206 protein-coding genes, 1 tRNA gene, 1 pseudogene and 1 riboswitch (2 of these 209 only partly in view) are annotated in these 224,028 nt (G+C 66.9%); of the genes and pseudogenes, 105 read left to right on the top strand and 103 right to left on the bottom strand.

From position 1 onward, the window contains the following. On the top strand, nucleotides 1–23 hold the end of the coding sequence (locus FQV39_RS11720) for a cell wall hydrolase (RefSeq protein ID WP_248313332.1). It extends 1,174 nt beyond the left edge of the window; only the last 23 of its 1,197 coding nucleotides appear in the window; its start codon lies beyond the left edge, outside the window; the stop codon is at nucleotides 21–23. Between the two features lie 177 nt (nucleotides 24–200). Next, a complete protein-coding gene (locus FQV39_RS11725) occupies nucleotides 201–794 on the top strand; it encodes a hypothetical protein (RefSeq protein WP_149130452.1) in 594 nt (197 codons plus the stop codon). 130 nt (nucleotides 795–924) lie between these two features. Here FQV39_RS11725 and FQV39_RS11730 read toward each other — a convergent pair whose 3' ends face one another. From FQV39_RS11730 to FQV39_RS11745, 4 genes are all read right to left on the bottom strand, one after another. Then, nucleotides 925–1,191: a hypothetical protein gene (locus FQV39_RS11730; RefSeq protein WP_149130453.1), complete on the bottom strand. Its 267-nt coding sequence runs from the start codon at nucleotides 1,189–1,191 to the stop codon at nucleotides 925–927. A gap of 10 nt (nucleotides 1,192–1,201) precedes the next feature. Then, on the bottom strand, nucleotides 1,202–1,471 hold the full coding sequence (infA, locus tag FQV39_RS11735) for a translation initiation factor IF-1 (protein ID WP_047578165.1): 270 nt from the start codon (nucleotides 1,469–1,471) through the stop codon (nucleotides 1,202–1,204). A 78-nt stretch (nucleotides 1,472–1,549) separates the two neighbouring features. Further along, complete coding sequence (locus FQV39_RS11740) at nucleotides 1,550–3,067, bottom strand: DEAD/DEAH box helicase (RefSeq protein ID WP_149130454.1); 1,518 nt, start codon at nucleotides 3,065–3,067, stop codon at nucleotides 1,550–1,552. Nucleotides 3,068–3,293: 226 nt separating this feature from the next. After that, nucleotides 3,294–3,503, bottom strand: a complete 210-nt coding sequence (locus FQV39_RS11745; protein ID WP_149130455.1) for a cold-shock protein — start codon at nucleotides 3,501–3,503, stop codon at nucleotides 3,294–3,296. Nucleotides 3,504–3,778: 275 nt separating this feature from the next. Between FQV39_RS11745 and FQV39_RS11750 the strand changes: the two genes are divergently transcribed. Then, complete coding sequence (locus tag FQV39_RS11750) at nucleotides 3,779–4,273, top strand: GFA family protein (protein WP_149130456.1); 495 nt, start codon at nucleotides 3,779–3,781, stop codon at nucleotides 4,271–4,273. Nucleotides 4,274–4,612: 339 nt separating this feature from the next. On the opposite strand, the gene FQV39_RS11755 is transcribed toward FQV39_RS11750, so the two are convergent. The 3 genes from FQV39_RS11755 to FQV39_RS11765 form a co-directional block, all read right to left on the bottom strand. Further along, on the bottom strand, nucleotides 4,613–5,314 hold the full coding sequence (locus FQV39_RS11755) for an HAD family hydrolase (RefSeq protein WP_149130457.1): 702 nt from the start codon (nucleotides 5,312–5,314) through the stop codon (nucleotides 4,613–4,615). Between the two features lie 111 nt (nucleotides 5,315–5,425). After that, on the bottom strand, nucleotides 5,426–8,110 hold the full coding sequence (gene ppdK / locus FQV39_RS11760) for a pyruvate, phosphate dikinase (RefSeq protein WP_149130458.1): 2,685 nt from the start codon (nucleotides 8,108–8,110) through the stop codon (nucleotides 5,426–5,428). Nucleotides 8,111–8,292: 182 nt separating this feature from the next. After that, nucleotides 8,293–8,787: a YcgN family cysteine cluster protein gene (locus FQV39_RS11765; RefSeq protein ID WP_149130459.1), complete on the bottom strand. Its 495-nt coding sequence runs from the start codon at nucleotides 8,785–8,787 to the stop codon at nucleotides 8,293–8,295. Between the two features lie 242 nt (nucleotides 8,788–9,029). Between FQV39_RS11765 and FQV39_RS11770 the strand changes: the two genes are divergently transcribed. From FQV39_RS11770 to FQV39_RS11780, 3 genes are all read left to right on the top strand, one after another. Then, on the top strand, nucleotides 9,030–11,252 hold the full coding sequence (locus tag FQV39_RS11770; RefSeq protein WP_149130460.1) for a transglycosylase domain-containing protein: 2,223 nt from the start codon (nucleotides 9,030–9,032) through the stop codon (nucleotides 11,250–11,252). Nucleotides 11,253–11,655: 403 nt separating this feature from the next. Then, nucleotides 11,656–12,231, top strand: a complete 576-nt coding sequence (locus FQV39_RS11775; RefSeq protein WP_149130461.1) for a DUF1214 domain-containing protein — start codon at nucleotides 11,656–11,658, stop codon at nucleotides 12,229–12,231. Further along, entirely contained in the window at nucleotides 12,228–12,860 is a 633-nt protein-coding gene (locus FQV39_RS11780; RefSeq protein ID WP_149130462.1) for a DUF1254 domain-containing protein, read from the top strand. Before FQV39_RS11775 ends, FQV39_RS11780 begins: the two co-directional genes overlap by 4 nt. A gap of 181 nt (nucleotides 12,861–13,041) precedes the next feature. On the opposite strand, the gene FQV39_RS11785 is transcribed toward FQV39_RS11780, so the two are convergent. Both FQV39_RS11785 and FQV39_RS11790 read right to left on the bottom strand, forming a co-directional pair. Beyond that, nucleotides 13,042–13,839, bottom strand: a complete 798-nt coding sequence (locus FQV39_RS11785) for a hypothetical protein (RefSeq protein ID WP_149130463.1) — start codon at nucleotides 13,837–13,839, stop codon at nucleotides 13,042–13,044. After that, nucleotides 13,836–14,039: a hypothetical protein gene (locus FQV39_RS11790; protein WP_149130464.1), complete on the bottom strand. Its 204-nt coding sequence runs from the start codon at nucleotides 14,037–14,039 to the stop codon at nucleotides 13,836–13,838. Before FQV39_RS11790 ends, FQV39_RS11785 begins: the two co-directional genes overlap by 4 nt. 166 nt (nucleotides 14,040–14,205) lie before the next feature. On the opposite strand from FQV39_RS11790, the gene FQV39_RS11795 reads away from it, so the two are divergent. Next, a complete protein-coding gene (locus FQV39_RS11795) occupies nucleotides 14,206–15,342 on the top strand; it encodes a DUF2336 domain-containing protein (protein ID WP_149130465.1) in 1,137 nt (378 codons plus the stop codon). Between the two features lie 194 nt (nucleotides 15,343–15,536). Here the strand turns inward: FQV39_RS11795 and FQV39_RS11800 are convergent, their stop codons facing one another. From FQV39_RS11800 to FQV39_RS11815, 4 genes are all read right to left on the bottom strand, one after another. Continuing rightward, nucleotides 15,537–16,028 carry a hypothetical protein gene (locus FQV39_RS11800; RefSeq protein ID WP_149130466.1) on the bottom strand — a complete coding sequence of 164 codons (492 nt, stop codon included), beginning with the start codon at nucleotides 16,026–16,028 and terminating at the stop codon, nucleotides 15,537–15,539. Nucleotides 16,029–16,414: 386 nt separating this feature from the next. Next, nucleotides 16,415–16,750, bottom strand: a complete 336-nt coding sequence (locus tag FQV39_RS11805; RefSeq protein WP_149130467.1) for a DUF1491 family protein — start codon at nucleotides 16,748–16,750, stop codon at nucleotides 16,415–16,417. A 19-nt stretch (nucleotides 16,751–16,769) separates the two neighbouring features. Then, nucleotides 16,770–17,351, bottom strand: a complete 582-nt coding sequence (locus tag FQV39_RS11810) for a hypothetical protein (RefSeq protein ID WP_149130468.1) — start codon at nucleotides 17,349–17,351, stop codon at nucleotides 16,770–16,772. Nucleotides 17,352–17,365: 14 nt separating this feature from the next. Next, a complete protein-coding gene (locus FQV39_RS11815; protein ID WP_149130469.1) occupies nucleotides 17,366–19,168 on the bottom strand; it encodes a sensor histidine kinase in 1,803 nt (600 codons plus the stop codon). Nucleotides 19,169–19,494: 326 nt separating this feature from the next. Between FQV39_RS11815 and FQV39_RS11820 the strand changes: the two genes are divergently transcribed. Both FQV39_RS11820 and FQV39_RS11825 read left to right on the top strand, forming a co-directional pair. Then, the gene (locus FQV39_RS11820; protein ID WP_149130470.1) at nucleotides 19,495–19,761 is read left to right on the top strand and encodes a hypothetical protein; all 267 of its coding nucleotides are present in this window, start codon (nucleotides 19,495–19,497) and stop codon (nucleotides 19,759–19,761) included. 292 nt (nucleotides 19,762–20,053) lie between these two features. Beyond that, nucleotides 20,054–20,482 carry a SufE family protein gene (locus FQV39_RS11825; RefSeq protein WP_149130471.1) on the top strand — a complete coding sequence of 143 codons (429 nt, stop codon included), beginning with the start codon at nucleotides 20,054–20,056 and terminating at the stop codon, nucleotides 20,480–20,482. A gap of 6 nt (nucleotides 20,483–20,488) precedes the next feature. Here FQV39_RS11825 and FQV39_RS11830 read toward each other — a convergent pair whose 3' ends face one another. From FQV39_RS11830 to FQV39_RS11840, 3 genes are all read right to left on the bottom strand, one after another. Then, nucleotides 20,489–21,286 (bottom strand): DUF6456 domain-containing protein, encoded by a 798-nt coding sequence (locus FQV39_RS11830; RefSeq protein WP_149130472.1) that lies wholly within the window; start codon nucleotides 21,284–21,286, stop codon nucleotides 20,489–20,491. Continuing rightward, nucleotides 21,286–21,750 carry a helix-turn-helix domain-containing protein gene (locus tag FQV39_RS11835; protein ID WP_210251201.1) on the bottom strand — a complete coding sequence of 155 codons (465 nt, stop codon included), beginning with the start codon at nucleotides 21,748–21,750 and terminating at the stop codon, nucleotides 21,286–21,288. Before FQV39_RS11835 ends, FQV39_RS11830 begins: the two co-directional genes overlap by 1 nt. 209 nt (nucleotides 21,751–21,959) lie before the next feature. Then, entirely contained in the window at nucleotides 21,960–22,376 is a 417-nt protein-coding gene (locus FQV39_RS11840) for a Ros/MucR family transcriptional regulator (RefSeq protein WP_112578594.1), read from the bottom strand. Nucleotides 22,377–22,707: 331 nt separating this feature from the next. Between FQV39_RS11840 and FQV39_RS11845 the strand changes: the two genes are divergently transcribed. Next, nucleotides 22,708–24,879, top strand: a complete 2,172-nt coding sequence (locus FQV39_RS11845; RefSeq protein ID WP_149130473.1) for a S9 family peptidase — start codon at nucleotides 22,708–22,710, stop codon at nucleotides 24,877–24,879. Nucleotides 24,880–24,981: 102 nt separating this feature from the next. Here FQV39_RS11845 and FQV39_RS11855 read toward each other — a convergent pair whose 3' ends face one another. Further along, nucleotides 24,982–26,340 (bottom strand): hypothetical protein, encoded by a 1,359-nt coding sequence (locus tag FQV39_RS11855; protein WP_149130475.1) that lies wholly within the window; start codon nucleotides 26,338–26,340, stop codon nucleotides 24,982–24,984. A gap of 288 nt (nucleotides 26,341–26,628) precedes the next feature. Between FQV39_RS11855 and FQV39_RS11860 the strand changes: the two genes are divergently transcribed. After that, the gene (locus tag FQV39_RS11860; protein WP_149130476.1) at nucleotides 26,629–27,228 is read left to right on the top strand and encodes a superoxide dismutase; all 600 of its coding nucleotides are present in this window, start codon (nucleotides 26,629–26,631) and stop codon (nucleotides 27,226–27,228) included. A 69-nt stretch (nucleotides 27,229–27,297) separates the two neighbouring features. Here FQV39_RS11860 and FQV39_RS11865 read toward each other — a convergent pair whose 3' ends face one another. Both FQV39_RS11865 and FQV39_RS11870 read right to left on the bottom strand, forming a co-directional pair. Continuing rightward, nucleotides 27,298–28,983 (bottom strand): methyl-accepting chemotaxis protein, encoded by a 1,686-nt coding sequence (locus FQV39_RS11865; RefSeq protein ID WP_187640252.1) that lies wholly within the window; start codon nucleotides 28,981–28,983, stop codon nucleotides 27,298–27,300. A 121-nt stretch (nucleotides 28,984–29,104) separates the two neighbouring features. Further along, nucleotides 29,105–29,938: a ChbG/HpnK family deacetylase gene (locus FQV39_RS11870; protein WP_149130478.1), complete on the bottom strand. Its 834-nt coding sequence runs from the start codon at nucleotides 29,936–29,938 to the stop codon at nucleotides 29,105–29,107. Nucleotides 29,939–30,163: 225 nt separating this feature from the next. Between FQV39_RS11870 and FQV39_RS11875 the strand changes: the two genes are divergently transcribed. Then, entirely contained in the window at nucleotides 30,164–31,195 is a 1,032-nt protein-coding gene (locus FQV39_RS11875) for a glycosyltransferase family 2 protein (protein WP_149130479.1), read from the top strand. Nucleotides 31,196–31,201: 6 nt separating this feature from the next. Next, complete coding sequence (gene murJ, locus FQV39_RS11880; RefSeq protein ID WP_149130480.1) at nucleotides 31,202–32,728, top strand: murein biosynthesis integral membrane protein MurJ; 1,527 nt, start codon at nucleotides 31,202–31,204, stop codon at nucleotides 32,726–32,728. 143 nt (nucleotides 32,729–32,871) lie between these two features. Here the strand turns inward: murJ and FQV39_RS11885 are convergent, their stop codons facing one another. The 3 genes from FQV39_RS11885 to FQV39_RS11895 all read right to left on the bottom strand — a co-directional run bounded on the left by FQV39_RS11885 (nucleotide 32,872) and on the right by FQV39_RS11895 (nucleotide 34,920). Beyond that, nucleotides 32,872–33,744 (bottom strand): branched-chain amino acid aminotransferase, encoded by an 873-nt coding sequence (locus tag FQV39_RS11885; RefSeq protein WP_149130481.1) that lies wholly within the window; start codon nucleotides 33,742–33,744, stop codon nucleotides 32,872–32,874. Between the two features lie 140 nt (nucleotides 33,745–33,884). After that, nucleotides 33,885–34,202, bottom strand: coding sequence for an AzlD family protein (locus tag FQV39_RS11890; RefSeq protein ID WP_149130482.1), 318 nt, complete (start codon nucleotides 34,200–34,202; stop codon nucleotides 33,885–33,887). Further along, nucleotides 34,189–34,920, bottom strand: a complete 732-nt coding sequence (locus FQV39_RS11895) for an AzlC family ABC transporter permease (protein WP_149130483.1) — start codon at nucleotides 34,918–34,920, stop codon at nucleotides 34,189–34,191. Before FQV39_RS11895 ends, FQV39_RS11890 begins: the two co-directional genes overlap by 14 nt. Before the next feature lie 111 nt (nucleotides 34,921–35,031). Between FQV39_RS11895 and FQV39_RS11900 the strand changes: the two genes are divergently transcribed. Next, entirely contained in the window at nucleotides 35,032–35,646 is a 615-nt protein-coding gene (locus FQV39_RS11900) for a 4'-phosphopantetheinyl transferase family protein (protein WP_149130484.1), read from the top strand. 3 nt (nucleotides 35,647–35,649) lie between these two features. Here the strand turns inward: FQV39_RS11900 and FQV39_RS11905 are convergent, their stop codons facing one another. The 7 genes from FQV39_RS11905 to pheS form a co-directional block, all read right to left on the bottom strand. Further along, on the bottom strand, nucleotides 35,650–36,390 hold the full coding sequence (locus tag FQV39_RS11905; protein WP_149130485.1) for a TerC family protein: 741 nt from the start codon (nucleotides 36,388–36,390) through the stop codon (nucleotides 35,650–35,652). 20 nt (nucleotides 36,391–36,410) lie between these two features. Further along, complete coding sequence (locus FQV39_RS11910; RefSeq protein WP_187640253.1) at nucleotides 36,411–37,115, bottom strand: TerC family protein; 705 nt, start codon at nucleotides 37,113–37,115, stop codon at nucleotides 36,411–36,413. 89 nt (nucleotides 37,116–37,204) lie between these two features. Then, nucleotides 37,205–38,281 carry a tartrate dehydrogenase gene (locus tag FQV39_RS11915; RefSeq protein ID WP_149130486.1) on the bottom strand — a complete coding sequence of 359 codons (1,077 nt, stop codon included), beginning with the start codon at nucleotides 38,279–38,281 and terminating at the stop codon, nucleotides 37,205–37,207. Further along, nucleotides 38,278–39,189, bottom strand: a complete 912-nt coding sequence (locus tag FQV39_RS11920) for an alpha/beta fold hydrolase (RefSeq protein ID WP_149130487.1) — start codon at nucleotides 39,187–39,189, stop codon at nucleotides 38,278–38,280. The genes FQV39_RS11915 and FQV39_RS11920 overlap by 4 nt, the downstream gene beginning before the upstream one ends. Nucleotides 39,190–39,422: 233 nt before the next feature. After that, the gene (gene pheT, locus FQV39_RS11925) at nucleotides 39,423–41,846 is read right to left on the bottom strand and encodes a phenylalanine--tRNA ligase subunit beta (RefSeq protein ID WP_149130488.1); all 2,424 of its coding nucleotides are present in this window, start codon (nucleotides 41,844–41,846) and stop codon (nucleotides 39,423–39,425) included. 26 nt (nucleotides 41,847–41,872) lie between these two features. Beyond that, on the bottom strand, nucleotides 41,873–43,054 hold the full coding sequence (locus FQV39_RS11930) for a ceramide glucosyltransferase (RefSeq protein WP_149130489.1): 1,182 nt from the start codon (nucleotides 43,052–43,054) through the stop codon (nucleotides 41,873–41,875). Between the two features lie 28 nt (nucleotides 43,055–43,082). Continuing rightward, nucleotides 43,083–44,165, bottom strand: a complete 1,083-nt coding sequence (gene pheS, locus FQV39_RS11935; RefSeq protein ID WP_149130490.1) for a phenylalanine--tRNA ligase subunit alpha — start codon at nucleotides 44,163–44,165, stop codon at nucleotides 43,083–43,085. 112 nt (nucleotides 44,166–44,277) lie between these two features. Between pheS and FQV39_RS11940 the strand changes: the two genes are divergently transcribed. After that, complete coding sequence (locus tag FQV39_RS11940; RefSeq protein ID WP_149133800.1) at nucleotides 44,278–45,054, top strand: LOG family protein; 777 nt, start codon at nucleotides 44,278–44,280, stop codon at nucleotides 45,052–45,054. A 62-nt stretch (nucleotides 45,055–45,116) separates the two neighbouring features. Here FQV39_RS11940 and rplT read toward each other — a convergent pair whose 3' ends face one another. Both rplT and rpmI read right to left on the bottom strand, forming a co-directional pair. Then, nucleotides 45,117–45,494, bottom strand: coding sequence for a 50S ribosomal protein L20 (gene rplT / locus FQV39_RS11945; RefSeq protein ID WP_149130491.1), 378 nt, complete (start codon nucleotides 45,492–45,494; stop codon nucleotides 45,117–45,119). Nucleotides 45,495–45,522: 28 nt separating this feature from the next. Continuing rightward, nucleotides 45,523–45,723 carry a 50S ribosomal protein L35 gene (rpmI, locus tag FQV39_RS11950; RefSeq protein ID WP_047575639.1) on the bottom strand — a complete coding sequence of 67 codons (201 nt, stop codon included), beginning with the start codon at nucleotides 45,721–45,723 and terminating at the stop codon, nucleotides 45,523–45,525. Nucleotides 45,724–45,993: 270 nt separating this feature from the next. Here rpmI and FQV39_RS11955 point away from each other — a divergent pair, with 270 nt between their 5' ends. After that, nucleotides 45,994–47,019, top strand: coding sequence for an amino acid ABC transporter substrate-binding protein (locus tag FQV39_RS11955; RefSeq protein WP_187640254.1), 1,026 nt, complete (start codon nucleotides 45,994–45,996; stop codon nucleotides 47,017–47,019). A 24-nt stretch (nucleotides 47,020–47,043) separates the two neighbouring features. Here FQV39_RS11955 and FQV39_RS11960 read toward each other — a convergent pair whose 3' ends face one another. Continuing rightward, nucleotides 47,044–48,252: an MFS transporter gene (locus FQV39_RS11960; protein ID WP_149130493.1), complete on the bottom strand. Its 1,209-nt coding sequence runs from the start codon at nucleotides 48,250–48,252 to the stop codon at nucleotides 47,044–47,046. 102 nt (nucleotides 48,253–48,354) lie between these two features. On the opposite strand from FQV39_RS11960, the gene FQV39_RS11965 reads away from it, so the two are divergent. Next, complete coding sequence (locus FQV39_RS11965; RefSeq protein WP_248313333.1) at nucleotides 48,355–48,942, top strand: TetR/AcrR family transcriptional regulator; 588 nt, start codon at nucleotides 48,355–48,357, stop codon at nucleotides 48,940–48,942. Nucleotides 48,943–49,075: 133 nt separating this feature from the next. On the opposite strand, the gene infC is transcribed toward FQV39_RS11965, so the two are convergent. After that, nucleotides 49,076–49,618, bottom strand: a complete 543-nt coding sequence (gene infC / locus FQV39_RS11970; RefSeq protein ID WP_149133802.1) for a translation initiation factor IF-3 — start codon at nucleotides 49,616–49,618, stop codon at nucleotides 49,076–49,078. A gap of 117 nt (nucleotides 49,619–49,735) precedes the next feature. Beyond that, nucleotides 49,736–50,953 (bottom strand): glycosyltransferase family 4 protein, encoded by a 1,218-nt coding sequence (locus tag FQV39_RS11975; protein ID WP_149130494.1) that lies wholly within the window; start codon nucleotides 50,951–50,953, stop codon nucleotides 49,736–49,738. A 115-nt stretch (nucleotides 50,954–51,068) separates the two neighbouring features. Between FQV39_RS11975 and FQV39_RS11980 the strand changes: the two genes are divergently transcribed. Then, on the top strand, nucleotides 51,069–51,845 hold the full coding sequence (locus FQV39_RS11980; protein WP_248313334.1) for an alpha/beta hydrolase: 777 nt from the start codon (nucleotides 51,069–51,071) through the stop codon (nucleotides 51,843–51,845). A gap of 22 nt (nucleotides 51,846–51,867) precedes the next feature. On the opposite strand, the gene FQV39_RS11985 is transcribed toward FQV39_RS11980, so the two are convergent. The 5 genes from FQV39_RS11985 to FQV39_RS12005 form a co-directional block, all read right to left on the bottom strand. Next, complete coding sequence (locus tag FQV39_RS11985) at nucleotides 51,868–52,134, bottom strand: BQ00720 family protein (protein WP_149130496.1); 267 nt, start codon at nucleotides 52,132–52,134, stop codon at nucleotides 51,868–51,870. A gap of 110 nt (nucleotides 52,135–52,244) precedes the next feature. Then, nucleotides 52,245–52,673 carry an Hsp20 family protein gene (locus FQV39_RS11990; protein WP_149130497.1) on the bottom strand — a complete coding sequence of 143 codons (429 nt, stop codon included), beginning with the start codon at nucleotides 52,671–52,673 and terminating at the stop codon, nucleotides 52,245–52,247. 183 nt (nucleotides 52,674–52,856) lie between these two features. Continuing rightward, a tRNA-His gene (locus tag FQV39_RS11995) sits at nucleotides 52,857–52,933 on the bottom strand. A 266-nt stretch (nucleotides 52,934–53,199) separates the two neighbouring features. Next, nucleotides 53,200–54,135, bottom strand: coding sequence for a phasin family protein (locus FQV39_RS12000; RefSeq protein WP_149130498.1), 936 nt, complete (start codon nucleotides 54,133–54,135; stop codon nucleotides 53,200–53,202). An 89-nt stretch (nucleotides 54,136–54,224) separates the two neighbouring features. Next, nucleotides 54,225–54,623, bottom strand: a complete 399-nt coding sequence (locus FQV39_RS12005) for a phasin (protein WP_149130499.1) — start codon at nucleotides 54,621–54,623, stop codon at nucleotides 54,225–54,227. 222 nt (nucleotides 54,624–54,845) lie between these two features. Between FQV39_RS12005 and FQV39_RS12010 the strand changes: the two genes are divergently transcribed. Together FQV39_RS12010 and FQV39_RS12015 are read left to right on the top strand one after the other, a co-directional pair. Further along, complete coding sequence (locus tag FQV39_RS12010; protein ID WP_149130500.1) at nucleotides 54,846–57,800, top strand: ATP-binding protein; 2,955 nt, start codon at nucleotides 54,846–54,848, stop codon at nucleotides 57,798–57,800. A gap of 175 nt (nucleotides 57,801–57,975) precedes the next feature. Further along, the gene (locus FQV39_RS12015; protein ID WP_149130501.1) at nucleotides 57,976–59,712 is read left to right on the top strand and encodes a GGDEF domain-containing protein; all 1,737 of its coding nucleotides are present in this window, start codon (nucleotides 57,976–57,978) and stop codon (nucleotides 59,710–59,712) included. A 154-nt stretch (nucleotides 59,713–59,866) separates the two neighbouring features. Here FQV39_RS12015 and mgtE read toward each other — a convergent pair whose 3' ends face one another. After that, nucleotides 59,867–61,234: a magnesium transporter gene (mgtE, locus tag FQV39_RS12020; RefSeq protein WP_149130502.1), complete on the bottom strand. Its 1,368-nt coding sequence runs from the start codon at nucleotides 61,232–61,234 to the stop codon at nucleotides 59,867–59,869. A 336-nt stretch (nucleotides 61,235–61,570) separates the two neighbouring features. Here mgtE and FQV39_RS12025 point away from each other — a divergent pair, with 336 nt between their 5' ends. From FQV39_RS12025 to FQV39_RS12060, 8 genes are all read left to right on the top strand, one after another. Continuing rightward, nucleotides 61,571–62,233: a glutathione S-transferase family protein gene (locus FQV39_RS12025; protein WP_149130503.1), complete on the top strand. Its 663-nt coding sequence runs from the start codon at nucleotides 61,571–61,573 to the stop codon at nucleotides 62,231–62,233. Between the two features lie 72 nt (nucleotides 62,234–62,305). Then, nucleotides 62,306–63,232, top strand: coding sequence for a DMT family transporter (locus tag FQV39_RS12030; protein WP_248313335.1), 927 nt, complete (start codon nucleotides 62,306–62,308; stop codon nucleotides 63,230–63,232). Between the two features lie 127 nt (nucleotides 63,233–63,359). Next, entirely contained in the window at nucleotides 63,360–64,346 is a 987-nt protein-coding gene (locus FQV39_RS12035) for a LysR family transcriptional regulator (RefSeq protein ID WP_149130504.1), read from the top strand. Then, complete coding sequence (locus FQV39_RS12040; RefSeq protein ID WP_149130505.1) at nucleotides 64,346–64,864, top strand: tripartite tricarboxylate transporter TctB family protein; 519 nt, start codon at nucleotides 64,346–64,348, stop codon at nucleotides 64,862–64,864. The genes FQV39_RS12035 and FQV39_RS12040 overlap by 1 nt, the downstream gene beginning before the upstream one ends. A gap of 3 nt (nucleotides 64,865–64,867) precedes the next feature. Continuing rightward, a complete protein-coding gene (locus tag FQV39_RS12045) occupies nucleotides 64,868–66,370 on the top strand; it encodes a tripartite tricarboxylate transporter permease (RefSeq protein ID WP_149130506.1) in 1,503 nt (500 codons plus the stop codon). Nucleotides 66,371–66,434: 64 nt separating this feature from the next. Beyond that, entirely contained in the window at nucleotides 66,435–67,409 is a 975-nt protein-coding gene (locus FQV39_RS12050) for a tripartite tricarboxylate transporter substrate-binding protein (protein ID WP_149130507.1), read from the top strand. Nucleotides 67,410–67,649: 240 nt separating this feature from the next. Then, nucleotides 67,650–68,081, top strand: a complete 432-nt coding sequence (locus FQV39_RS12055; protein ID WP_149130508.1) for a DUF1236 domain-containing protein — start codon at nucleotides 67,650–67,652, stop codon at nucleotides 68,079–68,081. 137 nt (nucleotides 68,082–68,218) lie between these two features. After that, the gene (locus tag FQV39_RS12060; RefSeq protein WP_248313336.1) at nucleotides 68,219–68,644 is read left to right on the top strand and encodes a DUF1236 domain-containing protein; all 426 of its coding nucleotides are present in this window, start codon (nucleotides 68,219–68,221) and stop codon (nucleotides 68,642–68,644) included. A gap of 153 nt (nucleotides 68,645–68,797) precedes the next feature. On the opposite strand, the gene upp is transcribed toward FQV39_RS12060, so the two are convergent. From upp to FQV39_RS12085, 6 genes are all read right to left on the bottom strand, one after another. After that, complete coding sequence (gene upp / locus FQV39_RS12065) at nucleotides 68,798–69,439, bottom strand: uracil phosphoribosyltransferase (protein ID WP_149130509.1); 642 nt, start codon at nucleotides 69,437–69,439, stop codon at nucleotides 68,798–68,800. 172 nt (nucleotides 69,440–69,611) lie between these two features. After that, entirely contained in the window at nucleotides 69,612–70,829 is a 1,218-nt protein-coding gene (locus FQV39_RS12070) for a URC4/urg3 family protein (protein ID WP_149130510.1), read from the bottom strand. 30 nt (nucleotides 70,830–70,859) lie between these two features. Further along, nucleotides 70,860–72,122 carry a GTP cyclohydrolase II gene (locus FQV39_RS12075; RefSeq protein WP_149130511.1) on the bottom strand — a complete coding sequence of 421 codons (1,263 nt, stop codon included), beginning with the start codon at nucleotides 72,120–72,122 and terminating at the stop codon, nucleotides 70,860–70,862. A 99-nt stretch (nucleotides 72,123–72,221) separates the two neighbouring features. After that, nucleotides 72,222–72,383, bottom strand: a complete 162-nt coding sequence (locus FQV39_RS33130; RefSeq protein ID WP_091855869.1) for a Thivi_2564 family membrane protein — start codon at nucleotides 72,381–72,383, stop codon at nucleotides 72,222–72,224. Nucleotides 72,384–72,712: 329 nt separating this feature from the next. After that, nucleotides 72,713–74,851: a glycine--tRNA ligase subunit beta gene (glyS, locus tag FQV39_RS12080; protein WP_149130512.1), complete on the bottom strand. Its 2,139-nt coding sequence runs from the start codon at nucleotides 74,849–74,851 to the stop codon at nucleotides 72,713–72,715. Next, complete coding sequence (locus tag FQV39_RS12085) at nucleotides 74,851–75,768, bottom strand: glycine--tRNA ligase subunit alpha (protein ID WP_149133805.1); 918 nt, start codon at nucleotides 75,766–75,768, stop codon at nucleotides 74,851–74,853. Before FQV39_RS12085 ends, glyS begins: the two co-directional genes overlap by 1 nt. A 254-nt stretch (nucleotides 75,769–76,022) precedes the next feature. Between FQV39_RS12085 and FQV39_RS12090 the strand changes: the two genes are divergently transcribed. From FQV39_RS12090 to FQV39_RS12100, 3 genes are all read left to right on the top strand, one after another. After that, nucleotides 76,023–76,292, top strand: a complete 270-nt coding sequence (locus tag FQV39_RS12090; protein WP_149130513.1) for a hypothetical protein — start codon at nucleotides 76,023–76,025, stop codon at nucleotides 76,290–76,292. Nucleotides 76,293–76,423: 131 nt separating this feature from the next. Next, a complete protein-coding gene (locus FQV39_RS12095; RefSeq protein ID WP_149130514.1) occupies nucleotides 76,424–76,702 on the top strand; it encodes a hypothetical protein in 279 nt (92 codons plus the stop codon). A gap of 148 nt (nucleotides 76,703–76,850) precedes the next feature. Next, nucleotides 76,851–77,144 (top strand): hypothetical protein, encoded by a 294-nt coding sequence (locus tag FQV39_RS12100; protein ID WP_149130515.1) that lies wholly within the window; start codon nucleotides 76,851–76,853, stop codon nucleotides 77,142–77,144. A gap of 104 nt (nucleotides 77,145–77,248) precedes the next feature. Here FQV39_RS12100 and FQV39_RS12105 read toward each other — a convergent pair whose 3' ends face one another. Next, nucleotides 77,249–78,019 (bottom strand): tRNA1(Val) (adenine(37)-N6)-methyltransferase, encoded by a 771-nt coding sequence (locus FQV39_RS12105; RefSeq protein WP_149130516.1) that lies wholly within the window; start codon nucleotides 78,017–78,019, stop codon nucleotides 77,249–77,251. Beyond that, nucleotides 78,012–78,236, bottom strand: coding sequence for a putative signal transducing protein (locus FQV39_RS12110; protein ID WP_149130517.1), 225 nt, complete (start codon nucleotides 78,234–78,236; stop codon nucleotides 78,012–78,014). Before FQV39_RS12110 ends, FQV39_RS12105 begins: the two co-directional genes overlap by 8 nt. Before the next feature lie 506 nt (nucleotides 78,237–78,742). Between FQV39_RS12110 and FQV39_RS12115 the strand changes: the two genes are divergently transcribed. Then, entirely contained in the window at nucleotides 78,743–79,759 is a 1,017-nt protein-coding gene (locus tag FQV39_RS12115) for a polyprenyl synthetase family protein (protein WP_248313337.1), read from the top strand. 97 nt (nucleotides 79,760–79,856) lie between these two features. On the opposite strand, the gene FQV39_RS12120 is transcribed toward FQV39_RS12115, so the two are convergent. The 3 genes from FQV39_RS12120 to FQV39_RS12130 all read right to left on the bottom strand — a co-directional run bounded on the left by FQV39_RS12120 (nucleotide 79,857) and on the right by FQV39_RS12130 (nucleotide 84,921). Next, on the bottom strand, nucleotides 79,857–80,732 hold the full coding sequence (locus tag FQV39_RS12120) for a 4-(cytidine 5'-diphospho)-2-C-methyl-D-erythritol kinase (protein ID WP_149130518.1): 876 nt from the start codon (nucleotides 80,730–80,732) through the stop codon (nucleotides 79,857–79,859). Nucleotides 80,733–80,870: 138 nt separating this feature from the next. Continuing rightward, entirely contained in the window at nucleotides 80,871–82,640 is a 1,770-nt protein-coding gene (locus FQV39_RS12125; RefSeq protein ID WP_248313338.1) for a tetratricopeptide repeat protein, read from the bottom strand. A gap of 601 nt (nucleotides 82,641–83,241) precedes the next feature. Then, nucleotides 83,242–84,921, bottom strand: a complete 1,680-nt coding sequence (locus tag FQV39_RS12130; protein ID WP_248313339.1) for an electron transfer flavoprotein-ubiquinone oxidoreductase — start codon at nucleotides 84,919–84,921, stop codon at nucleotides 83,242–83,244. A gap of 174 nt (nucleotides 84,922–85,095) precedes the next feature. Here FQV39_RS12130 and FQV39_RS12135 point away from each other — a divergent pair, with 174 nt between their 5' ends. From FQV39_RS12135 to FQV39_RS12155, 5 genes are all read left to right on the top strand, one after another. Beyond that, nucleotides 85,096–85,920: a uracil-DNA glycosylase gene (locus tag FQV39_RS12135; RefSeq protein ID WP_149130519.1), complete on the top strand. Its 825-nt coding sequence runs from the start codon at nucleotides 85,096–85,098 to the stop codon at nucleotides 85,918–85,920. Between the two features lie 117 nt (nucleotides 85,921–86,037). Next, the gene (locus FQV39_RS12140) at nucleotides 86,038–87,468 is read left to right on the top strand and encodes a cytochrome ubiquinol oxidase subunit I (protein ID WP_149130520.1); all 1,431 of its coding nucleotides are present in this window, start codon (nucleotides 86,038–86,040) and stop codon (nucleotides 87,466–87,468) included. 12 nt (nucleotides 87,469–87,480) lie between these two features. Next, entirely contained in the window at nucleotides 87,481–88,485 is a 1,005-nt protein-coding gene (gene cydB / locus FQV39_RS12145; protein WP_149130521.1) for a cytochrome d ubiquinol oxidase subunit II, read from the top strand. Between the two features lie 98 nt (nucleotides 88,486–88,583). After that, nucleotides 88,584–89,468: a KPN_02809 family neutral zinc metallopeptidase gene (ypfJ, locus tag FQV39_RS12150; RefSeq protein WP_149130522.1), complete on the top strand. Its 885-nt coding sequence runs from the start codon at nucleotides 88,584–88,586 to the stop codon at nucleotides 89,466–89,468. Nucleotides 89,469–89,478: 10 nt separating this feature from the next. Further along, complete coding sequence (locus FQV39_RS12155) at nucleotides 89,479–89,955, top strand: GNAT family N-acetyltransferase (RefSeq protein ID WP_187640255.1); 477 nt, start codon at nucleotides 89,479–89,481, stop codon at nucleotides 89,953–89,955. Here the strand turns inward: FQV39_RS12155 and FQV39_RS12160 are convergent. Continuing rightward, nucleotides 89,952–90,437: a hypothetical protein gene (locus FQV39_RS12160; protein WP_149130524.1), complete on the bottom strand. Its 486-nt coding sequence runs from the start codon at nucleotides 90,435–90,437 to the stop codon at nucleotides 89,952–89,954. The two genes, FQV39_RS12155 and FQV39_RS12160, sit on opposite strands and share 4 nt — an antisense overlap. A 124-nt stretch (nucleotides 90,438–90,561) precedes the next feature. On the opposite strand from FQV39_RS12160, the gene FQV39_RS12165 reads away from it, so the two are divergent. The 4 genes from FQV39_RS12165 (at nucleotide 90,562) to FQV39_RS12180 (ending at nucleotide 95,046) form a co-directional block, all read left to right on the top strand. After that, nucleotides 90,562–91,755 (top strand): PA0069 family radical SAM protein, encoded by a 1,194-nt coding sequence (locus tag FQV39_RS12165; RefSeq protein WP_149130525.1) that lies wholly within the window; start codon nucleotides 90,562–90,564, stop codon nucleotides 91,753–91,755. Between the two features lie 115 nt (nucleotides 91,756–91,870). Then, nucleotides 91,871–92,539 (top strand): ribonuclease HII, encoded by a 669-nt coding sequence (locus FQV39_RS12170; protein ID WP_472840635.1) that lies wholly within the window; start codon nucleotides 91,871–91,873, stop codon nucleotides 92,537–92,539. 456 nt (nucleotides 92,540–92,995) lie between these two features. Continuing rightward, nucleotides 92,996–94,213 (top strand): site-specific DNA-methyltransferase, encoded by a 1,218-nt coding sequence (locus FQV39_RS12175; RefSeq protein ID WP_149130526.1) that lies wholly within the window; start codon nucleotides 92,996–92,998, stop codon nucleotides 94,211–94,213. Nucleotides 94,214–94,317: 104 nt separating this feature from the next. Beyond that, nucleotides 94,318–95,046, top strand: a complete 729-nt coding sequence (locus tag FQV39_RS12180) for a peptidoglycan-binding protein (RefSeq protein ID WP_149130527.1) — start codon at nucleotides 94,318–94,320, stop codon at nucleotides 95,044–95,046. 5 nt (nucleotides 95,047–95,051) lie between these two features. Here the strand turns inward: FQV39_RS12180 and mutY are convergent. Next, nucleotides 95,052–96,098, bottom strand: a pseudogene (mutY, locus tag FQV39_RS12185) (A/G-specific adenine glycosylase); the annotation flags it as partial. A gap of 220 nt (nucleotides 96,099–96,318) precedes the next feature. Here mutY and FQV39_RS12190 point away from each other — a divergent pair. The 9 genes from FQV39_RS12190 to FQV39_RS12230 all read left to right on the top strand — a co-directional run bounded on the left by FQV39_RS12190 (nucleotide 96,319) and on the right by FQV39_RS12230 (nucleotide 104,884). Further along, entirely contained in the window at nucleotides 96,319–96,711 is a 393-nt protein-coding gene (locus FQV39_RS12190) for a DUF6455 family protein (protein WP_149130529.1), read from the top strand. Nucleotides 96,712–96,830: 119 nt separating this feature from the next. After that, nucleotides 96,831–97,328 carry a DUF721 domain-containing protein gene (locus FQV39_RS12195; RefSeq protein WP_149130530.1) on the top strand — a complete coding sequence of 166 codons (498 nt, stop codon included), beginning with the start codon at nucleotides 96,831–96,833 and terminating at the stop codon, nucleotides 97,326–97,328. A gap of 94 nt (nucleotides 97,329–97,422) precedes the next feature. Then, entirely contained in the window at nucleotides 97,423–98,043 is a 621-nt protein-coding gene (locus FQV39_RS12200; RefSeq protein WP_149130531.1) for a DsbA family protein, read from the top strand. Nucleotides 98,044–98,205: 162 nt separating this feature from the next. Further along, a complete protein-coding gene (locus FQV39_RS12205) occupies nucleotides 98,206–101,661 on the top strand; it encodes a chromosome segregation SMC family protein (RefSeq protein WP_149130532.1) in 3,456 nt (1,151 codons plus the stop codon). A 575-nt stretch (nucleotides 101,662–102,236) separates the two neighbouring features. Further along, a complete protein-coding gene (locus FQV39_RS33135; protein WP_187640256.1) occupies nucleotides 102,237–102,587 on the top strand; it encodes an AtpZ/AtpI family protein in 351 nt (116 codons plus the stop codon). A 43-nt stretch (nucleotides 102,588–102,630) separates the two neighbouring features. Further along, nucleotides 102,631–103,395, top strand: a complete 765-nt coding sequence (locus FQV39_RS12215; protein WP_149130534.1) for a F0F1 ATP synthase subunit A — start codon at nucleotides 102,631–102,633, stop codon at nucleotides 103,393–103,395. A gap of 63 nt (nucleotides 103,396–103,458) precedes the next feature. After that, nucleotides 103,459–103,686: a F0F1 ATP synthase subunit C gene (locus FQV39_RS12220; RefSeq protein WP_038360954.1), complete on the top strand. Its 228-nt coding sequence runs from the start codon at nucleotides 103,459–103,461 to the stop codon at nucleotides 103,684–103,686. Nucleotides 103,687–103,820: 134 nt separating this feature from the next. Continuing rightward, entirely contained in the window at nucleotides 103,821–104,396 is a 576-nt protein-coding gene (locus tag FQV39_RS12225; RefSeq protein WP_248313340.1) for a F0F1 ATP synthase subunit B family protein, read from the top strand. An 11-nt stretch (nucleotides 104,397–104,407) separates the two neighbouring features. Next, nucleotides 104,408–104,884, top strand: a complete 477-nt coding sequence (locus FQV39_RS12230; RefSeq protein WP_149130536.1) for a F0F1 ATP synthase subunit B family protein — start codon at nucleotides 104,408–104,410, stop codon at nucleotides 104,882–104,884. Nucleotides 104,885–105,233: 349 nt separating this feature from the next. Here the strand turns inward: FQV39_RS12230 and FQV39_RS12235 are convergent, their stop codons facing one another. The 7 genes from FQV39_RS12235 to FQV39_RS12265 all read right to left on the bottom strand — a co-directional run bounded on the left by FQV39_RS12235 (nucleotide 105,234) and on the right by FQV39_RS12265 (nucleotide 112,954). Further along, entirely contained in the window at nucleotides 105,234–106,493 is a 1,260-nt protein-coding gene (locus FQV39_RS12235) for a L,D-transpeptidase family protein (protein ID WP_149130537.1), read from the bottom strand. A 215-nt stretch (nucleotides 106,494–106,708) separates the two neighbouring features. Then, nucleotides 106,709–108,283 carry an aminomethyl-transferring glycine dehydrogenase subunit GcvPB gene (gcvPB, locus tag FQV39_RS12240; RefSeq protein WP_149130538.1) on the bottom strand — a complete coding sequence of 525 codons (1,575 nt, stop codon included), beginning with the start codon at nucleotides 108,281–108,283 and terminating at the stop codon, nucleotides 106,709–106,711. Continuing rightward, nucleotides 108,283–109,623: an aminomethyl-transferring glycine dehydrogenase subunit GcvPA gene (gene gcvPA, locus FQV39_RS12245; protein ID WP_149130539.1), complete on the bottom strand. Its 1,341-nt coding sequence runs from the start codon at nucleotides 109,621–109,623 to the stop codon at nucleotides 108,283–108,285. Before gcvPA ends, gcvPB begins: the two co-directional genes overlap by 1 nt. 165 nt (nucleotides 109,624–109,788) lie before the next feature. Continuing rightward, nucleotides 109,789–110,163: a glycine cleavage system protein GcvH gene (gene gcvH / locus FQV39_RS12250; RefSeq protein WP_149130540.1), complete on the bottom strand. Its 375-nt coding sequence runs from the start codon at nucleotides 110,161–110,163 to the stop codon at nucleotides 109,789–109,791. Nucleotides 110,164–110,195: 32 nt separating this feature from the next. Then, nucleotides 110,196–111,350 (bottom strand): glycine cleavage system aminomethyltransferase GcvT, encoded by a 1,155-nt coding sequence (gene gcvT / locus FQV39_RS12255; RefSeq protein WP_149130541.1) that lies wholly within the window; start codon nucleotides 111,348–111,350, stop codon nucleotides 110,196–110,198. A 161-nt stretch (nucleotides 111,351–111,511) separates the two neighbouring features. Then, nucleotides 111,512–111,609: riboswitch (glycine riboswitch) on the bottom strand. A gap of 236 nt (nucleotides 111,610–111,845) precedes the next feature. Further along, on the bottom strand, nucleotides 111,846–112,448 hold the full coding sequence (locus FQV39_RS12260) for a hypothetical protein (protein WP_149130542.1): 603 nt from the start codon (nucleotides 112,446–112,448) through the stop codon (nucleotides 111,846–111,848). Then, entirely contained in the window at nucleotides 112,445–112,954 is a 510-nt protein-coding gene (locus FQV39_RS12265; RefSeq protein ID WP_149130543.1) for an invasion associated locus B family protein, read from the bottom strand. The genes FQV39_RS12260 and FQV39_RS12265 overlap by 4 nt, the downstream gene beginning before the upstream one ends. Nucleotides 112,955–113,302: 348 nt before the next feature. Here FQV39_RS12265 and coxB point away from each other — a divergent pair, with 348 nt between their 5' ends. The 12 genes from coxB to FQV39_RS12320 all read left to right on the top strand — a co-directional run bounded on the left by coxB (nucleotide 113,303) and on the right by FQV39_RS12320 (nucleotide 126,284). Then, the gene (coxB, locus tag FQV39_RS12270; RefSeq protein WP_149130544.1) at nucleotides 113,303–114,181 is read left to right on the top strand and encodes a cytochrome c oxidase subunit II; all 879 of its coding nucleotides are present in this window, start codon (nucleotides 113,303–113,305) and stop codon (nucleotides 114,179–114,181) included. 20 nt (nucleotides 114,182–114,201) lie between these two features. Continuing rightward, nucleotides 114,202–115,827: a cytochrome c oxidase subunit I gene (gene ctaD / locus FQV39_RS12275; protein WP_149130545.1), complete on the top strand. Its 1,626-nt coding sequence runs from the start codon at nucleotides 114,202–114,204 to the stop codon at nucleotides 115,825–115,827. Nucleotides 115,828–115,977: 150 nt separating this feature from the next. Beyond that, nucleotides 115,978–116,922, top strand: a complete 945-nt coding sequence (locus tag FQV39_RS12280; protein ID WP_149130546.1) for a heme o synthase — start codon at nucleotides 115,978–115,980, stop codon at nucleotides 116,920–116,922. Then, nucleotides 116,919–117,092, top strand: a complete 174-nt coding sequence (locus FQV39_RS33140) for a hypothetical protein (RefSeq protein ID WP_187640258.1) — start codon at nucleotides 116,919–116,921, stop codon at nucleotides 117,090–117,092. The genes FQV39_RS12280 and FQV39_RS33140 overlap by 4 nt, the downstream gene beginning before the upstream one ends. Continuing rightward, the gene (locus FQV39_RS12285) at nucleotides 117,092–117,703 is read left to right on the top strand and encodes a cytochrome c oxidase assembly protein (protein WP_149130547.1); all 612 of its coding nucleotides are present in this window, start codon (nucleotides 117,092–117,094) and stop codon (nucleotides 117,701–117,703) included. Before FQV39_RS33140 ends, FQV39_RS12285 begins: the two co-directional genes overlap by 1 nt. 53 nt (nucleotides 117,704–117,756) lie before the next feature. Continuing rightward, a complete protein-coding gene (locus FQV39_RS12290) occupies nucleotides 117,757–118,620 on the top strand; it encodes a cytochrome c oxidase subunit 3 (protein ID WP_149130548.1) in 864 nt (287 codons plus the stop codon). Nucleotides 118,621–118,698: 78 nt separating this feature from the next. Further along, nucleotides 118,699–119,073: a DUF983 domain-containing protein gene (locus tag FQV39_RS12295; protein ID WP_149130549.1), complete on the top strand. Its 375-nt coding sequence runs from the start codon at nucleotides 118,699–118,701 to the stop codon at nucleotides 119,071–119,073. Continuing rightward, complete coding sequence (locus tag FQV39_RS12300) at nucleotides 119,070–119,834, top strand: SURF1 family protein (RefSeq protein ID WP_149130550.1); 765 nt, start codon at nucleotides 119,070–119,072, stop codon at nucleotides 119,832–119,834. Before FQV39_RS12295 ends, FQV39_RS12300 begins: the two co-directional genes overlap by 4 nt. A gap of 71 nt (nucleotides 119,835–119,905) precedes the next feature. Further along, entirely contained in the window at nucleotides 119,906–121,321 is a 1,416-nt protein-coding gene (thrC, locus tag FQV39_RS12305; RefSeq protein WP_149130551.1) for a threonine synthase, read from the top strand. Between the two features lie 23 nt (nucleotides 121,322–121,344). Beyond that, the gene (locus FQV39_RS12310) at nucleotides 121,345–122,658 is read left to right on the top strand and encodes a M16 family metallopeptidase (protein ID WP_248313397.1); all 1,314 of its coding nucleotides are present in this window, start codon (nucleotides 121,345–121,347) and stop codon (nucleotides 122,656–122,658) included. A gap of 6 nt (nucleotides 122,659–122,664) precedes the next feature. Continuing rightward, a complete protein-coding gene (locus tag FQV39_RS12315) occupies nucleotides 122,665–123,264 on the top strand; it encodes a GNAT family N-acetyltransferase (RefSeq protein ID WP_149130552.1) in 600 nt (199 codons plus the stop codon). A gap of 77 nt (nucleotides 123,265–123,341) precedes the next feature. Beyond that, a complete protein-coding gene (locus FQV39_RS12320) occupies nucleotides 123,342–126,284 on the top strand; it encodes an EAL domain-containing protein (RefSeq protein ID WP_149130553.1) in 2,943 nt (980 codons plus the stop codon). Between the two features lie 159 nt (nucleotides 126,285–126,443). Here the strand turns inward: FQV39_RS12320 and FQV39_RS12325 are convergent, their stop codons facing one another. Next, a complete protein-coding gene (locus FQV39_RS12325; protein WP_149130554.1) occupies nucleotides 126,444–127,055 on the bottom strand; it encodes a YqgE/AlgH family protein in 612 nt (203 codons plus the stop codon). A 249-nt stretch (nucleotides 127,056–127,304) separates the two neighbouring features. Here FQV39_RS12325 and FQV39_RS12330 point away from each other — a divergent pair, with 249 nt between their 5' ends. The 4 genes from FQV39_RS12330 to FQV39_RS12345 all read left to right on the top strand — a co-directional run bounded on the left by FQV39_RS12330 (nucleotide 127,305) and on the right by FQV39_RS12345 (nucleotide 130,534). Beyond that, nucleotides 127,305–128,168 (top strand): protein-disulfide reductase DsbD domain-containing protein, encoded by an 864-nt coding sequence (locus FQV39_RS12330; protein WP_149130555.1) that lies wholly within the window; start codon nucleotides 127,305–127,307, stop codon nucleotides 128,166–128,168. A 58-nt stretch (nucleotides 128,169–128,226) separates the two neighbouring features. Further along, on the top strand, nucleotides 128,227–128,712 hold the full coding sequence (locus tag FQV39_RS12335; protein WP_149130556.1) for a peroxiredoxin: 486 nt from the start codon (nucleotides 128,227–128,229) through the stop codon (nucleotides 128,710–128,712). Between the two features lie 152 nt (nucleotides 128,713–128,864). Beyond that, nucleotides 128,865–129,314, top strand: a complete 450-nt coding sequence (locus FQV39_RS12340) for a GNAT family N-acetyltransferase (RefSeq protein WP_149130557.1) — start codon at nucleotides 128,865–128,867, stop codon at nucleotides 129,312–129,314. A 197-nt stretch (nucleotides 129,315–129,511) separates the two neighbouring features. Further along, on the top strand, nucleotides 129,512–130,534 hold the full coding sequence (locus FQV39_RS12345) for an LLM class flavin-dependent oxidoreductase (protein ID WP_149133811.1): 1,023 nt from the start codon (nucleotides 129,512–129,514) through the stop codon (nucleotides 130,532–130,534). 19 nt (nucleotides 130,535–130,553) lie between these two features. Here FQV39_RS12345 and rnhA read toward each other — a convergent pair whose 3' ends face one another. From rnhA to ispH, 3 genes are all read right to left on the bottom strand, one after another. Then, on the bottom strand, nucleotides 130,554–131,000 hold the full coding sequence (gene rnhA / locus FQV39_RS12350) for a ribonuclease HI (protein ID WP_149130558.1): 447 nt from the start codon (nucleotides 130,998–131,000) through the stop codon (nucleotides 130,554–130,556). Continuing rightward, the gene (locus FQV39_RS12355; protein WP_149130559.1) at nucleotides 130,997–131,962 is read right to left on the bottom strand and encodes a homoserine kinase; all 966 of its coding nucleotides are present in this window, start codon (nucleotides 131,960–131,962) and stop codon (nucleotides 130,997–130,999) included. The genes rnhA and FQV39_RS12355 overlap by 4 nt, the downstream gene beginning before the upstream one ends. Before the next feature lie 84 nt (nucleotides 131,963–132,046). Then, nucleotides 132,047–133,018: a 4-hydroxy-3-methylbut-2-enyl diphosphate reductase gene (gene ispH / locus FQV39_RS12360; protein ID WP_187640259.1), complete on the bottom strand. Its 972-nt coding sequence runs from the start codon at nucleotides 133,016–133,018 to the stop codon at nucleotides 132,047–132,049. A gap of 199 nt (nucleotides 133,019–133,217) precedes the next feature. Between ispH and FQV39_RS12365 the strand changes: the two genes are divergently transcribed. From FQV39_RS12365 to FQV39_RS12375, 3 genes are read left to right on the top strand one after another with little or no spacing between them, the layout of a single operon-like run. Beyond that, entirely contained in the window at nucleotides 133,218–135,083 is a 1,866-nt protein-coding gene (locus FQV39_RS12365) for a monovalent cation:proton antiporter-2 (CPA2) family protein (protein ID WP_149130560.1), read from the top strand. Next, nucleotides 135,080–136,498: an MATE family efflux transporter gene (locus FQV39_RS12370; protein WP_248313341.1), complete on the top strand. Its 1,419-nt coding sequence runs from the start codon at nucleotides 135,080–135,082 to the stop codon at nucleotides 136,496–136,498. The genes FQV39_RS12365 and FQV39_RS12370 overlap by 4 nt, the downstream gene beginning before the upstream one ends. Before the next feature lie 22 nt (nucleotides 136,499–136,520). Then, nucleotides 136,521–137,411 (top strand): DUF937 domain-containing protein, encoded by an 891-nt coding sequence (locus FQV39_RS12375; protein ID WP_149130561.1) that lies wholly within the window; start codon nucleotides 136,521–136,523, stop codon nucleotides 137,409–137,411. A gap of 63 nt (nucleotides 137,412–137,474) precedes the next feature. Here FQV39_RS12375 and FQV39_RS33510 read toward each other — a convergent pair whose 3' ends face one another. Both FQV39_RS33510 and FQV39_RS12385 read right to left on the bottom strand, forming a co-directional pair. Next, complete coding sequence (locus tag FQV39_RS33510) at nucleotides 137,475–139,364, bottom strand: methyl-accepting chemotaxis protein (RefSeq protein ID WP_210251203.1); 1,890 nt, start codon at nucleotides 139,362–139,364, stop codon at nucleotides 137,475–137,477. 163 nt (nucleotides 139,365–139,527) lie between these two features. After that, the gene (locus FQV39_RS12385) at nucleotides 139,528–139,887 is read right to left on the bottom strand and encodes a DUF1127 domain-containing protein (RefSeq protein ID WP_248313342.1); all 360 of its coding nucleotides are present in this window, start codon (nucleotides 139,885–139,887) and stop codon (nucleotides 139,528–139,530) included. A 182-nt stretch (nucleotides 139,888–140,069) separates the two neighbouring features. Here FQV39_RS12385 and FQV39_RS12390 point away from each other — a divergent pair, with 182 nt between their 5' ends. Then, nucleotides 140,070–140,951, top strand: coding sequence for a LysR substrate-binding domain-containing protein (locus tag FQV39_RS12390; RefSeq protein WP_149130562.1), 882 nt, complete (start codon nucleotides 140,070–140,072; stop codon nucleotides 140,949–140,951). A gap of 27 nt (nucleotides 140,952–140,978) precedes the next feature. Here the strand turns inward: FQV39_RS12390 and FQV39_RS12395 are convergent, their stop codons facing one another. The 3 genes from FQV39_RS12395 to FQV39_RS12405 form a co-directional block, all read right to left on the bottom strand. Further along, nucleotides 140,979–141,155: a Flp family type IVb pilin gene (locus FQV39_RS12395; RefSeq protein ID WP_187640260.1), complete on the bottom strand. Its 177-nt coding sequence runs from the start codon at nucleotides 141,153–141,155 to the stop codon at nucleotides 140,979–140,981. Nucleotides 141,156–141,399: 244 nt separating this feature from the next. Next, nucleotides 141,400–142,779, bottom strand: a complete 1,380-nt coding sequence (locus FQV39_RS12400) for a glutamate--cysteine ligase (protein ID WP_149130563.1) — start codon at nucleotides 142,777–142,779, stop codon at nucleotides 141,400–141,402. A gap of 379 nt (nucleotides 142,780–143,158) precedes the next feature. Further along, on the bottom strand, nucleotides 143,159–143,905 hold the full coding sequence (locus tag FQV39_RS12405; protein WP_149130564.1) for a 16S rRNA (uracil(1498)-N(3))-methyltransferase: 747 nt from the start codon (nucleotides 143,903–143,905) through the stop codon (nucleotides 143,159–143,161). Nucleotides 143,906–144,098: 193 nt separating this feature from the next. On the opposite strand from FQV39_RS12405, the gene FQV39_RS12410 reads away from it, so the two are divergent. Together FQV39_RS12410 and ubiA are read left to right on the top strand one after the other, a co-directional pair. After that, nucleotides 144,099–144,578, top strand: coding sequence for a hypothetical protein (locus tag FQV39_RS12410; protein WP_149130565.1), 480 nt, complete (start codon nucleotides 144,099–144,101; stop codon nucleotides 144,576–144,578). Nucleotides 144,579–144,593: 15 nt separating this feature from the next. After that, nucleotides 144,594–145,565 carry a 4-hydroxybenzoate octaprenyltransferase gene (gene ubiA / locus FQV39_RS12415; RefSeq protein WP_149130566.1) on the top strand — a complete coding sequence of 324 codons (972 nt, stop codon included), beginning with the start codon at nucleotides 144,594–144,596 and terminating at the stop codon, nucleotides 145,563–145,565. A 204-nt stretch (nucleotides 145,566–145,769) separates the two neighbouring features. On the opposite strand, the gene FQV39_RS12420 is transcribed toward ubiA, so the two are convergent. Beyond that, complete coding sequence (locus FQV39_RS12420; RefSeq protein WP_149130567.1) at nucleotides 145,770–146,291, bottom strand: DUF6101 family protein; 522 nt, start codon at nucleotides 146,289–146,291, stop codon at nucleotides 145,770–145,772. A gap of 248 nt (nucleotides 146,292–146,539) precedes the next feature. Between FQV39_RS12420 and FQV39_RS12425 the strand changes: the two genes are divergently transcribed. From FQV39_RS12425 to lpxK, 5 genes are all read left to right on the top strand, one after another. After that, a complete protein-coding gene (locus FQV39_RS12425; RefSeq protein WP_149130568.1) occupies nucleotides 146,540–147,367 on the top strand; it encodes a 3'(2'),5'-bisphosphate nucleotidase CysQ in 828 nt (275 codons plus the stop codon). A gap of 89 nt (nucleotides 147,368–147,456) precedes the next feature. Next, nucleotides 147,457–147,699, top strand: a complete 243-nt coding sequence (locus tag FQV39_RS12430) for a DUF4170 domain-containing protein (protein WP_149130569.1) — start codon at nucleotides 147,457–147,459, stop codon at nucleotides 147,697–147,699. Between the two features lie 28 nt (nucleotides 147,700–147,727). Further along, nucleotides 147,728–148,468: a lysophospholipid acyltransferase family protein gene (locus FQV39_RS12435; protein WP_349238590.1), complete on the top strand. Its 741-nt coding sequence runs from the start codon at nucleotides 147,728–147,730 to the stop codon at nucleotides 148,466–148,468. Beyond that, on the top strand, nucleotides 148,465–149,769 hold the full coding sequence (locus FQV39_RS12440) for a 3-deoxy-D-manno-octulosonic acid transferase (protein WP_149130570.1): 1,305 nt from the start codon (nucleotides 148,465–148,467) through the stop codon (nucleotides 149,767–149,769). Before FQV39_RS12435 ends, FQV39_RS12440 begins: the two co-directional genes overlap by 4 nt. Next, nucleotides 149,769–150,791 carry a tetraacyldisaccharide 4'-kinase gene (gene lpxK / locus FQV39_RS12445; RefSeq protein WP_149130571.1) on the top strand — a complete coding sequence of 341 codons (1,023 nt, stop codon included), beginning with the start codon at nucleotides 149,769–149,771 and terminating at the stop codon, nucleotides 150,789–150,791. Before FQV39_RS12440 ends, lpxK begins: the two co-directional genes overlap by 1 nt. A 193-nt stretch (nucleotides 150,792–150,984) precedes the next feature. On the opposite strand, the gene FQV39_RS12450 is transcribed toward lpxK, so the two are convergent. Then, nucleotides 150,985–151,206, bottom strand: a complete 222-nt coding sequence (locus tag FQV39_RS12450; RefSeq protein WP_149130572.1) for a DUF2093 domain-containing protein — start codon at nucleotides 151,204–151,206, stop codon at nucleotides 150,985–150,987. Between the two features lie 110 nt (nucleotides 151,207–151,316). On the opposite strand from FQV39_RS12450, the gene FQV39_RS12455 reads away from it, so the two are divergent. After that, nucleotides 151,317–152,129, top strand: a complete 813-nt coding sequence (locus FQV39_RS12455) for a dienelactone hydrolase family protein (RefSeq protein ID WP_248313343.1) — start codon at nucleotides 151,317–151,319, stop codon at nucleotides 152,127–152,129. A 3-nt stretch (nucleotides 152,130–152,132) separates the two neighbouring features. On the opposite strand, the gene xseA is transcribed toward FQV39_RS12455, so the two are convergent. Further along, nucleotides 152,133–153,728 carry an exodeoxyribonuclease VII large subunit gene (gene xseA / locus FQV39_RS12460; protein WP_149130574.1) on the bottom strand — a complete coding sequence of 532 codons (1,596 nt, stop codon included), beginning with the start codon at nucleotides 153,726–153,728 and terminating at the stop codon, nucleotides 152,133–152,135. 250 nt (nucleotides 153,729–153,978) lie between these two features. On the opposite strand from xseA, the gene purD reads away from it, so the two are divergent. The 5 genes from purD (at nucleotide 153,979) to FQV39_RS12485 (ending at nucleotide 157,790) form a co-directional block, all read left to right on the top strand. After that, nucleotides 153,979–155,256, top strand: a complete 1,278-nt coding sequence (gene purD / locus FQV39_RS12465) for a phosphoribosylamine--glycine ligase (protein ID WP_149130575.1) — start codon at nucleotides 153,979–153,981, stop codon at nucleotides 155,254–155,256. Between the two features lie 61 nt (nucleotides 155,257–155,317). Continuing rightward, nucleotides 155,318–155,578, top strand: coding sequence for a type II toxin-antitoxin system VapB family antitoxin (locus tag FQV39_RS12470; protein ID WP_149130576.1), 261 nt, complete (start codon nucleotides 155,318–155,320; stop codon nucleotides 155,576–155,578). Continuing rightward, nucleotides 155,578–155,901, top strand: coding sequence for a type II toxin-antitoxin system VapC family toxin (locus tag FQV39_RS12475; RefSeq protein ID WP_282570334.1), 324 nt, complete (start codon nucleotides 155,578–155,580; stop codon nucleotides 155,899–155,901). Before FQV39_RS12470 ends, FQV39_RS12475 begins: the two co-directional genes overlap by 1 nt. A 76-nt stretch (nucleotides 155,902–155,977) precedes the next feature. Continuing rightward, entirely contained in the window at nucleotides 155,978–156,892 is a 915-nt protein-coding gene (locus FQV39_RS12480) for an alpha/beta fold hydrolase (protein ID WP_149130577.1), read from the top strand. Nucleotides 156,893–156,914: 22 nt separating this feature from the next. After that, complete coding sequence (locus FQV39_RS12485) at nucleotides 156,915–157,790, top strand: patatin-like phospholipase family protein (RefSeq protein WP_149130578.1); 876 nt, start codon at nucleotides 156,915–156,917, stop codon at nucleotides 157,788–157,790. Here the strand turns inward: FQV39_RS12485 and FQV39_RS12490 are convergent. Continuing rightward, entirely contained in the window at nucleotides 157,750–158,499 is a 750-nt protein-coding gene (locus FQV39_RS12490) for an ArsR/SmtB family transcription factor (RefSeq protein WP_149130579.1), read from the bottom strand. The genes FQV39_RS12485 and FQV39_RS12490 overlap by 41 nt on opposite strands. A 105-nt stretch (nucleotides 158,500–158,604) precedes the next feature. Here FQV39_RS12490 and FQV39_RS12495 point away from each other — a divergent pair, with 105 nt between their 5' ends. Both FQV39_RS12495 and FQV39_RS12500 read left to right on the top strand, forming a co-directional pair. Then, nucleotides 158,605–159,348: a sulfite exporter TauE/SafE family protein gene (locus FQV39_RS12495; protein WP_149130580.1), complete on the top strand. Its 744-nt coding sequence runs from the start codon at nucleotides 158,605–158,607 to the stop codon at nucleotides 159,346–159,348. Between the two features lie 105 nt (nucleotides 159,349–159,453). Continuing rightward, the gene (locus FQV39_RS12500) at nucleotides 159,454–159,705 is read left to right on the top strand and encodes a hypothetical protein (protein WP_149130581.1); all 252 of its coding nucleotides are present in this window, start codon (nucleotides 159,454–159,456) and stop codon (nucleotides 159,703–159,705) included. A 138-nt stretch (nucleotides 159,706–159,843) separates the two neighbouring features. Here FQV39_RS12500 and FQV39_RS12505 read toward each other — a convergent pair whose 3' ends face one another. Beyond that, the gene (locus FQV39_RS12505) at nucleotides 159,844–160,308 is read right to left on the bottom strand and encodes a nucleoside deaminase (protein ID WP_248313398.1); all 465 of its coding nucleotides are present in this window, start codon (nucleotides 160,306–160,308) and stop codon (nucleotides 159,844–159,846) included. Between the two features lie 123 nt (nucleotides 160,309–160,431). Between FQV39_RS12505 and FQV39_RS12510 the strand changes: the two genes are divergently transcribed. The 4 genes from FQV39_RS12510 to FQV39_RS12525 all read left to right on the top strand — a co-directional run bounded on the left by FQV39_RS12510 (nucleotide 160,432) and on the right by FQV39_RS12525 (nucleotide 164,305). After that, the gene (locus tag FQV39_RS12510) at nucleotides 160,432–162,540 is read left to right on the top strand and encodes a pseudouridine synthase (RefSeq protein ID WP_248313345.1); all 2,109 of its coding nucleotides are present in this window, start codon (nucleotides 160,432–160,434) and stop codon (nucleotides 162,538–162,540) included. Between the two features lie 3 nt (nucleotides 162,541–162,543). Next, nucleotides 162,544–163,104 carry a 16S rRNA (guanine(966)-N(2))-methyltransferase RsmD gene (gene rsmD / locus FQV39_RS12515; protein ID WP_149130582.1) on the top strand — a complete coding sequence of 187 codons (561 nt, stop codon included), beginning with the start codon at nucleotides 162,544–162,546 and terminating at the stop codon, nucleotides 163,102–163,104. Nucleotides 163,105–163,355: 251 nt separating this feature from the next. Further along, nucleotides 163,356–163,934: a hypothetical protein gene (locus FQV39_RS12520; RefSeq protein WP_149130583.1), complete on the top strand. Its 579-nt coding sequence runs from the start codon at nucleotides 163,356–163,358 to the stop codon at nucleotides 163,932–163,934. Continuing rightward, the gene (locus tag FQV39_RS12525) at nucleotides 163,931–164,305 is read left to right on the top strand and encodes a DUF2019 domain-containing protein (RefSeq protein ID WP_149130584.1); all 375 of its coding nucleotides are present in this window, start codon (nucleotides 163,931–163,933) and stop codon (nucleotides 164,303–164,305) included. The genes FQV39_RS12520 and FQV39_RS12525 overlap by 4 nt, the downstream gene beginning before the upstream one ends. A 3-nt stretch (nucleotides 164,306–164,308) precedes the next feature. Here the strand turns inward: FQV39_RS12525 and mutL are convergent, their stop codons facing one another. From mutL to FQV39_RS12570, 9 genes are all read right to left on the bottom strand, one after another. Beyond that, nucleotides 164,309–166,114, bottom strand: coding sequence for a DNA mismatch repair endonuclease MutL (gene mutL / locus FQV39_RS12530; protein WP_149130585.1), 1,806 nt, complete (start codon nucleotides 166,112–166,114; stop codon nucleotides 164,309–164,311). 334 nt (nucleotides 166,115–166,448) lie between these two features. After that, entirely contained in the window at nucleotides 166,449–167,774 is a 1,326-nt protein-coding gene (locus FQV39_RS12535; RefSeq protein WP_149130586.1) for a glucose-6-phosphate isomerase, read from the bottom strand. 37 nt (nucleotides 167,775–167,811) lie between these two features. After that, a complete protein-coding gene (locus tag FQV39_RS12540; protein ID WP_149130587.1) occupies nucleotides 167,812–169,107 on the bottom strand; it encodes a M16 family metallopeptidase in 1,296 nt (431 codons plus the stop codon). A gap of 53 nt (nucleotides 169,108–169,160) precedes the next feature. Then, nucleotides 169,161–170,450: a M16 family metallopeptidase gene (locus FQV39_RS12545; protein ID WP_248313346.1), complete on the bottom strand. Its 1,290-nt coding sequence runs from the start codon at nucleotides 170,448–170,450 to the stop codon at nucleotides 169,161–169,163. Nucleotides 170,451–170,572: 122 nt separating this feature from the next. Continuing rightward, a complete protein-coding gene (locus FQV39_RS12550) occupies nucleotides 170,573–171,229 on the bottom strand; it encodes a hypothetical protein (RefSeq protein WP_149130588.1) in 657 nt (218 codons plus the stop codon). A 71-nt stretch (nucleotides 171,230–171,300) separates the two neighbouring features. Then, nucleotides 171,301–171,786 (bottom strand): signal peptidase II, encoded by a 486-nt coding sequence (gene lspA, locus FQV39_RS12555; RefSeq protein WP_149130589.1) that lies wholly within the window; start codon nucleotides 171,784–171,786, stop codon nucleotides 171,301–171,303. Continuing rightward, nucleotides 171,786–174,857, bottom strand: coding sequence for an isoleucine--tRNA ligase (gene ileS / locus FQV39_RS12560; RefSeq protein ID WP_149130590.1), 3,072 nt, complete (start codon nucleotides 174,855–174,857; stop codon nucleotides 171,786–171,788). Before ileS ends, lspA begins: the two co-directional genes overlap by 1 nt. Before the next feature lie 206 nt (nucleotides 174,858–175,063). Beyond that, nucleotides 175,064–176,062, bottom strand: coding sequence for a bifunctional riboflavin kinase/FAD synthetase (locus tag FQV39_RS12565; protein ID WP_149130591.1), 999 nt, complete (start codon nucleotides 176,060–176,062; stop codon nucleotides 175,064–175,066). 95 nt (nucleotides 176,063–176,157) lie between these two features. Further along, complete coding sequence (locus tag FQV39_RS12570; RefSeq protein WP_282570332.1) at nucleotides 176,158–176,613, bottom strand: MaoC family dehydratase; 456 nt, start codon at nucleotides 176,611–176,613, stop codon at nucleotides 176,158–176,160. Between the two features lie 249 nt (nucleotides 176,614–176,862). Between FQV39_RS12570 and FQV39_RS12575 the strand changes: the two genes are divergently transcribed. Next, the gene (locus tag FQV39_RS12575) at nucleotides 176,863–177,249 is read left to right on the top strand and encodes a response regulator (RefSeq protein ID WP_149130592.1); all 387 of its coding nucleotides are present in this window, start codon (nucleotides 176,863–176,865) and stop codon (nucleotides 177,247–177,249) included. Nucleotides 177,250–177,376: 127 nt separating this feature from the next. On the opposite strand, the gene FQV39_RS12580 is transcribed toward FQV39_RS12575, so the two are convergent. From FQV39_RS12580 to FQV39_RS12590, 3 genes are all read right to left on the bottom strand, one after another. Continuing rightward, on the bottom strand, nucleotides 177,377–178,246 hold the full coding sequence (locus FQV39_RS12580; protein WP_248313347.1) for a TIGR01459 family HAD-type hydrolase: 870 nt from the start codon (nucleotides 178,244–178,246) through the stop codon (nucleotides 177,377–177,379). Between the two features lie 271 nt (nucleotides 178,247–178,517). Further along, nucleotides 178,518–180,011: an EAL domain-containing protein gene (locus tag FQV39_RS12585; protein WP_149130594.1), complete on the bottom strand. Its 1,494-nt coding sequence runs from the start codon at nucleotides 180,009–180,011 to the stop codon at nucleotides 178,518–178,520. Nucleotides 180,012–180,186: 175 nt separating this feature from the next. After that, entirely contained in the window at nucleotides 180,187–181,986 is a 1,800-nt protein-coding gene (locus FQV39_RS12590; protein ID WP_149130595.1) for a tetratricopeptide repeat protein, read from the bottom strand. A gap of 177 nt (nucleotides 181,987–182,163) precedes the next feature. Here FQV39_RS12590 and aptA point away from each other — a divergent pair, with 177 nt between their 5' ends. Both aptA and FQV39_RS12600 read left to right on the top strand, forming a co-directional pair. Next, nucleotides 182,164–183,504, top strand: a complete 1,341-nt coding sequence (gene aptA / locus FQV39_RS12595; RefSeq protein WP_149130596.1) for an omega-aminotransferase AptA — start codon at nucleotides 182,164–182,166, stop codon at nucleotides 183,502–183,504. 28 nt (nucleotides 183,505–183,532) lie between these two features. Beyond that, the gene (locus FQV39_RS12600; protein ID WP_149130597.1) at nucleotides 183,533–184,636 is read left to right on the top strand and encodes a serine hydrolase domain-containing protein; all 1,104 of its coding nucleotides are present in this window, start codon (nucleotides 183,533–183,535) and stop codon (nucleotides 184,634–184,636) included. Nucleotides 184,637–184,648: 12 nt separating this feature from the next. On the opposite strand, the gene FQV39_RS12605 is transcribed toward FQV39_RS12600, so the two are convergent. The 5 genes from FQV39_RS12605 to FQV39_RS12625 form a co-directional block, all read right to left on the bottom strand. Continuing rightward, nucleotides 184,649–185,143: a peptide deformylase gene (locus FQV39_RS12605; protein WP_149130598.1), complete on the bottom strand. Its 495-nt coding sequence runs from the start codon at nucleotides 185,141–185,143 to the stop codon at nucleotides 184,649–184,651. 14 nt (nucleotides 185,144–185,157) lie between these two features. Further along, nucleotides 185,158–187,362, bottom strand: coding sequence for an FAD-dependent oxidoreductase (locus FQV39_RS12610; RefSeq protein WP_149130599.1), 2,205 nt, complete (start codon nucleotides 187,360–187,362; stop codon nucleotides 185,158–185,160). A 171-nt stretch (nucleotides 187,363–187,533) separates the two neighbouring features. After that, nucleotides 187,534–188,742 (bottom strand): acetyl-CoA C-acetyltransferase, encoded by a 1,209-nt coding sequence (locus FQV39_RS12615; RefSeq protein ID WP_149130600.1) that lies wholly within the window; start codon nucleotides 188,740–188,742, stop codon nucleotides 187,534–187,536. Nucleotides 188,743–188,961: 219 nt separating this feature from the next. Then, on the bottom strand, nucleotides 188,962–190,758 hold the full coding sequence (locus FQV39_RS12620; RefSeq protein WP_149130601.1) for an acyl-CoA dehydrogenase C-terminal domain-containing protein: 1,797 nt from the start codon (nucleotides 190,756–190,758) through the stop codon (nucleotides 188,962–188,964). Between the two features lie 292 nt (nucleotides 190,759–191,050). Further along, on the bottom strand, nucleotides 191,051–191,506 hold the full coding sequence (locus FQV39_RS12625) for a MerR family transcriptional regulator (RefSeq protein WP_248313348.1): 456 nt from the start codon (nucleotides 191,504–191,506) through the stop codon (nucleotides 191,051–191,053). A 344-nt stretch (nucleotides 191,507–191,850) separates the two neighbouring features. Between FQV39_RS12625 and FQV39_RS12630 the strand changes: the two genes are divergently transcribed. The 3 genes from FQV39_RS12630 to FQV39_RS12640 all read left to right on the top strand — a co-directional run bounded on the left by FQV39_RS12630 (nucleotide 191,851) and on the right by FQV39_RS12640 (nucleotide 197,205). Further along, on the top strand, nucleotides 191,851–195,228 hold the full coding sequence (locus tag FQV39_RS12630) for an SEL1-like repeat protein (RefSeq protein WP_149130602.1): 3,378 nt from the start codon (nucleotides 191,851–191,853) through the stop codon (nucleotides 195,226–195,228). Between the two features lie 280 nt (nucleotides 195,229–195,508). After that, the gene (locus FQV39_RS12635) at nucleotides 195,509–196,438 is read left to right on the top strand and encodes a sulfite exporter TauE/SafE family protein (protein ID WP_149130603.1); all 930 of its coding nucleotides are present in this window, start codon (nucleotides 195,509–195,511) and stop codon (nucleotides 196,436–196,438) included. Then, nucleotides 196,435–197,205 carry a TIGR02186 family protein gene (locus tag FQV39_RS12640; protein WP_149130604.1) on the top strand — a complete coding sequence of 257 codons (771 nt, stop codon included), beginning with the start codon at nucleotides 196,435–196,437 and terminating at the stop codon, nucleotides 197,203–197,205. The genes FQV39_RS12635 and FQV39_RS12640 overlap by 4 nt, the downstream gene beginning before the upstream one ends. A 117-nt stretch (nucleotides 197,206–197,322) precedes the next feature. Here FQV39_RS12640 and FQV39_RS12645 read toward each other — a convergent pair whose 3' ends face one another. Further along, nucleotides 197,323–198,570: a molybdopterin molybdotransferase MoeA gene (locus FQV39_RS12645; RefSeq protein WP_149130605.1), complete on the bottom strand. Its 1,248-nt coding sequence runs from the start codon at nucleotides 198,568–198,570 to the stop codon at nucleotides 197,323–197,325. A 172-nt stretch (nucleotides 198,571–198,742) separates the two neighbouring features. Between FQV39_RS12645 and FQV39_RS12650 the strand changes: the two genes are divergently transcribed. The 3 genes from FQV39_RS12650 to FQV39_RS12660 all read left to right on the top strand — a co-directional run bounded on the left by FQV39_RS12650 (nucleotide 198,743) and on the right by FQV39_RS12660 (nucleotide 200,918). Next, nucleotides 198,743–198,970, top strand: a complete 228-nt coding sequence (locus FQV39_RS12650) for a sulfurtransferase TusA family protein (protein ID WP_149130606.1) — start codon at nucleotides 198,743–198,745, stop codon at nucleotides 198,968–198,970. Nucleotides 198,971–199,312: 342 nt separating this feature from the next. Further along, nucleotides 199,313–200,428 (top strand): Mrp/NBP35 family ATP-binding protein, encoded by a 1,116-nt coding sequence (locus FQV39_RS12655; protein WP_149130607.1) that lies wholly within the window; start codon nucleotides 199,313–199,315, stop codon nucleotides 200,426–200,428. Between the two features lie 88 nt (nucleotides 200,429–200,516). Continuing rightward, a complete protein-coding gene (locus FQV39_RS12660; protein ID WP_149130608.1) occupies nucleotides 200,517–200,918 on the top strand; it encodes an SRPBCC family protein in 402 nt (133 codons plus the stop codon). Nucleotides 200,919–201,193: 275 nt separating this feature from the next. Here the strand turns inward: FQV39_RS12660 and mobA are convergent, their stop codons facing one another. Continuing rightward, a complete protein-coding gene (gene mobA / locus FQV39_RS12665; RefSeq protein ID WP_248313400.1) occupies nucleotides 201,194–201,817 on the bottom strand; it encodes a molybdenum cofactor guanylyltransferase MobA in 624 nt (207 codons plus the stop codon). Continuing rightward, a complete protein-coding gene (locus FQV39_RS12670) occupies nucleotides 201,817–202,332 on the bottom strand; it encodes a DUF2478 domain-containing protein (RefSeq protein WP_149130610.1) in 516 nt (171 codons plus the stop codon). Before FQV39_RS12670 ends, mobA begins: the two co-directional genes overlap by 1 nt. A gap of 188 nt (nucleotides 202,333–202,520) precedes the next feature. Here FQV39_RS12670 and FQV39_RS12675 point away from each other — a divergent pair, with 188 nt between their 5' ends. Both FQV39_RS12675 and FQV39_RS12680 read left to right on the top strand, forming a co-directional pair. Then, the gene (locus tag FQV39_RS12675) at nucleotides 202,521–203,777 is read left to right on the top strand and encodes a peptide ABC transporter permease (RefSeq protein WP_149130611.1); all 1,257 of its coding nucleotides are present in this window, start codon (nucleotides 202,521–202,523) and stop codon (nucleotides 203,775–203,777) included. A gap of 127 nt (nucleotides 203,778–203,904) precedes the next feature. Further along, nucleotides 203,905–204,873, top strand: coding sequence for a threonine ammonia-lyase (locus FQV39_RS12680; RefSeq protein ID WP_187640261.1), 969 nt, complete (start codon nucleotides 203,905–203,907; stop codon nucleotides 204,871–204,873). A gap of 162 nt (nucleotides 204,874–205,035) precedes the next feature. Here the strand turns inward: FQV39_RS12680 and FQV39_RS12685 are convergent, their stop codons facing one another. Then, entirely contained in the window at nucleotides 205,036–205,443 is a 408-nt protein-coding gene (locus FQV39_RS12685; RefSeq protein ID WP_187640262.1) for a DUF882 domain-containing protein, read from the bottom strand. A 355-nt stretch (nucleotides 205,444–205,798) separates the two neighbouring features. On the opposite strand from FQV39_RS12685, the gene FQV39_RS12690 reads away from it, so the two are divergent. Beyond that, nucleotides 205,799–206,974, top strand: a complete 1,176-nt coding sequence (locus FQV39_RS12690) for a M20 aminoacylase family protein (RefSeq protein ID WP_149130614.1) — start codon at nucleotides 205,799–205,801, stop codon at nucleotides 206,972–206,974. Nucleotides 206,975–206,984: 10 nt separating this feature from the next. Beyond that, nucleotides 206,985–208,091: an NAD(P)/FAD-dependent oxidoreductase gene (locus FQV39_RS12695; protein ID WP_210251232.1), complete on the top strand. Its 1,107-nt coding sequence runs from the start codon at nucleotides 206,985–206,987 to the stop codon at nucleotides 208,089–208,091. A 123-nt stretch (nucleotides 208,092–208,214) separates the two neighbouring features. On the opposite strand, the gene eda is transcribed toward FQV39_RS12695, so the two are convergent. The 8 genes from eda to FQV39_RS12735 form a co-directional block, all read right to left on the bottom strand. After that, nucleotides 208,215–208,859, bottom strand: a complete 645-nt coding sequence (gene eda / locus FQV39_RS12700) for a bifunctional 4-hydroxy-2-oxoglutarate aldolase/2-dehydro-3-deoxy-phosphogluconate aldolase (RefSeq protein WP_149130616.1) — start codon at nucleotides 208,857–208,859, stop codon at nucleotides 208,215–208,217. Between the two features lie 174 nt (nucleotides 208,860–209,033). Next, nucleotides 209,034–209,720, bottom strand: a complete 687-nt coding sequence (gene pgl, locus FQV39_RS12705; RefSeq protein WP_149130617.1) for a 6-phosphogluconolactonase — start codon at nucleotides 209,718–209,720, stop codon at nucleotides 209,034–209,036. Then, a complete protein-coding gene (gene zwf / locus FQV39_RS12710; protein WP_149130618.1) occupies nucleotides 209,720–211,222 on the bottom strand; it encodes a glucose-6-phosphate dehydrogenase in 1,503 nt (500 codons plus the stop codon). The genes pgl and zwf overlap by 1 nt, the downstream gene beginning before the upstream one ends. Nucleotides 211,223–211,390: 168 nt before the next feature. Further along, nucleotides 211,391–212,146: an ABC transporter ATP-binding protein gene (locus tag FQV39_RS12715; RefSeq protein WP_149130619.1), complete on the bottom strand. Its 756-nt coding sequence runs from the start codon at nucleotides 212,144–212,146 to the stop codon at nucleotides 211,391–211,393. A 172-nt stretch (nucleotides 212,147–212,318) separates the two neighbouring features. After that, entirely contained in the window at nucleotides 212,319–213,191 is an 873-nt protein-coding gene (locus FQV39_RS12720; protein WP_149130620.1) for an ABC transporter ATP-binding protein, read from the bottom strand. Nucleotides 213,192–213,195: 4 nt separating this feature from the next. After that, nucleotides 213,196–214,101 carry a nickel transporter permease gene (nikC, locus tag FQV39_RS12725; RefSeq protein ID WP_149130621.1) on the bottom strand — a complete coding sequence of 302 codons (906 nt, stop codon included), beginning with the start codon at nucleotides 214,099–214,101 and terminating at the stop codon, nucleotides 213,196–213,198. Between the two features lie 10 nt (nucleotides 214,102–214,111). Beyond that, the gene (locus FQV39_RS12730; protein WP_149130622.1) at nucleotides 214,112–215,176 is read right to left on the bottom strand and encodes an ABC transporter permease; all 1,065 of its coding nucleotides are present in this window, start codon (nucleotides 215,174–215,176) and stop codon (nucleotides 214,112–214,114) included. Between the two features lie 364 nt (nucleotides 215,177–215,540). Then, nucleotides 215,541–217,133, bottom strand: a complete 1,593-nt coding sequence (locus FQV39_RS12735) for an ABC transporter substrate-binding protein (protein ID WP_149130623.1) — start codon at nucleotides 217,131–217,133, stop codon at nucleotides 215,541–215,543. 246 nt (nucleotides 217,134–217,379) lie between these two features. On the opposite strand from FQV39_RS12735, the gene FQV39_RS12740 reads away from it, so the two are divergent. The 3 genes in view from FQV39_RS12740 to FQV39_RS12750 are tightly spaced (at most 8 nt apart) and all read left to right on the top strand, a layout consistent with a single transcriptional unit that may run on beyond the window. After that, the gene (locus tag FQV39_RS12740) at nucleotides 217,380–220,781 is read left to right on the top strand and encodes a transglutaminase family protein (RefSeq protein WP_149130624.1); all 3,402 of its coding nucleotides are present in this window, start codon (nucleotides 217,380–217,382) and stop codon (nucleotides 220,779–220,781) included. A gap of 8 nt (nucleotides 220,782–220,789) precedes the next feature. Further along, the gene (locus tag FQV39_RS12745) at nucleotides 220,790–223,312 is read left to right on the top strand and encodes a circularly permuted type 2 ATP-grasp protein (RefSeq protein WP_149130625.1); all 2,523 of its coding nucleotides are present in this window, start codon (nucleotides 220,790–220,792) and stop codon (nucleotides 223,310–223,312) included. Then, nucleotides 223,309–224,028 carry the 5' portion of a transglutaminase family protein gene (locus FQV39_RS12750; RefSeq protein ID WP_149130626.1) on the top strand. It continues 159 nt past the right edge of the window, so 720 of the gene's 879 nt are visible here — the first part of the coding sequence; its start codon is at nucleotides 223,309–223,311; its stop codon lies off the right edge, out of view. The genes FQV39_RS12745 and FQV39_RS12750 overlap by 4 nt, the downstream gene beginning before the upstream one ends.

Here is a 224,028-nt window from a genome sequence, read left to right on the forward strand (position 1 = left end):
AGCTTCGGCCAGGGCAGAGCTGATCGCTAAAAATCGAGCCTTTCCATTGACTTGGGCGCAATCTGCATAAATGCAGCCGCAAGCTCGACTTGGTTAATTTTACCTTGTTTTAGCGTTTACCTTGCGTTCATCACTTCGAACGGGCTTTCTGACCACAACGAACGGCGCGCTGACGCCGGAACCGACAGGTCAGGTCCAACATGGTGCGCTCGCTCCCGTCATCCCGGATCATTGCCGCCTCGGCCTTTGCCACCACGCTTCTCCTCGGCGTTTCCGCGGCGGAGGCCGGCGGCTGCCGCGGCTCCGCCTGCTACAATCTCGTCACCGCGCCACCGGTCTACGGCACCATCAATGAGACCTATCAGGTTCGGCCCGCCCAGACGCAGCATCGCGTCGTCCCGGCCGCATACGAGACCGTGACCGACAACGTGATGATCGCGCCGGAACGGCGCATCGCGCACCGCCGCGCCGCCGTCTACGACACCGTAACCGAGAAGGTGCTTGTCGCGCCCGCTACCCGTCGCTGGGACGTGACCCGCGATGCCTGGGGCAACACGGTCGGCTGCTGGGTCGAGGTGCCAGCGCAATACGGCTACCAGAGCCGCCGGGTCGAGGTTTCGCCGGCCACCATCGAGTACGAGATGGTTCCGGCAGTCTACACGCAGCGTCAGCGCAAGGTGATGGTGCGTCCCACCGAAGTCGTGCGGGAAGAGATCCCCGCCGCCTACGAGACGCGGCAGCGCCAGGTTCTGGTCAGCCCCGCCTCGCAATACTGGTCCCGCGCCGGCTACTGAGCCGACCGGGCAGAGTTTCACGCAGACCCTTTTTTTACCACGGAAATGACCACTTACGCCCCGGCCTCGCGCCGGGGTTTTTTCTTGGTGCCGAGGCTTTTGGGGTCGCTTTGCGGCGCGCGCCGTCCGCTCAGATGTAGCGTTCACCCAACAGGAACACGCAGACCCCGACGACGAAGGCGAGGAAGCGGGCGGGCATGCTGACCAGCGTGCCGGGCGAGCGGCCTACCGCGTAGCCGATCAGCAGCTCCGTGAGGCCAAGCCCCAGCAGCACGATGACAAAAGGCGGAAAGGCCCCGTCGCGAACGACGAAGCCGGCCTCTGCAGCATAGGCAACGATGGCGCCAAGGGCAGCGCCCAGCGCGACGAAAAGGAGTTCGTGGCGCGAGAGGCGCATCCGTGTCGTCTCAGCGACGGCGGAAGTTCTGACGCGGCGGACCGCCGGGAGCCGGGCCGGCCGTCTTCTGACGGAAATTGATGCGGCCGCGATCGAGATCATAAGGCGACATCTCGACGATGACGCGGTCTCCCGCGATGGTGCGGATACGGTTCTTCTTCATCTTGCCGGCCGCATAAGCCAGGATCACATGGTCGTTGTCGAGCTTGACCCGGTAGTTGCCGTCCGGGAGCACCTCGACCACGGTGCCGTCGAATTCAAGCAGTTCTTCTTTCGCCATCTGTCGTCCTTCGTGAGCCCTTAGGCGCGGGAGCGGGCCATCATCGGGGAGGCCCGTCCGGTTCTGGTCGATCGCGCGTCAGCGCGCGCGCCGCCGGGCGCCGTTGGTGCGTGGTTGCTGTGTTCTTTGCTGCAAGAACGCGACGCCGCCAAGCCCTTCTTTTGCGGAAGCCGCTTCTTTTCGCTGCTGCACCTGCTCAGGGCGCTGCGGCCGCTCGGCATTGCGCGGGCGATGCTCCTGTCGATCCTGACGTTCCGGCCGCGGGCCGCCGCCATTGGCATGGTTGCGGTGGCCGGCGTGCTCGGCGCGCTTGCCCTGCTGGGACTGTTGCCCATTCGGCCTGCCCTGCCCTTGCGGGCGGCTCTGCTGCTGGCCCTGCGGACGGCTCTGCTGGCCCTGCGGGCGGCTTGGCTGCTGGCCGCGCCCACCACGATTCTGCTGCGGCTTCTTCGGCGTGCGTCCGTCCCAATACGGCACCTCGCCGACCGGAGTCGGCTTGACGCCGGTCAGCTTCTCGATCGCAGCGAGATCGCCACGCTCTTCCGGCGTGCAGAAGGCGATGGCGAGGCCGGCCGCGCCGGCGCGCGCGGTGCGGCCGATACGATGGACATAGGTCTCCGGCACGTTCGGCAGGTCGTAGTTCACGACATGGCTGATGCCATCGACGTCGATGCCGCGGGCAGCGATGTCGGTCGCGACCAGAATGCGCAGCGAACCGTCGCGGAAAGCACCGAGCGCGCGCTCGCGCTGACCCTGGCTCTTGTTGCCGTGGATCGCCGCCGCCCCGATGCCGGCCTGATCGAGCTGACGCACGACCTTGTCGGCGCCGTGCTTGGTGCGGGTGAAGACGATCGCCCGCTCCATCTCCGGCACGTTCAGCGTCTTGGCCAGCAGTGCCGGCTTGTCATTCGGCTCGGTGAAGATGACGCGCTGGTCGATCTTCTCGGCCGTGGTCGCAACCGGGGTCACCGCGACCTCGACCGGATCGGTGAGATAGGCGGAGGCGATCTCGCGGATCGGCTTCGGCATGGTCGCCGAGAAGAGCAGCGTCTGGCGCTCCTTCGGGATCAGCGTCGCGATGCGGCGCAGCGCGTGGATGAAGCCGAGGTCGAGCATCTGGTCGGCCTCGTCGAGGACGAGGAACTCGATCTCGCGCAGCGAAACGGCCCGCTGATCGACGAGGTCGAGCAGACGGCCGGGGGTGGCGACGAGGATGTCGATTTTGTCGCCAAGAGCGCGGATCTGCTTGCCGACCGGCACGCCGCCGAAGATCACCGTCGAGCGCAGCGTGGTGAACTGCGCGTAGGTGCGGATCGAAGTCTCGATCTGGGCCGCGAGCTCGCGCGTCGGCGAAAGGATCAGCACGCGCACCGCGCGCTGCGGCATCTGGCGCGGCTTGCCGAGCAGCCGATGCAGCATCGGCAGCGAGAAGGCAGCCGTCTTGCCGGTACCGGTCTGGGCGGCGCCGAGCAGGTCACGGCCCTGGAGAATGTGGGGGATCGCCTGCGCCTGGATCGGCGTCGGCGTTTCATAGCCCTCGGCCGCGAGCGCCTTGAGCAGCGGCTCGGCGAGGCCGAGTTCGGTGAATTTGGTCAAGAAGGATCTTTCCGGACGCCGGAATGCGAAGGGCGCATGTGGAATTCGGCTGCGCCACAGGCCCGCATCCGGCCTGATACTGATAGTCGGACCCGCCGGCGAACCGCTGGAGAACGCGTGATCCGATCAGGTTGCAACCTGATCGGATCCGGTTCCAGCCCACAGCGCCGGCGGGCTTGTCGTGGACCGGGCGGCAGGGCGCCGTCCCGGCGATGATATCGTCGCCTCAGGCGACGACGAGGTTGCCGGCCGAGGTCTTGCCGGTCTTGCGATCGGCAACGAGTTCATAGGAGACGACCTGGCCGTCGCGCAGCTCGCGCAGGCCGGCGCGCTCGACGGCGCTGATGTGGACGAAAACGTCCTGGCCGCCGTTCTCAGGCGTGATGAAGCCGTAGCCCTTGGTGGAGTTGAACCACTTCACGGTGCCCTTGTTCATGGGGTTAGTCCTTACGTTTCAGATCCGCGTCTATCGTGATGACACGACGGGACGCGCGGACGCCTCGCCATGGCCTTGTAGCGATGTGTGGTGGATCTGATTCGTAACCGCCACCGGACAAGCCGCCAAGCGGAGGGGTGGCCAGAACCCGGCCGCATCTCGTCTTACGTCGTGCTCACTAGCATGGATTGCAAGAACGGTCCAGCAAGCCGACTTCAAGCATCCCGGAACACGCTGCGAAAGCCGGTGTTTGACTGCTGAATGGAGGCTGCATCATGCCGATAAAGCTCAAAGGCTCATGCCGCTGCGGAGCGGTTCACTTCTCGGTCGAGAGCCATGCGCCCGTCCCCTATCAGCTCTGCTATTGCTCGATTTGCCGCAAGACCGCTGGCGGCGGTGGCTTCGCGATCAACCTATCGGCCGAGGCCGAGACGCTGAAGGTCGAGGGCGAAGACGCCATAGGCAGCTTCAGCGCCGAGATCCGCGACGATGACGGCACCTGCGAACGATCCGAGGCGCAGCGCCGCTTCTGCACGATCTGCGGGACCGCGCTGTGGCTGTTCGACCCACGCTGGCCGGATTTGCTGCATCCCTTCGCCTCGGCGATCGACAGCGAGCTGCCACCGGCTCCGGAGAAGACCCATGTCATGCTGCGCTTCAAGGCCGGCTGGGTCGATCCGGATATCGCAGCGAGCGATCAGAGCTTCGCAGAGTACCCGGAGGAATCGATCGAGGAATGGCATCGCAAACGCGGCCTCTGGATCGACTGAATGCCGGCTGCGAACAGGCGAGAGCATTGTGCTTTAAGCTGGAATCGCAAGGCACAGGCTGGCGCGACGCTTCCCCTCCCCCACCCATCTCGGGCTTGCCCGAGATGGGCAGAGATGAGGGCCAAAGTCGGCAACAGCCGACTTTGGTGGGGAGGAGCAGGGGTGGGGGTCGAAAAGCAAGGGCGATCGACGGGGACGTGTTTTCGGCGCTGCTGCCACGGCACCGAACCTCCAGCCGGTCACCAGGCGGCACCACCCCCACCCCTCTCCCCTCCCCACAAGGGGGAGGGGAAGAGTACGCATCGCCAGCGTGGCGGTTCAATCTAAGGGCAGGTTGCTCTACCGCGCGAGTTGCGCAACGAGGCCACGCAAAGGGCCAAGATGCGGTATCGCGCAATAGCGCCCATGCCCCACCGGCTCCTCCGCATGTTCCAGCACCCAGGTCAGCTCATGCGGGACATGAACCGCCCAGGCGCCAGCCTCCAGCGCCGGCAAAATATCCGACTTCAACGAATTGCCGACCATCATGGCCCGCCCCGCCCCGTCGCCGTGGCGAGAGAAAATGCGCTCGTAGATGGGGGCCTTCTTGTCGCAGACGATCTCGACCGCATGGAAGAAATCGCCAAGGCCGGACTGGGCGAGCTTGCGTTCCTGGTCGAAGAGATCGCCCTTGGTGATCAGTACGAGCCGGTAGTCGCCGGACAGGGCTTCGAGCGTCTCATGGACATGCGGCAAGGTCTCGACCGGATGGGCCGCCATCTCGCGGCCAGCGGCGAGGATCTCGCCGATGACGGCAGCCGGCACCTGCCCTTTGGTGATCTCGATCGCCGTCTCGATCATCGAGAGCACGAAGCCCTTGATGCCGAAGCCGTAGAAGCCGAGGTTGCGCCTCTCCGCTTCGAGCAAGCGGCCGGAAATCTCGGCCGCCTCGCCATGTTCACCGAGCAGCGCAACGAAACGGTCTTCCGTCATGCGGAAGAACTGCTCGTTCTGCCAGAGCGTGTCGTCGGCATCGAAGCCGATGGTGGTCAGTCGGGACATGGCGAAAGCCTTCTCACGACCGGGCGTCATTCCCGGGCGCCGCGCAGCGGCAAACCGGGAATCTCGTCGAAGAGATGCTCGGGTCAAGCCCGAGCATGACGTGAGCTGCCCTCAACCATCCTTCGGCTTGATCGCACCCAGCGCCGCCTGCGCGGCGGCGAGGCGGGCTATCGGCACGCGGAAGGGCGAGCAGGACACGTAGTCGAGGCCGACGCTCTCGCAGAAGCCAATCGAGGCCGGGTCGCCGCCATGCTCGCCGCAGATGCCGAGCTTGATGCCGGAACGGGTCTTGCGGCCGCGCTCGGCGGCGAGCTTGACCAGTTCGCCGACGCCATCCTGGTCGATGGTGACGAAGGGATCGGCCTCCAGCAGTCCCTTGGCGGTGTAGGAACCAAGGAAGGAGGAGGCGTCGTCGCGGCTGATGCCGAGCGTCGTCTGCGTCAGGTCGTTGGTGCCGAAGGAGAAGAACTCGGCGCTCTCGGCGATCTCGGCAGCGCGCAGCGCAGCACGCGGCAGCTCGATCATGGTGCCGACCTGATAGTCGATGTTGGTGCCGCTTTCCGCGATCACGGCCTTGGCCATGGCGTCGATGCGGCCCTTGACCAGGTCGAGCTCCGGCTTGCCCATCACGAGCGGCACCATCACCTCGGGGATCACCGGCTTGCCGGTTTCCCTGGCGGCGATGACGGCGGCCTCGAAGATGGCGCGGGCCTGCATCTCGGCGATTTCCGGGAAGGCCACCGCCAGGCGGCAGCCGCGGAAGCCGAGCATCGGGTTGAATTCGTGCAGTTCGGCCGCGCGCTGGCGCAAAGCATCGGAGCTGACGCCGAGCGCCGCAGCGACCTCGGCGATCTCCTTCTCGCCGTTCGGCAGGAATTCGTGCAGCGGCGGGTCGAGCAGGCGGATCGTGACCGGCAACCCGCTCATGATGGTGAAGAGCTGGACGAAGTCCTGGCGCTGCACCGGCAGCAGCTTGGCGAGCGCCGCGCGCCGGCCCTTATCGTCCTGCGCGAGGATCATCTCGCGGACCGCCTGAATGCGGTTCTCATCGAAGAACATGTGCTCGGTGCGGCAGAGCCCGATGCCCTCGGCGCCGAATTCGCGGGCGGTCTTGGCGTCTTCCGGCGTCTCGGCATTGGCGCGGACCTTGAGGCGGCGGACCTTGTCGGCCCAGCCCATCAGCGTCGCGAACTCGCCGGAGAGCTCCGGCTTCTGCATCTTGACCTCGCCGAGCAGCACCTGGCCGTTGCCGCCGTCGATGGTGAGGAAATCGCCCGCCTTCAGCGTCGTGCCGCCGATCGCGAGCGTGCCCTTGGCATAGTCGACGCGGATCTGGCCGGCGCCGGAGACGCAGGGCTTACCCATGCCGCGTGCCACGACGGCCGCGTGCGAGGTCATGCCGCCGCGCGTGGTCAGGATGCCTTCGGCGGCATGCATGCCGTGGATGTCCTCAGGCGACGTCTCGACGCGCACGAGGATGACCTTCTTGCCGGCCTTCTTGGCGGCTTCCGCATCGTCCGAATTGAAGACGATCTCGCCGGCGGCAGCGCCGGGCGAGGCCGGCAGGCCGGTGGTGAGCACGCGGCGCTCGGCCTTGGGGTCGATGGTCGGGTGCAAGAGCTGGTCGAGGGCGGAAGGCTCGACGCGGCCGACCGCCTCCTCCTGCGTGATCAGCCCCTCGCTGGCGAGATCGACCGCGATGCGCAGCGCCGCCTTGGCGGTGCGCTTGCCGGACCGGGTTTGCAGCATCCAGAGCTTGCCCTCCTGGATCGTGAACTCCATGTCCTGCATGTCGCGATAGTGCTTCTCGAGGATGCCGTAGATGCGGACGAGCTCCGCATAGGCCTCCGGCATCGCCTTCTCCATCGACGGCTTGTCGGAGCCGGCCTCCTTCTTCGCCGCCTCGGTGATGTCCTGCGGCGTACGGATGCCGGCGACGACGTCCTCGCCCTGGGCGTTGATCAGGAACTCGCCATAGAGCGCGTTCTCGCCGGTCGAAGGGTTGCGGGTGAAGGCCACGCCGGTCGCGGAGGTGTCGCCCATATTGCCGAACACCATCGACTGGACGTTGACCGCCGTGCCCCAGGAGGCCGGAATGCTGTTGAGCTCGCGATACTTGATGGCGCGGGCGTTCATCCAGGAGGAGAAGACGGCGCCGACAGCGCCCCAGAGCTGCTTTTCCGGCTCCTGCGGGAAGTCGGAGCCGAGCTCCTTCTTGACGATCTCCTTGTACTTGCCGACCAGCACCTTCCAGTCGTCGGCCTTGAGGTCGGTGTCGAGGTGGAGGCCCTTGCGCTCCTTGTAGTCCTCAAGCGCCTCCTCGAAGAGGCCGTGATCCACGTCGAGCACGACGTTGGAGTACATGGTGATGAAGCGGCGATAGCTGTCCCAGGCGAAGCGCTCGTCGCCAGAGGCCTTCGCCACCGCCGCGACGGTCTCGTCGTTGAGCCCGAGATTGAGGACGGTGTCCATCATGCCCGGCATCGAGGCGCGTGCGCCGGAGCGGACGGAGACGAGCAGCGGGTTGGCGGGGTCGCCGAAGGTCTTTCCGGTGAGCCTGGCCATGCCGCCGAGCGCGGCCTTGACCTGCCCGTCGAGATCGGCCGGGAAGCTCTTGCCGTTGTCGTAATACGCCGTGCAGACGTCGGTGGTGATGGTAAAGCCGGGCGGGACCGGCAGGCCCAGATTGCTCATCTCGGCGAGGTTCGCGCCCTTGCCGCCGAGCAGGTTCTTCATCCCAGCCTCGCCTTCGGCCTTGCCGTCGCCGAAAGTGTAGACCCACTTCCCACCAGCCATCACTTCAACCTCTTCGTTTGCAGCCGGACGCAGCAACGCCGCGGCGATGCGAAAGTTTCGTGTGCATGCCGTCGATGCCTTGGCGGCACCGGCGGCGGGACGGGGCGGTCATGCCCAAAAGCACCTGAACAATCAATGAGCAGGTGCAACAAAATCCCGGGCAGCGCACAAAGGCCGATGCTTCATTTCGCGCGACCTCGCGCGGCGCGCGGCCAGCGCAGCGGCCAATTGACGATGCGTTCGGCCACCTCCTCCTCCGGCACATCGTCCTCCGAGGCGAAGACCCGGCCGCGAACGGACACGCCGGCCGCGACCACGGTTTCGGGATCGCCGGAAACGAGAGGATGCCACCAGGGCAGATCCTGGCCTTCCGCGACGAGGCGATAGGCACAGGTCGGCGGCAGCCAGGGGAGCGTGCGCACGTCCTGCGGCGTCAGCGTCACACAGTCCGGCACCTTGAGCGAACGGTTCGGGTAGTCCCTGCAGCGGCAGGTTCCAGCGTCGAACAACCGACAGCCGACATCGGTCGCGAAGATGCGGCCGGTATCTTCGTCCTCGAGCTTCACGAGGCAACAGCGGCCACAGCCATCGCACAGCGATTCCCACTGCTCCACTGACATCGCTTCGAGCGGGGTGGTGCGCCAGAACGGCTCGTCTTTCGGCTGCTTCAGCGTCATGACCGGCTTATGCGCCGCCGCGCGCCAAGATGGAAGAGCGCCGCTTCGACGACCGTTCCTGTGTCAAGGCGGGACAACGGCACTGGCTCGCTTCCTGCTGCGGGAAAAGGTTTCTTTGCGCCTGTCTCTTATCTGAAGACGGCGCGCGACTATGTGTCCATTCTCGGACGCAATGCTGTTGCCAAGACGATCATGGCACGGCAGGACTGTGTCGGGGGCCATTCGGGAAGCCTGGAACGGCCATGGAGTTCAGGAAGGCAGGCTGGAAGACGCGGCTGAAGCGCTATGCGCTCGCCGCCGATTCATGGCTCGATGCCAGCCTGTGGGGCGCGGGGCGCCGCGCCGGAGAAATCTATGAGCGCATCCGCAGCCATGCCGACCGGCTGACTGTCACCGGCGCCAGGCGCGTCGCCGCCGAATTCGCAAGCGAAGGGCTGAATATCGGCATCGTCGGCTCGCTCATCCTGCTGATGCTCTCCCTACCCGCCTTCCGCATCGGCAGCGAGGAAGCGCTCAAGAACCAGGTCCTCGCCGTCACCTTCCTCGACCGCTACGGCGCGCCGATCGGCCATCGTGGGGCGCGTCACGACGATTCCCTCAAGCTGGAGGAGATGCCCGACCATCTGCTCAAGGCCGTGCTGGCGACCGAGGACCGCCGTTTCTACGACCATTTCGGCATCGATGTGATCGGCACCTTCCGGGCCTTGATGGTCAACACCCGGGCTTCGGGCGTGGTCCAGGGCGGTTCGTCATTGACCCAACAGCTCGCCAAGAACCTGTTCCTCAACAACGAGCGTTCGCTCGACCGCAAGATCAAGGAAGCCTTCCTGGCGCTGTGGCTGGAGACCCGGCTGACCAAGAATGAGATCCTCAAGCTCTATCTCGACCGCGCCTATATGGGCGGCGGCACCTTCGGCGTCGCGGCGGCGGCCGAATACTATTTCGGCAAGTCGGTGAGGGACGTTTCGCTGGCCGAGGCGGCGATGCTCGCCGGCCTGTTCAAGGCGCCGACGAAATATGCGCCGCATGTGAACCTGCCGGCCGCCCGCGCGCGCGCCAACGACGTGCTCAATGCCATGGTCGATGCCGGCTTCATGACCGCCGGCCAGGTCGACAGCGCCAAGCGCAACCCGGCCACACCGGTCGATCGCAAGCGCGATTCCAGCCCCGACTACTATCTCGACTGGGCCTTCGACACGGTGAAGGAACTGGCGACGGACGGCAAGCTCGGGCCCGATCGCGTGCTGCTGGTGAAGACGCCGCATGATTCCGCGATCCAGGCCCGCGCGGACGAAGCGATCGAGACGGTTCTGCGCCAGCATGGCCCGGCCTACCGCGTCAAGCAGGCCGCGACCGTCATCATGGACCCGGACGGGGCGGTGCGCGCGATCGTCGGCGGCCGGGACTATGGGGCCAGCCAGTTCAACCGCGCGACGGCGAGCCAGCGCCAGCCCGGCTCCTCCTTCAAGGTCTATGTCTACGCGGCGGCGCTCTCGTCCGGTCTCTACAAGCCCACCACCACCGTCACTGACCGCCCGGTCTGCATCGGCAACTGGTGCCCGAACAATTACGGCCGCTCCTACGCCGGCTCGATGCCGCTGACCGTCGCGCTGGCCAAGTCGATCAACACGATCCCGGTGCAGATGTCGATCGCCATCGGCCGCGCCACCGGCGAGACACACGAGGCGCGCGCGGCCGCGATCGGACGCAAGAAGATCGTCGAGACCGCCCGTGCCATGGGCCTGACCACGCCGCTGACCGACACCGTCTCGCTGCCGATCGGCGCGGCCGAGGTCACCGTCATCGACCAGGCGGCGGGCTATGCCTCCCTCGCCAATGGCGGCAAGCGGGCGAAGCCCTATGCCGCCCTCGAGATCAGCAACTCGCAGGGCGAGGTGATCTATCGCCATGACCGGGACGAGCCGCCGCCGAAGCAGGTGCTGAGCGCGCAGGTCGCACAGGACATGAACTTCATGCTCTCGAAAGTGCCGACCGAAGGCACCGGCCGCCGCGCGGCGCTGGACGGCGTCGTGACGGCCGGCAAGACCGGCACCACCAATGGCTACAAGGACGCCTGGTATGTCGGCTACTCCGGCAACCTCGTCGGGGCCGTCTGGTTCGGCAACGACAATTCGGCGGAGACCGCCAACATGACCGGCGGCTCGCTGCCGGCGATGACCTTCAAGGAGATCATGCAATTCGCCCATCAGGGGCTGGAGCTGAAGCCGATTCCGGGCGTGCCCACCACTGATCCGAAGGCTTTGGCCGTAGCCAAGGCCGGCCCGGCGGCGCCTGATGCGGGTCCGCTGCCGGGGCCGGGCGCCGGGCACATGCCGCGGCAATCCTTCGAGGTGCTGTCGGCGGTCGGCTCGCTGTTCAAGACGATCGAGCGGTCGCGCATGGCCGGCAAGCCTGTGCAGGTCGGCATCCGTGAGGTCTCCGGGGCCGACACGCGGTTGCGCTAGAGGCTGCTGATTTGACGCGGAACCACGCCGTCATCCCATGGCTGTCCGGTTGGTTTTGAGTACCGTCTTAGAAAGCACAATGGATCGAAGGCTTTCCAGAGAACAGCGACGGAGATGACAGGCGCGGGGAACCCCTCCCCCTTGTGGGGAGGGGCAGGGGTGGGGGTCGAACGATTGGGTTCAACGCTCACCAAGCGGCACCACCCCCATCCCCATACCCTTCCCCACAAGGGGGGAAGGGAGGAGACCGTGCTGGCACCCGCCAGCGCGATACGAACCGGACAGCCATGCCGTCATCCCGGGCTTCCATGAAAACGCAGCGGCCTCCAGGCACGCACGGTTGACGACCCGAGTTCACAGGGGTCAATTCGCGTCAGGGGCATTACGCCAGCGGAAGGCAAGCGTGCGGATTCTCGATCTCGCCTATATCCTGGCGCTCGGAGCCGGGCTCGGCCTTGGCTCCGCACATTGGGCCGTGGCCGGCCGGCCCGCTCTCGGCAAGGTCGAGGTCGGGGCCTGGACGGCCTGGCCGCGCAGCGGCGGGCGCGACATCGACCCCTATATGCGCGCCTATCTCGCCCGCGGCGTCCATCTGCCGCTGGGTTCCGGCGAAGGCCTCGAGCTCATCGCCGAGCGCGACGATGACGGACAGTTGCTCGATGGGCGCTGCCGCTACCGGTTGTCCGGCACCACGCCGACGACGCGCGGCTGGACGCTCGGCGTCACCGATAGCGACGGGCTGCCGTTCCGACTGCCGCTGGAACGCGCGAGCTTCACGGATTCCGAGATCGTCCGCCCCGAGGACGGGCAATTATCGATCGCGGCGGCTGCAACGCCCGTGGCAGGCAACTGGCTTCCCCTGCCGGCGAGCGGGCGCTTCCAGTTCCGCTTACGCCTTTACGACACCCCGATCTCCAGCCAGACCGGCGAGACGCGCGCCACCAACCTGCCCCGCATCGCACGCCTCGACTGCCGATGAGCGCGATTGAACACGACGTGGCGATGGCCCCTGCTCCACCCGCCGCAAAATGGAAAGCCCGGCTGCGCAGCGGCTTCGTGCGCCTTGTCATGACCACGCTGGCGGGGCTGATCCTTGCCGCCATCGTGCATATCGTCACCATCCTGGCCGTGCCCGCACTGTCCTTGCGCGATGCCGCGCATGCCTACCGTGAACTGGGTACCGACGGCCATGCCCAACTCATCCCGGTGCCTGGCCAAGCGCGGGGGCTGCCGACGCTGCGCGAAGCCGACCCCGATGTCGTCACGGCGATCTGCAGCTACGATCTCTCCAACGGACCGATGCGCGTCGTCGCCAGAACTGGCGTTCTGCCGCTCGGTCTGACGCTGCACCGCCAAGGCGGCGGCGTGATCTACGCGATCACCGACCGGGCGGCGATCCGCGGCGTGCTCGAATTCCTGGTCATGACCGAAGCCCAGCGCGACGAGCGCATCGCAGCCGACGAGGAAGGCGAAACCAGCCGGGAGCTGCGGATCGTCTCCGATACCGATCAGGGACTGATCGTGGTGCGCGTCCTCTTCCGCCTGCCCTCTGACAGGGCCGATGCCGAAGCACTCGCGACCGGTGTCGAATGCGGGATGGCGAACTGAGCGAGACCCGATTCGGCGACACTGGAGCCCTTTTCGATCAGGTTTGATCGCAGCAGCCGTCATTGCGAGGAGCGAAGCGACGAAGCAATCCAGGGGGACTGGGTTGAACGTCTCACCCAGTCCCCCTGGATTGCTTCGCTGCGCTCGCAATGACGGTTCAGACTGATCGAAAAATGCTCATCTACCCCTTGTAGACGACGGGTCGCTTGCCCTCGCCGAAAGCGCCATTGAGCGGCATCTGGCAGAGCGGCGCGGACTCGGCCGCCAGCGCCATGATCGCGCGTTCAGCCCGAACCGCCTCCCGCGAAGGCATCTCGACGACGAGATTGGTCAGCGCGTAGCGATAGCTCCTGATCCGGAAATCCAGGCGCTCGCAGACCCAGTAGATCAGGCCCTCGTTCTCGATCACGCGTGCCATGGCCGGCTCCTGCTTGCCGGGGACGACATCCGGCGAAGCCTCGGCGGTACGCATGCGGACGCGATCCATGGTGACGACGCGCATTGCATTGGCGCGGAACGGGCCAACCAGCAGGCGGTCGGCATTCGCGTCCTCCGCGAGGCGGTTATAGCGCGAGGCCTGCGAGGCGAAGGACATCGAGGTCAGCCCGCGGAAATAATCCGAGACGTCCGTCGACTGAGCCGCAACGGGCAGGATGCGGGTATGGGCGAGATTGGAAATCTCTCCCTGGAAGACGCTGTGCGGGCTGCCGGGCATGATGAAGCGCCAGGCGCGATCACGAAGCTGCTCCTCATCATCCGTCAGGCGGAAATAGGACGCAGCCTCCCCCCGGGCCGCTGCCGCGAGGAAGCCGCTCTCTGGCGCGATGAGTTGCGACCAGACAGTCGGGCGCGGGCGGCCGAGATCGCCGTCGGTCGCCGTGCAGGCGGCAAGGGCAAGCGCAGACGTCAGCGCCAGGGCGGCAACGGTTAGGGACGGCGGTCCGGCCCGCAGCGTTTCGTCGGGTAGGCGTCGTCTCACGCGGGCTGCCTGTGATCCATCTTCCGCACCGCCTTGCGCGGGCGCCGCGCAGGGCGCGCCTTGGCCTGAAGCGGAGAGGTTTCGGCAGCCTGCTCGTAGCGGACGCCAGTGAAGAACAGGATTTCCGCCATACGTCGCGGAAACGGGCAGGATCGTGCCTGCGGGTAGCGATAGAGCGCAAAGGGGATGATGACGGCCATGAAGCGCCTCCTATCCAGCGCCCGAGTTCTGATCGCGAGAGCCGTTCTGGTGCGCAAGGCCGCACCCGAGGGCCCTCAAGAACATCAGGCGCCAGCATGGTTAACGTGGCCTTAATGCCTCGGGGATAATCTTAGCGAACCCGTCGGAATCGCAGCCGAGCCAACCATGCCTGCCCGTATATCCCAGGAACTCGCCGACCTTGCCCGCCTCGCCCGCAACGGTGACCTCGGCCTCAGTCAGGTCTCGCTGCGGGTGAAGGCCGATCTGCTGATGTCGACCCCGCAGCCGCCGCGGGAGGATCTCGCCGCCTTCAGCGAGATGGCTGTGGCACTGATTCCGACCATCGACGAGCCGACAGCGTTGATCCTGGCGCGCAAGCTTGCAGGTTGGCGGCATACCCCGATCGCGGTGCTGACAATGCTGGCCGCGCGCGGCGGCGCCGTGCTGATCGAGATGCTGCGTCACGGCATGCCGCTCTCGCCTGCCGAGCTCGAACGGCTTGCCGAGACCGGTGATACAGCGATCCGCGGCGCCCTCGCCGCCCGCAAGGACCTCACCAACACCGCAGTCCTGCTGCTGGTCTCCGAAGCCGACCGCGTTATCGACCTCGCGCTGATCGACAATCGCGAGGCGCCGCTGCCTCGCGCCGCCGTCGATACTCTGATCGCCCGCTCACAGGCCGATGCGGCCTATCAGCTCGGCCTTCTGGCGCGAGAAGATCTGTCCAATCTCGAACTCGCACCGCTCTTCCTGCGCGCGGGATCTGAGCGCCGCCTCGCCATCCTCGAATCGCTGATGGCGCGCGAGGCCCTGCATCCGGGCGAGCGGCGGCCGGCCGTGGGAAGCGCGGCCTTTGCCGACTGGCTCACACTGGCCGGCGACGACCGCGCGAGCGCGTTCGCGGCGGTCGCCGGGCATCTCGGCGGCGGCGCGCCGTTCGCCGCTGCGATCGCGGGCGATGCCTCACGCGATCTTGCGGCCCTGAGCCTCATTGCCAGCGGCGTGCGCGTCGAAGACGCAACGCGCTTCCTGATCCGCCTCGGCGACGAGACGGCGCATTCGGTCGAACGGATCTTCGCACTGGTCGATCTGATGCGCCTGGTCAAGCCATCGATCGCGTTCCGGCTGGCGATGCTGATCGCCGGCGTGCAGCCCGTGTCCGCTCCTCAGCGCAAAGGCCAGTACCAGCCGGCGATGGACCCGAGCGGAACGCCGGCCCGGCCCGGCGCGGCCCGGCCGGATGCTCAGCCCGGTCTCTCCGAGGTTCTCGGCCGGATCGGCGCAAGGCGCGAGCGGGGCTGAGAGAAAGCGCTAGATGATCCTGAACCTGAGCGGCCAGCGCAGGCGTCTCTGCTCTGGAGCCGGATCCGATCAGGTTGAATCAACTGATCGGTGAATCCGTCTCTAAGATATTGATAGAGAACGCGTGATCCGATCTGACTGCGTTGCAGTCAGATCGGCGCGTGCTCTAGCCGCTCAGCTCCGTTCCAAACTGGCTAGTTGATCGACTTGATGCTTCCGAAAATCGCGTCCAACGCCTTGCCGTTGGTCCCGCGCTCCTCGTCGTTGCCCCAGACGGTCAGCATCATCACTCGACCATTGCCCGCCGGCATCAGGATCAGATCAACCGTCGTGGGTCCGTTCTCGTCATTCGTGCGGAACTGGAAAACCGTCGAATCGATGCCGTTGATTTTCATATCGGCCTTGATCGGCTCGACAGCTTTGATTTTGTTGTCGCGCATCCATTTCTGAGCGTCGGAAATCATCTTGTCGATCTGGCGTGCTTCTGCGGACTCCACGGAGAAGAAGACGCCCTCATCCTTCGGTCGTGCCTGGAAGCCGTACTCGATTTCCTCGGTCGACCAATCATTTGGAAGAGTGATGGTGATCGACGGGTTCTTGGCCGGGACGGCGAAATTTTTGGCAAATGCGGGCAGCGCGAGGAGACCGAGCGCAAGTGCGCCGGCGGCAATGCGGGAGAGGAACATTGAGGAGGGTCTCTAGTGCCAGGCCAAGGTGATGACCTGCAGCACTCCCGCAAAATATCGAGTGAGTGCTCTGACGCAACGGCAAGTCCTGAAGAGACTTAACTGTTGGCCGCGCGCTACCTAGGGTCCGTACTCGTTATGGATGGTGTTCCGACTCCGGGCATTTTGGTCGGCGGGCAGGAGCGTGGCCGCAGCAAACCACTTGGTTTGCAAGGCCGCGCGACGCACCAGCCGCCCAAAAGGCCCGCGCCCAAACGGGTCGGGCGAAAATGCCCGACAGCTGTGTCGGTTCCTTGCCCGACGCCGAGGGGCATCGGGCGGCGGGCTCCTCCTGGCTTTCGGGCATTTTGGCCCGATCAGAACACCATCCATAACGAGTACGGACCCTAGCCCTCGGCAAGCTTGAGGCGCGGATCGCCGACCCGGTTCTCGATCTCGACCAGCCAGAGATCGCTGTCGAAGCGCAGTTCCTTATCGACCCGATCCTCGACCGTGAGCGGATCGGCATCGATCAGGAGCTGGAAGCGGCGCTCGCCATCATCCTCGGCCAATGATTGCGGCGCCGGGCCATAGAGTGCGGCCGTGCCGTCGAGGCGATCGAGCTTGACGAAGATCGCGCCGGCCTCGCGCGCGCCGCGGCGGCGCAGCACGGCAACGAGCCCATCAAAAGCGGCCTGGCGGAGATAGGCCGAGACCCAGAAATCGCTGGTCAGACGCGCCATCGCCCGGCGCCGCCCGACTTCAGTTCTCGGCCGAGCGGCGCGGCGCAGCGGCCGAACGGGCGCCCTTGACGTCGGCTGGCGGGCGAAGGTCGCCGCCATTGATGAGATCTGCGATCGGATCGCGGACCGGGGTCGGAGCCGCCTTAGGCACCGATGTCGTGGCGGCCTGCGCCGTGCGCGGCTGGCTGGCGACCGGGGCCGGCGGACGTGGCGCCGCCTCGCGCACCGGCTGTGCATTCGAAAGGTCGGCCGGCCGTGCGGGTGGCCGCGAGGGCGCAGCCGCCGGGGTCGGAGCCGGGGCGGCCTCCTGGACCGGCGTCGGCTCAGCGCGGCGTTCGGCCGCGGCGCGCGGCGGCGCGGCCGGCGCAGCCGAGAGCATCGGCGCCGGGTGGCGCGCCTTCTGGAACATCAGCGCATTGGCGACGATCGCACAGGAAACGATGCCGAAGGCGAGAAGCAGGATCGCGCGGCCTGGCCGCCGGCCGACCGTGCGGCCGACCCGCCCGAGCCAGGACGATTTGCGGCGCGCCGGCTGCGCGCGCCGGACCGGTGCGGACAAAGAAGCGCTGGAATGGGCGCGGGCGGCCATGGTCACGGACATCGGTCAGCTCGGTTTCAGGCAGTCAGACGGAGTGGTTCTTTGGTTTCGAGCCCCTTGCGCGGAGCCCGTGCGAAAGTGACGATCTTGGCCAACGGCTCGACGCCCTCAGCGCAGCCGACCGGCAGCCGGATCGAGACCCGCGTGCCGACGCCGAGCGCGCTCTCGACCGTCATGCGCCCACCATGCAGGCCGACCAGGCCGCGGACGACAGAGAGGCCGAGGCCGGTGCCCTCATGGTTACGGTCATAGGCGCCCTTGACCTGGAAGAAGGGGTCGCCCAGCCGCGGCAGGTCCGCAGCCGCAATGCCGATGCCGGTGTCGGAAACGGAGAGGTCGATCATATCGCCATCGCGGACGATGGCCAGTACGACGCGCCCGCCTGCCGGCGTGAACTTGATCGCGTTGGACAGCAGGTTCAGCACGACCTGCTTCAGCGCACGCCTGTCGCCCTCGATCGCCGGAAGAGCCGGGCCGGCGACACGCTCGAGCGCAACGCCGCCGTTTTGGGCGCGCAGCGCCATCAGTGTGCAGCAGTCGCGGGCGAGTTCAGCGAGATCGAGCGGGTCGCGCTCGATCGCCATCGCCCCGCTCTCGATCTTCGAGATGTCGAGCAGGGTGTTGACGACATCGAGCAAATGGTGGCCGGAGGCATGGATGATCCGGGCGTATTCGAGCCGCTTGGCCGCATCGATCCAGCCGTTCTCCTCGGCGCCCAGCATCTCGGAAAAGCCGATGATGGCGTTCAGCGGCGTCCGCAGCTCGTGACTGACCGTCGCCAGGAACTGCGCCTTGACGTCGTTCGCGCGCAAGGCCTCGGCATGGCCGCGATCGCGCTCGTCCTCGGCGGCCCGGCGCGCCGTGACGTCGCGCATCACGCAGACCACGGCGGTTCCATCCTTCGCCTCGGCCTCCGCTGTGCGATAGGCCTGCATTTCCAGCCAGAGCGACACCGGCCGGCGGTTCTCCCCTTCCCGGGGGACGAAGAGCGTGCGGAAGCAGGCCGTGGCGGAACCGCCACCATGGGCGGCATCGCTCAGCGCCTTCAGGAAGAGCGGACGGTCCGCGACATGGACGCGATCAAGCAGGCCGCGCCCGAGCAGTTCGCGCGGCTCGGCGCCGGCGAGCGCGCGCGCCGCGGCGTTAGCGAAGACGACCGCGCCGCTGGCGTCATGCCAGGTCACCAGATCGCCGACATGATCGAGAAGGAGCTGTGCCCGCGTATCCGCCGCGCGGTGCGCGCGTTCCTCGACATCGCGCCGACGCAGGAGGACGGCGGTGGCGACCAGCACCTGCGCCAGGGCCACGATGACGAGCATCGACATCGCTTCGCTCGTCCAGACTGCCGGTCCGGCCAGGAAGCCGAGATGTTGCAGGCCGATGACGGCCGCCAAAGCCGCAACAGCCATCCAGCCCGCCCTCAGGACGAAGTCACGCGAACCAAAAAGGGCCGCCTCGACCGGAACGACGACGAGCCACAGCAGCAACGGCGATGACAGGCCGCCCGTCGCGGCGGCGAGCGCAACGATGAAGAGCGACAGGGCTGCCGACGAGATCAGATGCGCGATGTCGAGCCGGCCGGTGCGGGAGAGCAGCACGACGGCCAGGACGGGAAGAGCTGCGGCGACAACCATGACCGCCTCGAAAGCGCCGAGCGCTCCGCGCCAGGCAAGATAGGCTGGGGCGAGACTGAGTACACCACCCCCGACGAGCAGACGCGACAGAACGAAGCGCTCATGGCGCAAACGCTCAGCCGGGTCCGACCGCACCGATACATGCACCAGTGCCGCCGCCTGTGTCCTCAGTGCTGTGATCACCATACGGAACGCAACGCCTAAACTCTGCGGACCACCCGTCCGCGCCACGCATCTCGCCACGAGCGGTTTAAGCGGGACTTAAGGCGCAGAGTCCGGCAACCTCTCCCCGAAGCAGAAAACTAAAATTATCCGATACTTTTCATGACTTTAACCGAAAATCGCGTGTTTCGGCGACGACACTCGATGTTCGCAGCAGGGTGAATGGAACCTGAAGATCGTCCGTGGCATTCGACTCGCATTTGAGCATTCGGAATGACGCGATTTTTCCGGATCGATGCCTAGTCTCACTTGTCCGGTGCCGAAGGAAGGTATCGGCAATGGAGATCGAGATGGCTCACTTCCTGCGCAAGGTCGCGATCATCGGGCTGATTGCGGTGAACTCTCCGGTTCACGGCAACAAGCCTGCCGAGACGACGCTGCCGCAGACCGTTCGTCACGCCGTCGAGACCGCCCAGGCGAGCGCGCGCAACGCCGCCGGCAGCCTCACAGCCGCGCGCGAAGCGGCGGAGATCCTCGCCGGGCTCGATCCTGCGATGCGCGAGCGCATCCTGAATACGGCGATGACGACCGCGACGGCGAAGCCAACGACGCGCTAGAACATTTTTTGATCAGGTTGAACCGTCATCGCGAGCCCCCGGGTCTTGCCTTCGGCAAGCCCGAGGACAGGCTCTGCGAAGCAATCCAGGGGGGACGTAGAGCTCGACGGCCCCTGGATTGCTTCGTCGCTGACGCTCCTCGCAATGACGGCTGCTGCGATCCAACCTGATCGGAAAAAACACGCTAACACGGCACAAAGAGACTGGGCTTTGCGTGCTTGACGCAGAATGCCCCTCGCGAGAAGAGGTCGCACCCCCTATCTGAAGGGGGGTAATCGCAGCCAGGCAGGACATGACAGCACGCCTCGACGATATCGTCGCCAATTTCGAGCTGCTCGACGAGTGGGATGACCGCTATCGCTACCTGATCGAGCTGGGCAAGAGCCTCGAACCTCTATCCGAAGCCGCGCACAACGACGTCAACAAGGTGCGCGGCTGCGCAAGTCAGGTTTGGCTTGAAGCGCGGCGCGAAGGCGGGCCCGGTCCGCAGACACAGCTGCATTTCCTCGGCGACAGCGACGCCCATATCGTGCGCGGACTGGTCGCATTGGCACTGGCCATCTTCTCCGGGCGGCCAGCCTCCGAAATTCTCGCAACCGATGCCTTCACCATCTATGAGCGGCTCGGGCTTGCCGCCCACCTCACGCCGCAGCGCTCGAACGGTGTGCGCGCGATGATCGAACGGATCAAAAGCGACGCTCGCGCCACCGCGGAAACCTGAGCCGCATCATTCGGCCGCCGCCGGAAGGAGCGCGGGACGCGCGTCCCGCGCCTGCCAGCTTCGGAGACCAGTCGGTCGCGCTGGGCGATCCAGGCCGTAATGTGTCGCGAGCGTCGCCAACGCGATGCGGAGCACGACCTTGGCCGAGCGCGCCGGCCAGCGGCGCTCCTTCTCGACGAGGTCGAGTCCCTTGAGGAAGCCGCAGACGTCGATGACGAGCCCCGACAGCTCCGGCCCCAGCTTGTCGCAAGCAAGCCTGACGCGCTGCCGGGCTGCGAGCGAGGTATCGGATGCTCCCGCCACGTCGCGGGGCCCTGGGCCGCACTGTTCAGGCGTGAAGGCAGCGTCCCAGTTCATCGTCGTGCGAGGCAGCATCTGGGCCAGGGTGATATCGGCCCGGAACCGTTCGCCGGCCGCGAATTCCTCGTCACTGATTTGCGGCCTTCCGTCTTTTCCGGCCCGCCGATAGAGCCAGAGCAACGGACTCTCGCGCTCATCGAATTCGGGCTGCGGCGGATCGCCCGTCCCCGACCGTGCTTCTTCCGTCGACGGGAGAGCCGCCGCTCCCCCGCAGAGAGCGAGCCGCGCCGTCTTTCCCGCTCCGCTCCATGCGACCTCCCCATCGGCAATCAGCACGGTCACCGTTTCGGCCGAGACGTAGCCCGCACCGAGGCTGGCGCCTCGTGCCTCCCGATAGAGCGCGATGCGGCCACATCCCAGTGGCGAGGCAATGGCATAGCACCCGGGCTGTGCGAGGTGCCGCAGCAGGCGATGCCGTTCGTTGCGATCCTGTCCGGCCGTCATCAGCGCGCCTCCCCTGCCCGGCACGCTCGATCGCCGCGCGTCCTATCGGACGCGAAGTGGCGATCTATCCCTTTGTTTAAGCATCGGATTTCTCCGAAAAGTGGATTCCACTTTTCGGTCCGATGCTCCAACCTGTTCATCAAGGCGAGAAGCGCTGCTTCGAGTGCGTTGAGCCCGCATTCGAGACGCAGGTCGTCGCGACGATCCTCGACCAGAGCGCAGGCATGCCGGACCGTCGTCCGGTCGCGGCCGAAACATGTGCCCACGCGCGTCAGGCTGAGACCAAAGGTGACGTGGGCGAGATACATCGCCACCTGCCGCGCCAGGGCCACTTGCTGACGGCCACGTGTCGCGCCGCGCAACGCTGCGAGAGGAACGCTGGTCATTCCGGCTACCGCGGCTTCGGCCAGCCGCGCCCCTGCTGCGGCGCGCAGCGAGGTCTCACTTTCAGCATGGTTGTTCATGATATGTTCCTAGTTTCAGTCAACGCTTTCCGCCAGCGGTCTATCACTGAAATAGGATTATAATCTTATAAACGGGCTGGCAACCCTTAGCGCTACGCTATCCCCGGCTCCTGCCACGGGCTGACAGGTATGAAAGCTGACAGATATGAAAAAAGCCGCCGGGCGACCGGCGGCTTCCTCTTTGCCAAATCGGCTGGCCGGATCGGGGCTCAGCGGCGCTTCCGGCGCTGCTGACCGAGACCCATCTTCTTCGCGAGCTGCGAGCGTGCCTCGGCATAGTTCGGCGCAACCATCGGATAGTCCGGCGGCAGGCCCCACTTCTCGCGATACTGCTCCGGCGACATGTTGTACTGCGTGCGCAGATGCCGCTTCAGCGACTTGAACTTCTTCCCGTCCTCAAGGCAGATCAGGTAATCGGCCGTGATCGACTTCTTCACCGGAATAGCCGGCTTCGGTGCCTCAACCTGAACAACCGGGGCGGCTCCACCGATGACGCGATTCAACGCCGAGTGAACTTCGCTGATCAGAGCAGGCAGTTCGGATGCGGGCACGGAATTGTTCGAAACATAAGCGGAGACGATATCCGCTGTCAGCTCGATGAAATCCGACCCCTCGTTTTCGGTCATGGCGATGTCACTCCTTATCGTTCTTGGCAGCGGTTTTCTGAGGATCGCCCGTTTTGCTCTGCCTGATTTCTGACCAAACTTTGCGATAGCGGATCAAGCACTACCGCGTTCAGAATCGGACAACGCGGACTGATCAAGGTAAGCGTTTAGTCCATGCCGATTATTCATGCAAGAGAACAATTGCCAACAATTGAAATTCTGGAAAGCTCTATAATTCAACCCCCGCGCGAGTGCTTTTCATTGCACCGCAAAATCAATCGCACGATTCCGCAGGCATCTTGCCAGCGTGCGCGCCACTCTCTACCTGTCGCGGCCCCATCGGAGAATTCCCATGCGCTCGGATCAGCATCGTCAGGTTCGCGGCACGCCGCCATCTCGCCGCGGTGGCTGGCCGAAGGCGCCAAGGGCCGAGATCAGGACAAAGGAGACCGTCGTCCATGGCGTCGTACTGCGCGACGACTATGATTGGTTGCGGGCGGCGAACTGGAAAGACGTCCTGCGGAACCCCGATGCATTGCCGGAAGACATCCGCAACTACGTCGAAGCAGAAAACGCTTACTGCAAGACGCTGATGGCGCCGACACGCACGCTGCAGCGCGCGCTCGTCAAGGAAATGCGCGGGCGGATCAAGGAGGATGATTCCAGCGTACCGCAGCCAGACGGGCCATTCCTTTACTATTCACGCTATCGCAAGGGAGCGGAGCATCCTCTGATCTGCCGGCGCCCGCGCGGACTGATGGGTCGCCGGATGACGACGCGCGAGCAGATCATGCTCGACGCCGACGCCTTGTCCGAAGGGAAGGACTTCTTCGACCTTGGCGACACCGCGCACAGCCCCGACCACAAGCTGCTTGCCTGGAGCGCGGACGAAGCCGGCTCGGAACTGCATACGATCCGCATCCGTGACTTGGAGAGCGGCGCGGATCTGCCGGACCAGGTCAAGGATACGACCGGCGATATCGTCTGGGCGAATGATTCGCGCTCGTTCTTCTATGTCGCACTCGATGCCGACCATCGTCCGTCGCGGGTGCTGCGCCATCGCCTGGGCACGCCTGACAGCGCCGATGAATTGCTGCACGACGAAGCGGATGCCGGCATGTTCGTCGATATCGACCGGACACAGTCGAGCCGGTTCCTGCTCATCACGATCAGCGATCACGAGACATCCGAGACACGCGTGGTCGATCTCGACGCCGCCGATGCCAAGCCTGTCCTGATCGCGCCGCGCCTCGTCGGACGGCAATACGCGCTGGAGCATCACGGCAAGGACTTCCTGATCCTGACCAATGCCGCCGACGCCGAAGACTTCAAGATCGTCAGCGTGCCCATGTCAGAGCCCGCGCCCGAGAACTGGCGTGATCTGGTGCCACATAAGCCGGGGCGGCTGATCCTCAGCCATGCCTGCCTGAAGGGGCGGCTGATCCGGCTGGAGCGCGAAGACGGGCTGCCCCGCATCATCATCCGCGATCTCGCCAGCGGAGCAGAGAGCAGCATCGCCTTCGAGGAAGAGGCCTATGGTCTCGGCATGGATCCTGGCTACGAATTCGACACGGATACGCTGCGGTTCATCTACGCGTCGATGGCGCGGCCGGCCGAAACCTACGACTACAACCTCGCCACCGGCGAGCGAACCTTGCTGAAGCGGCAGGAGATCCCTTCTGGCCACGACCCCGCCGCCTACAAGGTGCGCCGCATCTTCGCGACGGCGAATGACGGCGCGCGCGTGCCGATCTCGATCCTGCACCGCGTCGACACGCCGCTCGACGGCTCGGCGCCATGCCTGCTCTACGGCTACGGATCGTATGGCTCGGCAATGTCGGCCTCGTTCCGGACGCGGCCGCTCAGCCTGGTCGATCGCGGCTTCGTCTACGCGATCGCCCATGTCCGCGGCGGCACCGACAAGGGTTGGCGCTGGTATCTCGATGGCAAACGCGAGAACAAGCGCAACACCTTCACCGACTTCATCGCCGCGGCCAAGACACTGGCCGATGCCGGCTTCACCAGCCGCAGCCGCATCGTCGCCGAAGGCGGCAGCGCCGGCGGTATGCTGATGGGCGCGATCGCCAACATGGCGCCGGAGCTCTTCGCCGGTATCGTCGCAGAGGTGCCCTTCGTCGACGTGCTCAACACGATCCTGGACGACACCCTGCCGCTGACGCCGCCGGAATGGCCGGAATGGGGCGATCCGATCCGCGATGTGAAAGCATTCGAGACGATCCGCAGCTATTCGCCCTACGACAACGTCGCGGCTCAGAACTACCCGCCGATCCTCGCCATGGGCGGGTTGACCGATCCGCGCGTGACCTATTGGGAACCGGCGAAATGGGTGGCGAGGCTGCGCGCCACGATGACCGGCGGCGGGCCGATCATGCTTCACACCAATATGGAAGCGGGCCATGGCGGCGCCGCCGGCCGCTTCGACTCCCTGAAGGAGACGGCGCTGGCCTATGCCTTCGCGATCCAGACGGTTGGCGAAGGCTGGCCGGACGCCGGCGGCGTCTAGAGCATTTTCGAGCGAAGTGGATACCGGTTCGCGTGAAGAGAATGCGGCAAAGCAAAGGCTTGGAGCATTTCCGCGTTTCGGAGAAACACGGAAATGCTCCAATCACATGCCCAACCGGCTCTTCTCGCTGGCGAGATAGACCTTGAGCTCGTCCATCGAGGCGAAGCTGTACTCGCCATCGGGAGTGCGCGCCCGGATCGAGCCATCGGCATAGATGGTGAAATGGGCGTCGCCGACCTGATAGGCACCGACGACGCCTTCATCGGAGGCGGCGCGCTCCGGCGAAGGAGCCTGGTCGTCTTCCACCTTATCCTCGACGGCCTCGACTGGCGTCGCGAGTGCCTTCTGTTCGTCCTCCTCCGGCATGGCATCGTCCGGAGCGGCTTCAGCCTCCGGTTCTGCATGAGGTTCCTCAGCTGCCGGCTCGGCAGGAGCAGCAAACTCCGGCGCCTCCGTCCGTGGCGGCCATGGCGGCGAAACGGCTTCGGTCGCGGTTTCCACCGCTGGAGCCGGGCTCTCGAACCATGGCTCCTTGCGCGGCGAGGCCTTGTCCATCCAGGCTTCCGCCTCCGCGAACGGATCGGCCTCCGATGCGAGCCTGGGCTCAACCCGCGCGCCGGTCCGGAGGGGTTCGTTCAGATGGCCGGCCAGGCTCTCGCGCAGCGCGCTGAACTCGTCGAGATCGACATCGCGTTCGACAGGCTTGCTTTCATCCTGCTCGGCCGGGAGCCGGTCCGCATGCTCCTGCGAAGGCTGGGAAGCCGCGGCGGCCGGCTCGACCGCATGTGCAAGAGCCTCATCCTCGCCCACTGACTGGATCTTCGCGGCGACGATCTCCGCCGGCTCATGGCTCTCCGTCTCGATCGCGATCGGAGCATCCTTCGGCTCTTCGGGCTTCCCGAACGGCATCTCCTCGAACATGTCGGGCAACGGTTCCGCAGGCTCCCGGGACGTCGCGTCCCGCTGCTCGTCCTGCTGCGGCTCCGTCTCCTCGAGACGCTTTGCCACCAGTGCCCCGAACAGATCCCGATCCGGAGTCGGTGCGCTCTCTGGAGCAGACGATGCCGCCTCCCGCGCCGGCGCCACGAGCGCATCGGCCACCGCACCGACGGCGACGGCACCGGCCGCAGCCCCAACAGCCGCGGGCACGATCGCAGACTGTTTCGCGAAGCGCTCCTCGGGCGCAGCCTCCCACGGCGCACGAACGGCTTCAGCGGCAGCCGGCGGGGCTTGCGACTCCGCACGCATCTGCACGCCTTCCGCCAGTGACCGCTTGAGCGCGACAATCTCGCGCAGCACCCAGGCAAGCGACAGCAGGATCAGGCCGGCGCTGCTTGCGATCGAACCGATGATAACCTGGGTGAAACCGCGCTCGAGGACCAGATAGGGCCAGCCGTCATAGATGGCGTAGGCACCGCCGCCGAAGAGAACGAGGCCCAGAACGGTAAAAATCGCGATCAATTTCGCATCCTTGGCATGAGCCGCGCCGACGCTGAAGTGAAGCAAAGGCGTGCGACTATCTAACGTATTGAATAAGGGAGAGTTTCCAATCCGGACGGCTTAGGCGGAGGAAATTGGCGTGATTGTGACCGTCTGTCGAGAAGACATGCGCATTTCGCGGTGGCAGCGGTTGTCGGCCGGCGCCGGGAGGCTTAACTATCGCATGGAATGGCAGGGCCTCCCTGCCCCCGTCCATTGACGGCAAGCCATTCTCATTAAAGCGATTTTCACAGCCCAAGGAGAGGCCTCATGTCCTTTACTCTTCCTGATCTGCCCTATGCTCATGATGCTCTCCAGCCCTTCATGTCGAAGGAGACGCTCGAGTACCATCACGACAAGCACCACCTCGCCTACGTCACCAATGGCAACAATGCCATCAAGGGCACGGAATTCGAGGGCAAGTCGCTCGAGGAGATCGTCAAGGGCTCCTACGGCAAGAACCCGGCCGTGTTCAACAATGCCGGCCAGCACTACAACCACCTCCATTTCTGGAAGTGGATGAAGCCGAATGGCGGCGGCAAGATTCCGGGTTCGCTCGAAAAGGCGATCGTCGACGCCTTCGGCTCGGTCGACAAGTTCAAGGAAGACTTCGTCGCGGCCGGCGTCGGCCAGTTCGGCTCGGGCTGGGCCTGGCTCGAGGTCAAGGGCGGCAAGCTCGCCGTCAGCAAGACCCCGAATGGCGAAAGCCCGCTCGTCAATGGCGCCACGCCGATCCTCGGCGTCGACGTCTGGGAGCACTCCTACTACATCGACTATCGTAACCGTCGCCCGGACTACCTCAAGGCCTTCCTCGAGAGCCTGGTGAACTGGGACTACGTGGCGGAGCTCTACGACGCCGCCAAGGCTTGAGTCTGTCGGCAAGCCAAAATGCAGACGGGGCCTTTCGGCCCCGTTTTTTGTTTCAAATCCGGCAGCCCTTCAGGCTGCGACGTTGCGCAGGAACTGGTCGACCGTTGAATCGAGGCGCTGCGCCTGGGTGGAAACCTCGCTGGCGGCGCTGCGCACCTGTTCGGCCGAGCGCCCGGTTTCCTCGACACTGTCAGCCAGCACGCTGAGATCGCTCGAAACCGAGAGCGAAGACGAACTCGCCATCGCCACACCGCTGGCGATCTCGCCGGTGGCGATCGCCTGCTGCTCGATCGAGGTCGCGACCGCGTTTGCGAATTTCTCGATCGCATTCATGCGTTCGGCGATGTTCTGGATCGCACCGACGACCTGCCCGGTAGCGCCCTGGATGGCGGCGACCTGAGCAACGATGCGGTCGGTTGCGTCCGCTGTCTGCGCGGCCAGCGACTTCACCTCGGAGGCGACGACGGCAAATCCCCGCCCGGCCTCACCGGCGCGCGCGGCTTCGATGGTGGCATTGAGCGCCAGCAGATTGGTCTGCGCGGCGATGTCACGGATGAGGTTGACGACCTCGCCGATCGCGCGGGCCGTCTCGTCGAGTTCGCGCACGGAGCCCGCCGTGTCGCGCGAGGCGGAAGCCGCCTCGACGATCTCGGTGCGAACACGCCGCACCTGGAATTCGACTTCCCGAATGGCCGCGCCCATCTCCTCGGCGGCCTGGGCAGCGTTCTCGACATTTCCGGAAGCGCCGTGGGCGTTGTCGGCGGCGCGAGCGGCGCGCTGCGACGATTCCGCCGCGACCCGTGCGAGACCGTCGGAGGCCTCGCGCATCCGCTCGGCATTATTCTTGAAAGCTTCGAGCGCGAGCCCGACCTCGCTGCGGAACGAGGTGATCGCCATGTCGACGCCCTGCTGGCGCGCGCGCTGCTCCTCCTCCGACGCACTCTGCTTCTCCTGCAGCGTCGCGCGCTCCGCGAGACGAACCTTGAGCACGCCGAGCGCGCGGGCGATCGCGCCGATCTCGTCGCGTCGCTCCAGCGCATCGATGGGCGTGTCGAGCTTGCCGTCGGAAATGCTGACGATGGATTTCGTCATGCTGCGCAAGGGACGCATCGTCCGCGACAGCGAGAACCAGAGCAGCGGCCCGAGCACGACCAGGATGAGCAGGCCGAGGCCGATGGTGACGAACTGCTCCCAGGCAGCACGCGCCACGAGCCGAGTCTTGTCAAACCGCAACGCCACATAGCCGATCAGCTTCTGCTGGCCGCCAACGCGCACGGCATGAAGCTTGGTTACGAAGACAGCGTCCTCGATCGCGATCTCGTCGCGGGCCTGCAAAGCCTTCCAGGGCTCCTCGCCGACGAGGCCGGTCAACCAGCGAGGTGTCAGCGAGAGGCGCGCCTCCTCGGTGCGCCCGGCCGATGCCTGCGCGGAAAGATCATCCCCGACCAGGCCGGCATCGAAATCGGGATCGCGCAGCAACGAGGTCAGGATATAGCCGAGGGTGTTCGTGTCTCGCGACAGGATGAGCGACGGTGCTGCATTGACCACCATGAGGGTGAGCGCCGTGATCTTCTGATCGAGATCCGCACGTGTGCGGGCGTCGTTATAGCGCGCGATCGCCATGACGACGAGGACGACTGCCACTGCGACGATGGCCACGGCGGCGGCGGCGATCTGCCGGCTGAGCGAACCCAGGCCCCGCCCGATCGGCTGCGCCAACTCGCCCGCAACCGAGGCGCGTCTGAACCACGTCATCGCCCCGAACATCCCCGAAATCCGGCGCCAGCAGCTGCTAAGCGGCGCGCCAATCCAACCCCTGGGGCGACATTCGCCGATCCCGGTAAACAAATCGCTTGCGTATCGGGCCCGGCGCGCTTCAGCCCGCCAGTTCGTGAAAGCGGCGCAGCGGCATGCCGGCCGGCGGCTCGAAGGCGGCCAGGGCCGCATGCTCGATCGGCCGCGTCGCGGTGACGGGGTCGAGCCCGGCCAGTTCGGCATCGATGAAGCCGGGATGGCACATGACGAGATGCACCTTGCCGGGCGCGATCAGGAAGCGGGCGAGATCAGCGCCGAAATCGCGATGCGGATCGAACGGCGCCACCCCCGCGAAGCCGGAGTTGACGCGCAACTCCCGCTTGAGCGCCGCGCTACGGAAGCCCAACGCAAGCCCGGCGATGACGAGCGCCTTGCCCACCGCCACGCCGCGGGCACGAATTGCCGCGACCCGATCGGCCGGATCGCGCACATAGAGCGAGCCGGCCGGATAGCGCCTGGCCAGCAAATCGAGCAGCGCCCGCCGCACACCCGGCAAGACATGCACATGCTGGTGACCATCGACGAAGTCCGGCGGACGGCCCATCGCATCCTCGAAAGCGTCGAGCTGTCGCGCGATCTCGCCGGCGATCTCGGCCCTGACCACACCCGAGACCGCAGCGGCACGCGCGACGTCCTTCAGGCCCGGCAAGGTGCCGTCGGGGGCAAGGCGGGACATGGTGGCGATCGGGGCGGCGCAGGTCAGGTTGAGATGCAGGCCGAGATCGGCCGTGCCGGCGAAGGCGGCGAGTTCCAGCGCCAGCCGGCGCCAGTGCGGACGGTTGGTCATGGCGCCGGTGGCGGTCAACCTGCCACGCGCCAGCAGATCCAGAATGGCCCGACTGACGCCCTCGGTCATGGCGAAATCATCGGCGCAGAGGATGAAGCCTTTCGCCATGCCGTTTGTTGTCCCTCGTTCAGCCGGATCGCGGTATAGCGCGACGGGCTTGTCGGCCGGCAAGCTTTAGAGCATTTTCGAGCGAAGTGGACACCGGTTCGCGTGAAGAAAATGCGTTAAAACAAAGACCTGGAGCATTTCCGCGATTCGGAGAAACGCGGAGATGCTCCAAGGTTCTGTGCGTCGCGCGTCACCTTGTCGAGGAGGCGCGTGGAAAGGTTGTTCGTGTCGGATACCGCATCCCAGCCAGTTCAGCGCGCGCCCCGGGCGGCCCGCTGGCCGGAGCTTTCGATCGTCGTGCCCGTGCACAACGAGGCCGAGAACCTGCTGCTGCTGGTCGACCGGCTGCGCAGCGTGCTCGAGGGCAAGGTTTCCTCCTGGGAAATCGTCTTCGTCGATGACGGCAGCCGTGACGACACGCTGTCGGTCATCCGGGACCTGAACGCCGGCGATCCGCGAATCAGTGCCGTTTCCTTCAGCCGCAACTTCGGCAAGGAAATCGCCATCGCCGCCGGGCTCGACCACGCGATGGGTGATGCCGTGGTCATCATGGATGCCGATCTCCAGCATCCGCCGGAGGTCATCCCGACATTTCTGGAGAAATGGCACGAGGGTTATCTCAACATCTACGGCCAGCGCACCGACCGCGGGGATGAAACCCGGCTGAAGCGCAACTTCGCCAAGGCCTTCTACCGGATCTTCTCCTATTTCGGCGAAACCGACCTGCCGGAGGGCGCCGGCGACTTCCGGCTGCTCGACCGCAAGGCCGTCGATGCGTTGCGGGCGTTGCCGGAGCGCGCCCGCTTCTCGAAGGGGCTCTATGCCTGGGTCGGCTTCCGCTCGATCGGCGTGCCCTTCCAGGTCGCCGAGCGCGAGCACGGCCAGTCCAAGTTCAAATATCGCAAGCTGTTCTCCTTCGCCTTCGACGGGCTCTCCTCCTTCTCCACCGTCCCGCTCAAGATCGCGACCTGGTCGGGCGCCGTCATCGCGGTGATTGCCGCCCTGAGCGCAGTCTACTTCCTGCTGCGCACGCTGCTGTTCGGCACCGACCTGCCCGGCTTCCCGTCGCTGATCGTCTCGATCATGTTCTTCTCCGGCATCCAGCTCCTCTCGCTCGGCATGATCGGGGAATATGTCGGGCGCATCTTCGCCGAGGTGAAGCGCCGGCCGCTCTACCTGATCGGGGAGCGCGTCGGCTTCGACGCGCGCACCGTCGACCATCCGCGCGGCGACGCCTTGCCGCCGCTGATCCGCTAGGTCTGTATGCTCAAGAACATTCTGTCGGTCGGCGGCTACACCTTGATCTCGCGCCTCACCGGCTTCGCCCGCGACGTCATGCTGGCGGCGGTGCTCGGCGCCGGCGCGATGATGGACGCCTTCTCGGTGGCGCTGCGCCTGCCCAACCATTTCCGCGCGATCTTCGGCGAAGGTGCCTTCAACCAGGCCTATGTGCCGACCTATGCCCATGTTGCCGAACGACAGGGCCAGAAGGCGGCCAATCTCTTCGCCGACAGGCTCTTCACTGTTCTCCTCGCCGTGCAGATCGTGCTGCTGGCGCTGGCGCTGCCACTGATGCCCTGGCTGGTGACGCTGCTGGCGCCGGGCTTCGTCAACGACCCCGCCGTCTTCGACCTCGCCGTCGCCCTGACGCGGATCACCTTCCCGTATCTGCTGTTCGTGACCATGGTCACGTTCCTGGGCGCGACGCTGAACGCAGTCGACCGCTTCGCGGCCTTCGCCGCCGCACCGATCCTGTTCAACCTCTTCATCATGGCGGCGCTCGCCGTGCCCTTCCTGTTCCCGAGCGCCGCCTATGCCGCCGCCTGGGGCGTTGCGATCTCGGGCGTGGCGCAATGGGTCCTGCTCTATGTCGCGGCCAAACGAGCGAACGTCTCCAGCACGATCGTGCGGCCACACATGGATGCCGGCGTCCGGCGTTTCCTCAAGACCTTCGGCCCGGCCGTGATCGGCTCGGCCGGGCAGCAGATCGCGATCTTCGCCGACACGATCATCGCCTCGCTCTTGCCGCGCGGCGGCTATGCGGCGCTCTATTATGCCGAACGGCTCTACCAGCTCCCGCTCGGGCTGATCGCCATCGCCGTCGGCACCGTCGCGCTCTCCGCGATGAGCCGCGCGATCGCCCGCGGCGACGAAGCCGCCGCCAACCGGGCGCAGAATCGCGCCTTCGCGATCTCGCTCGTCGCCAGCGCCCCCTTCGTCGCGGCCTTCGTCGCCGTGCCCGAGCTGATGGTGGCCGGGCTGTTCCAGCGCGGCGCCTTCGATGCACATGCCAGCGCTGCAGCCGGCGCCGTGCTCTTCGCCTATGCGCTCGGCCTGCCGGCGATCGTGATGATCCGCACGCAGGTCTCAGCCTTCCAGTCGCGCGGCGACACCACCACGCCGATGCTGGTCGCGCTCGCGGCCATCGCCTGCAACCTCGCGCTCAAGCTCCTGCTCTGGCGCGACTGGGGCGCGCCGGGGCTCGCGCTAGCTACAGCCGCGGGCGCCTGGATCAATCTTGTGGCGCTGTTCGTGCTGGCACGGCGGCGCGGCTGGACGCAGCCCGACCGGCGCCTGCCGGGTTTTGCGGCGATCGTCTGTGGCGCCGCAGCACTTTGCGGCTTGCTGGCATGGTGGGGGGCCCCGCTGGTGCTCAAGCTCACCGCTTCCCTGCCCTTCGAGCCGCTGCTGATGGCGGTGCTGCTGATCTCCACCGCCGCCGCTGTGCTCTACGCGGTGCTCGCCGGCGGCGGGCTGAAGGCGACGGGGCTGCTGAAGCTGTTGCGGTAGAGCGATTTTCGATCAGGTTGACCCGTCATTGCGAGCGCAGCGAAGCAATCCAGGGGGACGTAGAGCTCTGCCGCCCCTAGATTGCTTCGTCGCTTCGCTCCTCGCAATGACGGCTTCTGCAGTCCAGCCTGATCAGCGTCGCCTCAGGCGGCCTTGGCCTTGCTGTGGGCGAAGTCCATGTAGAGCTCGCGGGCGCGGCGGAAGAGCGGGCCGGGCTGGAGCGTGCGGTTGTCGATGCGCGTCACCGGCATGCACTTCGAGTAGTTGCCCGACATGAAGATCTCGTCGGCCTGCTCGAAATCCTCGTAGCGCAGGCTGCATTCCTCAACCGGGACGCCGCTCTCGCGCAGCAGCTTGATGACGCGCTGGCGGGTGATGCCGTTCAGGAAGGTGCCGTTCGGCACAGGGGTCTTCACCACGCCGTCCTTGGCAAGGAAGATGTTCGAGGTCGCGGTCTCGGCGACATGGCCGAGCATGTCGAGCACCAGCGCATTGTCGAAGCCGGCGGCCTTCGCCGCCTTCAGCACGCGGGCGTTGTTCGGGTAGAGGCAACCCGCCTTGGAGTCGGTCGGCGCGGTCTCGTAGCTCGGGCGGCGATAGATGCCCTTGGTCACCGAGAAGCCGGCGGTCGGGGCCGGCATCGCCGCCTCGAACAGGCAGAGCGCGAACTGGGTCGATTCCGGGTCGGGCATGATGGTAGACGGGCCATCGGCCTCGGCCCAGTACATCGGCTTGACGTAAAGCGCGGTGCCGGGAGCGAACTTCTTGGCGCCCTCGTACATCTTCTCGACGATGAAGTCCGGCGTGACCGTGGGGTTCAGGCCGAGCGCCAGCGCCGAGCGGTTCACACGGGCGGCGTGCAGGTCGATGTCGGGCGCGACGCCGTCGAAATAGCGGCCGCCGTCGAAGACCGAGGAGCTCTGCCACAGCACATGGCTGCGCGGACCCACCAGGCCGGGGTTGCCCTCATGCCAGGCGCCATCGAACCAGGTCCACGTCTGAGAATACCATGCCATGACGGCGCTCCATTTTAGCCAGTTTTGCTATGCCGCACCGTCCTCCCGCCGCCCGTCGCCGTCAACATGCGGCGGCGCATATCGGGATGACGTGATGTGATGGAAGCAATCGGCCCGGGTGATGGATCAGAGGTTGCCTATCAGAAGCCCAGCGCGCGCAGGGCGGAAATCGCCGCCATGCCGGTCAGCAGCGCCAGCAATTCGCTGCGCCGCAGGATCATCGTGCCGATCGCGACCAGCAGGGCAACGGCGGCGGCTGCCCCGAGCCGCTCGATCAGCGGCAGGACGGTCGCGACCACGATCGAGCCGGGCAGCGCCGCGAGCCCGCGCCGGACATGCGGCGTCAGCGGGATGAAACTCATCAGCACGACGCCGGCGATGCGGCAGAGATAGGTCGCGATCGCCATCGCTCCGATGGCGAGGACGGCGCCCCAGGTGCCGGGATCAGGCAGCGTCATCGCGGAGCGCCCCCGTGACGGCGCCGGCGAGCGAGCCGACGATGATGAAGGCATAGCCGTCGACCAGCTTGGCCGTGACCAGCGCGACGACGCCCGCGACGACCCAGGGCACCATGCCGCGCCGACCGCGCCAGAGAGGCACGATCATCGCGGCGAAGAAGATCGGCATCACGAGATCGATGCCGTAGCGGCGCGGATCGCTCACCAGCGCGCCGAGCATGTAGCCGCCGCCCGTCGCCACGACCCAGACCAGCCAGAGCGCGAGCCCCGCCCCCACGAGGACTCCGAGATCGCGCCCGCCCTCCGCCCGGTAGCGCGTGCCGATCAGCCAGTTGGCATCGGTGAAGAAGAACAGGTGAAAAGCGTTGAGCGTCTTGGGGTACTTCGCGAACCAGGGCTGGAGGGAAGCTCCCTGCAGCACCATGCGCGCATTGACCGTCGCCGTGACGACGGCGACGCCGACGATGGCGCCCCAGCTCCATTCGGGGCGCCAGAGTTCCAGCGACACCAGCTGCGCGACGCCGGCATAGACGAAGGCGCTCATCGACAGGGTCTCGAGCAGGGAAAGCCCCTTCGCCGCCGCGGCCGCTCCAAAGGCGACGGCGAAGACGACGATGCCCGGCATCAGCACGGACACCTTGCGTATGCCCAGCATCATGCCGGCGCCGGTGATCGGCGCCTCGGGGACGGTCGGCTCGATGTTCTGATCTGGAGGCATCGTCTTCCAGAAGGAGAAAGGCCCGGCGCCCGTCAATGCGCATCACAGGCACGGCTGCATGAATGGCGCGCAGAACGCGACAGCCTGCAGCAGCACCAGTAGAGTCGAACGATGCTCTGGCTCGATTCCGCCGACAGCGTAGCCCCTGCCCTCCCCGCCGTCTGGCTGATCCCGACGGGGGCGAGCCCGCACAACCTCGCGGAGCGCTCCAAGCTGAGGCGCGGAACGGCGCGGCATCTGCTGGCGCGACAGCTCGGCTGCGCCGAAGAGGATGTCGTCATAGCGCATGACCCCGCCGGACGACCGCTGCTCGCCCGGCCCGAGGCATCGGGGCTTCAGCTTTCGTTTGCGACGCGGGCCGGCATCGTCGCCGTCGCCATGGCACCGCGCCCCATCGGCGTCGATGTCGAGCGCATCGAGATGGAAGGCACCGTCCCTCTCGACGTGCTGCATCCGGACGAACGCGGGTTCCTTGATGCGGCGGCCAACGCCCTACGCCCCCTCGCCTTCGCGCGGATTTGGGCGGCGAAGGAGGCCTATGTAAAGGCGCTTGGCGTCGGCTTCCGACGAGCGCCGGAGAGCTTTGCGGTATCGCTCCTGTCGGAGATCGCCTTTCGCGTAACCGACCCGTCGCGCCCGACCGAAGCGAGCGGGCATCTGCGCATCATGAAAAACGGCGGCCAGGACATCCTGGCCGCCGCGGTGATCGTTCTGGATGAACCCTGAAGCTCAGCCCGGCTGGTCGACCGGCTTGCGCTTCAGCACATAGCCGACGATGCAGACGAAGAGCGCGCCGATGACCGCCGCCGCATAGTGCGGCAGGTTTGCCGGGCCGATGCCGATGGGGCTGACATCCATCGGAACCGGCTTGACCCAGTCCGGCCAGTTCGCTTGCAGCCACTGCAGCACGGCAAGGTCGCCAAGGATCATTTCGGCCGCGATCCAGCCCAGCAGCGCGGCACCGAGCCAGACAAGGATCGGGAAGCGCTCGATGATCGAGGTGAGCAGCTGCGCTCCCATGATGATCAGCGGGATCGAGAGCAGCAGACCAAAGATGAAGAGCTCGGCATGCCCACGCGCCGCAGCCGCAATGGCGATGACGTTGTCGAGGCTCATCACCGCATCCGCGATGGCGATGGTACGCACGGCCTTCCAGAGGCTTTCGCTCGCCTCGATGTTGCCGTGCGCCTCCTCCTCACCGACCGCGAGCTTGATCGCGATCCAGAACAGCAGGATGCCGCCGATCACCTTCAAATAGGGCACGCCGAGCAGATAGGTCACGACCAGCGCGAAGATGATGCGCAGGCCGACGGCCGCGCCGGCGCCGAGCCAGATGCCGATCTTCTTGCGGTTCGCCGGCAGCGAACGGCAGGCGAGCGCGATCACGACTGCGTTGTCGCCGGAGAGCAGCAGATCGATCCAGATGATCTGCAGCAGCGATATCCAGAAGGCGGAGGAAGAAAAATCCATCGGTCAGTCTGCCCCTTTTGTCAGAGAGCCGGGTCGGGCCGGCGCGATTTGATGAAGTAGCCGAGACCGAGCACGAGCAGAGCGCACAGGATCGCGGCCGGATATTCAAGCTTGTGCAGCAGCTCCGCGCCGAACTGGCCGACCAGCCACGGATCGCTTTCGAACATCTCGCCCGCGACCCAGCCCAGCAGCGCCGCGCCGGCCCAGACGAGGATCGGGAAGCGGCTCAAGAGATTGGTGATGAGCGAGGCGCCGAGCACGATCAGCGGAATCGAGATGATAAGGCCGGCGACCAGCAGCGGGATCGAGTCCTTGGCGACGGCGGCGATGGCCAGCACGTTGTCGAGGCTCATGACGATGTCGGCGATGGCGACCGTCTGCACGGCCCTCCAGAGCTTGCTGCTGGCGGCCACGGAGTTCTCGTCCTGCCCCTCGTCCTCGACGATCAGCTTTACCGCGATCCAGGTGAGCAGCGCCGCGCCGACGATGCGCAGGAAGGGCGCATTGAGCAGAGAGGCGATCAGTACCGTGAAGACCACGCGCAGCACGACGGCGACGCCGGCGCCGAGCGCGATGCCCTTGGTCCGCTGCGCCGGCGCCAGCGCACGGCAGGCGAGCGCGATCACGACCGCATTGTCGCCCGAGAGTACGATGTTGAGCGCGATGATCTCGGCCAGCTTGCCCCACGCCCGGGGATCGACGATGGAAATCGACGAAATATCCATGAGCTCAAACCCGTTCCCAGCCACATGATCCCGGCCGAAGCGGCCGGGGCCCATACTGTTTCAACCAGGCGCCCCTGTTCGTCACCCGGTCAGAGAGCTTGTTCAACAGCCTTACCGGCCGCTTCCGTGCCCAGCGAGCCACCGAGATCGCGCGTGCGAGTGCGGGCATCGCCCAGCGCCCGCTCGATCGCGGCCTCGATGCCCTTGGCGGCATCGTGCTCGCCGAGATGGTCGAGCATCATCGCGCCGGACCAGATCATGCCGACCGGGTTGGCGATGCCCTGCCCCGCGATATCCGGCGCCGAGCCGTGGACCGGCTCGAACAGAGAGGGATGATCGCCCGTCGGGTTGATGTTGCCGGAAGGCGCGATGCCGATCGTGCCCGTGCAGGCCGGGCCGAGATCGGAGAGGATGTCGCCGAAGAGGTTGGAGGCGACGACCACGTCGAAGCGATCGGGATTGAGCACGAAATGCGCGGTCAGGATATCGATATGGTATTGGTCGACCGCGACACCCAGGTAGTTCTTCGCCATCTCCTTCACCCGCTCGTCCCAGTAGGGCATGGTGATCGAGATGCCGTTCGACTTGGTGGCCGAGGTCAGCTTCTTGCGCGGACGGCGCTGCGCCAGCTCGAAGGCGTATTTCAGCACGCGGTCGACGCCGACGCGGCTCATCACCGTCTCCTGGATGACGATCTCGCGCTCGGTGCCGGCATACATGCGGCCGCCGACCGAGGAATACTCGCCCTCGGTGTTCTCGCGCACGACGAAGAAGTCGATATCACCCGGCTTGCGGTTGGCCAGCGGGCCGGGCACGCCCGGCATCAACCGGACGGGGCGCAGGTTGACGTACTGGTCGAATTCGCGCCGGAACAGCAGCAGCGAGCCCCAGAGCGAGATGTGGTCTGGCACCTGCGCCGGCATGCCGACGGCGCCGAAGTAGATCGCGTCGTGGCCGCCGATCTTTTCCTTCCAATCGTCCGGCAGCATCTTGCCGTGCTTGGCGTAGTAATCGCAGGAGGAGAAATCGAACGCGTCGAGACGCAGCTCGAAGCCGAACTTCTTGGAAGCGGCCTCCAGCACGCGCAGGCCCTCGGGCATGACTTCCTTGCCGATGCCATCACCGGGGATGACGGCGATACGATAGACGCGATTGGTCCCGGTCATGATGCTGCTCCGAAGAAGGCCTTGAATTCCGCGGCGACGAGGTCGGGGACCTCTTCCGCGAGGTAATGCCCGCCCGGGAGGGCGTGGCCACGCACATCCTGCGCACGCTCGCGCCACAAGGCCAGAGGGTCGAAGCATTTCCCGATGATGCCGTTGGCGCCCCAGAGCGCGAGCAGCGGCTGTGCCAGCTTGCGGCCGTCATCCTCATCGTCATGGCGGATGTCGATGGTGGCGGCGGCGCGATAATCCTCACAAGAGCCGTGGATCGTCGCCGGATCGGCGAAGCAGCGCAGATAGTGGGCGAGCGCCTCCGGCGCGAAGGGCGTCATTCCGGCCGAACCCGAGCCGCACTTCTTGCGCCAATAGGCTTCCGGGTCCGCCCCGATCATCCGCTCCGGGAAGGGCGCGGGCTGGATCAGGAAGAACCAGTGCCAATAGGCGCGGGCGAAGGCGTCCGTGGTGTGGGCGTACATCTCGCGCGTCGGCGCAATGTCGAGCGTGGCGAGGCGGATGACGCGCTCGGCATGGTCGAGCGCGAGGCGATGCGTGACCCGCGCCCCGCGATCATGGGCACCGACGAAGAAGCGCTCATGACCGAGCACCGTCATCACCTCAGCCATGTCCTGCGCCATGGCGCGCTTGGAATAAGGGGCGTGCTCGGCGTCGGTCGCCGGCTTCTCACTGTCGCCATAGCCGCGCAGGTCGGCGCAGACGAGGGTGAAGTCGCCCTTCAGGCGCTCCGCCACCTTGTGCCAGAGCACATGGGTCTGCGGGTAGCCGTGCAGCAGCAGGAGCGGCGGCCCCTCCCCGCCCGTACGCACGCGGATGCGCGCACTCGACGTCTGAACGTCGAGCAGGCGAAAACCGGGGAACAGATTGTCCGTGACGGGACGTTCGGTGAGGTTCATAGGACCGGAGCAATGCAAGAATGCGCCAGCCGATACCCTGAATGCTCAGGGATTTCTTTGGCGGATTATTACATAATCCTGATCAATGGTGAGAGGCCGCTTCTCACCGAGGAATGTGGCCGAGCCAACCCGTCATGCTCGCCCTTGTGGCGAGCATCCCCGTCTTGAACACAGCATTGCATCGATGAAGACGTGGATGGTTGGGACAAGCCCGACCATGACGAAAAGCAGGATCAGCCCCTGAGCGTCGCGCCGTAGCGCTTGCCGATCTCAGCGACGATCTTCGCGCCGACCGCCTCGATCTCCGCCTCGGTCAGGGTCTTTTCGGTCGGCTGCAGCGTCACGGCGAGCGCGACCGACTTCTTGTCGGCCTCGACACCCTGCCCCTCATAGAGATCGAAGACGCCGACATTCGCGATCAGAGCCCGATCGGCGCCCTGCGCGGTCTTGGCCATGTCACCGGCCGCCACGGCCTTGTCGACGATGAAAGCGAAGTCGCGCGTCACCGGCTGGAAATCGGAGAGCGCGAGCTTCGGCTTGACCTTGGTCGGCTTGTACTTGGGCAGCGGCAGCGCATCGAGATGGATCTCGAAGGCGACCAGCGGCCCCTTGACGTCGAGCGCCTTGAGGATGCGCGGATGGACCTCGCCGAAGGCACCGACGATGCCCTTCGGGCCGAACTGGAGCGTGGCCGAGCGGCCGGGATGGGCCCAGGCCGGGCCGCCCGCAACGATCTGCAAGCCACCGGTCGGGATGCCGAGGCTGGAGAGCAGGCCGAGGACATCGGCCTTGGCGTCAAAGACGTCGACGGCCTTGGCGCCGCCATCCCAATGACGGCCGACGCCATCGAGGCGCGCGGTGCCGCGGCGCAGCCCGGTCGCAGCGATGAGCTGCCCTTCCGGCTCGTCGCTCTTGAAGACCTGACCGACCTCGAACAGGGCGACATCGGGGAAACCGCGGTCGGCATTAGCCTGCGCCGCCTGGATCAGGCCCGGCAGCAGCGAAGGCCGCATATCGGAGAGATCGGCGGCGATCGGGTTGGCGAGCGCGAGCTTGGGCGAGCCGCCGCCGAAGAGCTTGGCCTGATCATGCGAGATGAAGGACCAGGTCACGGCCTCAACCAGCCCACGGCTGGCAAGCGTCCGCTTGGCGATCCGCGTGCGCTTCTGCAGCACGGTGAGGACCGGCTTGACGACCTCGCCCTTGATGCGCGGCAGCGGCGTCGAGGCGACGCGATCGAGACCGGCGATCCGGACGATCTCCTCGACGAGATCGGCCTTGCCGCCGACATCGGCACGCCAGGACGGCGGCGCAACCTTGACCCGGTCGCCGGTGCCCGAGACATGGAAGCCGAGCGAGGTCAGCGCCAGCTTCATCTCGACCTGCGGCAGATCCAGCCCGGTCAGGCGCTTGACCTCGGACCAGGGGAAGTCGATCGCGCCGGGGCTATCCGGCAGCTCGCCGACGAACTCGATCTCCGAAGCCTCGCCGCCGCAGAGCTCAATGACCATCTCCGTGGCGAGATCGAGGCCCGGCCGGGTGAAGTCGGGGTCGACGCCGCGCTCGAAACGATAGCGCGCATCGGAATTGATGCCGAGCGCGCGGCCTGAGCGAGCGATGTTGAGCGGGTCCCAGAGCGCGCTCTCGATCAGGACGTCGGTGGTCGTTTCGCTGCTGCCCGAGGCCTCGCCGCCCATGATGCCGGCGAGCGACTCGACGTTGTGCTCGTCGGCGATGACGACCTGCTCGTCGGTGAGCGTATAGGTCTTGCCGTCGAGGGCGAGAATGGACTCGCCCGCCTTGGCGCGACGCACAGTGAGGTTGCCCTTCACCTTGGCTGCATCGAACACGTGGAGCGGCCGGTTACGGTCGAGCGTCATGAAATTGGTGATGTCGACGAGCGCATTGATCGGGCGCAGGCCAACGGCGCGCAGCCGCGCCTGCAGCCAATCCGGCGACGGGCCGTTCTTGACCCCGCGCACGAGACGTAGCGCGAAGGCCGGGCAGAGCTTGCGGTCCTCATCAGTGAAGTCGAGCGTGACCTTGACCGGGCACGGGAAAGAGCCGCGCACCGGCTGGACCGGGTGCGACTTGAGTTTGCCGAGGCCGGCGGCCGCGAGATCGCGGGCGATGCCGGCGACCCCGAGCGCATCGGCGCGGTTCGGCGTCACCGCGATCTCGATCACGGCGTCATCGAGCCCGGCATAGGTCGCGTAGGACTGGCCGACCGGCGCGTCGGCCGGTAGTTCGATGATACCGTCATGATCCTCGGAGAGTTCGAGCTCGGCTTCCGAGACCAGCATGCCGTTCGACTCGATGCCGCGGATCACGCCCTTGCCCAGCGTGATCTTCTTGCCGGGGATGTAGCTGCCCGGTGGCGAGAACACGCCCTTCATGCCGGTGCGGGCGTTGGGCGCGCCGCAGACGACCTGGACGGGCTCGCCGGTGCCGGTGTCGACCATGCAAACGCGCAGGCGATCCGCGTTCGGGTGCTGCTTCGCCTCGATGACATAGGCGATGGTGAAGGCCGAGAGCGCGGCGGCGCGATCCTCGATCGCCTCGACCTCGAGGCCGATGCGGGTCAGGGTTTCGGCGATCTCGGCGACGGAGGCGTCGGTGTCGAGGTGCTCTTTGAGCCAGGAAGTCGTGAATTTCATCGCGCTATCGGGTCAGTATCTTCGGATCAGTCGGAAATCTTCGCGTTCGCCGCCGAAAGCGTCGGGGTCGTATCGTTGAGCTCGTTGGCGCCGTCAGTGCGGATCTTCATCGCGTTGCCGCGCCAGCTCACCTCGCCACCGACGAAGGCATAGGCCCAGACGCCGGGGAAGGCGATGTCGCGCGCCAGCATGGCGATGGGCGCGCGCCAATTCAGGAACCAGCCGACGCCGGCAGAGAGAACGATATCGCCGGCATACCAGAGCAGCAGCACCGACAGCGGCGCCGCCCAGAACGGCTTGCCCACAGCCGAGGCGCCGAAAGCTGCCAGAACGGCGGCAAGGAACGGCGTGGAGAGGATCTCCAGCATGAAGAACGGCAGGAAGGTGACGCGCCTGAGCCGCGCCCAGCGGAACTGGCGCTGCACCGCATCCGCCAGGCGGCGCGGCCCGAGCGGCTGCTCGAAGGGCTGGCCGACAAGATGGACATGCCGGCCGGCCCCGCGCACGAGCTTGGTGGCGGCGGCATCCTCCGCGATCTCCTGCCCGAGCGCGGCGATGCCGCCATTCGCATCGAGGAAGGGCTTGTTCCAGAGCATCGACTTGCCCTGCGCGAAGCCGAGCCCCAGCGCCTCGCTGACATATTGCCAGCGCGCCTGGAAGGCGTTGAGGAAGGCGCATTCCACCTCGGCGCCGAAGCTCTGGGGCCGGGAGCCGGCCGGCGTCGAGCAGACCAGGCCGGTATCGGACTGCCAGGCCGCGAGCATGCGCTGGATATAGTCCTTCGGCATCAGAACATTGGAATCGGCGAGGATGACCCAATCGGTCGTCGCCTCCTCCCAGCCGCGGACGCAGTTGTTGAGCTTGGGATTGGCGCTGACGGCGACGTCGCCGACGATCAGCCGGACCTTCTCGGTACCGTAGATGCCGATCAGTTCCTCGATCAGCGGGATGATCGGGTCGTGGGCATCGGCGACGCAGAAGATCGTGCTGTAGCGGGGATAGTCGAGTTCAAGCCCAGAGATCGCCGTCTCGCGACTGAAAGCCTCGATGCCGCGCACCGGCCTGACGATCGTGACCGGCGGCAGTTCGTCGAGCAAGGCGGAGCGCTGCATGGGCCGGCGCAGCCGCCAGAGCGCGATCGCCTGGCTCGCCAGGTTGGTCGCGCTCAACAGCCCGGCAAACAGCGCTGCCCAGCCCGCAGGCGTCATCGCGCTCTCCCCTGCCCGGTTCGCAGCATCATGAGGAGAGGCCGCCCGTCAGCGTCGGCAGGTCGAGCGGGCGGAAGCCGTAATGGGCGAGCCAGCGCACATCCGCCTCGAAGAAGGGGCGCAGATCCGGCATGCCATATTTCAGCATGGCAATGCGGTCGATGCCCATGCCCCAGGCGAAGCCCTGATAGACCTCCGGGTCGAGCCCGCAATTGCGCAGCACGTTCGGATGGACCATGCCGCAACCGAGGATCTCCAGCCAGTCGTCGCCCTCGCCGAAGCGGATCTCGCCGCCCTTGCGCGAGCACTGGATGTCGACCTCCATCGAGGGCTCGGTGAAGGGGAAGAAGGACGGCCGGAAGCGCATCTTCACATCGTCGATCTCGAAGAACGACTTGCAGAACTCTTCGAGGATCCACTTCAGATGGCCGAGATGGGCGCTCTTGTCGATGACGAGACCCTCGACCTGATGGAACATCGGCGTGTGGGTCTGGTCGGAGTCGTTGCGATAGGTCCGGCCCGGGCAGATCACGCGGATCGGCGGTTCCTGCGCCAGCATGGTGCGCACCTGCACCGGCGAAGTATGGGTGCGCAGCAGCTTGCGCTCGCCATTGGCATCCGGCGCAAAGAAGAAGGTGTCGTGCATCTCCCGCGCCGGGTGGCCGACCGGGAAGTTCAGCTTGGTGAAGTTGAGGTCGTCGGTCTCGACATCCGGCCCCTCGGCGATGGCGAAGCCCATGTCGCCGAAGATCGCGGTGATCTCGTCGATGACCTGGCTGATCGGATGGATGCGGCCGCGTGCCTCCGGGCCGTCCTGAACCGGCAGCGACACGTCGACGCGCTCGGAGGCGAGTCTGGCCTCCAGGGCAGCCTCGCCCAGCGCTTCCTTGCGGGCGACGATGGCGCCCTGCACGCGGTCGCGCAGGCCGTTGATCAGCGGCCCCTTCTCCTTGCGCTCATCCGGCGTCATCGCGCCCAGCGTCTTGAGCAGCGCCGAGATCGAGCCCGACTTGCCGAGCGCAGAAATCCGCACATCCTCGACGGCGGCTTCGTCGGCGGCGGTGTCGATCGCAACGAGGACGTCGCGTTCCAGGGTGGCGATATCGGTCATGAACGGGTCGCAAGCGTTGAAGGCGTGGGAACGGGCGCGTTCTAGCGGGAACGGCCGGCTTATGCCAGAGCGAAGCGACGCTTTGCCGAACAACCCGGCGCAGCCGACGCCGATGCAGGAGGATGCCTTGCCCGACAACACCCATCAGAAGGAATCGCCGTCCTATCGGCTCGCCGCGCTCGACCCGGATTTCATCCTCGGCGATTCGACTCGCGGCGTGCGTTTCATGCTGGAGTACCAGAAGGCGGAAGATCATCTGCGGGCGCGCGGCGTCGTCTCGACCATCGTCGTCTTCGGCTCGGCGCGCGTGCGCGAGGGCAATCCCTGGTACGAGGCGGCCAGACAGTTCGGCCGCATCGCCTCGGAGCGGGGCGGCGCGCTGCAGGACGGCGAGGCCGGGCGCCATCACGTTATCGCCACCGGCGGCGGGCCGGGCATCATGGAAGCGGCCAATCGCGGCGCGACCGAAGCCGGCGCGCTCTCGATCGGCTTCAACATCACCCTGCCGCATGAGCAGGAGCCCAATGCCTGGTCGACGCCCGACCTGACCTTCCGCTTCCACTATTTCGCGATGCGCAAGATGCATCTGGCGATGCGCGCTGCGGCGCTGGTGGTGTTTCCCGGCGGCTTCGGCACGCTGGACGAGCTGTTCGAGATCATGACGCTGGTGCAGACCGGCAAGATGGGGCCGGTGCCGATCGTGCTCTACGATTCCAACTACTGGCAGGGTCTGCTCAATCTCGACCGGATGGAAGCGGCCGGCTTCATCCGCCCGGAGGACCTGAAACTGTTCAGCTACGCGGACACACCGGAAGAGGCCTATGACCGGATCGTCGCGGGCGCGGGTGACGGCTGGCATCCGCCGGGCAACGGCAGCGTGCAGACATAGTCCAAAAAGGAGAAGGCCGGCGTTGCCGCCGGCCTTCTCCAAACCAGATCAGTTCAAACCGCTCAGGCGGCCTGGGCCTGCGGCTGCCCAAGCGCGCCCTTGACCGTCTCGACCACGGCAGCGAACGAAGCTGCATCGTCGATGGCCATCGCCGACAGGGTCTTGCGGTCGAGCTCAATGCCGGCCTTGATCAGGCCGCCGATGAAGACCGAATAGGTCAGGCCGTGCTCACGCACCGCAGCGTTGAGGCGCTGGATCCAGAGAGCGCGGAACGAGCGCTTCTTGTTCTTGCGGTCGCGATAGGCGTACTGCATCGAGCGATCGACGGCCGCCTTGGCGGCGCGGATCGTATTCTTGCGGCGGCCATAGAAGCCCTTGGCGGCCTTAAGCGTCTTCTTGTGCTTGGCGTGGGCGGTAACGCCCCGTTTCACGCGAGCCATGTCATGATCTCCGGACTATCAGGTGGCGTCAGCCGTTGGGGAGGAAGAACTTCTTCACGTTGGCAGCATCGCCCTCGAAGAGGGTCGTGGTGCCGCGGTGATTGCGGATCTGCTTGTTGGTCCGCTTGATCATCCCGTGACGCTTGCCGGCCTGGGCGTAGAGCACCTTGCCGGTACCGGTGATCTTGAACCGCTTCTTGGCGGCCGATTTAGTCTTGATCTTGGGCATTTCAGCTCCTCAATGGTCGTGGCCGCGCGCCTTTTGAACGCGTTGCCAATGTCTTGCTTTCAGGAAGCAAAGCACGACCGCCACGGCAGCCCTTATCAGCCGGGCGATCGAAGGCCGGCCCTATCGCAGAAAAGTGCGGTTCTGGCAAGTGCGAAGCCGGCAATGCCATATGAGGCTGCCGAGAAGCCGCAGCCCTATGTTTGCGTGCTTCCTTCAAACGCCCGTCACGCCGTAAGGTCAACAGGCGCGTTCCGCATCTGGAGATCCCCCGTGAAGAAGCTTCTGCTTAGCCTCGCCGCAGGCCTCGCCCTGACGGCTGCCGCCTCGGCGCCAGCGCTTGCCCAATCGAACCTCGACAAGATCAAGGCCCGCGGCAATATCATCTGTGGCACCAGCGAAGGCGTGCCGGGCTTCTCTTTGCAGGACAAGAATGGCGTCTGGCGCGGCTTCGACACCGATGTCTGCCGCGCCCTGGCCGCCGCGATCTTCAACGACCAGGACAAGGCGAGCTATCTCTCGCTGTCGAGCAAGAACCGCCTCGTCGCGCTGCAGTCCGGCGAGATCGACGTGCTCGCCCGCACCACGACCTGGTCGCTCGGCCGCGACATTGGCCAGGGCGTCAGCTTCACCGCCATCAACTACTATGACGGCCAGGGCTTCATCGTCCGCAAGAAGCTCGGCGTGAACACGGTGAAGGACCTCAACGGCGCCTCGGTCTGCGTCGCCCAGGGCACGACCACCGAACTCAACCTCGCCGATTACGGCCGCACCCACGGCATCAAGTTCGAGACCGTCGCCTTCGCGACGCTGGAGGATACGGTGCAGGCCTATGAGGCCGGCCGCTGCGACGCCTACACCACCGACCTCTCCGCGCTCGCCGGCACGCGCGGCCGGCTGAAGGATCCCGAGGAGCACCTGCTGCTGCAGGAGGTCATCTCCAAGGAGCCGCTCGGCCCCTGGGTCCGCAAGAACGATCCGGCCTGGTTCGACCTCGTGCGCTGGACCGTGATCGCGACGATCAATGCCGAGGAGCTCGGCGTGACCCAGGCCAATGTCGAGGAACTGGCAAAGACCTCGCAGAACCCGGAAGTCCGCCGCATGCTCGGCGCCGAGGGCAAGTTCGGCGAGGGTCTCGGCCTGACCAACGACTGGGTGGTGCGCATCATCAAGGCCGTCGGCAATTACGGCGAGAGCTTCGACCGCCATTTCGGTCCGAAGACCAGCAACCCGCTGCCGCGCGGCGTCAACAAGCTGTGGACGCAGGGCGGCCTGCAATACGGCCCGCCGATCCGCTGACGCGCTTAAATGCGGGCCGGCCGATCAGGCCGGCTCGCAGACCACCACGGCTTTCCGCTCGCCCAGCAGCCGGCTGTAGCCGACGAGCGTGACGAGCAGCGCGATGGCGCCAGCAGCGACCGAGATCCGGAAGCCGCTGCGCGCCCCGAAAGCATCGATCAGGGCGCCGGCGGCCGAGGCGCCGAAGGCCATGCCGATGCCGATGCCGGTGATGCCCCAGGTCATGCCCTCGGTGAGCTGGCGCGGCGGCACCAGGCGCTCGATCAGCCCCATGGCGATGATGATCGTCGGTGAGACGGCCGCGCCCGCCATGAAGAAGACCAGCGCCAGCGAGGCAAGGCCGGTCACGGCCAGCAGCGGTAGCGTCGTCGCCGCCGCAAGCGCGATTGCCGCGACGAATTGCGTGGCGAGCGACACCCTCAGCCTGAGCGCCCCGAAGACGAGACCGACGATCAGCGAGCCCGCCGCATAGATCGCCAGCACCACGCTCGCCATCGCCTTCTGGCCCTGCGCCTCGGCGAAGGCGACCGCTGTGATCTCGGCCGTGCCGAAGATCGCGCCGACCGCGATCATCGCGAGCACGACGATTTGCACGCCGCCGAGCCGGATGACCGAGGCCTCGATGCCGGCGGAACGGGCGCGAACCGGCGGCTCGGTGCGCCGCTGGGCGCAGAGCAGCGGCACGCCGACCACCAGAAAGATCATGGCGGCGAACGGTCCGGCTTCGGGAAACAGGCTGACGCTCAACCCGATCGCCACGATCGGCCCGATGATGAAGATGACCTCGTCCACCACCGATTCGAAGGCGAAGGCGGTGCGCAGCTGCGGCGTGTCGCGATAGAATTCGGTCCAGCGCGCCCTGACCATCGCGCCGATGCTGGGCATCGGGCCGGCGAGCAGCGCGAAGACGAAGAGTAGCCAGTTCGGCGCGCCCGCCCAGGTCGAGATCATCAGGCCGCTCAGTGCAAGCGCTGCTCCAGCCGTTGCCGGCATCAGCACGCGGCGCTGGCCGTAGCGGTCGACCAGACGCGAGACCTGCGGCGTGATCAGCGCGCTGGCGAGCGCGAAGGTCGCGGCGACGGCGCCGGCAATGGCGTATTCGCCGCGTCGCTCCGACAGCATCGTGACGATGCCGAGGCCAACCATCGAGGCCGGCAGGCGCGCGACGAAGCCGGCGGACGAAAAAGCGAGCGCGCCGGGCACGCGAAAGATCTCGCGATAGGGGTTAGGCATGGCTTGTCCCGAAGGAAGCGGACATACGCCGCGTATGCGAATGACTAATTGCATACGTCTCGTATGTCAATTAACATACGAGACGTATGCGAAAGGAATGTGATGGCCCGCAGGCTTCGCGCCGACATGATCGCGGAAACCCGCGCCAGCCTGATCGCCGCCGCGCGCGAGGCGTTCGGCACGATCGGCTATGCCAATGCGTCGATGGATGAGCTGACTGCAGCGGCGGGCCTCACCCGCGGCGCGCTCTACCATCATTTCGGTGACAAGAAGGGCCTGTTCGCGGCCGTGCTCGACCAAATCGACGCGGAGATGACGGTACGGTTGCGCGCCGTCTCGGCCAGAGCGGAGGATCGCTGGACCGGCTTCCGCGACGAGTGCGCCGCCTATCTCGCCATGGCGCGCGAACCGGAAATCCAGCAGATCGTCCTGCGGGACGGGCCGGCCGTCCTCGGCGATCCCTGGAACTGGCCGATCCAGAACGACTGCATCCGCATGATGACGCAAGGGCTCGGCGAGTTGGTGGCCGAAGGCGTATTGGCCCCGCTCGACCCGGAGGCCATCGCGCGGCTGATCGTCGGCGCGACCCAGCATGCGGCGCAATGGATCGCGCATGCGCCCGAACCCGAAGCCGCCCTGCAGGCGGCGACCGACGCCTTCGACGCGATGCTCGACGGGCTTCGGCGCTAGTTCTTTGCCCTTATCGCATTTTCTTCACGCGAACCGGTATCCACTTCGCTCGAAAATGCTCCACCCGGCATGAAAAAGGGCGCCAAGGGCGCCCCATTTCTCGATCCGAACCAGATCACGAGACGCTCGCGCCTCAGCGCGGTGCGAGCACCATCACCATCTGGCGGCCTTCGAGCTGCCAGTCGCTTTCGACCTTGGCGACTTCGACCGTATCGGCCTTGACGCGCTCCAGTACCTTCACGCCGAGGTCCTGATGCGCCATCTCACGGCCGCGGAAGCGCAGGGTGACCTTCACCTTGTCACCTTCCTCGAAGAAGCCGTGCATGGCCTTCATCTTCACGTCGTAGTCGTGCTTGTCGATGCCGGGGCGCAGCTTGATTTCCTTGATCTCGATCGTGCGCTGCTTCTTGCGCGCCTCGGAAGCCTTCTTCTGCTCGAGAAAGCGGAAGCGGCCGTAATCGAGGATCTTGCAGACGGGCGGCACCGAGTTCGGGGCGATCTCGACAAGATCGAGACCGGCATCCTCGGCGATCTTCAGCGCCTCGAAGAACGAGACCACGCCACGGTTGGCGCCGGTATCGTCAATCAGCTGTACCTCGCGAACTCCGCGGATATCACGGTTCGAGCGGGGGCCTTCCTTGGTCGGGGCCGGGGCAGCACGGTAAGGGCGACGAATGGGGTATTCTCCTGTATTTGGCGCAGTCCGCGCCGTTGGTTCAGACACATTGCACAAAGATGCGCGATGTCAATGCATGACGCCGCTGCGGCAGGCATTCGCCCGCGCCTTGGCGCCTCAGCGCTCCAGCAACGCGCAGTAGACGTCGAGGGTTTCCGTCACCATCGCTTCCAGCGAAAAGTGCTTCTCGACATGCTCGCGCGCCCTCCTCGCCAGCGCATCGCGCGCAGAAGGCCGCAACGACAGCGCCTCGGCGAGACCGGCCGCCAATGCGGCCGCATCGCCCGGCGGGACGCGCCAACCCGTGCGCTCGCCGGGGGCGACCTGCGGCGGGGCGAGCACCGTCTCGGGCACCGCTCCGAGATCGGAAACCACGACGGGCGCGCCCATCGCCTGCGCTTCCACCGCGACGCGGCCGAAGGCTTCGGGCTCGGTCGAAGGCACAGCAACAACCGCAGCGGAGAGCATCGCCGCCGGCATGTCGGTGCAGTGGCCGACCCGCCGGACACGGCCTTCCAGGCCCGCCTTGGCGATAAGCCCGTCGAGTTCCTTCACATAGCCGTCGCGCCCTTGAGCGTCGCCGGCGAGGATGAAGGCGGTATCGGTATCGCCACCGTCACGCATCAGGCGCGCGGCCTCGATCAGCACGCGCTGGCCCTTCCAGCCGGTCAGGCGCCCAGGCAGCAGCACAATGCGTTGATGCGGCTCGACGCCCCAGGCCTTGCGCAGCACCTGGACACGCTCCGCCCCGACAGCCACCGGGGCAAAGGCGGAGAAATTGGTGCCGCGATTGACCACCCTGATCCGGTCCCGCGCCATCGGGTGCTTCGAGAGAATCAGCTCGGCCGTGTAGCCGGAATTGGCGATGACGATGTCGCCGCGCGCCATCACCGAATTGTAGAGCGTCTTCACCGCCGAGCGGCTGTTGTAGGAGCCGTGATAGGTGGTGACGAAGGGCAGCTTCAGCAGCCGCGCCGCGCCCAGCGCGACCCAGGCCGGCGCGCGCGAGCGGGCATGGATCAGCTCCACCCCCTCCTGCCGGCAGAGCAGCACGAGCTTGCGGACGTTGAGCGCCATCGCGATCGGGTTCTTCGAGGCCGCCGGGAAAGGCAGCCAGACGCCGCCCTTGGCCTGAAGCTCGGCGACGAGGCGCCCACCCTCGGTCGCGACCAGCGCGCGAGCGCCGGCATCGGTCAGGCCCTTGGCGATATCGACCGCAGTGCGCTCGGCACCGCCCGCCTCGAGCTCGGGAATGATCTGCAGGATCGTCCGCCCCGCCAGCGGATGCGTTTCGGTGGAAGGCAGCGAAAGATGGGCACCCGGCTTGAAGGACATGCTCTCTTGGTCTGGTGGTCTGGACTTTCGTTCGTCGGGGCGAATATGCCCCTATCGGAGAGCCGCCGCAGCCCTTAATCGCCGCGACCGCGTGATTCGTCACAGGAGATTTGCCTTGGAGCGCCAGCCGCCGCAATGGCTCGATGTCGGAGAAGGCTCCACCGGGCGCCGCCTCGCCTATCTGATCCAGGACGGCACGGGAGCGCCCGTGGTCTGGCTCGGCGGCTTCCGATCCGACATGCGCGCGACCAAGGCCGAGGCGCTCGCAGACTGGGCCCGCGACTCGGGGCGAGCCTATCTGCGCTTCGACTATGGCGGGCATGGCGAGAGCGAGGGCGACTTCGCCAGCTTCACCCTGTCGGACTGGCTGGCGGACACGCTCGCGGCGATCCGAAGCCAGTGCCGGGAGCGGCCGATCCTGGTGGGATCGTCGATGGGCGGCTGGATCGCGCTGCTCGCGGCGCGCCGCCTGTTCGGCACGCCGCTGCAACCGGCCGGCCTCGTGCTGATCGCGCCTGCCGTCGACTTCTCCGAGGAGCTGATGTGGGCGCAGATGCCCGACGCCATCCGCCGGACGATTCTCGACGAAGGCGTCTGGCAGCGCCCCTCCGAATATTCACCCGACCCGACTCCGATCACCCGCGCCCTGATCGAGGACGGACGTCAGCACCTGATGTTCGGCGGCGAGATCAAGGCCGGCTGCCCCGTCCATATCCTGCAGGGCATGCGCGACCCCGACGTGCCGTGGCGCCAGGCGCTGAAGCTGGTCGAGCACCTCAGCGGCGATCCGGTCGTGCTGACGCTGATCAAGGACGGCGATCACCGCCTGTCCACGCCGGAAGATATAGTGAGGCTGCAATCGGCGGTCGCCGGGATGGCGACCGCGCCCTGAGCGGCTGCAAGTCTGGTCAGTATCAGTGAACGCTGACCATCTTCAGATCGTGCTCCCAGGCATTGGCCGTGGCGGCCTCGCGCGAATCCGTGACGAGGATCGGCGCGCCGTCGGCCGAAAGCAGAGTGAAGAGCTGCAAGCCGGACTCGATCTTCGGAGCCTGCGGAAAGATCCGCATCAGCTCGTCAGAGGTCATCGACTTGACGTAAGCGACCTCGCCGGTGCCGAGCGCGGCGAATTCCGCAGGGGTCAGCGGGCTGGCCTGGATAAGGATTCTGTCCTGTTTCATCGCGCCCTCCTTCAGAGCAGTGCGAATGCGGTTCTGATACTGCGCCTTCAATTATGAACAGATGCGAAAACCGTGGTCGCATCCTTCAACGCTGGACGGTGACCCGCCCTCTACTTTCGGCTCATGATATCGATACGCCGGATGAGCCGTTCCGGTTCCGGCCTGACGAGATCAATCGCAAGCAGGCCGTTCGACAGATCGGCGCCGAGAACCTGCATGCCCTCAGCCAGCAGGAAGCTGCGCTGGAACTGACGGGCGGCAATGCCGCGGTGCAGGAATTGCCGATTCTTGTCGTCGCCCTGGCGGCCGCGAATCGTCAGCTGGTTCTCCTCCAGCGTGATCTCGAGCTGCTCGCGCGAGAAGCCCGCCACGGCCAGCGTGATGCGCAGACGATCGGGCTCGTCCTCCGTCCGGGGCAGCCGCTCGATATTGTAGGGCGGGTAACCCTCGCTCGCGCCCTTGGCGACACGGTCGAGCGCACGCTCGATATCGTCGAAGCCGAGGAGGAACGGGTGGGACAGGCTAGGCGTACGCGTCATCTCTCCAGGCCCTCGAAAGGCGCCTCACAAACATCGGGACCCGCCGCTGGCAGCATCCCGCGGGCGAAAGGCGAACCCTTTCGCTTGCCGCAGATATGGCGAAGCGGTGGCCGCGCTTCAAGAGGAGCGCCGACAGGGCCGCAGCGGACCGCGCCACATGACGATGAGGGACAAACTTAAAGGTGGTACAGCCACCCCGGCTTGAACGGGGGACCTCTAGATCCACAATCTAGCGCTCTAACCAACTGAGCTATGGCTGCCCGTACCCTGGGCTTGGGACCCGGCCGCCGCAGCGGGGGTCACCAGCGGCGCGGACCCTAGTGCCGACGTGTCGCTTTTGCAACCGCGGAATTCGATTTCCACCGCAGGAATTTCGGCGCACCCGCCAGCGCGCCGATCCCGTCGCCGTGCTTAGAGCCGGATCCGATCAGGTTGAACCAACCTGATCGGTGAATCCGTCTCTAAACTTAAGTGAGAGAACGCGTTCTCCGATCTGACTGCGTTGCAGTCAGATCGGCGCGTGCTCTTAGTCCTTACGCAGCGCGGCGTTGGCGACGCGCGCAAGCTCCTTCAGGTGCTCCGCATAGGATTCGTAGCTGCGGCGAACCGCCTTGGCCTGAAGCGTGATGGCTTCCGAGGCGCTGTTGCTGCGCGCCAGCGTCTGAGCGTCGTGCAATGTCGCCTCGAGCTCGGCGCAGGCATGATCGAGCATGCGGGCCTGCAGAGCGCCGAAGGCCCGCGCCATCGTCAGCGCCTGGCTCATCATGGTCGCAGAGGCGACGGTTGCCGCCTCGGGCGGACGCGGCAGGGGCAGCGAATCGAGCGAAACCGGCTGGATCAGCTTGGCCGCCACGGGAGCGGGAACCGGCTCGGCCGGCTTGACGACCGGGGCAGGTGCCGCGACTTCAGCCGGCCGCGCGGGTTCCCGTGCCTGCTTCAACTCGACCGACGCGGCATTGCCGCGCGGGGCGATCTCTTGCGGGGCGACCTTCGCAGAAACGGGAGCTTTCGCCCCCTCTGCCTTCGGCGCAACCGCAGGAGCCTTGGCCGGAATCTTGGGCGCAACGACCTTCGCGACCGGCTTCTCGATGCGGTGCTTGGCAGGGGCCGCCTTCACCGCAGGCGCGGATGCCGGCGCTATGCGAGACGTATCCGCCTTGGCCGGAGCAACCGCATCGGCCCGCACCGGTGTCGGAGCGGCGGGTGAAGCCGGCTTCTCGGTCGCCAATGGCTTCTGGGCTATCGACGGAGCGGCAGCGGTCGGGGAAGCGGGCTTCGCAACGGCCTGACCGGCGGCAGTGGCTTGAGGCGGCACCGCAGCGCTGGCTACGGGGCGGGCCTCGGCTTTCGTTGACGGCGGCGTTTCGGCTTGCGGCTCGGCGGATGCGGACGACAGCGCCCTCACCGGAGGCAGGCTGACCGGGATCTTGGACTTGGTCCCGGTGGGAGCAGGCTTGACCATGACGGCTCTCCTTCAGCGGCAAATAGCGGAGGCCGGGCGCAAGGCCCGGCCGAACACGATGCCGGTGCGATGGCACCGGCCAATGCGCCTCAGCGGCCGCCCTTCGTGGCCTTGCTGACGGTCTCGGCTGCCTTGGCCGCAGCTTCCTGCGCGGCAGCGCCGACATCCTTGAGCTGGTCCTGGAACGCCGCCATCTGCGACTTCAGGAACTCCGACTGGTGCTGCATGACCTCGGTGAGATCCTTGGACTTCACCAGCTTCTGGGCGAAGTCGAAGGCGGCCGCGACATTGTTCTCGGCATAGGCGATGGCCTTGCGGGTTGCTTCCTGGGTGTTGGCACGGGCGCTCTCGGCGGAGCCATGGGCGCTGTCCACAGCCTTTTGAGCCGCACCAATGAAACCATCGAAGGCCTTGCGGGCCTGCTCGACGCTACGTTCAGCGAACTCACGCATCTCGGTCGGCACTTCATAAGGTAGCTTGCCGTTCATGGGACCCTCCTGTCGTCTTGAAGCCAATCCTACATCATTGTGCACTGCAATATCATTGTTGCATCGCAATGACAACGACATGACATTTGCGACAGCGCCCATGTTAACGCTGTTTCGAGGAGAAGCGGGAGAGCGATCTTTGGTTCCATGGATTCGCCGCCGTTTGGGAGCTATTAAGCTTTCATTAGGCATAACGGGCGCGGATCGAACGAGCGGGCAGGCATGAGCGAATCCGGAGAGGACTGGACGCGACGGGGCGCGGTGGCGGCTGAAGACGCCTCCCTTGCGTCCTTTGCCGCGGGCGGCGCCCTGCTGCTCTGGGACGCGACCGCCGGGCGCCCCGGTTTCGCGAACGACGCCGGGTGGGCACTGCTCGGCGGCAAGGCGGCCGATGCCGCCATTCCGAATCAGGCACGGCAGCGGCTCGACGCGCTCGCCGGCGGCCTAGCCTCCACGGCCGGTATCCGCCTCGAAAGACTGCGCCTGACCTCCGGCTTCGCGGCCCTCCCCGTCACCTGCGGCTGCAAGCTCCTGTCGTACCCGGACGGGCAGACTCTCCTGGCGGTCGCCATCTCCGCTGCCGAGCTGCGCCGACTCGGCATCGCGATACCTCCGAAGGCTGAGCTGGCCATACCGGCGACGGCCGCTCCCACGCCATCTGCGGAGACCGATTCGCCTCCCCTGCCTCGGCCGTCGACGATTCGCTTCCTCTGGCAGAGCGACGGCGAGGCCCGGCTGACCAAGCTCTCCGACCAGATCACCGCCCTGACGGGCGCCGAGGCTGCAGCCAGGCTGATCGGCCAACGCTGGCACGATCTCCTCGGCTCCATCATTCTCGACCGCGATGGCGGATTGATCGAGCGGCTCGGCACGGCAACGACCTGGAGCGGCCATAACCTGCTCTGGCAGACTGATGCGCCGGGAGAAGGCGCCCACGTCGAGCTGTCGGGCGTGCCGATCCTCGATGCAGCGCGCGCGCTCGCCGGCTTCCGCGGCTTCGGCATCGCCCGATTGAACGAGCGCGAGCCGTTCCCTGCGTCCGATGTCGCGCTCGAACACGCCAAGGTGGACGCGCCTACTGCGCCAGCGGAAGCGCCCGTGGCGGAAGAGGTCGCGAATCGGCAGGAAGAACCTGCCAAGGCAGCGCAACCCATTGCCGACGCAGAGGCCGTGCAGCCGCAAGCTGACGAAGCAACCGAGCCGCTCGTGACGCGCGCGGCGGATCGCGAAATGGCACCCGACGCGGAAACCCTCCCTGACGGGAGCAGCGAGATTCCGCTCGCGGATCTGGACAAGCGTGACGAATCCCAAGCTCCCCCGGCAGATCAACCGGAAGACGAACAGCCCGCTCCCCGGACGAAGCCCCCCGCCGACAACATCGTTCCATTGCGCAATGGCGGCACGCTGACGACGCTGCGCCCTCTCCTCGAACCGTCGAAGCCGCATCTGAGCTCGGCAGAGCGCAATGCCTTCCGCGAAATCGCCAAGGCGCTGGGTGCGCGCCTGGCCGGCGACGAAGAGCCCAGCGGCCCACGCCTGCCGCCGGTCGCGCCGCTGCAGGTCAAGGAGCAGGAAGAGGCCGCAGTCACCGAGAAGCCGGCGGCGGAGGCCGAACCGGTCACGGCTCCGGCGCGGCAGCGGAATTCCCATGCCGACGTGCTCGACCGACTGCCCATCGCGGTTCTGGTCAACCGCGGCGATGAGGCGCTCTATGCCAACCGCACTTTGCTCGAGCTGCTTGATTTTGCCGACCTCGCCGATCTGAAGGCCGGCGGCAATGTCAGCCGGCTGATCAAGGAAGCGTCGCGGGCCGATGGCGGCGCGATGACTCTGATCGATCGTCTTGGTCATCTGGTCAGCGTCGATGCGATGCTCTCCAGCGTGAGCTGGCAGGAGGAGCCGGCCACGCTGATGGCCTTCCGCCACCCGAACGGCGGCGGCGAGGTCAAGGTGCTGACGCCGGAAGAGGCGGAGGAAGCCGAGCTCGCGGCCGAGTTCGCCGCCGAGGAAGCCGAATCGGCAGCGCGCGTGGAGGCGCTCAGGCTCGATGCCGAAGCGCGCGACGGCCGCATCGCCGAGCTCACCGCCATGCTCGACACGGCGACCGACGGCGTCGTCACGGTGGATGATCGCGGACGCCTCCTGTCGCTCAACAAGGCGGCCGAAGCGCTGTTCGGCTACGACCAGCGCGAGGTCACCGGCGAGCTGTTCACGCTGCTCTTCGCCAGCGAGAGCCATGCGCCGGCGCTCGATTATCTCGAAGGGCTGAAGGGCGGCGGCGTCGCTTCTGTGCTGAATGACGGGCGCGAGGTGCTCGGCCGGGTGCGCCAGGGCGGCAAGATCCCGCTGTTCATGACCATGGGCCAGATCGCCCACGGCGCCGAGCCGCGCTTCTGCGCCGTGCTGCGCGACATCACCGCCTGGAAGAAGACCGAGGGCGAGCTCGTCGATGCCCGCAAGGCGGCCGAGATGGCGAGCGCGCAGAAGTCGGACGTGCTCGCCAAGATCAGCCACGAGATCAGGACGCCGCTCAACGCCATCATCGGCTTCGCCGAAGTGATGGCGGAGGAGCGCTTCGGGCCGATCGCGAACGAGCGCTACAAGGAGTATCTGCGCGACATCCACCAGTCAGGCGGCTACGTCATCAGCCTCGTCAACGATCTGCTCGACCTCGCCAAGATCGAGGCCGGCAAGCTGGAGCTCGACTTCGTCAGCGTGAACCTGAACGAGATCGCGCTCTCGACCGTCTCGCTGCTGCAGCCGGAGGCGCAGCGCGGGCGCGTGGTCCTGCGCTCCGGCCTGTCGCCGAAGCTGCCGCCGGTCGTCGCCGACGAGCGCTCGATCCGCCAGATCGCGATCAACCTGCTCTCGAACGCGGTGAAGTTCACCGATGCCGGCGGGCAGGTCATCATTTCGACGGCGCTCGGCGATCAGGGCGAGGCGATCCTGCGGGTGCGCGATACCGGCATTGGCATGGATGACGACGAGCTGAAGCTCGCGCTCGAACCCTTCCGGCAAGTGCCGACGACGCGCCGCGCCGGCGGCACGGGCTTGGGCCTGCCACTGACGAAGGCGCTGGTCGAAGCCAACCGCGCCGCGATGTCGATCACCAGCGTCAAGAAGGAAGGTACGCTGGTCGAGATCACCTTCCCGCCGCAGCGCGTTCTGGCAAGCTAAGAGCCTCTAAGAGGTGTGTCGTAATGCGCCCCGGTCTTTGAGCGGTCGGGGCCTCCCTTCCTGCGCTGACGACAACTTCCTTCCCTCGGAAACGCGTGATATCGCGCTGTCGGCATGCCGCTGGGGGGCGTTGTTAACACCCTGTCGTCAGAGTTGGGGTATTACGTATCGCGTTATGCGTGTCCGGGAGCCATCCCTCAACCAATATGCGCTACTCGCGGTCGGGCTTCTGCTCGCCTGCTCGCTCGCCCTCGGCGCGAGTCTGCTCGGCAACTCTCTCGGCCAGGTCCGCAGCAGCGCGAACAGCCTGACACAGCTTGAAAGCTTCCGCCTCGTGCTGGAGGCCGCGAACCGAATCTCGGCCGAGCGTGGACCGACGAACTCTGCGCTTGGCCACGACACTGCAGCGATGGCTCAGGCGCACGAACGTATGCTCAGCTTCCGACGCGCGAGTGACGAGGCCATCGCCCGCCTTCCGCCCTCGCTATCGCCAGCAGTCGATACGCTGCGCCTATCGCTCGCCGAGGCGCGAGCAACCGTCGATGCGGTGCTGGCACAACCTCTTGCAGTTCGCAGCAGCGACGCCGTTGCGCGTGCCGTGCTGGCGATGTTCGCCGCCTACGACACCACCCAACCGCTGACCGACCTCGCGATGAGCGAGCTCCTTGCCGGCGACTCCGCCCTGATCGGTCGCGTGCTGATCGCGCGCATGCTCGGCGAGCTTCGCGACGATGCAGGCCGGCTTGGATCCCATCTCGTCATCGCGATTGCCCGTGGCGGGCCGATGACGGCGCCCAATCGGATCGCCTTCGAGCAGAAGCGCGGCCGCGTGCTGACATTGTGGCAGCTGATCGGCCCGCAAACGGCACGCTACGGCGCCCCCGCTCTCGCGGCGGCGTATCGGGCAACCCAACAGGACTTCGTCGGCGCCGGGTTGCAGTTGATCGAGGAGACACGCCAGCAGCTCGAGTCAGGCACTTATGAGGGCACGCCCGAGGCCTTCACCGATGCCATCGTCCCGAGCTTTGTGCCCATCGAGCGATTGCGGGACCGCTTCGTCGACGATGTGACCGGAGAACTCACCACTGCGCATCGTCACGCGCAGTCAAATCTCCTCTTCGTCGCTCTCGGCATAGCCCTGGTGCTGGCCGTCGAACTTCTGCTTCTGTTCATCTGTCAGCGCTTCCTCCTGGACCCGCTCCTCATCGCACGCGCGCGCATCGTCGATCTGGCAAATGGCCGGCTGGACCAGCCGGCGCAGCCGCCGCGCGTGAGGGGCGAGATGCGGGATTTGTTCCAGGCTCTGGGTACGTTGCGGCAACGGCTGATCGAGCGCGAGCAGCTCGACGCCGAAAGAGCAAGGCTGGCGGCACGCCTGAAGCGCCAGGCCGATACGGATGGGCTGACCGGCGTGCTCAATCGGGGCGCTCTGGAAAGGCTGGTGCAGAAGCTCGTCAGACGTCCGCACGGTCCAGATCAGGTTGGCCTCGTCCTGGTCGACATCGATCATTTCAAGGCGATCAACGACCGCTTCGGCCATGCGGCCGGGGACCAGGCCTTGCGGAGCGTGGCCCAGAGGCTGCAGCAGGGATTGCGCGGGAGCGATGTCATCGCCCGTTTTGGCGGCGAAGAGTTCGCCATTCTCGTTCTCGACGGCAACGCAGGGGATCTCGCCTTGCTCACCGAGATCGCCGAGCGGTTGCGCCACCTGATCGAGGCGAGGCCCGTCCCGCTCGACACGGAAACGGAGATCGCGATCACGGCGAGCCTGGGCGTCGCTACGGCTCAGGCGACGCCCGGTATGTGGGAACCACTGCTGAAGGCCGCCGACGCGGCCCTCTACCGTGCCAAGCGGGAAGGCCGCAACCGCGTCGGCATCGATGCTGCCGGGGTCGAGGCGATCGGCCGCTAGAGCCTTACCGATCAAGTTGAATCGTCATTGCGAGCGCAGCGAAGCAATCCAGGGGGACTGGGTTGAACCGTCGAGCCCTGCCGCTCCTGGATTGCTTCGTCGCTTCGCTCCTCGCAATGACGGCTTCTGCGATCCAAACTGATCGAAAAATGCCCTAAAGCAACGTGCCGGTCAGGATCGCAGCAGCGACACCGAAATAGATGATCAAGCCGGTGACATCGACCAGCGTCGCCACGAAAGGTGCGGAGGCGCTGGCAGGGTCGAAACCGAGCCGCTTCAGCGCAAAGGGCAGCATCGAGCCGGCGAGCGAGCCGAAGGTGACGATGCCGACCAGCGCGCCGCCCACCGTCGCGGCGACCAGCATCCAGTGCGGCCCGTAGTCGTAGAAGCCGGCCCATTGCCACAGGATGATGCGGACCACGCCGATCGCGCCGAGAATGCTGCCGAGCGTCAGGCCCGTGGGCAGTTCACGCAGCGCGACCCGCCACCAATCCTTCAGCGTGATCTCGCGCAGTGCCAGCGCCCGGATGATCAGTGAGGTCGCCTGCGAGCCGGAATTGCCGCCCGAGCTCATGATCAAAGGGATGAACAACGTCAGCACGATCGCCTTCTCGAGCTCGCCCTCGAAGAACTGCATGACCGAGGCGGTCAGCATCTCGCCGACCAGCAGGATCGAGAGCCAGCCAGCGCGCTTGCGGATCATCCCGCGGAAGCCGATCTCGTTGTAGGGCTCGTCGAGCGCTTCCATGCCGCCGAGCTTCTGCACGTCCTCGGTCGTCTCGGCGATCATGGCGTCGATGACGTCGTCGAAAGTGACGATGCCGATGACATGCTCGTCCGCATCCACGACCGGCACGGCGAGCAGGTCATATTTGGTGATGAGGCGCGCCACCTCCTCGCGGTCGATCTCGGGGGCCACGGTGATCGGCTTGTGCGCCGGCACCACCGACTCGACCGGCGCGTCGGGATCGCCGGCGATCAAGCGCCTGAGCGAGACGGCGCGCACCAGCTTCCGCGTCGCGGCATCCAGCACATAGATCGCATAGACGGTCTCGCGCGAGCGCTCGACGCGGCGGATATGGTCGAGCGTCTGCTGCACCGACCAGCTCGACGGCACGCTGACGAACTCCGTTGTCATGATCGAACCGGCGCTATGCTCGGGATAGGCCAGCAGCTTAGTCAGGTCGGAGCGGGTCTGTCGGTCGATGCGACCGCTCAGGCGCTGTTGGGTCTCCCCGTCGAACTCCTGGAAGACGTCGGCGGCTCGGTCGGCCGACATCGCCGAAAGCAGCGCGCCGGCACGCCCGTCCGGCAGCAAGGCCAGGGCCTCCGCGGCGGCGGTGAATTCAGGCTGATCGAGGACCTCGACGGCGCGCTCGAAAGGCAGCGCCGCCAGGACGTGGGCGATGGTCGCCTCGTTCTGTTCGTTCAGCGTCTCGACGATGTCGGCGACGTGCTCTTGCGCCAGCGTCTGGGCCAGCGTCACGGCGAGGAGGTCCGTCGTGGCGACGGTGTCATTCATGGCTCTATTCCTTGCGATCGGGCCGTCATGGCCGGATCGCAGGCGAGCCGGGCAACCCGGTCAGGCGCGCGAGGCGGCGGCAGACGGCTTCGACTGTCGGCTGGGACTGTCGCTTGGCATCGGGTTGAGGTTTCCTGTGAGCAGCCGGCCACACGGGCCGGAAGCAGGAGCGCCAATGCACCCGCAAAGCGCCCGCGTCAAACGGTTTTTTGCATGCGGCGATCGGGGGCTTCCGCATTGGCGCGGCGCGGTCCCGCGCCTAATGTCGCAGCGACGGAATCGGCGCCTTCGCCGGCTCCGGTCGCCAGCTCGCCATCTCTCACCGGAATTCCGCCGATGTCCCTGACGATCTACGGTTGCTATCGCTCACGCGCCACGCGCGTCATCTGGCTCGCCAACGAGCTCGGCCTGCCGTTCACGCATGTGCCGGTGATCCAGGCCTATCGCCTGCCGGACCCGGCTGCGCCCGGCGTGCCGCTGCACACGCGCAGCGCCGCGTTCCTGAAGGTCAACCCAAACGGGCATATCCCCAGCATCGACGACGACGGCTTCAAACTGCACGAATCGCTGGCGATCAACCTCTATCTCGCGCGCAAGCATGGCGGGCCTCTGGCGCCCCAGAACGCGCAGGAAGAGGGCCTCGCGATCATGTGGGCGCTCTGGGCAGCGACGGAGTGCGAGACCCACGCGCTCAACCTGCAGCAGCACCTTGCCGCCTTCCCGCCGGAGAAGCGCAAGCCCGAGCTGGTCGAGGCGGCTCTGGCTGCTCTGGCGGCACCCTTCGCCGTGCTCGACAAGACGCTGGCCGAGGGCAACGGCTATGTGATGGGCGGCCGCTTCACCGTCGCCGACATCAACGTTGCCGAGGTCATCCGCTATGCGAAGCCGGCGACGCAGCTCTTCGACGCCGCTCCGCGCGTCAAGGCCTGGCTCGATGCCTGCCAGGCACGGCCGGCCTTCCAGGCGATGTGGCAGGCGCGCGACGCCGAAGCCGCCTGACGCAGGAAACGGGTGGAGGATGAGCCAGGGCGAGCCTATCGCTCCGGCTCGCTCCTTTTCAGCAGGCTCGCCATGTCGTCATCCTCCGCTTCGCAGCCTGCTATGGATTTCAGCGACTGGCTGCTGCTCCTGCTGCTGTCGCTGCTGTGGGGAGGCGCCTTCTTCTTCGGCAAGATCGCCGTCACCGAGTGGCCGCCGCTGGCGGTCGTGCTCGCGCGTGTCGGCATGGCCGCGGCGGCGCTGCTCCTGGTCGTCAGGCTGTCAGGGCTGTCTATGCGCGTCGGCGGGCGGATGTGGCTCGCCTTCTTCGGCATGGGTCTGCTCAACAACCTGATCCCGTTCGGGTTGATCTTCTGGGGCCAGACGCAGATCGCCAGCGGCCTCGCCTCGATCATCAATGCCACGACCCCGCTCTTCGGCGTCGTCGTCGCCCATGTCTTTGGGCAGGATGAGAAGGCGACGGGGCTCAAGCTCGCCGGAGTCGGTGCCGGCATCGTCGGCGTTGCGATCCTGATGGGTCCTGATGCGGTCGGAGGTCTCTCCGGAGCGCTCCTGCCGCAACTCGCCTGCCTCGCGGCCGCCCTGTCCTATGCCTTTGCGGGCCTTTACGGCCGGCGCTTCCGTGGCCTGCCACCTCTCGTCACGGCCGCCGGGCAGGTCAGCGCCACGACGCTGATGACCATCCCGCTGGTGATGGCCTTCCACCCGCCCTGGCAACTGCCAGCCCCGAGCGCCAAGGTCGTGTTCTCGCTCATCGGGCTCGCGCTGCTCTCGACGGCGCTCGCCTATGTCATCTTCTTCCGGATCATGCGCCGCGCCGGCGGCACCAACGTCATGCTGGTGACGTTCCTGATCCCCGTCAGCGCGATCCTGCTCGGCTCGGCCTTCCTCGGCGAGGCATTGCAACCGCGGCACTTCCTCGGGATGATGGCCATAGCCGCCGGGCTTGCCCTGATCGATGGCAGGCTGTTTCGGATGGCGCGCACCCGGCCGGCATGAGCCTGAAGAGTTTATTGCCAAAAAATTATGAATTGCTCTAGAGTCGACTTGTCGGCTGGAGTCGCTAAGGGCACGTGCCACTGACAGAGATATCGCGGGAAGCGATACCGGGGAACAGGGGACGGCCATGGATGTGCGGCAACTGCGATGTTTCATCGCGGTGGCGGAAGAGCTGCATTTTGGCCGCGCGGCCGAGCGGCTCGGCGTCGCGCCTCCTGCCTTGTCGCGCCAGATCAGCGCCCTCGAAGACGAACTCGGCGTCAGCCTGCTGACACGGACCACCCGCCAGGTCGCGATGACACGCGCCGGCTTGATCATGCTCGAGGAAGCCAAAGGCATCCTCGTCAAGATGGAGCACGCTTCCCGGGCCGTGCGCGAGGCCTCTCTCGCCTCGGGCAAGGTCCTGCGCGTCGGGGCGATCGACGCGGCCTCCTCCAGCTTCGTCCCCGAAGCGCTGATGGCCTTCCGCGCCCGCTTCCCCGGCATCGAGATCAAGTTCGTCGAGGCGATGACGGCCGCGCTGGTACAGATGCTTGAATCCGGCAAGCTCGACCTCGCTCTCACCCGCCCGCCGCGCAAGCCGACTGACTGCGCCTTCGAGATCCTGCGGGTGGAGCGCCCGCTCGTGGTGCTCAACGAGATGCATCCGCTCGCCGCCCGCGAGCACCTGACGATGCTCGATCTCGTCGGCGAGCCCTTCGTCGTGCCTTCCAAGCGCATCCGCCCCTACGCCTATGACCTCGTCATGGCCTATTTCGAGAGCGTCGGCGCGGTCCCCAACGTCACCATCGAGGCGACTGAGAAGCCGGCGATGATGTCCGCGGTGGCGGCCGGGCTCGGCATGGCGCTGGCGCCGGACTGGGTCTCGCGCCTCTCCTTCCCCGGTGTGACGATGCGGCGGCTGCGCGGCGCATTGCTCGATCCGCCGCCGCCGGGCGCGCTGGTCGGCGTCGCCTGGCGTCCCCAGCAGAAATTGCCGGCGCGCGACGATTTCCTTGCGATCCTGCGGGAAAGCGTGACCTTGCTCGACGAGCGCCACAGCGTTCCCCTCACCCCTTCCCCCAAAACGCAGAAGCGGACCGCCCGCACCGGGTCGCCAATCGGAGGAGCCTGATGAGTCTCAATCAGATAGAACGGGCGCAGGGTTTGCGCATACGATCGACGCAGGATTTGGCCGGCGGCCTGTTCATGGTGGTGCTGGCGATCGGTGCCTACATCTTTTCCTGGGATCTTCCGGTCGGAACGCTGCGCCAGCTCGGCCCGGGCATGCTGCCGAAGACCTTCGCGGTGATCTGCGGCGCGCTCGGCATCATGCTGGCGCTCGCCTCGCTGCACTACAAGGGCGAGAGCCTCTCGGGCTGGTCCTGGAAGGGCATCTTCTTCGCGCTCGGCGGCGCCTGCCTGTTCGCGCTGACCATCCGCGGCTTCGAATTCGGCCCGATCCAGGTTCCGGCGCTCGGCCTGCTCGTCTCCGGCCCGCTGCTCATCTTCTTCTCGGGGCTGGCGGCGGATGACCGCAAGCTCAAGGAACTGCTGATCTTCGCGGTGGCAATGTCGGCGGCCTGCATCCTTCTGTTCAAATACGCGCTGAGCCTGCCGATCCCGCTCGCGCCCTGGCTTTTGGGTATCTGAGCGATGATGGAGACGATTGCCCACCTTTCGCTCGGCTTCGGTGTCGCGCTCACGTTCAAGAACATCGCGCTGTGCTTCGTCGGCTGCCTCGTCGGCACGCTGATCGGCGTGCTGCCCGGCGTCGGCCCGATCGCGACGATCTCGATCCTGCTGCCGATCACCTTCGGCCTTGATCCGACGGGCGCGCTGATCATGCTGGCCGGCATCTATTACGGCGCGCAGTATGGCGGCTCGACCACCGCGATCCTGGTCAACATCCCCGGCGAGGCGACCTCGGTCGTCACCACGCTCGACGGCCACCAGATGGCCAAGCAGGGACGCGCGGGCGTAGCGCTCGGCACGGCCGCGATCGGCTCCTTCTTCGCCGGCTGCGTCGCCACCGTGATCATCGCCGCGCTCGGTGCACCGCTCACCAAGATGGCACTGCTGTTCGGCCCCGCCGAATATTTCTCGCTGATGGTGATGGGCCTGTGCTTCGCGGTGGTGCTGGCGCGTGGCTCGATCCTCAAGGCCTTCTGCATGATCATGCTGGGGCTCTTGTTCTCGACTGTCGGCACGGATCTCGAAACGGGTCAGGAACGGCTCACCTTCGGCATTCCCGCGCTTGCCGACGGCATCGACTTCTCGGTGCTGGCGATGGGCGTGTTCGGGTTCGCCGAGGTGCTGCGCAACCTCGAAAGCCCGGAAGCCCGCGACGTGGTTAAGGGCAAGATCGGCCGGCTGCTGCCCGGCTGGGAGGACATCAAGCAGTCGGCGGCGCCGGTACTGCGCGGCACCTTCATCGGCGGCATTCTCGGCATCCTGCCCGGCAATGGCGCGGTGCTCGGCCCCTTCGCCAGCTACACCGTCGAGAAGAAGATCGCCAAGGATCCGTCGCGCTTCGGCAAGGGCGCGATCGAGGGCGTGGCGGGGCCGGAATCCGCCAATAATGCCGGTGCCCAGACCGCCTTCATTCCGCTGCTGACCCTCGGCATCCCGCCGAATGCGGTGATGGCGCTGATGGTCGGCGCGATGACGATCCACGGCATCATCCCCGGCCCGCAGGTGATGACCCGCAACCCGGACCTGTTCTGGGGCATGATCGCCTCGATGTGGATCGGCAACCTGATGCTGCTGGTCATCAACCTGCCGCTCGTCGGCATGTGGGTGAAGCTGCTGCAGGTGCCTTACCGGCTGATGTTCCCGGCGATCCTGATCTTCTGCTGCATCGGCATCTATTCGGTGAACAACCAGCCGCTCGACGTCGCCTTCACGGCACTGTTCGGCCTGTTCGGCTATCTCCTGATCAAGCTCGGTTTCGAGCCCGCGCCGATGCTGCTCGGCTTCGTGCTCGGCAAGCTGATGGAGGAGAAGCTCCGGCAGGCGCTGATCATCTCGCGCGGCTCCTTCATGACCTTCGTCGAACGGCCGATCTCCGCCGGCCTGCTCGCCGTCGCCGTGCTGGTTCTGGCCATTGCGCTGCTGCCCTCGATCTCGAAGAAGCGCGAGGAAGTCTTCACCGAATGACGGGGTTGCCGCCCCGGCGGCGCCTCACCAGTTTCATTGCAAGCAATCTCTGGGAGGAATGCTGATGAAAAAGTTCGTTCTCGGCCTCGCCGCAGCTGCGGCGTTGGCCTTCACAGGCGGAGCGCAGGCGCAGAGCTATCCGACGAAGCCGATCACCATGATCGTGCCCTTCGCCGCCGGCGGGCCGACCGACATCATCGCCCGCATCGTCGCCGATCACATGTCGAAGACTCTCGGCCAGCAGATCGTGATCGAGAACGTCGCGGGCGCCGGCGGCACCACCGGCATCACGCGCGCCGTCACGGCGGCGCCCGACGGCTACACCATCGCGATGGGCCATCTCGGCACCTTCTCGGCGGCACCGGCCACCTATCCCGGCCTGAAATACGACCCGATCAACGGCATGCAGACGATCGGTCTGGCCGGCGGCACGCCGATCCTGATCGTGGCGCGCAAGAACTTCGAGCCGAAGGACCTCAAGGACTTCGTCACCTATGTGAAGGCGAACCAGGACAAGGTGAACGAGGCCCATGCCGGCCTCGGCTCGGTCTCCTGGACCACCTGCACCCTGCTCAAGGGCATCCTGGGCACGCCGAAGATCAACTCGGTCGCCTATCGCGGCACCGGCCCGGCGCTGAACGACCTCGTTTCCGGCCAGGTCGACTTCATGTGCGACCAGATCGTCTCCGTCGCCGAGCAGGTCCGCGCCAACTCGATCAAGGCCTACGCGATCGCCTCGGCCCAGCGCTCGCCGGCCCTGCCCGACGTCCCCACCACCAAGGAAGCCGGCCTGCCCGACTACCAGATCGAAGCCTGGAACGGCATTGCCGGCCCGAAGGGCATGCCGAAGGAAGCCGTGGACAAGCTGGTCAACGCGCTGAACAAGGCGCTCAACGACGACGGCACCAAGAAGCGCCTGCTCGACCTCGGCACTGTACTGCCGACCGCAGAAGAGCGCACTCCGGCCGGTTTCGCGGCGCTGATCAAGCGCGATGCCGACAAGCTGACGCCTGCGCTTTCGGCCGCTCCGAAGCAGTGAGATCAGGCTAACTCGATCGTCTTCGCGGCGGGCCTCGTGCCCGCCGCTTTCATTTCCAGCGAAAAGCTGTGCCCGCTGAGCGAACCCGCCGCCCTTCCGCAATGAACCGGCAAGTCATTGTTGCACCTAATCTTCTCGACGCCGATTGCAAACGTTAACATCTCGTGACCCGGTTTTCGGGGAACTGTTTCGAGCTGCTGCGGTTTTCTTTCCCGAAGTTCGCTTCAAAAGGAGAAAGCCATGTTCAAGAAGCTCGCTCTTGTTACGGTGTTGACCATTACCCCGGCGATCGCCTTCGCCCAGAGCCAGCCTTCGGGCGGTGCGGTGGGCGGTGCGACCAGCGGCGCGGCGGCCGGTGCCGTCGGCGGCGCGGTGGTCGGCGGCCCGGTGGGCGCTGTCGTCGGCGGCGTCGGCGGCGCTGTGGTCGGCGCGATCGTCGGCGATGCTGCCGAGCCGCGCTTCCGCACCTATGTCGTCGAGCAGCGCGTCCCGTCATATGCCTATGCCGAGCCGGTCGCGGTCGGCACGGTCCTACCGGCGCAGGGCGTCGTTTATCACCGCGTACCGGCCGAGTATGGGCCGACGGCCTCGCGCTACAACTACACGGTGGTGAACGATCGCACGCTCATCGTCGAGCCGCAGACACGCCGCGTGGTCCAGATCATCGAATGACGCTCGTCTCTCGACATGGAAGGGCCCGCCCCGGCAACGGGGCGGGCCCTTCTCGCTTTCGTGATCGTCGAAGCACGGAACTGCCGCAGAAGGCGCGCATTCTCGCAGCGGGGCTAGGCAGATATCGGAGATCGATCATGATCAAGCGGATTCTACTGGTTGCCGCCCTTGCAGCCATCCCCGCAACCGCTTTCGCACAAACCATGGGGCCTATCATCCGCGACCCCGCCAGCGGCGGCTTCACTCATGACCCGGCCCTCGTCGGCACCGAGACGTACATGATGCCGTTCGGCGTATTCGCTCCGCCCCTCAAGCGGGATCCCGCCGGCGGGACGATGATCAATGACGACGCGGCCTTCCGGACCTATGTGATGGCACAGCACATGCGCTCGTATCGCTATGCCGAACCGATCGTGGTCGGCACCGTGCTACCGGCCCGTGGCTTGGTCTATCGCAACGTGCCCGCGGAATACGGCGCGCCCGGCTATCGCTATACGATCGTGAACGACGAAGCCGTCATCGTCGAGCCACGGACGCGGCGCGTGGTCGAAATCATCGAATGACGCCAGAGCATTTCCGCGTTTCTCTGAATCGCGGAAATGCTCCATCTCCTTGTTTGATCGCATTTTCTTCACGCGAACCGGTAGCCACTTCGCTCGAAAATGCTCCAGGCCGGCAAAGGCCCGTGCCGGTGACGGCATGGGCCTTTCCGACGTTCAGCGCGTGCCGAACATGCGATCGCCCGCGTCCCCGAGACCCGGCACGATATAGCCGTGGTCATTGAGGCGTTCGTCGATGGCGGCGGTCCAGATGCGGACATCGGGATGGGCGCCGCGCAGGTGAGCGATGCCCTCGGGCGCCGCCAGCAGGCAGACGAAACGCAGATCCTTGGCGCCCCGCTCCTTGAGACGCTCCACCGCAGCCACGGCGGAATTGGCGGTCGCCAACATCGGGTCCATCACCACGATCATGCGGTCGGCGATGTCGGACGGCGCCTTGAAGTAATACTCGACGGCCTGGAGCGTATCTGGATCGCGGTAGAGGCCGATATGGGCGACGCGCGCGGCCGGCACCAGCTCCAGCATGCCGTCGAGGAAGCCGACACCCGCCCGCAGGATCGGAGCGAAGACCAGCTTCTTGCCGGCGATGACCGGCTGCATCGAACGGGTCAGCGGCGTCTCGATCTCGATCAGCTCGGTCGGCAGATCGCGCGTCACCTCATAGCAGAGCAGCATGCCGATCTCGTTGAGGAGCTGGCGGAAGCTCTTGGTGGAGCGGTCCTTCTCGCGCATCAGCGTGAGCTTGTGCTGGACCAGCGGGTGATCGACGACAGTGACGCCGTCCTGGCTCGAAGTCATACGCCCGTTTCCTCTTGCTTCTGCCCAACGTTTCAACACGCGTCATTCCGGGCAAGCCGCAAAGCGGCGCCGACCCGGAAGCCATCGAAGGGTGTCCCGCTCTACGATGGCTTCCGGGTCTCCGCTTCGCTACGCCCGGAATGACGGCGAGATTTTCGCATGCAGTTCCGGATCAAAATACCGTGCCGTCGCTGACGATACTCAACGGCGGGCCGCCATCCACACGCTTTTCACGCGCGATCCGCCGGCCTGCGGCCCAGCTGCCGCCTTCGAGCACCTTGGCGAGCGGCAAATCCTCGCGCGAGCGGCCGAGGCGCTTGCGGATCAAGAGGCCGATCTCGTCGAGGAGCGCCACCGTCAGCGCCCGCCACTCGACGACCAGCGGCGAGGAAACCTCATGCGCCTTCGCCCGATCCGCCTCGTCCTTCAATGCGATCACGCCGCTATCGAGAAAGAGCCCGCCATTGCGATATTCGGGCAGGCCGGTGAGATCGTCGATGTCGACGACCGAAATACCTGCCCATTGCAGCGGCTCGATCAATGAGTAGGTCAGCCATTGCGATAGCTTGTGGAAGGGCACCAGCCCTTCCGTCACCTCGCCGGGCGCGATCAGGGGATGGCGCCAGGTATCGCCGAGCGGGACGCCGGCGAGCGTCAGGCGCGAAGGCCAGATGCCGCCGAAGGTCGCGAGCACCTCGCCGAGCATATGCGCGGCTCGCAGCGTGCCGGTGTCAGCGGCGGCTGCAAAGCGGTCGAAGAGCTCGCCGGGACGCGACAGGCCCTGCTTCTCAAGTTCCTCGCCAAGGCGATTGAGCAGGGCGGCACGCCCTTCCAGTGCTAGCAGCGGATTGTTCGGACCTGCCTGAAAACCGTGCGCCAGCGTGGCCGCATCGAGGCGCTTCAGCCCGGCCGCATCGGCACGCAGCGGATCAGCCGGATCGCGGGAGAACAGGCCGGCGGCGAACATGTCGAGCGAGGCGAGCGCCAGCCCTTCCGAACGGCCGATCTCGCGGCCCGTCGCGGCGTCGTGATAGCGCCAGTCCGGGCCGGCGCCGGCATCGAGCAGGACGCTGACCACGGCAAGATCATAGGCGGCGCGGCCGCGGGCAGCCGGATCCGGGAAGCCGGCCACCTGATCGAGCCGCAGCCAGCGATCATCGCCAGCGACGACGAAGTGGCGCCAGCGCGCATGGAAGGGGATCTCGAGCGTGGGGTAATTCGCGCGGATGGTCTCCAGCACATAGTCGGCGCAGGCTTCCAGCCGCTCGGGGTGGACGCTGAAATGGAAGAGCCCGCCAGCGAGGCCGAGCTCCAGCATCTCCCGCGCACGCTCGCGCACCGCGGCAGGTTTCAACAGGGCGCGGAACGCCTCGGGGTCGCGGTCAGGCATCGTCAACTCGGGTGACGTGGTGTGGCAGGGTCAGAACTTGTCGAGGTCACGGCCGACGGTGGCCTTGAGCGCATTGTCGCCGGGCGTGCCGTCCGGCGAATAGTAGCCCGCGGCCTTCTTGGCCTCGATCTCGACCGAGGCGTCCGGCGGAATCAATTCAGGCGGGATGGCGACGCGCTCGCCGATCGTGATGCCGCTCTCGACCATCGCATCGTATTTCATGTTCGACATCGACATCAGCCGGTCGATATGGGTGACGCCGAGCCAGTGCAGCACATCCGGCATCAGCTGCTGGAAGCGGGCATCCTGCACGCCGGCAACGCATTCGGTGCGCTCGAAATAGGTCGCCGCGGAATCGCCGCCCTCCTGACGCTTGCGGGCGTTATAGACGAGGAACTTGGTGACCTCGCCGAGCGCCCGGCCCTCCTTGCGGTTGTAGACGATCAGCCCGACGCCACCGCTCTGCGCCTCCCGCACGCATTCCTCGATGCCGTGGATGAGGTAGGGCCGGCAGGTGCAGATGTCCGAGCCGAAGACGTCCGAACCGTTGCACTCGTCATGGACGCGGCAGGCGACACGCTTGGCGGGATTGGTGATCGCTGAGACCTCACCCATGATGTAGGCGGTGATCGAGCCGATCGGCGGCAGGAAAACCTTGAGATCCGGCCGCGTCACCAATTCCGGATACATGCCGCCGGTCTGCTCGAAGAGCGTGCGGCGCAACTCGTTCTCGCTGGTGCCGAAGCGCTCGGCGATGCCGGGCAGATACCAGACCGGATCGACCGCGATCTTGGTAACCGAGATGTCGCCGGACGGATGCAGGATATTCCCGTCCGCCGCCAGCCGATGCGTCGCCATGGCTGCGAGAATCTCGGGCAGGTTGAGCCTGGCCTTGGTGATCGCGATCGAGGGGCGGATGTCGATGCCCTCGCCGATCAGCTTGCCGAAATCCTGCGCGACCGTGTGGCCGAAGGGATCAAGCGAGACGATCTTCTTCGGCTCGGCCCATTGCGGCTGCGGCGGAATCTCCGCCGTCGGATAGGTGTTGGTCAGGTCCGGGCGCTGCGAGGGGTTCATCGCGCGGGCCGAGATCGCCAGCGCACGGTAGACCGAATAGGAGCCGCCATGGGCGCCGATGACATTGCGGTCAGCCGGGGTGGTGGTCGAGGCGATGATCGGGCCGCGCTCAGTGGCGGTCGGCGCCCCCCATCGGATCGGGAAGCGCACGGCGGCGCTGCCGGGTTCGGGATGGGAGGTCAGCCTGATATGGCCGGTGCGGTTCGGCGCGTTCATGGTCTCGCCCTGAAACAGGAAGGGCCCCGCGACGGGGAACGTCCGGGGCCCTCTGGACCTTGCGAAGTCTGAACCAGCGCGAAGGCGCCGTCAATCGCCTTAGAAAACAGCGAGATAGCGCAGCAGCGAGATGATGCCGATCACGATGACGATGATCTGCACGACGTTCTTGATCTGCCCGTCGAGCGGCAGCATCCGGACCAGATAAAGCACGAGGCCGATGACGAGAACGGTGATCAGCAGAGAAATCAGAATGGACATGCTTTCAGCCCTTTGTCGCGGCCGGTGGCCGGCCCCCCGGAAGCCCCACCGCGACGCATTCGCGGCATGTCAGCCCCGCCGACAGAACGTCGCAGGGTGGGAATAGGTTCCGATGCGGGCTTTGCCGGCGAAGGGGTAGGACGGGTTTACGCAGGAACCGCAAACGCAAAACCCCTCTCCTGTAAGGAGAGGGGTAGGGGTGAGGTGTAGGCCGTTGGACGAGTGATGCGCCGCGCCAACCGCAGCGGCGGTGAGGACGGAGCAAGGACGACCAGCGGCCTTCCCCTCACCCCTGCCCCTCTCCCTCCGGGAGAGGGGTTCCCCGCGCCCTAGCCCGCGATGCGGTCGAAATCGGCCACCGCGCGCGTCGCCTGGCGGAGCTGGTTGAGCAGCTTCAGGCGGTTGGCGCGCTGGGCCGGATCGGGATCGTTGACCGTGACCTTGTCGAAGAAAGCATCGACCGCTGGGCGCAATTCCGCCATCGCGGCCATGGCGCCCTCGTAATCCTCGACCGCGACGGCGGCCTCAGCCTTCGGCGTCGCCTGCGCCAGCGCAACGGCGAGCGCCTTTTCTTCGATCAGGCCGGCATCGGCAATGAGGTGCAGGTCCGGAGCGCCTGCGAAGGCGCCCTCCCCGTCCTTCTTCTCCTCGGCCTTGAGGATATTGGCGGCGCGCTTGTAGCCCGTGAGCAGGTTCGCGCCATCCTCGGTATCGAGGAAGCGGCCGAGCGCAGCGACGCGGCGGGTGATGAGGAGGAGGTCGTCGTTTGACGAAGCGCCGTCGCCCAGCACAGCGTCGACCAGATCATACCGCGCGCCCTGGTCGCGGAGCATGACCTTCAGGCGGTCGTGGAAGAAGGAGAGGAGGTCGGCATCCTTGGCGACCTGCGTCAGCGGCAACCGCACCCCATTCTCAACCACCAGCCGGATCACACCCAGCGCCGCGCGACGCAGCGCATAAGGGTCCTTGCTGCCGGTCGGCTTCTCGTCGATCGCCCAGAAACCGACGAGCGTGTCGAGCTTGTCAGCCAGCGCCACCGCGACCGAAACCGGATCGCTCGGCACGCGATCCGAGGGCCCAAGCGGCTTGTAATGCTCCTCGACCGCCGCAGCGACGGAGGCGTCCTCGCCCTGCAGCTCGGCATATTTCCGGCCCATCAGGCCCTGCAGTTCGGGGAACTCGCCGACCATCTCGGTCGGCAGGTCGGCCTTGGCGAGCTTGGCGGCGCGCTCGGCCTTTTCCGGATCGGCACCGACGATGGGCGCCATCTCCTTCGCCAGCGCGGCGATGCGCTGGACGCGCTCGCCTTGCGTGCCGAGCTTGGCGTGGAAGACGACGCCGAGCTTGTCGAGCTTGGCCATGCGCTGGTCGAGCGGCTTGGCGAGATCGAGCCCGAGCTTCTCGGCACTGGCCTTGAAGGTGTCGAGATCAGGCAGCGAACCGCGATCGGTCTGCCAGAAATAGGCGGCGTCCGAGAGGCGCGCACGCACGACGCGGCCATTGCCGGCGGTGATCGCCGCGCCGCCGTCGCTGGCGACGAGGTTCGAGACCAGGATGAAGCGATTGGCGAGGTTGCCGGTCTCAGGGTTGCGCAGCACGAAGCATTTCTGGTTCGCGCGGATGGTGGCGCGGATCGCCTCGCCGGGAATGTCGAGGAAGCGCTCCTCGAAGGAGCCCAGCAGCACGACCGGCCATTCGACGAGGCCGGCAACCTCCTCCAGCAGCCCCTCGTCCTCGACAAGATCGAGCCCCTGCGCAAAGGCGAGGTTGCGGGCGTCGGTGAGGATGATCTCCTTGCGGCGGTCGGCATCGAGCACGACCTTCGCCTTTTCCAGCGACGCGACGTAGTCGTCGAGGCGCCTCACCGTGATCGGCCCGGGCGCATGGAAGCGGTGGCCATAGGTGATGTTGCCGGAGACGATGCCGTCGACCTCGAACGGCACGATTTCCGGGTCCTCGGTCTCGGCGCCGAAGGTGCAGAGGATCGAGTGCAGCGGGCGCACCCAGCGCAGGCTGGCGCCGGCAGCCGAGGCCTTGCCCCAGCGCATCGACTTCGGCCAGGGGAAGGAACGGATCACGGCCGGGACGATCTCGGCGATGGCCGCGACGGTTTCCTGCCCGGGCTTCTCGATGATGGCGACGTAGCTGTCGCCCTTCTTCGGGTCGCTGACGATGGTGGCCTGATCGAGCGAGGCCAGACCTGCCGCCTTGAGGAAGCCCTGCACGGCGGCATCGGGTGCGCCGACGCGTGGGCCCTTGCGTTCCTCGCGCACATCGCGGCCGCGCACCGGCAGGCCGGCGATATGCAGCGCGAGCCGGCGCGGCGTGACGAAGGCCTTGGCGCCTTCATAGACCAAGCCGCGCTCGACCAACGCATCGGTGACGAGCTTCTTCAGGTCCTCGGCGGCCTTGCGCTGCATGCGCGCCGGGATTTCCTCGGAGAAGAGTTCGAGCAGGAGATCAGGCATCAGTTGGCTCCCCCGCCGGCGGTCTTCAACCAGGCCGCACCGCAGGCCTTGGCGAGCTCGCGCACGCGCAGGATGTAGCTCTGCCGCTCGGTGACCGAGATCACGCCGCGCGCATCGAGCAGGTTGAAGATGTGGCTGGCCTTGATGCACTGGTCATAGGCCGGCAAGGCGAGTTCATGGCGAGGCTGATTGTCGCCGGAGGCCGGTTCGCCGGCGTCCAGCAGCGCCTTGCACTCGGCTTCCGCATCCGAGAAGTGCCGGAACAGCATCTGCGTGTCAGCATGCTCGAAATTGTGCCGCGAGTATTCCTGTTCGGCCTGCAGGAAGACGTCGCCATAGCTGATGCGGTCCTCGCCATCGAGGCCGTTGAAGTTGAGGTCGTAGACGTTCTCGACACCCTGGACATACATCGCCAGACGCTCGAGCCCGTAGGTCAGTTCGCCCGCGACCGGCGCGCATTCGACGCCCGCGACCTGCTGGAAGTAGGTGAACTGGCTGACCTCCATGCCGTCGCACCAGCACTCCCAGCCGAGGCCCCAGGCGCCGAGCGTCGGGCTCTCCCAGTCGTCCTCGACGAAGCGCACGTCATGCAGGCCGAGATCGACGCCGATCGCCCTGAGCGAGTCGAGATAGAGCTGCTGCAGATCCGGCGGCGACGGCTTCAGGATGACCTGGAACTGATAATAGTGCTGCAACCGGTTGGGGTTCTCGCCATAGCGGCCGTCCTTGGGGCGGCGCGAGGGCTGGACGTAAGCCGCCTTCCACGGCTTCGGCCCGAGCGCGCGCAAAGTCGTCGCCGGATGGAAGGTGCCGGCGCCGACCTCCATGTCGTAGGGCTGCAGCACCACGCAACCTCGCTCGGCCCAGAAGCGCTGCAGCGTCAGCAGCAGCCCCTGGAAGGAGCGGGTCGGATCCATCGCCGGGGAGGAGGCCGGGATGGTGGAAAGCGAGTGGGGCGCGGGGGCGGACAAGTGCCTGCAACCTTCCGATAACAAAGGAATGGCGGTGATTAGGGTTCGGGCCGGCCAGGGTCAAGCGCGGGCCGGACCCGCAACCGGACAGATTTCGTTCATAACCGGTCTGCTAACCACGAGACGACCGCATGGTTCGCGATGTTCGGGGCGAGCATTTGATGGCGGGCCAGCGGCTGGATTAACGAAGGAGTACGCCCATGTTGACAACCCGCATCATTGCCGCCGCCTTCGGCGCGGCAACCTTGCTCGGTGCCGCCATGAGCAGCGCCCCGGCTTCCGCAGCCCCGATTTCGGCCGGCACGGCCCTGGGTGCGGGCGCCGAGACCGGTCTCGTCCAGCAGGCCTGGCACCGGGGCCGGCCGCATTACGGCCCAGCCCGCCCGCATGTCCGCCGCTGCTGGACCGAAACCCGCCGTGTCTGGAACGGCCGCCGCTGGATCGTGCGCCAGCACCGCGTCTGCCGCTGAGCCAAAACGGCCTTCGGACCTGAAGGCGAGCTGAACGGCGCGGTTTCGCGCCGTTCAGACAAAGGGGCCTAAGTTCCAGACAGGGACGACAAGTCATTCATCGGCAACACCGATGGCTATCGATGGAGAACATGATGTTCCGGACAACGCTTCTCGCCGCTGCCGTGACGGGCGCGCTTGGCGGCTTCGCCATGATGGCCGCCCCGGCCTCGGCCGCGCCGGTCGCTGCTCCGGCCGGCCAGACCGCGCAGGCCGGCCAGGGCCTGATCGAGCAGGCCCAGTATTATTATCGCGGCCCGCGCCGCTATTACGGCCCGCGTCCCTATTACCGGCCGCGCTGCTTCTGGTCTGAGCGCCGCGTGTGGAACGGCTGGCGCTGGGTGATCCGCCCGGTGCGGGTCTGCCGCTGAGGCTGACGCATTGCGGCCATGATCGGTCGCTCAATGAAGGTTAGCTGAACGGCGCGGTTTCGCGCCGTTCAGATTTCGGGGGGTAGTTTCCCCTTCCATGGACGGCGTCGGCCATAAGGACAGCCGCCGCCATCGCACGGAGGACGATATGTTCAAGACGATGCTTCTTTCCGCCGTGACGGTCGGCACACTGGGCTTCGCTGCTCTCAGCGCCGCTCCGGCTTCCGCCGCACCTGTCGCGGCCGCGCCGCTGGTCGACGCGGCCGGCGGCATGGTGCAGCAGGCGCAGTATTATTACGGCCCGCGCCGCTACTATGGCCCGCGGCGCTATTATTACGGCCCGCGCTACTACGGCCCGCGGCGCTATTATGGTCCGCGCTTCTACGGCCCGCCGCCCCCGCCGCCGCCGCTCTTCGTGCCGCCGCCGCGCTACTACTGGTAAGCCGCCAGATCGCCGCGCGTCCTATCGGGGCCATAACGGTGATCTACGCCTTTGTCATCGCATCGGATTCTTCCGAAAAGTGGATTCCACTTTTCGGTCCGATGCTATAGGCGCGCCTGCCCGCGGTGCACGGCCTCGCTCTCGGCGGTGAAGCGGCCATCGGGTCCATTGATCACGAAAGCCGGCAGCAGCTCTGCCGGCTTTCTGCTGTTCAGGACCGCCGTGACGATGACGCGAATCGCCGGCCTGTCGGTAACGCCGTGCACCGGCCGGATCGCGACGGCGCCGAAACCGGGGGCCAGGCCGGCGAGCAGATCCGGCAGTGCTTCGGCCCGATGGATGATTGCGAGCAGGCCGCCGGGCTTCAGCGCCCGCCGCGCGGCACGCAGCCAGGGCTGAAGACCGCCTTCCGCGACATGGGCCGCCCGGCGGTTGGGCGTCGGTGAGGCGCGCGTCCCCCCTTGCGGATAGAAAGGCGGGTTCATCGCGACCGCATCGAAGGAAGCCGCCTTCAGCCCCGCTGTTTCCAGTTCGGCCGCCGGCGCAGTGACATCGGCAGCCATGACAATCCCGCGATCGGCCATGCCGTTCAGTTCGATGTTCAGCTTCGCCAAGGCCGCCAGCTCAGGATCGCGCTCCAGCAATGTGACGCGCAATGCGGGCCGCAGCAGCGCAGCCGCAAGTCCGACCGTCCCGACGCCCGCGCCGATATCGAGGAGCGTTCCACCATCGAGTTCGGGCAGCGCCGCCGCGAGCAGGATGGCGTCGGTGCCGGCGCGGTGGCCCTTGCGCGGCTGGCGCAGGCGAAGCCGGCCGTCAAGCAGCCGATCCTCGACGATTTCACCCAGCGCAAGCTCCGTTTCCACCTCACTCATCGCGCAGCTCGGCTCCGTAACCGGCTTCGATCAGAAGGGCCCGCGCCCGGCGCTTGTCCGCCTCGCGCACGAGGAGCCGGCGCGGAAAGGCGCCGATCATGCCTTCCAGGGCGCTGATATGCTGGTCCGCGACCAGGCAATCGAGCCCGGCCGATTCCAGCAGGGCCTCGACGGCGCCGAGCAGGATGAGGTCGTTGGTGCGCATGAGTTCGTGCATCGCCCCATGGAGCCTAGAGGCTGTTATGGCCCATGGGAACGATTTGATGAGGTCAAAACCGCGGAGATGGGAGGAGCATCGCGCCGCCGATACGTCGGTATCGGCAAGCGGTGCGACGCTGCAGCTCCGCGGTTTTCACCTCACCCGCAGGGCGCGGCGCTTTTGCGCGACTGCTATGTCTTTCTTCGTAGCAAACCGTCGGTATCGGCAAGCGGTGCGACGCTGCAGCTCCGCGGTTTTCACCTCACCCGCAGGGCGCGGCGCTTTTGCGCGACTGCTATGTCTTTCTTCGTAGCAAACCGAAAGGTTTGCGTCCTCGAACTCCTCGCAGTCGCGCAAAATCGCCAGCGTCAAATCGCTCCCCTGGGCCATAACAGCCTCTGACCCGCTCCCTTTGCGCAAGCTGCGGCGTCGCGACGGTTTGCAGGGGCTGGCGTCCCATGCAACGGTTGTGGCATGGCTGCGGGGCGCCGCCCGGCGCGAGAATCTGATCCGGAGTGCGTTCAGTGGGTGTCGTCGTCTCCCTCGAGGAACGGGAATCGAATCAGGCGAGCATCGAGCCGCTTGTCGCGCTGACGCGCGCCGACATGGAACGGGTCAATGCGATGATCCTGTCGCGCACCGGCTCCGAGGTCACGATGATCCCGGAGGTCGCGAACCACCTGATCTCCTCGGGTGGCAAGCGCCTGCGGCCGATGCTGACGCTCGCCATGGCCAATCTCTGCGGCTATCGGGGCGAAGGCCACGTCAAGCTCGCGGCTTCCGTCGAATTCATGCACACGGCGACGCTGCTGCATGACGATGTCGTCGATGAGAGCGACATGCGCCGCGGCAAGCTTGCGGCCCGCATGCTCTGGGGCAACGAGGCGAGCGTGCTGGTCGGCGACTTCCTGCTCGGCCAGGCCTTCAAGATGATGGTCGAGGTCGGTTCGCTCCGGGCGCTCGACATTCTCTCCACCGCCGCGGCAGTGATCGCCGAGGGCGAGGTTCTGCAGCTCTCCGTCGCCAAGAACACCGAGACGACCGAGGACGAGTATCTCTCGGTCATCCGCGGCAAGACGGCGGAGCTCTTCGCCGCCGCCTGCGAGGTCGGGCCGGTGATCGCCAATTCCTCCAAGGCGGACGCCGCCGCCTGCCGCAGCTACGGCCTCAATCTCGGCATCGCCTTCCAGCTCATCGACGACGCGCTGGACTATGGCGGCGTCGCGGCGAAGCTTGGCAAGAACACCGGCGACGATTTCCGCGAGGGCAAGATCACCCTGCCCGTCGTACTCTCCTTCCGTCGCGGCGACGAGGCGGAGCGCGCCTTCTGGAAGCGCACGCTTCAGGATGGCGAGATTCGCGACGGTGATCTGGAAGAAGCGCAAGCGATCATGCGCCGGCACAAGGCGCTGGACGACACCATCGCGCGCGCCGAGCACTATGCCCGCATGGCCAAGGACGCGCTCGGCCTCTTCCCGGCCTCGCCGATGAAGCAGGCGCTCAACGCCGCCGTCGATTTCTGCGTGGCACGGGCTCATTGAGGGGTATCCGTCATGCTCGGGCTTGACCCGAGCATCTCGGAAACCAGCCTCATCCTGTGAGAGATGCTCGGGTCAAGCCCGAGCATGACAGTGAGCATCACCGCAGCAGCGTCGGCTTCACCCACCAGCCCCGCCGCGCCTTCGCCAGCGTCCGCGCAGCCTCGACGCTGGCCCGGCAATCGTCGAACAGCGCAAAGCAGGTCGCGCCCGAACCGGACATGCGCGCGAGCCGGCAGCCCGGCAGGCCAGCCAGCCGCTCCAGCACCTCGTCGATCGCCGGAGCGACACGCCGGGCGGGAGCGGCCAGATCGTTCTCGGAAGCGGCGAGCGCTTCGAGGAACTCCCCTGCCGACATAGAATCAGGCGCGGGCGCGGTACGAGAGACCGCGATCTGCTGCCCCGGCTTCAGCCCCAGGGCGCGGAAGACCGAGGCCGTCTCGACCGCCACGCCCGGATTGACCAGCACGGCAAAGAGCGGCGGCAGGCGCAGCACCGGCCCGAGCCGTTCTCCGACGCCAGCCATCAGCCGCGCCCGCGAATCGAGACAGACCGGCACGTCGGCGCCGACCTTCCCGGCGACGTCCAGCAGAACCGGATCGGTTTGAGCAATGCCGTTCAGGCGCGCGACAAGGCGCAGAGCCGCAGCCGCGTCAGCCGAGCCGCCACCGATCCCCGAGGCGACGGGCAATCGCTTGACGAGATGGAAGCGCCCCAGACGCAGGCCAGAACGGGCCGTCGCGAGCGCCCGCGCAGCGCGCAGGACGAGGTTGTCGTCCTTGGGGGATAGCCCCGCCGCGCGCGGACCGGCGATGGACAGAGAGAGCGGCGCATCGGGCTCCAGGGTCAGCTCATCACCAACCCCGGCGAAGGCAACCAGGCTTTCGAGCTCGTGATAGCCGTCCGCGCGCCGGCCCAGAATCCGCAGGTCGAGATTGACCTTGGCACGCGCATGCGTCGTCAGCGGTAGAGCCACGGCCGCTCCCGGTTCAGCTATAGCATCGGACCGAAAAGTGGAATCCACTTTTCGGAAAGATCCGATGCGATAACAAATACATAGATCACCGTTATCGCGTCCGATAGGACGCGCGGCGATCTAGCGACGGGATCAGCGTCAGCCGCCGTCCTTCTTGGTGTTGTCCTCGGTGACGTTGGCGGACGGATCTTCCATCCCGCGTTCGATCTTGCGCAGGATCTTGGGCAGATCCTCCTGCTCGGGCTTGAGATCGCGAGCGTGGTTCCACTGATACTTCGCCTCGAGCTGGCGCCCCGTGCGCCAATAGACATCGCCGAGATGGTCATTGATCACCGGGTCCGAGGGGCGCAGCTCGGCCGCGCGCTCGATCTCGCGAGCGGCATCCTCATAACGGCCGAGCCGGTAATAGGCCCAGCCGAGCGAGTCGATGATGTAGCCGTCGCGCGGGCGCAGTTCGACGGCACGGCGCAGCATGCCTAGCGCCTCGTCGAGCTTGAGGTGCTTGTCGACCAGCGAATAGCCGAGATAGTTCAAGACTAGCGCGCGCTCACGGCCGAGCGGGTCGGGCAGCAGTTCCAGCGCTTTGCGCAGATCGGCCTCGGCCTCCGGCCACCGGTTGATACGTTCCCGGGCAATGCCGCGGAAATAATACAGATCCCAGTTGGCGCGGCCGGGAGACGCAAGCTTGTCGATGGCCTTGTCATAGGCGGCAGCCGCCTCGGCGAACTGCTTGCGCGAGCGATAGATGTTGCCCAGCGCAGCAAGCGCGTCGACATCATCCGGCCGCTCGGCGATGACCCGCTCCAGGTGCTTCACCGCCTCCTCGGGCTTGCCGAGGTTCTCCAGCGCCAGACCCGCCTGGATCTCGGCATTGGGGCGCAGCGGCGAGGAAGCCGGCATCTTGTCATAGACCGCGACCGCATCCTCCGGCTGGCGAGCCCGCTCGAGGATGTCGCCCAGCGTCAGGATGGCGAGGTCATGACCGGGGTCGAGATAGATCGCCATGCGCAGATAGAGCAGCGCCGCGGCCTCGTCGCCCTGCCGGTTGCCAGCGCTGGCGAGCCCGTAGAGCACCTCGGCTGCGCCCTGCTGCGGCGTCTGGATCTGGCGCGGCGGCGCCTCCTTCTTCGACACCAGCGACATGCCTTCGCGGATGATCGGATGGTTGGGCAGCAGCCGGTCGAAATCGGCGTAGGTCGCGGCCGCGCCGGCATAATCGCCATTGCGGGCCTGGAAGCGCGCCCAGAGATCGACGAGGCGCAAGGTGGTCTTCTCGGCGTCGAAGGCCGCCTTCAGCCGCTTCTCGGCCTCGGCCTTGCGGCCGGCAGCGTCGAGGATGAGGCCGGCATGATAGTCGCGGAAGAGGTTGTAGGAAGGCTCGCCCTTGAGGCGTTCCAGCGTCTCGATGGCGCGCTTGGAGTTGCCGGAGCCAAGATAGGACCAGGCGGAAAGCAGGGTGGCCGTGATGTCGGCCGCTCGGCCTCGGCCGCCGCGCTGGAGGTGGTTGCGGGCGGTCTGATAGCTCTTCTGCTTGATCGAGCGGATGCCGATGATGAGCTGCGCCAGGCCATTGCTTGGATCCTGCTGGATCAGCTTGTCAGCAGCGCGGAAGGCGTCCGGCATGGAGCCGTCGGCGAGAAAGGCGACGAAGGCACGCTCCAGCAACTCGCTGTTGCGCGGATCTTCCCGCACGGCTTCGCGCAGATAGACCGAGGCCGCGCCAAGATCGCGCGAGGCGCCCGCCACGATGGCAGCGAGATAATTCCCTTCGAGGCTGTCGGCCGGCTCCAGCGAATCAGACGAACGCGGGGCGGTCGCTCCCTGGGCAGCAGCGGCCACCGGCAGAACCATCAACAACGACAAGGCAGCAGCCGTACCGGAGGCACGCACCTTCTTCAAAAATGTCACGACTGCTTTTCTCCCTCGGTCCGCCGCCCACTGTTCGGGCGCTGCTTCGGCGGACCGTAATGGCTCGCGTAGGCCGCCAAGATGGCGGTTTCCGGGCGAGCCGGCAAGCGGGGCTCCACGCGAATGCGGCGGCTTCGTAGCGACGGCGCAACAGTCTCAAAAAACCCGCTTTCCCGGCAGGATTTGACGAGAAAACATTAGTCATCGGCAAAGGATATCGGGTCTATGTTTCCTCTGCTTGCAGTTCACGCAGCGACAATATTGGGATCGTTCCAAATGAAGAAGATTGTTCTGAGCTTTGCCGCAGTCGCTCTTCTCGCCGGCTTCGCCGCCGGCTGCGCCAAGGACGAGCCGAAGCCGACGGCTCCGGTCGTGCGCAAGGGCTGATCACCCTCGCGAAAAACAAAGGGTGCGCCGCGCGGCGCGCCCTTTTCTTTTGCGGCATCTTCAGAGCGCGGCCGTCATTCCGGACAAGCCGCTGCAGCGGCGCCGATCCGGAATCCAGCGGAGGGCGATGCGCTCTATGATGGATTCCGGGTCAGGCCCGGAATGACGGAGTGTTTCCCCGGAAAAGTGGCGCGCGCCGGCTGCTCGCAGCCGATCACATATTCGCGTAGCCCGGCCCGCCGCCGCCTTCCGGCACCGTCCAGGTGATGTTCTGGGCGGGGTCCTTGATGTCGCAGGTTTTGCAGTGGACGCAGTTCTGCGCATTGATCACGAAGCGCGGATTGCTCTTCGTCTCGGCATTCTCGTAGACGACCTCGTAGACGCCCGCCGGGCAGTAGAGCCGGGCCGGTTCGCCATAGAGCGGCAGGTTCTTCGCGATCGGGATCGAGGGGTCGGTGAGCTTCAGATGCGCCGGCTGATCCTCCTCGTGATTGGTCGAGGAGAGGAAGACCGACGACAGCTTGTCGAAGGAGATCTTGCCGTCCGGCTTCGGATAGGTGATCGGCGTCACCTCGGCGAGCGGCTTCAGCGTCGCGTGATCCGGCTTGCCATGCTTCAGCGTGCCGAAGGGCGACCAGCCGAAGATCTGGTTCAGCCACATGTCGATGCCGCCGAGCCCGATGCCGACCAGCGTGCCGAACTTCGACCAGAGCGGCTTGACGTTGCGGACCAGCTTCAAATCCTTGCCGATCGCGCTGTCGCGCCAGCTGGCCTCGATCTCGACGACCTCATCATGCCTGCGGCCCGCCTGCAGCGCAGGCACCAGCTTCTCCGCCGCCAGCATGCCGGAAAGCACGGCGTTGTGGCTGCCCTTGATGCGCGGGACGTTGACGAAGCCGGCCGCGCAGCCGATCAGCGCGCCGCCCGGGAAGGTCAGCTTCGGCACCGACTGGAAGCCGCCTTCGGTGATGGCGCGAGAGCCATAAGCGATGCGCTTGCCACCCTCGAAAGTGTCGCGGATCACCGGATGGGTCTTGAAGCGCTGGAACTCGTCGAAGGGCGAGAGCGTCGGGTTCTCGTAATTGAGATGCACGACGAAGCCGACGGCGACGAGGTTGTCGTCGAAATGGTAGAGGAAGGAGCCCCCGCCGGTGCGGTTGCCGAGCGGCCAGCCGAAGGAGTGCTGGACGCGGCCCTTGTGGAACTTCTCCGGCTTGACCTGCCAGAGCTCCTTGAGGCCGATGCCGTATTTCTGCGGCTCACGGCCCGCGTCGAGGCCGAATGTCTTGATCGCAATCTTGGCAAGAGAGCCGCGGGCGCCCTCGCCCAGCAACGTATAGCGGCCGCGCAGCTCCATGCCGCGGGTAAAGCGGTCGGAGACCGTGCCGTCCCTGGCGATGCCCATATCGCCGGTGGCGATGCCGGCGACCGAGCCGTCCGCGTTGAAGAGCAGTTCGGCGGCGGCGAAGCCGGGATAGATCTCGACGCCCAGCGCCTCGGCCCGCGCCGCCAGGAACTTCGTCACCAGCCCGAGCGAGCCGACGAAGTTGCCATGGTTGTTCATCAGCGGCGGCATGCCGAAATTCGGCAGGCGGATGCCGTTCGGCTCGGTCAGGAAATAGAAGACGTCTTCCTTGACCTCGGTGGTCAGGGGGCGGTCGGGATCGTCGCGCCAGTCCGGCACCAGCCGGTCGAGGCCGATCGGATCGATGACGGCGCCAGAGAGAATGTGGGCGCCAACCTCGGCCCCCTTCTCGACCACGACGACCGAGATGGTCTCGTCGAGCTGCTTCAGCCGGATCGCGGCCGCCAGACCCGCAGGGCCCGCGCCGACGATGACGACGTCATAGTCCATGCTCTCGCGCGGTTCGCTTTGCGCTTCCTTGAGATCCATCCTGCCCTCCGCCTTGGCAATCCGCGTCGTGCGATTAGTTTATATATGAACTATCTTGCCGACTCGTTCAACGCTCGGCTTTCGTCCAGTCTGGAACCCCTCTATCCAAGCGCCCGTTCCATTTTGCAACTGCGTTGGCTCGCGAAGCAGCTCTGCAGCGTATAGGATGCGCCGATGAGCCTGTCCGATACAGTCGGCCCCGACACACCAGATCCTTACGAGCTGTTGAGCTGGTACGCCGAGATGGGCGTGACCGAGGCGCTCGACGAGGCGCCTCGCAATCATTTCGCTGAGCCGGCTCCCGCCGCGGGCGCGGGACAACCACGCCTGCGCCCGCTGCCGGGCCGACCGACCGCCCCTGCCCGGCCGATCGCGGCAGCGGCCACGGCGCCCGACGATGCGACCGTCAGCGCCCGCGCGCTCGCCCGCGAGGCACGCACGCTCGATGAATTGAAGGAAGCGCTGGCCAAGTTCGAAGGCTGCGCCCTGAAGGCAACCGCCAAGAACCTCGTCTTCGCCGACGGCAACCCGGAAGGCCGGGTGATGATGGTGGGCGAGGCGCCGGGCGCCGACGAAGACCGGCTGGGCTTCCCCTTCGTCGGCCGTTCCGGCCAATTGCTCGACCGGATGCTGGCGGCGATCGAGCTCAGCCGCCAGAACGATGTCTACATCGCCAACCTCCTGCCCTGGCGCCCGCCGGGCAACCGCACGCCGACGCCGCAGGAGGTCGCGATCTGCCTGCCCTTCATCCAGCGCCAGATCGAGCTCGCCGATCCCGACATCCTGGTCTGCGTCGGCGGCCCCTCGGCGCAGGGGCTGCTCGGCTTCAGCGGCATCCTGCGCTCACGCGGGCAATGGGTCGAATACGACACCGGCTCGCGGCGCATCCGCGCCATCGCGACCCTGCATCCGGCCTATCTGCTGCGCCAGCCGCTGCAGAAGCGGCTCGCCTGGCGCGACCTGCGCGCGCTCAAGGCCGCGCTCGACGGGAAGAATTGACGCAGCGACGTTGCGCGCAGGCCACAGGCAGGGCAAGCTCGATTTAGATCACATCCAGAGACGCCCCAGCGGGCGGTACCCCAGCGCCTGCGTGGCGTGGCCGGACGGAGTTCTGCGATGGTCATCGATGCTTTTCTGCTCTCACGCATCCAGTTCGCCTTCACGGTTTCCTTCCACATCGTCTTCCCGGCCTTCACGATCGGGCTTTCAGCCTATATCGCGACGCTGCTCGGGCTGTGGCTGAAGACGGGCGACGACAAATTCCACCTGCTCGCCCGGTTCTGGACGAAAATCTTCGCCGTCTCCTTCGCCATGGGCGTGGTCTCCGGCATCGTGCTGTCCTACCAGTTCGGCACCAATTGGAGCCGGTTCTCGACGGCGGTCGGCAACATCGTCGGCCCGCTGATCGGCTATGAGGTGCTCTCAGCCTTCTTCCTCGAGGCCTCCTTCCTCGGCGTGATGCTGTTCGGCTGGAAGCGCGTGCCACCCTGGCTGCACTTCACCTCGGCGGTGATCGTCGCGGGCGGCACGGCGCTCTCGGGCTTCTGGATCCTCTCCGCCAACAGCTGGATGCAGCATCCGGTTGGGCACGAGGTCCGCGACGGCATCGCCTATCCAGTCGACTGGATGAAGATCGTCTTCAGCCCAACCTTCCCGCTGCGCTTCGCCCATATGATGACCGCGGCCTATCTGACGACCGCCTTCGTCGTGCTGGCGACCGGCGCGCGCCATCTGCTCGCCGGGCATCGCACCGAATCGGCCAAGACGATGGTGCGGATGGCGATCCTGATGATCGCGCTGACCGCGCCGCTGCAGGCCGTGATCGGCGACTTCCACGGCCGCGACACCGCGACCTATCAGCCGGCCAAGCTCGCCGCGATCGAGGCGCATTGGGATTCATCCAAGCCCGGCGCCCTCGTGCTCTTCGCCTGGCCCGACGAGAAGGCCGAGCTCAATCGCTTCGAGGTCTCGATCCCCGGCGTCGCCAGCCTGGTGACCCATGGCAGCATGAACGCGCTCTTCCCGAGCCTGAAGGATTTTGCCCCGCAGGATCGGCCGCCCGTCCTCATCCCCTTCTTCGCCTTCCGGGCGATGGTCGGAATCGGCGTGCTGATGATCCTGTTCGGCTGGGTCGGCGCCTGGCTCTGGCGCAAGGGCGCTGTGTTCGAATCGCGGCGCTGGCTCTGGATCGCGCAGTATTCCTGGCCCGCCGGCTTCCTCGCCCTCCTTTCCGGCTGGTTCGTCACCGAGGTCGGCCGCCAGCCCTGGCTGGCGACGGGCATCATCCGCTCGGCCGATGCCGTCTCGCCGGTCACGCCGCTGCAAGTCGCGATCTCCCTGGCGCTGTTCGTCTGCGTCTATTCGGTCGTGTTCACCGCCGGCATCCTCCTGATCAACCGGCTGATCGACAAGGGACCGGACGAGATCAGCGGCGAGGACGCGCCCGAGCAGCCGTCGAAGCGCACGCTCAAGGCCGTGCAGGGCGAGGCCGCCGCGATCTTCGGCGACGGCCACCCCGGCGACGACAAGATCCAGCCGGCGATCTGAGGAGCCACGAGCATGGAATGGTATCTTCCGGTCATCTGGGCCGTGCTGATCGGCACCGCCGTGATGCTCTATGTCGTCCTCGATGGCTTCGATCTCGGCATCGCCATCCTGTTCCCGACGACGAAGGACGAAGGCGAGCGCGACCAGATGATGAACTCGGTCGCCCCGTTCTGGGACGGCAACGAGACCTGGCTGGTGCTGGGCGGCGGCGGCCTCTGGGTCGCCTTCCCGCAGGCCTATGCCATCATCATGCCGGCCTTCTACATCCCGATCACGCTGATGCTGCTGGCGCTGATCTTCCGCGGCGTCGCCTTCGAGTTCCGCTGGGTCGCCAAACCGCATCACCACCGCTGGGACCTCGCCTTCTGGCTGGGCTCGACCGTCGCCGCCTTCGCACAGGGGCTGGTGCTGGGCGGGCTGATCCAGGGCGTCACGATCAAGGACGGCCAGTTCGCCGGCGGCCCCTTCGACTGGCTGACGCCGTTCACGGTGATGTGCGGCGTCGGCGTCATCGTCGGCTATGCCCTGCTCGGCGCGACCTGGCTCGTCTACAAGACGGATGGCCGCGTCGCCGAACGGGCGCGGCGACAGGCAAAGACCCTGCTGCTGGGGTTGCTGGCCTTCGCGGCGCTGGTCTCGCTGTGGACGCCCTATGCCCATCCGCGCATCGCCGAGCGCTGGTTCACCCCGGCCAACCTCATCTGGCTCTGGCCCTTCCCGGTGCTGACGGCGCTGTGCGGCTATCTGGCCTGGCGGCGGCTCCATGGCGCGCATGAATTCACGCCCTTTGCGCTAACGGTCGCGATCTTCCTGCTCTGCTTCCTCGGCCTGTCGATCTCGAACTTCCCCTATCTGGTGCCGCCCGGTGTGACGATCTGGGACGCGGCCGCCGCGCCCTCCTCCCACATCTTCGTGCTGATCGGCGTCGTGTTCCTGCTGCCGATGATCCTGTTCTACACGGCCTTCGTGTACTGGACCTTCCGCGGCAAGGTGAGGGCCGACAGCGGCTATCACTGAGCGATTGTCAGCCTTCGTTCAGCCGGGCTTTGCAAAGACGACTTGAGTTCCCCGCATCTCTTGGCGAGATTGCGGGGAGTTTCGCCGAGGAACCGTCCATGCAGTGGGAAGACTATCGCCAGTCCGAGAACCTCGAGGACCGGCGTGGCGGCGGTGGCGGCGGCTTCGCCGGCATGCCCGGCGGGCGCGGCGGCATCGGCATCGGCACGATGGTGGTGCTCGGCCTGCTCGGCTGGGCGCTCGGCATCGATCCCCGCCTGCTGATCGGCGGCGCCGAAATGATCGGCGGCATCGGCGGGCGCCCGCAGACCCAGGAGACCCGCCGCTCCTCCGGCCCGCCGCAGGACGAGATGGGCCGCTTCGTCTCGGCCGTGCTGGCGCAGAACGAGGATGTCTGGTCGAAGGTCCTGCCGCAGCAGGCCAACACCCGCTACCAGGCGCCGCGCCTCGTGCTGTTCTCCGGCGTCGACCGTTCGGGCTGCGGCACCGCGCAGTCCGCGATGGGGCCGTTCTATTGCCCGCAGGACCGCAAGGTCTATCTCGACACCTCTTTCTTCCAGGAGATGCAGCGCAAGCTCGGCGGCGGCGGCGATTTCGCCTATGCCTATGTGATCGGCCACGAGGTCGGCCACCACATCCAGAACCTGCTCGGCATCCTGCCCAAGGCGAACCAGATCCGCGAGCGTTCGTCCGAGCGCGACGCCAACGCGATCTCGGTTCGGATCGAACTGCAGGCGGACTGCTTCGCGGGCGTCTGGGCGCATAATGTCCAGGCGATGGGCCGGCTCGACCAGGGCGACATCGAGGAGGCGATCCGCACCGCCTCCGCCATCGGCGACGACAAGCTGCAGAGGGCGGCCCAGGGCGTGGTCGTCCCCGATTCCTTCACCCACGGCTCCTCGGCGCAGCGGACGAAGTGGTTCAACATCGGCTTCCAATCGGGCTCGATGCAGAGCTGCGATACGTTCCGCAATCAGGTGTAGCGGGGAAGAGGTGACGGCGGCGGCGGGCGATGGTGGACAGCCCGCGCCTATAAGCGTCGAGCTGCGCGAGATCACCAAGGACACCGTGCGCGAGGTCTGCGCTCTGGAAGTCCGGAACGATCAGAAGGGCTATGTCGCCGCGAACGCCCTATCCATCGCTCAGGCGCATTTTGAACCGACTGCGGTGTTTCGCGCCATCTACCTCGGCGAGCAGCCCATCGGCTTCGTGCAGTGGCGAGATGGCGGGACGCCGGGCACGGTTGTGCTCTGGCGCTTCATGATCGATCGAAGACATCAATCGGCTGGCCTCGGGCGAACGGCATTGGCGCTTGTCCTGCTCCAGATGAGGCGCAGCGGCTTCGAAACGGTTGAGACGAGTGTCGTCCGCGGGCCGTCCGGCCCACTCGACTTTTATCTCTCCCAAGGCTTTGTCGAGGTCGGCCAGGCGACTCCGCGCGGCGAGTGGCTCCTGAGCAAAGCTCTTTAGGTCGCCCGCTCGCGCCACACCGGCAGCCGCTGCGGCGCCTGGTCGAGGTACCCTTCCAGGGCCATCGCCTTGGGCAGGACGAGCCCGGACCGGAGCCTGCGCCCGGCAAGGTACATGGCGACACGCTCACGCAGCGCGGCGCGGACTGCGTGCAGCGGAATCAGGGCGGGCACATCCGGCGTGACCAGCAGATGGCGCTCGACCGCCTGCACCCAATGCGCCTGCGGCACGTCGCCGGCCTCGAACAGCACGAGCCGGTCGCCGCGCGCCGCGGCCGCTCCGCCCTCCCAGGCTTCGGCAGGGCCGGTGCGCAGATAGCGCGCGCCGGTCGTATCGGCGACGCGCTCGAAATCGGGCGCGCCCACCGTATCGACGATCACCGCATGGCCGAGGAAGCCTTCCGCCACCGCCGGGATCAGCACGGCCAGCGTGACGGCGAGAGCTCGCGGGGAACCATCGGCGCGGATCACGGCTGTGAGCATACGCAAAGTTCTATGCCGCAGCGCAGCACGCCGCAATCCCGGCCTTGCATTTTGTTCCTGATTTGTTCACTCTACCAGAGACCAGAACGTGCCGATTCCCGGCACATGAACCGGTTTGAAAGCCATGCCACAGGCCAGACCCATTGAAAGGCCGTATCCGACGGCCCAGCCGCTGCGGCGGCATGACAGGGAGCCGACCGTCTCGGCACCGGTCGTCGCGCCCGCCGATCCGCTCGCCTATGCCGGCCATCGCATCGACCCGGAGCGACGGCGCGGGCGCGGCGCCACGATCAATCCGGGCGGGCGTTACGAGGCCGAGCAGCGCGTCTCCGAGGACGACGGCTGGGGCTCGCTGGAGGAGCTGCCGCCGTTCAAGACCGAGATCGCCTACGAGAAGGCGCGCAACATCATCACGCGCAACGACTCGCCGGACATCTCGTTCGATCGTTCGATCAATCCCTATCGTGGCTGCGAGCATGGCTGCGTCTACTGCTTCGCGCGGCCGACACATGCCTATCTCGGGCTCTCGCCCGGGCTCGATTTCGAGAGCAAGCTGACGGCGAAGCCCGATGCTGCAGCCCTGCTGGAGAGGGAGCTCTCCTCCCCGTCCTACCAGCCGCGCACCATCGCGATCGGCACCAATACCGACGCCTATCAGCCGATCGAGAAGAAGCTCAGGATCATGCGCCAGATCCTGGAGGTTCTGGCGAAGTTCAACCACCCGGTCGGCATCGTCACCAAATCGGCGCTGGTGCAGCGCGACATCGATATCCTCGCGCCGATGGCAGAGAAGGGGCTGGTCAAGGTTGCGATCTCGGTGACGACGCTCGACCCCAAGACAGCGCGGGGCATGGAACCGCGCGCTGCCTCGCCACCGAAGCGGCTCGAGACGATCCGCAAGCTGTCCGAGGCCGGCATCCCGGTCACGGTGCTGGTCGCGCCGATCGTCCCGGCGATCAACGAGCATGAGATCGAGCGTATTCTCGACTCGGCCAAGGCGGCGGGCGCGCAGGAGGCCGGCTATGTGCTGCTGAGGCTACCGCTCGAAGTCCGCGACATCGTGCAGGAATGGCTGCTGACGCATCATCCCGACAAGCTCCGGCATGTGATGTCGCTGATCCGTTCGACCCGCGGCGGCAAGGACTATGATTCGCAATGGGGCCAGCGCATGGTCGGCTCCGGCCCTTATGCCTGGATGATCGGAAGGCGCTTCGAGCTGGCAGCCGAGCGCATCGGATTCAACACCACACGCCGGCGGCTGCGCACTGACCTGTTCGTGAAACCCGAGAAGGAGAAGGCGCAGCTGAGCTTGTTTTGAGGCCCCCGACCGTCATTCTCGGGCGAAGCGAAGCGCAGACCCGAGAATGACGGGCCGGAAGAGGTTCAGGAGCCTCCTTCTGAAGGAGACGCTCGGGTCAAGCCCGAGCGTGACGGTGGAGAGGTATCATGTTGCTCTGGCCCTGACGGCCAAGCTGCTGCATAAGCCCGCCATGCCCGCCGATTTCAGTCGCGAGACATACGCCATCGCCAACGGCCTCTGGCCGCTGGCCGGCATCGACGAGGTCGGACGCGGGCCGCTCGCCGGCCCGGTCGTGGCCGCGGCCGTCATCCTCGATCCGGCCCGCGTGCCGCATGGACTCGACGATTCGAAGAAGCTGCCGGCGGCGATCCGCGAGGAGCTCTTCGGCGAGATCATGGAGCGGGCGCTCGCCGTCACCGTCGCCAGCGCCACGGCGGTCGAGATCGACGCACTCAATATCCGTCAGGCGACGCTGCTGGCGATGCGCCGGGCGGTGGCCGCGCTGCCGCTTGCGCCGCTGCATGTCCTAGTCGACGGCAACGATCCGCCGCAGTTGAGCTGCGGCTGCGAAGCGATCATTCAGGGGGATGGCGCCGTGGCCTCCATCGCGGCCGCCTCGATCGTCGCCAAGGTGACGCGCGACCGGATGATGGCGCGGCTGTGCCGACGCTATCCGGCCTATGGGTTTTCGGGTCATGTCGGCTATGCGACTCCGCAGCACCGCAAGGCCATCGCCGAACACGGTCCCTGCCCAGAGCACCGCTATTCCTTCGCCCCGGTGAAGGGCGTCTGGTTCCGGTAGAGCCCGGCCGCGCCGCATTTGGGAGTAAAGCGCGACGTCATTCCGGGGCAGGCCAAAGGCCTGAGCCCGGAACTCATGAACACGACGCTACTCCAGTTGCCGTCATGCTCGCCCTTGTGGCGAGCATCCACGTCTTGAACACTGTATGGCATCGATGAAGACGTGGATGGTCGGGACAAGCCCGACCATGACGGCGGCGGCGTGTTCATGGGTTCCGGGCTCATCGCTACGCGATGCCCCGGAATGACGAGGCGGTCCTGTTCCAGGCTCCCCGCGAACTGCCGCCACGGCAACTCCAGGCGTTAACAACTGTTAGGAATTTTCCTTTCATTGCCAATGGGCTAGGCAAAATCTGCAGCCCCAAAACGGGACGCATTTTTTTCAGAGCGGAAACCCGGCCTTTACCCTGTCCAGCCAATATCGCGCTCGTTGAAGTTGCGTAACGGTCTTGGCGTCATGGGTATTTCGCGTACCGGGACCGCCAGCGCTCCCGTCCGGATTCAGGTTTCGCGTACCGGACGGCCAGCGCTGGGGGCTCGGATGAAGGCCAAGGGCCTTCACAGTCACAGCCTTCCCGAACAGATCGGTGTTCCGCAGGAACTGCCGCTCGATCAGATCCTCGTCGGCGACTGCGTCGCGGCGATGAACGCCCTGCCGCCGGCGAGCGTCGACCTGATCTTCGCCGATCCGCCCTACAACCTCCAGCTCGGCGGCGATCTGCGCCGGCCCGACGACAGCCTCGTCGACGCCGTCGACGACGACTGGGACAAGTTCGCCTCCTTCTCCGACTACGACGCTTTCACCCGCGCCTGGCTTGCGGCCGCGCGGCGCGTGCTGAAGCCGGACGGGGCGCTGTGGGTCATCGGCAGCTACCACAACATCTTCCGCGTCGGCGCGACGCTGCAGGACCTCGGCTTCTGGATGCTGAACGACATCGTCTGGCGCAAGGCCAATCCGATGCCGAACTTCCGCGGCCGGCGCTTTACCAATGCGCATGAGACCCTGATCTGGGCCGCCCGCGGCGAGAACTCGAAATACACCTTCCACTACGAGGCGCTGAAGGGCGGCAATGACGACCTGCAGATGCGCTCGGACTGGTATCTGCCGCTCTGCACCGGCGAGGAGCGCCTGAAGGACGCTGGCGGCGCCAAGGTCCACCCGACGCAGAAGCCGGAAGCCCTGCTCGCCCGCGTTCTGCTCTCGGCCTCGAACCCCGGCGACGTGATCCTCGACCCCTTCTTCGGAACGGGAACGACCGGTGCCGTCGCCAAGGCGCTCGGCCGCCGCTTCATCGGCCTCGAGCGCGACGCCGTCTACGCCAAGGCGGCGCGCGAGCGCATCGCCGCCGTGACGCCGCTGGCGCCGGAAGCATTCTCCGCCGCGCCGTCCAAGCGCAGCGAGCCGCGCGTGCCGTTCCTCAGCCTGGTCGAAGCCGGGCTGGTCAAGGCCGGCGAGACCGTCCATGACGAGAAGCGCCGCTACAAGGCGGTGGTGCGCGCTGACGGCACGCTCCTGCTCGGCCCCGCCGTGGGCTCGATCCACAAGGTCGGCGCGCTGGCGCAGGGCCTGCCGGCCTGCAATGGTTGGACCTTCTGGCATGTCGAGCGCGAGGGCGGGCTGACGGTGCTCGACACGCTGCGTGGCGAGATCAGGGCGCAGATGGCCGCGGCCTGACCGCACGCCAGCCATAACTCCACCCCTGCGATCATTCGTTCGGAGGATGCGTGCGCCCCGGCGGCGCGCCCATTCTCAGCGTATGAGATCGTAGCGGGGATGTCATGGCCACAATCCTGAAGAACGGTTCTCGCGGTCCCGAGGTCAAGACGCTTCAGGAAGCGCTCAACACCAAGCTGAAGCCGCGGCCGCCGCTCGTCCCCGACGGGCAATATGGCAACCTGACCCGCAGCGCGGTCCTCGCCTTCCAGCGCAAGAACTGGCTGGTCGAGGACGGCGAAGCAGGACCTGCGACGCAATCCTGCCTCTATGATATCGAGACCTTCGCGCCGATCCTGCACAAGGTCTCCTTCATCGCGCAGCCGACGAACACGACCTGCTGGGCGACCTCGACGGCGATGATGAAGAACTCGACCGTGCCGATCATCATCGCCAAGACGCCGCCGGACATGATCCTTCCCGATGGCTCGCTCGCGAACTCCTCCGAAAGCGACCAGGCGATCGTGACCGGGCAGCGCTATGCCCGCATCCATGGCTTGCGCTGCAATGCGCCGATGTCCTGGTCGGTCGAGCTGTTGCGGCAGGCCCTGTCGCGCGGGCCCCTGATGTTCGACATGCTCTGGCGCGTCGACGAATACACGGCCGGGCGCGGCAGCCCCGGCCACATGATCGTCGTGGTCGGCATGCGCGGCGACGGCAATCCGGACGGCACCGGCACGACGCTGCGCATCCAGGACCCCTGGCCGCCGAAGCGCGGCAAGATCTATTCCAAGGGCTATTTCAAATGGTCCGTCGACCTGCCGACGATGACCTACCGCGTCTTCGAGCGGTAGAGCCCGGCGCGCTCGACGACCTTGAGCATGACGCTCGGCAGCGGCTCGCCGGCGAGATTCGCCAGCTTCGTGAAGCGCATGCCGGCCGGGGCTAGCGTCCGGTCCGGGACGCTGCCGGTGAACACCGTCAGTTCCAGCGGGAAATGCGTGAAGACATGGCGCACCGGCTCCGGCAGCCGTGTCCAGCGCAACGGCAGCGGAGCGTCCTGCGCGGCGCCGTCGAGCTCATAATCGGCGCGCCATTCGCTGGTCGGCACTTCCGCCATGCCGCCGAGCAGTCCCTTGGCGGGGCGCGTGCGCAGCAGGATGGCGCCGTCGGGGCGGGTCAGCACAAAGGCGGCGCCATAGCGGGTCTTGCCAATCTTCTTCGCGGCCTTGCGCGGAAAGCTCTCCTGCGTGCCGTCCGCCCGCGCCCGGCAGGGCTCGCGCCAGGGACAGAGCCCGCAGGCGGGGTTGCGCGGCGTGCAGATGGTCGCACCGAGGTCCATCAGCGCCTGCGCGAAATCGCCGGACCGATCGATCGGCAGCAGCGCCAGCGCCTTCTCGCGAATCAGCGGCCGCGCGCCGGGCAATTCATCCGCAATGGCGAAGAGACGCGTCATGACGCGCTCGACATTGCCGTCGACCGCCGCCGCTGGCCGGCCGAAGGCGATCGCCGCAACAGCTCCGGCTGTGTAGGCACCGATGCCCGGCAGGGCGCGCAGCCCCTCCTCCGTATCGGGGAAGCGGCCGCCATGGCTCCCCATGACCGCGCGCGCGCAAGCGTGGAGATTGCGGGCGCGGGAATAATAGCCGAGCCCGGCCCAGGCCTGCATGACGTCCTCGGAAGGCGCTTCGGCGAGGGCCCGCACGGTCGGGAAGCGCGCCATGAAGCGCTCGTAATAGGGCTTCACCGCCGTGACCGTGGTCTGCTGCAGCATGATCTCGGAAGCCCAGACCCGATAGGGGTCGGGGCGCTCGCCCGCAACGGCACGCCAGGGCAGCGCGCGGCGATGGCGGTCATACCAGACGAGAAGCTCGGCAGCGCGGGGCATCGGAACGGAGGCGTCCATGCATCCGGTTTAGCGCGAGGAGCCGAGGCTGCGAAAGGTCAATCGTGGCGGGGATTGGGTCGAGATGCCGGCAGTGGGCCATCAGCGAAGATCAGCCCGCGGCCTGCAATCGGGTCTTCCGCGCGGCGCCGTCCGAGGGCTCTCGCAATGTCGTGTCCGGACTTGAGCTAGCGCAATGAAGACGCGGACGAAGCCGGATAATCTCTAACGGAGGGAGGAGATGACCATGCGCTTTGCAGAACCCGCCCGCCACTGGTTGCGCGCTCAGTTCCTGTCCCGGGAGATCGACGCACTCGACCCGGAGACAATCAGCCAGCTCGCACGGGACAATGCTTTGGCCGAGTCCGATTTTCGCGAGCTGGCGACATCCCCTGACACGAACGCCGAGCTTCTTCGGCAACAGCTCGCACAAGCCGGAATCGATCCCGACAAGCTTGCCCACACGCAAGCGAGCGTCATGCGGGACATGGCGGTCATCTGCTCGGGATGCTCTGTGGCACGCCGCTGCCGCCGCACGCTGAACCGGCAGGATGCAGTTCTGCACTACTCGCAGTATTGTCCGAACGCGCACACTATCGATGCCTTGCGTGTCGGCTCAACGCAATTCGATTAGGGCCGGCGGGTTTCCTCCAACGTAAGATCACCTCTAACGGCGGTGCATTCGGACACGACAGCGCCCCGCAGCCGCGCAACCGGCTTGCCATGCTGCCGGCAGCTCGCGCAAACTAGGCCATGGCCGCAAAACCGCTCGCAGAGCTGATCGACGACTGCATCGCACCCGCGCTTGCCGCGCAGGGTTTCGCGGGGCGCGCCATCGTTTCGCTCTGGCCGGAGATCGTCGGCGAGCGGCTGGCGGCGCGCTCGCGCCCGCTCAAGATCGACTGGCCACGCCGCCGGCCCGCGCCCGGCGAGGCGAGCGAGCCGGCGACGATGGTCGTGCGGGTCGAGGGCGCCTTCGCGCTGGAGATGCAGCAGCTCGGCCCGCTGGTGATCGAGCGGGTCAACACCCATCTGGGCTGGCGGGCCGTCGGCAAGCTCGTGCTCAAGCAGGGGCCGGTCGCAGCGCCTGTTGCGACGAAGCCGGCGCCGAAGCTCGACGGCGCAGCCGCCGCGCGGATCGACGAGCAGGTCGCTTGCGTCGCCGACGAGGGCTTGCGCGAAGCGCTGGCGCGGCTCGGTCGAGCCGTCGCGCTGAGTGCGAAAACGCGAGACCATGACACGGCTTCGTGAGCAAGGCGCCCAGCGGCACGATGTGCTCTTGCCACAATCGCGCTGGCCTCTATAGCTCCGCAACCGCTTTTGGACCTTTCGGGGATTTCTCACGATGACGAACAGGCGACAGCTCCTGACCGGCGCAGCCGGCATCGCCGCTGCCGCGCTCGCCGGCCTCAACGCCGCGCGGGCCCAGACCAAGCTCCCCGATGCCGGCCCGCTGGGCGATGTCTGGCTGGGATCCCCCGACGCCAAGGTCAGCATCGTTGAGTACGCCTCGATGACCTGCTCGCATTGCGCGCATTTCCATCAGACGACCTGGCCGGAGCTGAAGAAGAAGTACATCGACACCGGCAAGGCGCGCTTCACCCTGCGCGAGTTCCCGCTCGATCCGCTGGCGACGGCCGGCTTCATGCTCGCCCGCTGCAACGGCAACGACAAGTTCTACCCGATGACGGACCTGCTCTTCGCGCAGCAGCGCAACTGGGCCTTCACCGAAAAGCCGGTCGATGCGCTGGCCACGCTGGTCAAGCAGGCCGGTTTCACACAGGAATCCTTCGAAGCCTGCTTGAAACGGCAGGATATCTATGACGCCGTCACTGTCGTGAAGGATGGCGGGGCCAAGGCTGGCGTGGATTCGACGCCGACCTTTTTCATCAACGGGCAGAAGCGTTCCGGTGCGCTCTCGATCGCCGAGTTCGACAAGATCCTGGAGCCGCTTCTCGGCAATTGAGGAGATCGGCCTTCCATGCTCCAAATCCCCCGTCATTCCGGGCGTAGCGAAGCGGAGACCCGGAATCCATCGTAAAGCAGCCCGCTCTTCGATGGATTCCGGATCGGCGCGGCTTCGCCGGTTGTTCGGAATGACGGGCGCGGATGCTGCAGAGGCGCGCCGATGCATCTGACGCGCCTCAAGCTCGCCGGCTTCAAGACCTTCGTCGAGCCGACCGAATTCCTGATCGAGCCGGGGCTGACCGGCATCGTCGGGCCGAATGGCTGCGGCAAGTCCAACCTCGTCGAAGCCCTGCGCTGGGTAATGGGCGAAAGCTCGTTCAAGAACATGCGCGGCTCGGGGATGGACGACGTCATCTTCGGCGGCTCGAACGAGCGCCCGGCCCGCAACATGGCCGAAGTCTCGCTCACCCTCGACAACAGCGACCGCAAGGCGCCGGCTGCCTTCAACGAGGCTGATGTCCTCGAGGTCACGCGCCGGATCGAGCGCGAGGAAGGCTCGACCTACCGCATCAACGGCAAGGAGGTCCGCGCCAAGGACGTGCAGCTCCTCTTCGCCGATGCCGCGACCGGCGCGCGCTCGCCGGCGCTCGTCCGCCAGGGGCAGATCAGCGAGATCATCTCGGCCAAGCCGCAGTCGCGCCGGCGCATCCTGGAGGACGCCGCCGGCATCGCCGGCCTGCACAGCCGCCGCCACGAGGCCGAGCTGAGGCTGCGCGGCGCCGAGGAGAACCTGACGCGGCTGGAAGACGTGCTCGGCGAGATCGACGGGCAGATCGACGCGCTGCAGCGGCAGGCGCGGCAGGCCGGGCGCTACCGCAGCCTCGCCTCCGATATCCGTCGCGCCGAGGCGATCCTGGCGCTGATCGCCCTGCACGACGCCCGCGCCCAGGAGGCTCAGGCGTCGCGTGTGCTGGAAGAGGCGGTGCGCGGCGTCGCCGATCAGACCGGCATCCAGGCCGAAGCCGCCAAGCGGCAAGCCATCGCCGCCCATGAAATGCCGACGCTGCGCGAGGGCGAGGCGACGGCTGCCGCTGCACTGGTCCGGCTGAAGCGCGGCCTCGACGAGCTCGAAGCCGAGAATCGCCGCGCTCGGCAGCGGGCGGAAGAGCTCGGCCGTCGCCTGAGCGAATTGCAGGCCGATCTGTCGCGGCAGGAGACTATCGGTCGCGATGCCGCCGAGAGCCTCGCGCGGCTGTCGGAGGAAGATGCCGCCCTCGCTCATGAGGGCGATGGAGCCGGATCAGGCGCCGAGGCCGCGACGGCAGCGCAGCGCGAGGCCGAAGCAGCCCTCGCGACGGCTGAAGCCGAGCAGGCCGCCGCGCAGGCCGCTCTGTCCGATCTCGCCGCACGACGCGGCGCGCTGGAACGCTCGCTGCGCGAGGCGCGGGAACGGCAGGATCGCGCCACGGGGGAGCGTGAGAAGCTGCGTCGCGACCTTGAAGCCCTCGATGCTTCCGACGCAAAGGCACTGCTCGACAAACTTCGCGAAGCGCTGGCAGCCGCCGAAAAGGCGGCGAAGGCAGCCGAAGCCGATGTCAGCACGGCACGTTCGACTGTTGCCGCGGCGCGCGAGCGTGAAGCGGAGCTGCGCGGCCCGCTCGCGGAGGCGGACCGCCGGGCGCAACGGCTCGACACTGAGATCGGTACGCTGCGCAAGCTGCTCGCCCCGGCGGCGGGCGATCGCTGGCCGGCGATCCTCGAAGCCGTCAGCGTCGCCAAGGGCTACGAGGTCGCGCTCGGTGCGGCGCTCGGCGACGATCTCGACGCCTCGACCGAGGCAACGGCTCCAGCGCATTGGGACGACACTGGTGAAGGAAGCGGTGACCCGGCCCTGCCGGTAGGAACGGATCCCCTGCTGGCGCACGTCGAGGCCCCCGCTGCCTTGAGGCGACGGCTGGCGCAGATCGGTGTCGTCGTTCGCGACGATGGCGAGGCCCTGCGACGGGAGCTGAAGCAGGGCCAGATCCTGGTCTCGCGCGAAGGCGATCTCTGGCGCTGGGATGGCTTCACCAGCGCGGCCGACGCCCCTTCGCCCGCCGCGCGACGGCTCTCCGAGAAGAACCGCCTCGTCGATCTCGAACGCGAAGCCAAGGCCGCGCGCGAGGCGGCGGAGGCCGCCCGTCAGGCGCTGGAAGGCGTCGGCGCCGAGGCGCGCAAGGCAGCGCAAGCCGAAACCGCCGCGATCGAGGTCTCGCGGCTGGCGCGCCGGACCGTCGACCAGGCCCGAGAGCAGCTCTCCGCCGCCGAACGCAAGGCGGCCGAGACGCTGGTGAAGCGCTCGACCCTGGCCGAGGCGATCAACCGACTCGGCCAGGCCGTGTCCGAGACCTCGCAGCAGGTTACGACACAGGAAACGGGGCTCGCCGCCCTGCCCGTTTCTGCCGAGCTCGAAAACACGCTGCTCAAGGCCCGCGTCCGGCTCGGTGAGTGCCGCGCCACCGCCTCCGATGCTCGTGCCCGGGTCCAAACCCTGGCGCGGGAAGCCGAACTGCGGACCCGCCGCCGTGCCGCCATCGCCGCCGACATCAAGGCCTGGAAGGAGCGCGCGGCGGCCAGCCTCCAGACCGCCGAGGAGACGCGGCACCGGATCGCGGTCGCCAGCGCCGAGCAGAAGACGCTGCTGGAAGCCCCTGACACCTTCCTGACCGAACGGCGCCGGCTCGTCGCCGAAATCGAGCAGGCGGAGGGCGCGCGCCGCGAGGCAGCCGACAAGCTTGCCTCCGGCGAAACCGCGCTGGCGGAGGCCGATCGGCAGGCGCGCATCGCGCTTGAAGGGCTATCCGGCGCGCGCGAGCGCCGTGCCTCCGCAGAGGCAAGGCTCGAAGCCGCACGCCAGCGCGTCAGCGATATCGTCCGGCAGATCGAGGACGGGCTGGATACCGGGCTCGACGGGCTTCAGACCATCGCCGGAATCAAGCATGGCGATGCGCTGCCGGAGCCGGAGACGGTCGAGCGGCGGCTCGCCAACCTCAAAGGCGAGCGCGAGCGACTCGGCGCCGTCAATCTGCGAGCCGAGGACGAACTGACCGAGGTGAAGGCCAAGCGCGAGGGACTTTCCGGCGAGCGCGACGACCTGACTGAGGCGATCCGCCGCCTGCGGCAGGCGATCGGAGCCCTCAACCGCGAAGGGCGCGAGCGGCTGCTCGCCGCCTTCGAGATCGTCAACAGCCACTTCCAGCGGCTCTTCGGCGTGCTGTTCGGCGGCGGCGAGGCGGAACTCAGGCTTGTCGATTCGGAAGATCCGCTCGATGCCGGGCTCGAGATCTTCGCCCGCCCCCCCGGCAAGAAACCGCAGGTGATGACGCTGCTCTCGGGCGGCGAGCAGGCGCTGACCGCGACCGCGCTGATCTTCGCGGTGTTCCTGACCAACCCATCGCCGATCTGCGTGCTCGACGAGGTCGACGCGCCGCTCGACGACGCCAATGTCGAGCGCTACTGCGACCTGCTCGTCGACATGGCGCGGAACACCGAAACGCGCTTCATCCTGATCACCCACAACCCGATCACCATGGCGCGGATGGAGCGGCTCTTCGGCGTGACCATGGCCGAACGCGGCGTCAGCCAGATGGTTTCGGTCGATCTCGCCACTGCCGAACGCATCCGCGACGCCGGCTGAGGATAGCCGGGGCAACCGACCCATGACGAGCCGCGGGCGGAAGATGGAGGACGGCCGGCGGTCCGGCACGTGACCGAGACGGTCGCGCGACTCCCCTCCCCCTTGTGGGGAGGGGATGGGGGTGGGGGCCGCTCCGCTTGGTGAGCGGTCCGACATCTCGCTCGACCAGAGCCGCCTTACTTCGACACGCTGCACCCAGTCGTTCGACCCCCACCCCTATCCCCTCCCCACAAGGGGGAGGGGAAGAGCCTCTCGTCATGACGTGAGCTTCGCTGCGCTCGCAATGACGGCGTGGGCCGCGACGGTCCGAACATCGCGAAAAGCGCGCCGGAAGGCGGCCCGGCCCCGCTGAAAAAATGCCACAATCGGCACCGCATTGCGGCAAGAATGTCGCACTTAGCCCGAATTTCCAAATATTCCAATGCGTTAGACGTTATCACCGTGCCTTGACAGCGCCGGGGGCTGTCAATAAAGGAGGCCGTGCTGACGACGGCTCGATGCGCGGGTTTGGTCGTGGTTATAATGGTTTTTCGCTGGATCGCGGCGTAAACGCGGTCAAGACGGAGGCCAAGACCATGTCCGAACCTGACCCCAACGCCTCAGACTCGGAGTTGCGCGCAAGACTGGGTTCCCTGAAGTCCGCGATCAAGCGGGCGGAGGAGAACGAAAAGCCGGGCGCGAGCCCGGTTGGAGAGGACAAGGCCCTCGCGGGCGCGATGTCCTCAGGCTTTCGCGCCGCGACGGATCTCGCAGGTGGCGTCATCGCGGGTGCCCTGATCGGGTATCTCGGCGACCGGTGGCTAGGAACGTCCCCGTTCCTGCTGATCGCCTTCATGGTGATTGGAACCATCGCGGGCTTCAGATCCGTCTATCGGCTCGGTTCGCGTCCGACCTCCGGGTCGAACGGCGGCCCGAAGGCGAATTGATCGAAAGGCGGCCAGTCCGGGCCGCGCGACGAGGAACGAGACCATGGCGGCCGGCGGCGGAATCGATCCGATCCACCAATTCCACATCGCTCCCATCGTGGAGCTGAAGCCGTTCGGCATCGACCTCTCCTTCACCAACACCTCGCTGTGGATGGTGATCGTGCTCGCCGTCGTCTCGGCGATCATGGTCTACGGCTCGAGCCAGCGTGCGGTCGTTCCCGGCCGGCTGCAGTCGCTCGCCGAAATCATGTATGAGTTCGTTGCCTCGACGATGACCGGCGTGATGGGCAAGGAAGGGCTGAAGTTCTTCCCCTTCGTGTTCTCGCTGTTTACCTTCGTACTGGCGAGCAATCTGCTCGGCCTGCTGCCCGGCTCCTTCACCGTCACCAGCCAGATCATCGTCACCGCCGCCCTGGCGCTGCTCGTCATCAGCATCGTGGTGATCTACGGCGTCGTGAAGCACGGCAGCCATTTCTTCGGCCTCTTCGTGCCGTCGGGCGTGCCCGGCTGGCTGCTGCCCTTCATGGTGCTGATCGAGGCGGTCTCCTTCCTGTCGCGGCCGGTTTCGCTCTCGCTTCGTCTGTTCGGCAACATGCTCGCCGGCCATATCGCGCTCAAGGTCTTCGGCGGCTTCGTCGTCGTGCTGCTGGGCTCGGGTGCCGTGCTGAACTACGCCATCGCGCCGCTGCCGCTGCTGCTGGCGGTCGCCCTCACCGCGCTCGAGGTTCTCGTCGCGGCCCTGCAGGCTTACGTCTTCGCGATCCTGACCTGCGTCTATCTCAACGACGCGCTGCACCCCGGCCACTGAGCCCAAGCCGCGCTCGCGAGAGTTCAACCCCCCGCCCTTTAGCCTTCCCACTGGAGAAACATCATGGATCCTGTTGCAGCCAAGTTCATCGGCGCTGGTCTCGCCTCGCTCGGCATGGGCCTCGCCGCCATCGGCGTCGGCACCATCTTCGGCAACTTCCTCTCGGGCGCCCTGCGCAACCCGTCGGCCGCTGACGGCCAGTTCCCGCGCGCCTTCATCGGCGCGGCGCTCGCCGAAGGTCTGGGCATCTTCGCCTTCGTCGTCGCGCTCGTCCTGCTCTTCGTGGTCTGACGCTTCACGTCGATCGCGTTCCCGTCGCGCGCGCCGGCCTTGCTTCGGCCACGTGCGCGGCGCTTCCTTTTCTCTGCGCTGAAAGGCACCCCATGCCGGTTCGATCTTCAGGGTTCGTCGGACAAGGATGGCCGGTGGCTGTCGCCTCGTTCGCCACTCTGCTGGCTGGCGCGGCGCAGGCTGCCGAGCAGCAACACGGCCTGAGCGGCGAGAAGGCGTCTTTCCCGCCCTTCGACCCGGCTCACTTCGCCAGCAACCTGTTCTGGCTCGCCATCACCTTCGCAGCTCTCTACTGGCTGATGTCCCAGGTCGCGCTGCCGCGCCTCGGCACCATCCTGGAAGAGCGCGCGGAGACGATCGGCCGCGATCTCGACCAGGCCACGGAGATGCAGGCCAAGGCCGAGGACATGGCGCAGGCCTATGAGAAGGCCCTCGGCGAGGCCCGCAAGAACGCCCAGGGCATCGCCCAGACGGCGCGCGAGACCGGCGCCAAGGCCAGCGAGGCCCAGCGCCATGCGACCGAGGCGGAGCTTTCCGCCAAGCTCGCCCAGGCCGAAGCGACCATCGCCAAGACCAAGGTCAATGCCATGAGCAACGTGCGCGATCTCGGCGGCGACATCGCCGTCGCCATCGTCACCAAGCTCACCGGTCAGGCTCCCAGCGCCAGCGAGGCGTCGGCGGCTGTCGACCAGGCCCTGACGCGCGGCTGAGGAGAGATCAGATGGATACTTTCTGGGTCGGCGTCGCGCTCGTCATCTTCCTCGCCATCCTGGTCAAGTTCGGCGTCCCGGGCATGATCGTGAAGGCTCTCGACGCCCGCGGCGAGAAGGTCGCGCAGGAGCTGGCGGAAGCCCGTCGCTTGCGTCAGGAGGCCGAGAAGCTGCTCGCCGAGTACGACGCGAAGCGCAAGGCCGCGGAGGCCGAGGCCGCCGAGATCGTCTCTTCCGCCAATGAGGAGGCCAAGCGCCTCGCGGCGGAAGCCGAGGCCAAGCTCGCGGACTTCGTCGCCCGCCGCACCAAGTCGGCGGAGGAGAAGATCGCTCAGGCCGAGAGCCAGGCTGAGGCCGAGGTCCGCGCCGCGGCTGCGGAGGCTGCCACCAAGGCCGCCGAGACCATCCTGCGCGGCCAGATGGCCGGCAAGGCCGGCGAAGCCGCCTTCGCTGCCGGGCTGAACGAGGTCAAGGCCAAGCTCAACTGAGCCCAGCTTCGACCGTTCCAAAGTTCGACGCCGCGCTCTTCGGAGCGCGGCGTTTTTGTTTCGGGGACAGGTGGTTCGGAGTCACTTGCTGCCGACGCGAGGAAACCGGGCGTCGAATGAAGGGCGCGGGGACCCCCTCTCCCGGATGGGAGAGGGGCAGGGGTGAGGGCCCGCCGTCTCTTCAGGAAGCTGGACGGCACCGCCACAAGCCATTTCGGATAGGGCAGGCCCTCATCCCTGCCCTTCTCCCACACGGGAGAAGGGTTCCCCGCGCATGCCTCATGCAGACTCACCTGCTGGAATGGCCTGCCGCCCGAGATGGACGAGAGAGGCCGCCCCGCCGGCCCCTTCAGTTGCTGGCGGTCGCCGCAGGAGCCGGGACGTTGCCCGCCGCGGTCACCGGAGCCACCGTCGGCCGTGCTGGCGGAACGGCGGCGGCCTTCGGCTTCGGCTTCCGGGGCTGGATCGTCGAGGTGACGATGCCCTGGGGGGTGTCCAGCCCATAGATGTCGTCGCGGAACTGGACTTGCCCATCCGCGCCCTGCCAGCCGGTGAGATAGACCCAGGCGACCGGAACGGACTTCTTGAGCGGGATGTTCTTGCGCTCGCCCTTGGCGATCTCGTCCTCGATCGACTGGCGGTTCCATTCGGAGCCCTCCAGCAGCCAGGCCGCGAGGTCCCGGACGCCCTCGATGCGCGCGCAGCCCGAGGAATTGAAGCGCACGTCATTGCGGAACAGCGTCTTCTTCGGTGTGTCATGCATGTAGACAGCATCGCTGTTGGGCATGTCGATCTTGAGCTGGCCGAGCGAGTTGGTCGGCCCCGGTTCCTGGCGGACGTAGAAATAGGGGTTCGTCAGGGTCGACCATTTCACAGTCGCCGGATCGATTTCCTTGTTCTCGGCACCCAGCAACTTCATGTTCGACTTGGCGATGAAGCTCGGATCCTTGCGCATATGCGGGATGACGTCGGCCTTCACGATCGACATCGGCACCGTCCAGTACGGGTTGAGATTGACCGAGGTGATGTTGGCCTGGATCACCGGCGAAGGCCGATCCGGCCGGCCGACGACGGCGAGGTGGCGCTGTTGTACCGTGCCGTTCTCGACCGCCTCGACGCTGGCGCCGGGGATGTTCACCACGACATAGCGGCTGGCGAAGTTGAAGCCATTACCCTTGAGGCGCTCCAGCGTGGCCGTGAGCTGGTTCAGCCGCACCTCGACCGGGGTGTTCATCGCCTTGAGGGTCAGGCGCCCGACCGTACCGAGATCCGACAGGCCGTGGCGACGCTGGAAGCGCTTCACGGCCTCGACGACGGCAGCGTCATAGACATCGCCCGCCACGGCCTCCGGCGCGAGATCGCCGCTGGCGAGGAGGCGCTGCTTCAGCACGGCGACATCCGGCCCCTGCGAATCCGGCTTCAGCGCAGTCGCGCTGCCGGGCACCTTGGGCCAGCCGCCGCGACCGGCGACGTCCTCGTGGGCGATCAAAGCCTCGAGCGTGCGGTCATAGGTGTTCGGGCCGTAGCTCGGCTCGTTCGCACGCACGATCGCCGTCGAGGCCAGCAGGAGCGCGGCCGCCGCAGCGAGGATGGAGGGACGCACAGACATGAAAACCCCCGGGCCGCAGAGAGCGGCACCGGGGGATCATTCCGCTACATGGTCAAGGAATGCTTAAGATCGCCGTCCGAGCTGTTCACCATGGGCGCTTCAGCGGCCCGGCCGTCATTGCGAGGAGCGCAGCGACGAAGCAATCCAGGGGCCGCAGGGCTGAACGTCTCACCCAGTCCCCCTGGATTGCTTCGCTTCGCTCGCAATGACGGGTTTTACTCCGCCGCCTTGGCCGGAGCCGGCTTCTCCCACTTCAGCACCGGCTGGCGCGCGGCCCGAGTCTCGTCGAGGCGGCGGATCGGGGCGTGGTGCGGCGCGCTGGTGAAGCGCTCCTTGTCATTGCCCTTGGCCGCCATAGCGAGATCACGCAGCGTGGCGATGAAGAGATCGAGCGTAGCCTTCGATTCCGACTCGGTCGGTTCGATCAGCATGGCGCCGTGGACGACGAGCGGGAAGTAGACCGTCATCGGGTGGTAGCCCTCGTCGATCATCGCCTTGGCGAAGTCGAGCGTCGAGACCCCGGTGCCCTTCAGCCATTCATCGTCGAACAGCACCTCGTGCATCGACGGGTGGTCCGGGAAGGGCAGCGACATCAGGTCGGCGAGGCCGGCGCGGATGTAGTTCGCGTTCAGCACCGCATCCTCGGAGGCCTGGCGCATGCCGTCCGAGCCGTGGCTGAGCATGTAGGCGAGCGCGCGGACATACATGCCCATCTGGCCGTGGAAGGCGGTCATGCGGCCGAAGGGCTTGTTGCCCGCCGGCGCTGCCTCGCGCGTCTCGATCAGATGCAGCCTGCCATCGTCCTCGACATGGATGAACGGCACGGGCGCATAGGGCGCGAGACGCTCGGAGAGCACGACCGGGCCGGCACCGGGACCGCCGCCGCCATGGGGCGTCGAGAAGGTCTTGTGCAGGTTGATGTGCATGGCGTCGACGCCGAGGTCCCCCGGGCGCGCCTTGCCGACGATGGCGTTGAAGTTGGCGCCGTCGCAGTAGAAATAGGCGCCGGCCTCATGCATCGCCGCGGCGATCTCGACGATCTGCGGCTCGAAGATGCCGCAGGTGTTCGGGTTGGTCAGCATGATCGCGGCGATGTCCGGCCCGAGCAGGGCCTTGACGTCCTCGACCGAGACGGTGCCGTCCGGACGGGCCGGAACGGCCTTCACCGAGAAGCCGATCAGGGCCGCGGTCGCCGGGTTGGTGCCGTGAGCCGATTCGGGAACCAGCACGACATTGCGGGTCGCGCCCTCCCCCTTCGCCTCGATCGCGGCCTTGATCGCCATCATGCCGCAGGCCTCGCCATGCGCGCCGGCCTTCGGCGAGAGCGCCACGGCCGGCATGCCGGTCAGCGTCATCAGGTAGCGGGCGAGATCCAGCATCAGCTCGAGCGCGCCGGGCACGGTCGAGAGCGGCTGCAGCGGATGCACGTCGGAGAAGCCCGGCAGCCGCGCCATCTTCTCGTTGAGACGGGCATTGTGCTTCATCGTGCAGGAGCCGAGCGGGAAGAGGCCGGTGTCGATGCCGTAGTTCTTCTGACTGAGGCGGACATAATGGCGCATCGTCTCGGGCTCGGAGAGGCCGGGCAGGCCGATCTCGCCCTGGCGGGCATGCTTGCCGAGCCGCGACTTGAACGGCGCCGGCTTCTCGATGTCGACGCCCGTCGCCTCATGATGGCCGATCTCGAAGATCAGCGGCTCGATCTGCTGCAGCGCCTTGTTGCCGGTGAAGGTGGCGTGCTCGGCATGAGCCGCCGCGCCGGCCTGGGTGGGACGTCCCTGACGGTTCAACATCACAGCACCTCCGCGAGCGCCTTGGCGAAGGCCGCCCGGTCATCATCGGTATTTACTTCGGTAGAGGCGACGAGCAGGAGGTCGTCGAGCCCGGCATCCGGCATCAGCCGCGAGACCGGCACGCCTGCCAGGATGCCCTTTTGCGCGAGAGCCTCGACCACCTCGGCCGCGGGCTTCGGCAGCTTCACCGTGAATTCGTTGAAGAAGCTCTCGTTCAGCACCGAGACGCCCGTCACCCCGGCGAGCATGCCGGCGAGCTTCACCGCATTGGCATGGTTCACCTCGGCAAGACGGGTGAAGCCCGCCTGCCCCAGTAGCGTCATGTGGATGGTGAAGGCCAGCACGCAGAGGCCGGAATTGGTGCAGATGTTCGAGGTCGCCTTGTCGCGGCGGATGTGCTGCTCGCGGGTCGAGAGCGTCAGCACGAAGCCGCGCTGCCCCTGCGAATCGACCGTCTCGCCGCAGAGGCGGCCCGGCATCTGGCGGATATATTTCGACTTGGCGGCGAAGAGGCCGACATAGGGGCCGCCGAAGTTCAGCGCATTGCCGATCGACTGGCCCTCGCCGACGACGATGTCGGCATCCTGCGCACCGGGCGGCGTCACGGCGCCGAGCGAGACGACCTCGGTGAAGACCGCGATCAGCAGCGCGCCATGGGCATGGGCCTTCTCGGCGATCGGCTTCAGATCGCGCAGATTGCCGAAGACGTCCGGCGACTGCACGACGACGCAGGAGACGCTGTCGTCGATCTGCGAAAGAATGTCCTCGCTGGCCGAGACATCGGGCTTCAGCACCACGGTCTCGTCATTCGCCATCTCGGAGAGCGTATTCACCACCGCGGTGTAGTGCGGGTGCAAACCACCCGAGAGCACTGCTTTGCGGCGCTTGGTGACGCGATGCGCCATCAGCACGGCCTCAGCCGTACCGGTGGAGCCGTCATACATCGAGGCGTTGGCGACCTCCATGCCGGTCAGCGCCGCGACCTGGGTCTGGAATTCGAAGAGATATTGCAGCGTGCCCTGCGCGATCTCCGGCTGGTAGGGCGTATAGCTGGTCAGGAACTCAGAGCGCTGGATCAGGTGATCCACCGTCGCCGGGACATGGTGCTTGTAGGCGCCGGCACCGACGAAGAACGGCACCGAGCCGGCCGCCATGTTCTTCGCCGACATCCTGCCGAGGATGCGCTCGACCTCGAGCTCGCCCTTGGCGCGGGGCAGATCGACCGGGGCCTTCAGGAGCTTGCCGGCGGGCACATCGCTGAACAGCGCGTCGATGTCGGAGACGCCGATCCGCGCGAGCATGTCCTCGCGGTCGGTATCGGTGAGCGGGAGATAGCGCATGGAATTCATCCTTGGGTCATTCCGGGGCCGAGCGCAGCGAGGAGCCCGGAACCCATGAACACAGTTGTTCGAAGGCCAGCCCGACCGTCGTGCTTCTTTCGGAAGCGTCGTGGTCATGGGTTCCGGGCTCGGGCCTTTCGGCCCACCCCGGAATGACGGTGGCGATCAGAGCGTCTTCACGTAGTTCTGGTACTCGGCCTCGTTCATCAGCCCGTCGAGCTCGGCCGCGTCCTTGATCCTGATCTTGAGGAACCAGCCCTTGCCGGCCGGGTCCTCGTTGACGGTGCCCGGCGCGCCTTCGAGCTCGGCATTGACCTCGACAACCTCACCGGAGACCGGGGCATAGACCTCGGAAGCGGCCTTGACGCTCTCGACCACCGCGGCCTCGCCGCCCTTGCTCAGCGCCTTGCCGACCGACGGCAGCTCGACGAAGACGACGTCGCCGAGCTGCGACTGGGCATAGTCGGAGATGCCGACGGTGCCGACGTCACCCTCGATGCGAATATATTCGTGGTCCTTGCTGTAGCGGGTCTCGGCCATGGTTTCCTCCTGGCGAAAAATCGAAAATCAGATCAGCGCTTGTAGCCGTTGGGGACGAAAGGCATCGGCGCCACGACAGCCGGCAACGGCTTGCCGCGCACGATGAGGTCGAGCCTGGTGCCCGGCGCGGAATGGGCCTTGGCAACATAGCCCATGGCGCAGGGGCCGTTCAGCGTCGGGCCGAAACCGCCCGAGGTAACGGTGCCGATCACCTCGCCCTCCGGCGTCGCGATCTCCGTGCCCTCGCGGGCCGGGGCACGACCTTCCGGCAGCAGGCCGACGCGGATGCGCGACACGCCCTCGGCCAGCTCGCGCTGGATGCGCGCGGCACCGGGGAAGCCGCCCTCCTCGCGGCGGCGCTTCTGGATCGACCAGTTGAGCGCGGCCTCGATCGGGGAGGTCGTGGTGTCGATGTCGTGGCCATAGAGGCAAAGCCCAGCTTCGAGCCTGAGCGAATCGCGGGCACCCAGCCCGATCGGCTTGACCCTGGCGTCGAGCAGCAGCGTGTCCCAGATCTCGCCGATCTTGCTGGCAGCGGCGGATATCTCGTAGCCGTCCTCGCCGGTATAGCCGGAGCGGCTGACATTGGCCTTGATACCTGCGACTTTCATGGTGCGCGAGGTCATGAAGCCCATCTCGGCGGCTTCCGGCGCGATGGCCGCAAGTGCGGCTTCGGCGCCCGGCCCCTGCAGCGCGATCAGGCCGCGATGCTCGGCGCGGATCAGCTTTACGTTAGACGGCAGACGCGCCTCGATATGGACGTAATCGGCGTCCTTGCAGGCGGCGTTGACGACGAGATAGAGCGCGCCGTCCTCGTCGGGATCGGCGGAACGCGTCACCATCAGGTCGTCGAGGATGCCGCCCTCCTCGTTGAGGAGCTGCGAATAGCGCTGCTTGCCGGGGGCGAGATTGACGATATCGGCAGGAATCAGCGCTTCAAGCGCCTTTGCGGTCGTCTCGTGATCGGGGCCGACCAGGAAGGCCTGGCCCATATGCGAGACGTCGAAGAGCCCCGCCTTCTCGCGCGTCCAGTTGTGCTCGGTCAGGATGCCGGCCGGGTACTGCACCGGCATGTCGTAGCCGGCGAAGGGCACCATGCGAGCGCCGAGCGCGACATGGCGGGCGTGCAGCGGCGTCTTCAGCGGCGCAGGCGCGCCGGCGGTGTCGATGGTGGCCTCGGCAGCCATGGCGTGCCCCTCCCAGAGTCGTGCGCAAGCCCCGGACGGTATCGTCCGGAACGCGCCCCCTCTGTCTCGGGACCTGAGAGATTTCCCCGCCAGACCGTGAGGCCGGACGAGTTACACCCGTCGGTGGGCGGGAATCGCTTCCCGCCGCTTTCCAGAGCGCCAAGTCCCCAGCGGTCCTTTTGCCTGAGCGTTTCCGGGGCGGTTGCGCCTTCGGCGCCGGCCCTGACGGATCAGGCCCGGTCTCTCCCGCGGGGATATGCGGCTAGGGCAGAGATACAAGACGCCGCCCTCAAGTCAATCGGCGCCTTGCCTCAATGCACGGCAAATCCTTCTCCCCTTGCGGGAGAAGGTGCCCCGAAGGGGCGGATGAGGGGTCGCGCCGCCCTTTCCGATGAAGGCTGATGGCGGGCGCAACGTGGCAGTCGTCGCGCGCCCCCTCATCCGTCTCGGCTTCGCCGAGCCACCTTCTCCCGCAAGGGGAGAAGGGAGGGCGGCTCACCGCCGGCGTGCGCGGGCCGGGGTGGCAGCGCCGCCCTGACCCAGACCGACGATGATCTCGACATCGCCCTTGCCAGCCGGCACGACGATGCCGTCCTCGACATGCGAGAAGTCGACGCCGCTCTGGCCGGACGGGATCGTGCCGCCGACGCGCGAGCCGCGGCGCGCGACCGTCGCCGTGCCGCGCGTCACCGTCGTGCTCAAGGTCGCGCCGTAGCTGCCCGGGCTGCCGGCCGGGCCGAGAAGCACACGGCCCTCGACGCCGATCTTGAGGCGGAAGCCGCCATTGCCGGTGGGCGTGCACTCGCGCGCGACATTGGTGATCGAGATCTGGTAGCGCAGACCGCTTGAGTCCTGGCCGGCCTGGGCGCGGATCGCGGCGCCGCCATCGGCGACGATGACCTCCGGGCAGATCAGCTCGTTCTGATCGTCGCCCTTCGGCAATTGATCGGGCTCCGGCGCCTTCGCGGACTGGAACATCAGCATGTTGAGCGCCGTGCTGCCGCCGGAGGACGATGAGGAGGAACCGCAGCCGGCAAGACCCAGGCAAAGCAGCGGCAGGGCGAGCCAGCGGCCCGCAATCAAAGTCTGGTCGATCAAGGCAGCGCCTCCACGCCGGGGCCGAAGCCGTTGAGCGAGACGGGCACGCCCACCCCCTCCTCCGGCGTCTGGAATACAATGAATGTCGCGTTCTTGCCGCCCTTGAGCTGACCGAGCAGGTTGTCGTCCATGACGACCTCGGCGACGCAACCGGTGGTCAGGCAGCGCACGAAGCCGGCGCGGCCAATGTCCTTGTCATCGATCTTGAGGCCGAGCCCGGACGGCAACAGCACGCCGAGCGGCGCGACGACGCGCAGCAGCCGGCTTTTCTGATCGGCGGTCTTCAGCACGATGACGAGGAGCGTGAGATTCGGCCGATCCTCGGCCGCGACGTTCTGGACCAGAGCACATTGCTCCGCCTTGGCGCCGGGCGGTACCTCGCAGCGCATCTGCCAGTCGCCATGTGTGGAACGCACCGCGCCCTGCGCGAGAGCGGAGCCGGCGTAGAGGCTCGTCCCCATGAGCGCCAGCGCCAAGGCGCCTGCCGCCCCGATGATCCTCGTCATCCCTGCCATCCTTCGAAACCCGTCCAGAAACCGCAGCAGAAGCGCAGAATTCAGGCAAAACGCCGACCGCGCCAGAGAATCCCGCCGCTCTTCACATAAAATGCGTTGGGACCATGCAGACCCCGCCCTGTCAAGGCGTGCCCGGGGGTGCGGGCGCGGTTCCGTCAAGGCCTCGCGCGATTATGCCGCACTGATGATGAGGAACCGTGTCATTGCCCCACTGGCGCAAGCGTGATCTTTGATTTATCGCAATCCCGAAGAACGAGGCGACCTTCGCGGTTGCCCCTTCGTGCGTGGGGCAAAGCCGGTCGGTTCCCATGCAGGTCGATTGAGGAGCATGTCGGATCGATGCGATTTCTGAGCAGGACCTTTGCAACAGTGGCCGCCACGGCCCTTGCCGTCGCCGCGCTGGCGACCGTCCCGGCCGTCGCCGGCACCGGCATGCCTTCCCCCTGGCAGCTCAATCTGCAGGGCGCCGCGACCCCCGTCGCCGAGTTCATCCACTGGTTCCATGACTGGCTGAACATCATCATCGGCGTGGTCACGCTCTTCGTGCTGGCGCTGCTGATCTACGTGATCTTCCGCTTCAACGAGAAGGCCAACCCGGTCCCCTCCAAGACCACGCACAACGCCCTGCTCGAAGTGTGCTGGACCGTGATCCCGGTCCTGATTCTCGTCGTCATCGCGATTCCCTCCTTCCGCCTGCTCAAGCTGCAGCTCGAAGTGCCGCAGGCTGACCTGACCCTGAAGGTCACCGGCAAGCAGTGGTACTGGTCCTATGAATATGCCCAGGACAACGGCGCATTCGGCTTCGACTCGCTGATGCTGGACGAGAAGCAGCGCGCCGAAGCCATCGCCGGCAAGAAGATCGCCGAGGCCGAGGCCCCGCGCCTGCTCGCCGTCGACAACGAGGCTGTCGTGCCGGTCGGCAAGACCGTCCGCGTCCAGGTCACCGGCGCCGACGTCATCCACAAGTTCACGGTGCCGTCCTTCGGCGTGAAGATCGACGCGATCCCCGGCCGCCTGAACGAAACCTGGTTCAAGGCCGAGCGTGAGGGCATCTATTACGGCCAGTGCTCGTTCATCTGCGGCCAGAACCACGCCTACATGCCGATCGCCTTCCGCGTCGTCAGCCAGGAGCGCTACGCCGCCTGGCTCGCCGAAGCGAAGCAGAAATTCGCCAATGCCGAAGACGCGGGCAGCAAGCTCGCCGCCGCGTCCAAGTAATTCGCCGAGGAGACAACACGATGGCAACAGCGGCTCAGCACGCTCACGGCCATGACGAGGCCCATCACGACCACCCGACCGGGTGGCGCCGGTGGCTTCTGTCGACCAACCACAAGGACATCGGCACGCTCTACCTGATCTTCTCGATCATCGCGGGCCTCGTCGGCGGCTTCCTCTCGATCATGATGCGCATCGAGCTGCAGTACCCCGGCGTGCAGATCTTCGCGAACGGCCAGAGCTACAACGTGTTCGTCACCGGCCACGGCCTGATCATGATCTTCTTCATGGTCATGCCCGCGGTGATCGGCGGCTTCGGCAACTGGTTCGTGCCGCTGATGATCGGCGCGCCGGACATGGCCTTCCCGCGCATGAACAACATCTCGTTCTGGCTCACCGTCGCGGCTTTCGTGCTGATGGTGATCTCGATGTTCGTCGAGGGTGCGCCCGGCGCGCACGGCGTCGGTACGGGCTGGACGGTCTACCCGCCGTTCTCGACCGCCGGCCACCCCGGCCCCTCGGTCGATTTCGGCATCCTGTCGCTGCACCTCGCGGGCGCAGCCTCGATCCTGGGCGCGATCAACTTCATCACCACGATCCTGAACATGCGCGCGCCTGGCATGACCATGCACAAGATGCCGCTGTTCGCCTGGGGCGTGCTGGTCACCGCCTTCCTGCTGCTGCTCTCGCTGCCGGTCCTCGCCGGCGCGATCACCATGCTGCTGACGGACCGCAATTTCGGCACGACCTTCTATGATCCGGCCGGCGGCGGCGATCCGATCCTGTACCAGCACCTGTTCTGGTTCTTCGGTCACCCCGAAGTCTACATCATGATCCTGCCGGCCTTCGGCATCGTCAGCCACATCATCTCGACCTTCTCGAAGAAGCCGATCTTCGGCTATCTCGGCATGGCCTACGCCATGGTCGCGATCGGCGTCGTCGGCTTCATCGTGTGGGCGCACCACATGTACACCGCCGGCCTGTCGCTCAACACGCAGCGCTACTTCGTGTTCGCGACGATGGTCATCGCGGTGCCGACCGGCATCAAGATCTTCTCCTGGATCGCGACGATGTGGGGCGGCTCGATCCGCTTCACCGCGCCGATGGTCTGGGCGGTGGGCTTCATCTTCCTGTTCACCGTCGGCGGCGTGACCGGCGTGGTGCTGGCCAATGCCGGCGTCGACCGCTCGCTGCATGCGACCTACTACGTCGTGGCGCACTTCCACTACGTGCTGTCGCTCGGCGCCGTGTTCGGCATCTTCGCGGGCTTCTACTACTGGTTCCCGAAGATGAGCGGCTACGTGATCCCGGACTGGATCGGCCGGCTGCACTTCTGGGTCGCCTTCATCGGTGCGAACCTGCTGTTCTTCCCGCAGCACTTCCTCGGGCTGGCCGGCATGCCGCGTCACTATGTGGACTATCCGGACGCCTTCGCCGGCTGGCACTACTGGTCGTCGATCGGCTCCTACATCTTCGCCTTCGGCCTGCTGATCTTCTTCTACGGCGTCATCGTCGCCTTCACGAAGAAGCAGCTCGCCGGCGACAATCCGTGGGGCGAAGGCGCGACGACGCTGGAGTGGACCCTGTCCTCGCCGCCGCCCTTCCACCAGTTCGAGACGCTGCCGCGCATCACCGGCTCGGACCACTGAGACAAGAGGCGGCGGGCCTTTCGGGGCCCGCCGCCGCCCCTCCCCCAAGCGCCTTGCGAGGCGTTCCGGAGACGGGCGGCACGCTTCATCGCCGCGAATACCCCTGCGCCTGCTGGCGCCGCTCACAAGAGTACGAAGACGAACCGACTGATGTCTGCTGTGTTCGAAACCCGCACCGACGGCCTGACCGCCTCCACCGGCGAGGCGCGCGACTTCTTCGCGCTGCTGAAGCCGCGTGTGATGTCGCTCGTCGTGGTGACGGCGCTGACCGGCATGGCGACGGCGCCGGGCTCCGTGCACCCTGTCCTCGGGCTTGCCGCGCTGATGGCGATCGCGGTCGGCGCCGGCGCGTCGGGCTGCCTCAACATGTGGTACGACGCCGACATCGACGCGCTGATGAGCCGCACGGCCAAGCGCCCGATCCCGGCCGGCCGCGTCCTTCCCTCGGAGGCGCTCGCCTTCGGGCTGACGCTCTCGGTCGGCTCGGTGCTGGTGCTCGGCCTGATCACCAATGCGCTGGCCGCCTTCATGCTGGCCTTCACCATCTTCTTCTATGCCGTCGTCTATTCGATGTGGCTGAAGCGCTGGACGCCGCAGAACATCGTGATCGGCGGCGCCGCGGGCGCCTTTCCGCCGATGATCGGCGAGGCCGTGGTGACCGGTACTTTCGGCTGGCACTCGCTGGTGCTGTTCGCGATCATCTTCCTGTGGACGCCGCCGCATTTCTGGGCGCTGGCGCTGGTCAAATCCGGCGACTACGAGCGCGCCGGCATCCCGATGATGCCGAATGTCGCCGGCCCGGCCGCGACCCGCCGGCAGATCGTGCTCTATTCGCTGGTCATGGCTCCCGTCGCGGTCCTGCCGGCGCTGATGGGTTTCGGCGGCCTGATCTATCTGGCCGTCTCGGTGACGACCGGCCTCGCGATGATCTGGCTCGCGATCCAGGTCTGGCGCCGCACCGAGGGTCAGCCCGCCGTGAAGGCCTGTTGGTCGCTGTTCGGCTTCTCGATCATCTATCTCTTCCTGCTCTTTGCGGTTCTGCTCGTCGAAAACGGGCTCGGCCTGATGTGGGCCCTGCCGAAGGTGATCGGATGAGCGAGCAACGCCCCCAGAAGCCCGCGCCGGCGCCATTCTCGCCGGAAGACATGGCACGCCGCCGCCGCCGTTCCGTCGCGCTCGCGCTGGTGCTCGGCGGGCTCGTGATCTTCTTCTTCGTGGTGACGCTGGTGAAGACCGGCCCCGCGATCCTGAACCGGCCACTGTGATGGCGAATCCCGTCCCGCAGAAGCCCAAGGGCAACCCGGCGCGCACCGCACTGATCTGCGTCGGTGTCGCGTTCGGCATGCTCGGCGCCTCCTTCGCGGCGGTGCCGCTCTACGACCTGTTCTGCAAGGTCACCGGCTTCGGCGGCACGCCGATGGTGGGTACGGCCGGCGCCGGCAAGATCCTCGACCGGACGATGTCGGTGCGCTTCGACGCCAATGTCGCGCCGGGGCTCGGCTGGAAGTTCGAGGCGGAGAGCCCCGAGATCAAGGTCCGCGTCGGCGCGACCCAGACCGTGTTCTACAAGATGACGAATCGGTCCGACCGCACGGTGACCGGCATCGCGACCTACAATGTCGCGCCGGACAAGGCGGCGGCCTATTTCGTCAAGATCCAGTGCTTCTGCTTCACCGAGCATACGCTGAAGCCCGGCGAGAGCTTCGAGGCGCCGGTGGTGTTCTATATCGACCCCGAAATCGCGCAGAATCGCGAGCTCGACGGCGTCCACGCCATCACATTGTCCTATACCTATTTCGCCTCGAAGTCGGGCCAGCCCGTCGCCGAGGACAAGGCCGGCTCCGTCAAGGGTGACGCGGGCAATTCGAAACTGTAGAACGCGCTAGAGCAAAAGCGCGGACAAGACGTCGTACGCGGAGACTGAATACGATGGCCGGGGCCCATACGAAGCATCACGACTACCACCTCGTCGATCCGAGCCCGTGGCCGCTCGTCGGCGCCGCCAGCGCGACGATCATGGCGATCGGCGCCGTGATGTGGATGAAGGCGCTGCCGGTTGGCGGCATGCATATCGGCCCGCTCGTGTTCGGCACCGGCCTGCTCGGCGTGCTCTACACCATGCTCGCCTGGTGGATGGACGTCATCCGCGAGGCCGAGAAGGAAGGCCACCACACCCGCGTCGTCCAGCTCCATCACCGCTACGGCATGATCATGTTCATCGCCTCCGAGGTGATGTTCTTCGTTGCCTGGTTCTGGGCCTATTTCGACGCCAGCCTCTTCGCCGGCGAGCAGATCAACTACCTCCGCTACGACTTCACTGGCGGGCACTGGCCGCCGAAGGGCATCGAGACCTTCGATCCCTGGCATCTGCCGCTGCTCAACACGCTGATCCTGCTGACCTCGGGCACCACCGTGACCTGGGCGCACTATGCGCTGATCAACAATGACCGCGCCGGCCTGAAGCAGGGCCTGTGGCTCACCGTGATCCTCGGCGTCCTGTTCACGATCACGCAGGCCTACGAGTATTCGCACGCCGCCTTCGCCTTCAAGGGCAACATCTACGGCGCCACCTTCTTCATGGCGACCGGCTTCCACGGCGCGCATGTCATCATCGGCACGATCTTCCTGGCCGTGTGCCTGTACCGGTCCTATCTGGGCCACTTCAAGCCCGACCAGCATCTCGGCTTCGAGTTCGCCGCCTGGTACTGGCACTTCGTCGACGTGGTCTGGCTGTTCCTGTTCGCTTCGATCTATGTCTGGGGCGCCGGCGCGCACGCAGCCGCCGCGCACTGAGCGCATATTGCCGCGCCTCGCGGTTCTCGTCTGACGAAAGGCGGCCGCGAGGCCGCCTTTCCTGCTTCGGAGGCTACGATGGCCGGTTCTGAACCCACCCCTCCCTCCCCCTACGCCACGGGGCTGGCCGGGCGTTGCCCACGCTGCGGCGAGGGCGCGCTGTTCGACGGCTTCCTCAAGCTGAAGCCGCGCTGCAGCGCCTGCGGGCTGGACTATAAATTCGCCGACTCGGCCGACGGGCCGGCCGTCTTCATCATGCTGATCGCCGGCTTCATCGTTCTGGGCGCGGCGCTCTATGTCGAGATCGCCTATGAGCCGCCGATCTGGCTGCACCTGCTGATGTGGCTGCCGCTGACACTGGTCATCTGCCTTGCGCTGCTCAGGCCGATGAAGGGGCTGGCGGTCGCGCTGCAATACGCCAACAAGGCCGAGGAAGGCAGGCGGGCGAAGTGACCGCGCAGACCGCGCTCAAACGCAAACCTGGGCTGATCCTCCCGACGATCCTTACGATCGTCGGCACGGTGATCCTCTGTATCCTTGGAACCTGGCAGCTCCAGCGCATGCAGGAGAAGCGCGCCTATATCGGGCGCCTGGAGGCGCAGGCCGCCGGAGCCCCCGTTCCGATGCCGCCCAGCGCCGAATGGGCGAAGCTCGACGCAGCGGCGCTCGACCTCACCCGCGTCGCCGCCAAGGGCAGCTATGTCGATGGGCCGGTCGCCGGCGTCCGCACCACGATCGCTGCCGGCCCGCCCGGCTCGCGGCAGCTCTCCGGCTTCGGCCGCTGGGTGTTCCAGGGCTTCAGGCTCGAGGATGGCGGCATCATCCTGGTCAATCGCGGCTTCGTACCGGAGAGCCGCATGGGCCAGATCGGGCCGGCGAGCGGCGCCGACACGGTCACGGGCTTCCTGCGGGCGCCCGAGACCCGCAACAGCTTCACGCCGGAAGACCTGCCGGCGATCCGCGAATTCTACAACCGCGATCCCGCGGCGATCGCCGCCTCGCTCGGCCTGCCACCGGCGCCGTTCTATCTGGAAGCAGAGCGCGAGGGCGACGGGATGAAGCCACCGGCGGGCGTCGATGTGCGCGAGCTCATCGAGCGCATTCCCGACAATCACCTGCAATACGCCCTGACCTGGTTCGGGCTCGCACTGACGCTGCTCAGCGTCTTCGCGGCCTATGTCTGGCAGGCGCGGAAAGGTTCCGCACCGGCCTGATGTCGCTGAGGTTTTGCCGAAACCGCCGGACCGGCCTATAGCATCAGGCGAAGATCACCGAGGCCAAGATCGTGCTGCATGTCTCCACCCGGGGTGAAGCCCCGGCGCTCAGCTTTTCCGATGCGCTCCTGACCGGGCTCGCCCGTGACGGCGGGCTCTATCTGCCACAAAGCTGGCCCGCGCTCACGACGACGGAGATCGCCGGTTTCGCCGGGAAACCCTATACGGCCGTGGCCGAGCGCGTGCTCGGCACATTGAGCGACGGCGACATCGAGAGCGGCGCGCTCTCCGGCATGATCCACCAGGCCTATGCCGGCTTCCGCCATCCGGCCGTCTGCCCGCTGACGCAGATTGGCGACAACCTTTTCGTGCTGGAGCTCTTCCACGGCCCGACGCTCGCCTTCAAGGACGTGGCGATGCAGCTGCTCGGCCGGCTGATGGACCATGTGCTCAGCCAGCGCGGCCAGCGCGCCACCATCGTCGGTGCGACGTCCGGCGACACCGGCGGCGCCGCGATCGACGCCTTCAAGGGGCTGAAGAGCGTCGATGTCTTCATCCTCTACCCGCAGGGCCGCGTCTCCGACGTGCAGCGCCGGCAGATGACGACGGTCGATGCGCCGAACGTCCACGCCATCGCGATCGAAGGCACCTTCGACGACTGCCAGAACCTCGTGAAGGCGATGTTCAACCATCATGCCTTCCGCGACGAGATCGGGCTGTCGGGCGTGAATTCGATCAACTGGGCGCGCATCGCCGCGCAGGTCGTCTACTACTTCACCTCGGCCGTCTCGCTCGGCGGGCCGGGGCGCAAGGTCACCTTCACCGTCCCGACCGGCAATTTCGGCGACATCCTCGCTGGCTGGGTCGCCAAGCAGATGGGCCTGCCGATCGAACGGCTGATCATCGCGACCAACAGCAACGACATCCTGGCGCGGACCCTCGAAACCGGCGTCTACGAGATGCGCGGCGTCGCGGCAACGACCTCGCCCTCGATGGACATCCAGATCTCCTCGAATTTCGAGCGGCTGCTGTTCGAGGCGCATGGCCGCGACGGCGGCGCCGTGCGCCGGCTGATGCAGTCGCTGCAGCAGTCCGGCCGCTTCGAGATCGCGGGTGAACCGCTTCAGCGCATCCGCGGCGAATTCGATGCCGCCTCGCAGAACGAGGAACAGGTCGCCGCCGAGATCAAGAAGGGCTGGAGCGAGGCCGGCTATCTGCTCGACCCGCATACTGCGATCGGCGTCGGCGCCGCACGGCAGGCGCTCAAGCGCGATCCGGCGACGCCGATGATCGTGCTCGGCACCGCCCATCCCGCCAAATTCCCGGCCGCCGTGAAGGCTGCGAGCGGCGTCGCGCCGGAGCTGCCCGCCCATCTCGCCGACCTGATGGAGCGCAAGGAGCGGCTGACGCTGCTGCCGAACGATCTCGGCAAGGTCGAAAGCTTCGTGCGCGAGCATGCGCGCGCCGTCCGCGGAGCGGCAGCGTGAGCACCACTACTCCGGTCGAGGCCATCGAGCTCGCCGCGCCCGCGCGGCCTGAAGGCGCCCATGACCCCGACGTCGCGCTGACCGCCCTGCCCTCGGGCCTGCGCATCGTCTCGCAGCGCATGGACCATGCCGCTACCGTGTCGCTCGGCATCTGGATCGGCGCGGGCTCGCGCGACGAGCTGCCGCATGAGCACGGCCTCGCCCATCTGCTCGAGCACATGGCGTTCAAGGGCACGGCGCGGCGCAACGCCCGCCAGATCGCCGAGGAGATCGAGGGCGTCGGCGGCGATCTCAATGCCGCGACCAGCGTCGAATACACCTGTTACACCGCCCGCGTTCTCGGCACCGATCTCGCGCTTGCCGTCGACATCCTCGCCGACATCATCACCTCGCCCGCCCTCACCGAGGAGGAGCTGAAGCGCGAGAAGGGCGTGATCCTGCAGGAGATCTCCGCCGTTCAGGACACGCCCGACGACCTCGTCTATGACCGCTTCCTGCAGGCGGCCTTCCCCGACCAGCCGATCGGCCGGCCGATCCTCGGCACGGCCAAGACGGTGCAGAGCTTCACGCCCGAGGCGATCCAGGCCTATCTGGCCCGCAACTACCATGCCGGCAACATGGTGCTCGCCGCCTCCGGCGCCGTCAGCCATGACGAGCTGGTCGCGCTCGCTCGCGAGCATCTGTCGAAGCTACCTGCGCGCCCCGCCAAGATGCCGGAGCGCGAGCCTGGTAAATATCGCGGCGGCGAGGCGCGCATCGGCAGCGACGAGGAGCAGGTGCATCTCGTGCTCGGCCTGCCCGGCAAGCCCTTCACCGGCGGCGCGCATTATCCCCTGCAGATCTTCGCTTCGGTGCTGGGCGGCGGGCTGTCTTCGCGGCTGTTCCAGGAGGTGCGCGAGCAGCGCGGCCTGGCCTATGCGATCGATGCCTTCCACTGGCCCTTCTCCGATTGCGGCGTCTTCGGCATCGGCGCCGGCACCGCGCCGGAAGATGCAAACGAGCTGATCGAGGTCGCGCTCGCCTGCCTGCGCCAGGCGGCGGAGGATGTCAGCGAGATCGAAGTGGCGCGGGCCCGCGCGCAGATGAAGGTCGGGCTGCTCGCCTCGCTCGAAAGCCCCGGCGGCAAGCTGGAGCAGATGGCACGGCAGGTGCTGATCTTCGGCCGGGCGATCCCGCGCGAGGAACTCGCCGCCCGGCTCGACGCGGTGACGCTGGAGGATGTGCGCGCCGCAGGCCGCTCGCTGCTCGGCCACCAGCCGACCATCGCGGCGATCGGCCCGATCCACGGCATTCCCGCAGCCAAGCGCCTGCGCCAGGCAGCCCGGGCAGCGGACTGAACGGCGATGGCGCTCTTCCGTTTCCCGAGCGAGCCGCCGAGCCGCCCGCTGATCCGGACGCCGAATCTCTATCTGCGTGCGCCGCAGGCCAGCGACTACTCCGCCTGGGCCGTGCTGCGCATCGAAAGCCGCGACTTCCTGACGCCCTGGGAGCCGACCTGGAACGAGGACGACCTGACCCGGACCTCGTTCCGGCTGCGCGCCAAGCGGGCGGCGCGCGAGATCGCCAGCGACGAAGCCTATTCGCTGTTCATCTTCGAAGCCCATACGGAGGCGCTGCTCGGCGGGCTGACCCTCGGCCTGATCCGCCGCGGCGTCGCCCAGGCCTGCACGCTCGGCTACTGGATGGGCAAGCGCCATGCCGGCAAGGGCCACATGACCGAGGCCGTGCGCGGCGCGGTGCGCTTCGCCTTTTCCGAGCTTGCGCTGCATCGGGTCGAAGCCGCCTGCCTGCCGAACAACGAGCCGTCGCGCCGCCTGCTGGAGCGGGTCGGATTCCAGTACGAGGGGCAGGCGCGCGCCTATCTCAAGATCAACGGCGCCTGGGCCGACCATCTGCTCTACGCCATGCTTTCGGGCGACGCGTTGCCCAGAGAGAAACCGTGAAGGCAGCGGTTGACCACAGCCGCGCTTTGCCTTGCCCTTGCCATGAGCGGCCAGTAGGGATTTTCGTTCAAGTTCGAATGATCGTCTCCCGCCTGATAGCCGAGCACAGCTTGTCCATTTCCGAGCGCATCCTCCGGATCGGCCTCGCCGTCGCCGGCCTTGCCTTATGGTTCAGTTTCGCGATCGTGACGCCGGCCAGCGCCGTCGATGCGGTGCGCGTGCCGGTCGACGTGCCGGTGATCGATCTCACCAATGTCGTCGAGCGCAACAAGTCCGACGGCGACGTCATCCAGATCTCGACCGCGCCGGGGCCGGACGGCATCGTCCGCCGCATCGCGGTCAGGGCGCGCGAATCGGGCGCCAGGCCGGACTGGATCGTCTTCGCGCTGACGAATGATTCCGACGAGCAGATCGACCGGCTGCTGGTTGCGCCTTTCCACCGCCTGATCGGTTCCGGCGTGGTCTGGCCCGATCTCGGCGACAAGCGCATCGAGGCGGTGACGGCGAGCCAGGGCCTCTCGCCGGATCGTGAAGCCAGCCCCGACGCCGACGTCTTCCTGATCACGCTCGACCCCGGCACAACCGTCACTTTCGTGGCCGAGCTGAAATCGCCGAACCTGCCGCAGCTCTATCTGTTCGAGCCGGAAGCCTATCGCCAGAAGACCAACGGGCTGACCCTCTACAAAGGCATCATCATCGGCATCGCCGGCCTGCTCGCGCTGTTCCTGACCATCATCTTCGTGGTCAAGGGCGCGGTGATCTTTCCGGCCGCCGCAGCGCTCGCCTGGGCGGTGCTGGCCTATGCCGGTCTCGATTTCGGGTTCTTCCAGCGCCTTTTCCCGCTCACGCCCGCGATCGAGCGCATCTACCGGGCCGGTGCGGAAGTCGTGCTCGCCGCGACGCTCCTCGTTTTCCTGTTCGCCTATCTCAACCTGTCACGCTGGCATGTGCGCTACGGCCATGTCACCGCGATCTGGATCATCGGCCTGGCCGGCCTGATCGGCCTGGCCGTCTTCGACGCGCCAATGGCTTCCGGCATCGCGCGCATCTCGATTGCCGCCGTCGCCGCCGTCGGCTTCGTGCTCGTCGTGCATCTGGCGACGCATGGCTACGAGCGGGCGGTGATGCTGATCCCGACCTGGTTCCTGCTCGCTGTCTGGGTCACGGCAGCGAGCTTCACCGTGACCGGGCAGTTCCAGCGCGATCTGGTGGCGCCGGCCCTGCTGGGCGGCCTCGTGCTGATCGTGCTGCTGATCGGCTTCACCGTGATCCAGCACGCCTTCGCCGGCGGCGCCATCTCGCAGGGGCTGGTCTCGGACACCGAGCGGCGGGCGCTGGCGCTTTCCGGCTCCGGCGACCTCGTCTTCGACTGGGACGTCAGCTCCGACAAGGTCTTCGTCTCGCCCCAGATCGAGACGCTGCTCGGCCTGCCCAAGGGCGCGCTCGAAGGCTCGGCCGCGCGCTGGCTGGAGCACATGCATGTCGCCGACCGTGACCGCTACCGCGTCACGCTCGATGCCGTGCTGGAGCAACGCCGCGGCAAGCTCAATCTCGACCTGCGCCTGCGCGCCGCCAACGGCGCCTATCACTGGTTCAACGTCAAGGCGCGGCCCGTCATCGGCTCCGATGGCGAGGTCATCCGCGTCATCGGCACGCTCTCCGACGTCACCGAGCAGCGCACGGCCCAGGAGCGGCTGCTGCACGACGCCGTCCACGACAACCTGACCGGATTGCCCAACCGCAAGCTGTTCCAGGATCGGCTTGGCGCGATCTTCGGCTTCACCCGCGCCGACGACAATATCCGCCCGACCGTGCTCGTCATCGATGTCGATCGCTTCAAGCAGGTCAATGAATCCGTCGGTTTCTCGGCCGGCGACTCGATCCTGCTGACGTTGGCGCGGCGTCTTGGCCGGCTGCTCAGAGCGCAGGACACGCTCGCCCGCATCGGTGGCGACACCTTCGCGATGATCCTGGTATCGGAGCGCGATCCCGAGCGCATCCTGGCACTGGCCGAGCTGGTGCGTCGGGCCGTCTCGACGCCGATCACCTATGCCGAGCGCGAGATCGTGCTGACCCCCTCGATCGGGCTCGCCCTGTTCGACCCCTCCCCGGCTGCGCGCAAGGACGATGCGCTGAAGAACGCCGAGCTCGCCATGGCCCATGCCAAGCGCCAGGGCGGCAACAAGATCGAGGTCTTCGTTCCGGCGATGCGGACCGACCGCAATGACAGGCTCGCGCTGGAAAGCGACCTGCGCCGGGCGATCGAACGCAACGAGATCCAGGTCATGTACCAGCCGATCGTCCGGCTGGAGGACCGCACCATCGCCGGGTTCGAGGCGCTGGTGCGTTGGGACCATCCGCGCGAGGGCCGGCTGATGCCGCAGGACTTCCTCGCCATCGCCGAGGAAACCGGGCTGATCGTCGATCTTGGCATCTACGTGATGGACAAGACGGCACGCGAGCTCGAAGCCTGGCAGGCGGCACTCGAAGTCGACCCGCCGATTTTCGCCAGCGTCAATGTCTCGAGCCGACAGCTGCTGCGCCATGATCTCTTGCATGACGTGAAGACCGTGCTCGGGCGGCGGCGCGTGCTGCCGGGCACGCTCAAGCTCGAGATCACCGAGAGTCTGGTGATGGAGAACCCGGAATATGCCGCGCAGATGCTGCAGCGCATTCGCGACCTCGGCGCCGGTCTTTCCCTCGATGATTTCGGGACGGGCTATTCCTCGCTGTCTTATCTGCAGCGCTTCCCCTTCGACACGATCAAGATCGACCAGAGCTTCGTGCGGCAGATGGGCAATGGCCGCCCGCCGGTGATCCTGCGCTCGATCGTGCAACTCGCCTCCGATCTCGGCATGGATGTCGTGGCCGAGGGCGCGGAGAGCGAGTCCGATGCGATCGAGCTCTACCAGATCGGCTGCCAATACGCGCAGGGCTACATCTTCGGCCAGCCGATGACCGCGGCCGAGGCGCGACGCCTGATGGGCGCGACGGCTGCGGCGGCAACGGAAGCGGCTTAAACCTCCACCGTCATTGCGAGGAGCGGAGCGACGAAGCAATCCAGGAGGACTGGGTGGAACGCTTCAGCCCAGTCCTCCTGGATTGCGTCGCTTCGCTCGCAATGACGGTCGCGCAAACCGACCCGAGCGAAAGCCCTCCACCCCGGCGAGCGCCGACCCTCAGGCGTGGCCGGCGTCGCGGGAGAGGAACGCAGGCTCGATGCCGAGCTTGTTCAGCGCCCGCTGATATTTCGTCTCGACGCTCTCGTCGAACAGCAGAGCCGGATCGGCTGGACAGTGCAGCCAGCCATTCGACTGGATCTCCGCCTCGAGCTGGCCGGCGGCCCAGCCGGCATAGCCGAGAGCGAGGACGGCATTTTCCGGTCCGCTGCCAATCGCGATGGCGCGCAGGATATCGAGCGTCGCCGTCAGGCAGATGCCGTCATCGATGGGAAGCGTTGCCGATTCAAGGAAGAAATCCGCCGTATGCAGCACGAAGCCGCGCTTGGTCTCGACCGGGCCGCCGCGCAGCACCTGCATCTTCTCGGCGCGGCTCGGCAACCGGATGATCTCCTCCGACGGAATGACGTCGAGCTGAACGAGCAGATCCGGAAACCTGGTGTCGCCCGCGGGCTTGTTCACGATGATGCCCATGGCGCCGTCCTCGGAATGCGCGCAGACATAGACGACGCTGCGGCTGAAGCGCGTGTCGGCCATGCCGGGCATCGCGATAAGGCATTGCCCGTCCAGATAGCTGCGGCCGCCGAGGCGGGGTTGTGAGCCGATCTTCATCCTCCATATGGTAGAGGCTGTCGGGGAGTCTCGGCAAGGCTGGATGTAAACCAACGGCCTCCGGCCTCGCACAAATCCGACATCAGGGTCCCGCTCCCCGGCAGGGCGTGGTGGTGCGGCCCTCTTCCTTTGTATCGCGATTGCGCCCCATTCCTGCGCAACGATACGGGTCTTGAGAGGCTGGCCAATACAGGACATGAGACGCAGGTTTTGTTCGCTTTTCGGCTTCGCAATGGGTAAGGCAGGGTGGTGAACCGCGTTCTTTCCCTGCTGGCCATGGCGCCCCTCGCGCTCGGCGTTGCCGCGCATGCGCAGGAGGCAACGACCGAAGCCGCCATGTCGCCCTGGTCGACGAGCGAGCATGCGAAGCTACGACTGATCGCCGGCCCGACCACGCCGACAGGCAAGCAGCGCGTCGGCGTCGAGATCATCATGTCGCCGGGCTACAAGACCTATTGGCGCAGCCCCGGCGAGTTCGGCGTGCCGCCGAGCTTCGACTGGTCGGGCTCGACCAATATCGGCGGACTCGACGTGCGCTGGCCCGTTCCGGAGCGGTTTCAGGATTCGGCCGGCTATTCCATCGGTTATGTCGGGGAGGTCGTGATTCCGATCTCGGTCCAACCGGTCGATCCGTCCCGGCCCGTCATGATCGTGCTCAAGCTTGATTATGCGGTCTGCGAGAAGATCTGCATTCCCGCCAGGGGCGAGGCCAGCCTGTGGCTCGAGCCAGGCGTCACGACCGTGACATCGCCGCGGCTGGAGAGTTTCGAGGCGCGCGTTCCAGTGTCGGTGAAGCCGGGCCCGCACAAGGATAAGACCGCCATCCTCGACGCGACGCTCGACGACACCGTCATCGATCCCGGATTGCGTCTGATCCTGCAGGCCCCGCCAGAGGGCAAGATCCAGGACATCTTCGTCGAGGGTCCCGGCCAATGGTCCTTCGGCAAATCCCGGCTGACGCCGCAGGGCGACGGCACGGTCATTGCCCAGATCCGCATCAACGAGCGCCCGAAGAGCGCTGCGGGCCCCTTTCCCCTGATCTTCACCATTCGCGGGACGCCCAAGCCCGTCGAGACGCGGCTCGAACTCGACATCCCCGCCGGCAAGCCCTAATTCGGAGGCGGGCGGCCTAAGCGATCTCTGGGCCGCAGGTCTCACGGAGAAAGACGCAATGACGATCCAGGTGGGTGACAAGCTTCCGCAGGCGACGTTCCGCGTTATGACCGCCGATGGCCCGGCGGCCAGGACGAGCGACGACCTGTTCAAGGGCCGGAAGGTCGTGCTCTTCGCCGTGCCAGGCGCCTTCACGCCGACCTGCCACAAGAACCATCTGCCCGGCTATCTGGCCAAGGCCGACGAGATCAAGGCCAAGGGCGTCGACGCCATTCTGGTGACCTCCACCAACGACGTCTTCGTTCTGGACGCCTGGTCGAAGGCGACCGGCGGCGCCGGGGTCATCGAGTTCCTTTCGGACGGCAACGCCGATTTCGCCAAGGAGATCGGCCTGTCGATGGACGGCTCGGGCTTCGGCATGGGTACGCGCTCGCGCCGCTATTCGATGCTGGTCGAAGACGGCGTCGTGAAGTCCCTCAACGTCGAGGAAGCGGCCGGCAAGGCCGACGCCTCCGGCGCCGAGACCATGCTCGGCCAGCTCTGAGTTTTCCGAACCGCTAGTCATTGAGCCCGTGCGAGCCTCTCGCACGGGCTTTTGCATGGTGTTTCCTTCCTGCGGTGATCGATCCGATTTCGGCTTGTCATGAGACAAGATCCGGACTGCCGGCTAGCTTCTGCGGCGGAGGAGAGACCTGCATGCCTGATATCATCATCCGCCCGCTCACCGCTGCCGACCGCGCTGCCTGGACGCCGCTCTGGCACGGCTATCTGACCTTCTACAAGGCGACGCTGCCGCCGGAGCTCGACGAGATCACCTTCAACAGGCTGACCGGCGGTCAGGAGCCGATGGGCGGCTTCATAGCGCTGCAGGGCGACAAGGCGCTCGGCATCACCAACTGGGTGATCCACCGCACGACCTGGAGCGAACGGAACATCTGCTATCTGCAGGACCTGTTCACGGTGCCGGAAGCGCGCGGCACGGGTGTCGGCCGCAAGCTGATCGAGGCCGTGAACGAGATGGCGCGCGCGAAGAACTGCTTCCGTGTCTACTGGCAGACGCATGAGTCGAACCTGCAGGCACAGGAGCTCTACAACAAGGTCGCCGACAAGTCGGGCTTCATCGTCTATCGCCAGCCTCTGGCGTAGCGAGAGGATGCGCGTCGGCAGGGCCTGATGCATTCCAGCCTGCGCTGATGCACGGTGCCGCGTGCATCGGCGCAATCGGCAACGACCACGCAAGCGCCTATATGACGGGAACGGCTTGGGTCGAGCTGCCTTGCAGCGACCATCAAGCCGTCCTTTCCGAGGCGCGTTTCGCGCCTGCATCCAGCGACGGGCGCGTCATGAAGAAGATCGGCTTTCTCTCCTTCGGCCATTGGGCGCCCTCGCCGCAATCCGGCACGCGCTCGGCCGGCGATGCCTTGCTGCAGTCGATCGACCTCGCCGTCGCCGCCGAGGAACTCGGCGCGGACGGCGCCTATGTCCGCGTCCATCATTTCGCCCGGCAACTGGCCTCGCCCTTCCCGCTTCTCGCCGCGATCGGCGCCAAGACGAAACGCATCGAGATCGGCACCGCCGTGATCGACATGCGCTACGAGAACCCGCTCTACATGGCGGAAGACGCGGGCGCGGCCGACCTCATCGCCGGCGGACGGCTCCAGCTCGGCATCAGCCGCGGCTCGCCCGAGCAGGTGATCGATGGCTGGCGCTATTTCGGCTACGAGCCGGCAGAGGGCCAGAGCGATGCCGATATGGGCCGGCGCCATGCCGAGGTGTTTCTCGACATGCTGCGCGGCCAGGGCTTCGCACAGCCCAACCCGCGCCCGATGTTCCCCAATCCGCCCGGTCTGCTGCGGCTCGAACCTCATTCCGAAGGATTGCGCGAGCGCATCTGGTGGGGCGCCGGCTCCAACGCGACCGCCACCTGGGCGGCAAAGCTCGGCATGAACCTGCAGAGCTCGACGCTGAAGGATGACGAGACGGGCGAGCCCTTCCACATCCAGCAGGCAAAGCAGATTCGCGCCTATCGCGAGGCATGGAAGGAGGCGGGCCATGCGCGCCAGCCGCGCATCTCGGTGAGCCGCAGCATCTTCGCCTTGGTCGACGACCGCGACCGCGCCTATTTCGGCCGCGGCAACCAGAGCGACGACCAGATCGGCTTCATCGACGAGAACACCCGCGCCATCTTCGGACGTAGCTATGCGGCCGAGCCGGACAAGCTGATCAAGGAACTGGCGAAGGACGAGGCGATCGCCGAGGCCGATACGCTATTGCTCACCGTGCCGAACCAGCTCGGCGTCGACTACAATGCCCATGTGATCGAAGCGATCCTGAAGCATGTCGCGCCGGCTCTCGGCTGGCGCTGAGGGCAATCTTCCGAGCCCGCTACCGCCCCGCTTTGAACGGTGCCATCCCCGCCCGCGCGAGCGCGTCGGCGCGCTCGTTCATCTCATCGCCGGCGTGGCCCTTGACCCATTTCCACTCGATCTTGTGGCGCCCCAGCGCCGTCTCTAGCCGCTGCCAGAGCTCGGCGTTCTTGACCGGCTTCCTGTCGGCGGTCTTCCAGCCATTTTTCTTCCAGCCATGGATCCAGCCGGTGATGCCCTGGCGCAGATACTGGCTGTCGGTGTGCAGCGCGACCGTGCAGGGGCGCTTCAACGCCTCCAGCGCCGATATCGCTGCCATCAGCTCCATGCGGTTGTTGGTGGTCTGCGCCTCGCCGCCGGAGAGTTCCTTCTCGACGCCGTTATAGGTGAGGATCGCACCCCAACCGCCGGGGCCAGGGTTTCCCGAGCAAGCGCCGTCGGTCCAGACTTCGACAGTATCGCTCACCGCTTCAGCCCATATTCGCGGGCGTCGACCACCCGTTGGTGGAAGGCAAGCTTGCGGTCGTATTCGAGCGGATCATGCGGCTTGACCAGCGCGCCCGGCGGCACGTTGAGCCAGTCGACGAGGCGCGTGAGCAGGAAGCGCAGAGCCGAACCGCGGCAGAGCTGCGGCAGCGCCTCGATCTCCACCAGACTCAGCGGACGGACGGCCTCGTAGCCGGCAAGCAGCGCCTGTCCCTTGGTCAGGTTGAACGAGCCGTCGGCCTCGAAGCACCAGGAATTCAGGCAGATCGCCAGATCATAGGCATAGGCGTCGGTGCAGGCGAAATAGAAGTCGATCAGGCCTGACAGCCGGCTGCCGATGAAGAAGACATTGTTGGGGAAGAGATCGGCATGGATCACGCCGCGCGGCAGGTCCTTGGGCCAGCTCGCCTCATGCACCGCAATCTCCGCCATGATCCGGCGGGCGAGGCCCGGAGAGACCTTGTCGGCGTCGGGGCCGGCCTGATGCGCGAGCGGACGCCAGCCGGGCACGGAGAGTGCGTTGACCCGCTCCATCGTGAAGTCGGCCCCGGCCTCGTGCAGCAGCGCGAGACCGCGGCCGAGCTCCTGGCAATGGGCGGCGGTGGGGCGGCGGACCGACAGCCCGTCGAGAAAGGTGACGATCGCGGCGGGGCGCCCAGCGAGGCGACCGAGCATCTCGCCGCGGCTGTCCTTCACCGGCTGCGGGCAGATCAGCCCACGCGAGGCGAGGTGCTGCATCAGCCCGAGGAAGAACGGCAGGTCGTCCGGGTTCACCCGCTTCTCGTAGAGGGTGAGGATGTAGGAGCCCTGGGTGGTGTGCAGCAGGTAGTTCGAGTTCTCGACGCCTTCGGCGATACCCTTGGCGGAAAGCAGATCGCCGATGCCATAGCGCGCCACAAAGGCAGCCATCTCGTCATCGGGCACTTCGGTATAGACGGCCAAGATCAGGCTCTCTTGCTAGTTGGTTGATCGCATTTTCTTTACGCGAACCGGTATCCACTTCGCTCGAAAATGCTTCTGCTGGAGTTATTCGGCCGCGGTCGGCGCCGCCTCGCTGCGCAGCTCGCGCGGCAGCGGGAAGAAGACGTTCTCGTCGGCGGTCGAGACGGTCTCGACACGGACCTCGTAGCGCTCGGCGAAGGCGTCGATGATCTCCTCGACCAGCACCTCCGGTGCGCTGGCGCCGGCGGTGATGCCGAGGCTGCGGATATTGCCGAAGATCGACCAGTCGATCTCGTCGGTGCGGAGCACGAGCCGCGCCACGGGGCAGCCGGCGCGTTCGGCCACCTCGCGCAGGCGCTGCGAATTCGAGGAGTTGGGCGAGCCGACCACGATCAGCCCGTCGACCTGCGGGGCGACGCGCTTCACCGCCTCCTGGCGGTTCGTCGTCGCGTAGCAGATATCTTCCTTGTGCGGGGCGATCAGCTCCGGGAAACGGGCCTGCAGCGCCTCGACGATTTCGCGCGTGTCGTCGACCGAAAGCGTGGTCTGCGTGACATAGGCGAGCGGCTGGCCGGTCGGCGGGGTCAGCGCCGCGACGTCCTCCAGCGTCTCGATCAGTGTGATCGCACCCTCGGGGAGCTGGCCCATCGTGCCGATGACCTCGGGGTGGCCGGCATGACCGACGAGCAGGATGTGGCGGCCGCGCTTGTGATGGACCTCCGCCTCGCGATGCACCTTCGTCACCAGCGGGCAGGTGGCGTCGATGGCGAAGAGATTGCGCGCCTTTGCCGCCGCCGGCACCGCCTTGGCGACGCCATGGGCGGAGAAGATCACCGGCCGGGTCTCGTCGGGCACCTCGTCGAGCTCGGCGACGAAGACCGCGCCCTTCCGCTTCAGGGATTCGACGACGTATTTGTTATGGACGATCTCGTGGCGGACATAGACCGGCGCGCCATGGACGCTGAGCGCCTTCTCGACCGCGTCGATGGCGCGCACGACCCCGGCGCAGAAGCCGCGCGGGGCACAGAGCAGAATGTCGAGCGGTGGCTTGGTCACGCGCGGAAAGAACTCCAATCGGTCCCGGTCTTCTTTCGGCGGGATCGGGGCGATGTCAAGGAAGCGAAGCGGCGCAGCCGCTAGCTCACGGTCGATTGCCTCTCGCAGGATCGCCACCGAGGGCCTAGATAGAGCCTTGGCCCGCCGTGCCGTCCCGCCGCGCCAGGCCACCCACGCCCGCCTCCCATAAGAGTTCCGCATGGCCGACGCCGCCTCGCATGTCAGCTTCCTGCCGCCCATCCTGACCTTCTGCGCTGCCGCAGTGATCGCCGTGCCGATCTTCCGCAAGCTCGGGCAGTCGGCGGTGCTCGGCTATCTCGCGGCCGGCATCGTGATCGGCCCTTCCCTGCTGGGCGTGATCAAGGACCCCGACGCCATCCGCAGCACCGCCGAGATCGGCGTGGTGCTGCTGCTCTTCCTGGTCGGCCTCGAGCTGCAGCCGGCGCGCCTCTATTCGATGCGCAAGGACATTCTCGGCACGGGCCTCGCGCAGATGGCGCTCAGCGCCGCCGGCATCGGTCTCCTCGGCTGGTCTTTCGGCCTGTCCGCCGCAGGCGCTGTCGCGGTCGGTGTGGCGCTGGCGCTCTCCGCCACCTCGATCGCGCTGCAGCAGCTCGAAGAGAGGGGCGATGCCGGCGAGACCTACGGCCGGCGCACCTTCTCGATCCTGCTGTTCCAGGATATGGCGATTGCGCCCGTGCTGGCGCTGCTACCCTTGCTCGCCACCACCGGCGGCGCACAGGCCGGCAGCCCGATGCGCGCCCTCGCCAGCCTCGGCATCGCGCTCGGCGCGCTGATCGCGATCATCCTGGCCGGGCGCTATGTGCTGAACCCGTTCTTCCGCATCCTCGCCAATACCGGCGCCAAGGATGTGATGACGGCGGCCGCCCTGCTGATCGTGCTCGGCGCCGCCCTGCTGATGGAGCATGTCGGCCTGTCGATGGCGATGGGCGCCTTCCTCGCCGGCGTGATGCTGGCCGACTCGCATTTCCGGCACGAGCTCGAAGCCGATATCGAGCCGTTCCGCGGTGTGCTGCTTGGCCTGTTCTTCATGGCGGTCGGCATGTCGCTCGACCTGCTGCTGGTCACGACCAACTGGATGCTGTTGGCGGTGGCAGCGCCTCTGCTGGTGCTGTTCAAGATCGCGGTCGTCACCTCGATCCTGCGGATCTCCTGCTCCTCCTGGCTGGAGGCGATCCGGGCCGGCGCCCTGCTCTCGCCGGCCGGCGAATTCGCCTTCGTGCTGTTGCCACTGGGCCTGGCGCAGGGTCTGCTCACGCCGCCGCAGGCGGCCATGGCAACGGCACTCGCCGCGATCAGCATGCTGCTCGGTCCGATCGTCGCCAGGCTGATCGACGCGGTGCTGCTCTCGCGCGTCGCGCCGGAGACGATGGAAGAGGATTTCGACGGGATCAGCGACAGCCAGGTGATGGTGGTCGGCTTCGGCCGCTTCGGCCAGGTGGTGACGCAGGCGCTGCTCCTGCAGCACGTCAACATCACCGTGATCGATTCCGATGTCGAGCAGATCCGCGCCGCCGCCCGCTTCGGCTTCAAGGTCTATTACGGCGACGGGATGCGCCTCGACGTGCTGCGTGCCGCGGGCGCCGGCCGGGTGAAGGTGATCTGCGTCTGCATCGACAACAAGGACGCGGCGCTGCGCATCGTCGAGATGGTCAAGGCCGAGTTCCCGCAGGTGCGCGTGCATGTGCGCGCCTTCGACAGAATCCATGCGATCGACCTGATGAAGGCCAATGTCGATTACCAGATGCGCGAGACCTTCGAATCGGCGCTCGGCTTCGGCCGCGTCACGCTGGAGACCCTGGGCTTGAGCCGCGACGAAGCCGATTTCGTCATCGACCATGTCCGCGATCGCGACGCGCAGCGCATGGAAATCCAGTTCCACGAGGGTATCGCCGCCGCACTGAACCGCGTGCCGCGCGTGACGCCGGAGCCGATCGTCAAGCCGAAGGGCAAGTCCAAGGCCCTCAATGCCGAGACCGAGCAGGTCATCGCCGATGGTGGGGCCGAGGTCTCGGTCGGCGGCGTCGGAGAGCCGGAGCGGTGACCAGCGCCTCGCCCCGGCCGGCGCAGGCCGTCTTCGTCGACGGTTCGCTGATGCGCCATGTCGCCGTGATGACGGGGACGGGCTCGATCGGCCTGATGGCCGTCTTCGTCGTCGACCTCCTGTCGCTGCTCTACGTCTCATGGCTCGGGCGGCCAGAGGCGACGGCCGGTGTCGGCTTCGCCACCATCGTGCTCTATCTGATGGTCTCGGTGAATGTCGGGCTGATGATTGCGGTCGCCGCCCTGACCTCGCGCAGCATTGGCGCCGGCGATCGCGAGGGCGCGCGGCGCATCGCCGCCTCCACAATGGTCCTGATGGCGCTGGTGGCGCTCATGCTGTCGCTTGCCGCGCTGCCGCTGCTTCCCTGGCTGCTGCGCACCATCGGCGCGCGTGACCAATCCTACGCCGTCGCCCTCTCCTTCCTGCACATCACCCTGCCCTCCAACGTGCTGATGGCGATCGGCATGGGCTTCTCCGGCGTGCTGCGCGCCATCGGCGACGCGCGCCGGGCGATGTTCGTCACGCTCGGCGGCGGTATCGCCACTGCCGGGCTCGACCCGCTGCTGATCTTCGGCTTCGGTCTCGGGCCGGACGGCGCTGCGATCGCAATCGTGCTGGCGCGCGTCATCATCGTCGCGATCGGCTTCCACGCAGCCGTGGTCGTTCACGGCATGATGGCCCGGCCACGGCTGAGCTGGATTCGCCAGGACAGCGCCCGGACCTTCGCGATTGCCGGGCCGGCCATCCTGACCAACCTCTCCAACCCGATCGCCAATGCCGTGTTCGCTGGCGTCGTCGCCCGCTTCGGCGATGCGGCGATCGCGGCGCTGGCGATCATGGACCGGCTGGTGCCGGTCGCTTTCGGCGCGGTGTTCGCGCTCTCAGGCGCGGTCGGGCCGATCCTCGGCCAGAACTGGGGCGCCGGCCGCTTCGACCGGATGCGGCGCGGCCTGACGGATTCGGCGATCTTCGCAGCCGGATGCGTCCTGGTTTCCGGGTTGCTGCTGCTTTCGCTGCGCGGCGTCATCGTCTCCGCCTTCCACGCAGCGGGGCTGACGGCGGAGCTGGTCGAGTTCTTCTGCCTGATCGCCGGGCCGATGTGGCTCTTCGTTGGCATGCTGTTCGTCGCCAATGCAGCCTTCAACAATCTCGGCATGCCGTTCCTGTCGACGCTGTTCAGCTGGGGGCGGGCGACGCTCGGCACGATGCCCCTCGCCTTCCTCGGCGCGCAGATCGCCGGGCCGAAGGGTGCGCTGGCGGGCTCGGCGCTGGGTGCGGTCGCCTTTGGCGTGCTGGCGCTGATCTTCGCCTATCGCGGCATCGCCCGGCTGGAGCGCGAGGCCATGCAGCGGCGGGCTACCTTCGATTTGCCAGACAAGGACACCCTGCTATCGTCCGCTCAGGCACGGAACTGAACGCCGGCCTGGGGAGGCGTCCATGATGAATCTGTTCGATATCATGCAATCGGCCCAGAACGGTCGAGCTGTGCCGAATCTCGCCCAGCAATATGGATTGAGTCTGCAGCAGACCCAGGCCGCGCTCGATGCGCTGCTGCCGGCCTTCTCGATGGGGCTGCAGCGACAGACGCAGGACCCCTTCGCCTTCGGCGCGCTGGCCCAGATGATGACGGCCTCTCCCTATGCCCGCTTCTTCGAGGCCGCCGGCAGCGGCATCCCTACCGGCGCGCAGTCGGCCGGGAACGACGTGCTGAGCCAGCTCTTCGGCTCGCGCGAGGTCAGCCAGGCCATCGCAGCTCAGGCGGCGGCGACCAGCGGCGTCAGCCAGGCGATCCTGAAGCAGATGCTCCCGATCATTGCCGCGATGCTGATGGGCGGCCTGTCCAAATCGAGCAGCAATGAAGGGCTCGGCGGCATTCTCGGCCAGTTCGCCGAGATGATGCGCGGCCAGATGCCGGGCATGCAGCCTGCCCCGCAGCAGCCGCAGATGCCGGCCAATCCGTTCGAAGCGATCCTGAAGGGCATGTTCGGTCAGGCTGGGGCCCAGCCTCAAGCGAGCCCTCAGGCCAACCCAACCGACCCGTTCGGCGGCGCGCTCGGCCAGATCCTCGGCGGCATGTTCGGTGGCGCTGCAGCCTCGCAGCCGGAGTCTGCTCCCGCGCCGCGCAGCGCTCCGCCGCGCCGCGCGCCTGCACCCGAGACAGAGCCGGAGGAGGCATCCCCCTCCTCGCTGCCTCCTGGCCCCGGCTCGATCGGCCTCGACGCGCTCAACCAGATGTTCGAGCACGGCCGCCAGATCCAGGACGAGCATCAGAATGCGCTGAAGTCGATCCTGGACGCGATGCTCGGCGGCGGCCAGGGACGCCGCTGAAGCAGAACGGCTGCCGAAGAAGCGGGACAGCAAGCCGATCCCGGCCGGCTGATCACCCAGGCGTCAGGCGCGCAGACGCTCCTCGCCGGCCTGTGCCGCCATGGCGGCAGCCATGCTGCGCAACTCCACGATGTCGTCGCGCGTCCGGAAGCTGGCGACGAGATCGTTGAGGCGTTGGATCTGATTGGCCAGGGCTGTGGCGGAAGCCGCGCTCTGCTCGGCGAGCGCCGCGTTCTGCTGGGTCATCTCGTCCATATGGGCGACGGCCTGGCTCATCTCGTCGATGCCGTAGGCCTGCTCGGTCGCGGCAGCGGAAATCTCCGAGACCGTGGCCGATACCTTGCGCGAGGCCTCGACGATGCGCTCCAGCGCAGCGCCGGCCGAGCGGACAAGGCCGACGCCCTGCGCCACCTCCGTGCCCGATTCGGTGATCAGCGCGGTGATATCCTTGGCCGCCTCGCCCGAGCGTTGAGCGAGCGTGCGGACCTCCGAGGCGACGACGGCGAAGCCCTTGCCAGCATCGCCGGCACGGGCTGCCTCGACCGCCGCATTGAGCGCCAGAAGATTGGTCTGGAAGGCGATCTCGTCGATCACGCTGGTGATGTCGGAGATCTTGCGCGAGGCCGTCTCGATCCTCGCCATGGCGTCGACCGCGTTCTGGACGATGGCTCCGCCCTTGCGCGCCACATCCATCGCCTCCTCGGCAAGCGCGACGGCCTGCTGCGAGGAATGCGCGGAAGCCTTGACGGAGGCCGCAAGCTCCTCGGTTGTCGCAGCAGTTTCCTCCAGCGAGGAAGCCTGCTCCTCGGTGCGCTTCGACAGGTCGTCGGCACCGGTGTTGATCTCCAGCGCGGCGTTGCCGACATCGCCTGAGGTCGCCTGGATCGTGCGGATCGTCTCGGCAAGATGGCCGACCGCGAGATTGAAGTCGTCGCGCAGCTTCTCGTATTCCGCCGCGAGTTCGGCATCGATCCGGCAGGTCAGATCGCCGCGCGAGAGCCGATCCAGCCCTACGGCGAGCGCATCCATCACCTGACGCTGCTCGGTGGCGAGGCGCTCCTGTTCCTGCGAATGGGCAGCGCGCTCCTCCTCGACGATGCGGCGCTGCGCTTCCGAGACCTCGCGGCTCTCGGCCGTCTCGGCTTCGAGCCGCTGCACGGCGAGGCCGTTCTCCTTGAAGACCTGCACGGTCCGCGCCATGGCACCGAGCTCGTCGCGCCGGGCCTGGCCCTCGATCTCGACCGCATAGTTGCCTGCCGCCAGGTCCGCCATCCGCGCCTTGAGCTGATCGAGCGGCTTGGTGATCGACAGGCGGGCGAGCAGCAGCGCGCCAGCAAGGCCGATCAGCGTGCCGACGACGGTCAGGACCAGCATCAGCAGATCGAGCCGCTTGGCCTCGGCATCGAGCGCCTGCGCCGTCGTCTGCGTGTCACCCTTGATCTCGCCGTTGAGCTTCACCGCATCGGCGATGATCGTGCCGAAGGCCCGGTCGAGTTCCGACATCACCGAGAGCGCCGGCAGATCCTCGTCGCGCGCGGCCTGCTTGGTCACGTCATCGATCTTGGGCTTGAGCTCGGTGATCCGCCGCGACAGGGCGTCGAACTCGGCATGCTTCTCGGGGAAGCTGATCTTGGCGTTCACCAGCTGCTGCAGCGCGAGATCGTAGCCCTTCCGGACATCCTCGATGCTGGTGGCGTTCTGCTTCATGAAATCGGGATAGGCGATCGCCTTGTAGAGATCGCGCAGGATGTAGCTCGTCGCCAGCGTCGACTGCGCTGAGTCGAGGATCGCCGTGGCGCGCTGGTCGATCAAATCCGAATAGGTCTTCTGGATGCGGGCATATTCCTGGCCGGCATAGATTGCCGTGCCCAATCCGATCGTTCCCATGACAATGAGCGGGATCGCGATCTTGGTGCGAATCCGCAGATCCTTGAGGCGCAAAGACAGTTTCATGCCGACAGCCCAGATCCGACGCGGCCGCCATCAGGGCGGCGCCGCGGCAGATTTTCGCCAGAATCATGAAATTTGGGTTATTGCGGCTCAGATTTGTTCAAAATTGCATAAAAAAGGGCGGAAGCACGAGGCTCCCGCCCGCAGGGACGCTGCTGCCAAGGGGTCAGGCGCAGCGTGCAACCGCTAAATCGGCTTTGGCGGCCAGCTTCGGCCGTGTCGGCGCATGGAGCTGCGCATGCTCGCGGCGCGCCGCGGCGGCGCCCGCCTGCGCCTGAGAGCGATCCTGGAGCACCGCCGACGGGTCCTTGTACCAGGACGTCGCCAGCGCGCCGGCGATATCGGAGCGCACGAGGCCGATATCCTTGAGGCCGCGCTCGTCGAGCTCGGCAAGGCGCATCACCTCGCGACGGTGGATGAAGGCGCGCACGAGTTGAGCAACCCCGCCGAAACCGGAAATGGCAACGCGCGTGACGCCCGACGAGATGGTCGAGAGCGGCTTCGCGACTAAAGTCATGATCAGCATGACAGCCTCCTGGTACGGAACGGACGGGAAGGGTTGGCTCGGCATCTCCGTCCAGACCGGACGCGCCATTGACTGGAAACTCGGAGACTGAAGGGACCATAGTGAGGCTCTGGTCATCAGCCAAACGAATGGTTATGATGTCTCCCAACACTGATATTGATGAGCAGTGATGGGGATCGCCAATGGCTCATGTGCTCGACGCCGATCAGCTCAAGACCTTCGTCGCCATCGCCGATACCGGCTCCTTCACCCGCGCCGCCGAGATTGTCTTCAAGACGCAGTCGGCCGTTTCCATGCAGATGAAGCGCCTCGAAGAGCGGGTCGGCCGTCCCCTGTTCGGGCGCGACGGCCGCCATGCCAAGCTGACGGAGGATGGCGAGCGCCTGCTCGACTATGCGCGCCGCATCGTGCGGCTGAATCTCGAATGCGTGGCTTCCTTCGCCGATGCGGATTTGAAGGGCCGCATCCGGCTCGGCGTGCCCGATGACTATGCCGACCGCTACCTGCCCGAGATTCTCGCCCGCTTCGCCCATTCGAACCCGCGCGCCGAGGTCACGGTCGTCTGTGAGCCCACGCCGATGCTGGCCGAACGGATCGCCACCGGCGACATCGACCTCGCCATCATCACCCATGTCGAAAGCCGCGGACAGGGCGAGATCATCCGGATCGAGCCCCTGCTCTGGGTCACCTCGGCGCGCCACGGCGTGCATGAGGAAGACCCGCTGCCGCTGGCGCTCGGCCGGCCGACCTGCAACTGGCGCCAGGCGGCGGTGGATGCGCTGGAGTCGAAGGGGCGCCGCTTCCGCGTGCTCTATGCGAGCTGGAACTCGACGGCGGTCGGAGCGGCCGTGCTGGCAGGCCTTGCTGTTTCGGTGCTGCCGGAAAGCGCGGTGAGGCCGGGCATGCGTATTCTCGGTCCCTCCGAGGGCTACGCCACCCTGCCCTCCTGCAAGATCGGGCTGCTACGCACCCGCTTCGACCCTTCGGTTCTGTCGAACGCGCTGGCCGAGCACATCATCCAGAGCCTGGACAATCTGGCGAGCTTCAAGGTGGCGGCGGAGTAGGCCGGGAGCTGTCCCGTCTTCGGTGTGCTATTTCGTCAGGCCGGGAATGATCGCCTCGAACAGCGCGTTGAGGCGCGTGCCGATCAGCGTGACGGCGCTGACGATGACGATCGAGACCAGACTGGCGATAAAGGCGTATTCGATCGAGGTGGCGCCCCGCTCGTCGCGAAGAAATCCGGCAAAGCTGGCGGCGATCCGCTTCATGCCGTTAGGTTACGCATGAAGTTTCCGCCAACTGGTTAATTTCGGCGGCAGAATGCGCCGGAAATCGCGATTTCCGGCGTTAGAGCGTTTTTCGATCAGCCTGAACCGTCATTGCGAGCGAAGCGAAGCAATCCAGGGGGACGTAGAGCTCTGCCGCCCCTGGATTGCTTCGTCGCTTCGCTCCTCGCAATGACGGCTCCCGCGATCCAACCTGATCGAAAAATGCTCTAGCCTGGCCAGAAGTTCACACGGCCAGCTCGGTCATCACGGGCTCGACCCTGCCATTCCAGGCGGAGCGGAAACGCTCCTCCAGGCGCTGGGCAAGGTTCTGCCGGCGCGCCACGATCTCGTGCAGCGGCGCGAGGAGGACGCTCTCGTCCTGGCCAGCTGCATTCCGGTTCGCCCGCCGCGCCAGCCCTGCCCGCGACAGCTCCAGAACCTCCGCAGCGATCTCGCTCAGCTGACGCCCGGCGATCGTCGCCGCAAGCCCCTGCTTCGGGACGGCGTCGCGCAGGGCCTGGCGCTCCTGCGCGCTCCAACCCTTCACGAGGTCCCAGGCGGCGTCGAGCGCCGAGCGATCATAGAGCAGTCCGACCCAAAAGGCCGGCAGGGCCGCCAGCATTTCGGGCGGGCCGGCATCGGCGCCGCGCATTTCGAGGAAGCGCTTCAGCCGGACCTCCGGGAACAGGGTCGAAAGATGGTTGGCCCAATCCGACATGGTGGCGCATTCGCCGGGCAGCTGCGGCAACTTGCCGGCCAGCAGATCGCGGAAGGAAGCACCGGCGACGTCGTGATAGGTGTCGCCGCGCTTGACGAAATACATCGGCACGTCGAGCGCCCAGTCGACATAGCCCTCATAGGACATGCCTTCGTCGAAGGCGAAGGCGAGCATGCCGGAGCGGTCATTGTCGGTGTCGCGCCAGATTTCGGAGCGCATCGACTGGAAGCCGTTGAGCTTGCGTTCCAGGAAGGGCGAGGAGGCGAAGAGCGCCGTCGCCAGCGGCTGCAGGGCGAGCGAGACCCGGAGCTTGCGCACCATGTCGGCCTCGGTGGCGAAGTCGAGATTCACCTGCACCGTGCAGGTCCGGAACATCATGTCGAGACCGAGCGTGCCGACCTTCGGCATGTAGTTCGCCATGATCTTGTAGCGGCCCTTGGGCATCACCGGGGTCTCGGCGCGGGTCCAGAGCGGCGAGGCGCCCAACGCCGTGAAGCCGATACCGTGCGGCGCCGCGACCGCCTTCACATCGGCGATATGGGCGGCGAGTTCGCTCTGCATTTCGTGCAGTGTGGCCAGCGGCGCACCAGACAATTCGAACTGGCCGCCCGGCTCCAGCGAGATCGCGCCGCCACCATCCGGGCCGGCGAGGCCGATGATGTTGCCGGCGTCGACGATCGGCTCCCAGCCGAGACGTTGCTGCATGCCTTCGAGCAGGGCGCGGATGCCGCCCGCTCCGGCGCGGCCCTCATAAGGGACCGGCGCGAGGTCGCTGCGGTAAAATGGGAATTTCTCGTGTTCGGTGCCGATACGGAAGGACGATTCCGGTTTCTCGCCGGCTGCGATCCAGGAGATCAGTTCATCCTTTGAACCGATCGGGGTCGAATCGGACACGTCGCGAGCCATGGGCGCTCCGCCAGAACAGACATGAACAACCCGTCGCCCGCCGGCGAGAGCCGGGAGCAGCAGGTTTGGGACGACAGACATAGGCGAGCGCCGGACGCTCGACAACGACCCGGCTCTTGCATTCGCGAAAGGGCGCCCGGCGCTGGCAGCAGATCTCGCGCGACCTTGAGCCGGCTTTCAGCAGGCGCGGCGCAGAATCTGCCGGGCGCGACCGAGCTCCCCCCGCCCCCAACTCACAATCAGGCCGCCATGGGTACCATACCGCTACGCCTGCCAGAAATCCTCGCGCATGATGTCGCGCATCGCCGGCGCCGGCTCGGCATTGATCGCGAGATTGCGCAGCCGATAGCGATCGCAAGCGCACGCGCCAACGTTCCGCTCAGCGCCGCGACCAGTCCCCGAGCGTGGCCTGGACCACGGCGAGTGCTGCGACGGCCGCGGTGTCGGCGCGCAGGATGCGGGGGCCGAGCGAAATCGGCAGGGTGTTGGCGCGTGCCCGGATCAGCCGACGCTCCGCCTCGTCGAAACCGCCCTCCGGACCGATCAGCACGGCCAGGGGAGCAGGCTTCCGCGCCGCCAGCGCCGTGATGGGGCTCGCCTCCTCTGCTCCCTCGTCGCAGAAGACGAGCAGTCGCTCCGGCGCGAGGCCCGCGAGGGCCGCTTCAAGCGGCTTCTCGGCCTCGACCGCGGGCAGGCTCAAAATGCCGCATTGCTCCGCTGCCTCGACGGCATTGGCGCGCATCCGGTCGAGATTGAGTCGCGACACCTGCGTGCGCCGTGTGATGACGGGCTGCAGGACCCCGGCCCCCATCTCGACCGCCTTCTGCGCCATATAGTCGAGGCGGGCGTGCTTCAGCGGCGCAAAGAGATAATGCAGATCGCTGTCCGGCGGCTGCGGCTTGACCTGCCGCAGGAGGGAAAGCGCCGCCTGCTTGCGCCCTTCGGGAACGAGGCTCGCCAGCCATTCGCCGTCGCGCCCGTTGAAGACGAGCACGGTGTCGTCGGCCTTGAAGCGCAGGACGTTGAGCAGATAATTCGCCTGCTCCCGCTCCAGTGGAAGCGTCGTATCCGCCGCAAAAGCGCGGTCGATGAACAGCCGGTGGCGGGCGAAATCGGGAACGGACATGTGGGCAGGCGCCTCCGCGACTGATCTTGGCTGTGGAAAGTGGCATGAAAAACGCCACAATCTTGAACTAGCAGCGAGCAGCTCCCGACACAGGAAGAGTAGACTCGCAAGGGTCGTTCGCGTTAACAGCGCCTGCTGTTAGGGACATATTTAAGAACCGGCCAGATCGGCTGGCAAGCTGGAGAGGGACATCATGCGGCGCGGGTTGGCATATGGCGTGGTCGCGACGATCGGCCTGGCCGTGGCTTCTATGATGTCTGCCGCACCGGCCCAGGCCCAGATCTCCGGCTGCGAGCAGATCCAGAAGCTGCTCGCTGAACGCCAGTCGATCGTCGCCCGGCTCCAGGCCGCGCAGAAGGCCAAGAAGAAGATGACGCCGCAGGATGCCTGCAGCACCTTCGGCCGTCTGGTCAACAATGGCGAGGCCGCGATCAAGTTCGCGAGCGCCAACCAGGATTGGTGCCAGATCCCGCCTGCCTTCATCGATGGCATGAAGACCGACAACCAGAAGGTCGTGACCTTCCGCACCCAGGCCTGCAACGCCGTGAAGCAACAGGCCGCGATGCAGCGCAAGGCTCAGCAGCAGGCGCAGGGCGCCAGCCCCTTCGGCGGCGCCGATTCCATCACCAGCGGCGCCGGCGGCGGCATGCGCGTCCCGCAAGGCGCGCTCTGACCGGCGGGCTCGGCCATGCCGGAGCCGACACCGCTCCACGCCACCTCCGGGCCTGACACCGTCCTCCCCGACGCGCTCAAGGGGCATTGGGTCGATACCCGTGCGCCGCGCGCGACCCGCCCCTTCCTGAAGCTCGCCCGCATCGAGCGGCCGATCGGCTGGTGGCTCCTGCTGCTGCCCTGCTGGTGGGCGGCCGGGCTCGCCGCGATCGCCGCTGGCCGGCCCTATCCCGACCCCTGGCATGGCCTGCTCTTCCTGATCGGCGCGATCCTGATGCGCGGCGCCGGCTGCACCTTCAACGACATCGTCGACCGCAAGCTCGATGCGGAAGTGGCGCGCACGCGCGGCCGCCCGCTGCCCTCGGGCCAGGTGACGGCCAAGGCGGCGGCGCTGTTCATGATCGCGCTGTCGCTCGGCGGGCTCGCCGTGCTGCTTCAATTCAACCGCTTCACGATCCTGCTCGGCATCGCCTCGCTCGCGATCGTCGCGATCTATCCTTTCATGAAGCGGATCACGAACATGCCCCAGTTCGTGCTCGGGCTCGCCTTCTCATGGGGCGGGCTGCTCGGCTGGAGCGCCGTGTTCGGGCGGCTCGATCCGCCGGCCTATCTGATCTATGCGGCGGCAATCGCCTGGACGGTCGGCTACGACACGATCTACGCGATGCAGGACATCGAAGACGACGTCATAGCGGGCATCAAATCGAGCGCACGCTATTTCGGCGATCATACGCGCGAGGCCGTGGCGCTGTGCTTTGGGCTGGCGGTATCGCTGACGGCCGTCGCGATCTGGCTTGTCGGAGGCGGGGTCTTCGCCTGGCTGGGGCTTGCCGCCTTTGCCGGCCATCTCGGCTGGCAGGTTACGCGCATTGCCGGCGCGAGCGCGCCGGAAGCCCTCATGCTGTTCCGTTCGAACCGCAATGCCGGGCTGCTGCTGGCCGCAGGACTTGCGCTCGACGCGATCGGCCGCGCGCTGCTGGCCGGCTAGAGCAGGCAGGATTTTACACGGAACCACGCCGTCATTCCGGGGCGGGCCGCAGGCCCGAGCCCGGAACCCATGAACACGACAGCCCGTCGAGAAGGCGCCGATCCGACAAGTCTGCGCGTCTGATCTCGTGTTCATGGGTTCCGGGCTCTTCGCTTGCGCGAAGCCCCGGAATGACGGCGGAGTTTCGTCAAAACCCAGCAAGCTCTAATCGGTCAATCTCTCGCCTGACACGATATTCGGAAGCTCCGCCAACCGACCGGTCTTGCGGCGCGTCAGAAAGCGAGGGCGGCGGCCGTTGAGCAGACCGTGACGGCGCCTGATCCGCACGGGCCCAAGCGCGACGCGGCCGATCTGCGGGAACGGCTCGCTCACCGCGCCATCGGCGGTCTCGAGCAGCAACGGCAGGCCGCTCGCCCGACCGAAATCGCGCCAGAGCGCGACGGCATCGGCCTCGTCGGCACAAGCCACCACGATGGAGCGGCCGTCGCCAGCTGTCAGCGCCAGTTCGAAGCGCTCATCGTCTCCTGCCGGGTTGGCCAAGCGCAGGGCGACGCCCCGCCAATTGGCCGAGCCGCGCAGGATGCGCACGGAGGCCAGGCGTTCGATCGCTGGCGCGACCGGACGGGCCGGCATCGGGTTGTGGGGAACGATCGCTGTGGTTGTCGAGCCGCCGGGGAAATGCGGCACAAAGCCACCTTCCCCGGCAGCCGGCGTGACGCTGGCCATCGGTTTTAACGCCTCTCTTGATCCCTGCCGCAGCGGAGCCCTCTGTCGATGCCGGGGCTCTCGTGCTTGCCAGGCGAGATTGGGCGGCAGCCGTGTCCGAGCACTTAAGGCGTTGGGTTAAAGGATGGTGTTTTCGCCGCTTCAGCACCCTGACGGCCCTGTTTCCGGTCTGATGCTTGACGGAATCTTTCGCAGCACGACCGCATTTTCGGCTTGAAACAGCGACTTTCGCGGCCGATACGGGGGGCATGAGTGCAATGACGCTACCGATCGCGGCCGAACTGATGAAGGCGGCCTGCGAAAGCTGCCTGGAAGCCGGCACCCTGGCACTCGATCTCTTCCGGCCCGGCGCGCAGACGGCAGCACGCACCTGGGCCAAGAGTGGCGGCTCGCCGGTGACGGAGGCCGATATCGGCGTCGACACCTTCTTGCGAATCCGTCTCTCCGTGCTGCTGCCGGAAGCCGCCTGGCTCTCCGAGGAGACCGTCGACGACGCGCAGCGCCTGACGCATCGCTTCGTGTGGGTCGTCGATCCGATCGATGGCACCCGCGCCTATATGAGCGGCTCGCCCGACTGGGCGGTCTGTGTCGCGCTGCTCGATGCTGGCACGCCGGTCCTCGGCATCGTCCACGCCCCCGCCTGCGATGCAACCTACACGGCCGTACGCGGCGCGGGCGCCAGCCGCAGCGGCGAAACCATCCGCACGTCACTGGCAGACCGTCTCGCCGGTGCGAAGATCGCCGGCCCCAAACCCATGCTCGACATGCTGGCTCAGTCCGAGAATTTTGAGGCTGCCGGCAAGATTCCCTCGCTCGCACTCAGGCTGGCACGGATCGCGGACGGCACGATCGATGCCGGGCTGATCTCGCCCGACGCGCGCGACTGGGATCTGGCGGCCGCGGATCTGGTTCTGAGCGAAGCCGGTGGGCAGTTGAGCGATGCGGCTGGGCGATCCGTCGCCTATAACCGCCCCAACCCGGTTCACGGGATGCTGATCGCCAGCAACAATGCACTAGCAAACCCGTTGCTGCATGCGGTCGAGCGATTGCGCGACGGACGGACGCAGCCCGTCTGAAGTTTTTTTGGAAGCTTGCCGTCCGGCCGGCTCGCATGCGCGGCCGGGATGGCTTATGGGGGCGGCGCAAGCCCCCGCAGGAGATATCGATGAGCGCGGAACCCGATCAGAAGCAGCTTCTCCATCTCGTCTTCGGTGGCGAACTCGCCTCGCTCGACGGCGTCACCTTCAAGGATCTGGCGAAGCTCGACATCGTCGGGGTCTTCCCGAACTACGCCAGCGCGCATATGGCCTGGAAGGCCAAGGCCCAGCAGACCGTCGATCAGGCACAGACGCGCTACTTCATCGTGCACCTCCACCGTCTTCTCGACCCGGAAACAGCCAAGGGCTGAGCCGGCGCAAAATTTCGGCATCAGGCAGATGGGCTTTTCCATCCTCAAGACGCGTGTGGCGCAGGAAACGCTCGGCCGGTTGCTGGCCGGCTATCTGCGCCTCGTGCAGCGCACCAACAAGATCGTGTTCGAACCGGCGGACGTCTACGATCACGTCCGGCCGGAGCTGCCGCTCATCTTCGCGATGTGGCATGGCCAGCACATCATGATCCCCTTCGCCCGGCCGGAGTGGATGCCGGCCTGCTCGCTGGTCTCCCGCCATGGCGATGGCGGCTTCAACGCGGTGGCGCTGCGCGAGCTCGGCATCGGCGCGATCCGCGGCTCCGGCGCGCGGCCGGGGCACAAGGTTCGCGAGAAGGGCGGCGCCCCCGCCTTCCTCGCCATGCTGCGCCGGCTCGCCGCCGGGGAGACGATGGTGCTCACCGCCGACGTGCCGAAACGCGCCCGCGTCGTCGGTCCGGGTATCATTACCCTGGCGCGCGCCTCCGGCCGGCCGATTCGCGCGGTCGCCGTCGTCACCAGCCGCCGGATCGACTTCAACAGCTGGGACCGTGCCTCGATCGGCCTGCCCTTCGGGCGCTGCGCGATCGTTGTCGGCGAGCCGATCCTGATCGCGCGCGACGCCGATGAGGCGGCGCAGGAAGAGGCACGCCTCGCATTGCAGGCGAGCCTCGACGACGTCCATGCCCGCGGCTACGCGCTCGTCGGCAGCCGCGATCCCGGCGCCGGCCTGCGCGAGCAACAGCAGACCGCCGGAGCCCCCGCATGAGCGGCAAGGGCGCGATCTTCAGAGCCTATCGCTACACGACCGCGCTCCTCGAACCGGCCGCGGCGGCGCTTCTGCTCATGCGCCAGCGCCGCGGCAAGGAAGATCCCGAGCGGATTTCAGAGCGACGCGGCCATCCGGGCGTCAAGCGGCCGAACAAGCCGCTGGTCTGGCTGCATGGCGCCAGCGTCGGCGAGACGGTGACGCTGCTGCCGCTGATCGCAAAGCTGCAGAAGCGCGGCCTCGCCGTGCTGGTCACCTCCGGTACGGTCACCTCGGCCAAGCTTCTGGCAGCGCGGCTGCCGGCCGGCGTCATCCACCAATATCTGCCGCTCGACGTGCCGCGCTACATGCGCCGTTTCATGGAACACTGGCGGCCCGAGCTCTGCCTGATCTGCGAATCCGAAATCTGGCCCAACCTGCTGATTGAGGCGCATCGCCGCTCGATTCCGGTGGTCATGGTCAACGGGCGCATGTCCGAGCGCTCTTTTGCGCGCTGGTACAAGATGCCGAAGACCTCGCGCTTCCTGCTCTCATGTTTCGAGGCCTGCCTGGCGCAGTCGCAGGCCGACGCAGAGCGGCTCGCCCAGCTCGGCGCGCCGCGCGTCAGCGTCGCCGGCAATCTCAAATTCGACGTGCCTGCCCCACCCGCCGATCCCGGCATGCTCGCCATCCTCGACGGCATGACCACCGGCCGGCCGGTCTGGATCGCCGCCAGCACGCATCCGGGCGAGGACGAGCTGGTGCTTGCCGCCCATCTCGCGATCAAGCCCTATCTGCCGAAATTGCTGACCATCATCGCGCCGCGCCATCCGCAACGCGGCCCCGACATCGAGGCTCTGGCGCAGGCCAACGACGTCGCCGTCTCGCGCCGCGCCGCCGGCGAGAACCCGGAGCGCGACGTCGACCTCTATGTCGCCGACACCGTCAACGAGCTCGGGCTGTTCTACCGGCTGTCGCAGGTCGCCTTCCTCGGCGGCTCTCTGGTCGAGGGCATCGGCGGGCACAACCCGATCGAGCCGGCCAAGCTCGGCTGTGCGCTGCTGCACGGCCCCTATGTCCACAACAACGCTGAGATCTTCGCGGCCTTCGACCAGGATAGCGGCTCGCGCTCCGTCCCTGACGCGCAGGCCCTCGCCGGCGCGGTGCATCGCTGGCTGAGCGATCCGGCGAGCGCCCGGCAGGCGGCGCGGGCGGCGGCGCAGACGGCGAGCCAGCTCGGCGGCGCCCTCAACCGCACCCTCCACGCCATCGAGCCGTTGCTGATGCGCGCCGCGCTCGAACAGCGCGAGCCCACACCCTGATGCCGCGCGCGCCGCGCTTCTGGTGGCAGACGCGCCCGACGCTTGCGGCCACGCTGCTGCGGCCGCTCGGCTGGCTCTACGGCATGATCACGCTGCGGCGCATGCGTCAGCCCGGCGCCGAACTGCCCGTACCCGTCATCTGCATCGGGAACTTCGTCGCTGGCGGTGCCGGCAAGACGCCGACGGCGATCGCCGTCGCTGACATGCTGGCGCGGCGCGGCGAGACGCCCTTCGTGCTGATGCGCGGCTATGGCGGCCGACTTGCCGGCCCCGTCGAGGTCGACCCCGCCGGGCATGCCGCGGCCGATGTCGGCGACGAGCCGATGCTGATGGCGCGCCATGTCCGCACCGTCATCGCCCGCGACCGGCTCGCCGGGGCGCGGCTGGCGCACGGGCTCGGCGCCAGCGTCATCGTCATGGATGACGGGCTGCAGAATCCCGCGCTCGCAAAGCGGTTGAAACTGGCCGTGGTCGACGGGGCAAGCGGCGTGGGCAACGGACTCTGCCTACCCGCCGGCCCCTTGCGGGCGCCGCTTGTCGACCAGATCGGCGAGGTCGATGCCGTGATCGTCATCGGTGAAGGCGAGGCTGGCCGGCAAGTGGCAGCTGCCGTGCGCTCTCAAGGACGCCCTGTGATCGGCGCGCGGCTGGAGCCGCTTGCCAGCGCAGCACAGCGGCTGAAACGACGAGAGGTTCTGGCGCTTTCGGGGATCGGCCGGCCCGAGAAATTCGCGGCAACGTTGCGCGAGATCGGCGCCACCCTAGTCGCCGAGCGCGCCTTCGGCGATCACCATCCCTACACGGATGGCGATATCGCCGCAGCCATCGCTGAGGCCATGGCGCGCGGCGCGCTGATCGCCACAACCGAGAAGGACTGGACCAAGCTCGCCGCCCGCTGGCCCGATGCAGAGGCTAACCGGCTCGTCGTGCTGCCGGTCCGGCTGGTCTTCGCCGAACAAGCGCCGATCGAAAACCTGCTCGCAGGCGCGTTTAGAGCCGGTCCGATCAGGTTGAATCGCTGAAGCCGTCATTGCGAGGAGCGAAGCGACGAAGCAATCCAGGGGGACTGGGTGAGACGTTCAACCCAGTCCCCCTGGATTGCTTCGCTGCGCTCGCAATGACGGCGCCCGCGATCCCCTTGATCGGAAGCGCTCCGGCATGGATCCCGGGTCAAGCCCGGGATGACGGCGTGTTTCCGCGTAAAACTGGCAGGCTTTAAGCCCGCCCGGCCCGGCGCAGCCTGAGCATCACGGCTTCCGGTGAAGCATAGGCCTCCTGCCACTCGATCGACCAGTAGCGCAGATCCTCCAGCCGGATCGGCACCGAGGTCACGGCACAGCGCACGAAGGCACCGGGCTTCACGACGCGGAACTCGCCGGGGCCGTAATCGATGACCGCCTCGGGGCCGCTCGGAGGGAGACGCTCGCTGATGTTCATCAAATTCGCATCAAATCATTGATCGGGAAACGGAAAGCCGGAATACTCCGCCGCTTGTGATAACCCTCTGGTCGGCGATGTCCAGTCTCCAGCGCCTCGCGGCGTGTCTGATGAGCCTTGCACTGCTTGCAGCCCCCGCCGCCCTGGCGGCGGGCTATGAGCGCGTGTCCATTCCGATGGACGGAGGCCATCTCGACGGCGTTTTCTATCGTCCGGCGGGCCCCGGCCCATTCCCGGCTGTCGTCGCCCTGCATGGTTGCGGCGGTCTGTGGCGCGAGCAAGGCAAATTGTCGGTTCGTCACACGGATTGGGGCGAGCGGCTCGCCGCCGCCGGCTTTGCCGTGCTGATGCCTGACAGCTACGGCTCACGCGGTCTCGGCTCGCAATGCGGCGTCAAGGACCTGACGGTGCGGGCCGGTCGCGAGCGCGTGGCCGATGCCGCCGCGGCGCGGACCTGGCTGCAGCAGCGCGCCGACATCAAGCCGGGCATGATCTCGCTCCTCGGCTGGTCGGGTGGTGGCTCGACCGTGCTGGCCGCGATCCGCATGGAACGTGTTCCCGCTGACGGCAGGCCCGACTTCAAGCGCGCCATCGCCTTTTATCCAGCCTGCCGGCTGCAATCGGAGTCCCCGACCTTCTCCGCCCGTCTGCCCCTGCTGATCCTGATGGGGGATGCCGACGACTGGACCCCGGCAGCGCCCTGCGGCTACCTCGCCAAGGCCGCGCAGGCACGCGGCGAGCAGGTCGGCATCGTGCTCTATCCCGGCGCGCTGCATGATTTCGATCATCCGCGTCTGGAGGTCAGGGAGCGCGAGAACATCGCCTATTCCGCGAGCGGCACCGGCAAGGTCACCGTCGGCACCAACATGGCCGCACGGGAAGACGCGCTGAAGCGCGTCGACGGCTTCCTCAACATGCCCTGAGCGTCAGAATAGATCGCCCTGCGTCCCGGACGCCGGTCCCTTGCGGGCCGGACGCGGCGCCATCGGCTTCGTCCCGCCGGGCTCGGCCCCGGAGACGGTGACGCCGAAGCTGCCATCCGCCAGCTGGACCGTCAGCGCCCGGCCCGGCTGGGCGTCGCCGACACTGCGCACCAGCGCGCCGGCCTCGTCGCGGATCAGGGCGTAGCCGCGGGACAGCACGGCCTCCGGGCCGAGCGAGCGGATCAGAGCCCAGAGCGAGGCGAGCCGGTCCGCGCTTCGATGCAGAGCCTGCCCGAAGGAGCGCTCGGCCCGATCCGCCAGAACCGTGCCGCGATCGCGACGCTGGACCAGGCTCTGGCCGAAGGCATTGCGCGCTCGCGTTTCCAAAGTCGTCAGCCGATCGCGGGCATGAGCGATGCGGGTGCGCTCCTTCTCCAATGCATTCGTTCGAGCGTTTGCAAGGACGCGCGCAAAGCCCGCAAGTTCGGCCCTCAACTGAGCAAGCGCAACGCGTGGCGAACGTGCCACCAGCCGACGCGACAAATCCTGCAAAGCTAGCTCATGGACGCGCGCGTTGCGGGCCAGCGCCGGGGCGAGCCGCGTCGCGGCGAGATCGAGCCGCTGGCGTGGACCGGACAGCACCGCCTCCGGGCCCGGCAGCGCGCGGGCGAGCGCGCGCAGGTCGCTGCGGCGGCGATCGGAGAGGCGGCGCATCGCCCCGTCATGGCGGCGCGAGAGATCGGCGACGAAGCCCATCAACTCCGCCCGCACCGGCACGACCTTCTCGGCCGCACCGGTCGGCGTGGGCGCGCGCAGGTCGGCTGCGAAATCGATAAGCGTCGTGTCGGTCTCGTGACCGACGGCAGAGACGAGCGGAATCTGCGAGGCTGCGGCCGCGCGGACCACGATCTCCTCGTTGAAACTCATCAGGTCTTCAAGCGAGCCGCCGCCGCGCGCGACGATGATGACATCCGGGCGCGGGATGCGCCCGCCTTCCGGCAGCGCGTTGAAGCCGGCGATGGCGTTGGCGACCTCGGCGGCGCTGGTCTCGCCCTGCACCCTGACCGGCCAGACCAGGACATGGCGAGGAAAGCGGTCCTCGAGCCGGTGCAGGATGTCGCGGATGACCGCGCCGGTCGGCGAGGTGACGACGCCGATGACCGAGGGCAGATAGGGAATGAGCTGCTTGCGCTCCTCGACGAAAAGGCCCTCGGCGGCGAGCCGCTTGCGGCGCTCCTCCAGCAGGGCCATCAGCGCGCCGACGCCGGCCGGCTCCAGCGAATCGATGACGATCTGGTAGCTCGACTTGCCGGCGAAGGTGGTGATCTTGCCGGTGGCGATGACCTCAAGGCCTTCCTGCGGCCGCGTCTTCAGCCGGCCGAAGACGCCCTTCCAGATCACCGCATCGATCTTGGCGTTGGTGTCCTTCAGCGAGAAATAGACATGGCCGGAGGCGACGGGGCCGCGATAGCCGGAGATCTCGCCGCGCACGCGCACGAAGCCGAAGGCGTCCTCGATCGTGCGCTTCAGCGCGCCGGAGAGGTCTGAGACAGTCCATTCCGGCGCATTGCCGGTCGGCAGAGACGATTCGCGATCCATGGCCGGACCATAGCGGGACGGGCGAAGCAGCAGAAGCGTTGCCCACACGGCGCCGGAGGGGTATTGCGCCGGAGACGATGCCTGCCCGCCTCACGCGGGTCATCCCGGCCAAGCCGCAACGCGGCGCAGAGCCGGGATCCATGCCTGAGCCTTGCCGTTAGAGGCTCAGGCATGGATCCCGGGTCTCCCTTCGGTCGCCCGGGATGACTGCGAACAAGGCGAGCGCATATCCGAGCAAGCGGAGACGGCGATGAAGATTCTTCTGATCGGTTCGGGCGGACGGGAACACGCGCTCGCCTGGGCGATTTCGGCCTCGCCGCTCTGCGACACGCTGTTCATCGCACCGGGCAATCCCGGCACGGCGCAGTGCGGCGAAAACGTCGCGGTCGATATCGCCGATCATGCCGCCGTCGTCGCCTTCTGCCGGCTGCAGGGGATCGACCTCGTCGTCGTCGGGCCGGAAGGCCCGCTCGTCGCCGGCATCGCCGACGATATCCGCCAGGCCGGCATCAAGGTCTTCGGCCCGTCCAAGGCCGCAGCCCAGCTTGAAGGCTCGAAGGGTTTCACCAAGGAGCTTTGCGCTGAATTCGCGATACCGACCGCCGGCTTCGGCCGCTTCAGCGATGCGGCTTCCGCCAAGGCCTATGTCGCGGCCCATGGCGCCCCGATCGTGATCAAGGCCGACGGGCTCGCCGCCGGCAAGGGCGTGATCATGGCCGAGACGCTGGATGAGGCGAACGAAGCCATCGAGATGATGTTCGCGGGCGGGCTCGGCTCGGCCGGCGCCGAGGTCGTGATCGAGGAATGGATGATCGGCGAGGAGGCGAGTTTCTTCGCGCTCTGCGACGGCGCGCATGCGCTGGCGCTGGCCTCGGCGCAGGACCACAAGCGCGTCGGCGACGGCGACACCGGCCCGAACACCGGCGGCATGGGCGCCTATTCACCCGCGCCCGTGATGACGCCCGCGCTGGAAGAGCGCGTCATGGCCGAGATCATCCGGCCGACGCTCGCCGGCATGGCCAAGCGCGGCACGCCCTTCCAGGGCGTGCTCTATGCCGGGCTGATGATCACGGCGCAGGGGCCGAAGCTGATCGAATACAATACCCGCTTCGGCGACCCCGAATGCGAGGTGCTGATGCCGCGCCTCAAGAGCGACATCCTGCCGGCGCTGCTCGCTTGCTGCGACGGCGTGCTCGACAATGTCGATCTGCGCTGGCGCGATGAGGCTGCACTCACCGTCGTGCTCGCGGCGAAGGGCTATCCAGGGAAACCCGAGACGGGCAGCGTCATCCGCGGTATCGAGCAGGCCGAGGCGCTGGACGAGGTGCTCGTCTTCCATTCCGGCACGAAGCTGGCGAATGGCGAGCTCGTCGCCCATGGCGGGCGTGTGCTCAACGTTGTCGGGCTCGGCAGGAGCGTCGGCGAGGCGCAGGCGCGCGCCTATCAGGCGGTCGACAGGATCGACTGGCCGGAGGGCTTCTGCCGCCGCGACATCGGCTGGCAGGCGGTCAAGCGCGAGCAAGGCTGACAGGGCGGCCGGCACGACCTATATTGCCGTCATCGATGGATGACGCTCGGCAGAGGTGGCGATGAGCGTGCTGATCATAGATTCCGAGACTGATCGGCTCGTCCGCGAGCTTGCGTCGCGCACGGGCGTGACCCCAGCGGAGGCGGTGAAGATCGCGGCGGAAGAGCGGCTCGCGCGGCTGCCCGCTCATGCCCGGAAAGGACGCTTCGATCCCGAGAAGCTCGAGAAGATACTCGCACAGATCCGGTCCTATCCGCTGACCAACGAGCATCTGACCGATGATGAGATCATCGGCTATGATGAGAACGGTGTGCCGTCCTGATCGTCGTCGACAGCTCCGCCATCATCGCCATCCTGCGCGACGAGCCCGAGGCTCGGTGGTTCAGGTCGATCATCGGCGGAAGTGATGACGCGATCTGCTCGATGGTGACGTTCGTCGAGAGCTACATGGTCGCAACCGGTCGATATGCCGGGACGCCGCCATCGCTGCATCATACCTTCCTGAGCACTCTCGGCATCGGCATCGCTCCCACCGACGAACACCCACGCTCGCCGCCGAAGCTTTTCTTCAGTTCGGGAAAGGGCGCCATCCCGCCGGCCTCAATCTCGGCGACTGCTTCTCCTACGCTCTTGCCAGATCTGTGAACGCACCCCTGCTCTACAAGGGGGACGATTTCAGCCGGACGGACATCATCTCCGCCGCCGAAGCAGGAGTGCAGCCGTGAGCAACATCGATACCCTCTTCCCCGGTTTCAAAGCCCATTGGATCGACGGGCCGATCGGCAAGATCTTCGCGCGCGTCGGCGGCGAAGGTCCGCCGCTCGTGCTGATTCACGGCTTTCCGCAGACCCATGCCGAATGGCACCGGACGGCGCCGGAGCTGGCGAAGACGCATACGGTCGTCTGCCCCGATCTGCGCGGCTATGGCTGGTCGGCCGCGCCGCATGGCGACGGCGGCAAGGAGACCTACAGCAAGCGCGGCATGGGCGAGGACATCGTCGCGGTGATGGAGGCCCTCGGCCATCTGCGCTTCGGCGTGATCGGCCATGACCGCGGCGCGCGCGTCAGCTACCGGCTGGCTCTCGACCATCCCGGCCGTGTCGAGCGGCTGGTGCTGCTCGACATCCTGCCGACCGTCTCGATGTGGGACGGCATGAACGCGGCCCGCGCCATGCAGGTTTATCACTGGACCTTCCTGGCACAGCCCGAGCCGATCCCTGAGAACCTGCTCAAGGCCGACCCCGTCGGCTGGCTCGACCGCACCATCGCAAGCTGGAGCCGGGCGAAGAACCTCGACCTGTTCGACCCGCTGGCGATGCAGTCCTACGCGGAATCCTTCGCCGACCCGTCGCGCACCCACGCCGCCTGCGAGGATTATCGCGCCGGCGCCACCACCGACATCGAGCACGACAAGGCCGATCTCGCCGCAACCAAGCGCATCCTTTGCCCGACGCTGGTGCTCTGGGGCGAAGCCGGCATCCCGGCCAAGGGCGCAAGCCCGCTCGAAATCTGGCGGAAGACCTTTGCACCGCAGGCCGAAGGCCAGGCAATCGACAGCGGGCACTTTCTGCCGGAAGAGAACCCGCAGGCCACGCTGGCGGCGCTGAAGCCCTTCCTGGCGCAGGCCGTGGCCTGAGCCGGGCTGCGGATAGGAGGTCATGGCAGGTTCCCGCAGCGCCGACCCTCCGCAAGGCGGCAATAGCACGCCCGAGATCGCGCTCGTGCTCGGCGCCGGCGGGGCGCGGGGGCTCAGCCACATCGTGGTGCTCGAAGCTCTCGACGAACTCGGCCTCAAACCCGTGCAGATCTCCGGCTGCTCGATCGGCGCCATCGTCGGCGCGGCCTATGCTGCCGGGCTTTCCGGCCGCGATCTGCGCGAACATGTGCTTTCGACCTTCCGCGACCGGGCGCGCGCGGTCGCGCGACTGCTCGAGGCCCGCATCGGCCGGCTCACCGATCTCGTGCGCGGTTTAGGCAACCCGGTCCTGATCGACGGCGAGCGGCTGCTCGACCTGTTCTGGCCGGAGGCGGTGCCGGATCGTTTCGAGGAGCTGGCGATCCCGTTCACCGCGGTCGCGGCGGATTACCACCGTCACACCGAGGTCATACTGGGCGACGGGCCGCTGACGCCGGCTGTCGCCGCCTCTCTTGCCATCCCCGGGCTGGTGCGGCCGGTCGCGCTCGGCGGGCGCGTGCTGATCGACGGCGGCGCCATCGATCCCCTGCCCTATCGGGAGCTGCTGGCGCCCGGCCGCATCGTCGTCGCGGTCGATGTCAGCGCGCCGACGACCGCGACGAGCGACACGCGCATTCCCGGTGCGATGGAGGCGATCGTCGGCGCCTCGCAGATCCGCACCCGCACGCTGGTCCAGCGCATGGTCGAGCAACAGCCGCCCGACATCCTGATCCGGGCCGGCGCCGATCGCATCGGCGGGCTCGACTTTTTCAAGGCGAAGGCGATCCTCGCGGCGGCGGAGCCGATCAAGGACGAGGTCAAGCGAGCGCTGGAGCGGGCTCTCGCAGCCGCGGGCTGACCGGCTCCGGCGCATCGCAGCGGAATCCGGGGAGCGCTATCTCGAGCACCGCCCTGCCCTCCTCGGTCAGGATGACGGCGCGGCTGTCCTTGCGGCGGCGGACCCAGTCCATCTCGAAGCAGCGGCAGGCCAGCGCCGCCGCGAGATGGCCGGCCAGATGCGGGCGGCGCTCGCTCCAGTCGAGGCAGGGCCGCAGCGCCGCACGGCGGCTCCGGCTGCTCGCATCGGGATCGATCCCGAGTGCGGCGAAGATCGCCTTGCCCGACGCCGTCAGCGCATAGCCGCCCTCGCTGACGGCGAGATGGCCGCCGGCCATCAGCGCATCATGGATGCCGATGCCCAGCCGGCCGGCGAAATGGTCGTAGCAGGTGCGGGCCTGGCTCAGCTCCGCGCCGACCCGCGAAGGCAGGCGCCGGCTCGTCCCGTCCTCCAGATGGGCCAGCACCATCAGGCCTTCCAGCGCCGTCGCCACCTCCGGCCCGGCGAGGCGGTAATAGCGGTGGCGCCCCTGCGCCGCGACCGCGATCAGCCCGCCCTGCATCAGCTTGGCGAGGTGGCCGCTCGCCGTCTGCGGCGCGACGCCGGCGATCCAGGCGAGCTCCTTGGCCGTCAGCGCACGGCCATCCATCAGCGCGTGCAGCATGTTGGCGCGGGCCGGGTCGCCCATCAGATGGGCGATCTCCGCGAGATAGGGACCTTGCGTGCTCATGACCGCATGATGCGCCATCGTCGCCGCGTCGCAAGCGGGAACACTACGGCGCCGGCCGTAGCATCGGGCGGCGACAGCCACCGCAGGCAATGTCACAAGCAGGACATGGACAACACGACTCTCCTCCTCTTCGTCACCGCGACCTTCGTGCTCGCCGGCTTCGTCAAGGGCATGATCGGGCTGGGGCTGCCGACCATTGCCGTCGGCATCCTCGGCGTGGTGATGGCGCCAGCGCAGGCAGCGGCGCTTCTGGTCGTGCCCAATCTCGTCACCAATGGCTGGCAGATCACGACCGGCCCGAAGCTCGGCGCGACGCTCCGGCGGCTCTCGCCAATGCTGGCCGCCATCTGCATCGGCACCTGGGCCGGCGCCGGGCTGCTGCAGCAGGAAAAGGATGGCACGGCCACGCTCTGGCTCGGCCTTGCGCTCGTGCTCTATGCGCTCGTCGGCCTGAAGGCGGCGAAGCTGCGCGTGCCACCGGCCTGGGAAGGCTGGCTCGGCCCCGTCATCGGGTTGACGACGGGTGTCGTCACCGCCGCGACCGGCGTCTTCGTGCTGCCGGCCGTGCCCTATCTGCAGGCACTCGGCTTCGACAAGGACGAGCTGGTGCAGGCGCTCGGCATCTCCTTCATCGTCTCGACATTGGCGCTGTCCTTCGGCCTGATCGGCGCCGGGGCGCTCAACGGGTCCGTCGCCTGGCAGTCGCTGCTCGCCCTCGCTCCGGCGCTTCTCGGCATGGGGGCCGGCCAGTTCATCCGCAGCCGCATCTCGCCGGCCACCTTCAAAGTCTGCTTCTTCGCCGGTCTGCTGGCGCTCGGTACCTATCTGAGCTGGCGCAGCCTTGCATAACGGCCCGCATCTTGCTTAAGGACGCGAGGGGGAGCACATCGCCGGTCTTAACCAAGCGCTAACCATAGGAGCGCAGCCTCGACCGGCAGCAACAGGAGCGCCTGCATGGATGCCTTCACCATGGTCATCATGGCCTGCGTCGCCGGCGAAGCACACTGCGCCACCAACCGGATCAGCGAGATGGAGTTCACCTCCGTCCAAGCCTGCGAGGCGCGGATCGACGACATCACCCGCTCGATGACCAAGGAATTCAGCAAGCGCCCTGAGTTCAAGGGCCGGCAGGTGACCTACGACGTCTCCTGCATGGATCGCGCGCAGCTCGCGCAGAAGTTCGGCATAAACTCGTCGGACACCTGAGCCGCTTCGCTCCCGAACCTCTCCGTCATTCCGGACAAGCCGCGTTAGCGGCGCCGATCCGGAATCCATCGAAGGGTGCCACGCTCTACGATGGATTCCGGGTCTGCGCTTCGCTTGCCCGGAATGACGGGGTGTGGGCTACCGACGCTCGCGGAAGAAGTCCCTGAGCAGCGTGGCAGCCTCGGTCTCGCGCAACCCGCCATAGATCTCGGGCACGTGGTGGCAGGTCGGGCTCTCATAGAGCCTGACGCCATTCTCGACCGCGCCGCCCTTCGGGTCGGCCGCGCCGAAATAGAGCCGCCTGATCCGAGCGAAGGAGATCGCCGCCGCGCACATCGGGCAGGGTTCGAGCGTGACGTAGAGATCGCTGCCGATCAGCCGCTCGCTGCCGATCGCGTCGCAAGCGAGCCTGAGCGCCAGCATCTCGGCATGGGCAGTCGGATCCTTCAGCTCCAGCGTGCGGTTGCCGGCGCTGGCGAGGACCGCGCCGTCGCGCACCACCACCGCACCGACCGGCACCTCGCCGCGCAGCGCAGCAGCCTTCGCCTCGTCGAAGGCGAGCGCCATCGCGTCGAACGCGGACGATGATTGCGGTTTCGACATCATAAACCCCAGCTTTGACGCTCGCAGCGAGGGAAAGCCTCTGCTACAAGCGCCGGTTATAGCGAATAAGCGAGCCAGGCCCTTCCCGCAAAGCGGTTGTGCTCGGCCGGCTCAGGAGCAGCCATGAAAGACGACGACAACAACAGAGGCCGCGGCCCACGCAAGGGCGGCGGCGCCGGCGGCCGTGGCGGCGGCAAAAGCTTCGGCGGCAAGGGATTCGGCGGCCGCTCCGGCGGCGAAGGCAGGGGCCCGGCACGCGACGGCGAACGCAGGCCGTTCCGTAGCCGTTCGGCCAGCGAAGACCGCCCTGCCCGCGACGATGAGCGCAAGCCCTTCCGCGGCCATTCTGGCGGCGACGAGCGCCCCGCCCGCCGCTTCGAGCGGCCGGCCGGCAGCGAGGGCGAGGCCCCGCGTCCGCGCCGCTTCGACGGCGACAGGCCAGCCCGCTTCAAGGCCGAGGGCGAAGACCGCGGTTTCCGCGAGCGTTCGGGCGAGGAGCGTCCGCGCCGTCCGGCCAGGACGGGCGATCGTCCCTTCCCCGCTCGGGACAGGGGGCATGGCGGTGCCGATCGGCCGCCGCGCGGCGAGGGCCGTGATGGCGAGAAGCGCTTTTCGCGCCCGCGTTCGCCGCGCTTCGAGGGCGCTGCCAGCCATGAGGATCGGCCGCGCCGCCCGCACGAGGCTCCGGCCGAGCGCAAGCTGATCACGGCGGACGAGCCGGAGCGCATCGCCAAGGTGATGGCGCGTGCCGGCGTCGCCTCGCGTCGCGACAGCGAAGCGATGATCGAGGAAGGCCGCGTCAGCGTGAACGGCACGGTGCTGGAAAGCCCGGCCTTCGACGTGAAGCCGACCGATATCGTGCTGATCGATGGCGAGCCGATGCCAGCCCGCGAGCGCACGCGGCTGTGGCTCTACCACAAGCCGCGCGGCGTGGTGACGACCAATTTCGACCCGGAAGGCCGGCCGACCGTCTTCGACGTGCTGCCGGAGGACCTGCCGCGCGTGCTCACCATCGGCCGGCTCGACATCAACACCGAAGGCCTGCTGCTGCTCACCAATGATGGCGGGCTGGCGCGGGTGCTGGAGCTGCCTGAGACCGGCTGGCTCAGGCGCTATCGCGTGCGCGCCTTCGGCGATGTGACGCAGGACGTGCTCGACACGGTGAAGGACGGCGTCACCATCGACGGCATCCAGTACGGCCCGGTGACCGCCCGCTTCGAACGCAAGCAGGGCTTCAACACCTGGCTGACGGTCGATCTGCGCGAGGGCAAGAACCGCGAGGTCAAGACCGTGCTCGAGCATCTCGGGCTGACAGTGAACCGGCTGATCCGTGTCTCCTTCGGCCCCTTCCAGCTCGGCGACCTCGCCGAGGGCGAGGCCGACGAGATCCGTTCGCGCGTGCTGCAGGACCAGCTCGGCACCGAGCTCGCCGCGAAGGCGGGAGCGGATTTCGAGTCGCCGCGTCGCGACGCCCTGCCCGCCGCGCCGCGCCCGGCTCCGGCCGGCGACGACCGCCCGCGCCGACGCCGCGACGCCGCCGAGGACCAGCACGAGGCGCGCCGCGAGGCGGTGCGTGAATTGCGCGGCGACAAGCCATGGACCCGCACCGTCTGGCGCGATGCCGAGACGGAGCCGCAGCGCGAGCGCAAGGCGCCGCCGCGCCGTGGCGCCGACCCCAAGCTGGAACGGCAGAGCCGCGAGGAAAGCGGCACCGTGGCGCGCCGGCGCGACAAGGCTATCGCCGATCCCAAGGGCCGGCGCGTGCTGGTCGAGCGCGTCAGCGCCCCGACGCGCGAGGAGCCGGTAGCTCCGCGAGAGAGCAAGCGCAGACCCGACCGCAAGCCGCGCCACGAACGCGGCGGCGAAGAGTCCCGTGCCCCGCGCTCCTTCGACCGCCCCAGCGGTGGCGAGAGGCCGGCGCGACGTCCGCGCGAGGATTTCGGCGGACGCGACCGCGCCGAGCGACCGGACCGCGCCCCTCGCGACGGAGCCGAGCGCCCCGCCCGCCGCTTCAGCGAGCGGCCGGCCGAGGACCGGCCGCGCGGCCGCAGCTTCGGCGACAAGCCGGGCGGCAAGAGTTTCGGGGCTAAGAGCTTCGGCGCCCGCTCCTCGGAGCGGCCGGCCGGTGGTGGACGCCCCTTCGGCGGCAGGCCGAGCGGCGGGCGGCCGGGCGGCGGCAAGGGACCGCGCCCCGGTGGCAGCGGCCCGCGTGGCGGCGGCAAGCGCGGCTGATCGATGCGGATCGTCGGCGGACGCCTGGGCGGCCGGCCTCTGGCCGGGCCGAAGCCGGGGATCGGCAGCATCCGACCGACCTCGGATCGCCTGCGCGAATCCCTGTTCAACGTGCTCGTCCATGCCTATGGCGATGCGGTCGAGGGTGCGCGCGTGCTCGACCTCTTCGCCGGCACCGGCGCGCTCGCCTTCGAGGCGCTGTCGCGGGGAGCCGGCTTCGCGCTCTTGGTCGAAGACGGCACCGAGGCGCGCGGCATCATCCGCGAGAACCAGATGGCGCTCGGCCTCGCCGGCTTCAGCCGCATCTTCCGCCGCGACGCCACCAAGCTCGGCCCGATCACCGGCATGGCGCCGTTCGGCCTCGTCTTCTGCGACCCGCCCTATCGCAAGGGGCTGGGCGAAAAGGCGTTGGTATCGGCCCACGAAGGTGGATGGCTGGAGGGCGATGCTCTGATCGTGCTGGAAGAGGCGGCGGACGCCGAGATCGCGCTGCCGGCAGGGTTCGAGGAGCTGGAGCGGCGGACGTATGGCGAGACGCAGGTGATCCTGCTACGGACATCATAGACAAAAGGCCGCCGCCAATCGGCCCACGACAGCGAACTTATCCCCGGCTCCAGTTCCGCGCTTAATCTCCGTATCCGTCGCGGAGACGAAGCGCCGGATGCCAATCCTACGATCCATCGAACCTTGCGGGCACGCCCGCATAGCGCGCCGCCATGCTGTTGCATGTCAGCTGGCCGGCGAGCGCATGATGCGCGCCCTCGCCCGGTTGCGGGCGCGTCGAGAAAGGCGGGTTCGACCCCAATCAGCCGCGCGTGCCAGCCGGCAGCCCGGAGGGCGGGCAGTGGACCGGGGGCGACGGCTCCGGGCAGAGCCGGCAGCCCGGCATCGGCGACAACGGTGGGCCGGCGCTCGATCCACTGAAGGGGCCCGACGTCCGGTCGAAGGACAAGGTCTCGAAAACCCAGGCCGCCAAGGCAGTGGCCAAGGCGAATGCGCGGCGGGCGGGGCGTATCGGCGCCATCATCACATTGATCGAGGCGGGGCATTGGCTCTACTCGGAATATCTCTCGATCAGATCCTATCAGGACGCGCCAAAGACGCTCGCGGAGCTTCAGCAGCATGCCGGCCAGAGTCGCCCCGGCTATGATGACCATCATATCGTCGAGCAGGGTGCGGGATCGCGCGAGCGCTTTCCGCGCTCCGCTGTCGACGGCATAGACAACGTGATCAGCATTCCGCGATACAAGCATCATGAGATCACGGGATGGTTCAATCGGCGGAACCCGGATTTCGGCATGCTAACGCCGCGTGATTACCTTCGCGGCAGAGATTGGGCCGAGCATGTGCGGGTTGGCCATCGAGCCTTGCGCCAATTCAAGGTTCTCAAATGAAACAGAAGCAAGACATCAAAGCTCTGTCGAACACCGAGATCCTCAAGCTTTTCGAGCGGCTTTGTGTCGAGCAATACGACGCGATCGAGCGCAATGAAAACGCGCGAGCCAATCGCTTGATCCTGAAATCATGGGCGCTGGAAACAGAACTCAAATCCCGCCCCGGAGATCAGAGGCGCGTTCTCATGAAACTGTTCGGCCACCCCAACATGCAGGTCCGTCTGGCCGCCGCTCGCGCCAATCTCGCCGTCGATTACGTCGCCGCACGGCGCGAGCTTCAGGCCATCGTCGACGAGCAATGGTTCCCGCAAGCCGGCGACGCCGGCATGACGCTGGAGCACCTCGATTCCGGCTTCTACCGGCCGACCTAACCTCTACCGTCTCCCGAACAGCCGCTCGATATCGCTGAGTTTCAGCTCGACATAGGTCGGGCGGCCATGGTTGCACTGGCCGGAATTGGGCGTGACCTCCATCTCGCGCAGCAGCGCATCCATCTCCTCCGGGCGCATACGGCGGCCGGCGCGGACCGAGTTGTGGCAGGCCATCGTCGCCAGCACATGGTCGAGCCGGCGCTCCAGCGAGCCGGCCGTGCCATGCTCGGCCAGCGCATCGGCGACGTCGCGGACGAGGCGCTGGAGATTGCCGCCCGCGAGCTGGCTCGGGGCCTCGCGCACCAGAACCGCGCCGGGACCGAAGGATTCGAGGATGAGGCCGAGGCTTTCGAGCTCGCTGCCGGCCGCAATCAGACGGTCGGCATCGACCGGGTCGAGCTCGACCACCTCGGGCAGCAGCAGAGGCTGGCGGGCAATGCCGTTGCGGGCGCGCTCGGCCTTCAGCCGCTCATAGACCAGCCGCTCATGGGCGGCGTGCTGGTCGACGATGACGACGCCCTCGCGGGTCTGGGCGACGATATAGGTCTCGTGCACCTGGGCGCGGGCGGCACCGAGCGGCCGGTCGAGCGCATCGGCCGCAGGCTCGGCGAGATGCGCGCGGGCATCGGCGGAGGGCACCGCGAAATCGGAGAAGCCGGGTTGCGGGGCGCCCGCAGCACCCATGGCCGGCGCGCTCCAGGCGGGCGCCGACGGGAAGGCGGGGCGGGGGATGGCGTTGCCGCTGCCGCCCATCGAAACGACGGCACGGAAGGCGTCGAGCGTGCGGGCGCCGCCCGTCGTGGTGGCGCGATGGCCGGCGGCGGCAAGTGCAGCCTTCAAGCCCGAAACGACGAGGCCGCGGACCAGCGCCGGGTCGCGGAAACGCACCTCGCTCTTGGCCGGGTGGACGTTGACGTCGACGAGGCGCGGATCGCAGCCGACATCGAGGAAGAGCACCGGATGGCGATCGGAGGGGACGACGTCGGCATAGGCGCCGCGCACGGCCGAGAGCAGCAGCTTGTCGCGCACCGGGCGGCCGTTGACGGCGAGATGCACGCCGGCCGAGGTGCCGCGATGGAAGGTCGGCAGACCGGCGAAGCCCGAGATGGTGAAGCCCTCGCGCTCGGCCTCGATCCGCAGTGCGTTCTCGGGAAAGTCGCGACCGAGCGCCCGGCCGAGGCGGCGCAGCAGCCCCTCTTCCCCGATCGGCTCGGCGGGCCAGTCGAAGGCGCTGACATGCTCGCCTTCCAGCGAGAAGCGGACCTCGGGATGGGCGATGGCGAGGCGCCGCAGCATCTCGGAGACCGCTTGCGCCTCGGCCCGGTCGCTCTTCAGGAATTTGAGGCGAGCCGGGGTGAAGATGAAGAGGTCGCTGACCTCGATACGGGTCCCGACGGCCGCGGCGACGGGGCGGACGACACCCTTCTCGCCGGCCTCGACGACGAGGCCGGAACCCTGCGGCGCGTCATGCCGGCGCGTCGCGATCGAGAGCCTGGCCACCGAGCCGATCGAGGGCAGAGCCTCGCCGCGGAAGCCCAGCGTGCCGATAGCGAAAAGGTCGCCTTCCGGCAGCTTCGAGGTGGCGTGCCGCTCGACGGCGAGTGCGAGGTCTTCCGGTGTCATGCCGGCGCCGTCATCGACGACGCGGATCAATTCGCGCCCGCCGCCGGTGATGGCGACGGCGATCGAACGCGCGCCGGCATCGATCGCGTTCTCGACCAGCTCCTTCACGGCCGCAGCCGGCCGCTCGATCACCTCGCCGGCGGCGATGCGGTCGACCAGAACGGGATCGAGGCGGCGGACGGTCATGCTAGTTCCACAGGAGCAGTCATCAAAGGCGCGCGCTGCCCCCTCTCCCCTTGCGGGAGAGGGTTGGGGTGAGGGGTCGCGCCGCCCTTCCCGTCATTGCGAGCGTAGCGAAGTAATCCAGGGGGACTGGGTGAGATGTTCAACCCAGTCCCCCTGGATTGCTTCGTCGCTTCGCTCCTCGCAATGACGAGAAGCGTCGCGCGACCCCTCATCCGTCTCGGCTTCGCCGAGCCACCTTCTCCCGCATCGAAGTCGACTGTTGTCGACTTCGACACCAAAAGCTGCCCATCTCGGGCAAGCCCGAGATGGGTGGGAGAAGGAAAAGCAGCCCGACTCAGGCGCGCCCTTCGGCAAGATAGCGCTTGGCGAGGAGCTTCGCCTCCTCCACCGCGGGCTGGTCGAAGGGATCCACACCCATGGCGTAGCCTGTGAGGATCGTCTCCAGCATGAAATGCATCAGCATCTCGCCATGGCTGGTCTCGTCGATCCGCTCGACATGGAAGCGGCGCACCGCGCAGCCGTTCTTGGCGAAGGTGTCGATCATGGCGATACCCTGCGCCGCCACCATGTCGCCGATGGTCTTGCCGGCGAAATCGGCCTGCCCGATCTTCTCCGCGAGGGCCGCGTCGATCTGCGGGCCCTTGCCCTTCACGCCGGTCGTCACCACCGTGAAGAACTTGTCCTTCGGCCCGGCGAGATAGAGCTGCTGCTGCGAATGCTGGTCAACGGGGCCGAGCGCGCCGACGGGCTGCGTGCCCTGTCCATCCTTGCCGAGGCTCTCGGCCCAGAGCTGCATCCACCAGCGGGTGAGCAGCGCGAGCTTGTCGGCATAGGGCATCAGCACGGCGATGTTCTTGCCGGAGCGCATGGCCGCGAGATGCAGCGCCGCGCCGACGGCCGAGGGCGTCTCACGGACGTCCCTGCCGGACAGAAGCGGCGCCACGGCCCGGCCGGCGCCCAGCCGCAGCGCCTCGATGTCGAGGCCGAGCACGGCGGCCGGCAGCAGGCCGCAATTGGTCAGCACCGAATAACGGCCGCCGACATCGGTGTGATGCTCGAGGAAGGGCGTGCCGAAGGGCTCGAGCAGCGCGCGTAGCGGATGCAGCTTGCCGGGCTTGGCCGGCTCGGAAAGTCCCTGGAAATGCTCGCCGATCTGCTGATCGGTGAGATGCGCGCCGCGCAGCGCCTCGATCGCCGCGATCGACTGCAGCAGGGTTTCGCCGGTGCCGCCCGATTTCGAGATGGCGACGAACTTGGTCGTCTTGAGCGGCAGCCTGGCGAGCAGCGCCGCATAGGTCGCCGGGTCGAGATTGTCGATGAAATGGAAGCGCGCGCCATGCGCGAACTGGGAGAGGCCGGCGATGCCGTAGCCGGTGAGCTGCGCCAGCGTCTGGCCGCCAAGGCTGGAGCCGCCGGTGCCGAGCACCAGGACATCGGTGGTGCCGCCGGCCTTGAGCCGCTCGGCGGCGGCTTTCACCGGCGCCAGATCGGCGGTGTCGCTCGGCAGCTTCAGCAGCGGCAGCGAGCCATCCCTCGCCTGGCCCTTCAACTTCGCCAGCGCGGGACCGAGATCGGCCAGCGCCTTCTCAAAGGCCGCGTCGGGAATGCCGCCCTTGCCGACCTTGGATTCGAGCGCGAGATCGAAGCTTTGCTGAAGCATGAAGACTATCCGTATCGACGAGGAAACGAAGGCTATTTCAGACCAGCCCGACCGGCTTGCCAACCGCCTGAACGAGCAGGTCAGGGTTGCCGAAGAGGCGCTGTGCGACGCGCTTGACGTCGTCGAGCGTCACGGCCGCGAAGAGGCCGTTGCGGCGGGCGAGGAAATCCGGCGTGTCGCCGCGCAAGGCGAGAGCCAGCAGCTCCCCGGCGATCTTGGGCGAGGTGTCGAAGCGCAGCGGATAGGAGCCGATGATGTAGCGCTTCGCCTCCTCGACCTCGTGCTCGGTCGGGCCGTCATGGGCAAGCTTCAGCATCTCCTCGCGGATCACCTGCATCGACTCCGCGGCGCGGTCGTTGCGGGTGGCGGTGCCGCCGACCAGCATGGAGCTCTCGCGCAGCGGCATCAGGCTGGAGGAGACGCCATAGGCAAGGCCGCGCTTCTCGCGCACTTCCATGAAGAGCCGCGAGGTGAAGGCCGAGCCGCCGAGGATATGGTTCAGCACACTCGCCGGGATGAAGTCCGGATCGTGCCACATCAGCCCCGGCCCCACGAAGCGCAGCACGGTCTGCGGCACATCGAGATCGATGACATGGGTCTGGCCGAGCCCCTGGATCGGCAGGGGCTGAGACGGGCGCGGACGCGGCGTGCCCTGCGGCAGCCCGCCGAACAGCAGGTCGAGGCGCCCGGCGAGCTCGTCTGCGGTGATGTCACCGACCACGACGACGTTCAGCCCGCCGCGATCGAGCAGCGCCGGCGTCAGCACCTTCAGCGCCGGGCCCGCCAGCTTCGAGACGCTGTCGACATCACCCTTCTCGGGCCGGCCATAGGCGTGCCCGGGGAAGGCCGCGGCGAAAAGCGCGTTGCGGCACATGACTTCGGGGTTCTTCGCCTGGCGCTGCAGCCCGGCGATGATCTGAGCCTGGACACGGGCAACCGCATCGGCATCGAAGCGCGGTTGGTTCAGCGCCAACGCAAGCAGGTCGAAGGCGGTGTCGCGATGGCTCGACAAGGTCTGGATATGGCCGTGGAAGTCATCACGGCGGGCCTCGAAGCCGAGGCTGATCGCATGATCGGCCAACCGGCCCTGAAAGGCTTCGGCATCGAGATCGCCGGCGCCTTCATCGAGCAGGCCCGAGATCAGATAGGCGCTGCCGGCGGCATTCTCCGGATCGCGGCTGCAACCGCCGTCGAAGGCGAAGTCGACCGCGATCAGCGGCAGGCTGTGCTCCTCGACGAGCCAGGCCTCGATGCCGCCCGGCGAGCGGACGTTCTGGACCGCGATGGCGGGGCCGGCCGTGTCGAGCTTGGGTGTCGGAATCGGCGCGTTCATGTCGCTTCCTGTCGGCGGAGCATGGCGTCCGCCCGTTCGGTGAGACGGCAAGGTCAGGCGGGCAGCAGCAGGCCGGTGACGCTGCGATCAGGCTTCAGATAGCGGCGCGCCGCCTCGACCACCGCATCGCGGCCGACGGCCTCGATGCGCTGCGGCCAGGCGAGCACGTCCTCGACCGTCTCGCCGACAGCGAGCGCCGAGCCGAAGATGCGCGCCAGCGAAGCCTGGTTGTCGCGGGCGAAGACCGTCTCGGCGACGAGCCGGGTGCGGGCGCGCGCCAGCTCCAGCTCGCTCGGCCCCTCGGCCAGGAAGCTGGCGAGCACGGTGTCGAGCCCCGCCTCCATCGCCGCCATCTCGACGCCGGGACGCGGGCTCGCCGAAAGCTGGAAGGCGGCGCGGTCGACCATCGAGCCCATGAAATAGGCGCTGGCGCCGGCCGCCAGCTCATTCTCGACGCAGAGCCTGCGATAGAGCCGCGAGGTCGTGCCGCCGCCGAGGATCTCGGCGACGAGTTCGAGCGCCAGAACCTCCTCGCGCTCCCCGGTCGTATAGGTCGGCGTCAGCCAGCCGCGGCGCAGCGAGGGCTGCTGCACCCGCGGGTCGTTCAGCGCCACGCGGCGCGAGGCGCGCGGCTCGGGCTCGATCGGGCGGCTGCGGACGGGCGCCGCGCCGCGGGCCGCGATCTTGCCATAGCTCTCCTCGGCGAGCCGGCGCACCTCGGCGGCATCGGTATCGCCGGCGACGACGAGGATCGCGTTCTCGGGCGTGTAGAAGCGCTGGTAGTAGGCGAAGGCGTCGTCGCGGTTCAGCCGCTCGATCTCGTGCTCCCAGCCGATGATCGGCGTGCCATAGGGATGGTGGAAGAACAGCGAGGCGGAGAATTCCTCGCCCAGCTGGGCGGCGGGGTCGGAATCGACGCGCATGCGCCGCTCCTCCAGCACCACGTCCCGCTCGGGCGCAACCACACTCTCGTCGAAGGAGAGGCCGGTCATCCGGTCGGCCTCGTAATCCATCATCGCGCGCAGATGCTCCTTCGGCACGCGCTGGAAATAGGCGGTGTAGTCGTAGGAGGTGAAGGCGTTCTCCTGGCCGCCGTAACCGGCGACGATCTTCGAGAACTCGCCTGCCGGCCAGCGCTCGGTGCCCTTGAACATCAGATGCTCGAGGAAATGCGCGATGCCCGACTTGCCGGCCGGATCATCGGCAGAGCCATTGCGATACCAGACCATGTGGGTCACGACCGGCGCCCGATGGTCCTTCACGACGACGACGTCGAGGCCATTGTCGAGCCGGAAGGCTTCGACGGGCTCAGCCAGACCGGGCTGGCGCGCATGGATGTTCACCTGACGCGATCTCCTGCTGAGACACAAAGGGGCGGGCACGATGCGCCCGCCCCGAAAGAGAACTTGGTCAGCTTGTGCCGCTTCGGCAAGAGGCTTGCCTCAGCCGGTCCCGCAGATCAGCCTTACTCGGGCTTGACCAGCATCACCGGCCCCTGGCCGGTCACGAACTCGCGCTGGCCAACAGCCTGCTTGTCCTCGACCGGACCACCGCGGCCCGGACCGAGCCCTGCCGTGTCAGCCGGGCGACGATAGCCCACCGGCGGCTCCGTCAGCAGGCGACGCTGCGGCTCGGTGCCATAGGCCAGCGAATCTTCGGCGGCCTGGTTGCGACGCGCAGCGAGATCGCGGCCGACGCGGATCGGCTGGATCTGGTTGTTGTAGTTGCTGTGATCCTCGATGATCGTCGGCGCCTGCTCGGTGCGCGCGGTGCGGCCGCGGCGCAGCTCTTCCTGCGACAGGACCGGGTTGTTGCGCGCTCTCTCGGACAGCGCATAGGGCGGACGATTGGCTTCATCCTTGCGGCGCTGCACATCCGGATCGTTCGGCCAGGCAGCGTTACGGGCGCTCGCCGGATCCTGCGGACGCGGCAGCGCCGAACTCGGCGGCACGACCAGCGGGGCACGCTCGCGATACTCGATATCGTCGCCGGGCCCCTTGCCGCCGAAGGTGCCTTCCAGCAGGTTCTTGAACAGCATGCCTTCTTGCGCGAAAGCAGGCTGAGCCGCCAGTACAAGCCCGCCGGCGAGCAGCAGATGCGTCACGCGGATGCGTTGCGCCATATCAAATCTCCCTTTGGACAATCTCACAACCGCCTCAAACACGAACGAGCGGCGAAAGGATGGCGAGACCGTCACTCAGCTGTCTTTTCCCCAGCCGGTCGGAAGGACTCATACAGGAGCCCGACCACGCCGACAACGATCGCGACATCGGCGATGTTGAAGATATACCAGCTGAAACTACCCCAATGAAAGTGAACGAAGTCCACCACCGCGCCGTAAACGGCGCGATCGACACCGTTGCCGAGCGCACCGCCGATGATGAGGGCGAGGCTGAGCACCGTGAGCCTGTCATGACTGCGCCACATCCAGCGCCAGAGCCAGACGGCCGCGACGAAGGAGATGACGACGAGGAACCAGCGCCCGAGATCGGTGCCCTGCTGGAACAGCCCATAGGAAATGCCTCGGTTCCAGGCGAGCACGATCGTCAGGAAGGGAGCGAGATCAAAGGGCCCGTTCTCGGCCAGCCCGACGCTGTAGAGCAGCCAGCACTTCAGGAGCTGATCCGAGACGAAGACGATCAGGACCGTGGCAAGGCCAAGGCGGCGGGCAGGCGTCATCAGGCGCGCGCCCCCAGCTCCTTCAGCGCCTTGGCATCGCGCGGCGTCACCTGGGGGTAGGCCGGATCGGCCGATTTGGGATCGAAATACTTCCAGGAGCGAGCGCATTTGATGCCGGCGGCGCGATGCGGCACCACTGCGACGCCCGGAACCTCGGCGAGGCGGAAGGCCTCGGCCGGCCCCTCGCCGTCCTTGATGCGAATATCGGAGGTGATGCTGATCTCGGCGAGGTCGACGCCGGAGAGCGCCGCATGGAGATCGGCATCGGACAGGAAGACCTGCGGCGCGGCCTCCAGCGAGGAGCCGATGCGCTTGGCGGCACGTTCCAGCTCCAGCGCGCCGGTGACGACGCGGCGCACGCGGCGGATCTTGCCCCAGCGCTCCGCCAGCTCGTGATCGAGCCAGCTCGCGGGCGCCTCGGCGAAGCGTTCGAGATGCACCGAGCCTTCGCCTGCCTTCTGCTCGGGATAGCGCTCGAGCCAGGCTTCCTCCGCAGTGAAGACCAGGATCGGCGCGAGCCAGGTCGTCAGGCAGCGGAAGAGATGGTCGACCACCGTCAGCGCGCTCCGGCGGACATGGCTCGAGGTCGGATCGCAGTAGAGCGCATCCTTGCGCACGTCGAAATAGAAGGCCGAGAGCTCGGTGTTCATGAACTGCGACAGCAGGAACACCACCTTCTTGTAGTCGTAGGTGCGATAGGCTTCCTCGACCTGCGGCCCGAGCTCGGCAAGCCGGTGCAGCATCAGCCGCTCCAGTTCCGGCATGATCTGCGGCTCGGTAACGCGGATCTCCTCGCTGAAATGGGCGAGCGTGCCGAGCATCCAGCGCATGGTGTTGCGCAGCTTGCGATAGGTCTCGACGAAGGTCTTCAGGATCTCCTTGCCGATGCGCAAATCGTCGGAATAATCCGCCGCCGCGACCCACAGGCGCAGGATGTCGGCGCCGGAATCCTTGATGACGTCCTGCGGGGCGGTGACATTGCCCTTCGACTTCGACATCTTCTCGCCCTTCTCGTCCAGGCAGAAGCCATGGGTGAGGACGATGTCGTAAGGCGCGCGGCCGCGCGTGCCGCAGCTTTCCAGCAGGCTCGAATGGAACCAGCCGCGATGCTGGTCGGAGCCTTCGAGATACATCACGCGGTCCTTGCCATCCTCATCCTTGCGGCGGGCGCGCAGATCGGCGCGCTTCTCCAGGGTGAAGGCATGGGTGGACCCTGAGTCGAACCAGACGTCGAGCACGTCGGTGACGCGCTCATAGTTCGCCGGATCGTAGCCGAAGGGCTTGAGGAAGCGGGCGCCGTCCGTATCGGTGAACCAGGCATCGGCGCCCTCGGCCTCGAAGGCCTGGGCGATGGCGGCGTTGACCTTGGCGTCGACGAGGATCTCTTTGGTCTCCTTCTCGACGAAGACGGTGATCGGCACACCCCAGGCGCGCTGACGCGAGACGACCCAGTCCGGCCGGTTGGCGATCATGCCGGTGATGCGGTTCTCGCCGGCGGCGGGCACCCACTCGGTTTCCTTGATCGCCCGCAGCGCGCGGTTGCGCAGCGTGTCGGTATTGCCACCGAGCGTGGGCGCGATCTCGCCGATGCCGGTCGGCGAAGGCGCCTCCCCGATCGGCTTGTCCATGGCGATGAACCATTGCGGCGTGTTGCGGAAGATGACCGGCTTCTTCGAGCGCCAGCTATGCGGATACTGGTGCTTCAGACGGCCACGCGCGATGATGTTGCCGGCCTCGACCAGCGCCTTGATGACGACGTCGTTGGCGTTGCCCTTGTCGCCCTTGTCGGTGATGACCTGCGCGCCCTCGAAGCCCGGCGCCTCCTTGGTGAAGCGGCCATCGGCATCGACGGTGTAGGGGATGCGGGTCTCGATGCCGCGCTCGGTCAACATCCGGCCATTCGCCATCCAGATATCGAAGTCCTCGCGGCCATGGCTCGGCGCGGTGTGGACGAAGCCGGTACCGGCATCGTCGGTGACATGGTCGCCGTCGAGGAGCGGGACGTCGAAGTCATAGCCGCGGCCGCGCAGCGGGTGGGCGGCGGTGAGCCCGGCGATCTGCTCGGCCGAGACATCCGCGACGAGCTCGAAAGCCTCGACCTTGGCCGCCTTGAAGACGCTCTCGGCGAGGTTCTTGGCGAGGATGTAGGTGGCACCGACCTTGGCCCAGTTGTTCTCGGGCGCAGCCGTCACCTTGTAGAGGCCGTAGGCGACCTTGTGGCTGTAGGAGATCGCGCGGTTGCCGGGGATCGTCCAGGGCGTGGTCGTCCAGATGACGATGGAAGCACCGAGCAACGATGGATTATCTGCCGTGTGAATGCGTGCCTGTGACGCATCGCCACTCGTAGAGCGAATGACAGCATCAACCACCGGGAAAGGAACATAGATCGCGTCGCTGGTATGTTCCTCGTACTCGACCTCGGCCTCGGCGAGCGCGGTCTTCTCGACCACCGACCACATCACCGGCTTGGAGCCGCGATAGAGCTGGCCGGTCTCGGCGAACTTCATGATCTCGCGGGCGATCTGGGCCTCGGCCGGGTAGGCCATGGTGAGATAGGGATGGGCCCAGTCGCCCTCGACACCGAGGCGCTTGAACTCCTCGCGCTGGACATCGACCCAGTGCTCGGCGAAGGCACGGCACTCCTTGCGGAACTCGACGACTGGCACGTCGTCCTTGTTCAGCCCCTTGGCGCGGTACTGCTCCTCGATCTTCCACTCGATCGGCAGGCCGTGGCAGTCCCAGCCCGGCACATAGTTGGAATCATAGCCGAGCATCTGCTGCGAGCGCGTGACGAGGTCCTTCAGCACCTTGTTCAACGCATGGCCGATATGGATGTTGCCGTTGGCATAGGGCGGGCCATCATGCAGGACGAAGCGGTCCCGGCCCTGGCCTGCCTCGCGCAGCTTGCGGTAGAGGTCGATCTTCGCCCAGCGGGCGAGCAGTTCCGGCTCGCGCTGCGGCAGGCCGGCACGCATCGGGAACTCGGTCTGGGGCAGGAACAGCGTCTGCGAGTAATCGACGCCGTCACCTGCGGTCTGGGCGGCTTTGGCGTTGTTGGTCTTGTCGGTCATCATCCGGCTCGGACAGTCGGGACGGCGGGCCGTTCGGCGAGCCCAAGCGCGTCCACTCATGAAACGGGAAAAGCGGTCTTCAACCCGGACTGCGCAAGCGCCCGCGCCTGTCTAGCGCGAGGCGGCAGCCGGGCCCGTAATTCGCCGGGAAAGATCAATCAGCATGGCGCGTTCAGCGGGCATGAAGGGCTTCTAGCAGGCGGGGCTCACGGAAGGAAGGGCGGCGCGTCGAAAGCAGGGGTCCTGGCCAGAATGTCGCGTGCGCGGGCACTGTCGGCGTCCATCTGGACGATCAGCGCCTCCAGCGAGTCGAACTTCTCCTCGCCGCGCAGCCAGTCGACGAAGGCCACATCGACGCGCTTGCCGTAGAGATCGCCGGAAAAATCGAAGACGAAGGTCTCCAGCCGCGGCGCCCCGTCATCGAAGGTCGGGCGGCGGCCGAAGCTCGCGACGCCGTCGTGCCAGACGCCGTCGATCTTCATCCGCACCGCATAGATGCCGTGCCGCAGCTTGCAGTCGCGGGCGAGCTGCATATTGGCGGTGGGATAGCCGAGGTCGCGACCGCGCTTGTCGCCATGGGCGACGAGGCCGCGCACGAACCAGGGCCGCCCGATAAACGCCGCGGCGCGGGCAACATCGCCCTCTTCCAGCGCCGTGCGGATCAGCGTCGACGACACCGCCTCCCCCTGCCAGGCAAAGGGCGGCACGACGCGGACCGGGACGCCGGCCGTCAGGCAGTGGGCCTGCAACATCTCCGGCGAGCCGGTGCGGCCTTTGCCGAAATGGAAATCATAGCCGCAGACAAGGCCAGAGGCGCCGAGCCGGCCGACGAGCAGATCATCGACGAACTTCTCGGCCGTGATCGCTGCGATCTCGCGGTCGAAGGGCAGGACGAAGACCTGAGCCAGGCCGGCATCAGCCAGCAATTCGAGCTTGAGCTGCGGCGGCGTCAGCCGGAAGACGGGTTCCTCGGGGCGGAAGACGCTGCGCGGATGCGGTTCGAAGGTGAAGGCGGCCGGCACCGTACCGAGATCGCGCGCCATGACGCCCGCCACGCGGGCGAGCTCGGCGTGGCCGCGGTGGACACCGTCGAAATTGCCGAGCGCGAGGACGGCGCCGCGCAGGCCAGCGGGAATGGGCTTGTCGAGGTCGAGGACCACGGCCGCCGGCTCGGGGCGCAACGGCGCATCGGCTGGGGATGACATCGATGAGGAACGTCCGTCTGCCCGCTGAAGCCGGGCGATGGTCGTCTTTGCGGCGAAGTCCGGTGGGGCGTCAAGGCCGCGGCCGAACGAACCTCTCAGGATTTGGGCTTCGGCGGCATGGCCACCCAGGCTTCGCCTTCCATCACCGCCTTGCCGTCGACCAGGCACTCGCAGAAGAAGCGTGCCCGGCGGCGTTCCGCGACGAGTTCGACGACCTCGACGCGGGCCGTGACGACATCGCCGATCTTGACCGGGGCCAGGAAGGTCAGCGTCTGCGAGAGATAGACCGCACCGGGACCGGGCAGGCGCGTGCCGAGCAGGGCGGAAACCAGGCTCGCCGTCAGCATGCCATGGGCGATACGCTGGCCGAACTTGGTGCCAGCGGCGAAATGGTCGCAGAGATGGATGGGGTTGGCATCACCCGAAAGCTCGGCGAAGAGGGCGATATCGCGCTCCATCACAGTCCGCATCAAGCTCTCGGACTGGCCGATCGCCAGATCCTCGAAGGCATGAACGATGTAAAGTGCGCCGGGCATCGGCTGAACAATCATTGAGCTCTCGCGGCTTGCAGGCGCACCCCAGCGCCTGTCCTCGATTGGCTTAAGCATCTCGCAACTGCAAAATAAGGGCAATTGGACTTTGGTGCGGCGCGCCACCCTGCCCTACGGTCACTCGGCGATCGGATTAACCGCTTCGCAACACGCCAGCGGTATCACCGAATGCGAGTGGACGCCGCCCCGAACGGGCGGCGCAGTGTCGGTATGTTCCGGCGCCGCAACTGCCCTGCCTGGAGCATCACAATGGCTCTCGATCCGTCCATGCCGATCCTGGTGGTCGACGACTACCAAACGATGATCCGGATCATCCGCAACCTGCTGAAGCAGCTCGGCTTCGAGAATGTCGACGACGCCTCGGACGGCTCGGCTGCGATCGCGAAGATGCGCGACAAGAAATACGGCCTCGTGATCTCCGACTGGAACATGGAGCCGATGAGCGGCTTCGAACTGCTGCAGAAGGTGCGGGAGGAGACCACGCTCTCGCAGACGCCGTTCATCATCGTCACGGCCGAGTCGAAGACCGAGAACGTCATCGCGGCCAAGAAGGCCGGCGTCAGCAATTACATCGTGAAGCCGTTCAACGCGCAGATGCTGAAGACCAAGATCGAATCGGTCTGCGCCGCCGCCTGAGACGTGCGCGTCATTGCGAGCGTAGCGAAGCAATCCAGGGGGACCGGGTCGAACGCTTCAGCCCAGTCCCCCTGGATTGCTTCGTCGCTGGCGCTCCTCGCAATGACGGAGGAGCGGCTCCACAATCTCACCAGACCAGATGCGGCATGGCATAGGCCGGGCGATGCGTCTGCCGGCCGAACCAGCCGTGACGCTCGTCCCACGACGCCTCCATCAGATCCTGGGCATGGATGCCGGCCAGCACCATGATGCCGGCGGCGCCGAAGCCTGACGCGCCGGCGATATCGGTGCGGATGGCATCGCCCACAGCGCAGATCCTGTCGCGGGCAATCGCCGCGCCGCGCTTCTCCTCGGCTGCGGCCAGAGCCGCCTCATAGATCGGCCGGTGCGGCTTGCCGGCATAGATCACCTGTCCGCCGATCTCCTCATAGGCAAGCGCGATCGAACCGGCGCAGGGAATGATGCGGCCACCGCGCTCGACGACGAGATCGGGATTGGCGCAGATCAGCGGCAACCCGCGCGCGGCGAAGCCGACGAGCAGATCGGCATAGGTCGCTGCCGTGTCGTTCTCGTCATCGAACAGCCCGGTGCAGAGCACATAGGCAGCCTCAGTGGGGGTGGTTTCCCGCACATCGAGACCGGCGATCAGCGGCAGATCCCGATCGGGACCGAGCCGATACATCGGCTCGCCGGGGCGCGCGCGGATCAGGGAGCGGCAGACATCGCCGGAGGTGATGATCGCATCCCAGGCTTCGCGCGGCACGCTGAAACCGTCGAGCTGCTCGATGATGACCTCGCTCGGGCGCGGCGCATTGGTCACGAGGACGACGCTGATCCCGCGCTCGCGCATACGCATCAGCGCCACGAGCGCGTCACGATAGGCGGCGACGCCGTTATGGACCACGCCCCAGACATCGCAGAGGCAGAGATCGAAGCGATCCGCGACCTCGGAAAAGCCCGAAAGCGGGATGGTGGAAGCGATCCCCAATGGCGACACTGTCTCGATCTCCGATGCGATAACGGTGATCTGGAGCCTGCTGACTTTTCACGGAAACGCGCCGTCATTCCGGGCTTGCCCCGGAAACCATCGTAGAGCGCTTAAGCCCTATGATGGATTCCGGATCAGCGCCGCTGTCGCGGCTTGTCCGGAATGACGACACCGTCTCCGTGAAAATCCAGCATGCTCCAGAGGAGGCATCGGCGCCTCACTGAGCTGGTCTAGACGGGATTCGCCGGGAGCGGAACCGGATGTTGCGTCGAGGCGCGCGTCACGCGCTGGCGCGGCGCAGCACCGAGCGGAACGGCAGCCTTTCGGGCCGGCTATCCGGGGGCGCTGCGGCCGGAGCGGAAGGCGGCTCGGCAGCCGCGATCGGGCGGGCGACGTCGTTGGCAGCCGCCGGCCGCGTGGCCGGCAGGGCCGAGACGGCAGGAGAAGGCGCAGGCGCCGCCTCTGGCTCCGCGAAGACTTCCGGCTTGACCGGGCGCGGCGGCGAGAACGCCTGCCCCTGCCCCATCGTGACGCCGAGCTCGATCATGTCGGCAGCCAGCGGGTTGTCCTCGACGTGCTCGGCGACGAGCGTGATCGACGCCCTGCCCAGCATCACCGCAAGATCGCCCGCTGCAATATCGCTGACGACCTTGCCTTCGGCATGATCCCGCAGCAGCGTCGCCGGAGCCTTGATGAAGCGCATCCCACGGTCGAACAGGGCGCGGGGATCGAGCCGCAGGTCAACGAGATGGTCGAGCGCGAACCGCACGCCATTCGCCGACATCGCGCCAAGCAGGCCGAGGCTCGTCGGATCGAGGTTCCGGAAGACGGTCTGAGGCATCTCGATGACGAGATGCCCGGTGTGCTCGCGATATTTGTCGAGGATGCGCGTGAGAGCCGCCAAGGCACGTGACGAGCCCCAGGTCGCCGCGCTGAAATTGCAGGAGACGAAGATGCCTCCATCCTTCGAGGCGAGATGGCGGGCGATCGCCAGGGCTCGGGTCAGGACAAGCGCGTCGAGTGTCGGCCCGAAGCCGCGGGCTTCGACGGTGTCGAGGAACTCGTGCGGCAGGAGCAGGGTGTTCTCGTCGAGCCGCAGACGCGCCAGCGCTTCGTAGCCTTGTGTACGACGCTGCGGCAGCGACACGATCGGCTGAAGATGGACCTCGAGGCGCCCTTCGCTGAGCGCCCGGCCGATAAGCGCGGCGCGCTCGGCCTCGGCCGCTTCCTGCGCGGCCTTGGCGGCAGCGGCACGCTCGGCGGCCTGTTGCTCGGCGCGGGCGCGGCGCGCCGCTTCCGGATCGAGGACCACTTCGGGAATGGCGGTTGCGGGCAGCGCCGGAGCGGCAGCCGCCGGTTCGGGCAACCGCGCCAAAACCGCCTCATGGTCGGCAAGCGTCGTGGCCACCTGATGGATCAGATCGCCGAGCAACCCGACCTCGGCGGTGAGCTCATGAATTGCGGCCCGGGCCGGTGCGGCATCGACATCCCGCATCGGCATCTGCTCGACCCGCTGCGACAGGGCATCGAGCCGAATGGCATTGGTAGCCAGCCTGACCTTGACCTCTCCGAGGCCGGCCAGAGCCTGCTCGTGCCGAGCGAGGCTGCGACGCTCGAACGTCCGCATCGCGACCATCACGCCAGCGCCGGAGGCAAGCAGCCCCAGCGCCGTCCCCAACCCGCCGGGCAGCAGAATCGTCATGACCGCGCCAACGGAAAGCCCGGCGATCGCACCGGTGAGAGGATGCAGGGCTTTCAGGCGCAAAGGGGCCACGGCAGCGTTCGCGCTACAAGGGGTTGATCGGAAATTGGGAACGAATCACAACGCTGAGAGGCAGAGTACCCGTGCGCGCAGCGTTATGCGAGCAGCCTTATCCGCGCCTGCATCACCATGTTCCGGAGCGTATGGCGCGCGCCTGAAAGCGCAACGATGCCGCGCGAGGCCGATCTCAGGGCTTGTCGAGCCCGAGCGCCGCCAGGATCTGACTCGTCACCTCATCGGCGAAACCCTTGCGGGCGAAGTATGCACGCGGATCCTTGCCGAAGAGCGGCGCCTTGTCCCGGAGCTGCGCGATGGCTTTCGCTTGGGTCGCCGCGTCATCATCCGACGCGGCATATAGCGCCTGGGCCAGGAGGCCAAAGGGGCTCGTGTCGGCGCTGAGCAGGGCTGCATAGCTCGCTGAGACCTTCTTGGCGCCGATCAGATAAGCTCCGAGAAAAGCATAGAAGTCGTAGCGCGGCGGCCGCCCGACACTGAGCGCGACCGCACGCTCGAGCAGCGGCAATCCTTCTACCGAACGGCCCCGCCGGACATAGAACGCCCCGAGATCGGCCATGATGTCCGGATCATAGGGATTGCGCGTCAGAGCGTCCCGCCCCTTCTGAAGCGCTTCCTCGGCCGATCCGCGCAGGAACAAGACCTTCATCATGGCCTGGTAGGCCCGTGCACCGGACGGAGCCAGGCGAATGGCCGTCAGGGCCGCGGCAAGGGCGCGATCAAGCGGCGATTTGTCGGTGCCGCCGACACCCTTGGGAACGAGGGCGTCCGGATTGAAGCCCGAGCCGTACTCTCCGAGCGTCATGATGGCGAGATGGGCCCATGCCGGATAGAAGCTCGGGTCATGCTCGATCAGCTTCTCGAGGCAAGATCGGGCGGCGAGATGGTCCTCCGGCGTCATCGTCCGGCGCGCATCGAAAGCCTGCAGAATGCAACGAACCGCCGATGACGGCTGCGATTGGCGCGCATCGGCAGGGATGATGCCGAACGGCTCCGTCAGCCTGGTTGCCAGCCTGCGCGCCATCTCGGCAAGGTCGGCGTCCTGCAGAAGATCGAGCGATGGCCGGCCAGACGACGCCGTCCAGACGATGCGCCCGTCCCGAACGGAACGCAGGCGTCCCAGCCCCTCGACGCCACCGTCGACGGGCTGGACGCTCATCTCGAAAACGTAGTCGACATCCGCCGCCGCCGTCCCCGGTGGAGGGGCCTTGATCGTCACGAGATCGTCGAAGCGGGCCATGGCATCGACAAGCAGATCGGAGAACTGGCGCAGGATGCGCGCCAGCTTGGGATCCGACGGCACCATCGGGATCGCGATCGCCACATGGACGAGCTGGAGTGGGGTCGCGATTCCCGGCTGCCCACCCGTGGCCTGCTCGATTCCGGCTGTCTTGGCCGAGCTGAGCTCGGTCGGCGCATCAGCCGGCGCCAGATACCACCAGCCGAGCGCGAGAAGCCCCGCAGCGAGCGCGACAGCCGTGACGATGGACCACCGCCGCGTGGCGGTGCGATCAGCGGCCTTTGCGAGCGGGAGCGCCTCTATCGCGGTGGAATCATCACGAACGACGAGGGCCGAGGTCGGTTCCCAGGCAATCTCCGCACCCGGCTCGATGACCTCGAAGACGGGCACATATCCGCCAACGGGCATCGAGATCACGACGGGATCGCCCTGGCCCTCCCCGGCGTAGTATTGCGTCAGCGCACGCCTGAGCCGCCCCGCCTCGACCCGAACGATCGGGTCAATCTGGGGATTGAAATCGGCCGGCCGCCCAAGGCCTTCGACCGCAATGGTATAGCCTTTCAGCTCGGCCGCGCGGCCCTCGATCGTGCGCTCGACGATGAAGCTCAGGAAGGCCGAAAGCTGAGGCGCGGCGCGAAAGGCATCGGAAGCGAGGACACGCGCCAACTCCGCGCGAAGGATCGCCGCGGCCCGTTCGTCCAGCCGTCCAGGATCACCATCGCCTTCCGTCATCGGGGTCCGTTCGCCTGTGCCCCAAGTGGGGAGATTACGCCATCGGCGACCTAACGTCACCTGCAGCCTTCGCTCCGGCCGCCATCCATCTGGTGCAGCCATGGCGTGCCATCATGGCGATTTACAGTCCGCTTTCGCCTGCTAGGTTCAACCAAGGTTAATCCACAGGGGCCTTCGATGACTTCCGCACCTTCCGCCGTCGGCACACCGAACGACCTCGAAGCCTACTGGATGCCGTTCACCGCCAACCGGTCGTTCAAGAAGAACCCGCGCATGGTCTCCCGCGCCGAGGGCATGTTCTACTACACGCCCGAAAACAAGCCGGTGATGGACGGAACGGCGGGCCTGTGGTGCTGCAATGCCGGCCATGCCCGCGAGCCGATCATCCAGGCGATCCAGGCACAGGCGCGCGATCTCGACTACGCCCCCTCCTTCCAGTACGGCCATCCGAAGGTCTTCGCCGCCGCGGCGCGGATCGCGGCGCTGGCGCCGGGCGATCTCGACCATGTCTTCTTCGCCGGCTCGGGCTCGGAGGCGGCCGATTCGGCCCTCAAGATCGCCCTCGCCTACTGGAATGTCTCGGGCAAGGCCGCCAAGACCCGCCTGATCGGCCGCGAGCGCGGCTATCACGGCGTCGGCTTCGGCGGCATCTCGGTCGGCGGCATGTCGAACAACCGCAAGTTCTTCGGCTCGCTGCTCACCGGCGTCGACCACCTCGCCCATACCTATGACCGCGAGAAGCAGGCCTTCAGCAAGGGCGAGCCGGAATACGGCGCGCATTTCGCCGATGACCTCGAGCGCATCGTCGCGCTGCACGACGCCTCGACCATCGCCGCCGTGATCGTCGAGCCGATGGCAGGCTCGACCGGCGCGCTACCGCCGCCGAAGGGCTATCTCAAGCGCCTGCGCGAGATCTGCGACAAGCACGGCATCCTCCTGATCTTCGACGAGGTCATCACCGGTTTCGGCCGCCTCGGCTTCGCCTTCGCCGCCGAGCGCTACGGCGTGATCCCGGACATGATCACCTTCGCCAAGGGCGTGACCTCCGGCACCGTGCCGATGGGCGGCGTGATCGTGCGCAAGCATATCTACGACGCCTTCATGAACGGCCCGGACAACGTCATCGAGCTGTTCCACGGCTACACCTATTCCGGCCATCCGCTGGCCGCTGCCGCTGCGCTCGCCTCGCTCGACATCTATCGCGACGAGGGGCTGTTCGAGCGCGCCCGCGCGATGGAAGCGAGCTGGGCCGATGCGGTGATGAGCCTGAAGGGCGAGCCGAACGTCGTCGACATCCGCACGCTCGGCCTCGTCGGCGCCGTCGACCTCGCCCCGCGGGCGGAAGGCCCCGGCAAGCGCGGCTACGAGGCGATCGAGCGCAGCTTCCACGAGGAAGGGCTGATGATCCGCACCGCCGCCGACACCATCGCCTTCTCGCCGCCGCTGATCATCAGCGAATCCCAGGTCGAGGAGCTGATCGGCAAGCTGCGCCGGACGATCCGGGCGGTGGCGAACTGAGGCGCCGACGGACAGGGATCTGCCGGACATGGATCGGCGCGCCTTCCTTGCTGGTGTGGCAGGGGCACTGATGGTGCACCCCGCCACAGCGCAGATGCCGGTCCGTCAGTGGCAGACTCTGTCGCTCGCCGAGTCGGGTTTCCGGCCCGACGCGAACGAGCGCATCGAAAAGGCCTTCGCCGCCGGCGAACTGAAGGGGCTTCACGGGCTGGTCGTGCTCAGGCACGGCAAGATCGCGATGGAGCACTACTTCGCCGGCGCGGATGAGATCTGGGGCGACAGCCGAGGCATTGTCGCCTTCAACGCCGATGAACTCCATGATCTCCGCTCAGTGTCGAAGAGCATCGTCGGGCTGCTCTACGGCATCGCGCTCGCCGAGGGGCTGGTTCCGAAACCGGACGCGCCCCTGATTGCGCTTTTTCCGGACTATCCGGACCTCGCCGCCGATCCGAGCCGACAGCGGCTCAGGATCGAGCATGTGCTGACGATGACCATGGGTCTCGCATGGGATGAATCCCTGCCCTACAGCGATCCGCGCAACAGCGAGATCGCGATGGAGCACGCCTCCGATCGTTACCGCTTCATCCTCGACCGGCCGATTGTCCGCCCGCCCGGCGAAGTCTGGACCTATAGCGGCGGAGCGACCGCATTGCTCGGCCACCTCATTGCCAGGGGCGCCGGCCAGCGGCTCGGCCTGTTCGCGTCGAGCCGCCTGTTCGCGCCGCTCGGCATCGACCGCTTCACTTGGACGAGCGGCACCAACGGCGAGGAGGCCGCAGCGTCGGGCCTGCGCCTGCGCCCGCGTGATCTCGCCGCGATCGGCCAGCTCGTACTCGACAAGGGGCGCCATGATGGCCGCCGGATCGTGCCTGCGGACTGGCTGGAGCAGGGTTTGACGCCGCATACACGGCTCCCCGACGGGCTCGGCTATGGCTATCAATGGTATCTGGGCCGAGACCGGTCCGGCGCGCCCTGGTACGGGGCCTTCGGCAATGGCGGGCAGCGCCTCGTCGTCGCGCCCAGACACCAGCTCGTCATCGCCATGGTCGCCGGCAACTACAACGTGCCGGATAGCTGGAAGATGCCGGTTCGATTGACGAGCGAGTTCGTCTTCGGTGCACTGGCCCAGTAGCGGGCGCCCTTCTCAGGCGCGCGACAGCTTGTTGTAGCGGGCAATCAGCCGGTCGCGCTTGAGCCGCGACAGGCGGTCGATCCAGAAGATGCCGTCGAGCTGGTCAATCTCGTGCTGATGGCAGACGGCGCGGAAGCCTTCTGCCGCCTCCGTGCGCTCGACGCCCTCGAGATCGCGATAGCCGATCGTCACCTGCGCCGGCCGCTCGATCTCGTCGGTCACGCCCGGCATCGAGACACTGCCTTCGACATGGCGGATCGTCTCGGCCGAAGCCGAAAGCAGCACCGGGTTGACGTAGACCCCGGCCTCTCCCGGCGCCAATTCCAACACGACGAGCCGCAAGGGCACGCCGAGATGCGGCGCGGTGATGCCGACGCCCGGCGCGGCACGCATCGTGTCGAGCAGGTCATCGGCAAGCGCGCGCAGATCCACGTCGAAGCGCGTGACGGGCTCGGCCGCCACGCGCAGGCGCGGATCTGGAAAGCGGATGATCGGCCGGATGGCCATGGCTGGCGGCCCGCTCAGGCCGCCGCCTTCTTCTCCGCCGTGCCGTAGAAGCTCTCGCCGGTCTTGGCCATGCGCTTCAGCAGCCGGTTCGGCTTGAAGCGCTCGCCATGGGCTTTCGCCAGCTTCTCGCAGAGCTTCACGAAACCGGCCGCGCCCATATTGTCGATGTAGGAGAGCGTGCCGCCCGAGAAGGGCGCAAAGCCGAAGCCGATGATCGAGCCGACATCGGCCTCGCGCGGATCGGTGACAACGCCTTCCTCATAGGTGCGCGCGGCTTCCAGAGCCTGCGTCACCAGAAGACGGTGCTTCAACTCCTCCATGTCGACGCTCTCAGGGTCGAGCTGCTTGCCGACGAGCTCGGCAAGGCCCGGCCAGAGCCGCTTCGGCCCGCCTTCCGGATAGTCGTAGAAGCCCTTCTTGTTCTTGCGGCCGAGACGACCGTGCTTCTCGACCATGTCGGAGAGCAGCTTCTCCTGCGCCGGGTCGACCGCGCCTTCGCCGAGCTGGGCCTTGGTCGCCTTCAGCACCTTGTAGGCAAGGTCGACCGCGACCTCGTCATTGAGCGAGAGCGGGCCGACCGGCATGCCGGCCTGCTTGCCCGCCGCCTCGATCATGACCGGCGGCACGCCCTCCATCAGCATGAGGTGGCCCTCGCGGATGTAGTTGCCGACGCAGCGATTGGCGTAGAAGCCGCGGGTGTCGTTGACGACGATCGGGGTCTTCCTGATGGCGCGGACATAGTCCAGCGCCATGGCGAGCGCCTTCTTGCCGGTCTTCTTGGCCATGATGACCTCAACCAGCAGCATCTTCTCGACCGGCGAGAAGAAATGGATGCCGATGAAGTTCCTCGGCCGCTGGGAATGCGACGCGAGCCCCGTGATCGGCAACGTCGAGGTGTTGGAGCCGAAGATGGTGCGCGGCCCGACCACGGCCTCGACCTTGGCGATGACCTCGGCCTTGACCTTCGGGTCCTCGAAGACGGCCTCGACGATCAGGTCGCAGCTCCTGAGATCGGCATAGTCGGCGGAGGCCTTGATGCGGCCAAGCAGCGCGTCGCGGTCGGCGGTCTTGGCGCGGCCCTTCATGATCTGGTCGGAGACCAGCTTGTGCGAATAGGCCTTGCCCTTCTCGGCCGCCTCGATGTCCTTGTCGATCAGCACGACCTCGAGGCCGGCCTGCGCCGTGACATAGGCGATGCCAGCACCCATGAAGCCGGCGCCGATGACGCCGACCTTCTTGAGCTTGGAGGGCGGCACGTCGGCCGGGCGGCGGGCCCCCTTGTTCAGCTCCTGCATCGAGACGAAGAGCGAGCGGATCATCGAAGCCGCCTCCTTCGTGCGCAGGATCTTCGCGAAGTAGCGGCTCTCGACCTTCAGAGCGAGGTCGATCGGGAGCTGCAGGCCTTCATAGACCGCCGAGAGGATGGCGCGGGCAGCCGGGTAGTTGTCGTTGGTCTCGCGGCGATAGATCGCGTTGGCCGGCGGCCAGATCTGCATGCCGGCCGGCGAATGCACCTTGTTGGAGGGCAGCTTGTAGCCCTTCTGGTCCCAGGGCGCGGTCGCCTGCGGATTGGCCTGGAGCCAGTCCTTGGCGTTCTGGACGATGTCGGCGCGCGGCACGACCGCATGGACGAGGCCGGAATTGCGCGCCGGCAGCGGCTTAACCTGTTCGCCCTTGAACATCATCTGGAGCGCGTCGCCGGTCTGCATCAGGCGCGCCACGCGCTGGGTGCCGCCGGCGCCCGGAAACAGCCCGACCTTGATCTCGGGCAGGCCGACGCGGGTTGCCGCATCGTCGGAGACGACACGGTACTGGCAGGCGAGCGAGAGCTCGAACGCGCCGCCCAGGCAGACGCCGTGAATGGCGGCGGCGAAGGGCTTTCCGCAGGTTTCGAGCTTGCGGTAGAGCAGCGAGAGCTTGCGGCTCTCGTCGAAGAAGCTCTGCAGCGCGACCTGCTCGCCCTTCTCCTTGGCGAGCTTCACATAGAGATCGCGCAGGCCCTGGAGCATGGTGAGGTCGGCGCCGCCGGAGAAGCTCTCCTTGCCGGAGGTGACGACGCAGCCCTTGATGGCCTCGTCCGAGGCCACCTTGTCGACGATCCGGTTGAGCTCTTCCATCACCTCGGGGGTGATGACGTTCATCGAGCGGCCGGGCATGTCCCAGGTCGCGACGGCGATGCCGTCGGCGTCGGTCTCGAAGCGGAAATTGGTGAGGTTCATATTAGGTCCTCCCTCGTCATTCCGGGGCCGAGCGCAGCGAGGAGCCCGGAACCCATGAACGCGACTTTCGGTAACTGGCCTGATGCGGCGGCCGCTGCGCTCCTCCGCATCGGCCGGTGGTCATGGGTTCCGGGCTCGGGCCTCCGGCCCGCCCCGGAATGACGGTGTGGTTCAAACCCGCTCGATGATGGTGGCGACGCCCATGCCGACCGCGACGCAGAGCGTCACCAGCGCGATCTGCTTGTCCTGCCGCTCCAGCTCGTCGAGCACCGTGCCCAGCACCATGGCGCCGGTCGCGCCGAGGGGGTGGCCCATGGCGATGGCGCCGCCGTTGACGTTCAGGATCTCGTCGTCGATGTCGAGCGCCTGCTGATAGCGCAGCACGACGGAGGAGAAGGCCTCGTTCAGCTCGAAGAGGTCGATGTCCTTCTTCTTCATCCCGGCCTTCTTCAGCACGAGCTCGGTAACGTCGACCGGGCCGGTCAGCATCAGCGCGAGGTCGGAACCAACCGTGGCGAAGGCCTTGATGCGGGCGCGCGGCTTCAGGCCCGCAGCCTTGCCGGCCCGCTTCGAGCCGACGAGCACGGCCGCCGCGCCGTCGACGATGCCGGAGGAGTTACCGGCGTGGTGGACGTGGTTGATGAACTCGACGTCAGGATGAGCCGCGGTGGCGACCGCATCGAAGCCCCCCATTTCGCCCATCTGGACGAAGGAGGCTTTCAGCGCCGCGAGCGCCTGCATGTTGGCGTCGGGGCGGATCGTCTCGTCATGATCGAGGATGGTGAGGCCGTTGACGTCGGTGACGGGGATCACGGACTTCCTGAAGCGACCCTCCTTCCAGGCGTTCGCGGCGCGCTGGTGCGAGCGGACGGCAAAGGCGTCGACATCGTCGCGCGAGAAGCCGTATTTCGTCGCGATCAGGTCGGCCGAGACGCCCTGCGGCATGAAATAGGTGTCAATGGCGACGCTGGGGTCGACCGCAATGCCGAAGCCGGAAGCGCCCATGCCGACGCGCGACATGGATTCGACGCCGCCACCGATCGCCATCTCCTTCTGGCCGGACATAACTTGGGCTGCGGCGAGGTTCACGGCGTCGAGCCCCGAGGCGCAGAAGCGGTTGATCTGCACGCCCGGCACTTCCTTGCCGTAGCCGGCCTTGAGCGCGACGGTTCGGGCGATGTCGGCGCCGGCCTCGCCGACCGGATCGACGCAGCCCATCACCACGTCCTCGACGAGGAGCGGATCGAGGCCGTTGCGGTCCTTGATGGCGCGCAGGGCCTGGGTGCCGAGCTCGATCGCCGTGACTTCGTGAAGCGAACCGTCCGCCTTGCCCTTGCCGCGCGGCGTGCGGACGTGATCGTAGATGAATGCGTCTGCCATGTTGCTCCTCCCGGAGTGGCCGGTCGTTTGCGGCTCGTCATGTCGGCGCCAGACTGCGCCGCATCGAACCGAGAGTCATCGAAAGAAACGCGCCGTCATCCCGGACGGAGCGAAGCGGAGATCCGGGATCCATCGAAGGGCGCCGGAGCTCTATGATGGATCCCGGATCGGCGCCGCTTTGCGGCTTGTCCGGGATGACGGCCGAAACCTATCAGCCTATCAGAACTGCTCAGGCGCCAACGCCATGGTCGTGTCCGCGCCGGCGGTGATACGCGCCAGATGGGCGGCGGTCTCCGGCAAGGTGCGCTCCATGAAGAAGCGCGCCGTCACCAGCTTGGCGCTCATCCGCTCGGCAGCGCCGTCGGCGTCGGCCTTGAGCTTCTCCAGCGCCGCCTTCGCCATCTTCGCCCACATGTAGCCGAGTGAGACCAGGCCGAGCAGATGCATGAAGTCGTTCGCGCCGGCCCCGGCATGGTCGGGCTTGGCGAGCGCGTTATTCATGAACCACATCGCCGCTTGTTGCAGATGGCCCAATGAGACCTGGAGAGGCCCGAGCAGGGGCTTCAGCGCCTCGTCCTCGGCATTCTCCTTGAGGAAGCCGCCGACCTCGTTGAAGAAGGCCATGATGCCGCGGCCACCGTCGCGGCCGAGCTTGCGGCCGACGAGGTCCATGGCCTGCACACCGTTGGCGCCCTCGTAGATCATGGCGATGCGGGCATCGCGCACGAACTGCTCGACACCGGTCTCTGCGATGTAGCCATGGCCGCCGAACATCTGCTGCGCCTTCACCGCGTTGTCGAAGCCGATATCGGTGAGCACGCCCTTGAGCACCGGCGTCATCAGGCCGAGCTGGTCGTCGGCGGCCTGGCGCTCGGCGGCGTCGCCCGAGCGATGGGCGATATCGGATTGCAGCGCGTTCCAGAGCACGAAGGCACGCGCTGCCTCATTGAAAGCCTTGATCGACATCAGCGTGCGACGCACGTCGGGATGGACGATGATCGGATCGGCCGGGCCGGCAATGTTCTTCGGACCTGTGAGCGAGCGGCCCTGCAGGCGCTCCTTGGCGTAGACGACAGCGTTCTGATAGGCGACCTCGGACTGGGCGAGGCCCTGGATCGCGACGCCGAGGCGGGCCTCGTTCATCATCACGAACATGGCGTTGAGGCCGCGATTCTCCTCGCCGACCAGCCAGCCCTGCGCGCCGTCGTAGTTCATCACGCAGGTGGCGTTGCCGTGGATGCCCATCTTGTGCTCGATCGAGCCGCAGGCAACGCCGTTATTGGCGCCCACCGAGCCATCTGTGCCGATCTTGTTGCGCGGCACGACGAAGAGCGAGATGCCCTTGGTGCCGGCCGGTGCGCCCTCGATGCGGGCGAGCACGAGATGGATGATGTTCTCGGTGATGTCCTGCTCGCCGGCCGAGATGAAGATCTTGGTGCCGGTAATGGCGTAGGAGCCGTCACCGTTCGGCACGGCCTTGGTCTTGAGCAGGCCGAGATCGGTGCCGCAATGCGGCTCGGTCAGGTTCATCGTACCCGACCATTTGCCCTCGATCATCTTGGGCAGATAGGCGCGCTTCTGTTCGTCCGAGCCGTGGACATAGAGCGCGGCGATCGCGCCCATGGTCAGGCCCGGATACATGGCGAAGGCCATGTTCGCGGCCGAGGCATATTCATTCATCACGGCGCCGAGCGTGTAGGGCAGGCCCTGGCCGCCATATTCCGGGTCCATCGCGAGGCCGATCCAGCCGCCGCCGGCATAGGCCTCATAGGCTTCCTTGAAGCCCTTCGGCGTCGTCACGCGGCCGTCGGAATGGCGCGTGCAGCCCTCCTGATCACCGGAGTAGTTGATCGGCTGAAGCACTTCCTCACAGAGCTTGGCGCCCTCGCCGAGCACGGCCTCGATCACGTCCGCGCTCGCATCGGCGAAGCCCGGCAGGTTGTTGTAGCGCTCGATGTTGAAGACGTCGTTGAGCAGGAAAAGCGTATCGTCGACGGGTGCCTTGTAGACCGGCATGTGGTCCTCCCTCTCGTCGCGGGCCACTCACCTCTGTCGGGAGCGCCTCAAGATAGTTCATATATAAACAATCTCGTTCGACTTGCAACGGGTACACCGGCATTTTGTCACTCTGCGGACGGGTGCTGTCCATGCAACAACAAAAAACCCCGGCAAAGCCGGGGTTTCATGAAGGCTGATGCGCTAGATCGCCATGCGTCCTTTCGGACGCAAAGTGGCGATCTATCTCTTTGCTGTAGCATCGGATTTTTCCGAAAAGTGCATTCCACTTTTCGGTCCGATGCTATAGCGATCAGGCTTTAGGCAGGCGGGCCAACGAGGCCTCGAGCTCGGTGATCGCGCTTTCGATCTCGGCGCGCTGGCTGCGCAGCAGATCGAGCTGTTCGACGATCTGGTCGCGGCTGAGCTGCAACCCGCCGACATTGGCAGCCTTGTCGGCAGCGCCGCCCTTCTTGTCCTCGTTGGCGAGCATTGCGCGGATCTCGACGAGCGTGAAACCAAGCTGCTTGCCCTTGAGGATCAGCGCGAGGCGGGCCCGGTCGCGGGCCGAATAGACGCGCGCCATACCCGAGCGCGTGGGCGCGATCAGGCCGCGCGACTCGTAGAAGCGAAGGGTGCGCAGCGTGACGCCGAAATCGCGGGCGAGATCGCTGATGGTGTATTCGCCGGCCTCATCGGCTTGGGCAGGCGTCGCGGAGCGGGCTTCATGACTCGAAGAACCCGCCATAGCCAGGCTTTGGCGTGACATGGAGGTTTCGTTCCTTGCGGGGATCGAATCGCTGCCCATGCGGCAGCATCGATCGGGATACTTCCTCTTAGGGAAGACGCTGTCGTTGCGTCAGGTAATACGTCCCTTTGCCGGGGTAAGTTACCGTTACATCAGCGCCGCCACCGGCTTCCCGAGCGCCATTCGGAAAAAATTAACGGTCTCGGAGCCGTTTCTTAACCCGCTGTTTACCATGCCGGCCAAATGTCGGGAACGCGCATCGGTGTCGTCAACGTTGTCTTCACGACTGCCAAGGTTCGCGCGGAGGGCGGCGGCATCAGGGGGCCGCGCCCACCGGGAGACAGGCCCCGTAGGCGAGCGAGAACATGGCCACCAGCTTGCCCTGGAGCGTCAAGGGCGTCGATCCCCGGACGCGCGACGCGGCAAAGGCAGCAGCTCGCCGTGCTGGCATGACGCTTGGCGAATGGCTCGACCACAAGATCCGCGACGAGAGCGAGGCACCCGCCCCGGCTGACGCCATGCCCGAGCAGCTCGACATCGCAGCCCTGTCGGAAAGGCTGGCACGCCTCTCCCAAGGCCAGACCGATACCGCGCCGCGCAAGGCCGAACCCGCCCCATCGCGCTCGGAACTCAACAGCTTCATCAACCAGGCCGCCAATATCGAACGCCTGACACGCGAGACCAGCAGCCGTACCGCCGGTGCGCTCGATTCCATCACGCGCTGGATCGAGAAGACCGAGGATCGTCTGTCGTCGAGCGAGCGCGGTGCCGCCGAGCGGCAGGAGCGCGCGACCAACGTCATCGCCGAAGCGATCAAGACGATGGGCGAGCGCATCGCCGAGATCGAGCGCCGCAGCCACGAGGCCCACAACCGGACGGAGCCGGCGCCGCGTCTCGCCTTCAGCCGCGACGGGCTCGAAGCGGCCGTCACCGACATCCGCACGCGCCAGCGCGTCCTCGACAACGAAGAGATCATTCCCTCCCCGTCGCGGGCGGCCAGCGTCGCACCGGAGCGCATTTCGGCGCTGCGCGAGGATCTACGCGAGCTCAGCTCGCGGCTGTCCTTCGAGGGCCGGCGCGCTGGGCAGCGCCCTGCAGCGCCGCAGCCGCGCCAGCCTGACACCAGCGCGATCGAGACCAAGATCGCGGCCCTGGCCGAGCGCCTCGACCGCTTCGACCGTCGCGACCAGTTCGAGCCCCTGCTCAAGCCGTTGGCGCGGATCGAGGCCGAAGTCTCCCGGCTGTCGCAGGATCGGACCGGCGACAGCTACCAGCGTTTCCAGCTCGAGATCGCGCATCTGGCCGCCAAGGTCGATACGCTGGCAGCGCGCGGCGGCGAGACTGCCAATCTCGACCCCGTCCTGCGCGATATTGACGAGCTGCGGAGCCTCATTCCCGCCGGCGGGCAGGATCACCGGCTCGAGGACCTCTCCCAGCAGGTGGCTTCGCTGGGCTTCGAGATCGGCCGGCTGCGTGAAACCCAGCCGGACCTGCGCGAGATGCGCAATCTCTCGTCAGCGATCGAGGATGTCCGCAGCGCGGTCCTGACCGGCCGCCCGCAGGATTTCGACACCGCTCCCCTGGCTTCGCTCGCGACCCAGATAGACCTGCTGTCGCGCAAGTTCGACGATGTCACCGCGCAGCGGCATGGCAACCATCTCGAAGACCGCATCGACGCGCTGCAGCACCGGATCGAGCTGCTCGCCGAGCAGGGCCCCTCCGCGGTCACCCGCCAGATCGAAGCGCTGGCCGGCCGGATCGAGAGCCTGGCCGCGTCGAGCCAGCTCACCCGCATGGTCGGTACCGGCGAGTCCGGCGCGTCGGTCGATCTCAGCCCGATCGAACACATGCTGCGCCGTCTCGCCGACAAGATCGACGAGGCCGGCGCTCCCGGCGCGAGCACGGAATCCTTCGAGGCGCTGGAGCAGCAGATCTCGGGCATCGCCTCCCGGCTCGACGAGGCGGCGGCGACTCGCTCGGCCGAGAGCGGCATGGAGCGCACGCTGCAGGATCTGGTCGTCCATCTGCGCTCGATGCGCGAGGAGACGGCGGCCGAACGCGCGGCCCTCGTCCAGGCCGCCAGCACCTCGGCGCCGGGCAAGAGCATTGCCGAGCTGTCGAGCCTCGTCACCGGCCTGCGCGACACCCATGTCTCATCGGGGCGCCAGACCCAGGACGCGCTGGGCGCGGTCCATCTGTCGCTCGAGGCGATCATGACGCGGCTTGCTGGCCTCGAAGCCGAGCTGCAGGGCGAGCGCGGGAACGCGCCGCAGCGCCCGACCGCTGCCGCCCACAGCGAGGAGCCCACGGTCCGCGCCCCCGCCTCCGTCGCTCGCGACCATGCCGGCCTGGCGGTCAGCGCGGCCGCCCAGGATCGCTTCGGTGCGCCTGCCGCATCGGCCCGGAACGAAGCCGCTCCGGCGCTGCCGAACACGGCCTTCGACTTGCCGCTGGAGCCCGGCTCCGGCCGCCCCCGGCCCGAAAGCGCCGCCGGCGCCGGCCAGGACGCCCAATCGGTACGGCAGAGCCTGATCGCTGCTGCCCGGCGCTCGGCCAAGGCCGCCAGCGAAGCTGCCGCGAGCGCTCCGGCAGCGACCTCCGAACCCGCAGCGAAAAGCTCCGGAAAGCTCAAGGAGATCCTGGAGAAGCGCAAGCGCCCGCTGCTGCTCGGCCTCGCCGCACTGATCCTGGCGATGGGCACGGCCCATGTCGTCACCGGCGTGATGCGCGGCGACGGGACCAAGACCGCCAGCACCACGGCGCGCAGCCCGATCGCCCAGCCGGAAGCCCCGGCCGAGGGCGTGCAGGCTCCGGCGAAAGATCCCGCTCCGGCCAAGGACCCTGCTCCCGCCAAGGACCAGTCCTCGGCACTCTCGCCTGCCCCGCTGGCGGCGCCCGCCAACCTGATTCCCGGCCAGGCTGTGCCGGATCAGCCTGCCGCCGTTCCGCCGCCCCTCGCGGCGCCGACCGCGGCATCTGCGCCGGCCGCGGCACAACCGGAAGCTTCCGCTGCCGTTGCGCCGGAGTCCGTTCAGCCCGTAACCGGGGTTGGCGATCTGCCGGCCGGCTTCGGCAGCGCCGGACTGCGCAAGGCCGCCTTCGACGGCGATGCCCGCGCCGTCTACGAACTGGCGAGCAAGGCCGCCGACGGCCCGGCCGCCCAGCGCGACGCCAAGCTGGCGCTGCGCCTGTTCGAGCGTGCTGCCGTCGCGGGGCTCGCCCCCGCCCAGTTCCGTATCGGCAACATGTTCGAGAAGGGCATCGGCACGCAGCGCGATATCTCGCTCGCCCGCATCTGGTACCAGCGCGCCGCCGAGCGCGGCAATGCCAAGGCGATGCACAACCTCGCCGTGCTCCATGCCGAGGGCGTCACCGGCAAGCCGGACTATGCCACCGCGACGGAGTGGTTCCGCCGCGCGGCCGAGCTCGGCGTGCGCGACAGCCAATACAACCTTGCGGTTCTGCTTGGCCGCGGCCTCGGTGCGCCGACCGACCTCGCCCAGTCCTTCGTCTGGTTCTCGGTCGCGGCGAATCAGGGCGACGAGGACGCCGCCCGCAAGCGCGACGAAGTTGCCCAGCGCCTGAAGCCGGAAGAGTTCGCCGCCGCCAAGACGACCGCCGCGAACTGGAAGCCCAAGACGCTGGACACGATCGCCAACGAAGTGACGCCGCCGGCCAAGGGCTGGGACGCAGGCCCAACCGCAGCGGCGGCGACAAAGCCGGCCAAGCCGGCGCGCAGCTAGAGCATCTCCGCGTTTCTTCGAATCGCGAAAACGCTCTAGGTCTTTGTTTTAACGCATTTTCTTCACGCGAACCGGTGTCCACTTCGCTCGAAAATGCTCTAAGGCCAACGCCGCAGCGTCATCCTTTCGACGTGTTGACGCGGCAAGGAAAACGATAATCCTTTAGGGCGGGCCGGCAGCGGCCCGCCTTCCATTTCAGCAACAACTCTTAACCTGGACGGTTCAGTCTGGGACAAATCGGTGCAAGCAACGGCTATGCACCCGCCTGCGAGGGGTAGTAGTGCAGATTTACCTGCCGATCGCCGAGCTTCCGATCAGCGTGCTGATGGTCCTCGGCCTGAGCGGCGCGGTCGGCTTCATCTCCGGCCTGTTCGGCGTCGGCGGCGGCTTCCTGCTCACCCCACTGCTGATCTTCCTCGACATCCCGCCGGCGGTAGCGGTCGCAACCGTGGCGGCGCAGGTCGCGGGCTCATCGATGACCGGCGTGCTGACCTATTTCCGGCGCAGGGCCCTCGACCTCAAGCTTGGCGGCGTCCTGGTCAGCGGCGGCATCCTCGGCACGGTGCTCGGCGTCTTGTTCTTCAACATGATGCGCCGGCTGGGTCAGCTCGAGCTCGTCATCACGCTCTCCTATGTCACGCTGTTCTCGATCATCGGCGGGCTGATGCTCTACGACGCGCTGCGTGCGCTGCTGCGCGCCCGAGCCGGCAAGCCGGCGCGGCTGAAGCGGCGCGGCGGCATGCACCCTTGGTGGATGGGGCTGCCCTTCCGCCAGCGCTTCTATCGCTCGGGCCTCTATTGCAGCGTGCTGCCGATCGCCCTGCTCGCCATCGTCATCGGCTTCATCGGCGCCGTGCTCGGCGTCGGCGGCGGCTTCATCCTGGTGCCGGGGCTGATCTACTTCTTCCGGATTCCACCGGCCGTGGTGGTCGGGACCTCGCTCTTCCAGATCCTGGTGACGATGACGGGCGCGACCGTGCTGCACGCGGTCACCAACCAGTCGGTCGATCTCATCCTCGCCACGCTGCTGTTGGTTGGCGGCGTCATCGGCGCGCAGTTCGGCGGCCGCGCAGCGCGCAACCTCAATGTCGAATCCTTCCGGCTGCTGCTGGCGCTGCTGATCCTCTCGGTCGGCCTGCGCTTCGCCATCGAGCTCTTCATTCCGCCGACCGAACGCTTCTCGGTGGTCGTGCCGGAGAGCGCGCGATGACGCGGTTCCTCGCCCTCCTCGCCGCCCTTTGGGCCGGCCTCGCCGCGGCGGCGGCGCGGGCCGAGACGCTGATCGCGGCGATGTCGACCCACCAGATCCAGATCACCTCGAACTATACCGGCAGCCAGCTGACGGTCTTCGGCCTGGTCGAGCGCGACGCGCGCACGGTCTCGCGCGGCGATCCCTATGACATCATCGTCACCGTCCGCGGCCCCCGGCGCATGCTGCTGGTCCGCGAGAAAGAGCGCCTCGGTCCGATCTGGATCAACCGGTCGCAGCGCCGCTTTCCAGACAATCCGGTCTTCCTGCACGTCGCCAGCAACCGGCCGATCGCGGAGATGATGAGCCCCGAAACGGCACGGCGCGGCCGCATCGGCCTCGCTAATGCCGAGCTGCCGCAGGGGAATTGGGTCGACCTCGATCCCGGCTCGACCCGCTTCCGCGAAAGCCTGCTCCGGATCATGCAGGCCAAGGATCTCTTTGGCTACGAGGAGCGCGGCGTCACCTTCCTGTCCAGCAGCCTGTTCAGCGCGCCGATCGACATCGCGGCCACCGCGCCGACCGGCTCCTATACGGTCGACATCGTGCTCTATTCCGGCGGGGTGCCGCTGGCGCGCCAGCAGACCAATTTTGAGGTGATCAAGACCGGCATTGAGCAGCGGCTCGCCTCCGCGGCCTATGACTGGTCGTTGCTGTACGGTTTCGCGACCGTGCTGCTGGCGCTCTTCCTCGGTTGGGGCGCGAGCGTGATCTTCCGGCGCGACTGAGACGACCGGTCGAGCTTAGAGCATTTCCGCGTTTCTCCGAATCGCGGAAATGCTCTATCTCTTTGTTTTGTCGCATTTTCTTTACGCGAACCGGTATCCACTTCGCTCGAAAATGCTCTAGCCCAGCAAGCCGGCATAGGGCAGGAAGGGGACGCTGCTGCCCTCCTCCAACTGCTCCAGATTCTCAGCCAGCACGACAAGCCCATCCGATTGCGCGAGCGAGGCGAGAGAGCCCGCCCCCTCACCGGGATGCTTGCGCGCGATCACGGCGCCATCGTCCCGCCGTTCCAGCGTGGCGCGCAGGAACTCCCTGCGCCCGGCCTTTTTCCGATGATGGAAGCCGGCTGTGACAGGGAAGACGACCGGCGCTTCGTCCACCGCTCCCGCAAGGCGCGCCAGCAGCGGCCGAGCGACGAACACAAACCCGACGAAAACCGCGACCGGATTGCCCGGCAGACCGATGAAGGGCGTGCCGGCTGCCTCTCCGATCGCAATCGGCTTGCCGGGCTTGATCGCGACGCGCCAGAGGTCGAGCGAGCCGCAGGCCGACAGCGCAGCCTTGACGTGATCCTCCTCGCCGACCGACACCCCGCCGGAGGTGACGATAAGGTCGCAGGCGCCGGCGGCCTCGCGCAGATGCCGTTCGAGATTGGCCGGCTCGTCACGCAGAATGCCGAGATCGGCGACGTCGGCGCCCGCGCGCGCCAGCAGGGCCCGCAGCATCGCCCGGTTGGCATCGTAGATCGCCGCGGGTTTCAAGGGCTGCCCCGGCTCGGTCAATTCGTCGCCCGTCGAAAACAGCGCGACGCGCGGACGCTGCCTGACCCGGACCCGCTCCAGCCCCAGGGCAGCGAGCAGCCCGAGATCCGGCGGCCGCAGGCGCCGCCCCGCTGGCAGAACCTCCTGACCGCGGGCGACATCCTCGCCCGCCGGGCGCAGATTGGCGCCGCGCTTCAAACCGGAGGGCAGGATCACCTCGCCGCCATTCAGCCTGACATTCTCCTGCATCACCACCGTGTCGGCACCGTCGGGTGCCGGAGCGCCCGTGAAGATGCGCCAGGCGCCGTGCCCGAGCCTGCCGACCGGATCGCCGGCCGCCGTTCGGCCGAGGAGCGGCAGGCTGGTTTCGGCATCGGGCAGGAGATCGGCGTAGCGGACGGCATAACCGTCGACGGCGGAATTCGCGAAGGGCGGCAGATCGATCGGCGCGATCACGGCCTCCGCCAGTACACGCCCGTCCGCCTCGACGAGCGGCAGTTCGAGCACGCCCGGCACAGGCTCGACGCAGGCAGCCGCGCGGGCTCCCGCTTCATCGAGGGAGATCAGCCCGATATCCGTCCCGGCTCCGCCCGGCCTGCCCGTCACGGCACTCGTCCTTTCCGGACCTGCGCCCGCATTGCCGGCTTGCTTTGGTCCGCTCCACCTTCATCCTCGCCGGAACGAGGCTGGTCAAGCATGCGGCATGGCGCGCGGTTGCTCCCACCCGAGAAGCCGTCCTATGAAGCGGCGACGACAACGGCCCGGTGGGCGCGAGACCATGGATACCATTCCGCTCGATCTGCGCGGCCTGAAATGCCCTCTCCCGGTGCTGCGCGTGCGCAAGGCCCTGAGCATGGCGCAGGCCGGCACCCTGCTCGTGGTGCACTGCACCGACCCGATGGCGGCGATCGACCTGCCCAACCTCGCACGCGAAACCGGCAATGTCATCGAGCGGCAGGGGGATGCGGATGGCGCTATCGTCTTCCATATCCGTAAGGCGGCCTAGAGCATTGTGCTTTAAGCTGGAATCGCAAGGCGCCGGCTGGCGCGACGCTTCCCCTCCCCCACCCATCTCGGGCTTGCCCGAGATGGCAGAGATGAGGGCCAAAGTCGGCAACAGCCGACTTTGGTGGGGAGGGGCAGGGGTGGGGGTCGAAAAGCGCGGGCGATCGATGGGGACGTGTTTTCGGCGCTGCTGCCACGGCACCGAACCTCCAGCCGGTCACCAGGCGGCACCACCCCCACCCCTCCCCACAAGGGGGAGGGGAAGAGTACGCATCGCCAGCATGGCGGTTCAATCTAATGGCAGGTTGCTCTAGCAACCTGCCCGCGAACGGAGTTCAACGACGTGACCGTTTCCCAAGCCGATGTCCTGCGGGCACTCGAACTGGTGAAGCTTCCAGCGAGCGGGCAATCGCTCGCGGCCTCCGGCCGCGTCGGCGATATCCTGATCGATGGCGGCAAGGTGATCTTCGCGATCGGCATCGATCCGACCGAGGCCAATGCGATGGAGCCCGTGCGCAAGGCTGCGGAAAGCGCCGTCGGCGGCCTGCCGGGCGTAACGCAGGTGCTCGTCGGGCTGACGGCCGACAAGGCGCCGCCCTCGGCCGGGATGCAGGCCCGCCAGCAGGCGCAGCGGCCCGGCCCCGGCGGCGCGCCGAAACCGGCCGGCGTGCCGGGCGTGAAACAGATCATCGCGGTTGCCAGCGGCAAGGGCGGCGTTGGCAAATCGACCACCGCAGCCAATCTCGCCGTAGCGCTCGCGACGCTCGGCCTCAAGGTCGGCGTGCTCGATTCCGACATCTACGGCCCGTCCATGCCGAAGATCTTCGGCATCACCGGCAAGCCGCAGATCGTCTCGGGACGGACCCTGGCGCCGATGGAGGCCTATGGGCTCAAGGTGATGTCGATCGGCTTCCTCGTCGACGAGGAGACGCCGATGATCTGGCGCGGGCCGATGGTGATCTCGGCGATCACCCAGATGCTGCGCGAAGTCGCCTGGGGGGAGCTCGACGTCCTCGTCGTCGACATGCCGCCCGGCACCGGCGATGCGCAGCTCACCATGGCGCAGCAGGTGCCGCTTGCCGGCGCCGTCATCGTTTCGACGCCGCAGGATCTCGCCTTGCTCGACGCGCGCCGCGGCGTCGCCATGTTCAGGAAGGTGGCAGTGCCGATCCTCGGCCTCGTCGAGAACATGAGCTATTTCATCTGCCCGCAATGCGGACACCAGTCCGATATCTTCGCCCATGGCGGGGCGCGACACGAGGCCGAGCGGCTCGGCGTGCCTTTCCTCGGCGAGATTCCGCTGGCGATGCCGATCCGCGAGACCTCGGACGGAGGCCGCCCGATCGTCGCCAGCGATCCGCAGAGCCCGCATGCCAAGGCCTATGTCGCGCTGGCGCGGCAGGTCCAGGCCGGCCTCGGCGGAGCCGCCAGAGCAGCGCCGCGCATCGTCATCGAGTAACGGGCCGGACCTGGAACGCCCAAGGGTTCGGGCTTGACAGTGCGTCGCTTATGTTCTCTTTTTGTTCTTTTTATGAGGAGGGATGGCCATGGCTGTTCAGCGCGCCCGGCATATCGGCATCAGCATCGATCGCCCGGTAGAGCAGGTCTATGCCTTCCTGGCCGAGCCGGAGAACTTCCCGCAATGGGCTGAGGGTCTCGGCCACAGCTTTGTCCATGTCGAGGGCATGACCTGGCGCGCCGAAACCCCGATGGGGTCGATGCGCATCCTGTTCAGCGAGCCGAACCGTCACGGCGTGCTCGACCATGCGGTCATCCCCGAGCACGGCCCGGCCATGCACAATCCGATGCGGGTCGTCGCCAATGGCGACGGTGCCGAGGTCGTCTTCACCCTGTTCCAGCGCGACGGCATGTCCGATGATGAGATGGCGGCCGATGCGGGCATGATCGCGCGGGATCTCGCGGCGCTGAAGGCCTTGCTGGAACGCTGACGACCACCGCGAGGGCTAGAGCCTGCTGATTTTACGTGGAACCACGCCGTCATCCCGGGCTTGACCCGGGATCCATCCTAGAGCGCCGAGCCTTACGATGGATTCCGGATCGGCGCCGCTGTCGCGGCTTGTCCGGAATGACGGGACCGTTTCCGTGAAAACACAGCAGGCTCTATAGCATCGGACCGAAAAGTGGAATCCACTTTTCGGAAAAATCCGATGCGATAACAAAAGCATAGATCACCGTTACCGCGTCCGATAGGACGCGCGGCGATCTAGGCCAGCAATCCGGCGAGACGCTCCGCCTCGCGCAGATCGTCCGGCGTATTGACGTTAAAGAAGGGATCGACAGGTTCGGCAGCCCATTCCGCGACAGCGACGCCATGATCTTGCGTCCAGCGGCTGATCTTCCGATCTCCCGCCTCGAGAGCCCGCCGCAAATCCTGCCGTAGCGAGACCGGCCAGAGACCGATGGCATGATGGGCCCGCCCAGCCGAGGCGGCGCAGGCCAGCGGAGCTTCGGCCGCGATCCGCGCTTCATGCAGACGCCGGGCGAGGTCGCTCGGAATGAAGGGTGTATCGGCCGCGACGCTCAGCAGCCATGCCGTTTCCGGCCGGTGCTCGGCCAGCCAATCGAGCCCGGCGAGGATGCCGGCAAGCGGACCGGCAAAATCCGGCACAGCGTCGGCGATAACCGGCAGGCCGAAGGCCGCAAAGCGGGCTGGATCGCCATTGGCGTTAAGGACAAGGCCGTCGCACTGCTCGCGAAGCCGTTCGATCACATGGGCGAGGATCGGCCTGCCGGCGAGCAGCTTGAGCGGCTTGTCGCCGCCGCCCATGCGACGAGCGAGGCCGCCTGCAAGGATGAGGCCGACTGTGGATGGCGTCACTGTGCGGATCAGGCAGCGCGCCGGATCGCATCTGCGATCCAGCGTTCCACCGCCGCCGCCTCGGCCGCGAGTTCGACCCAGTCGTCTCCGGCAAAATCGCGCCAGGCCGGCAGGAAATCGCGGCGCACCGCGATCAGCACGGGCAGGTCCGCCATCACGGCATTGGCGATCTCCTGACGCAGACCCTCGCCCAGCGCCTCCTGCTTGCCGAACTTGTTGACCATGACGAGATCGACGCGCTCAGCCAACGCACCGACGAAAGCCGCCGTCGCCGCGGCGAGACCAGCCGCATCGAGATGGCAGCCCGCGGCACTCGCGCCGAGGTCCTGGCTGATCGGGAAGCGATGGCCGCTGCCGAGATCTTCCAGCGACATCGCCATGCAGCGGTCGTCGCAGGCCGCATTATTGTGCTGAACCACCCCGCCAAGCCGGAGGCCGCGTCGCTTCAACTGTGCAGCCACGCCCTGCATGAAGGCGTCGATCGGGAAACCGCTCGTATAGGGAATGGCAGCCAGCATGGTCATGGCGGATTCCTCTCACGAACGCTCCCCTCGCGCCAGAGGCACCGGCGCCGCGGCTTCATTCTCCGCGCGAGAGATGCCGGCGCAGTGTTGCGCCGCACCTACAGTCGCGCGCCCACACACTCGCTAGGGTGGCATCGGTTCGTTTCGGGCAACCGGGCGAGCCGCCGCCTGTGACCCCGCCGGAACTCATGATCCGCCACAACGCTCAAGCTCCGCTCGACCCGGCCACCGATGCCGCGCTGCTGCTGCGGCGCATCGGCTTCGGCACGCTCGCGCTCGTCCTGCCGCTGGCCGCGCTGGTCTCGCGCCGCGCCGCGGTCGTGCTCGTGCCGATCGGCATCGCATTGCTGATCATCGCGATGCTGATCGAGGAGCCGGCCAAATTCGTCGGCTCGCTCAAGGAGGCCGTTTTCAGCCGGCCGGGACTGATCCTGCTCGGCCTCGTGGCCTGGGCGCTGCTCTCGCTGGTCTGGAGTCCCTTTCCCACGTCGGCTGCCGAAAAGGCCGGCAACCTGATGCTCGCCGTCGTGCTCGGCTTCACCGGATTGTCGGCGCTTCCGGAGCGGATGCGCTCCTCGAATCTCAACCTTTCCCCTCTCGGCACCGGCAGCGCCGGCCTGTTCGCGCTCGGGCTGATCATCATCTCGGCCTTGCGGCACGCAGAGACGCCACCTGGCGCCGTCGAACGTGGCGTCTCGATCATCCTGATCACCGCCTGGCCGGCTCTCGCCTGGCTCCTCTCGCGCGAACGCGGGATGAGCGCGCTCGGCCTCGCCCTCATTGTTGCGATACTGGCACTGACGCGGTTCGATGACGGCGAAACCGTCGCGATGCTCTTCGGCGCGGTCGCCTTCGGCGCCGTCACCGCCAGCCGCGAGCGCGCCGCGCAGGTGATCGCGACGATCATCGCGGGGCTGATGCTGTTCGCCCCCATCCTGCCCTTCCTGCTCGCGCCGCTGGTTTCGGCGTTGCCGGACAGCGCCGACGATTTCGCGCAGATGCTCTCGATCTGGGCGGATGTGATCCGGCAATCGCCGATCGAACTCGTCACCGGGCACGGGCTCGACACCGTGGTCCGCGACCAGCTCAGGGGCGTGCTGCCGCAGCCCGCACCGGCCACGCTGCTGTTCGAGACCTGGTACGAGCTCGGCCTCGTCGGTGCGGCCGCCGCTGCCGCCTGCCTATATTTCGCCATCCGCGCCGCTGGCCGCATGGTAGGCGCATTGGCGGCCGGTGGCGTCGCCGCCTTCACCACCGCCTTCGCGCTCGCGGTTTTCGGCTTCGCGCCGCTCTTGCCCTGGTGGTTGATGACGCTGACCGCCGTGGTGCTGCTGTTCGGCGCTATCGCCCGCGGCCAATACCGCACCGACCGACCCGCCGTGCCGCTGCCGATGCGCTCGGCCGGCCGCACGCGACCCAAGGCGGGCGAGCCGCCGGCAGACTGACTTCCTCCGGTGTCCGTATATCGGCGAGCAGGCTTAGCGCGCCTCGCCCATGCTTGACGGCCCTGCGCCTGACGCGCTCTCGTGCAGGCGAAGCCCGCCGCTCAACCGGGAGAGGACAGAAGCGCCCATGCCGTTCGACGTCACCCTTGCCGATATTCAGGCCGCCGCCGGGCGCATCGCCGGCAAGGTCCGCCGCACGCCGACCTATCACAGCGCGGGCCTGTCCGAGCGGCTCGGGGTCGAGACCTGGGTGAAGCTCGAAAGCCTGCAGTTCGGCGGCTCCTTCAAGGTGCGCGGCTGCTTCAACAAGCTGACGGCCCTGAGCGCATCCGAACTGGCTTGCGGTGTCGTCACCGTCTCGGGCGGCAATCACGCCATCGCGGTGTCGCTCGTCGCGCGAGCGATCGGCACGCGCGCGCTGGTACTGATGCCGAAGGCGACGCCGGCGCTCAACATCGCACTGACCCAGGAGGCGGGTGGAGAGGTCGAGCTCTGCGAGGATTCGATCGCCGCCTTTGCCAAGGCCGAGGACTATGCCGCGCAGGGCATGGTCCATGTCCATTCCTATGACGACCCGGCGATCATCGCCGGCCATGGCACGCTCGGCCTGGAGCTCGCCGCGGATGCCGGTGGACGGCTCGACCACGTCTTCGTCTCGATCGGCGGTGGGGGGTTCTCGGCTGGAGTCGGCGCGGCGCTGAAGGGGCTCGACCCGGCCGTGCGGCTGCACGGCGTCGAGACCGAGGGCGCGACGACGATGACGCAGGCGCTCGCCGCCGGCCAGCCGGTGCCGATCCGACCTACTTCGATCGCGCGCACGCTGGGCGCGCCCTTCGCGACGGAACGCACCATCGCGGCGGCACGGCAGTTCCTCGAGGAGATCATCGTGGTGCCGGATGCGGAAGCCGTGCGCGAACTGGTCTGGGTGCTGCAGAATGAGCGCGTGCTGGTGGAACCCGCCGCGGCCTGCGTTGTCGCGGCTGCTATGGCACGCAAGGAAACCTTCCAGCCCGGCGAACGTGTCTGCCTCGTGCTCTGCGGGTCGAACGTCGCGTTGGACGACATCGCTCGCTGGCGCACCGAGTTCGCGATCTAGCCTCGGCGACCGCGCGGTTCTAGCGCCTGCTGACTTTTGGTTGAAACACGCCGTCATTCCGGGCTTGCCCCGGAATCCATCGTCGAGCGCTTAAGCCTTACGATGGATCCCGGATCGGCGCCGCTGTCGCGGCTTGTCCGGAATGACGGGACTGTTTCCTCGTCAGTTGCTGTTGCGAGCGACCCTGGCATAGCGGCTGCGCTTGCTGGCATAGGCATAGCGGCTGCGCTTGTGGCCGTACCAGGAGATTTCAAGCTCGCCGACATCGGCATGGACGAGGCCGTTCGAATAGGTGCCGACGCCGCCAACATTGGCGAGCGCGCGCGCGGCGGCAGCGGCCTTGCGCGGCGAGGTCGCCAGCGGCCGGAAATCAACCGCGTTGCCGCTGTAGTGCTGCGAATGGCGCGCATGGCGACCGCCGCAGGTGGAGGTGATCTGGATCGGGCCGATCTTCGCGACGAGTTCGGCGATCATCGCCTTCGTCTCGGGCTTCAGGCAGCCCAGGCCTTTGACCTGCGGCTGAAAGGAGATTTTTTCGGAAGCGACATCAGCCAGGGCGACTGAAGGCAAGAAACCGCATACAAACGCAAGCAACGACAAGCGACGCATCATCTACCAAACATGTAAGGGAAAATGAAAAGGATCAGGCCAGATATTCTCGATGGCCCGAGCGAAGGAGGCCTCCGCTATTCGTCAAGGAAGGCCAAATCATGGCTGCACCCTTTCCGAACTATTGCGCAGTCGTAACCCAGATCGCTTTCTGCCTTTGGGCAGGCTGCCGCTCATCTTCTCGGGCGTCCCCCGCCATTCCGTCAAAGCCCGCCCCCTGCGCGCTGCCGGCTTGGACAGGCGGCCCGAGGCTGGGCTAGCGTGCCGGACGGCACCCGTTTCTGCGCGGTCGCCCCATGCCATCTCAGAGGATACGATGCCCAAGACCGACATCATCGCGGCACTGACCCCCGAAATCACCGCGATCCGCCGCGACATCCATCGCCACCCCGAGCTGATGTACGACGTCCACCGGACGGCCGGGCTCGTCGCCGAGAAGCTCAGGGAATGGGGCGTCGATGAGGTCGTGACGGGCATCGGCCAGACCGGCGTCGTTGGCATCATCAAAGGCAAGGGCCAGGATTCCGGCCGGGTCATCGCCATGCGCGCCGACATGGACGCGCTGCCGATCCATGAGGAAACCAATCTCGAGCATCGCTCGACCATTCCGGGCAAGATGCATGCCTGCGGCCATGACGGCCACACCGCCATGCTGCTCGGCGCCGCAAAGTACCTGACGCAGACCCGCGACTTCGACGGTACCGCCGTGCTGATCTTCCAGCCCGCCGAGGAAGGCGGCGCCGGCGCCAAGGCGATGATCGATGACGGGCTCATCACCCGCTTCGGCATCCAGGAAGTCTACGGCATGCACAACAAGCCGGGCGTGCCCGTAGGCCGTTTCGAGATCGCCAAGGGGCCGGCCATGGCCGCCGCCGACCGCATCCACATCAAGATCGAGGGTCTGGGCGGGCACGCGGCCGCGCCGCATCGCGTCAACGACCCGATCGTCGCCTCCTGCGCGCTGGTCAGCGCCCTGCAGACGGTGGCCTCGCGCAATGCCGACCCGCTCGAGTCGATCGTCGTCTCGGTAACCGCGCTCAATGCCGGCGAAGCCTTCAACGTCATCCCGCAGACCGCGGAGATCAAGGGCTCGGTGCGCACGCTGACGCCGCAGACCCGCGAGCTCGCGCAGAAGCGCGTCACCGAGATCGTCGACGGCGTGATGAAGGCCTTCGGCATGAAGTACGAGCTGGAATACCATCTCGGCTATCCCGTCACCTTCAACCATGCCGGCCAGACCGACTTCGTCACCAGCGTGACCAAGGAGGCCTTCGGCTCGGATGCGATCAAGACCGACATCCCGCCGACCATGGGCTCCGAAGATTTCTCCTACATGCTGGAGGAGCGCCCGGGCGCCTTCATCAACATCGGCAACGGCGACTCGGCGGGCCTTCATCACCCGGCCTATGAGTTCAACGACGCGGCGATCCCCGTCGGCGTGAACTACTGGACGAGCCTGATCGAAATCGCCATGCCGCAGCGCGCGGCCTGACGACCGCATGATGAGCGACATCGATTGCCTGGTGATCGGGGCCGGCGTTGTCGGCCTCGCGGTAGCCCGCGAACTGGCGCTTGCCGGGCGCGAGGTCGTCATCGCCGAAGCGGCCGAGGGCATCGGCACCCAGACCTCGGCGCGCAACTCCGAGGTCATCCATGCCGGGATCTACTATCCGCCCGGCTCGCTGAAGGCGCGCGTCTGCGTCGAAGGCCGCAAGAAGCTCTACCGCTACCTGGAAGAGCGCGGCCTGCCGCACAAGGCCTGCGGCAAGCTGATCGTCGCCACCTCTGCGGCCCAGAAGCCGGCGCTCGAGACGATCATGGCCCGTGCCCAGACCTCGGGGGTCGACTCGCTGCGCTGGCTCTCCGGCACCGAGGCGAAGGCGATGGAACCGGAGGTGCGCTGCGAGATCGCCCTGCTCTCGCCCGAGACCGGGGTGGTCGACAGCCATGCGCTGATGCTCTCGCTGCTTGGCGAATGCGAGGCGGCGGGCGGCTCGCTCGCGCTCAACACGCCGATCACCGGCTGGCGGCGCGAGGCGGAAGGCTTCAGCGTCGATTTCGGTGGCGCCGACCCGGCGACCTATACGGTGCGCACCGTCGTGAACTCGGCGGGCCATGGCGCGCCGAAGCTGCTCGGCCTTCTCGACGGCTTTCCGGCTGAGCATGTGCCGGTGCAGCACTACGCGAAGGGCAACTATTTCGCCCTGACTGGCAAACAGCCCTTCACGCATCTGGTCTATCCGGTGCCGGAAGCCGCCGGCCTCGGCATTCACGCTACCATCGACATGGGCGGGCGCGTCAAGTTCGGCCCCGATGTCGAATGGGTCGAGCACGACCAGGATCTGGTGGTCGATCCGGCCCGGGCGGAGACATTCTACGCCGCGATCCGGACCTATTGGCCGGCACTGTCCGACGGCGCGCTGGTTGCGGACTATGCCGGCATCCGACCAAAGCTGCACGGTCCGAGCGAGCCGATGCCGGATTTCCGCATCGACGGGCCGAAGGTCCATGGCGTCGCAGAGCTGGTCAATCTGCTCGGCATCGAGAGCCCGGGGCTGACCAGTTCGCTTGCGATAGCGGAGATAGTCCGGGAGAAGCTTGCCGCTTGAACAGCCGTCATGCTCGGGGCTTGACCCGAGCATCTCCTGCCGGAGGAGGCTCCCGTGCCTCGGCGTCCAGAGATTCTCGGGTCTGCGCTGCGCGCAGCCCGAGAACGACGCCCTTGTGCGACGTCAGCCCCTCGCCTTGAGGAACGCTTCCTTCGCCTCGCGCGCCAGCGTGGTGATGCGGCTCCAGTCGCCGGAGGCGATGGCGTCGGCCGGCACCAGCCAGGAGCCGCCGACGCAGATCACCTGCGGCAGAGCGAGGTAGTCACCGAGATTCTTGAGACCGACGCCGCCGGTCGGGCAGAAGCTCATCTGCGGAAAGGGTCCGGAGAGCGCCTTCAGCGCCGGGGGGCCGCCCGCCTGCTCGGCCGGGAAGAACTTGGCGGTGGTGCGGCCGGCCGCGACGGCACGCATGCAGTCCGACGCAGTGGCGACGCCCGGCAGCCAGGGCAGGCCCGCCTTGCGCAGCGCCTCGTCGACGCTCTCGCTGAAGCCGGGGCTGACCACGGCTTGCGCGCCCGCATCCTTGACCTGCGCGGCCTGCGCCGGCGTGACCACCGTGCCGGCGACGGGCAGCGCCTTCGGCACCGATTTCGCGATGGCCGCGAGCGCCTCCATCGCGGCCGGGCGGCGCAGCGTCACCTCGACGACATCGATGCCGCCAGCGACCAGCGCATGGGCGAGATCGACGGCGCGCGAGGCATCCTCGATCACGACGACGGGGATCACACCGCAGCTCTTCAACCGGGCAATCGCGGTAGCTTCATCCATGACGACACTCTTCAAATCGATCAGCGGTGCGCCCGCCTCTGGAGCATGCAGCTTTTCGGTGGAGCCACCCGTCATTCCGGGCTTGACCCGGAATCCATCGTAGAGCGCAGAGCCTTAGGATGGATTCCGGGTCAAGCCCGGAATGCGGCAGAGTTCCACCACTCAGATTGGGCTCTACTCCTTCGCCCAGTAGACGTCGAGCCCCTGCTCCCGGTCGAGCAGCATGTCGACCGGCAGCGGCGCCTTGCGGTTGGCGGCCTCTTTCAGAACCGCCTCCTTCGCGCCGCCTGAGACGAGCAGGCTCGCCCAGCCCGCATCGACGAGACGCACCGGCGAGAGCGACAGCCGCGGCGGCAGGCCCGGCGGATGGGCGACGACGATGCCGCTGTCCGGCACGGCATCGAAGGTGGCTTCAGCGCCGGGGAAGAGCGAGGCGATGTGCCCGTCCGCCCCCATGCCGCTGACCAGCAGGTCGAGCGGCGGCAGCTCGACCAGCTTCGCGCAGAGCAAGGCGGCTGCGGCCTCGATGTCGCTGCCATGGCCATGGAAGGAGAGGAAATCGGCGCGCCCATCCGCCAGCGGGGCGAACTGCGCGCGGATCATGCGCTCGTTCGAGGCCGCGTCGTCGGCCGCGACGAAGCGTTCGTCGGTCGGCAGCAGGGTGACCTTGTCCCACGGCAGGTCGCGCTGCCCGAGCGCCGCGAGGAAGCGCGCCGGCGTCGCGCCGCCGGGCACCGCGAGCAGCGCCCTGCCCTTCTCGGCGAGCAGTTCCTGCAGCCGTACCGCGACAGTCTCGGCCAAGGCCTCCGAGGCATCGGCCAGTGTGGCGAACCGGTGCCAGGCGAGCGGGCCGGCGGACATCACACGAAATCCGGATCGGCCCAGGAGCGGCCGTCGCGTTCGATCAGCCCGATCGCCTGCGACGGCCCCCAGGAGCCGGCGGCGTAGCGATGCGGATGCGGATAGTAGTCCTGCCAGCCGGCAATGATCGGATCGACCCAGCCCCAGGCCTGCTCGACCTCGTCGCGATGCATGAACAGCGTCTGGTCGCCGCGGATCACATCGGTCAGCAGGCGCTCATAGGCATCCGGGGTGCGTTCGTCGAAGGCGGTCGAGTAGCGCAGGTCAAGCTGGCGCGGCACGATCTTGAGGCGCCCGGAACCCGGCACCTTCATCATCAGCTGCAGCTGGACGCCGTCATTCGGCTGCAGGCGGATGAAGAGGCGGTTGGCGTCGAGCCGGTCACAGGTGCCGTTGCCGAAGATCGAATGCGGCACCGGCTTGAAGGTGACGGCGATCTCGGAATAGCGCTGCGCCATGCGCTTGCCCGTGCGCAGATAGATCGGCACGCCGGCCCAGCGCCAGTTGTCGACCTCGCAGCGGATGGCGACGAAGGTCTCGGTGTTGCTGCCGTGGCTGAGCTCCTCGGCATAACCGCGGACGCGCTGGCCGTCGATCTGGCCCGGCCCGTACTGGCCACGCACGGTGTAACGCTGGACGTCCGGCCCGACGATGGGGCGCAGCGCTTTCAGCACCTTGATCTTCTCCTCGCGCACCGCGCCGGCCTCGAGCATGTTCGGCGGCTCGATGGCGAAGAGAGTCAGCAACTGCATGAGATGGTTCTGCACCATGTCGCGCATATGCCCGGCCTTGTCGTAATAGCCGGCGCGCTGTTCCAGCCCCACCGTCTCGGCGACGGTGATCTGGACATGGTCGATGTCGCGGCTGGACCATGAGCGCTCGAACAGCGTGTTGGCGAAGCGCAGGACGAGCAGGTTCTGCACCGTCTCCTTGCCGAGATAATGGTCGATCCGGTAGGTGCGGCTCTCGGGCAGGATGCGCGCCACCGCATCGTTGATCTGCCGCGCCGAGGCGAGATCGCGCCCAAGCGGCTTCTCCAGGATGACGCGCGAGGTCGGCGTCAGGATGTCAGCCTTGGCGAGATTCTCGCAGATCGGGATGAAGAGGTCGGGTGGGGTCGAGAGGTAGAATGAGCGGACGCGCTCAGTCTCGCCCAGCGCCTGCTTCAAGGCTGAGTAGGTCTCGGGCTGGACCGCATCGAGCATCACCATGGTCAGCCGGCGCAGGAACGGTTCGACCTGCTCCTTCGGAATGCCCTCCTCATGCAGCCGCTTGGCGATCTGCTTCGGCAGCCCCTCGACATCCTCCTCCTTGCGGACGACGGCGAGAATGCGGCTTTCCCCCGGCAGAACGCCTTCGCGGTTGCGCTGCGCGAGCGCCGGGAAGAGCTTGCGCAGGGCGAGGTCGCCGCCGGCCCCGAAGATCACCAGATCGAAGGGCGGGACCGGCGTCCTTTCGGGAATGCTCTCGGGCCGAAGCGCGTTGTCGACGATGGCGTCCATGAAACTGAAACTCCGTAAGGCGGTGCCGATCTCTCAGTACCGGCGCATGCCCTGCCGCACAGCCGAAGTGCAGCCGCACGCGAAGCAGTAGCGCAAGGCTGCGACCAGAGTGAGACGGTTTTGCCGCGCTGCAAAGAGGGGACAGCGCAGGATCGTTGCTCGGCCGGTTCAGCCCGCGCGCCGGAAGCCCGCGCTCGCAACCAGCAATTGCTGTGCATAGGCCGTCTGCGGCTGGCGCGCGGCAAGCGTCTCGACGGTCATTTCCTCGACGGCGCGGCCGAACTGCATGACGAGCAGCCGCTCGCACATGTGGCCGACGACGGCGAGGTCGTGGCTGACGAGGATATAGGTCAGCTTCCGCTCCTGCCTGAGCGCCGCGAGCAGGTTCAGCACCTCGGCCTGGATCGAGACGTCGAGCGCCGAGGTCGGCTCGTCGAGCAGCAGGATCGAGGGTTCGAGCACCAGAGCGCGGGCAATGGCGACGCGCTGGCGCTGGCCGCCCGAGAGCTGATGCGGATAGCGGAAGCGGAAGGAGGCCGGCAGGCCGACATCGGAAAGAACTTTGCCGACGCGGGTCTCGGCGTCGCGGATGCCGTGGATGGCGAGCGGCTCGGCCAGCGTGTCGTCCACGGTCTTCTTCGGATGCAGCGAGCCGTAAGGATCCTGAAAGACCATCTGGACATTGCGGTAGAACGCCTTGTCACGGACCTTCGGCTGCGTCGCGCTTTCGATCCCGACCGTGCCGCTCCATTCGCGGTTGAGGCCGGAGAGCACGCGCAGCACGGTCGACTTGCCGGAACCGGACTCGCCGACGAGGCCATAGCTCTCGCCCTTGCGCACCTCGAAGGAGAGATCCTTCACGACATGGGAGTCGCCGAAGGACACGTTGAGCTTGTCAACGGAAATGGCGGAATGGATGGTCATGCCGTGACCTCTCCGTCATTCCGGGGCATCGCGCAGCGATGAGCCCGGAACCCATGAACACTGGACTGAAAGGGACAAGCGGAACGGCCGAGCCACATCCGGCTGCCACAGCGGTTATGGGTTCCGGGCTCGCTGCTTCGCAGCGCCCCGGAATGACGGTGGAGGATGTTCGTCATGCCAGCCAGGCCGGGTCGCGGTTGAGGGTGGAGAGCTTCGCCCGGGGATGGTCGAGGTCCGGCAGGCATTCGAGCAGGCCGAGCGTATAGGGATGGCGCCGGCTGCGCGCGGAGGGGTCGGCAAGCTCGGCCGCCGGCAGCGTCTCCATTACCTTGCCGCCATACATGACGATGACGCGGTCGCAGAAGGACTGCACCAGATGCAGGTCATGGCTGATGAAGATCAGCCCCATGCCACGCTCGGTGACAAGATCGTCGAGGATCTTCAGGATCTGCAGCTGGACGGTAACGTCGAGCGCCGAGGTCGGCTCGTCGGCGATCAGGATCTCGGGCTCGGCGATCAGCATCATCGCGATCATCACGCGCTGGCCCATGCCGCCCGAGACCTCGTGCGGGTAGAGATCATAGACGCGCGCCGGCTCACGGATCTGCACCGCTTCCAGCATGGCGAGGCTGCGCTCGCGCGCCTCGCGGGCGCCGGCCTTGCGGTGGATGCGGTAGGCCTCCGCGATCTGGCTGCCGACGGTCTGGACCGGGTTCAGCGAGAACTTCGGATCCTGCATCACCATCGAGATGTGGCGGCCGCGCAGCTTGCGCCGCGCACCCTTGTCCATCGTCATCAGGTTCTGGCCGCGGAAGCGCATGCCATCGGCGCTGACAACGCCGGGATGCGGGATCAGGTCGAGGATGGCCCGGCCGGTCATCGACTTGCCCGAGCCGGACTCACCGACGATGCCCAGGCGCTCCCGCCCCAGCGCGAAGGACAGGCCGCGCACAGCCCGCACGATGCCGGTCGGCGTGTGGAAATCGACCTTGAGATTATCGACCTCGAGAAGAGGCTGTTCGGCTTTGTTCGCAAAGGCCTGCATCGCCTCACCTCGCATCCATGACGTCGCGCAAGCCATCGCCGAGCAGGTTGAAGCCGAGCGCGACGACGCAGATCGCAATGCCGGGGAAGGTCGCGACCCACCACTGGTCGAAGATCTGCTCGCGGCCGGCCGAGATCATCGCGCCCCATTCCGGCATCGGCGGTTGCGCGCCGAGGCCGAGGAAGCCAAGGCCGGCGGCGGTCAGGATGATGCCGGCCATGTCGAAGGTGGTGCGCACGATCAGCGAAGGCATGCACATCGGCACGACATGCTTCCAGATGATGCGGGCACGCGAGGCGCCCTGCAGACGCATCGCTTCGATGTAATCCTGGTTGCGGATCACCATGGTCTCGGCGCGGGCGACGCGGGCATAGGGCGGCCAGGTCGTGATCGCGATGGCGATGATGGCGTTGACGATGCCCGGCCCGAGCGCGGCGACGAAGGCGAGCGCCAGCACGAGGCGCGGAAAGGCGAGAAAGACGTCGGTGATGCGCATCAAGAGCCGGTCGACCCAGCCGCCGAAATAACCCGACACCGCGCCGATCAGGAGGCCGAAAGGACCGACGGTGACCACGACCAGCAGTACGATGACCAGCGTGATGCGCGTGCCGTAGACGATGCGGCTGAAGATGTCGCGCCCGAGCGCGTCGGTGCCGAACCAGTTGGTGGAAGACGGCGGCAGGAGCCGCTTGTCGAGCGCCTGGGCGAGCGGATCGAAAGGCGCGACCAGCGGCGCGAAGGCGGCGACCAGCAGCAGCAGGACGATGATGGCGAGACCTGCCACCGCCATTGGGTTGCGCTTGAAGGCGAGCCACTGCCGGTAGAGCTGGCCGAGGCGGGCCTGGCGGCGCGATTCCGGAGAATCGCTGATCAGCCAGGCATACAGGCCGGCGGAGGAGGTGTTGCTCATGTCCGCCTCCTCAGCGCACGCGCGGATCGGCCAGCCGGCCGATGATGTCGGTCAGCAGATTGACCGCGATGAAGACGACGCCCACCACCAGCGTGCCGCCGAGCACCGCATTCATGTCGGCGTTGAGAAGCGCGTTGGTGAGGTAGCGGCCGAGGCCCGGCCAGGCGAAGATCGTCTCGGTCAGCACCGAGCCTTCGAGCAGGTGCATGTAGGAGAGCGCGATCACGGTGAAAAGCGGCACCGCGGCGTTGCGCAGGGCGTGGCGCCAGATCACGGCGGTTTCCGAAACGCCCTTCACGCGGGCGGCGATGACGTATTGCTGCTGCAGCTCGCTGATCATGAAGCTGCGCGTCATCCGGCTGATATAGGCGACGGAGAGCAGGCCGAGGACGAGCGCCGGCAGGACGAGATGCGAAAAAGCGTCCCAGAAGGCCTCCCATTCGCCTTCGAGAGCGGCGTCGAGCATGATGATGCCGGTGCGGGTGGTGACGATGTCCTGCCAGACCACGGAGATGCGGCCGGGCCCCGCGACCCAGCCGAGCTTGGCGTAGAACAGCAAGAGCGCCATCAGGCCGATCCAGAACACCGGCACGGAATAGCCGATCAGCCCGACGACGCGAGCGACCTGGTCCTGCCAGCGGCCCTGGTTGACGGCGGCGAGGATGCCGAGCGGGACACCGATCATCACACCGATCAGCGTGCCCAGCGTGGCGAGTTCGAGCGTCGCCGGGAAGACGCGCTTGATGTCCTCGGTGACGGGGTTCGAGGTCAGCACGGAGGTGCCGAGATTCCCGGTGAAGACCTTGCCGATATAGATGGCGAATTGCTGCCAGAGCGGCTTGTCGAGGCCAAGCTCGATGCGCGCCGCCTCATAGGTCTCGGGACGGGCATTGTCGCCGACGACGGCGAGCACCGGATCGATCGGGATGACGCGGGCGATGAAGAAGGTGACGAGCAGCAGGCCGAACATGGTGATGACCACGGTCGTCAGCTCGCGCGAGAGCGCGCGGCCCCAGCGACCCAGCCTCCCCGGCGATGAGCTCTTGCGCACAGGCGCCTGGACCACGGTCGTCATGCGCTGCCTCCGTTTCTAGAGTCCGCTGATCTTACGCGGAACCACGCGGTCATCCCGGGCTTGACCCGGGATCCATGCCAGAGCGCTTCCGATCGAGGTTCAGGCATGGATCCCGGCTCTCCGCTTCGCTCCGGCCGGGATGACCCGCGGTTCCGTGAAAACGCAGCGCGTTCTAAAGTATGTCATTCAGGCAACCAATCCGCGTCATTCCGGACAAGCGGCGAAGCCGCGCCGATCCGGAATCCATCGTAGAGCGCGGAGCCTTACGATGGATTCCGGGTCAAGCCCGGAATGACGGCGCGTTGGCATGGGGGAAACCCGCCACGGCTTGGATTGCCGTGGCGGGGCGCTTGAGGCAAAGGCCTCAGTTCTTGACGATGGTCGCGTAGAAGTTCGTGTCCGAGCTCGGGCCGATGACCCAGCCATTCACGTTCTTGCGCTCGGCCGAGACCTCGATCTGCTGGAACATGATGACGAAGGGCGAGATCTTCTGGTGCTCGCGCTGCAGCGTCTCGTAGGTCGCCTTGCGCTTGGCGGCGTCGGATTCCAGCACCGCGCCCTGCGTGACCTTGGTCATGTCCGGAATATCCCAGGCATTGCGCCAGGCCAGCGTCTTCGACTTCGCGTCCTCGCCATTGTCCTCGTTGATGGCGAAGGTCTCGGCATTGGTGTGCGGGTCGAGATAGTCCGGGCCCCACTGGCCGATATAGATGTCGTGGGTGCGGGCGCGGTATTTGGTCAGGGTCTGCTTGCCGTCACCCGGGATGATCTCGAGCTTGATGCCGGCCTGGGCCCAGGTTGCCTGGATCGCCTGCGCGATATCGGTGATCGGTGCGACCGAGCGGGTATCCATGGTGATGGTGAAGCCGTTGGCGAGACCAGCCTTGGCGAGCAGCTCCTTCGCCTTGGCGATGTCGAGCTTGTAGGGCTTGTCCGAGATCGCGCCGAGGAAGCCCTGCGGCAGGAAGGACTCGTGCCCCTTATAGGTGCCCTCGACGATGTTCTTCTCGATCGAAGCGTAGTCGACGAGCCACTTCAGCGCCTCGCGCACTTCGGGCTTGGCGAGATTCGGGTTCTTCTGGTTCAGGCCGAGATAGAGGATGTAACCCTTGTCGCCCTGGACGATCTTGATCGCATCGTTGCTCTTGACCGCCGCAAGCTGATCCTTGGAGAGGTTGCGGGCGATATCGGCGTCGCCTTTCTCGACGAGGAGGCGCTGGGAAGCCGGCTCCGCGACATGGCGGACGACAACGCGTTTGCTCTTCGGCGCGCCCTTGTACCAGCTCTCATTCGCGTCGAGCGTGTACTGCTCGTTCGGGCGGTAGCTGCGGACCTTGTAGGCACCGGAGCCGGCCGAATTGAGCTTCAGCCAGGCATTGCCCCAGTCGCCCTCCTTCTCATTCGCCTTGACCAGCTTTGAATCGACGATCGAGGCCACGCCCGAGGTCAGGCAGTTGTAGAAGAAGGTCGGCGCGAAGGGCTTGGAAACGGTGATCTGGACGGTGTTCTCGTCGAGCGCCTTGACCTTGTCCAATACGTTCTCGGCGACGAAGCCGAACTGGCGCAGGATGAAGCCCGGCGACTTGTTCAGCGTTACCGCGCGCTGGATGGAGTAGACCACGTCGGCAGCGGTCAGCGGATTGCCGGAGTGGAATTTGACGCCTTTGCGCAGCTTGAAGGTGTAGGTCAGGCTGTCCGGGCTGACGCTCCAGCTCTCGGCGAGATCCGGCACCAGCGCATTGTTATTGGCGATATCGACGTTGATCAGCTTGTCGTAGACGTTCGCGACAACCTCGACGCCCGAGAATTCGAAAGCCTCGGCCGGGTCGAGCGTGATGATGTCGTCGATCTGCTTGGCCATGACGACCGTGTCCTTCGGCGTCTGCGCGAAGGCCACCGTCGTCGACATCAGGGCCGTAAAGGCCGAAACCGCCATCAACTTGGCTAGGTGACGCATCGATTTCCCCATTGTTCGTGTCTCTGGGACCGTCGGTGGCCCCTTGCGCGCTATCTGCAACCAGTCCGGCTCGGCTGTCCAGCCGACGGCCGGCCAACAGCTCGCCATTGTGCACATCTCTTGGGCAAAGGCTCTCCGGCTTGCTGCGCCCCTACTCACAGGATGCCTTGCATGCGCGAGCCGGCTCGCTAACCTGACCCGGTCGGCGGTTTCCGCCTTTGCCAGCGTCCCGAGGGGAGCCGAACCTTGGCCATCATCGCCGCGCTGAACCATGTCACCCATTATTCCTATGATCGCCCGGTCACGCTCGGGCCGCAGATCATTCGGCTCAGGCCTGCGCCGCACTGCCGGGCCGCGATCAACAGCTATTCGCTGAAAGTGACGCCGGCGCAGCATTTCGTGAACTGGCAGCAGGACCCGGCGGGCAACTGGCTGGCGCGCTTCGTCTTCCCGGAGCCCGTCAGGGAATTCCGCATCGAGGTCGATGTCGTCACCGAGCTTTCAGTGATCAATCCCTTCGACTTCTTCGTCGAGACCGAGGCCGAGACCTTCCCCTTCGCCTATACGCCGGAGCAGTACGCGGAGCTCGCGCCCTATCTGCTGACGGAGCCGGCCGGGCCGCTGCTCGAAGCCTTCCTTGCGGGGCTGCCGAGGGAGCCGGTCAACACCGTCAATTTCATCGTCGATCTCAATGCGCGGCTGCAGCGGCTGATCGCCTATGGCATCCGCATGGAGCCGGGCGTGCAGGAGCCGGAGCATACGCTCCAGATCGGCTCCGGCTCCTGCCGCGATACGAGCTGGCTGCTGGTCCAGGCGCTGCGCCATCTCGGCCTCGCGGCCCGCTTCGTCTCTGGCTACCTGATCCAGATGAAGGCCGACATCGATCCGTTGGAGGGGCCGCGCGGCACCGACAAGGATTTTACCGACCTGCACGCCTGGGCCGAAGTCTATATCCCCGGCGCCGGCTGGGTCGGGCTCGACCCGACGTCAGGGCTTCTCACCGGCGAGGGCCATCTGCCGCTGGCGGCGACGGCGCATTATCGCTCGGCCGCGCCGGTCTCGGGTGTGGCGAGCTATGCCGAGACGAGTTTCGACTTCCAGATGAGCGTGACGCGGGTGCACGAGGTGCCGCGCATCACCCTGCCCTTCTCGGATGAATCCTGGCAGGCGCTCGATGTGCTCGGCGATCAGGTCGAGGCCGATCTGCAGGCGCAGGACGTGCGTCTGACCATGGGCGGCGAGCCGACCTTCGTCTCGATCGACGACCAGACCGGGGCGGAATGGAACATCGCCGCCGTCGGGCCGACCAAGCGCGAACGCGCCGACGTGCTGATCCGGCGCCTGCGCGAGCGCTTCGCACCGGGCGGAATGCTGCATTACGGGCAGGGCAAATGGTATCCCGGCGAGAGCCTGCCGCGCTGGGCCTTCGCGCTCTATTGGCGCCGGGACGGGCAGCCGATCTGGCGCAATCCCGACCTCATCGCCCGCGAGCCCGGCGCCATGACCGGCGGCGACCGCGAACTGGAAGCCGGCGCCACGGTTCACGATGCGAAAGCACTGGCGAAGGGACTTTCCGAAAAACTCGGCCTCGGCGCCGATTACGTCATCCCCGCCTATGAGGACACCGGCCACTGGCTGCTGAAAGAGGCGCAGCTTCCCGACAATGTCGACCCGCTCGATTCCCGCCTCGCCGATCCGGAGGAGCGGGCGCGGATGGCGCAGGTCTTCCAGCTGGGCTTGGGCCATCCGCGCGGCTTCGTTATCCCTGTGCAGCGCTGGCAGGCGGCAGCGAACGACCGGCGCTGGCGCTCGGAGAAGTGGCGGCTGCGACGCGGCAAGCTTTTCCTCGTGCCGGGCGATTCGCCGGTCGGCTACCGACTGCCGCTCGGCTCCCTCCCCGACATCCCGAAAGCCGAATATCCGCATATCCATCCGCAGGACCCGATGGAGCCGCGCGGGCCTTTGCCGCCCGCCGGCACGTCGCAGGTTGCCCCGGCGCCCGGTGCGGGCAGCCCACCGATGCCGGCAGCGCCGACCAGCTTCGGGGCGCCGCCGCAGATGACGGTACAGGTAGATCCGGGCGCGACGGGCACAGCCCAGCAGCGCACCGAGCAGGAGATCGGCGGCGAGCATGTGCGCACGGCGCTCAGCCTCGAGATCCGCGACAATGTGCTGTGCGTTTTCCTGCCGCCGGTCGAGCGGCTGGAGGACTATCTCGATCTCGTCGCCTCGATCGAAGCTGCCGCCGAAGAGACCGGCTTGCCCGTCCATATCGAGGGCTATGCGCCGCCCTTCGATCCGCGCCTCAACGTCATCAAGGTCACGCCCGATCCCGGCGTGATCGAGGTCAACATCCATCCGGCGACCGATTGGCGCGAGGCGGTGGCGATCACACAGGGCGTCTACGAGGAGGCGCGGCAGGCGCGGCTCTGCGCCGAAAAGTTCATGGTCGACGGGCGCCACACTGGCACGGGCGGCGGCAACCATGTCGTGCTCGGCGGTGTGACGCCGGCGGATTCGCCCTTCCTGCGCCGGCCGGACCTGTTGAAGAGCATCGTGCTCTACTGGAATCGGCACCCGTCGCTGTCCTACCTGTTCTCCGGGTTGTTCATCGGCCCGACCAGCCAGGCCCCGCGCATCGACGAAGCCCGGCACGACCAGCTCTACGAGCTGGAAATCGCCATGGCGCAGGTGCCGAAGCCCGGCGAGGCGCCGATCCCGCTCTGGCTGATCGACCGGCTGTTCCGCAACCTGCTGGTCGACGTTTCCGGCAACACGCACCGCACCGAGATCTGCATCGACAAGCTCTATTCGCCTGACGGGCCGACCGGACGGCTCGGGCTGCTGGAGTTCCGCGGCTTCGAGATGCCGCCGGATGCGCGGATGTCGCTCGCGCAGCAATTGCTGCTGAGGGCGCTGATCGCCTGGTTCTGGCGCGAGCCGCAGGAAGGCAAGCTGGTCCGCTGGGGCACCGCGCTGCATGACCGCTTCATGCTGCCTGAGCTGGTCTGGCAGGATTTCCGCGAGGTACTCGCCGATCTCCAGCGGGCCGGTTACGCCTTCGACCCCGTCTGGTTCGAGGCGCAGGCCGAGTTCCGTTTCCCCTTCTTCGGCAAGGTCGCGCATGACGGCGTCGAGATCGAGATCCGGCAGGCGCTGGAGCCCTGGCATGTCCTGGGCGAAGAAGGCGCGGCCGGCGGCACCGTGCGCTATGTCGATTCTTCCGTCGAACGTCTTCAGGTGAAGGCGAAGGGTTTTGTCCCCGGCCGACACCTGATCACCTGCAACGGCAGGCGCCTGCCGATGACGGAGACCGGCATGTCCGGAGAGGCGATCGCTGCCGTGCGCTTCAAGGCCTGGCAGCCGGCCTCCGGACTGCACCCGATCATTCCCGTCCATGCGCCGCTGACCTTCGACATCGTCGATACATGGGTCGGGCGCTCGCTCGGCGGCTGCGTCTATCATGTCGCTCATCCCGGCGGTCGCAATTACGAGACACCCCCGGTCAATTCCTACGAGGCGGAAGCAAGACGGCTCGCGCGTTTCGAGGCGATCGGTCATAGTCCGGGCGCTCTGGCGATTCCGCCGGAAGAGCGCAGTGCCGAATTTCCGCTCACGCTGGATCTGAGGCGCCAAGCTGGGGTCTGACAAGGCGAATGGCAGTGCAGAGCCGCACCCGATCGGGACGCAGCAGGGCAGACCGACGCGCTGCGCTGCTCGCCGGCTATCGGCCGCTGCCCGGCGCCTTCGACGAATTCATCGACGAGACTGGCAAGGTCAGGCCGCATTGGGAGCCGTTCCTGTCGGAATGGTGCGCGCTGACGCCGGGCGAGCTCTCGCAGCGCTTCGGCCTGGCCGACCGGCATGTCCGCGACACCGGCGTGTCCTATCGCGTCCATGGCGACATCGATGCGAACGATCCGGGCTTCGGCGAGCGCGCCTGGCCCCTGTCGCATGTGCCGCTCGTCATCCCTGAGGCGGAATGGCAGGTGATCGCGGCGGGCGTCACGCAGCGCGCCGAGATCCTGTCGACATTGCTCGACGACCTATACGGGCCGGGCGAGCTGATCGCGAAGGGGCTGCTGCCGGCTGCGGTCATCACCGGCAGCCCCGACTATCTGCGCCCGCTCCATGGCGCGCCCGGCGGCGGCGCGCTCCAGCTCTATGCTGCCGATCTCGGCCGCGGGCCGGACGGGCGCTGGTGGGTGCTACAGGACCGGACCCAGGCTCCATCCGGCACCGGCTATGCGCTGGAGAACCGGCTGGCGCTGGCACGCGCCTTCCCGGACATGTTCCGCAGCATGAACATCGAACGGCTCGCGGCCTTCTTCCAGAGCTTCCGCGCCGGGCTCGTCGCCCGTTCCAAGCGGGTCGAGCCGCGGATATGCCTGCTCACCCCCGGCCCGCTCAACGAGAGCTATTTCGAGCAGGCCTATCTCGCGCGCTATCTCGGCTTCCTGCTGGTCGAGGGTGGCGATCTGCTGATGCGCGAGGGTCGCGTCCTTGTCCGCACCATCGCCGGGCTGAAGCGCGCCGACGTGATCTGGCGGCGGATCGACGGCGACTTCGCCGACCCGCTCGAACTCAATGCCGGCTCGGCGCTCGGCGTGGCCGGGCTGGTCGAGGCTGTCAGGCAAGGCCATGTCCATGTCGCCAACGGGCTCGGCTCCGGCGTGGTCGAGGCCCGCGCGCTGATGGGCTTCATGCCGGCCTTAGCCAAGCAGCTCACTGGCGAGGAGCTGATCCTGCCGAATGTCGCGACCTGGTGGTGCGGCCAGCAGACAGAACGCGATGCGGTGCTCGATCGGCTCGGCGAGATGAGTGTGGCGCCGGCCTTCCGCAGCGCCGGCGACGGACTCGACACGGCGCCGATCGTGGCCGGCGAACTGCCGCCGGCCGAGCGGGAGGCGCTGCGCCGACGCATCGAGGCGCGCGGCATGGACTATGTCGGGCAGGAGGTGGTGCGGCTCTCAACCATGCCGGTCTTCCAGAACGGGCGCCTCGAACCGCATCCGATGACACTGCGCGTCTTCGCCGCCGCGACACCCGACGGCTGGAAGGTGATGCCCGGCGGCTTCTGCCGCATCTCCGACGAACCCGATGCACGCGCGGTCAGCCTGCGCAACGGCGTCCGCTCCAGCGATGTCTGGATCACCTCGGCGGAACCCGTCGCGCAGATCAGCCTGCTGCCGACGCCCGACCGCACCAGCATTCGGCGCGTGACCGGCACGCTGCCGAGCCGCGCTGCCGACAACCTGTTCTGGCTCGGCCGCTATCTGGAGCGCGGCGAAGCGACGTTGCGGCTGGTCCGGGCCCTGCTCAGCCGGCTGATCGATCCGGATCCGGCACCGGGATACGGCGAGACCGTCCGCCAGCTCGCGGGCACGCTCATCGCCTGGGGCGCTGCCCCCGGCGGCACCGGCCACAAGGATCCGGCGGTGCAGGCGCGCGCCGCGCTCTTCAGCTTCGACGACTACGGTTCGGCTGCCGCCTCGATCCGGGAGGCCCGGCGCACCGCTTCGGTGATCCGCGAGCGCCTCTCGGTCGATGCCTGGCGCCTGTTCAGCGACCTGCAGCGCCAGCTTCTGCCCGAGGAAGGGCGCAAGCAAAGCGAAGGCGAAACCTATGAGAGCGCCGACCGGGCGCTGAAGACGCTCGCCGCCTTCTCGGGCCTCAGCCAGGAGAACATGGTGCGCGGCGCGGGCTGGCGCTTCCTCGACATCGGCCGGCGCCTGGAGCGCGGCATCGCGACCTGCCGCTTCGCCCGGCAATTCGCCGACAGTCACGCCTCCGGCGACAGCCTCGACGCCCTGCTCGACCTGACGGATTCGCAGATCACCTACCGCTCGCGCTATTTGCTCGGCGCGAGCCTGCAGCCGGTGCTCGATCTGGTGATGCTCGACCCCTACAATCCCCGCTCGGTCGCCTTCCAGATCGAACGGCTCGATGCCGAAATCGCCGCCCTGCCCACGCTCTCCGACGACGGCATGCTAGAAGCGCCGCGCCGACTGATGCTGCGGCTTGCCGCCGATTGCCGCACGACCGAGGCGAGCCGGCTCGACCGCACCAGCATCCTGCTGTTCGAGCAATTGCTGATGGGCGTTTCCAGCGCCATCGCCGACCGCTATTTCCTGCAGAACAGCGGCCCGGAAGGCTCGCGAATGACGAGCATCGCGTGATCTACGAGCTGCGCCACGTCACTACCTATGGCTACAGCCGGCAGGTGCCGTTCTCCCGCTGCATCCTGCGGCTGCTGCCGCATGACGGCCCCGGCCAGATCGTGCGGAAGGCCGAGCTCTCGATCTCGCCGCGGCCGGCCGAGCGCGGCGACGGCATCTGCTTCTTCGGCAATCGGATGACCACGGTCACGATCGCCAAGCCGCACCGCGAGCTGAAGGTGGAGATGCGCGCCCGGATCGAGGTGAATCGGCAGGCCCCGCCCCATGCCGGCCTGACCCGCCACTGGGAGGAGGTCGCGCAGCTCGCGCTGGCGTCGAACAGCCTTGCCCCGGCTTCACCGGCGCATCACCTCTATCCGAGCCGGCTCGTTCCCCCTGTCGCGGCCGTGATCGCCTATGCGGCCGAGAGCTTCGGCGCGAAGCGACCGGTGCTCGAAGCCGCCAGCGAGCTGATGGCGCGCATCCGGCGCGACTTCGCCTATGATCCCGAGGCGACGGAGGTCACCACGCCCATCGCCGAGGCCTTCGCCCAGCGCCACGGCGTCTGCCAGGATTTCGCGCATATCATGATCGGCGGCCTGCGCGGCCTCGGCCTGCCGGCCGCCTATGTCAGCGGCTATATCCGCACCATCCCGCCGCCCGGCGAAAAGCGGCTCGAAGGCTCCGACGCCAGCCATGCCTGGGTGCTGCTCTGGTGCGGCCCGGAGACGGGCTGG

Source organism: Bosea sp. F3-2 (assembly GCF_008253865.1).
Lineage (GTDB): Bacteria > Pseudomonadota > Alphaproteobacteria > Rhizobiales > Beijerinckiaceae > Allobosea.

What these genes read in the sequence shown, in the direction of transcription:
- FQV39_RS11725 (WP_149130452.1), top strand. Translation starts at nt 201, where the DNA reads ATGGTGCGCTCGCTCCCGTCATCCCGGATCATTGCCGCCTCGGCCTTT.
- FQV39_RS11730 (WP_149130453.1), bottom strand. Translation starts at nt 1,191, where the DNA reads ATGCGCCTCTCGCGCCACGAACTCCTTTTCGTCGCGCTGGGCGCTGCC.
- infA (WP_047578165.1), bottom strand. Translation starts at nt 1,471, where the DNA reads ATGGCGAAAGAAGAACTGCTTGAATTCGACGGCACCGTGGTCGAGGTG.
- FQV39_RS11745 (WP_149130455.1), bottom strand. Translation starts at nt 3,503, where the DNA reads ATGAACAAGGGCACCGTGAAGTGGTTCAACTCCACCAAGGGCTACGGC.
- FQV39_RS11750 (WP_149130456.1), top strand. Translation starts at nt 3,779, where the DNA reads ATGCCGATAAAGCTCAAAGGCTCATGCCGCTGCGGAGCGGTTCACTTC.
- FQV39_RS11755 (WP_149130457.1), bottom strand. Translation starts at nt 5,314, where the DNA reads ATGTCCCGACTGACCACCATCGGCTTCGATGCCGACGACACGCTCTGG.
- ppdK (WP_149130458.1), bottom strand. Translation starts at nt 8,110, where the DNA reads ATGGCTGGTGGGAAGTGGGTCTACACTTTCGGCGACGGCAAGGCCGAA.
- FQV39_RS11765 (WP_149130459.1), bottom strand. Translation starts at nt 8,787, where the DNA reads ATGACGCTGAAGCAGCCGAAAGACGAGCCGTTCTGGCGCACCACCCCG.
- FQV39_RS11770 (WP_149130460.1), top strand. Translation starts at nt 9,030, where the DNA reads ATGGAGTTCAGGAAGGCAGGCTGGAAGACGCGGCTGAAGCGCTATGCG.
- FQV39_RS11780 (WP_149130462.1), top strand. Translation starts at nt 12,228, where the DNA reads ATGAGCGCGATTGAACACGACGTGGCGATGGCCCCTGCTCCACCCGCC.
- FQV39_RS11790 (WP_149130464.1), bottom strand. Translation starts at nt 14,039, where the DNA reads ATGGCCGTCATCATCCCCTTTGCGCTCTATCGCTACCCGCAGGCACGA.
- FQV39_RS11795 (WP_149130465.1), top strand. Translation starts at nt 14,206, where the DNA reads ATGCCTGCCCGTATATCCCAGGAACTCGCCGACCTTGCCCGCCTCGCC.
- FQV39_RS11800 (WP_149130466.1), bottom strand. Translation starts at nt 16,028, where the DNA reads ATGTTCCTCTCCCGCATTGCCGCCGGCGCACTTGCGCTCGGTCTCCTC.
- FQV39_RS11805 (WP_149130467.1), bottom strand. Translation starts at nt 16,750, where the DNA reads ATGGCGCGTCTGACCAGCGATTTCTGGGTCTCGGCCTATCTCCGCCAG.
- FQV39_RS11810 (WP_149130468.1), bottom strand. Translation starts at nt 17,351, where the DNA reads ATGTCCGTGACCATGGCCGCCCGCGCCCATTCCAGCGCTTCTTTGTCC.
- FQV39_RS11815 (WP_149130469.1), bottom strand. Translation starts at nt 19,168, where the DNA reads ATGGTGATCACAGCACTGAGGACACAGGCGGCGGCACTGGTGCATGTA.
- FQV39_RS11820 (WP_149130470.1), top strand. Translation starts at nt 19,495, where the DNA reads ATGGCTCACTTCCTGCGCAAGGTCGCGATCATCGGGCTGATTGCGGTG.
- FQV39_RS11825 (WP_149130471.1), top strand. Translation starts at nt 20,054, where the DNA reads ATGACAGCACGCCTCGACGATATCGTCGCCAATTTCGAGCTGCTCGAC.
- FQV39_RS11830 (WP_149130472.1), bottom strand. Translation starts at nt 21,286, where the DNA reads ATGACGGCCGGACAGGATCGCAACGAACGGCATCGCCTGCTGCGGCAC.
- FQV39_RS11835 (WP_210251201.1), bottom strand. Translation starts at nt 21,750, where the DNA reads ATGAACAACCATGCTGAAAGTGAGACCTCGCTGCGCGCCGCAGCAGGG.
- FQV39_RS11840 (WP_112578594.1), bottom strand. Translation starts at nt 22,376, where the DNA reads ATGACCGAAAACGAGGGGTCGGATTTCATCGAGCTGACAGCGGATATC.
- FQV39_RS11845 (WP_149130473.1), top strand. Translation starts at nt 22,708, where the DNA reads ATGCGCTCGGATCAGCATCGTCAGGTTCGCGGCACGCCGCCATCTCGC.
- FQV39_RS11860 (WP_149130476.1), top strand. Translation starts at nt 26,629, where the DNA reads ATGTCCTTTACTCTTCCTGATCTGCCCTATGCTCATGATGCTCTCCAG.
- FQV39_RS11865 (WP_187640252.1), bottom strand. Translation starts at nt 28,983, where the DNA reads ATGACGTGGTTCAGACGCGCCTCGGTTGCGGGCGAGTTGGCGCAGCCG.
- FQV39_RS11870 (WP_149130478.1), bottom strand. Translation starts at nt 29,938, where the DNA reads ATGGCGAAAGGCTTCATCCTCTGCGCCGATGATTTCGCCATGACCGAG.
- murJ (WP_149130480.1), top strand. Translation starts at nt 31,202, where the DNA reads ATGCTCAAGAACATTCTGTCGGTCGGCGGCTACACCTTGATCTCGCGC.
- FQV39_RS11885 (WP_149130481.1), bottom strand. Translation starts at nt 33,744, where the DNA reads ATGGCATGGTATTCTCAGACGTGGACCTGGTTCGATGGCGCCTGGCAT.
- FQV39_RS11890 (WP_149130482.1), bottom strand. Translation starts at nt 34,202, where the DNA reads ATGACGCTGCCTGATCCCGGCACCTGGGGCGCCGTCCTCGCCATCGGA.
- FQV39_RS11895 (WP_149130483.1), bottom strand. Translation starts at nt 34,920, where the DNA reads ATGCCTCCAGATCAGAACATCGAGCCGACCGTCCCCGAGGCGCCGATC.
- FQV39_RS11900 (WP_149130484.1), top strand. Translation starts at nt 35,032, where the DNA reads ATGCTCTGGCTCGATTCCGCCGACAGCGTAGCCCCTGCCCTCCCCGCC.
- FQV39_RS11905 (WP_149130485.1), bottom strand. Translation starts at nt 36,390, where the DNA reads ATGGATTTTTCTTCCTCCGCCTTCTGGATATCGCTGCTGCAGATCATC.
- FQV39_RS11910 (WP_187640253.1), bottom strand. Translation starts at nt 37,115, where the DNA reads ATGGATATTTCGTCGATTTCCATCGTCGATCCCCGGGCGTGGGGCAAG.
- FQV39_RS11915 (WP_149130486.1), bottom strand. Translation starts at nt 38,281, where the DNA reads ATGACCGGGACCAATCGCGTCTATCGTATCGCCGTCATCCCCGGTGAT.
- FQV39_RS11920 (WP_149130487.1), bottom strand. Translation starts at nt 39,189, where the DNA reads ATGAACCTCACCGAACGTCCCGTCACGGACAATCTGTTCCCCGGTTTT.
- pheT (WP_149130488.1), bottom strand. Translation starts at nt 41,846, where the DNA reads ATGAAATTCACGACTTCCTGGCTCAAAGAGCACCTCGACACCGACGCC.
- FQV39_RS11930 (WP_149130489.1), bottom strand. Translation starts at nt 43,054, where the DNA reads ATGACGCCTGCGGGCTGGGCAGCGCTGTTTGCCGGGCTGTTGAGCGCG.
- pheS (WP_149130490.1), bottom strand. Translation starts at nt 44,165, where the DNA reads ATGACCGATATCGCCACCCTGGAACGCGACGTCCTCGTTGCGATCGAC.
- FQV39_RS11940 (WP_149133800.1), top strand. Translation starts at nt 44,278, where the DNA reads ATGCAGGAGGATGCCTTGCCCGACAACACCCATCAGAAGGAATCGCCG.
- rplT (WP_149130491.1), bottom strand. Translation starts at nt 45,494, where the DNA reads ATGGCTCGCGTGAAACGGGGCGTTACCGCCCACGCCAAGCACAAGAAG.
- rpmI (WP_047575639.1), bottom strand. Translation starts at nt 45,723, where the DNA reads ATGCCCAAGATCAAGACTAAATCGGCCGCCAAGAAGCGGTTCAAGATC.
- FQV39_RS11960 (WP_149130493.1), bottom strand. Translation starts at nt 48,252, where the DNA reads ATGCCTAACCCCTATCGCGAGATCTTTCGCGTGCCCGGCGCGCTCGCT.
- FQV39_RS11965 (WP_248313333.1), top strand. Translation starts at nt 48,355, where the DNA reads ATGGCCCGCAGGCTTCGCGCCGACATGATCGCGGAAACCCGCGCCAGC.
- FQV39_RS11975 (WP_149130494.1), bottom strand. Translation starts at nt 50,953, where the DNA reads ATGTCCTTCAAGCCGGGTGCCCATCTTTCGCTGCCTTCCACCGAAACG.
- FQV39_RS11985 (WP_149130496.1), bottom strand. Translation starts at nt 52,134, where the DNA reads ATGAAACAGGACAGAATCCTTATCCAGGCCAGCCCGCTGACCCCTGCG.
- FQV39_RS11990 (WP_149130497.1), bottom strand. Translation starts at nt 52,673, where the DNA reads ATGACGCGTACGCCTAGCCTGTCCCACCCGTTCCTCCTCGGCTTCGAC.
- FQV39_RS12000 (WP_149130498.1), bottom strand. Translation starts at nt 54,135, where the DNA reads ATGGTCAAGCCTGCTCCCACCGGGACCAAGTCCAAGATCCCGGTCAGC.
- FQV39_RS12005 (WP_149130499.1), bottom strand. Translation starts at nt 54,623, where the DNA reads ATGAACGGCAAGCTACCTTATGAAGTGCCGACCGAGATGCGTGAGTTC.
- FQV39_RS12010 (WP_149130500.1), top strand. Translation starts at nt 54,846, where the DNA reads ATGAGCGAATCCGGAGAGGACTGGACGCGACGGGGCGCGGTGGCGGCT.
- FQV39_RS12015 (WP_149130501.1), top strand. Translation starts at nt 57,976, where the DNA reads ATGCGTGTCCGGGAGCCATCCCTCAACCAATATGCGCTACTCGCGGTC.
- mgtE (WP_149130502.1), bottom strand. Translation starts at nt 61,234, where the DNA reads ATGAATGACACCGTCGCCACGACGGACCTCCTCGCCGTGACGCTGGCC.
- FQV39_RS12025 (WP_149130503.1), top strand. Translation starts at nt 61,571, where the DNA reads ATGTCCCTGACGATCTACGGTTGCTATCGCTCACGCGCCACGCGCGTC.
- FQV39_RS12030 (WP_248313335.1), top strand. Translation starts at nt 62,306, where the DNA reads ATGTCGTCATCCTCCGCTTCGCAGCCTGCTATGGATTTCAGCGACTGG.
- FQV39_RS12035 (WP_149130504.1), top strand. Translation starts at nt 63,360, where the DNA reads ATGGATGTGCGGCAACTGCGATGTTTCATCGCGGTGGCGGAAGAGCTG.
- FQV39_RS12040 (WP_149130505.1), top strand. Translation starts at nt 64,346, where the DNA reads ATGAGTCTCAATCAGATAGAACGGGCGCAGGGTTTGCGCATACGATCG.
- FQV39_RS12045 (WP_149130506.1), top strand. Translation starts at nt 64,868, where the DNA reads ATGATGGAGACGATTGCCCACCTTTCGCTCGGCTTCGGTGTCGCGCTC.
- FQV39_RS12050 (WP_149130507.1), top strand. Translation starts at nt 66,435, where the DNA reads ATGAAAAAGTTCGTTCTCGGCCTCGCCGCAGCTGCGGCGTTGGCCTTC.
- FQV39_RS12055 (WP_149130508.1), top strand. Translation starts at nt 67,650, where the DNA reads ATGTTCAAGAAGCTCGCTCTTGTTACGGTGTTGACCATTACCCCGGCG.
- FQV39_RS12060 (WP_248313336.1), top strand. Translation starts at nt 68,219, where the DNA reads ATGATCAAGCGGATTCTACTGGTTGCCGCCCTTGCAGCCATCCCCGCA.
- upp (WP_149130509.1), bottom strand. Translation starts at nt 69,439, where the DNA reads ATGACTTCGAGCCAGGACGGCGTCACTGTCGTCGATCACCCGCTGGTC.
- FQV39_RS12070 (WP_149130510.1), bottom strand. Translation starts at nt 70,829, where the DNA reads ATGCCTGACCGCGACCCCGAGGCGTTCCGCGCCCTGTTGAAACCTGCC.
- FQV39_RS12075 (WP_149130511.1), bottom strand. Translation starts at nt 72,122, where the DNA reads ATGAACGCGCCGAACCGCACCGGCCATATCAGGCTGACCTCCCATCCC.
- FQV39_RS33130 (WP_091855869.1), bottom strand. Translation starts at nt 72,383, where the DNA reads ATGTCCATTCTGATTTCTCTGCTGATCACCGTTCTCGTCATCGGCCTC.
- glyS (WP_149130512.1), bottom strand. Translation starts at nt 74,851, where the DNA reads ATGCCTGATCTCCTGCTCGAACTCTTCTCCGAGGAAATCCCGGCGCGC.
- FQV39_RS12085 (WP_149133805.1), bottom strand. Translation starts at nt 75,768, where the DNA reads ATGGATCCGACCCGCTCCTTCCAGGGGCTGCTGCTGACGCTGCAGCGC.
- FQV39_RS12090 (WP_149130513.1), top strand. Translation starts at nt 76,023, where the DNA reads ATGTTGACAACCCGCATCATTGCCGCCGCCTTCGGCGCGGCAACCTTG.
- FQV39_RS12095 (WP_149130514.1), top strand. Translation starts at nt 76,424, where the DNA reads ATGATGTTCCGGACAACGCTTCTCGCCGCTGCCGTGACGGGCGCGCTT.
- FQV39_RS12100 (WP_149130515.1), top strand. Translation starts at nt 76,851, where the DNA reads ATGTTCAAGACGATGCTTCTTTCCGCCGTGACGGTCGGCACACTGGGC.
- FQV39_RS12105 (WP_149130516.1), bottom strand. Translation starts at nt 78,019, where the DNA reads ATGAGTGAGGTGGAAACGGAGCTTGCGCTGGGTGAAATCGTCGAGGAT.
- FQV39_RS12110 (WP_149130517.1), bottom strand. Translation starts at nt 78,236, where the DNA reads ATGCACGAACTCATGCGCACCAACGACCTCATCCTGCTCGGCGCCGTC.
- FQV39_RS12130 (WP_248313339.1), bottom strand. Translation starts at nt 84,921, where the DNA reads ATGGATCTCAAGGAAGCGCAAAGCGAACCGCGCGAGAGCATGGACTAT.
- FQV39_RS12135 (WP_149130519.1), top strand. Translation starts at nt 85,096, where the DNA reads ATGAGCCTGTCCGATACAGTCGGCCCCGACACACCAGATCCTTACGAG.
- FQV39_RS12140 (WP_149130520.1), top strand. Translation starts at nt 86,038, where the DNA reads ATGGTCATCGATGCTTTTCTGCTCTCACGCATCCAGTTCGCCTTCACG.
- cydB (WP_149130521.1), top strand. Translation starts at nt 87,481, where the DNA reads ATGGAATGGTATCTTCCGGTCATCTGGGCCGTGCTGATCGGCACCGCC.
- ypfJ (WP_149130522.1), top strand. Translation starts at nt 88,584, where the DNA reads ATGCAGTGGGAAGACTATCGCCAGTCCGAGAACCTCGAGGACCGGCGT.
- FQV39_RS12160 (WP_149130524.1), bottom strand. Translation starts at nt 90,437, where the DNA reads ATGCTCACAGCCGTGATCCGCGCCGATGGTTCCCCGCGAGCTCTCGCC.
- FQV39_RS12165 (WP_149130525.1), top strand. Translation starts at nt 90,562, where the DNA reads ATGCCACAGGCCAGACCCATTGAAAGGCCGTATCCGACGGCCCAGCCG.
- FQV39_RS12175 (WP_149130526.1), top strand. Translation starts at nt 92,996, where the DNA reads ATGGGTATTTCGCGTACCGGGACCGCCAGCGCTCCCGTCCGGATTCAG.
- FQV39_RS12180 (WP_149130527.1), top strand. Translation starts at nt 94,318, where the DNA reads ATGGCCACAATCCTGAAGAACGGTTCTCGCGGTCCCGAGGTCAAGACG.
- FQV39_RS12190 (WP_149130529.1), top strand. Translation starts at nt 96,319, where the DNA reads ATGACCATGCGCTTTGCAGAACCCGCCCGCCACTGGTTGCGCGCTCAG.
- FQV39_RS12195 (WP_149130530.1), top strand. Translation starts at nt 96,831, where the DNA reads ATGGCCGCAAAACCGCTCGCAGAGCTGATCGACGACTGCATCGCACCC.
- FQV39_RS12200 (WP_149130531.1), top strand. Translation starts at nt 97,423, where the DNA reads ATGACGAACAGGCGACAGCTCCTGACCGGCGCAGCCGGCATCGCCGCT.
- FQV39_RS12205 (WP_149130532.1), top strand. Translation starts at nt 98,206, where the DNA reads ATGCATCTGACGCGCCTCAAGCTCGCCGGCTTCAAGACCTTCGTCGAG.
- FQV39_RS33135 (WP_187640256.1), top strand. Translation starts at nt 102,237, where the DNA reads ATGTCCGAACCTGACCCCAACGCCTCAGACTCGGAGTTGCGCGCAAGA.
- FQV39_RS12215 (WP_149130534.1), top strand. Translation starts at nt 102,631, where the DNA reads ATGGCGGCCGGCGGCGGAATCGATCCGATCCACCAATTCCACATCGCT.
- FQV39_RS12220 (WP_038360954.1), top strand. Translation starts at nt 103,459, where the DNA reads ATGGATCCTGTTGCAGCCAAGTTCATCGGCGCTGGTCTCGCCTCGCTC.
- FQV39_RS12230 (WP_149130536.1), top strand. Translation starts at nt 104,408, where the DNA reads ATGGATACTTTCTGGGTCGGCGTCGCGCTCGTCATCTTCCTCGCCATC.
- FQV39_RS12235 (WP_149130537.1), bottom strand. Translation starts at nt 106,493, where the DNA reads ATGTCTGTGCGTCCCTCCATCCTCGCTGCGGCGGCCGCGCTCCTGCTG.
- gcvPB (WP_149130538.1), bottom strand. Translation starts at nt 108,283, where the DNA reads ATGTTGAACCGTCAGGGACGTCCCACCCAGGCCGGCGCGGCGGCTCAT.
- gcvPA (WP_149130539.1), bottom strand. Translation starts at nt 109,623, where the DNA reads ATGCGCTATCTCCCGCTCACCGATACCGACCGCGAGGACATGCTCGCG.
- gcvH (WP_149130540.1), bottom strand. Translation starts at nt 110,163, where the DNA reads ATGGCCGAGACCCGCTACAGCAAGGACCACGAATATATTCGCATCGAG.
- gcvT (WP_149130541.1), bottom strand. Translation starts at nt 111,350, where the DNA reads ATGGCTGCCGAGGCCACCATCGACACCGCCGGCGCGCCTGCGCCGCTG.
- FQV39_RS12265 (WP_149130543.1), bottom strand. Translation starts at nt 112,954, where the DNA reads ATGACGAGGATCATCGGGGCGGCAGGCGCCTTGGCGCTGGCGCTCATG.
- coxB (WP_149130544.1), top strand. Translation starts at nt 113,303, where the DNA reads ATGCGATTTCTGAGCAGGACCTTTGCAACAGTGGCCGCCACGGCCCTT.
- ctaD (WP_149130545.1), top strand. Translation starts at nt 114,202, where the DNA reads ATGGCAACAGCGGCTCAGCACGCTCACGGCCATGACGAGGCCCATCAC.
- FQV39_RS12280 (WP_149130546.1), top strand. Translation starts at nt 115,978, where the DNA reads ATGTCTGCTGTGTTCGAAACCCGCACCGACGGCCTGACCGCCTCCACC.
- FQV39_RS33140 (WP_187640258.1), top strand. Translation starts at nt 116,919, where the DNA reads ATGAGCGAGCAACGCCCCCAGAAGCCCGCGCCGGCGCCATTCTCGCCG.
- FQV39_RS12285 (WP_149130547.1), top strand. Translation starts at nt 117,092, where the DNA reads ATGGCGAATCCCGTCCCGCAGAAGCCCAAGGGCAACCCGGCGCGCACC.
- FQV39_RS12290 (WP_149130548.1), top strand. Translation starts at nt 117,757, where the DNA reads ATGGCCGGGGCCCATACGAAGCATCACGACTACCACCTCGTCGATCCG.
- FQV39_RS12295 (WP_149130549.1), top strand. Translation starts at nt 118,699, where the DNA reads ATGGCCGGTTCTGAACCCACCCCTCCCTCCCCCTACGCCACGGGGCTG.
- FQV39_RS12315 (WP_149130552.1), top strand. Translation starts at nt 122,665, where the DNA reads ATGGCGCTCTTCCGTTTCCCGAGCGAGCCGCCGAGCCGCCCGCTGATC.
- FQV39_RS12320 (WP_149130553.1), top strand. Translation starts at nt 123,342, where the DNA reads ATGATCGTCTCCCGCCTGATAGCCGAGCACAGCTTGTCCATTTCCGAG.
- FQV39_RS12325 (WP_149130554.1), bottom strand. Translation starts at nt 127,055, where the DNA reads ATGAAGATCGGCTCACAACCCCGCCTCGGCGGCCGCAGCTATCTGGAC.
- FQV39_RS12335 (WP_149130556.1), top strand. Translation starts at nt 128,227, where the DNA reads ATGACGATCCAGGTGGGTGACAAGCTTCCGCAGGCGACGTTCCGCGTT.
- FQV39_RS12340 (WP_149130557.1), top strand. Translation starts at nt 128,865, where the DNA reads ATGCCTGATATCATCATCCGCCCGCTCACCGCTGCCGACCGCGCTGCC.
- FQV39_RS12345 (WP_149133811.1), top strand. Translation starts at nt 129,512, where the DNA reads ATGAAGAAGATCGGCTTTCTCTCCTTCGGCCATTGGGCGCCCTCGCCG.
- FQV39_RS12365 (WP_149130560.1), top strand. Translation starts at nt 133,218, where the DNA reads ATGGCCGACGCCGCCTCGCATGTCAGCTTCCTGCCGCCCATCCTGACC.
- FQV39_RS12375 (WP_149130561.1), top strand. Translation starts at nt 136,521, where the DNA reads ATGATGAATCTGTTCGATATCATGCAATCGGCCCAGAACGGTCGAGCT.
- FQV39_RS33510 (WP_210251203.1), bottom strand. Translation starts at nt 139,364, where the DNA reads ATGAAACTGTCTTTGCGCCTCAAGGATCTGCGGATTCGCACCAAGATC.
- FQV39_RS12385 (WP_248313342.1), bottom strand. Translation starts at nt 139,887, where the DNA reads ATGCTGATCATGACTTTAGTCGCGAAGCCGCTCTCGACCATCTCGTCG.
- FQV39_RS12390 (WP_149130562.1), top strand. Translation starts at nt 140,070, where the DNA reads ATGGCTCATGTGCTCGACGCCGATCAGCTCAAGACCTTCGTCGCCATC.
- FQV39_RS12395 (WP_187640260.1), bottom strand. Translation starts at nt 141,155, where the DNA reads ATGAAGCGGATCGCCGCCAGCTTTGCCGGATTTCTTCGCGACGAGCGG.
- FQV39_RS12400 (WP_149130563.1), bottom strand. Translation starts at nt 142,779, where the DNA reads ATGGCTCGCGACGTGTCCGATTCGACCCCGATCGGTTCAAAGGATGAA.
- FQV39_RS12405 (WP_149130564.1), bottom strand. Translation starts at nt 143,905, where the DNA reads ATGTCCGTTCCCGATTTCGCCCGCCACCGGCTGTTCATCGACCGCGCT.
- FQV39_RS12410 (WP_149130565.1), top strand. Translation starts at nt 144,099, where the DNA reads ATGCGGCGCGGGTTGGCATATGGCGTGGTCGCGACGATCGGCCTGGCC.
- ubiA (WP_149130566.1), top strand. Translation starts at nt 144,594, where the DNA reads ATGCCGGAGCCGACACCGCTCCACGCCACCTCCGGGCCTGACACCGTC.
- FQV39_RS12420 (WP_149130567.1), bottom strand. Translation starts at nt 146,291, where the DNA reads ATGGCCAGCGTCACGCCGGCTGCCGGGGAAGGTGGCTTTGTGCCGCAT.
- FQV39_RS12425 (WP_149130568.1), top strand. Translation starts at nt 146,540, where the DNA reads ATGAGTGCAATGACGCTACCGATCGCGGCCGAACTGATGAAGGCGGCC.
- FQV39_RS12430 (WP_149130569.1), top strand. Translation starts at nt 147,457, where the DNA reads ATGAGCGCGGAACCCGATCAGAAGCAGCTTCTCCATCTCGTCTTCGGT.
- FQV39_RS12435 (WP_349238590.1), top strand. Translation starts at nt 147,728, where the DNA reads ATGGGCTTTTCCATCCTCAAGACGCGTGTGGCGCAGGAAACGCTCGGC.
- FQV39_RS12440 (WP_149130570.1), top strand. Translation starts at nt 148,465, where the DNA reads ATGAGCGGCAAGGGCGCGATCTTCAGAGCCTATCGCTACACGACCGCG.
- lpxK (WP_149130571.1), top strand. Translation starts at nt 149,769, where the DNA reads ATGCCGCGCGCGCCGCGCTTCTGGTGGCAGACGCGCCCGACGCTTGCG.
- FQV39_RS12450 (WP_149130572.1), bottom strand. Translation starts at nt 151,206, where the DNA reads ATGAACATCAGCGAGCGTCTCCCTCCGAGCGGCCCCGAGGCGGTCATC.
- FQV39_RS12455 (WP_248313343.1), top strand. Translation starts at nt 151,317, where the DNA reads ATGAGCCTTGCACTGCTTGCAGCCCCCGCCGCCCTGGCGGCGGGCTAT.
- xseA (WP_149130574.1), bottom strand. Translation starts at nt 153,728, where the DNA reads ATGGATCGCGAATCGTCTCTGCCGACCGGCAATGCGCCGGAATGGACT.
- purD (WP_149130575.1), top strand. Translation starts at nt 153,979, where the DNA reads ATGAAGATTCTTCTGATCGGTTCGGGCGGACGGGAACACGCGCTCGCC.
- FQV39_RS12470 (WP_149130576.1), top strand. Translation starts at nt 155,318, where the DNA reads ATGAGCGTGCTGATCATAGATTCCGAGACTGATCGGCTCGTCCGCGAG.
- FQV39_RS12485 (WP_149130578.1), top strand. Translation starts at nt 156,915, where the DNA reads ATGGCAGGTTCCCGCAGCGCCGACCCTCCGCAAGGCGGCAATAGCACG.
- FQV39_RS12490 (WP_149130579.1), bottom strand. Translation starts at nt 158,499, where the DNA reads ATGAGCACGCAAGGTCCCTATCTCGCGGAGATCGCCCATCTGATGGGC.
- FQV39_RS12495 (WP_149130580.1), top strand. Translation starts at nt 158,605, where the DNA reads ATGGACAACACGACTCTCCTCCTCTTCGTCACCGCGACCTTCGTGCTC.
- FQV39_RS12500 (WP_149130581.1), top strand. Translation starts at nt 159,454, where the DNA reads ATGGATGCCTTCACCATGGTCATCATGGCCTGCGTCGCCGGCGAAGCA.
- FQV39_RS12505 (WP_248313398.1), bottom strand. Translation starts at nt 160,308, where the DNA reads ATGTCGAAACCGCAATCATCGTCCGCGTTCGACGCGATGGCGCTCGCC.
- FQV39_RS12510 (WP_248313345.1), top strand. Translation starts at nt 160,432, where the DNA reads ATGAAAGACGACGACAACAACAGAGGCCGCGGCCCACGCAAGGGCGGC.
- rsmD (WP_149130582.1), top strand. Translation starts at nt 162,544, where the DNA reads ATGCGGATCGTCGGCGGACGCCTGGGCGGCCGGCCTCTGGCCGGGCCG.
- FQV39_RS12525 (WP_149130584.1), top strand. Translation starts at nt 163,931, where the DNA reads ATGAAACAGAAGCAAGACATCAAAGCTCTGTCGAACACCGAGATCCTC.
- mutL (WP_149130585.1), bottom strand. Translation starts at nt 166,114, where the DNA reads ATGACCGTCCGCCGCCTCGATCCCGTTCTGGTCGACCGCATCGCCGCC.
- FQV39_RS12535 (WP_149130586.1), bottom strand. Translation starts at nt 167,774, where the DNA reads ATGCTTCAGCAAAGCTTCGATCTCGCGCTCGAATCCAAGGTCGGCAAG.
- FQV39_RS12540 (WP_149130587.1), bottom strand. Translation starts at nt 169,107, where the DNA reads ATGAACGCGCCGATTCCGACACCCAAGCTCGACACGGCCGGCCCCGCC.
- FQV39_RS12550 (WP_149130588.1), bottom strand. Translation starts at nt 171,229, where the DNA reads ATGGCGCAACGCATCCGCGTGACGCATCTGCTGCTCGCCGGCGGGCTT.
- lspA (WP_149130589.1), bottom strand. Translation starts at nt 171,786, where the DNA reads ATGACGCCTGCCCGCCGCCTTGGCCTTGCCACGGTCCTGATCGTCTTC.
- ileS (WP_149130590.1), bottom strand. Translation starts at nt 174,857, where the DNA reads ATGACCGACAAGACCAACAACGCCAAAGCCGCCCAGACCGCAGGTGAC.
- FQV39_RS12565 (WP_149130591.1), bottom strand. Translation starts at nt 176,062, where the DNA reads ATGTCATCCCCAGCCGATGCGCCGTTGCGCCCCGAGCCGGCGGCCGTG.
- FQV39_RS12570 (WP_282570332.1), bottom strand. Translation starts at nt 176,613, where the DNA reads ATGATTGTTCAGCCGATGCCCGGCGCACTTTACATCGTTCATGCCTTC.
- FQV39_RS12575 (WP_149130592.1), top strand. Translation starts at nt 176,863, where the DNA reads ATGGCTCTCGATCCGTCCATGCCGATCCTGGTGGTCGACGACTACCAA.
- FQV39_RS12590 (WP_149130595.1), bottom strand. Translation starts at nt 181,986, where the DNA reads ATGACGGAAGGCGATGGTGATCCTGGACGGCTGGACGAACGGGCCGCG.
- aptA (WP_149130596.1), top strand. Translation starts at nt 182,164, where the DNA reads ATGACTTCCGCACCTTCCGCCGTCGGCACACCGAACGACCTCGAAGCC.
- FQV39_RS12600 (WP_149130597.1), top strand. Translation starts at nt 183,533, where the DNA reads ATGGATCGGCGCGCCTTCCTTGCTGGTGTGGCAGGGGCACTGATGGTG.
- FQV39_RS12605 (WP_149130598.1), bottom strand. Translation starts at nt 185,143, where the DNA reads ATGGCCATCCGGCCGATCATCCGCTTTCCAGATCCGCGCCTGCGCGTG.
- FQV39_RS12610 (WP_149130599.1), bottom strand. Translation starts at nt 187,362, where the DNA reads ATGAACCTCACCAATTTCCGCTTCGAGACCGACGCCGACGGCATCGCC.
- FQV39_RS12615 (WP_149130600.1), bottom strand. Translation starts at nt 188,742, where the DNA reads ATGGCAGACGCATTCATCTACGATCACGTCCGCACGCCGCGCGGCAAG.
- FQV39_RS12620 (WP_149130601.1), bottom strand. Translation starts at nt 190,758, where the DNA reads ATGCCGGTCTACAAGGCACCCGTCGACGATACGCTTTTCCTGCTCAAC.
- FQV39_RS12625 (WP_248313348.1), bottom strand. Translation starts at nt 191,506, where the DNA reads ATGTCACGCCAAAGCCTGGCTATGGCGGGTTCTTCGAGTCATGAAGCC.
- FQV39_RS12630 (WP_149130602.1), top strand. Translation starts at nt 191,851, where the DNA reads ATGGCCACCAGCTTGCCCTGGAGCGTCAAGGGCGTCGATCCCCGGACG.
- FQV39_RS12640 (WP_149130604.1), top strand. Translation starts at nt 196,435, where the DNA reads ATGACGCGGTTCCTCGCCCTCCTCGCCGCCCTTTGGGCCGGCCTCGCC.
- FQV39_RS12650 (WP_149130606.1), top strand. Translation starts at nt 198,743, where the DNA reads ATGGATACCATTCCGCTCGATCTGCGCGGCCTGAAATGCCCTCTCCCG.
- FQV39_RS12660 (WP_149130608.1), top strand. Translation starts at nt 200,517, where the DNA reads ATGGCTGTTCAGCGCGCCCGGCATATCGGCATCAGCATCGATCGCCCG.
- FQV39_RS12670 (WP_149130610.1), bottom strand. Translation starts at nt 202,332, where the DNA reads ATGACCATGCTGGCTGCCATTCCCTATACGAGCGGTTTCCCGATCGAC.
- FQV39_RS12675 (WP_149130611.1), top strand. Translation starts at nt 202,521, where the DNA reads ATGATCCGCCACAACGCTCAAGCTCCGCTCGACCCGGCCACCGATGCC.
- FQV39_RS12680 (WP_187640261.1), top strand. Translation starts at nt 203,905, where the DNA reads ATGCCGTTCGACGTCACCCTTGCCGATATTCAGGCCGCCGCCGGGCGC.
- FQV39_RS12690 (WP_149130614.1), top strand. Translation starts at nt 205,799, where the DNA reads ATGCCCAAGACCGACATCATCGCGGCACTGACCCCCGAAATCACCGCG.
- FQV39_RS12695 (WP_210251232.1), top strand. Translation starts at nt 206,985, where the DNA reads ATGAGCGACATCGATTGCCTGGTGATCGGGGCCGGCGTTGTCGGCCTC.
- eda (WP_149130616.1), bottom strand. Translation starts at nt 208,859, where the DNA reads ATGGATGAAGCTACCGCGATTGCCCGGTTGAAGAGCTGCGGTGTGATC.
- pgl (WP_149130617.1), bottom strand. Translation starts at nt 209,720, where the DNA reads ATGTCCGCCGGCCCGCTCGCCTGGCACCGGTTCGCCACACTGGCCGAT.
- zwf (WP_149130618.1), bottom strand. Translation starts at nt 211,222, where the DNA reads ATGGACGCCATCGTCGACAACGCGCTTCGGCCCGAGAGCATTCCCGAA.
- FQV39_RS12715 (WP_149130619.1), bottom strand. Translation starts at nt 212,146, where the DNA reads ATGACCATCCATTCCGCCATTTCCGTTGACAAGCTCAACGTGTCCTTC.
- FQV39_RS12720 (WP_149130620.1), bottom strand. Translation starts at nt 213,191, where the DNA reads ATGCAGGCCTTTGCGAACAAAGCCGAACAGCCTCTTCTCGAGGTCGAT.
- nikC (WP_149130621.1), bottom strand. Translation starts at nt 214,101, where the DNA reads ATGAGCAACACCTCCTCCGCCGGCCTGTATGCCTGGCTGATCAGCGAT.
- FQV39_RS12730 (WP_149130622.1), bottom strand. Translation starts at nt 215,176, where the DNA reads ATGACGACCGTGGTCCAGGCGCCTGTGCGCAAGAGCTCATCGCCGGGG.
- FQV39_RS12735 (WP_149130623.1), bottom strand. Translation starts at nt 217,133, where the DNA reads ATGCGTCACCTAGCCAAGTTGATGGCGGTTTCGGCCTTTACGGCCCTG.
- FQV39_RS12745 (WP_149130625.1), top strand. Translation starts at nt 220,790, where the DNA reads ATGGCAGTGCAGAGCCGCACCCGATCGGGACGCAGCAGGGCAGACCGA.